This window comes from Lysobacter brunescens, assembly GCF_042677005.1.
GTDB lineage: Bacteria > Pseudomonadota > Gammaproteobacteria > Xanthomonadales > Xanthomonadaceae > Lysobacter_I > Lysobacter_I brunescens.
Genome location: NZ_JBHTIF010000001.1, coordinates 1,581,907 through 1,810,850, shown reverse-complemented (window position 1 = coordinate 1,810,850; position 228,944 = coordinate 1,581,907). Strand labels below are relative to the sequence as shown.

Genomic DNA, 228,944 nt, shown 5'->3' with positions numbered 1-228,944 from the left:
CCCGGCTGGATGCGGCGCTTCACCGCAAGGAACACCTTCACCATTTTGAGCACGCCCGGAGCGAGATCGTCGCCCTGGGTGATCTTGCCGCGCTTGTCGGCGAAGCGGCGCTCGAATTCCTTCTGGTGCGCGTCGATCTGCTTCTGGGCGCGTTCGATCGCATCGGCGTCGACGTCGTCCTTCATGCGGATGGTGAACCAGTCGGACTTCTTCAGGCCGTCGAGGATGGCGTCGGTGACGGTGTCGCCCTTCTTGAGGCCGGCGCCGCCGTTGACGACCTTGCCGACGATCTGCGCGCGCAGACGGGCATAGATCGCCGATTCCAGGATGCGGAACTGGTCGTCGAAGTCCTTCTTGACCCGACGGATTTCCTCTTCCTCGATCTGGCGGGCGCGCTTGTCCTTCTCGATGCCGTCGCGGGTGAAGACCTGCACGTCGATGACGGTGCCGTCCATGCCCGGCGGCACGCGCAGCGAGCTGTCCTTCACGTCCGAAGCCTTCTCGCCGAAAATCGCGCGCAGCAGCTTCTCTTCCGGGGTGAGCTGGCTTTCGCCCTTGGGCGTGACCTTGCCGACCAGGATGTCGCCGGCGCGCACTTCGGCGCCGATGTACACCACGCCGGACTCGTCCAGACGCGACAACGCCTGTTCGGAGACGTTCGGGATGTCGGCGGTGATTTCTTCCGGACCCAGCTTGGTGTCGCGCGCGACGCAGGCCAGTTCTTCGATGTGGATGGTGGTGTAGCGGTCTTCCTTCACCACGCGCTCGGACAGCAGGATCGAGTCTTCGAAGTTGTAGCCGTTCCACGGCATGAACGCGACCAGCATGTTCTGGCCCAGCGCCAGCTCGCCGATGTCGGTCGAGGGACCGTCCGCCAGCACGTCGCCGCGCTCGATGCGATCGCCCACGTTCACCAGCGGACGCTGGTTGATGCAGGTGTTCTGGTTCGAGCGGGTGTACTTGATCAGCGTGTAGATGTCGACGCCGGCATCGGTGGCATCGGTGATTTCGACTTCGTTGACCTTGACCACGATGCGGCCGGCGTCGATCTGCTCGACCACGCCGCCGCGACGGGCGTTCACGGTCACGCCCGAGTCGCGCGCCACGGCGCGCTCGATGCCGGTGCCGACCAGCGGCTTCTGCGAACGCAGCGTCGGCACGGCCTGGCGCTGCATGTTCGCGCCCATCAGCGCGCGGTTCGCGTCGTCATGCTCGAGGAACGGCACGAGCGCGGCCGCGACCGACACGGTCTGCATCGGCGACACGTCCATGAAGTGGATTTCGCTCGGCGGACGCAGCATCGACTCGCCCTGGAAGCGGCAGGCCACGAACTGGGCGGTGATCAGGCCCTTGTCGTCGCGCTGCGCGTTCGCCTGGGCGATGACGTACTCGTTCTCTTCGATCGCCGACAGGTATTCGATCTCATCGGTCACGCGGCCGTCGATCACCTTGCGGTACGGCGTTTCGAGGAAGCCGTAGCGGTTGGTGCGGGCGAACACCGCGAGCGAGTTGATCAGGCCGATGTTCGGGCCTTCAGGCGTTTCGATGGTGCAGACGCGACCGTAGTGGGTCGGATGCACGTCGCGCACTTCGAAGCCGGCGCGTTCGCGGGTCAGGCCGCCCGGACCCAGCGCCGAGACGCGACGCTTGTGCGTCACTTCCGACAGCGGGTTGTTCTGGTCCATGAACTGCGACAGCTGCGAGGAACCGAAGAATTCCTTGATCGCGGCGGCCACCGGCTTGGCGTTGATGAGTTCCTGCGGCGTCAGGCCTTCGGACTCGGCCATCGTCAGGCGTTCCTTCACGGCGCGCTCGACGCGGACCAGGCCGACGCGGAACACGTTCTCGGCCATTTCGCCGACCGAACGCACGCGACGGTTGCCCAGGTGGTCGATGTCGTCGACGCCGGTGCCTTCGTTGCGGATCTGGCACAGCACGCGGATGACGTCGAGGATGTCCGACATCTCCGGACCGCAGGCCTCGCGCAGGCGGACGGACTCTTCGTCCTTGCGATCGGCGAAGTACTTGTAGTCGTACAGCACGGGGCTGCCTTCGACTTCCTTGCGGCCGATGCGGCGGTTGAACTTCATCCGGCCCACGCCCGACAGGTCGTAGCGTTCGAAGGTGAAGAACAGGTTGTGGAACAGGTTCTGCGCGGCGTCCTTGGTCGGCGGCTCGCCCGGACGCATCATGCGATAGATCTCGACCAGCGCTTCGAGCTGGGTCTTGGTCGGATCGATGCGCAGCGTGTTCGAGATGTACGGACCGCGATCGAGGTCGTTCACCCACAGGGTGCCGACGCTTTCGATGCTGAACTTGCGGAACTTGGCGAGGTGGTCGTCGCCGATCTCGTCATTCGCGCTGGCGATCAGTTCGCCGGTGTTCGGATCGATCACGTCATGGGACAGGATGCGGCCCACGAGGTAGCTGTCCGGCACGGCCAGGGCGGAGATGCCCGACTGTTCCAGCTGGCGGATGTGGCGCGGGGTGATGCGCTTGCCGGCCTCGACGATGACGCGGTCGCCGTCGGCGAGGTTGAAGTCCAGCGTCTCGCCCTTGAGGCGCTCCGGCACCAGTTCGAGCTGCACGCCTTCCTGCAGGATGTGGAAGGTGTTGACCTCGAAGAACTGCTGCAGGATTTCCTCGTTCGAGTAACCGAGCGCGCGCAGCAGGATGGTGACCGGCAGCTTGCGGCGGCGGTCGATACGGGTGAACACCGCATCCTTGGGGTCGAATTCGAAGTCGAGCCAGGAGCCGCGGTAGGGAATGATGCGGGCGCTGTACAGCAGCTTGCCCGAGCTGTGCGTCTTGCCGCGATCGTGGTCGAAGAACACGCCCGGCGAACGGTGCAGCTGGGAGACGATGACGCGCTCGGTGCCGTTGACGATAAAGGTGCCGTTGTCGGTCATGAGCGGGATCTCGCCCATGTAGACCTCCTGCTCCTTTACGTACTTCACGGCCTTGCTCGACGATTCCTTGTCGTAGATCACCAGGCGCACGGTCACGCGCAAGGGCGCGCCGTAGCTCAGGCCACGGTTGCGGCACTCGCGCTCGTCGAACACAGGCTCGCCGAGCTTGTAGCCGACGTATTCCAGCGCGGCATAGCCGTTGTAGCTGGTGATCGGGAAGACGGATTTCAGAGCGGCGTGCAGGCCGCGATCGTCACGGCGGTTCGGCTCGGCGTCGGCCTGGAGGAATTCGCGGTACGAATCCACCTGGATCGCGAGCAGGAACGGCACTTCGAGAATCGAGCGGCGCTTGCCGAAGTTCTTGCGGATGCGCTTCTTCTCGGTGAACGAATAGTTCGTCGAATGAGCTGTGGTCATGGGAGATTAGGCCTCTCAGCTTGGATTGCGTTGTGTCCGGCGCGGCGCAGGTGCGCGGCGTCGCCAGTCGGGCAGGCGCGTGGCGCCCGGGCCCGGATGAATCGACAGTGGGAAGTCGCTGGTATTGCCGGCACCAGCACGCCCTCTCCCGCTACTTCCGACTGTCGACTTGCTTCGGTGGAACGTGTTTCGGTAGAACGTCTTGCGATGTCGCGTGTTGCGATGGAACGTGCTTCCGTAGAACCCGGGGCACGAAGAACGCACGCCCCGTCAGAACGACCGAAGGCCGGGGGCTTCCGCCCCCAGCCTTGGTGCTGTCGCCCCCGCTTCCGCGAGGACCCAGCGTCCTTCTTCAGGAAAGACGCTGGATCCCGGATCAGCACGCTGTCGCGCGCTGTCCGGGATGACGTCAAGAAGATTACTTGAGCTCGACGGACGCGCCGGCGGCTTCGAGTTCCTTCTTGAACTTCTCGGCGTCTTCCTTCGACACGGCTTCCTTCAGGACGCCGCCGGCCTCGGTGAGGTCCTTGGCTTCCTTCAGGCCGAGGCCGGTGATGGCGCGGACAGCCTTGATGACGTCGACCTTCTTCGCGCCGGCATCCTTCAGGATGACGTTGAATTCGGTCTGCTCTTCCTTCACTTCGGCAACGGCGGCCGGGCCGGCCATCATGACCGGAGCGGCGGCGGTGACGCCGAACTTCTCTTCGATGGCCTTGACCAGCTCCATCACTTCCATCAGGGTCTTGCCGGCAACGGCTTCGACGATCTGTTCGTTGGTAAGGGACATTGTGTGTTTACCTTCTGGATTCGATTGTGTGTGGACTACGCGGCATGCGCCCCGCAGTCATCGGTGACGTAGGACTCAGGCTTCGGCGGCGGCCTCGGCAGGGGCTTCGGCGGCGACGTCGCCACCCTGCTTGTCGGCCACGGCCTTGATCGCGCGGGCAAACATCGTGGCCGGCTCGGCCAGGACGCGGGCCAGCATGGCCAGTGCCTGATCGCGGGTCGGCAGCGAGGCCAGCACTTCGACGTGGCTGGCCGGGTAGGACTGGCCGCCGACGGCGACCACCTTCGGCTGCAGCTTGTCGTTGCCTTTCGCGAATTCCTTGATCAGTCGACCGGCGGCGCCGGGCTCCTCGAGCGAGAACGCATAGAGCAGCGGGCCGACGAGCTTGTCCTGGACAACCTCGTATTCGGTTCCCGCCACGGCGCGCGCGGCGAGCGTGTTCTTGACGACTTTCAAGTACACGCCGTTTTCGCGGGCCTTCTTGCGCATCGCGGTCATCTGGGAGACCGTGGTGCCTGCGTATTCGGCAGCGATCAAGGAGTGGGCCTTCGCGGCGATTTCCGCCACTTCGGCCACTACGTCTTGCTTCTGGGTGAGATTCAGAGCCATGTGCACTCCTCTTGTGAACTCCGCTCGCGGCTCCTGCCGCTAACGGTCCCGGACGGCATTCCTCCTGAACGCCGGGGACGCGGGATGCGTCCCGGTGGCGGCCCTTCACAGAGATTTCGAAATCGAAACATCCAGAGGGGGCGGCACCATCTGCGCAGGTCGACCCTTTCGAGTGCGATTAAGCGATCCCGCTTGCGACGGCACGATTCCATGCCTTGACGAGCGCTTCCCTGCCCGTGCGCGTCGCGCGCTGACCGCACCTGCGGTCTTTGACGGCGATCGCTCCGGAGCGGACTCCTCGGCGATGCCCTCAAAATTTCTTGCACGATGCCGGGCACAGGCCCGACGCCTTTGAACTGTCATCCCGGCGAAGGCCGGGACCCAGCTCTTGGTTTTGCTTCCTACCGTCAGCACAGGTGGCACTGCACTGGCGACTGGACCCCGGCCTACGCCGGGGTGACGCCATGGCAAAGGCGTTCGCGCGATGCGCGAACGCGCCATTGCGTCACTTGAGCTGCAGCGACGCCTGGTCGACGGTGACGCCCGGGCCCATCGTCGAGCTGATCGAGATCTTCTGCAGGTACGTGCCCTTGGCAGTCGCCGGCTTGGCCTTGATCAGGTCGAGCAGCAGCGCCTCGAGGTTGCCCTTCAGGTCGGCATCCTGGAAGTCGGCCTTGCCGATGGTGCAGTGGATGATGCCGCCCTTGTCGGTGCGGTAACGGACCTGGCCGCCCTTGGCGTTCTTCACGGCTTCGGCCGGGTTCGGCGACACGGTGCCGACCTTGGGGTTCGGCATCAGGCCGCGCGGACCGAGGACCTGGCCGAGCTTGCCGACGACGCGCATCGCGTCCGGCGTGGCGATGACCACGTCGTAGTTCAGGTCGCCGCCGAGCATCTTCTCGGCGAGATCGTCCATGCCGACGATGTCGGCACCGGCAGCCAGGGCTTCATCGGCCTTGGCACCCGCGGGCACGAACACCGCCACGCGGACGGTCTTGCCGGTGCCGGCGGGGAGCACGGTCGAACCGCGGACCTGCTGGTCGGACTTCTTGGCATCCACGCCGAGACGCACGGCCACGTCGACGGACTCGACGAACTTGGCCTTGGTCGCGGTCTTGATGATCTTGATCGCGTCGTCGAACGCATAGGCCTTGCCCGGCTCGACGGCATTGAGGATCGCTTTCTGTCGCTTGTTCATCGCCATGGGATCAGCCCTCCACCACGAGGCCCATCGAACGGGCGGAGCCCGCGATGGTGCGAACGGCCGCATCGAGATCGGCGGCCGTCAGGTCCGCTTCCTTCGCCTTGGCGATGTCTTCGAGCTGCTTGCGCGTGACCTTGCCCACCTTCTCGGTGTTCGGACGCTTCGAGCCCGACTGGATGCCGGCGGCCTTCTTCAGCAGCACCGAAGCCGGGGTCGACTTGGTGACGAAGGTGAAGGTACGGTCGGAATAGGCGGTGATGATGACCGGCGTCGGCAGACCCGGTTCCAGCTTGGAGGTCGCGGCGTTGAACGCTTTGCAGAACTCCATGATGTTCAGGCCGCGCTGACCGAGTGCGGGACCGACCGGCGGCGAGGGGTTGGCCTGACCGGCCTTCACCTGCAGCTTGATGTAACCAACTACTTTCTTAGCCATTGAGAGTCTCCTGGAGTCTTATCGCCTGCACGTCTCGCGACTGCGGGGCTCCTCCGTGGGTTGAACCTGGAAGACGCGGAAAGGAGAGGCCGCTTGCGCGACCTCTCCCGTCAGCGGTCTTCCCGCTTGGGTCAGGCCTTTTCGACCTGACCGAATTCCAGCTCCACCGGCGTCGCGCGGCCGAAGATCAGCACAGACACGCGCAGGCGGCTCTTTTCGTAATTCACTTCCTCGACCACGCCGTTGAAGTCGTTGAACGGACCATCGGTGACGCGCACCATCTGGCCCGGTTCGAACAGCACCTTCGGCTTGGGCTTCTCGACGCCTTCCTGCACGCGCTGCAGGATCGCATCGGCTTCTGAATCGCGGATCGGCAGCGGGCGGTCGGCGGTACCACCGATGAAGCCCATTACCTTCGGCGTCTCCTTCACGAGATGCCAGCTTTCGTTGTCCATGCGCGGGATGCCGGCTTCGTCATGAGTCGCGATCTGCACCAGGACATAGCCCGGGAAGAACTTGCGCTCGGAACGGCGCTTCTGGCCGGAGCGCATCTCGATCACTTCTTCGGTCGGCACGAGCACTTCGCCGAACCTGTCCTCCATGCCGGTGCGGGCGATGCGGTCGCGCAGCGCCTGGGCCACCGACTTCTCGAAGCCGGAGTAGGCGTGGACGACGTACCAGCGTTTCTGGACTTCGGAATTGCTCACTTGGATCTCCATCAAGTTCCGAGCAGGGCTTTCACGCCCCACTGGATTACCACGTCGAAGCCGGCCAGCATCAGGCTCATGAGGATCACGGCCACGATGACGACCCACGTGGTCTTGGTGGCTTCCTGGCGCGTCGGCCACACGACCTTGCGCAGCTCGAAGCGCGACTCGCCGAGGAATTCGCGGGTCTGCACGCCCTTCGCAGTGGTCATGAACACGGCACCACCTGCCACCAGGCCGGCGATCACCGACAGCACGCGGGCCACGGTCGGCCACTGGCCATTGAACCAGTAGAAAGCGAAAAGGCCGGCAGCCACGAGCAGCAGCGCCAGCGCGTACTTCACCAGGTCGCCTGCGGAACCGCCGGCATTGGGTTGTTCGACTCTGCTATTCAAGTCTGTGTGCCTGCTTCGCGGGTCGCCGCCGGCAAATCGGCCGGAACGGCCGGAGTGGTCGCGGCGCGATCCGCTCGAGAGTGGCACGCCAGGAGGGACTCGAACCCCCAACCTGCGGTTTTGGAGACCGCTGCTCTGCCAATTGAGCTACTGGCGTGTATTGGTTTGATTACTTGCCTGACCGCTGCCCTGAGACAGCGACGGCGAGCCGTCTCCGACTCGCCTGTCGCCTGACCTCAAGTTGTGACCATCCGCCGAAGGATGAAGTTCCGCCAGCGGAGGTCAATTCATCACTTGATGATCTTGGCAACGACGCCGGCGCCGACCGTACGGCCGCCTTCGCGGATCGCGAAACGCAGGCCTTCGTCCATCGCCACCGGGTTGATCAGCTGCACCGTCATCTTCACGTTGTCGCCCGGCATCACCATCTCCGTGCCTTCCGGCAGCTGGCAGGCGCCCGTGATGTCCGTCGTGCGGAAGTAGAACTGCGGACGGTAGCCCTTGAAGAACGGGGTGTGACGGCCGCCTTCGTCCTTCGACAGCACGTACACTTCGGCTTCGAAGTCCGTGTGCGGCGCGATCGAACCCGGCTTGCACAGCACCTGGCCGCGCTCCACGTCGTCACGCTTCGTGCCGCGCAGCAGCAGACCGGCGTTGTCGCCCGCCTGACCCTGGTCCAGCAGCTTGCGGAACATTTCAACGCCTGTGACCGTCGTCTTCTGCGTCGGGCGGATGCCGACGATTTCGATTTCGTCACCGACCTTGATGATGCCGCGCTCGATACGGCCGGTCACGACGGTGCCGCGACCCGAGATCGAGAACACGTCTTCCACCGGCATCAGGAAGGTCTTGTCGATGTCGCGCTGCGGCTCCGGAATCCAGGTGTCCAGCGCCTCAACCAGCTTGATGATCGCCGGCACACCGATCTCGCTCTGGTCGCCTTCCAGCGCCAGACGGGCCGAGCCGTGGATGATCGGGGTGTCGTCGCCCGGGAAGTCGTACTTGCTCAGCAGCTCGCGCACTTCCATCTCGACCAGTTCGAGCAGCTCGGCGTCGTCCACCATGTCAGCCTTGTTCAGGAACACGACGATGTACGGCACGCCGACCTGACGCGACAGCAGGATGTGCTCGCGGGTCTGCGGCATCGGGCCGTCAGCGGCCGAGCACACCAGGATCGCGCCGTCCATCTGGGCGGCACCGGTGATCATGTTCTTCACGTAGTCGGCGTGACCCGGGCAGTCCACGTGCGCGTAGTGGCGCGTCGGGCTTTCGTATTCCACGTGCGCCGTCGAAATCGTGATGCCGCGGGCCTTCTCTTCCGGCGCCGCGTCGATCGCGTCGTACGCCTTGAACTCGCCGCCGAAACGCTCCGCGCCGATCTTCGTCAGCGCCGCCGTCAGCGTCGTCTTGCCGTGGTCAACGTGACCGATCGTGCCCACGTTCACGTGCGGCTTGGTGCGCTCGAACTTACCCTTGGCCATGATTGCTTCTCTTTGAACTCAACTGGGTTGAAACGATGGGGTGGTGCTCACGAAAGGAATCGAACCTTCGACCTCCTCCTTACCAAGGAGGTGCTCTACCGACTGAGCTACGTGAGCAGCGATGTGGTCATCCGGATTTGGTCGATCCGGATCGAGTTCCGCAAGCGGAGGTTCCATGGCGCCGCATTGGAGCGGGAGACGGGAATCGAACCCGCACCATCAGCTTGGAAGGCTGAGGTTCTACCATTGAACTACTCCCGCATCTTGCGGAACGGACTTTCTTCAGCGCATCCCGGCGACGAACGCCTTGGAGATGGTGGAGGGAGGTGGATTCGAACCACCGAAGGCGTAAGCCAGCAGATTTACAGTCTGCCCCCGTTGGCCGCTTGGGTATCCCTCCGGCTGAACAACGTCCGGTAAAACGCAACACGGTGAAAACAGCCCGAAATTCTGACCGGGGATCGGACGGATGTCAACGGAAAAATGTCGCTGCCGCATCCATTCCGGGCCGGGCGTGCCGCCTGACCGGCGGCCCGCGATCACGGGGCCGCAAATGATACGTCAAAGCCGCGCGGGGGAACACCCGCCATCGCAGGCAACGCCCCGCGCCGCTGCGGGATCAGACGTTGAAGCGGAAGTGCAGCACGTCGCCTTCCTGGACCCGGTATTCCTTGCCTTCCAGGCGCAGGCGACCGGCATCGCGGGCGCCGGCTTCGCCGCGGTACTTGATGTAGTCGTCGTAGGCGATGGTTTCGGCGCGGATGAAGCCCTTCTCGAAATCGGTGTGGATCACCGCCGCCGCCTGCGGCGCCGTGGATCCGGCGCGGACCGTCCAGGCGCGGACTTCCTTCACGCCGGCGGTGAAGTAGGTCTGCAGGCCGAGCAGCTTGTAGGCCGCGCGGATGACCCGGTTCAGGCCCGGCTCGTCCAGGCCGAGGTCGGCCAGGAAGGTGTCGCGGTCGGCGTCGTCGAGCTGGCTCAGCTCTTCCTCGATGGCCGCCGAGACCGGCACCACCTCGGCGCCCTCGCCCGCCGCGCGGGCGCGGACGGCGTCGAGGTGCGGGTTGCTCTCGAAGCCGTCCTCCAGGACGTTGGCGACGTACATGACCGGCTTGAGGGTCAGCAGGAACAGGTCGCGCACCGCCAGCTTGTCGTCATCGGACAGGCCGAGCGAGCGGGCCGGCTTGCCGTCGTCGAGGCCGACACGGATGCGGCCGAGGATCTCGGCGCGGGCCTTGGCGTCCTTGTCGCCGGTCTTGGCCGAGCGCTCTGCGCGCTGCAGTGCCTTGTCGACGGACTCCAGGTCGGCCAGGGCCAGCTCGGTGTCGATCGTCTCGATGTCGGCGATCGGGTCGACCTTGTTGTTGACGTGGATGACGTCGGGATTCTCGAAGCAGCGGACGACGTGGGTGATCGCGTCGACCTCGCGGATGTGGGCGAGGAACTTGTTGCCGAGGCCCTCGCCGCTGGCCGCACCGGCGACCAGGCCGGCGATGTCGACGAACTCGACCGCGGTCGGGATGCACTTCTGCGGCTTCACGATCTCGGCCAGCGCGTTGAGGCGCGGGTCCGGCACGGGCACGACGCCGACGTTCGGCTCGATCGTGCAGAACGGGAAGTTGGCCGCGGCGATGCCCGCCTTGGTCAGCGCGTTGAACAGGGTCGACTTGCCGACGTTCGGCAGGCCGACGATGCCGCATTTGATGCCCATGGTATGTGTCCGGTCCGGAATGCAGACGTCGGCGGCCAGGCAGGTGCCGGGCCGCCGACGTCTGGACTCACTTGGGGGTATGCAGCTTCGTCATCGCATCCATGAAGTTACCCTGCACCGCCAGCGGCAGCGCGGACAGCGCATCGTCGATCGCGCGCAGGATCAGGGCTTCGTCGTCCTTGCCCGGGCGACCCAGCACCCACGGGGTGACCTTGTCCTTGTGGCCGGGATGGCCGATCGCGACGCGCAGCCGGTGGAACTTGCCGTGGCCGAGCAGCTTGATGGTGTCGCGCAGGCCGTTCTGGCCACCATGGCCGCCGTCGAACTTGAAGCGGGCGACGCCGGGCGGCAGGTCCAGCTCGTCGTGGGCGACCAGCATCTCCTCCGGCTCGATCTTCCAGTAGCGCAGCGCGGCGGTGATCGACTTGCCGCTGAGGTTCATGAACGTGGTCGGCTTGAGCAGCCAGACCGACTGACCGGCGATCTCGACCTTGGCGGTCTCGCCGAACAGCTTGCTCTCCAGGCCGAAACGCGCCCCGCACTGCTGCGCGAGGGCGTCCACAAACCAGAACCCGGCGTTGTGCCGGGTTCGGGCGTGTTCGGGGCCGGGGTTGCCGAGCCCGACGATGAGGCGCAGGCCTGCCATCGGAAGTCGCGAAGATCGCGGCGGCGGAACGCCCGGGGGCGCGCCGTCGCCGGGCGATTACTTCTGGTCCTTCTTGGTGACCTTGGACGCCGGCACTTCGGCTGCGGCCGGAGCGGCCGCTTCGGCCTCTTCCTTGCCGTGCTTGGCGATCACGACGGCGAGGTCGTGTTCCTTGCCCAGCTTCAGTTCCGGGATCGACACGCCGGCCGGCAGCTTGAGGTCGGACAGGTGGACGATCGCGCCGACGGCGAGGTCGGACAGGTCGATCTCGATGAACTCCGGCAGGTCCTTCGGCAGGCACTCGACCACGACTTCGTTCAGCTCGTGGGTGACGACGACTTCGGCCGACTTGCCGGCGGGCGACTTGTCTTCGTTGACGAAGTGCAGCGGCACGGCGGTGCGGAGAGCCTTGTTCTCATCGACGCGCTGGAAGTCGATGTGCATGAGGATCTGCTTGAACGGATGGCGCTGGAGGTCGCGCAGCAGGACCTTCTGGACCTTGCCGTCGACGTTCAGGTCGAGGATCGACGAGTAGAACCACTCGTGCTGGCTGGCCAGCCAGGTCTTCTCGTGTTCGAGCTGGATGCTCTGCGGGGCGGCTTCGCCACCGTAGATGACGGCGGGGATCAGGCCGGCATGACGCAGGCGGCGGCTCGCACCTTTCCCCTCATCCTTGCGGCTGGTCGCCGAGATGTTGTGTTCGGACATTGTCTTGCTCACTTTTGCTTGGAATGAGCCGCCTCGCGGCGGCGATGCGACTCCCCCGCGACCAGGGGAGCCGGGATTGCGGGGTCAGTCGACGTAGAGCGAGCTGACCGATTCGCCGAAGGCCACCCGCCGGATGGTTTCGGCGAGCAGTTCGGCGACGCTGAGCTGGCGGACGCGGCCGCAGGCGCGGGCGGCGTCCGACAGGGCGATGGTGTCGGTCACCACCAGCTCGTCGAGCTGCGACTTGTTCAGGTTGTCGATCGCCGGGCCGGACAGCACCGGGTGCGTGCAGTAGGCGATCACGCGCTGGGCGCCCTGCGCCTTCAGCGCGGCGGCGGCGGCGCAGAGGGTGCCGGCGGTGTCGACGATGTCGTCGACCAGCACGCAGGTCTTGCCGGACACGTCGCCGATGATGTTCATCACCGTGGCGACGTTGGCGCGCGGACGGCGCTTGTCGATGATCGCCAGTTCGGCGTCGTCGAGGCGCTTGGCGATGGCGCGGGCGCGGACCACGCCACCCACGTCAGGCGAGACCACGATGAGGTTGTCGGTGCCGTAGCTGCGCCAGATGTCGGCGAGCAGCAGCGGCGAGGAATAGACGTTGTCGACCGGGATGTCGAAGAAACCCTGGATCTGGTCGGCGTGCAGGTCGACCGTGAGGACGCTGTCGACGCCGGCGGCGGCGAACATCTTGGCGACGACCTTGGCGGTGATCGGCACGCGCGAGGAGCGCGGGCGACGATCCTGGCGGGCGTAGCCGAAGTACGGCACCACCGCGGTGACGCTGGCGACCGAGGCGCGCTTGAGCGCATCGGTGATGACCAGCAGCTCCATCAGGTTCTCGGCGCTCGGTGCATTCGTGGACTGGACCACGAACACTTCCTGGCGACGCACGTTCTCCTCGATCTCGACCTGCACTTCACCATCGGAGAAGTGGCTGACGAGGGCCTTGCCGGGACGCACGCCGAGCTGGCGGCAGATGGCATCGGCCAACGGGCGGTTGGCGTTGCCCGAGAAAATCAACAACTGGCGATCGTCCTGCATGGCGGTGTCCGCTCGCTCTGACCGTGGCGGGAATGGCACCGGGACCCGACATGCGGATCCCGGTGGAAATTGGCAGGGGCGGAAGGATTCGAACCTACGAATGCCGGGATCAAAACCCGGTGCCTTAACCACTTGGCGACGCCCCTGGAGACGGAAGCCGGGACCGGACCGAAGGTCGTGCCCTGCCGGGACGACGCGCGTTCCTATTCCCGATGTCCTGCCTTCGTTTCGAGCGCATCCAGCAGCGGCGAGCGCCGGGCTCCCGCGACGACCCGGGCATCGAAGCCCCGCGGCAGTCGCTGCAGCGCGGCCTCGGCGGGCCCGCGCTCGGCGAACTCGACGAAACAGACGCTGCCGGAACCGGTCAGCCGCGGCGTGCCGACGGCGCGGAGCACGTCGAAGACGGCATCCACGGCGGGCTCGCGGCGGCGGAGGACGGGCTCGAACGCATTGCCGAGCGCCTGCCCCTGCAGGAACGGATCCGAAACGAAGTCCGATATTGTCGCGGGCGCGGCATTCCTCGTCAAATCAGGCGCCTGGAACAGGGCGACCGTGGAGGCATGCACCCCGGGGGCCACGATCAGGTACCAGGCCGGTGGCAGGTCAACCGAGGTCAGACGTTCGCCCAGGCCTTCCGCCCAGGCATTGTGCCCACGAACGAAGACCGGGACATCCGCGCCGAGCTTCAGGCCCAGCGTGGCTAAAGCGTCCTCGCCCAGGCCACAGCCCCAGAGCAGGTCCAGCGCGCGCAGCACGGTCGCGGCATCACTGGAACCACCGCCCATGCCGCCGCCGGTCGGAATGCGCTTTTCGACGGAGATATCGACACCTTGCACGACGTTGGCAGCTGACTGCAGACGTCGGGCCGCTCGAACGACCAGATCGTCGTCCTCGTCGATGCCGGGGATGGTGATGCCGACGCGCCGGACCTGAGCGTCGTCGCGCAGCCGCAGGTAAACGGTATCGCCCCAGTCGAGGAGGCGGAACACCGTCTGCAGCTCGTGGTAGCCGTTCTGGCGACGCCCGGTGATCCGCAGGAACAGGTTGAGCTTGGCCGGTGCCGGCCAGGCGCTCCAACCATCGGCGGCGTCGAAGTCGTTCATGGGCTTGCGAAGATCCAGTCGTCGATGACCAGCCGCACCCGGGCGTCGCCGGATTCGGCATCGATGCGCACCGGCAGGTCCGGCGCGCCGGGCGGGCCGGGCCGCCATTCCAGGTAGCGCACGGTCCAGCCGGCCTGCTCGAAGCGCACCGGACGGCCCTCGGCGTCGTAATCGATGGCCGGCGCGGGGACGCCGGACGCGACCGCGCCACGCACCCAGGCGCCGAGCAGGTGCAGCGGCACGCGCCAGCCAGTGGCGGATTCGAGCAGGGCCTCGGCATCGCGGCCCTCGCGGGCGCCGCCGGACAGGCCGTCGATCCGCGCCGCGCCGGTGGCGAGGTCGCCGCTGAGGCGCCAGCTCTGCCGGGTGATCGGTGCGCTCAGTGCGACCTCGTAGGCGCCGCCGGTGCGCTGGTCCCATTCGATCCGGCCGCTGCCGCCCTTCCCGGCCCGGCTGATCCCGGCCTTGCCGGCAAAGCCCCAGGTCTCCGTCCGCGCGATCCAGGCGTCGCGCTCGCGCAGGCGGGCATCGAGCGCGTCGCCGGCCAGCGCGGGCACGGGTGCGCGCACGGGCGCGGCGGCGCCGCAGCCGGCCAGCAGGACGACCAACGCTGCGGCGGCGAACCAGGTCCGCGCCGTCATGCGCCCGCCTTGTCGGGGAGCGGCGGCAGCACGGCGCCGGTCTTGTCGAGGGCGCGCTTGAGCGATCGGCTCTCGGGGTCGATCCGGCGGGCTTCGACGAAATAGTTCACCGCCTCGTCCTTGCGGCCGAGGACCCACAGCACCTCGGCGACATGCGCGGCGATCTCGGCGTCCTTCTGCTTGGTGAAGGCGCGCAGCAGCTCGACCAGCGCCTCCTCGGTGCGGCCCAGGCGATACAGCACCCAGCCGTAGCTGTCGATGATCGCGGCGTTGTCGGGCTCGGCCGCATAGGCGCGAGCGATCAGCTCCAGCGCTTCCTGGTAGCGGTCGGTGCGGTCGGCGAGCGTGTAGCCCAGCGCGTTCAGGGCATTCACGTCGTCGGCATCGAGGGCGAGGATGCGGCGCAGGTCGGCCTCGGCGCGCGGGATGTCGTCGCGGCGCTCCCACATCAGGGCGCGGGCGTAGAGCAGCTGGGACTCGTCGGGAAACGCGGCGAGGCCGCGATCGAGGGTGGCCAGTTCGTCGTCGGGGCGGTTGTCGTTCTTGTACAGGTCGGCCTGGAGCAGATAGGCGTCGCGCCGGGTCTCGTCGCTGGCTGTGGCGTCGGCCTGGATGGCGCGGATGTGCGCATGGGCCTCGTCGACGCGGCCGAGCTTGTGCAGCACCGGCGCCGTGCGCAGGCGCGCCTGCCAGCGCTGCGGGCCGCCGGGCACGCTGGCATACCAGTCCAGCGCGTCGTCCTGGCGCTCGATGAATTCCGCGACCTGCCCCAGCAGCAGGCGTCGCGCGGGGTTCGGCGAAGCGGATTCGCGCTTGAGCTCCTCGTAGACCGCTGCGACGCCGGCCTTGTCGTCGGCCTGGGCGAGGTAGGACGCGCGCAGGATGTAGGTGTTGTCGTTCTGCGGCCCGCGCGCCAGCACCGCGGCGGCGGCGGCGTAGTCGCCCATGGCGCCGTATTCGCGGGCCAGGCCGTAGGCGACATCCGGCAGCAGGATGGCCGCAGCGCTCATGCGGTCGAGGATCTTGCGCGCCTGCGCCTCCTTGCCGGAGCGCCGCAGCTGGTTGGCGTGCAGCAGCGACACGCCCGGTTCGTTCGGGTAGTACTGCAGGACGCGGCCGATGATCTTCGCGGCGATGTCCTGGCGCTGCACCTGCTGGGCGAACTCGCCGAAGGCCAGCCAGGCCGGCAGTTCCTGCGGGATATCGTCGACGAGGGCGGCGAGCAGGCGACCGATCAGGGCGGGATCGCCGGACCCGGCGTCCATGGCCAGCAGCGCGTAACGCCAGCCGTCCTTCTCGGACTTCAGGCCTTCGCCGCGACCGAGCAGCAGGTTGCGCAGTTCGCGGCGCGCGGCGGTTTCGTCCTTGCGCTGCAGGGCCAGGGTGGCCTCGGCGTTGCGCATGCCGAGGCTGCGGCCCGCGCGCTGGCGCCATAGCGCCAGGGCCTGGTCGGCGAAGGCCTGGTTGCGCGCGAGCAGGGCGATGCGGGTGGCGCGCTCGGCCAGCACGGCATCGCCCTCGGCGGCGCGCGCGGCGTCGAGATACCAGCGCGCCGCGTCGTCGAGCTTGCCTGCCTGGAGCGCGTATTCGCCGGCGAGCGCGGCGGGCAGCGGCCCGGGACCCACCGATTCCGGCGCCGCCCCCGCCTTCGTCGTTCGCCCCTCGCCGGCGGCGCTGGCGTCGATCGACAGGAGCGACAGCGCGGCCCCCAGCGCGACGGCCGCGAAACGGCGAATTGTGAAAACGGCTTCGGGCATCGGCGGCATGGGCCGTAAACTATGCGGATCGCCAGCTTAACCGAACTCTCCAGAGCCGCCTCCGCCACTCGTCACGGCCGCATGCCAGCCCGGATGTCCCATCTCATCGCCCTCGGACTCAACCACCAGACCGCGCCGGTGTCACTGCGCGAACGGGTGGCGTTTTCCGAACAGACGCTGCCGGCGATCTTGGCCGCGCTGCGCGGACTGCCGGGCGTGGAGGAAGTGGCGCTGCTGTCGACCTGCAACCGCACCGAGATCTACGCCCTCACCGGCGGCGACGGCGACGCGCTCGTGGACTGGCTGGCCGCGCATCCGCAGGACGGCGCGGGCAGCGCGCGCACGCCGCTGGCCCTGCACGATTACCTCTACCGCCACGCCGACGGCGACGCGGTGCGCCACCTGTTCCGCGTGGCCACCGGACTGGATTCGCTGGTGCTGGGCGAACCGCAGATCCTCGGCCAGGTGAAGCAGGCCTGGGCCGCCGCGCGCGAGGCCGGCACGCTGGGCAACCGGCTCGACCGCCTCTTTCAGCACGCCTTCGTCACCGCCAAACGCGCGCGCACCGACACCCGCATCGGCGCCAACCCGGTGTCGGTGGCCTCGGCGGCGGTGCGCATGGCGGAGGAAACCTTCGCACGGCCGTCGGATAGCAGCATCCTGCTGATCGGCGCCGGCGAGACGATCGAGCTGACCGCGCTGCACCTGGTACAGGCGAAGGCGAAACGCCTGCTGTTCGCCAACCGCACCCTCGCCCATGCGCAGGAACTGGCCAGTCGCCACGGCGGCGTCGCCTTGCCGCTGACCGAGCTGGAGCGCCACCTGGCGGAAGCCGACATCGTGTTCTCCGCGACCGCCGCGCGCGATCCGATCCTGTACAAGCCGCAGGTCGCCGCCGCGCTGAAACAGCGCCGGCATCGCCCAATGCTGCTGCTCGACCTCGCCGTGCCGCGCGACATCGCGCCCGACGTGGCCGAGCTGGCCGATGTGTTCCTGTACACCGTGGACGATCTGGAGCGGGTGATCGAGGACAACCGGCGCAGCCGCCGCGAGGCCGCCGACGCCGCAGAAGCCATCGTCGACCTGCAGGTCGCACGCTTCGTGGAGACGCTGAACGCCAGCGCCCACCACGGCCCGCTCAAGCAGCTGCGCGCGCATGGCGAAGCCGCGCGCGACGAAACCCTGGCGAAAGCGCAGCAGATGCTCGCCGCCGGGCAGGATCCCGCTGCAGTGCTGCAGCAGCTGGCGCATACGCTGACCAACCGCCTGCTGCATGCGCCGACCACCGCGCTGCGCGAAGCCGCGATCAATGGCGACATCGACCTGATGCGCGCGGCGGAGCGGATGTTCCCGCACGGCACGCCCCCGCACACGAGGCTCTCCGAAGCGCTCGACCGACAACTCCATCCCGACCGCGACGATGACACCGACCCTGCGCCGCAAGCTTGAAGCGCTGGCCGAACGCCGCGAGGAAATCGAACGCCTGCTCGCCGATCCGTCGACGGTCGAGGACGCCGCGCGCTATCGCGGCCTGATGCGCGAGTTCTCGCAGCTCGAACCGATCGCCACCGGCCTCGCCGCCGAGCGCCAGGCGCGCGAGGATCTCGCTGCTGCCGAAGCGATGCGTGGCGATCCAGAGCTGGCGGAGCTGGCCGACGAGGAAATCGCCGCCGCGCAGGCGCGCCTGGTTGAACTCGATGCCGAGCTGATGGCGCAGCTGGTGCCGAAGGATGCGCGGGACGACGGCGGCCTGTACCTCGAAGTCCGCGCCGGCACCGGCGGCGACGAGGCCGCGATCTTCGCCGGCGACCTGTTCCGCATGTACAGCCGCTACGCTGAACGCCAGGGCTGGCGGATCGAAGTGGAATCGGCGAATCCCGGCGAACACGGCGGCTTCCGCGAAGTCATCGCCCGCGTCGACGGACATGGCGCGTACTCGAAGCTGAAGTTCGAGTCGGGCACGCACCGCGTGCAGCGCGTGCCCGAGACCGAATCGCAGGGCCGCATCCACACCTCCGCGGCGACCGTGGCGATCATCGCCGAGGACACCGGCGACATCGACGTCGAGATCAACCCGGCCGACCTGAAGGTCGACACCTTCCGCTCAAGCGGCGCCGGCGGCCAGCACGTCAACAAGACCGAATCGGCGATCCGCATCACCCACGTGCCCAGCGGCGTGGTCGTGGAATCGCAGACCGAGCGCAGCCAGCACGCCAATCGCGACAAGGCGATGAAGCGGCTGAAAGCGATGCTGGTCGAATCCGAGACCGCCAAGCGCGAGGCCGCGCAGGCGCAGGACCGCAAACTGCAGGTCGGCAGCGGCGACCGCAGCCAGCGCATCCGCACCTACAACTTCCCGCAGGGCCGCATCACCGACCACCGCGTCGAGGGCCTGACCCTCTACGACCTGCCGAACGTGCTCGAAGGCGATCTCGACGCGCTCATCGACCGCCTGGCGCGCGAGCACCAGGCCGACGAACTGGCGCGACTGACCCAGGGCGGCTGAAGCGCGCGCATCTTCCCAGCGGCGCGCCATGCCACTGCGACGCCGATCTCATTGCTTCCGGCGCGCGCAGGTGCCACGCATGCGGCCGATGAATGATTTTTTTGGATCGTAGTCGCACGTCCGATTGAAGCCATCGAAAAACGAGGCGGCATCGCAGGCTGCAGTCGGTCGCAGTTTCGCGTCGACCGGCAGCACATGATCGTGCTCGTCTATGGAAAAACGCGCGCAGCGAAGATGCGGGCGATCCATGACGCATTGCGTGACGCGAGGCGCTGCGCTCACCCTCGATTGACACTGTCGCGAACGCCACAGGATGCTGGTTGCGGGGCGTGGATCGCCCTCTCGCATGAGGCTCCTGGCCTTCGAAGGAACGAGACCAGCCGGCACCGCATCGGCACGACCGTTTCCCCCGAGGTGTTTCCGCAACGCTTGCTGCGGGCACGCCCGTGCGATGCACGACAGGCTGCATCAATTCAAACATCCCAAGGAGGAAGTCCAGATGTCCCGTCGCAATTCCCATACCCGTCTGCTTGGCCTCAGCGTCGCCGTGTGCGCCGCCCTGTTCGCTGGCACCTCGTTCGCCGGCGAGCGATTCAACGTGTCCGGCCTGGCATCGGGCGAGCCGGTCGATGGCGTGATCGTGCGCTATCGCGACGGCAGCGCCGTGAAGGGCAACCGCTCGCTGATGATGAACCGTCTCGGCGTCATGGCGAACCGCACGTTCGGCCGCGCCAAGGCGCTGCGCGTGCGCCACGAGCGCACGCTCGGCATCGGCGCCGAGCTGATCGGCCTCAGCCGCAAGCTGGACCGCGCAGAAGCCGAAACGCTGATCCGCCAGATCGCGACGGACCCGGATGTGGCCTTCGTGGAGGCGAACATCCGCCTGCAGCCCACGCTGACCCCGAACGATCCGAGCTTCGGCTCGCAGTACGGCTTCCTGAGCGGCGCCGGCGGCACCAACGCCAACCTGGCCTGGGACACCGGCTTCCGCGGCGCCGGCAAGATCGTCGCGGTGATCGACACCGGTCATCGTCCGCACGCCGACCTCGCGGCGAACATCATCAACGGCTACGACTTCATCACCAACACGAGCACCGCCAACGACGGCAACGGTCGCGACAGCGACGCGTCCGATCCGGGCGACTGGGTGACCGCCGGCTTCTGCGGCGTGGGCCAGCCGGCGCGCAATTCCAGCTGGCACGGCACCCATGTCTCCGGCACGGTCGCGGCCGTGACCAACAACGGCGTCGGCGTCGCCGGCATGGCGCACCAGGGCAAGGTCCTGTCGGTGCGCGCGCTTGGCCGCTGCGGCGGCACCCTGGCCGACATCGCCGACGCGATCACCTGGTCCTCGGGCGGCAGCGTGGCGGGCGTTCCGCTGGTCGGCGCGAACAAGGCCAGCGTGATCAACATGAGCCTGGGCGGTGGCGGCGGCTGTCCGTCGTCCTCGGCGATGCAGGTCGCGATCAACGGCGCGCTGAGCCGCGGCACCACCGTGGTGGTCGCCGCCGGCAACAGCAACGCCAATGTCTCGAACTTCACGCCGGCCGGCTGCACCGGCGCGGGCCTGATCGTGGTCGGCGCCACGGACTCGACCGCACGCAAGGCCAGCTTCTCGAACTACGGTGCGGGCGTGGACGTCTCCGCGCCGGGCGTGAGCATCCTCTCGACGCTCAACGCCAGCACCACCTCGCCGGGCGCGGACAGCTACGCCAACTACAGCGGCACCTCGATGTCGGCCCCGCACGTGGCCGGCCTGGTGGCGATGATGCACTCCAAGCCGAGCACCGACTGCGCACCGGCGACCTGCGAGTCGATCATCAAGGCGAACGTCAAGCCGTTCGGCGCAACGCCGTCGCCGGGGCCGCTGGGCACCGGCATCATCAACGCGCAAACCACGATCAACGCCACGCCGTAACCCGGCGATGCAGTCGCAATGATCGGACGACGCCCGGGGCCGTGCAGCCCCGGGCGTTCGTCTTTCGGAGATCATTCGTAGCGCAGCGCCTCGATCGGATCCAGACCCGCCGCCTTCGACGCCGGCATGATCCCGAACAGCACGCCGACCATGGCCGAGAAGCCGGCGGCGGCGATCACCACCCACAGCGGCACGTGCGCCGGCGGGAAGCCGGGCACCAGGGCCGAGATCAGCAGCGCGAGCCCGTAGCCCAGGGCGATGCCGATGATGCCGCCGAGCAGCGCGAGCAGGCCGGCCTCGGCGAGGAACTGCACGAGGATGTCGCGGCGCGTGGCACCGAGCGCCTTGAGGATGCCGATCTCGCGGGTCCGCTCGGTCACCGACACCAGCATGATGTTCATGATGCCGATGCCGCCGACCAGCAGCGAGATGCCGACCACGCCGGCGACCACCATGGTCGCGGTGCCGGTGATCTTCTCGAACTGTTTGAGCACCGAGTCCGCAGCCTCGACCTTGAAGTCGTCGTCCTTCTCGGCGACCAGCTTGCGCGAGGCGCGCACCGCGCGCTTCACGCGCTCGCGCACGGCCTCGACCTCGCCGAGGTTGGCGACGGTGAACGAGGCCATGATCATCGGCTCGTTGCTGTTGCCCATCATCGCTCGGCCGACATCGAAGGGAATGATGGCGTAGTTGTCGCGGCTGAAGCCGAACACCTCGCCCTCCTTCTCCATCACGCCGACGACCTTGAACCATTCCTTGCCGATCATGAAGTACTCGCCGACCGGGTTCTTCGGCATCTTCAGCTCGTCGCGCAGGTCGGTGCCGATGACCGCGACGCGGCGATGACCCTTGTCGTCGCTGTCGACGATGAAGCGCCCGAATTCGGGGTAGCGGTTGTTGACCAGCGCGTAGTCCGCGGTCGTCGCCTGCACCTGCGGGCTGCTGGTCCGGCCCTTGTAGCTGGCGCCGGTGGCCTGCACCACCATGAGCGGTGCGACGTCCTTCACCCCCGCAACGCGGTAGCGCAGCACGTCGATGTCGTCGAAGGTAATGGTGTTGATCTTGCCGGTGCGGAAGTTCTCGTTGTCGTTGACCGCACGCAGGGTCAGCGTGCTGCCCCCGAGGTCGGACAGCTGGCCCTTGATCGAATCGGAGAAGCCCTGCACCAGCGACACCACCGCGATCACCGAGCCGGTGCCGATCAGGATGCCCAGCGTGGTCAGGAAGCTGCGCATGCGGTGCGCCGCGAGGCTGGTCAGCGCGGCGCGGAAGGCTTCGAGATAGGCCTGCATCAGTGCGTTCCTCCGTCTGCGGCGCTGGCGGCACGCACCGGGACCTGGCGGCGGTCCTCGACGATGCGGCCGTCGCTGACGCGCAGCACGCGATGGCAGTGCGCGGCGATGTCGGGTTCGTGGGTCACCAGGATCACGGTCTGCCCCTGCGCGTGCAGCGCGTCGAACAGGGCCATGATCTCGGCGGACGTGCGGGTATCGAGGTTGCCGGTGGGTTCGTCGGCGAGCAGGATCGAGGGCGCGCCGACCAGCGCGCGCGCGATCGCGACGCGCTGGCGCTGGCCGCCGGACAGCTGGTTCGGGCGATGGCCCATGCGGTCGCCCAGGCCGACCTTGCCCAGGGCCTCGGCGGCGCGCGCGCGGCGCTCGTCCTGCGGCATGCCGCGATAGACCAGCGGCTGCATCACGTTCTGCAGCACGGTCATGCGCGGCAGCAGGTGGAAGCTCTGGAAGACGAAACCGATCTCGCGGTTGCGCACCTGCGCCAGCTCGGTGTCGTTCATGCCGGACACGTCGCGACCATTGAGCGTGTACGTGCCCTCGGTCGGCGTGTCGAGGCAGCCGAGCAGGTTCATCAGCGTCGACTTGCCCGAACCCGACGGCCCGGTCAGCGCCACGTACTCGTTGCGCGCGATGTCGAGGTCGACGCCGGCCAGGGCCTGCACGACCTCCTCGCCCATCGTGTAGCGCTTGACGATGTCGCGCAGGACGATCATCCGGCGTCCTTCGCGTCGTCGTCGTCGGCGCCGTCGCCGTCGCCCTTTCGGTCGCCCTCGTCCTTCGACTTCGCCGGGTCGCGACGCTTCACCAGGGCGCCCTCGCTGAGGCCGCGCAGCGCCTTCGCCGGGCCGACGATCACGGTGTCGCCCTGCGCGATACCCTTCGTCACCACTTCCCAGCGGTCGTCGGAGGCGCCGGTCTGCACCGTCACGCGCGTCGCCTTGCCGTCCTTCGCCAGCCAGATGTGGCGCACGGGCTTGCCGTCGTCGCCGGTCTCGGTCGAGATCGCTTCCACCGGCACCGCGAGACGGCGCTGGCCGTCGCCGAGGAAGATGTCGGCACGCACGCTCATGCCAGAACGCAGCGCCAGGCCCTTCGGCGGCACGATGCGCACGGTGACCTTGTAGGCACGGCCCTGGCCTTCGATGGTCGGCGCCAGCGCGATCTGCTCGACGCTGCCCTTGAGGGCGCTGTCCGGATAGGCGGCCGCGTACACCTCCACGCGCTGGCCCGCGCCGACCTTGGCGATGTCGGCTTCGTCGACCTTCAGCTCGGCGATGATCTCCGAGGTGTCGGCGATCTTCATCAGCTGCGCACCGGCGAAGGCCGACGTCGACGGCACTGCGGTTTCGCCGACCTTGATCGGCAGGGAGACGATGCGCCCGGAAATCGGCGAGCGGATCTCGGTGCGCGCGCGCTGTTCGCGGGCGTCGTTGACCACGGATTCGGCGCGGCGCAGCGATTCCTCGCTGGTGCGCAGGTCGGCTTCGGCGACTTCGAGCTGGTTGCGATCCTCGTCGAAGCGGTTGCGGTCGATCAGTTTCTGCTGCACCAGCACCTGGCTGCGCTCGAACTGCTTGCGGCGCAGCGCCACCTGCGCGCGCTGGCGCTCGATCGCGATGCGGGTCTGGCGCAGGCCGGCCTCCTCGCGCTCGATCGCGTTGTTGTACAGCTCGGGATCGAGCAGCAGCAGGGTCTGCCCGGCCTCGACGGTGTCGCCTTCCTTGACGAGGATGGTCTCGACCTTGCCGGTGACTTCCGAGGTGAGATTGACCTCGTTGCGGAAGGCCAGCGTGCCCGAGGCGAGGATCGAGGGCTGCACCAGCTGCGGTGCGGCGGTCGCGAGGTCGACGTCGGTCGCGGACGCGCCGCGATTCTTCTTGATGACGAACGGCACGACCAGCACGAGCACGATGCCGGCGGCAATGAGCCACTTGCGATTGGGTTTCATCGAAACGATCCGGAATCCAGGGAAAGGGCGTCGATCACTTCAACAGCGCGACGACGGCCAGCGCGCCGAAGTAGACCAGGTAGGGCAGCGCGGCCACGAACACCGCCTGCACCCAGCCGGTGCGGAACCATGTGCGCCAGCCCAGCGCAGCCAGGCCGATCGCCCAGAACATGAGCAGGCTGAAGCCCTTCGCGAACGTGCTCCACGCATGGTCCATCGGCAGTTCGACGAACAGCGGATCGATGTTGAACATCTGCAGCGATTCCAGCGGCGTCTGCGGCGTCATGGTGATCACGCCTACCAGCCCGACGATGCTGCCGAGCAGCATCGGCATGCCCGACCAGGCCGTGAGGCTGAGGCCATGGCGGAACGACAGCGCATGCCCGGCGATCTTGCCGGCGATCCAGTAGTACAGGGCGACGACAAGCGTGACCAGCACCGTGACCACCAGCAGGCCGGCCATGCCGAAATAACCCATGACCTGCGCGCTCGGCATGACCTTGCGCATCTGCTCGACTTCCTTCGCGGTGGCCTCCGGATTGGCGCTGGCCATGCGATCCACCAGCCAGGCGCCATCGACCTGGGCGAAATAGAGCCCGACCATGACCACGCCGATCACGATCGTCAGCAGCAGGGGGACGAGGAAGGTCGGTTTGTCCTTCAGCGCGGCGAAGACCTTGCCGGGCTGCAGGTAGATATCGATCAGATGGGACATGGGAAGCTCCTGGGACAGGGGGCGGATGCGCACGGCAGAACCGGTATTCGAGACCATGACGCGGCCGGGCGGCATTTGTGACACAGCCATGGTTCGCAGGCAGGGGCCGTAAGTCACGCCGGCCCGAGGTCCGGGATATCAGAATCGCCGCGCTGCCGTGAAGCGGCATGCCCCAAACGACACGCCCCCGGCCGAAGCCGGGGGCGTGTGGCGTTGCGGAAGCAGGGCTCAGTAGTAGATGCAGCCGTACTCGTCGCAGCGGGCGATGATCGACCAGCCGTATGGGGTGCATTCGTAGATGCGCTGGGTGTAGCCGGTGCGCGGGCTGTAGCTTTCGACCGTCGCGATTTCGCCCTGGTTGGCCTCGGTGCAGGGGCTGCTGGGACCACCCGGGATCGCCGCAGCGCTTCCGCTGAAGCCCATGGCGGCGGACAGGAGGGCGATCGCGAGACCGTGGATGAAGGTCTTGTGCATGGTATTTCCTTTTGACTGCAAGCTGCCGATCTCCGGCGGCTGCGAGCGCGAACGCCGCAGGCCGCCATCGCCCGGACCCGGCAGTGCATGTGCGGGCGACGCGTCCAGCGTAACGCGTGCGCGTCTCGCCGGCGGCGACGCTCAGCGCAATTGCGACAGGCGCGTCGCCAGCTTCTTCGCGGACACCCCGCCCTTCGCGCCCAGTTCCTGCGCGAACAGCGAGACCCGGAACTCCTCCAGGTCCCAGCGCAGGGCCTGCCAGCCCGGCTGGCGGTCGATGTCGCGATCGCGGGCATCCGCCAGCGCATCGGCGAATGGCTTGAGCTCGAGCATCCGCGCCTGGTCGCGCACGGGGTCGCGCAGCGCGCGCTCGGCGCGCAGCGCCATCGCCTTGAGCCAGCGCGGATACTCCGCCAGCGCATCGGCCGGGACATCGCGCAGGAAGCCTGGCGCGGCGAGCGAGGCGAGCTGCGCGTGCAGGTCGTCGAGGTTGGCGCGGGCCCAGCCCATCAGGTTGGATTCGAGCGCGGCGCGGACCTCGGCGACGCGGGCGAGGATGGTCTCCGCCTGCTTCAAGCGCGTCATCGCTTCGCCGAACAGCGTCTTGCCGATGGCGTCGCGACGCTGCGCGAAGTCCTCGGACGTGCGGATCTCCAGCAGGCCCTCGGCCGACAGCGCGGCGAACGCGCCTTCGACGAGGTCGGCGCGCAGGCGGTCGCTGTCCTTCAGGCCATCGTTGCGCGGATCGCGGCTCTCGATCGCGGCGTAGAGCAGCGAGGTCTTCGGCTGCACCGGCAGCTGCTTGCGCGCCTGCTTCATCTTCTCGCCCAGCGCGATCCGCAGCAGGCGGCGCACGCCCTCGGGATGATGCCGCTGCGCCTCGCTGCGATCGGCATGCACGGCGAGCGACACGCTGTCGCCGTCGTCGTGCAGCGCCGGATAGGCCGGCACGCCGCCGGCACCGGGCACCGAGACCGGGATCGACACGGCCGGGAAATCGGTCAGCCCGCGCTGCGCGAGACCTTCCGCCGCGCGCGCGGAGAACGCATCGGCAGCGCGCTTGCCGAAGCGCGCGCGCAGGTCGTCGAGGTCGCGCGACTCGGCGAGCACGTTGCGGCCGTCACTGCCCTTCGACGGTGCGTCGAGCAGGCGCAGGTTGGCGCGCAGGTGCGCGTCGATCGAAGCCGGATCGAAATCCGACGGCAGCAGCTCGACGCCGGTGAGTTTCTTCAGGAACCTCGCCAGCGCGCCCTCGAAGGCATCGGCGTCTCGCTGTGGGAACGCCTCGGCGAAGGCGCGCGCGAAATCCGGCGCCGGCACGAAGTTGCGGCGTAGCGCCTTCGGCAGCGACTTGATCAGCGCCGCCGCCTTGTCCTGCACGAAGCCCGGCGCCAGCCACGACAGCTGCGCGGGATCGAGCGCATTGAGCAGGTGCAGCGGCACCGCCACGGTCATGCCGTCATCCGGTGCGCCCGGCTCGAAGCGGTACTTCACCGCCAGGCGCACCTCGCCCAGCGACAGGTACGGCGGGAAGCGTTCGGCATCGCTCGGACCGCCGACCATCAGGTCGGCAAGCGACCACTCCAGCTTCGCCTTCTCGGCCGCCGGCAGCTTCGCGTACCACGCATCCAGCGCCTGCGCGTTGTGCACGTGCGGCGGCAGCCGGTCGAGATACCACTGCGCCTGCCACTCTTCGTCAACGACCAGGCCGGCGCGACGCTGCTTGGCTTCCTCTTCGGTCGCCTTCGCCAGCGTGGCGCGATTGCGCGCGACGAACGCGGCGCGGGTGTTGATCTCCCCGGTGACCAGCGCATCGCGGGCGAAGATCGCGCGCGACTCCTCCGGGAACAGCGCGCCGTAATGCACCGGTTTCTTCGGCGCCAGCACCAGCCCGAACAGGCTGATCTGCTCGCTGCCGACCACACGTCCCTGCGAGCGTGCCCAGTGCGGATCGTGGTGGCGGCGCGCAAGCAGATGCGGCAGCTCGTCGATCGCCCACTCCGGCTCGATCGCAGCATTGGTGATCGACCAGACCTTCTCGGTGTCGAGCAGGGTCGCCGACAGCACCCACGGCGGATTCTTCTTCGACAGCGGCGAGCCCGGGAAGATCGTGAACTTGCGCCCGCGCGGGCCGTCGTACAGGCCGCGATCGCCGCGATGACCGATCTGCGTCGGCAGGCCGGCGATCAGGGCGCGATGCAGCTTCGCGTAATCGACGGCGATGCCTTGCGCATGCTCGTCGCCTTTTGCAGGAACGCGCGAGTTCTCCCCTTTTGCCAAGGCCCGCTCTTCCTCCCCCTTTGCAAAAGGGGGATCGAGGGGGATTTGCTTTTCGATGGCTTGCGGGGAAGGCAAATCCCCCCTGCCCCCCTTTTTCAAAGGGGGGGACGACGTGGTGGCTGCGACCGCACGGGTCGTCTTCGGCGCGCGCGGATCGCGTGCCTCGCCCCAATCCAACTCATCGCACAGCAGCTTCAACTGCCGATGCAGCTCGCGCCATTCGCGCAGGCGGAGGAAGCCGAGGAAATGCTTGTCCGCCCATTTGCGCAGCTGCGACTGGGTCATCTCCGCGTGGGCGACGCGATATGCTTCCCAGAGCTTCAGGATGCCGACGAATTCCGACTTCGCATCGGCGAATTCAGCGTGCGCGGCATCGGCGGCGCCGCGCTGGTCGGCAGGGCGTTCGCGCGGATCCTGGATGCCGAGGAAACTCGCGATCGCCAGCATCTCGCGCAGGCAGCCCTGCTGCTGCGCGGCGATCAGCATGCGCGCCAGCTTCACGTCCACCGGCAGCCGCGCCATGGTCCGGCCGATGCGGGTGAGCTTCCGGTCCGCATCGATCGCCCCGAGCTCGGCCAGCTGCTGCCAGCCGTCGGCGATCGCGCGCGGGTCCGGCGGTTCGAGGAACGGGAAATCCTCGATCCTGCCCAATCCCAGCGACAGCATGCGCAGGATCACGCCGGCCAGCGCCGCGCGGCGGATTTCCGGATCGGTGTAGGGCTCGCGGGACAGGAAATCCGCTTCGGAATACAGGCGGAAGCAGGTGCCCGGTGCGATGCGGCCGCAGCGGCCCTTGCGCTGGTCGGCGCTGGCCTGCGACACCGGTTCGATATGCAGGCGGTCGAGCTTCTGCCGCGGGCTGTAGCGCTTCACGCGCGCCAGGCCGGGATCGACCACGTAATGGATGCGCGGCACGGTCAGCGAGGTTTCGGCGACGTTCGTGGCGAGCACGATGCGCCGCTGCGGCCCGGGGTTGAACACGCGGTCCTGGTCGCGCGCCGACAGCCGCGCGTACAGCGGCAGCACTTCGGTGTGCCGGTACTTGCGCTTCTCCAGCGCCTGATGCGCATCGCGGATCTCGCGCTCGCCGGGCAGGAAGATCAGCGTGTCGCCGGTATTGCCGAGACGCATGATCTCGTCGCAGGCGCCGACGATGCCGTCGACGATGGTCCGCCCACCGTCCTGCGCTGCCCCCTCCTCGTCTTCGCCGCCTTCGAGCGGGCGATAACGCACCTCGACCGGATGGCCGCGTCCTTCCACGCTGACCACCGGCGCATCGCCGAAATGCTTCGAGAAGCGCTCGGTGTCGATGGTCGCGGAAGTGACGATGACCTTGAGGTCACGGCGTTTCAACAGCAATTGCTTGAGATAGCCGAGCAGGAAATCGATGTTGAGGCTGCGTTCGTGCGCCTCGTCGACGATGATCGTGTCGTAGGCCGACAGCCAGCGATCGGACTGGATTTCCGCGAGGAGGATGCCGTCGGTCATGAACTTCACCGCCGTGCGTTCGCCGACGTTGTCGTTGAAGCGCACCTGGTAGCCGACCAGCCCGCCCATCGGCGTCTGCAGCTCCTCGGCGACGCGCCGCGCCACCGCGCGCGCGGCGATCCGGCGCGGCTGGGTGCAACCGATCATGCCGGCGGCGCCCCGGCCGGCGGCCAGGCACAGCTTCGGCAGCTGCGTGGTCTTGCCCGAACCGGTCTCGCCGGCGATCACCACGACCTGGTGGCGGCGGATCAGCTCGACCAGGCGATCGGCCTCGGCGGCGATCGGCAGGTTCGGATCGACCGCCACCGCCGTCGGCAGCGACGCCGCCCGCGCCTCGCGCGCCGCGACCGATACGGCCAGCGCTTCGGCGAACGCCGCCTGCAGCGCGGCATCGCCGGGCTTGCCGCTCCAGCGCGACCACAGGCCGATCAACCGGCCGCGATCGCGCGACAGGGCGCCGTCCACGGCCGCGCGGGCGCGGCGCAGGTCGGCCTGCCCTTCTGAATCAATAGGTTTCATCAATGAAAAACGTCTGAATGATTGGCTTCAATCGAAACGATTGCAGCGATAGTCTGGGTGAAGAGTCAGGCGGCGCGTCGTACGCTGCCATTTTGTCCCCAAGGAGCGTTCAGATGGCCAAACCCCCGAAGAAGCCCGGCGGCAAGACCGCCGCCACCACGACCGGCGACATGCCGCAGATCGACATCGGCCTGTCGGCGGGCGATCGCAGCAAGATCGCCGACGGCCTCTCGCACTTCCTCGCCGACAGCTACACCCTCTACCTGAAGACCCACAACTTCCACTGGAACATCACCGGCCCGATGTTCAACAGCCTGCACGTGATGTTCGAGGGCCAGTACACCGAGGAATGGACCGCGCTGGACGCCATCGCCGAGCGCATCCGCGCCCTCGGCTACCGGGCCCCGGGCTCCTACGCCGCGTTCGCCCGGCTCAGTTCGATCGAGGACGCCGAAGTGGCCGACGACAGCGACTGGCGCGAAATGGTACGCCAACTGGTCCTCGGCAACGAAGCGGTCTGCCGCACCGCGCGCAAGGTCCTGAAGACCGCCGACAACGCCGGCGACGACCCGACCGTGGACCTGATGACCCAACGCCTGAACATCCACGAGAAGAACGCCTGGATGCTGCGTTCGCTGCTCGCCTGAACGACGACGGCCCGCGTGGGCGGGCCGTTCTCATGCGGAAATCTCGCATCTAGCGCCCCGGCGTCCGGGGCATCCGCAGCCGCTCCGGCGCCGCCGGCGGGCTGAGCACGGCGGGCAGCACCGGTGCGGGGCGACCGCGCAGGTGCGCCTTGAAGAAATCGACGTAGCCGCGATACGCCTCGGCCATCGTGGCGAAGCGCGGGTCGCCCTCCGCCGTGCAGCGCCCACCGTGGCCGACGGCCAGCTGGTAGGCCGCACACAGCGCCAGCCCGTAGTCCGGGTAGTGCACGTAATCGACGCTGGCCAGCTCCTGCTGCGTGACCAGTCGCCCGATGAAGGCCTGGTCGTAGCGCAACTTCACCGGCGGGTCGTCCGACGTCACGCTCTGGATCGCGCTGCCGTACTGCGCGTATTTGGGATGCTGCGCCTGCCAACTCGCCTTGAACGCCGCGCGGTCAGCTTCGACCAGGAACAGGTCGGCGAATTCGCGACCGTCGTAGGTGGTCTGGGCGTTGTAGGCGAAGGCCGCGTTCGCCCGCGTGGATTGGCGCGCGACCGGGTCGGGGCTGGTCGGGATCGCCATATCGCCCTGCAGCACCGTCCACAGCGACAGCGTGCCGCGCGAACCGCCGACGACGAAGACGTTGCGCCGGTCGATGCCCAGCGCGACGGCGTTCGCACGGATGAATTGCAGGGCCCGCGCCAGATCGTGGTGCGGCACGCCGGGATTGGTCGGCGAATCCGCTTCGATGCGGTTGACCACCGGATGGCGGAACTCCACCGAGGCGAACGAAAAGCCCGCATCCAGGGCGGGCTTGAGCAGCACGGCCTCGGCGGCCGAACCCGGGGCGATGGCCTTGCTGCTGCCGTTGGGATGCGCCCACACGATCAGCGGCGCGGGCGCGTCGGCATTCGCGCCGGGGGCACGGTAGAAATCGAAGCGCTGCTGCAGCCAGATCCCGCCGAGCGTCGGCTCGCGCCAGGCGGCCGGGCCGTAGCAGATGTCCTGGTCCGGCGTGCCCGGCGTCACCGCCGTCGGGGTGCAGCCGCTCTGTGCCTGCGCCACGGTGCAAAGGGACCAGAGCAGGGCCACCCATGCGGATCGGCGCAGGCATTCGGAAATCATCGAGTCCATCGGCATGCCCTCCAGGGCGATGATGGCTGGCGCCATCCATGAACCTCCAACGCATCGGCCGCAACATCGTTGACCGCCCTGCCAACGAAAAACCCCGCCGAAGCGGGGTCTTTCAAGATACCGGCACCAGATCCCGTCTCCGGGATCAGGCTGGTCAGCGCTGGTCCGCGGGCTTGTAGTCGCGCGCCGGATGGCCGGTGTAGATCTGGCGCGGACGGCCGATCTTGGCTTCCGGATCGTTCTGCTGCTCCAGCCAGTGCGAAACCCAGCCGGCGGTGCGGGCGATGGCGAACATGACCGTGAACATCTCGGTCGGGATGCCCAGCGCCTTGTAGATGATGCCCGAGTAGAAGTCGACGTTCGGGTAGAGCTTGCGCTGCACGAAGTAGTCGTCCTTCAGCGCGGCTTCTTCCAGCTTCATCGCCACTTCGAGCAGCGGGTCGTTGACGCCCAGCTCGTTCAGCACCTTGTGGCACATCTCGCGGATGATCTTCGCGCGCGGGTCGAAGTTCTTGTAGACACGGTGGCCGAAGCCCATCAGGCGGAAGCCCGAGTTCTTGTCCTTCGCCTTGTCGACGGCCGACTGCACGTTGTTCGCAGTGCCGATCTCTTCCAGCATCTTGAGCACGGCTTCGTTGGCGCCGCCGTGCGCCGGGCCCCACAGCGCGGCCACGCCGGCGGCGACGCACGCGTACGGATTCGCACCGGTCGAACCGACGAGGCGGACGGTCGAGGTCGACGCGTTCTGCTCGTGATCGGCGTGCAGGATGAACAGCAGGTCCAGCGCCTTGGCGGCGACCGGATTCAGCTCCAGCGGCTCGCTGGGCACTTCCTTCATCATGTGCAGGAAGCGGGTGACGTATTCGAGGTTGTTCTTCGGATAGCGGCTCGGCCAGCCGATCGAGTAGCGGTGGCAGGCTGCGGCGATCGTCGGCACCTTCGCGATCAGGCGGATCGCAGCCATGCGGCGCTGCTCGGCGTCTTCGAGGTCCAGCGTGTTGTGGTAGAAGCTCGCCATCGAACCAAGCATGCCGACCAGCATCGCCATCGGATGCGCGTCGTGGCGGAAGCCGAACAGGAAGGTGCGGAAGGCCTCGTGCATCATCGTGTGATGCGTGACCTCATGCTCGAACTTGGCGAATTCCTGCGGGTTCGGCAGTTCGCCGTTCATCAGCAGGTAGGCGACTTCGAGGAAGCTCGACTTCTCGGCGAGCTGTTCGATCGGGTAGCCGCGATACATCAGCACGCCGGCATCGCCATCGATGTAGGTGATCGCCGAACGGCACGACGCCGTGGCCGTGAAGCCCGAGTCGTACGTGAACAGGCCCGTCTCCTTCGGGAGCTTCGCGATGTCGACGCACGGGCTGCCCAAGGTGGGCTGGTACACCGGCAGGACGGCGGACTTGTCGCCGGCGGTCACGGTGACCTGGGTCGGAATGGTGGAATCCTGTTGAGACACGGCACACTCCCGGAAAGCTTGAATGACGTTGAATGCGGAGCTCAGCACCGGCCGTGCCGCACTCGGGGGAAGACAGCCGCGACGCGGTCGCGACAACGACCGATTATCGCATACCGAAATTCGAGCGCCTGCTCTGGACTTTGGTCGAATCCGGCGGCATCACGGAGCGGTATCGCAGAACACTGCGTCGCAACGATGGAAGACACGGAAATGAAACACGCGGACACGACAACGGCCGCCATGGGCGGCCGTTGAGGTGAAGCGGTGCTGCGCGCGCCGCCCGGGGGCGGCGACGGCGATTACTTGCCGTAGCGCTTGCGGAACTTGTCGACGCGGCCGGCAGTGTCGACGACACGGTGCTGGCCGGTGTAGAACGGATGCGACGACGACGAGATTTCCACCTTGATCAGGGGGTATTCGTTGCCATCTTCCCACTTGACGGTTTCCTTGCTGCCAAGGGTCGAGCGGGTCAGGATCTTGAAGTCCGAGGTCACGTCCTGGAACACGACCTGGCGGTATTCGGGATGGATATCGGCCTTCATGGCGGCACCAGAGTTGAGCGGAAAGCCGGGCATTGTAGCCGAGGTCATGGCCCCGGCTCAAGCCGCCCGTCGGCTGACCCGCCAGACCCGGCCGCCAGGGCCGTCACTCGGCCCGCAATGCCTGCCGGATCAGGGCCTCGAAGGCGGCCTGGTCGTAGCTCATGAGCAGATCGGCGTTGTCTGCCCGGCCCGAGCGGCGGTTCCAGTCGACCACGGTCGCGCCACGGCTCTCAGTCCCGACCAGTTCGATCCGCAGCGGCCGCACGGCGCGCTCGCGAATGTGCTCGGGCGCGACCAGCATCGCCATCGCCAGGGCATCGGCGGCATGCCAGTGGTCGCCACGCAGGCTGGCGGACCATTCGCGGGTCCTGCGCGAGATCGCTTCGTAGAACCGCGCGCGGGGATGGTCGGCCTGCAGCCAGCGCTCGACATCGGCATGCAGGAAACCGTGGCGGATCACCGCTTCCCAGTCGGCGACCTCGACGATCTTCCCGGCCGCCGCGAAGGCCTCGAACACGATGTGTGCGGCCTCCGGGTCGAAGCCGATGTTGAACTCGGCCATCGGGGTGGTGTTGCCCTGCCCCGTGACCGCGCCGCCCATCACCACCATGCGGCCGACGCGTTCGGGCAGGGTCGGATCGAGCTTGAGCGCCACCGCCAGGTTGGTCAGCGGGCCGAGCATGCAGACGACGAGTTTGCCGGCGTGGACATGCGAGAGCCTGATCATCGCCTGCGCGGCGTGTTCGGCCTCGGCCTGTTTCGCGGCCGGCGGATAGGCGATGTCGCCGAAGCCGTCGCGGCCGTGCACGTAGGACGCGTCCGGCGCGGCGTGCAGCAGCGGCGCGTCGCAGCCGGCGAAGACCGGGATGTCGACCTCCGCCACTTCGCACAGCTTCAGCGCATTGGCGACGGTGTGCTTCAGGCCGACGTTGCCGGCGGCGATGGTGAGCGCGACGACCTCGTGATGCGGGGCATCGAAGGCCATCAGCAGGGCGAGCGCGTCGTCCACGCCCGGGTCGGTGTCGATCAGCAGGGGAAGTTTGTCGTTCATCAACCGATTATGCAGATGCTGCCGACCGATGCCAGACCCGCGCGTAGAATCGCGACATGCACGCGGAGTTCGCCATGAAGCCGACCGTCACCCCCTTCTTCCACACCGACAGCTGCACCTGGACCTACGTGGTCGCCGACCCGGCGACGCGGCAAGCCGCGATCGTCGACCCGGTGCTGGATTTCGACGCGAAATCCGGGCGCACGTCGACCACCTCGGCACAGCAGGTGCTGGACCATGTCCGCGCACACGGGCTGGAGGTGTGCTGGATCCTCGAAACCCATGCCCACGCGGATCACCTCAGCGCGGGGCACTGGCTGAAACCGCATCTGCCCGCAGCGACGCTCGCCATCGGCGAAGGCATCCGCCTGGTGCAGAAGACATTCCGGCCGATCTTCAACCTGGGCGAGCATTTCCCGGTCGACGGCTCGCAGTTCGACCATCTGTTCGCCGATGGAGAACGCTTCGCGGTCGGCGACATCGAGGCCGAGGTGGTCGCAGTGCCGGGTCACACCAACGACAGCATCGCGTACCGGATCGGCGATGCGCTGTTCGTCGGCGATTCGATCTTCATGCCCGATGGCGGCACCGCGCGCTGCGATTTCCCGGGCGGCGACGCGCGGACGCTGTACCGCTCGATCCAGCGGATGTTCGCGCTGCCGGGCGAGACGCGCGTGTTCGTCTGCCACGACTACGCGCCCGGCGGACGCGAATACGCCTGCGAGACGACGATTGCGGCACAGAAGGCCGGCAACATCCACGTGCGCGACGGCATCGACGAGGACGACTTCGTCGCGGTGCGCACCGCCCGCGATGCGACGCTGTCGATGCCGACCCTGCTGCTGCCCGCCGTCCAGGTGAACATCCGTGCAGGCGCCCTGCCCGAGCCCGAGGACAACGGCGCGCGCTACCTCAAGCTGCCGATCGACCGGCTGTAGCGGCTTGCCGTAGCCCGAAACCCATCCCCACCCAACCCTCCCCTTGAAGGGGAGGGCTTGAAAGCACGGCGCTTTGCTCCCTCCCCTTCAAGGGGAGGACAGGGGTGGGGATGGGTTTTGCTGATGGAAGCAGCAAGATTCATGACCCGCGACTCGAAGCTTGAAACCCACGCCGCAGTTCATTCCTTCGCCGCCTTCACCACGGCCGCTGCGAGCGCGCCAGCATCGCCAGGTTCGTAGTCGTCATCGACGTAAGCGACGCGACCGGCGCCGTCGATGACGAAGACCTTGCGCTGGTTGTAGCCGGCCTTCGCGTCGTAGCTGCCGTAGCGACGCGCGATGCCGTAGTCGGCATCGTTGACGTAGTGCAGGTCCTTCGTGCGGAGCGTGCGGCGCCAGGCATCGAGCAACTCGGGCGTGGAAGCGGTGATCGCGAGTTTCACCACGTCGCCGAGCAGCGCGTAGTCCGGCGCCAGCAGGTCCAGTTCGTCGAGCTGGATCGCGCAGCTCATCATGCGCCTGCGTTCGCGATCGCGAGCGGCGAGGGCGATTTCCTCGGCATCGCCCTCGATCAGCGGCAGCGTGCCGCTGAAGGCCGCCGGGTAGAACGAGAGCACGACGACCTTGCCGCGCAATGCGGAGAGGCGCGTGTCTTCGACCGGGGCATGGCTGCGGCCGGCCCGCGCGGCGGCCCAGGGCGAGATCTGCGGCATGTCGATCGCGAAATCGGGCGCGACGTCGCCAACCTCGGGCGGATCTTCGGCAGGCGCCGCAGCGAGTGTGTCGGCGACGCCGAGCACCGACTTCACGGCGGCCTCCAGCGGCTTCAGATGCTCGCCCTGCGCGCGGAAACCGTCGTCGCGCCAGCGCACGATGCCGTCCTTGTCGATCAGCAGCACGGTGGCGTCGGTGCGATCGGCCTTCGGCAACGACACGCCGGTCGCCTCGGCGATCCGCGCCAGCGCCTCGGGACTGCGTGCAGGTGCGCAGTGATCGCCCATCAGCATGGGGAATCCGTCGTCCTCGGCTGCGGCCGCGCCGGTCACGAAGATGGTGCGCGGGAATCCCTCGTGCGGAATCGACTGCGGCAGCGCGTGGCCGCGACGGAAATAGGCGCCGAAGGCGAGGCGCAGCATGCTGCCGTATTCGCTGTGCGCCGGCATCAGCGCGATCAGGCGTGGCGCGTCGCCCCAGTCTTCCGTCTGCGACGGGTCTTCGCAGAACAGCGATGCCGGCACGCGCTCGCCGACCGCGCCCGGTGCGGCAGAAGCGACGCCAGGGAGGATCGCGAGGAGGAGAAGGGAGGCCGGCAGGAGTACACGGGGGGCGCGAAACGGCTTCGATGCGGCGCGGATCATCACGTCGACTTCCGGACAGGGCCGCGCCGGCGGCGCGGCAGCCCGGTCACGATCCATGCCGCGCGCTGAATGTCGCGCGAATCCCTGCGGACCCGGCGTGTCCGGTCAGGGCGCGGCCTGCGCCGCAGGCGCGACGCCCAGCGTGTCGCGGACCTTCGCCTCGGTCGAAGTCATGCCCGCGCTGCGGCCGAAGTCCAGCGCCTGTTCGGCCGGCATGCCTTCGCTGGCCTTCAGCAGGGCGAGCAGGCCGCCGACGCGGTTGCCGCTGGCGCAGTGCACAAGCACCGGGCCGCGCGCGTCGCGGAGCAGCTCGCCGAGACGGCGGGCGTTCTCCGGGGTCACCGCAGCGGCGCCGTCGATCGGCAGTTCGAGGTAGCGCATCCCGGCGGCGGCGACTTCGGCGCGCGCGTCGCGGCCCTTCATTTCGCCGGTGGTGCGCAGGTTGATCACCGTGCCGACGCCGGCAGCGGCGAACGCGCGCCAGTCGGCTTCGGCAGGCTGGCCAGCGACGTAGAGCTGCGGTGCGGGCTGCTTGACGGCGGTGCCGGCGGGCGTGGTCGTCATCGCCGGCAGGACCTGCGTTGCATGGCCGGCGCAGGCGGCAAGGGCCATCGACAGCGCGGCGACCGGAAGCAGACGGATGGAACGACGGAAGACATGCGAGGACACGGGATTCATGGCATCAACCCTGCAGTTGCGTGCGCACCCAGCGCACGATGTCGGCCGCGCCCATGGCGCCGGAACGGCGCGCGAGCTCGCAGCCGCGATGGAACAGCACCAGCGTGGGAATGCTGCGGATGTCGAAGCGCGCGCCCAGCGCGGGCTCGGCTTCGGTGTCGACCTTGGCCAGACGCAGCGCGGGTTCGAGCTGGCCTGCGGCCTGCTCGAAATGCGGCGCCATCATCCGGCACGGCTGGCACCACGGCGCCCAGAAATCCACCAGCACCGGCAGGTCGCCGTCGACGACGTGGCGATCGAAATTCCCGCTGCCCAGCGCCAGCGGATGCCCGGCGAACAGCGGATGCTTGCAGCGCCCGCAGACCGGCGCATCGGCGAGGCGCGCGGCCGGCACGCGGTTGAGCGCATGGCATGCGGGGCAGGCGATCTTCAGCGCATCGTCATCCATTCCCGCTCTCCGCTTCGAGCACGCGCCCGCTCGCATCACGGATGGTGACATCGACCGCGATGCCTTCGCGCACGCTCTGGGTGACCACGCAGAACTGCTCGAACTGGGCGATGACGCGCGGCAGGTGCTCCAGCGCCTCGGCGGTGTCGGACAGCTGGATCGACACCTGCGCGCGCGGGATGCGCCAGCGACCTTCGGCATTGCGCATCTTCTCGCCGACGATCTCGGCGCGGATCGGACCGGGCGCGTTCTTGAACTTGCGCAGCGCGAACAGCAGGCTGGCGCTGAGGCAGTTGGCGATGCCGGCGAGCAGCAGCGCCGAGGGGTTCGGGTCACGACCTTCGCCCAGCGGCGGCGACTCGTCGGTGAACAGCGGATCGATGTCGGTGCCTTCGAAACTCACCTTGAACGCGTACGGCCCCTCCTGTTCGAGGACGATGCGGACGCCGGTCTGTTCCTTGTCTTGCTGCTCGGCCATGTCAGATCTCCTGTCCAGTGCGCGGGGAGGCGTCGCCGCGCAGGGTGACAACATACAACAGCGGGATGACGACGAGGGTCAGCACGGTGCTGACCAGGATGCCGAAGATCAGCGACACGGCGAGGCCGTTGAAGATCGGGTCGTCGAGGATGAAGAACGCGCCGAGCATCGCCGCCAGCCCGGTCAGGACGATCGGCTGGGCGCGCACGGCGCCGGCCTCGATCACCGCCTCGGCCGGGCTGCGGCCTTCGCCGATCGCCTGGTTGATGAAGTCCACCAGCAGGATGGAATTGCGGACGATGATGCCGGCCAGCGCGATCATGCCGATCATCGAGGTCGCGGTGAACTGCGCGCCGAGCAGCGCATGCCCCGGCATCACGCCGATCACGGTCATCGGGATCGGCGCCATGATCACCAGCGGCACGAGGTAGCTGCGGAACTGGGCGACGATCAACAGGTAGATCAGCACCAGGCCGGCGGCGTAGGCGATGCCCATGTCGCGGAAGGTCTCGTAGGTGATCTGCCACTCGCCGTCCCACTTGATCGATTCGACGGCGGTGTCGACGGGCTGGCGAATGAAGGTCTGCTGCAGCCGGCGCCCCGCGATGTCGTGGTCCGACACCTGGCCGACCAGATCGAACATGCCGTACAGCGGGCTGTCGAGCGCGCCGGCCTCGTCGCCCATCACGTAGACCACCGGCAGCAGGTCCTTGTGGTGGATCGCGCCGTCCCAGCCGGCGCGCTCGACGGTGACCACTTCCGACAGCGGCACCATCTGGCCCTGTCCGCCCTTCACGGTCAGTGCGAGCAGGCGCTGCAGGCTGCCCTGTTCGGCCACCGGCACGCGCAGGCGCACCGGGCGCGGATGCCGCGACACCCCGTCCTGCACGTAGGTCGCATCGTGACCGCTGACCGCAGCGGCCAGCGTGTTCGCGATGGTCGACTGGTCGACACCGAGCCGCGTCGCGCGTTCGCGATCGATCACCAGCACCTCTCGCGGGGCATCGGCTTCGACCGTGGTGTCGATGTCGACGATGCCCTCCGTGGTGCGGAAGCGGGCTTCCAGCGCCTGCGCGACCTTGCGTGCCTGGGCGTAGTCCGGGCCATAGACCTCGGCGACCAGCGGCGCCAGCACTGGCGGGCCCGGCGGCACTTCGACGACTTTCACCGACGCACCGTGACGGCGACCGATCGCGTCGAGCGCCGGACGGATCGCGCGGGCGATGTCGTGGCTCTTGCGGTCGCGGTGGTGCTTGTCGACCAGGTTGACCTGCAGGTCGCCGACGTTGGCGCCGCTGCGCAGGAAATACTGACGCACCAGACCGTTGAAGTTGATCGGCGCGGACGTGCCGGCGTAGGCCTGCACGCTCGCCACTTCCGGCAGTTCCAGCGTGCGCGCGGCCAGCTCGGCGAGCAGCGCGTTCGTGCTTTCCAGCGTGCGCCCCTCCGGCAAGTCGACCACGACCTGCAGCTCCGACTTGTTGTCGAAGGGCAGCATCTTCAGCACGACCAGCTGCACGGCGGCGAGGCTGGCCGAGAGCAGCACCAACGCGACCATGCCGCCGAACAGCCAGCGCCGGCGACGCGGCGCGCGGTCACCGACCAGGAACGGCGTCATCACCCGGCGGAACAGCCGGTGCAGGCGCGATTCGCCGGCATCGGCGGTGTGTGCATCGCCGTGCGCGACGACGTGCGGTTTCAGCAGCTTGAGCGACAGCCATGGCGTGACGATCAGCGCGATCGCCAGCGAAATCAGCATGCCGGCGGAGGCGTTGATCGGGATCGGCCGCATGTACGGGCCCATCAGCCCGCTGACGAAGGCCATCGGCAGCAGCGCCGCGATCACGGTGAATGTGGCGAGGATGGTCGGGCCGCCCACTTCGTCGACCGCAGGCGGAATGGCTTCGCGCAGGGTCTTGCCTCCGCGCGCCATGTGCCGATGGATGTTCTCGACGATGACGATCGCATCGTCGACGAGGATGCCGATCGAGAAGATCAGTGCGAACAGCGACACGCGGTTGAGGGTGAAACCCATCGCCCACGAGGCGAACAGGGTCAGCGCGAGGGTCAGCACCACCGCTGCGCCGACCACCAGCGCCTCGCGGCGGCCCAGCGCGAACAGGACCAGCAGCACTACCGACAGCGTGGCGAACATCAGCTTCTGGATGAGCTTCTGCGCCTTGTCGGTCGCGGTGGCGCCGTAGTCGCGCACGATCTCGACGTGCACGCCATCGGGGATGAGTTCGCCGCGCAGCGTCTCGACGCGCGACGCGATCGCGGCGGTGATATCGGAGGCATTGCTGCCCGGCTTCTTGGCGATGGCGAGGGTCAGCGCCGGGCTGGTGCCGGCCTTCGGGCCGGGCTGACCGGCGGGCACGGCGTGCCAGACGTAGCTCGACGGCACATCGATGCCGGCGCGCACGTCGGCGACATCGACCAGCGTCACCGGCTTGCCGTCGCGCAGGCCGAGCACCAGTTCGGCGACATCGTCGCGGTCGGCGAGGAAGCGGCCCGCCGTCACCGGCACGCTGCGATCGTCGCCGACGCGCTCGCCGAGGTGGCGGACCACGTTCGCGGCCTGCAGCGACTGCGCGACTTCGCCCACGCTCAGGCCGAACGCGGCCAGACGTGCGGGATCCAGCGTCACCGCGACCACGCGATCCGGCGCGCCGATGGTGTAGACATCGCGCGTGCCGGGCACGCGCTTGAATTCGGTTTCGAGCGTGCGCGCGACGGCGGCGAGATCCTCGATGCCGGTGGCCTCGTCGTCGGACCACAGGGTCAGTGCCATCACCGGCACGTCGTCGATGCCCTTGGGCTTGATCAGCGGCTGGCCGACGCCGACGCCTTGCGGCATCCAGTCGGCATTCGAATAGACCTGGTTGTACAGGCGCACGATCGCCGGCTGGCGCTCGACGCCGACGGTGTATTCCACGGTCAGCACGGCCATGCCGGGCCGGCTGATCGAATACACGTGCTTGACGCCCTCGATCTCCGACAGCTTCTGTTCCAGCGGATAACTCACCAGCTGCTCCACATCGCGCGCCGACGCGCCGGGGAACGGCACGAACACGTTCGCCATGGTCACGTCGATCTGCGGCTCTTCCTCGCGCGGCGTCACCAGCACAGCGACCAGGCCGAGGATCAGGCCCATCAGCGCGAGCACCGGCGTCAGCGGATTGTCCTGGAACGCGTGGGCCAACCGCCCGGAGAGGCCGAGCCGGGGCGTGGACTCAGTCATTCAGGCCTCCCTGCGCGACGCGTGCAGCGGCGAGCATGCGCAGCGCCTCGGCGGGATCGCGGGCGACCACCTCGCCGGGCGTCAGGCCGGCGAGCACATCGACGGCATCGCCATTGCGCGCGCCCAGGCGCACCTGCCGCAGCAGCACGCGGCCGTCCTTCACCACGTAGACGGCGGTGAGCTCGCCGCGCCGGGCCACGGCGGCATAGGGAATGCGCACGCCGCCATCGCGGCGATCGGCGCGCTCACCGCCGGCGATCGGGAACACCACCTTCGCGGTCGCGCCCGGCGCCGGCGCACCCGTTTCGATGCGCGGCAGCGCGACGCGCACCGGCACGCTGTGGCTGGCGGGATCGGCGGCGGGATAGACCACGACCTCGCGCGCCTCGACGCGGCGCCCGTCGTCGAACACGACCTGCGCCTGCGGCTTCGCGCGGATCGCATCGGCGGCCGACTGCGGCACGCGCACTTCGATGCGCAGATCGTCGGGCGCGTACACGGTCAGCAGCGGCTGGCCGGGCCCGACGGTCTCGCCCGGCTCGACGCGGCGCGCGGCGACGATGCCGGCATACGGCGCGCGTACGGTCGTGTAGTCCGCGTTCTGGCCGGCGGCCGACACCTGCGCACGCGCCGCGTCGCGCGCGGCGTTGGCGGCATCGCGCCCGGCGCGGGCCTGGTCGAGCTGCGCGCCGGACACGTACTTGTCGCGCGCCAGCGAAGCGAAACGCTGGTACTGGCGTTCGGCCTCGACCGCCGCCGCCTCGGCCGCACGCAACTGCGCGCGCGCGGCATCGACGCCGGCCTGCTGTTCGACCACGGTCAGGCGCAGCAGCACCTGGCCAGCGACGACGCGATCGTTCACGTCGACATCGACGGCGGTCACGCGACCGCCGGTCTGCGCAGAGAGCACCGCCTCGCGCACCGCTTCGACGGTGCCGTCCCAGGCGCGGCCCTCGGCATCGGCGCCGCCACGGGCGACGAAGGTCTCGATCGCGGGAGCGGCTGGCGGCTTGCCGACGACATCGTCGCCGCCGCAGCCGGCCAGCGCGGCGGCCAGCGCCACGGCGAGCGTCAGGCGCAGGCCGGTCGGGTTCATTTGAAGGCGCATCCGCTGGTCACTCCGAGCTTGCGGAACAGGATCGCCGCCGGGCAGAAGCCGGTGACGCTGGCCTGCAGCAGGTTGAGGCCGATGAAGGCGGTGAAGAGCCAGAACCACGGCGACACGAAGTGGGTCAGGGCGAGGCTCAGGAAGATCATCAGGCCGGCAAAGGCCATCACGGCACGGTCGAGGTTCATGGGGTGTCTCCGATGCGGGTGGGGGTCATTTCAGGCGTTCGATGCCCAGGGCCTTGAGCACGTGCTTTTCGTAGACCGGCTCGCTGGTGCCGTGGCGCATCTTGTAGAGGAAGTATTTTTCGAAGGCGATCTTCGCCAGGTGCACCCATTTGCCGGTCTTCGCCCACGTGACGTTGCGCGGCGGGATCTGCGGCAGCGCGACGAAGGCCGCGCCGGTGTCGCCCATGTCGGCGAGGCAGACCGCGTTCCAGGTGCCCTCGAACGTCGCGGGTTTTCCGGCGAGTTCGGCTTCGATGTTGCGCACGATGGTGGTGACCATCGACTCGATCATGAATCCGGTCTTCGGCGCGCCGGTGGGGATCGGCGTGGCCTCGACCGGCGGGATCGCGACGCACACGCCGGCGGCGAAGATGTTCGGGTATTTCACGCTGCGCTGGTGGCTGTCGACGAGGACGAAGCCGCGCGGATTGCACAGGCCCTCGACGGCGGCGACGGCATCGACGCCGCGAAACGCCGGCAGCATCATCGCGTAGGAGAACGGCAGCGCATGCTCCCTGCGCGGGCTGGCCTCGTCGTCGTGCTCGATCACGCGCATTTCGCCTGCGGCGATCGAGGCCACCTTCGCATTGGTGATCCACTTGATGTGGCGCTGGCGCAGTTCGGACTCCATCAACCCCTTGGAGTCGCCGACGCCGCCCAGGCCCATGTGGCCGATGTAGGGCTCGCTGGTGACGAAGGTCATCGGCACCTTGTCGCGCAGCTTGCGCTTGCGCAGGTCGGCGTCGAGGATCATCGCGAATTCGTAGGCCGGGCCGAAGCAGCTCGCACCGGCCATCGCACCGACCACGATCGGGCCGGGCGCCTGCAGGAAGGCCTCGTAGGCCTCCCACGCGCGACGCGCATGCGGCGTGGTGCAGACCGACTGCGTGAACCCGCCGTCCGGCCCGCTGCCCGGTACTTCGTCGAACGCGAGCTTCGGACCGGTGCAGACCAGCAGGTAGTCGTAATCGAGCCAGCTGCCTTCGCCGGTCTGGACCCGGTTGGCCCCGGCATCGATGCGCACCACGCCGTCGCTGCGGAAGTCGATGCCCTTCTTCGCGAGGCATTCGCCCGCCGGCAGGGTCACGGCTTCGGGCTGGCGCCAGCCGACGGCCACCCAGGGATTCGACGGCGTGAAGCTGAACCGATCGCCCTCGCCGACCACGGTCACCCGATGGGCCTTGCCGAGGACCTCGCGCAGCTCGTAAGCGGCGCTCATGCCGCCCAAACCCGCACCGATGATCACGATGGAACTGGCCATGCATCCTCCCCGGCAAGTTGATTGCCATCTAATTTAGAGATATCTTATTTAGAACTTGCTACACTGTCAACCATCCCACCGGAGACCCCACATGCCCTACACCGCTCAGGACCTCGTCGCCCAGGCCCGCGCCGCGATCGAGGAAATCGACGCCCCCCGCCTGCGGGCGCTGCAGGCCGCCGGCACGCCGGTCATCGACGTGCGCGAGCCGGGCGAATTCGCCGAAGGCCGCATTCCCGGCGCGGTGAACATCCCGCGCGGGGTGCTGGAGTTCCAGGTCGACGGCCATCCGGCCGTGAACGGCGCCCGCGACGCGCACCTGTCGCACCGCGAAACGCCAGTGATCGTCTATTGCCGCACCGGCGGGCGTTCGGCGCTGGCGGCGGAGGCGCTGAAGCGGCTTGGTTTCGCGCAGCCGCTGTCGCTGGCCGGCGGCTGGCTGCGCTGGCGGGAGGACGGTGGTGCCGAGGAGATCGCGTCGTGAACGCGCGTCCGCTGTCGATGGGCGAACGGATGCAGGCCCAGGCGGAAGCGGCGGCGGAGCTGCTGAAGGCGCTGTCGAACGCGCAGCGCCTGCGCGTGATGTGTCTGCTGATCGACGGCGAGAAGACCGTCGGCGAACTCAATGCCGAGATCGAGCTGAGCCAGTCCGCGCTGTCGCAGCATCTCGCCGTGCTGCGCGAAGGTGGCCTGGTGCAGACCCGGCGCGAGGCGCAGAACGTGTTCTATTCGGTCGCGGAGGGCCCGGTGCAGCGACTGATGCGCACGCTGCACGACATCTACTGCCCCACGGAAGACCAGGACGGGCTGTGCTGAATCTCCGACGCGGTCCGTTTCAGGCGCTGGCGTAGCGCACCGCGCCGCCGATCCAGCGCAGCGTCAGGCGCTCGGCGAGGTCCGGCGACGCGCGCAGCAGGGCCTCGCCGATGCGCTGCACGGTCGGCAGCAGGGCCGCGTCGCGGCCGAGGTCGGCGATGCGGAACGCGGCCAGTCCGGTCTGGCGCGTGCCGAGCAGTTCGCCCGGGCCGCGCAGCGCCAGGTCCTTCTCGGCGATCACGAAACCGTCGTTGGTCTCGCGCATGGTTTCCAGGCGCTGCCGCGCCATGCGCGACAGCGGCGACTGGTAGAGCAGCACGCAGCTCGACGCCGCGCTGCCGCGACCGACGCGGCCGCGCAGCTGGTGCAGCTGCGCGAGGCCGAGACGCTCGGCATTTTCGATGATCATCAGCGACGCGTTCGGCACGTCGACGCCGACCTCGATCACCGTCGTCGCGACCAGCAGTTGCACCTCGCCGGCCTTGAACGCGGCCATGGTCTTCTGCTTCTCGGCAGCCTTCAGCCGACCGTGCACCAGCGCGATGCGCAGCTCGGGCATCTGCTGGGTCAGCAGTTCGAAGGTGGTCTGCGCCGCCTGCGCGACCACTTCGTCGCTGTCGTCGATCAAGGTACACACCCAGTACGCCTGGCGGCCTTCGCGGCAGGCGGCGCGGATGCGCTCGATCAGTTCCGGCCGGCGCTCGGCGCTCAGCACCACGGTCTGCACCGGCGTGCGCCCGGGCGGCAGTTCGTCGATCGCCGACACGTCGAGATCGGCATAGGCCGCCATCGCCAGCGTGCGCGGGATGGGCGTGGCGGTCATCACCAGCTGGTGCGGCACGCTGTCGCCGCTGCTGCCCTTGTCCCGCAGCGCGAGGCGCTGGTGCACGCCGAAGCGGTGCTGTTCGTCGACGATGGCCAGGGCGAGATCGCGGAAGACCACGCCTTCCTGCATCAGCGCATGCGTACCGACGACCACCTGCGCCGCGCCGCCCGCGATGTCCGCGAGCACGGCGTCGCGCGCCTTGCCGGTGACCTTGCCGGCCAGCCAGACCACACGCACGCCCAGCGGTTCGAGCCAGCCGCGCAGGTTCGCCAGGTGCTGCTCGGCGAGCAGTTCGGTCGGCGCCATCAGCGCCGCCTGCTTGCCCTCCTCCACCGCGAGCAACGCAGCCATCGCCGCGACCACGGTCTTGCCGCTGCCCACGTCGCCCTGCACCAGGCGCAGCATCGGCACCGGCTTGGCGAGGTCGTCGCGGATCTCGGCCAGTACCCGCGCCTGCGCGCCGGTGAGCGCGAACGGCAGGCGCTCGCGCAGGGCGTCGAGCAGGCGCGCCTTGCGCAACTGCGGCGCACCGTGGGACTGCATCGCGATGCGCTGCCGACGCAGGCTGAGGTGATGCGCGAGCAGTTCCTCGATCGCCAGCCGGCGCTGCGCCGGATGCGTGCCGGCGAGCAGCGCCGGCACATCGCTGCCCTGCGGCGGGCGGTGCAAGATCATCAGCGCCTCGCGCAGCGAAGGCAGGCGCGCGCAGAGCGGTTCGCCGGCGAAGACGTCGGCCGGCAGCAGTTCCATCGACGCGCCATCGGGCAGGCGCTGCAGTGCCTGCCCGATGAGCTTGCGCAGCACCGCCGGGCCGACGCCGTCGATGGCGGGATAGATCGGATCGAGGGATTCGCTCAGGCCCGGTTCAACGCCGGTGCCGAGCACGCGATAGCTGGGGTGGACGATTTCCAGGCCGATCTGCCCGGCGCGCGGCGTACCGTAGGCGCGGATGCGCGTGCCGACCGCGAACTGCGCGACCTGGGTGCCCCGGAAATGGAAGAAGCGCAGGACCAGGGTGGCCTGCGAGTCGTCGCCGATGGCGACTTTCAGCATCGGCCGGCCGCGATAGCTGCGTTCGACCGCTTCGACCACGCCTTCGACCTGCGACGGCAGGCCGGGGCGCAGCAGGCGGATCGGCACCAGCTCGGTGCGATCCTCGTACTGGCGCGGCAGGTGGAACCACAGGTCCTGCAGGGTGAGCAACCCGCGCGCGGCGAGCTTTTCCGCGACCTTGTCGCCGACGCCGCTCAGGCAGGTGAGCGGCGTGGCGGCGACGCGGTCGTAGTCGCTGTCGTGGACGGACGATCCGGGGGTCATGCGACGTCGCGATGTCCCAGCATCGACGGGCCGACGATCAGCCGAGGACCAGGATCGCGTCGACCTCGAACTTCGCGCCGCGCGGCAGCGCCGAGACTTCGATGGTCGAGCGCGCCGGGTACGGCGCCTGGAAGACGTCCTGCATCACCGCGTTGACTGCGGAGAACTCGGACAGGTCGGTGAGGTACAGGCCGACGCGGACGACGTCGGCGAACGAGCCGCCGGCGGCCTCGCAGACTTCGCGCAGGTTCGCGAAGGCCTGGCGCGCCTGCGCCGTGATGTCGCCTTCGACGATCAGGCCGGAATTGGGATCCAGCGGGATCTGGCCGGACAGGAAGACCATGCCGCCGGCGCAGGTCGCCTGCGAGTAGGGGCCGATGGCGGCGGGAGCGTTCGGGGTGTTGATCGGTTCGCGGGGCATGGGGCGCTCGTTGTGAACGGATGGGGTCTGAAGGAGAGGATCGGCTGGACGGGCGCCGAAACCATGCGCCCGGGGATGGTACGGGGGAGCGTGACGGCATCGGATCGAAACGACCAGGCCGGCACGCGGGACGGCTTCGTAGTGTAGCGCCGGGGTCGGGACCGGTCATCGCGCGCATTTGAGAAAGAATTGAGCCGCGACTGGATGCGCGCGCGACCATGCGTGCGCACCCTGTGCATGCCGCTGCGTCCGCGCATCGGCACCGTCATGCTGAAACGTCATGAAGACCGGCCACCGAAGCCGCGACTCCATGATCGCCTTCGAAGTTTGCGTCCTCGCAGGCACCTAGCATGGCCCACGAGCGTGTCATGCACGCTCCAGGCGTCCGTCCGGCGATCGCAGCCGGCGCGCTAGACGTTCCGCGCCGGATCACGACGACGGGTTGTTCGAGGGGGCCCCGTCCGCGTATCGCATGCCACGCGCCCATGCTTGATCGAAGCATGCTTGATCGAAGCATGCTTCATCCGAGCATGCCTGATTGGGCATGCCTCACCGGGCCGGGCACGGACGACGCCGCACAGAAAACAACACATCAAAAACGATCAAGGAGAGAACACCATGCGGTACCGTAGTGAACTGCTGTCGGCGTTGCTTCTGTTGTCCGTTCCCGTTGTCGCTTCAACGCAAACCATCCCGTCGATCTCCCCCGGCAGCGCCGAGGATGCCTCGTCGGTCGTCGTCATCCGCTATCGCACCCAGGCCGAGCTGCAGCAGCTGGGCGACCGCTTCCAGCACGTGCACGTGGACCGCCGCGCCCGCACCGTGCGCGCCGACGCCACCGGCCGCGACATCGCCCAGCTGCGCGCGGCGGGCATGGCGGTCACCATCGACCGCGACGCGACCCTCGCCCTGCGCCGCTCCGAAAGCGCCATCGCGCGCAGCGGCTTCGGCACCCGCAGCATTTCCGGCTACAGCTGCTACCGCACGGTCGAAGAGACCTACACCACGCTCAACCAGCTCACCGCGAACAAGCCGGCGCTGGTCAGCGTGTCCAACATCGGCAGCAGCTGGTTGAAGACGCGCGGCACCGGCGGCTACGACCTCAAGGTGCTGCGCCTGACCAATTCCGCGACGAATGCCTCCCGGCCGAACAAGCCGGCGATGGTGCTCACCGGCGGCATGCATCCGCGCGAATACGCCCCGGTCGAACTGGTCACGCGCTTCGGCGAGTGGCTGGTCAACGGCTACGGCACCGATGCCGAAGCCACCTGGCTGATGGACAACTACGTCTTCTACATCGTGCTGCAGTCCAACCCGGACGGCCGCAAGAAGGCCGAAGCCGGCGCCTCCTGGCGCAAGAACGTCAACAACACCAACGGCAGCTGCAGCGCCAGCAGCTTCGGCGTCGACCTCAACCGCAACTTCCCGTTCCAGTGGAACAGCGGCTCCGGCGGCTCCAGCGGCAGCGCCTGCGCGGAAACCTACCGTGGCCCGTCGCGCCAGTCCGAACCGGAAACCCAGGCGCTGGTCCGCCTGATCGCCGGCACGCCCGGCGCCAGCGGCGCCTACAGCGGCGGCATCTTCCCCGACCTGCGCGCCGACGGCGCCACCACCGCCGCGCCGGACACCGCCACCGGCATGTACATCGACGTGCACGCCTACGGCCAGCTGGTGATGTGGCCCTGGGGCTACACCTCCTCGGCCGCGCCCAACGGCACCGCGCTGCGCACGCTCGGCCGCCGCGTCGCGTACCACAACAGCGCCAAGCCGCAGACGATCTCGGAGCTGTACACCGCCGACGGCAGCAGCGTCGACACCATCTACGGCCTGCTCGGCACGCCCAGCCTGGCCTTCGAACTGGGCAACGCCTTCTTCGAGGGTTGCTCCTCGTTCGAATCGAGCGTGCTGCCACGCAACCTCGCCGCGCTGAAGTACGCCGCACGCACCCTGTCGGCGCCGTATCGCTACCCGTCGGGTCCCGACAGCGTCAGCGTCACCACGTCCTCGGCAAGCGTGCCAGCCGGCACGGCGGTGACGATCACGGCCGTGCTCGACGACACCCGCTTCAACCAGACCAACGGCACCGAAGCCTCGCAGGCCATCGCATCTGCACGGATGTACGTCGACACCCCGCCATGGCAGTCCGGCGCGACCGCCATCGCGATGTCCGCGAGCGACGGCAGCTTCAACAGCTCGCGCGAAACCGTGACCGCCAGCCTCAACACGTCGGGTTTGAGCGCGGGCCGGCACATCGTCTACGTGCAGGGCGTCGACGCCTCGGGCCTGGCCGGTGCGCCGAACGCGGTGATCGTGAACGTCACCGGCGGTGGTGGCGGCAACGTCGCGCCGATCGCGGACTTCACCTCGACCGCGCCGACCGCCAGCCTCAGCGTGACCTTCACCGATCGTTCCAGCGACAGCGACGGCAGCATCGCATCGCGCAGTTGGGACTTCGGCGACGGCACGACCTCGACCCAGGCCAGTCCGACCAAGACCTACGCCAGTGCCGGCACTTACACGATCAAGCTGACGGTCACCGACAACGGCGGCCTGAGCCACACGAAGACCGAGACCATCGCCGTCGGCACCAGCACGCCGCCGCCGCAGACCTACAGCAACGGCACCGACTACGCGATCAACGACAACGCCACAGTCGAAAGCCCGGTGACCGTCGCCAATCGTCCGGGCAACGCACCGACCAATGCGTCCGTCGCGGTGAACATCCTGCACACGTTCCGTGGCGACCTGCGCATCGACCTGGTCGCGCCCGATGGCTCGGTCTACCTGCTGAAGAGCTACAGCAGCAGCGACAGCGCCGACAACGTCAACGCGACCTACACGGTGAACCTGTCCAGTGAAGCGCTGAACGGCACCTGGAAGCTGCGCGTGAACGACAACGCAGCGAACGACACCGGTCGGATCGACAGCTGGAGCGTGACGTTCTGATCCGTCATCGCGCGTCCTGAAGTCCGCTCCCCGGGCCCGCATGGGTCCGGGGAGTCCGCCGACTCAGATCCGGACGCTCACATCCGCTGCACGCCGACCACGACCGCAAGGCGGCGCACGCGGCGGATCACGTCGGCGAGATGGATGCGGTCGCTGACCGAGATGTCGAAGCGGATCACCGAGATGTTGCGGTCGCGGTCGAGGTATTCCACGCCTTCGATGTTGGAATCGGCCTGCGCGATGGCCGCCGCGACCTGGGCGAGCACGCCCATGCGGTTCTCGATCTCCACGCGCAGGGCGACGTGGAAATCGCCGCTGACCTCGCGGTCCCAGCCGATCGACACCCAGCGGTCCGGCGACTTGCGGTACTCGGCGACGTTCGTGCATTCGATGCGATGCACCACGATGCCGCGACCGGCGGTGTGGTAGCCCATCACCTCGTCGCCCGGAATCGGCATGCAGCAGTTGGCGAACGTGATCACGCCGCGCTCCGCGCCGGTGATCAGGATCTGCTCGCCCTGCGGCAGGCGCGACTGCGGTTCGTCGTCCGTGTCGCGCCCGGAGCCGCGATGCGCCAGCGCCTGCGCGACCTGCGCCGGCATGCGGTTGCCCAGCGCGATGTCGGCGAGCAGCGCTTCCAGGCGCGGATAGCGATGGTCGGCGATGAAGGATTCCAGACGCGCCGAAGGCAGGCGATCGAGCGAGGTGCCGAGGCTCTCCAGCGCACGATCGAGCATGCGATGGCCGAGCTGCACGGCGTCCTCGTGCTCCAGCTGCTTGAGCTGGTGGCGGATACCGGTGCGCGCCTTGCCGGTGACCACGAACTCCAGCCATTGCGGCTTCGGCGCGGCGGACTTCGCGGTGATGATCTCGACCGACTGGCCGCTGCTGAGCTTGGTGCGCAGCGGCACCAGCTTGCGATCGACGCGCGCCGCAACCGCGTGGTTGCCCACGTCGGTGTGCACGGCATAGGCGAAATCCAGCGTCGTCGCATTGCGCGGCAAGGCCATGATGTCGCCCTTCGGCGTGAACAGGTACACCTCGTCGGGGAACAGGTCGATCTTGACGTTTTCGAGGAACTCCAGCGACGAGCCGGTGGAGCGCTGCGATTCGATCAGGTTCGCGACCCACGACTGCGCGCGGTTCTGCGCGCCGCTGACCGCGCCGCCGTGCTTGTAAGACCAGTGCGCCGCGATGCCGCGCTCGGCGATCAGGTCCATTTCCTCGGTGCGGATCTGCACCTCGATCGGCGAACCGTAGGGGCCGAACAGCACCGTGTGCAGCGACTGGTAGCCGTTTGCCTTGGGGATCGCGATGAAATCGCGGAAGCGGCCATCCAGCGGCTTGAACGCCGAATGCACCACGCCCAGCGCGTGGTAGCACTCGGGCACGCTCGGCACGACCAGGCGGAAACCGAACACGTCCATCACCTGGGCGAAGGTCTTTCCCTCCGAGCGCATCTTCGTGTAGATGCTCCACGGCGACTTGATCCGGCCGATCAGGCGGAACTGGAAGCCTTCCTTGCCCAGCTTCTGCGCCAGCTGCGCCTCGATCTTCGCCAGCGCCTCGCGGCGCACCACCGGCTGTGTGCGGATGCGCCGCGCCAGCACCGCATGGCGCCACGGATGCAGGGCGCGGAAGCCGAGGTCCTGCAGCTCGGCCTTGATCAGGTTCATGCCCAGGCGCTGCGCGATCGGCGCGTAGATCTCCAGCGTCTCGCGCGCGATGCGCGTCCGCGCTTCGGTGCTCTGCGCGCCGAGCGTGCGCATGTTGTGCAGGCGATCGGCCAGCTTGATGAGGATCACGCGCAGGTCGCGCGCCATGGCCAGCATCATCTTGCGGAAGCTTTCCGCCGCCGCTTCCTGGCGATCGCGGAACTGCAGCTTGTCCAGCTTGGTGACGCCCTCGACCAGGTCGGCGACCGTGGCCCCGAAGGGCTCGGCGATGTCCTCGCGGGTGAGCGGCGTGTCCTCGATCGTGTCGTGCAGGATCGCCGCGACCAGGGTCTCGATATCGACGCCCTGCTCGGCCAGCACCGTCGCCGCCGCAACCGGATGGGTGATGTAGGGCTCGCCGGACTTGCGCATCTGCCCGGCATGCGCATCGGCGCCGACGCGCCACGCGCGCACCAGGGTGTCGCGCTGTTCGGCAGGCAGGTAATCGGCGGCGTCCAGCAGCGCGCGGACGTACTCCGGCAACTCCGCGGCGGGCGCGGGCGTGGGGCCGGAGACGATGGGTTCGAGCTGGCTCATGCCTTGAAGACTAAGGGGAAAACGCCGGATTGGGGAGACGCCCGCGGCGATTCATGAACAGCGGAAGCGCGAACGCGCGACGGCCGTCATTTCCCCGGTTCCGAAACGACGAAACCCCGCCGGAGCGGGGTTTCGGGAATGCATGCGACGCGGAGACGCGTGCAGCTTACAGATCGTCGCCCTTCGACAGGTCGTCGTCGGCGACGACTTCGGCGGCAGCCCATTCCAGGGCTTCGCGCTCCTTGCGCTCGCGCTCGGCCTTCTCGACGGCGTCGACGAAGCCATGGTCGATGCGGCGGGCGGCGATCTCGCGCAGGGCCAGGACGGTGGGCTTGTCGTTGGCTTCGCTGTTGTCCAGCTGCGGCTCGACGCCATTGGCGAGCTGGCGGGCGCGCTTGGCGGCCATCATCACGAGCTCGAAACGGTTATCGACGACTTGCAGGCAATCTTCAACGGTGATGCGGGCCATGGGGCTCCCGGCGGCCTGGGGCCGTCCGTCTGATGTGTGGGAACCGGCGATTGTAGCGATCGGACCGTCCCCGGCACAAGGTCGGGCCGACGCGCGGGCATGGGCCGCCGAGCCCATTCGCTTGACAAATGCTTTTCGAATCAGCGACTTGCCGACGAGAGGATGCGTCGGAAGGTCAGGTTGATCCGTGCGCCCACCGGCCGCGCGGTGCCGGCCAGAGCGTGCCGCCAGGCCGTCTGGGTGTCGCCAGCCATCACCAGCAGGCTGCCGTGCGGCAGGTCCAGGTGCCGGGACGCCCCGCCGGCCCGTGGCTTCAGGGAAAACCGCCGCGTCGCGCCCAGGCTGATCGAGGCGATGACCGGTCGCGGGCCCAGCTCGGGTTCGTCGTCACTGTGCCAGCCCATCCGGTCGCGGCCGTCGCGGTACAGGTTGGCCAGCACGCTATTGAACGCGACGCCCAGTTCGCTCGACAACCGCTGGCGCAGGGACTGCAGGCTCGCCGGCCATGGATGCGGCACGAAGCGGGTGCGCGAGTAGGTGTAGACCGCCTCGGGATCGCCGATCCAGCAGCTCAGGCGCGGGGAATCGACCTCGCGCCCGAACATGCGGATGCGGTGGCATTCCCACGGGATGTCCTGCTGCAGTCGATCGAACAGCGCATCGGCCTCGTCCGCAGGCAACCAGCCCGGCGCCAGGCGCAGGTCCGCACCCGGCAGTGCCAGGCCTTCGAGACGGCGATCCGCATGCATCGTTGTTGTCAACATCATGCGCATGCTGCCGATTTGCCCCGGCCGCCGCAAACCGCGAAAATCGACGGCTTGCGACAACACCCGTCCAGAACCGATCGCCCCAGCCGGAGCAGCCAGATGAGCGAACACGCGCAGACCGATGTCGAACGCGATGTCATGGAATACGACGTCGTCACCGTCGGCGCCGGCCCGGCCGGCCTGGCGTTCGCGATCCGGCTGAAGCAGCTGAACCCCGAGATCAGCGTCTGCGTGATCGAGAAGGCTTCGACCATCGGCGCGCAGATCCTGTCCGGCGCGGTGATCGAGACCGGCCCGCTCGACAAGCTCCTGCCGCAGTGGCGCGACAATCCGCCGCCGATCTGCGTGCCGGCGACCGAGGACGAATTCTGGCTGCTGACCAAGACCGGCGGCCGCAAGCTGCCGGTGCCGCCGGGCATGAACAACCACGGCAACGTGATCGTCAGCCTCGGTGCGATGTGCGCCTGGCTGGCGCCGCAGGCCGAGGCCCTGGGCGTGGAGATCTACCCGGGCTTCGCCGCCGCCGAGACGCTGCATGCCGAGGACGGCAGCGTGGTCGGCGTGCGCATCGGCGACATGGGCGTGGCCAAGGACGGGTCGCACAAGCCGGGCTTCACCGCCGGCATCGACATCCGCGCCAAGGTCACCGTGCTCGCCGAAGGCGCACGCGGCCACCTCACCAAGCGCCTCGTCCAGAAGTTCCAGCTCGACAAGGACAGCGACCCGCAGGGCTACTCGATCGGCATCAAGGAACTGTGGCAGGTGCCGGAAGACCGCGTCACGCCCGGCAAGATCGTGCACAGCTTCGGCTGGCCGGCCGACAGCCACACCTACGGCGGCAGCTTCCTGTACCACCTGGACAAGGGGCGGATCGCGCTGGGCTACGTCAGCGGCCTCGACTACCGGGATCCCGACTACAAGCCGTGGGAAGCCTTCCAGCAGTGGAAGAACCATCCGATGGTCAAGCCGCTGCTCGAAGGCGGCAGCATCGTCTCCGCCGGCGCCCGCGCGATCGTGACCGGCGGCTGGCAGTCGCTGCCCAAGGTGGAGATGCCCGGCGCGCTGCTGATCGGCGACACCGCCGGCCTGCTCAACGTGCCGAAGATCAAGGGCACGCACCAGGCGATCCGCAGCGGCATGCTCGCCGCCGAGCACCTGGTCGCCTCGCAGCTGTCGCCCGCCGGTTTCGACGCCAAGCTGCGCGCCTCCGACGCGATGGCCGAGCTGAAGAAGGTCCGCAACGTGAAACCCGGCTTCAAGCGCGGCCTGTGGTTCGGCATGCTCAACGCGGCCTGGGAAACCGTCACCGGCGGCGCATCGCCGTGGACCCTGAAGAACAAGGCCGACTGGTCGTCGCTGCAGAAACTCTCCGACGCGGAAAAGCCGAAGCGGGACTACGTCGACCGCACCCTGGCGCCGCGCGACCGCCTCGCCGGCGTGTATTTCGCCGCCACCGAGCACGACGAAGACCAGCCGGTGCACCTCAAGGTGCGCGACACCTCGGTCTGCGTGACCCGCTGCGCCGAGGAATACGGCAACCCCTGCACGAAGTTCTGCCCGGCCGGCGTCTACGAGATCGTCGACGATGAGGCAGGCAAGCGCCTGCAGATCAACGCCGCCAACTGCGTGCACTGCAAGACCTGCGACATCAAGGATCCCTACCAGATCATCGACTGGGTGACGCCGGAAGGCGGCTCGGGCCCGAACTACCAGAACCTCTGATCCAGCGGCAGCGGCCGCACCGCCCGCATCGCTCCACTGCGCCGGGACGCCCGGCGCCATGCCCCGCACCGGGCGCTTTCGCGTGCCTTGTTCTCGCGTCGCGACTGGGCTAATGTCCTGAAGACACAAGGACATGTGTTGCGATCGGGGCGCCCGCCTGCGGCGCCGGCAACCATCGGGGGGAGCCATGGCGGATCTGCAAGGTCTGTGCGACACGCTCCAGTCGCTCGCCGATAGTGGCGCGAGCGCGAAGGTGTCCTATTACTACGTCGGGGACGACGGCGTCGCCCTGCGCAACGGCGCGATCCTGGTCGATCACGGCGTGCGCGCCCACATCGATCATGGCGCATCCGATGCCGCCGCATCGATCGCCGCCATCGCCACGCTCAAGCTGGTCAAGGTGGCCTCGCTGCAGATGAGCGAAGTCCGCCCGGCGCCGCACATGGCCTCGGTCGATCTGGCGCAGCTGATCGCGGAATTCAACGCGCACATCCGTCGTGCAGCCGTGCCGGCGCCTGCACCCGCGCCTGTCCCCGCGCCCCGCCCAGCCGAACCCGCTCCCGGCTCGACCGCGCAGTTCGTGGCGATCCTCGCCGCGCCCAGCATCGAGCTGCGCAGTGAAGCGCTGAAGCTGCTGGAGCCGCTGTTCGGCGTCGGCGCCGCGCGCAAGGTCGACGACTTCGCACGCCTCCACCCGCCTGCGGAACGCCCGCAGGAATTCCTGCTGCAATGCCAGCAGCACGTCTCGGTCATGCTCGGTGCCAGCAAGGCCGAAGCTCTGTTCCGACCGCTCTACGACCGCCTGGAATCGGAACGCCTGCATCGTCGCAGCTGAAACGCCGTCCCGCCCGCCTTCACCGTCTGTCTCCCCCGCCCGCATCCCAACGTCCCGGAAGGAGAGTCCCGATGTCCGCGAATCGTCTGTTGGCCTCGCTCTGGCTGCTCGTCAGCGCAGGCCTGCTGGTCATGCCCGTCCTCGGCGTGGATCCGACCACGCGCCTCTACTACTCGAATGCAGGGCAGGTGCTCGTCACCCTGACCGCCTCGTTCTACTGCTTCGCGACGATGCGCGCCTTCCCGGCGCAAAGTCCGCTGGGCAAGGTCTGGGGCGCGATCGGCGCCGGCCTGCTCGCATGGGCCATCGCCGCGGGCATCTTCGCGGCCTATCCGATCCTCAATGCCGGCGAGGACACGCCCTATCCGTCGCTGGCCGACCCGTTCTACCTGCTCGCGCCGCCGCTGATGACCATCGGCCTGGTCCTGTTCAAGCGCTCGGCCGGCCTCGAATCGCCGGTCTGGGGCAAGGCGCTCGCCATCGCCGCGCTGGCGATATTCGGCTACATCGCCTGGCTGGCGAATGCCAAGGGCCTGTCCGATCCCGGACTCTTCATGATCCTGGTGTCCGTCGGCTACCTGCTGTTCGACCCCATCCTGATCGCTGTCACCCTGCTGACCGCCAGCGCATTCCGCGGCGGCGACGTGGCCACGTCCTGGTGGTACGTGGTCGGCGGCATCCTCCTGTACTTCATCGCCAACCAGCTCTACACCTACCTGGTCGGCATCGAGCAGTACACCACCGGCTCCCCGATCGATGCCGGCTGGCTGCTCGGTTTCGGACTCATCGCCTGCGGCGCGGTGAAGGCCCGCAAGCTGCTCGGCTGACCGGGGCGGCTGTCGCATCCGGACACCGGGCGCATCAGCGCCCGGTGTCCGCCCGGAGATCAGGAGCTCACGGGATCACGGGACGCCTTGCAGGTGTCGCGGCGTCCAGCGACTCGCCGCCCGTCTGGGCAGCGAGTCTCGAGAGGCTGTCCTGCGCAGGTGTCGCGACCGCCAGATCCCGCGCCATGAATGCGCGACGCCCTGCCGGGTCGCCCGGATCGCCTTCGCCGATGAAGACGTTCTGGCGGCCGCCCGCCATCGGAGCCCCTAGTTCCACATAGCCGATGCCGCGCAACCCCTGCTGCTTCGCCAGCACGGCCAGGCTCGCTGCCGTTTCTTCGACCGGCAGACCCGCGCCACCCGCATTCAGCCGGCGAACACCTGCCAGCGCGGCATCGTGCAGCGCCTGTTCGGTCGCCGGCAGCGGGGTCCGCGCCGGCACGGCCTCGATGGGCGACGGCAGTTCGCGCAGAGCCGGCGCCGGCGCCGGCATCGATTCGATCGGCTTCGACGGCCGCGAACCGCCGCCGAAGGTAAAGGTCCAGCCGACCTTCACGAAGGCGTCGCGGGCCTCGGGACGGTATCCGGCTTCCAGCGAGAACTGATGCCGCGGATTGTCGACCGTTCGGAACGTCGCGCCGAACTCCGACATGCGCAGCGGACCGCTGTTGTTGTCGAACCGCACCTGCCCGCCGAGCGCCATGTGCGGATTGCGGTAATCGACGCCTGCGCCGAACGACGTCTTCGGCCCGAAGGTCCCATCCAGCGCCAGCGCACCCGCACCGTTGGCGAATCCCAGGTTTCCGCCGAGATTGAGCGACGCGCCTTGTGGACCTGTGCCCAGCCCCGCCCGGAGCTTATCGCCATTCGCGAACTCCGCGCCGAGCCGGTATTCGGCGGTGCCCGCAGGCTGGTCGATGCGCAGGCCGAACTGGCCGCTCGCGCCGCGGCCGAATCCGAAAGCCGCATCCGCACCGATCACCGCGCCGTTGCGGCCCTTGTCGAGATCGAACGAGACGCGATCGCCATTGTCGAAGCGCAGCCTGGCATCCATCGACGCAGTGCCGGCGGGCTCATCTACACGAAACGCGCCCGTCCCTTCGCCCTTGCCCAACTTGAACGCCGTGTCGGCACCATAGATCGCCCCCAGCCGTGAACCGGTGTAGTCGGCATTGAGGCTGTAGCCCTCGGAAAACCTGAGCTTCGTGTTGAACATCGACGTGCCGGCGGGTTCATCGACACGAAACGCCGCCGAACCGCTACCGTCCTTGCCGAGCTTGAAGGCACCGTCCGCGCCATAGATCTGGCCTTCGCGCGTGCGCAGCCAATCCGCATTGAGCTGCGTGGCATCGTCGAACTTCAGTTTCGTATTGAACGTCGATGTGCCGGCAGGTTCATCGACGCGGAACGCCGCCGTGCCGTTGCCGTCCTTGCCGAGCCTGAAGGCACCGTCCGCGCCATAGACTTGGCCTTCGCGCGTGCGCAACCAATCGGCGTTGAGCTGCGTGGCATCGTCGAACTTCAGTTTTGTATTGAACGTCGAGGTTCCGGCAGGTTCATCGACGCGGAACGCCGCCGTGCCATTGCCGTCCTTGCCGAGCCTGAAGGCGCCATCCGCGCCATAGACCTGGCCCTCGCGCGTGCGCAACCAGTCGGCGTTGAGCTGCGTGGCATCGTCGAACTTCAGTTTCGTATTGAACGTCGATGTGCCGGCAGGTTCATCGACGCGGAACGCCGCCGTGCCGTTGCCGTCCTTGCCGAGCTTGAAGGCACCGTCCGCGCCGTAGATCTGGCCTTCGCGCGTGCGCAACCAATCGGCGTTGAGCTGCGTGGCATCGTCGAACTTCAGTTTCGTGTTGAAGATTGAGGTTCCAGCCGGTTCATCGACGCGAAACGCTGCCGTGCCATTCCCGTCACTGCCGAGCTTGAAGGCACCATCCGCGCCGTAGATCTGACCTTCTCTTGTACGCAACCAATCTGCATTGAGCACTGCGCTCTGGCCGAAACCGAAACGCCCGCTCAGTCCGTAGCGATCGATTGCCAAGCCGGAGTCTGTACTGAGATCGAGATGCGTGCCAAGCCGATTGCTCTCATCGAATCGATTGTCGAGATCGAGACGATACGAAGACGGCGAAAGACGCCAGGCATTCGCATCTAGCAAGCCTCCACGCCACCGCGTGGACACTCCGATCAAGGGATCGCCCGGCGGTGACGGTACTTCGCCGGTTGCCGGGGACTCTGTCTTGGGATCGGGCACGACACCACCTCCATGCGTAGCAGCACCTACCGTTCGCCAGCGTAGGGTTCATGGGGTGGCCGGTCAAGACGCCCCAGTCGCCGCTCGGCCGAGCGGCGAAAGAAAAACAAAGAAAAACCCCCAACTGCAGTGCAGTTGGGGGTTCTGTATAAAGACCCTGGCGATGACCTACTCTCGCATGCTGAGTGCACACTACCATCGGCGCATGCGCGTTTCACTTCCGAGTTCGGGATGGGATCGGGTGGTTCCACGCAGCTATTATCACCAGGGAGAGGGTGGAGGGTCGCCGTTGGTTCCGGATTGGAACTTCGGCGCTCACGCTCTCATTGGGTCTTGGGACGTAACGATTGTAAGGCGAAGGTCGACGTGTCGTCGAGGCCTAAGGCTACTTGAGGTTATATGGTCAAGCCACACGGATCATTAGTACAGGTTAGCTCAATGGATTGCTCCACTTACACACCCTGCCTATCAACCACCTAGTCTTGATGGTTCCTTCAGGGGACTTGTGTCCCGGGAGATCTCATCTTGAGGCGCGCTTCCCGCTTAGATGCTTTCAGCGGTTATCGCTTCCGAACATAGCTACCCGGCAGTGCCACTGGCGTGACAACCGGAACACCAGAGGTTCGTCCACTCCGGTCCTCTCGTACTAGGAGCAGCCCCTCTCAAATCTCCAACGCCCACGACAGATAGGGACCGAACTGTCTCACGACGTTCTGAACCCAGCTCGCGTACCACTTTAAATGGCGAACAGCCATACCCTTGGGACCGACTACAGCCCCAGGATGTGATGAGCCGACATCGAGGTGCCAAACACCGCCGTCGATATGAACTCTTGGGCGGTATCAGCCTGTTATCCCCGGAGTACCTTTTATCCGTTGAGCGATGGCCCTTCCATACAGAACCACCGGATCACTAAGACCTACTTTCGTACCTGCTTGATCCGTCGATCTTGCAGTCAAGCACGCTTATGCCTTTGCACACAGTGCGCGATGTCCGACCGCGCTGAGCGTACCTTCGTGCTCCTCCGTTACTCTTTAGGAGGAGACCGCCCCAGTCAAACTACCCACCATACATGGTCCCCGACCCGGATTACGGGCCCAGGTTAGAACGTCAAGCACATCAGGGTGGTATTTCAAGGATGGCTCCACCGAAGCTGGCGCCTCGGTTTCATAGCCTCCCACCTATCCTACACAGACGAACTCAACGTTCAATGTAAAGCTATAGTAAAGGTTCACGGGGTCTTTCCGTCTTGCCGCGGGAACGCTGCATCTTCACAGCGATTTCAATTTCACTGAGTCTTGGGTGGAGACAGCGCCGCTGTCGTTACGCCATTCGTGCAGGTCGGAACTTACCCGACAAGGAATTTCGCTACCTTAGGACCGTTATAGTTACGGCCGCCGTTTACTGGGGCTTCGATCAAGAGCTTCGCTTGCGCTGACCCCATCACTTAACCTTCCAGCACCGGGCAGGCGTCACACCCTATACGTCCACTTTCGTGTTTGCAGAGTGCTGTGTTTTTGATAAACAGTCGCAGCGGCCTGGTCACTGCGGCCCTCCTCAGCTATTCACCATGGAGGGCGTACCTTCTCCCGAAGTTACGGTACTATTTTGCCTAGTTCCTTCACCCAAGTTCTCTCAAGCGCCTGAGAATTCTCATCCTGCCCACCTGTGTCGGATTACGGTACGGTCTGCGTAAGCTGAAGCTTAGGAGCTTTTCCTGGAAGCGTGATATCAGCAGCTTAGCCCGATAGGGCTCGTCCTTGGTCTCAACGTTGCGCTCCCGGATTTGCCTAAGAGCACCGCCTCAACCCTCTCACCGGGACAACCAACGCCCGGCCTGCTTAACCTTCTCCGTCCCTCCATCGCACTTACGCGAGGTGCTGGAATATTAACCAGCTTCCCATCGACTACGCATTTCTGCCTCGCCTTAGGGGCCGACTCACCCTGCGCCGATTAACGTTGCGCAAGGAAACCTTGGGCTTTCGGCGTGCGGGCTTTTCACCCGCATTATCGTTACTCATGTCAGCATTCGCACTTCCGATACCTCCAGCGGACTTCTCAATCCACCTTCGACGGCTTACGGAACGCTCCTCTACCGCGCACACAAAGTGTGCACCCCAAGCTTCGGTTTATCGCTTAGCCCCGTTAAATCTTCCGCGCAGACCGACTCGACCAGTGAGCTATTACGCTTTCTTTAAAGGGTGGCTGCTTCTAAGCCAACCTCCTGGCTGTCTGTGCCTTTCCACATCGTTTCCCACTTAGCGATAATTTGGGACCTTAGCTGTGGGTCTGGGTTGTTTCCCTTTTCACGACGGACGTTAGCACCCGCCGTGTGTCTCCCGCGCAGTCTGTCTTGGTATTCGGAGTTTGCCATGGTTTGGTAAGTCGCAATGACCCCCTAGCCATAACAGTGCTCTACCCCCAAGAAGATTCACGCGAGGCGCTACCTAAATAGCTTTCGAGGAGAACCAGCTATCTCCGGGTTCGATTAGCTTTTCACTCCTAATCACACCTCATCCCCTACCTTTGCAACGGGAGTGGGTTCGGGCCTCCAGTTGATGTTACTCAACCTTCACCCTGGGCATGACTAGATCACCCGGTTTCGGGTCTACTGCCTGCGACTATGCGCCCTATTCAGACTCGGTTTCCCTTCGCCTCCCCTATACGGTTAAGCTTGCCACAAACAGTAAGTCGCTGACCCATTATACAAAAGGTACGCCGTCACCCTTGCGGGCTCCGACTGCTTGTACGCACACGGTTTCAGGGTCTATTTCACTCCCTTCACCAGGGTTCTTTTCGCCTTTCCCTCACGGTACTGGTTCACTATCGGTCGGTCAGTAGTATTTAGCCTTGGAGGATGGTCCCCCCATGTTCAGACAGGGTTTCACGTGCCCCGCCCTACTCAATTTCATCGACTGAGCCCTTTCACATACAGGGCTATCACCTTCTATGGCCGGCCTTTCCAGGCGCGTTTTGTTAAAGCTCAATCGACTTTTGGGCTAGTCCCCGTTCGCTCGTCGCTACTGAGGGAATCTCGGTTGATTTCTTTTCCTACGGTTACTTAGATATTTCAGTTCACCGCGTTCGCTTCCAGCAGCTATGTATTCACTGCAGGATACCCCGAAGGGTGGGTTTCCCCATTCAGACATCGCCGGATCAATGCTTGTTGCCAGCTCCCCGACGCTTTTCGCAGGCTGCCACGTCTTTCATCGCCTCTGACCGCCAAGGCATCCACCGTGTGCGCTTATTCGCTTGACCATATAACCTCAAGTCGCCTCGAGGTCATTCGTCGCGAATACAACGAACTACAACTTCAATAAAAGCATCTTGCGATGCTTCGCCTTAGCCTCTTTCGACACGTCTGGACATTCGTCTCAAACGCTCGTTACGTCCCAAGTTTTCAAAGATCACAACACCGGCTTCAGCGCCGGAGTCATTTCAAATCTTTAGTGTGCGCGACTTCATCCAAAGCGATGGTGGGTCTGGGAGGACTCGAACCACCGACCTCACCCTTATCAGGGGTGCGCTCTAACCACCTGAGCTACAGACCCGTTGTTGCGTCTAAGCCAGATGGTGGAGCCAGTCGGGATCGAACCGACGACCCCCTGCTTGCAAAGCAGGTGCTCTCCCAGCTGAGCTATGGCCCCGTTTGCCTGTATCACGGACTTGCCGTGAGGCGGGACGCTTTGGATGCAGGTCACTTGTGCGGACGTCTGACAAGCAATTTGCTGTCTTCTGTCTCTAAAGGAGGTGATCCAGCCGCACCTTCCGATACGGCTACCTTGTTACGACTTCACCCCAGTCATCGGCCACACCGTGGCAAGCGCCCCCCTTGCGGTTAAGCTACCTGCTTCTGGTGCAACAAACTCCCATGGTGTGACGGGCGGTGTGTACAAGGCCCGGGAACGTATTCACCGCAGCAATGCTGATCTGCGATTACTAGCGATTCCGACTTCATGGAGTCGAGTTGCAGACTCCAATCCGGACTGAGATGGGGTTTCTGGGATTGGCTCACTCTCGCGAGTTTGCAGCCCTCTGTCCCCACCATTGTAGTACGTGTGTAGCCCTGGCCGTAAGGGCCATGATGACTTGACGTCATCCCCACCTTCCTCCGGCTTGTCGCCGGCGGTCTCCCTAGAGTTCCCACCATTACGTGCTGGCAACTAGGGACAAGGGTTGCGCTCGTTGCGGGACTTAACCCAACATCTCACGACACGAGCTGACGACAGCCATGCAGCACCTGTGTCACGGTTCCCGAAGGCACCAATCCATCTCTGGAAAGTTCCGTGCATGTCAAGGCCAGGTAAGGTTCTTCGCGTTGCATCGAATTAAACCACATACTCCACCGCTTGTGCGGGCCCCCGTCAATTCCTTTGAGTTTCAGTCTTGCGACCGTACTCCCCAGGCGGCGAACTTAACGCGTTAGCTTCGATACTGAGTGCCTAGTTGCACCCAACATCCAGTTCGCATCGTTTAGGGCGTGGACTACCAGGGTATCTAATCCTGTTTGCTCCCCACGCTTTCGTGCCTCAGTGTCAGTGCTGGTCCAGATGGCCGCCTTCGCCACAGATGTTCCTCCCGATCTCTACGCATTTCACTGCTACACCGGGAATTCCGCCATCCTCTACCGCACTCTAGCCCGCCAGTATCCAATGCAATTCCCAGGTTGAGCCCAGGGCTTTCACATCAGACTTAACGAACCACCTACGCACGCTTTACGCCCAGTAATTCCGAGTAACGCTTGCACCCTTCGTATTACCGCGGCTGCTGGCACGAAGTTAGCCGGTGCTTATTCTTCCGGTACCGTCAGAACACCGAAGTATTAATCCAGTGCTTTTCTTTCCGGACAAAAGGGCTTTACAACCCGAAGGCCTTCTTCACCCACGCGGCATGGCTGGATCAGGCTTGCGCCCATTGTCCAATATTCCCCACTGCTGCCTCCCGTAGGAGTCTGGACCGTGTCTCAGTTCCAGTGTGGCTGATCATCCTCTCAGACCAGCTACCGATCGTCGCCTTGGTGGGCCATTACCCCGCCAACTAGCTAATCGGACATCGGCTCATCTAATCGCGCGAGGTCTTGCGATCCCCCGCTTTCACCCGTAGGTCGTATGCGGTATTAGCGTAAGTTTCCCTACGTTATCCCCCACGACTAGGCAGATTCCGATGTATTCCTCACCCGTCCGCCACTCGCCACCCACAGTATTGCTACTGCTGTGCTGCCGTTCGACTTGCATGTGTTAGGCCTGCCGCCAGCGTTCACTCTGAGCCAGGATCAAACTCTTCACTTAAAATTTTCGGACCGAAGTCCTATTACTTTGAGTGCAGTCGTCTCCCAAGCTCCAATTACTCGCTTGCATTTGCATGCTTTGAATCTTTGGTTCTTGCTCGAACGTCTGCAATATGGACAACCATCCACTCGCCAAACGCCCGCACAAGTCACCTGCGCACACTGTCAAAGATCGTCGGAATCGGCCTCAGCGCCTCATCCCTTCCCGCTTCTCAACCCGTCGCCGAAGCGTCCGAGTGAGCCGCACATTATAGAGTAGTTTTCGTTGCCGTCAACACCCTTTTTTCTTTTCCTTCCGGGCCGTCGTTGCCGCTGACTGCCCGGGAAGGTCGAACATTATGGCGGGCGTTCGTGGAAGTCGTCAACAACTTTCTTCCCGTTTCTTTCCGCCGCCCCGCCGTTGCCGAAGCACCGTTGCGAGGGGGGCGAATTGTGCATGGCAACAATGCGTTTGGGAAGGGGGTGTACGAAATCTTTTTTGCTTGACGGCGATGCATCACTGCGGAATCGTCGACAGCCTGACTCCGGAAAGGAAACACGATCATGCGCGTCATGTGTGCCATCGCCCTGTTTTGCAGCGTTTTCGCGAGCGGCTGCAGCAATGCGGACGAACCATGGGTGGAGTTGCAGGGGCAGCGGTTCGCAGTGGAAGTGGCCGACGACAACGAAGAACGCGCGCGCGGACTGATGTTCCGCGATGCCATGGATGACGATCGCGGCATGCTCTTCATCCACGACAACGAGATGAACCTCGCCTACTGGATGAAGAACACGAAGATCCCGCTCGACATCCTCTACTTCGACGCGAACCGGCGACTGGTCTCGCAGCAGCGCGACGTGCCGCCCTGCTCGCTGGGCAACGCCTGTCCGCCCTACCCCAGCACGGCGCCTGCGCGCTACGTACTGGAGTTGAACGCCGGGCAGGCGGCGAAGCTGGGGCTGAAGGACGGGACCGAGCTGACCTTTGGCCCGGGGATCCCGCCCGCGCCCTGAACCCGGTCACGGAAGCGCCGCCCGGGGCTTGCCGGGCGGCCTGGTCGCCCACAGTCTTGGGCCATGAACCGCATTGACGATGCACGCCTGCCCGCTTGGGCCTCCCTGGCCGAGACGGACGACGAACAGGTGCCCCTGCTGGGCTGCGCCCTGCTGATCGCGCGTGACGAGTATCCGGACCTGGACGTGGCGGCCTGCCTGGCGCAGGTGGAGGCCCATGCGGCCTCGCTTCGTCCGCTGGTGGAGGCGCTGGACGACGCGCCCCTCAAGATGCAGGCGATCAACCGGCGGCTGTTCGACGAACTGGGGTATGCCGGCAATCACGACGAGTACTACGACCCGCGCAACAGCTACCTCAACATGGTGCTGGACCGCAGGCTGGGCAATCCGATCTCGCTGGCGGTGATCCAGATGGAGGTGGCGCGTCGGCTCGGGTTGCATCTGGATGGGGTGTCGTTCCCGGGACACTTCCTGGTCCGCATGCCGGTGGACGATGGCCTGCTGGTGATGGACCCGTTCAACCGGGGCCGGCCGCTGGGGACGGAGGAGCTGCGCCTGCGGGCCAAGCCGCATTTCGGTGCGGATGTCCCGGACGAGGCGCTGTTCGACATCCTGAGCCCGGCGCCGAACCGGGCGATCCTGTCGCGGATCCTGCGCAATCTGCACGCTCTCTATGTCGGTGCGGGCGACTGGGCACGGGCGGTGCGGTGCATGGACCGGGTGCTGTGCCTGGATCCGGAGAACGCGGAGGCGCTGCGCGATCGCGGGCTGGGCTATGCGGAACTCGGCCATGTGGCCGGGGCGGTGCGGGATCTCGGCGCGCACCTGCAGCGCTGGCCGGAGTCGGGCGATGCGGACGTGGTGCGCAGCCGGCTGCTCGAACTGCTCGGCGATGGGCGCCTGGCGCAGAGGACGCACTGAGCCCGGATACGCAACGGGCGCCCTGGGGCGCCCGTTGGTCGCGTGGCTCGATCAGACCGTGGTCATCTCGAAGTCGCTCTTGGTGACGCCGCAGTCCGGACAGGTCCAGGTGTCCGGCACATCTTCCCAGCGGGTGCCCGGCGGGATGCCCTCGTCCGGCAGGCCCTTGGCCTCGTCATAGATGAATCCACAGACGACGCACATCCAGGTGCGGTTGGCGACGGTGGCGGCAGCTTCAGTCATTCGGAAAGTCCCTGGTTCGAAAGGCCGGCATTGTCCCATCCCCGGGACGGGGCCGGAAGCCGGCGGCAGACCGCTCAGTCGATCGGTTCGAAGTCTGCCTTGGTCGCGCCGCACTCCGGGCAGGACCAGGTGTCCGGCAGGGATTCGAAGGAGGTGCCGGGCGGTATGCCGGTGGCCGGATCGCCTTCGGCGGGGTCGTAGACGTGTTCGCAGACGAGGCAGCGGTACTTCCTGGCGCGATTGGCTGGGTCGTTCATCGGATAATGTCCCTTTATCTGAGCGAGGGTCGATTCTTGCACCCGCGCCCCCTGTCCGGAAGCACCCGCATGCCCGTCCGATCCACCGCCGCCCCGTCCTGGGGACGTGGCCTCTATCTGATCACACCCGACGATGCCGACACACCGCGCCTGCTGGCGCAGGTGGCGGCCGTGCTGCCGCAGGCCGCGCTGCTGCAGTACCGGAACAAGCTGGCCGCCCCCGGCTTGCAGCGTGTGCAGGCGGAAGCGCTGGCCGGGCTGTGCCGGGACCATGGCGTGCCGCTGGTGATCAACGACGATGCGGCGCTGGCGCAGGCCATAGGCGCAGCCGGCGTGCACCTGGGCGAACACGACGGCGACCTCGCTGCAGCCCGGGCCATGCTGGGTGACGAAGCCATCATCGGCGTGTCCTGCTACGACGACCCGGCGCGCGCGCGGGCCGGCGCCGAAGCCGGCGCCAGCTACATCGCGTTCGGCGCGTTCTTCCCCTCGGGCACCAAGCCGAACGCGCGCCGCGCCGCGCCCGGCCTGCTCCGCGACAGCGCCGGCCTGGGCCTGCCGCGGGTGGCGATCGGCGGCATCACGCCGGACAATGCGCGCGGACTGGTCGAGGCCGGTGCCGACCTGCTGGCGGTGATCGGTGGCGTGTTCGACGCGCCGGATCCCGTCGCGGCGGCCCGCGCGTTCCGCGCCTGCTTCGACCAGGACGGCTTCGAGCAGGCCCGTTTCGACCACGTCTGATTGCACCACCTGTCGCGGCTCGCGCCGCTCCCACAAGACAACACGAGATGTCGATGAAGACCGAGCGTTCGCACGAGCTGTTCACACGCGCACAGGACCTGATGCCCGGCGGCGTCAATTCACCGGTGCGCGCCTTCAAGTCGGTGGGCGGCGAGCCGTTCTTCGTCGAGCGCGCGGACGGCGCCTATCTCTACGACGCCGACGGCAATCGCTACATCGACTACGTGGGCTCGTGGGGCCCGATGATCGTCGGGCACAACCATCCGAAGGTGCTGGACGCGGTGATTTCGACCGCGCGCAACGGCCTGAGCTTCGGCACGCCGAACCCGTTGGAAGTGACGATGGCCGAGACCATCACGAAGCTCATCCCGAGCTGCGAGATGGTGCGCATGGTGAATTCGGGCACCGAGGCGACGTTGTCGGCGATCCGCCTGGCGCGCGGCGCGACCGGGCGCAGCCGGATCGTCAAGTTCGAGGGCTGCTACCACGGCCACGGCGATTCCTTCCTGGTGAAGGCCGGCAGCGGCATGCTCACCCTCGGCGTGCCGACCTCGCCGGGCGTGCCGGCGGGCCTGAGCGAACTCACCGCAACCCTGAGCTACAACGATTTCGAGGGCGCGACGCAGCTGTTCGACGAGATCGGCGGCGAAGTCGCGGCGGTGATCATCGAGCCGGTGGTCGGCAACGCGAACTGCATCCCGCCGCGCCCCGGCTACCTGCAGCACCTGCGCGACCTCTGCACACGGCACGGCGCGCTGCTGATCTTCGACGAAGTGATGACCGGCTTCCGCGTGGCCCTCGGCGGCGCGCAGGCGGTGTACGGCATCACCCCGGACCTGAGCACCTTCGGCAAGATCATCGGCGGCGGCATGCCGGTGGGCGCCTACGGCGGGCGCGCCGACCTGATGCGCCAGATCGCCCCGTCCGGGCCGATCTACCAGGCCGGCACGCTCAGCGGCAATCCGGTGGCGATGGCGGCGGGCCTGGCGATGCTGGAGCTGATCCAGGCGCCGGGTTTCTACGAGACCCTCGACGCGCGCACCGCGACGCTGTGCGCCGGGCTGGAGGACGCCGCCCGCGAGGCGGGCGTGCCGTTCAGCACGAATCGCGTCGGCAGCATGTTCGGCCTGTTCTTCAACGCGGAGAAGGTCGAGACCTACGCTCAGGCCACGGCCGGCGACACCGCCGCGTTCAACCGTTTCTTCCACGCCATGCGCGAACGCGGCGTCTACCTGGCGCCGTCGGCGTTCGAGGCCGGCTTCCTGTCGATGGCGCACGACGACGCGGTGATCGCGGCGACGATCGACGCGGCGCGGGCCTCGTTCGCGGCGTTGTAAACACCATGGGCATCGACCTCGTGCTGTTCGACCTCGACGACGTGCTCGTCGACTACAGCCACGAGGTCCGCTGCCGGACGCTGGGCGAACGCATCGGCCGCGATGCCGATGCGGTGCGTGCGGCCTTGTTCGAATCGGGGCTGGAACGGCAGGCCGATCTCGGCCGGATCGATCCCGAAGGCGTGGCCCGCGTCCTGTCCGAGACCCTCGCGACGCCGGTCACGCTGGGCGATTGCGTGGCCGCGCGGGCAGCGGCGATGACGCCGCGCCTCGCCCTGGGCGACCTCATCGCTGCGCTGGCCGCGCGCTGCCGGCTGGCGGTGCTGACCAACAACGGGCTGATGGTCCGCGACCATTTCGCGACCCTGTGCCCGCCGTTCGCCGCGCACTTCGCCGGCGCGGTCCACTGTTCGGCGATGTACGGCATGACCAAGCCCGATCCCGCCGTGTTCGCCCATTGCGCCGAGGCGCTGGGTGTCGCACCGTCGCGGGTGCTGTTCATCGACGACAAGGCCGCGAATGCCGGCGGCGCGATCCGCGCGGGCATGTCGGGCCATCATTACCAGGGCATCGCCGGGCTGCGTTCGGCGCTGGCCGCACACCACCTGCTGGAGAACCCGTCCCATGGCGTCTGAGCTTCGCCCCGAAACCGTGTCCGTCCACGTCGGCAACGAAGCCGATCCCGCCACTGGCGCGGTCGCGCCCCCCATCCACCTCGCGACCACCTTCCGCCACGGCCCGGCCGGCGAACGCGTGGCCGGCTACGAGTACCAGCGCGAGGGCAACCCGACCAACGACCGCCTGCGCGAGGCGCTGGCGGCGCTGGAAGGCGGCGCGACCGCCAGCACCTTCGCCTCGGGCATGGCGGCGATCAGCGGCCTGCTGGAATGCCTGCCGAACGGCGCGCGCGTGCTGATCCCGGACGACTGCTACACCGGCCTGCGCATGGTCTGCGCCGAATTCCTGCCCGAGCGCGGCATCGAAGCGGTGATGATCGACATGGCCGACCTCGACGCGGTCCGCGCGGCCTGCGCGAAGGGCGTGGACCTGCTGTGGATCGAGACGCCGTCCAACCCGAAGATGAAGGTCTGCGACATCGCCGCGCTGGCGGAGATCGGCCATGCCCACGAGGCCATCGTCGTCGCCGACAACACCTTCGCCACGCCGCTGCTGCAGCGCCCGCTGGCCCTGGGCGCCGACGTGGTGATGCATTCGACCACCAAGTATTTCGGCGGCCACAGCGACGTGCTCGGCGGCGCGCTGGTGTTCGCGAAGGACGACGCGCTGGCGCAGAAGGTCGCGCACCGGCTGCACGTCACCGGCGCGACGCTGGCGCCGTTCAGCGCCTGGCTGATCCTGCGTGGCTGCCGCTCGCTCGGCGCGCGCATGGCCATGCACTGCGCGAACGCGCGCGCGGTGGCCGACTTCCTCGCCGCGCACCCGGCGATCGAGCGCGTGAACTATCCCGGTCTGGCCTCGCACGCCGGCCACGGCGTCGCGGCGAAGCAGATGCGCGACTTCGGCGGCATGCTCAGCATCGAATTGCGCGGCGGTCGCGAGGCAGCGCTGGCGATGGCCGGCAAACTGCGCGTGTTCACCAACGCCACCTCGCTCGGCGGCTGCGAGTCGCTGGTCGAACACCGCGCCTCGGTCGAAGGCCCGAACCCGCGCTCGCCGCAGAACCTGCTGCGGATGTCGGTGGGCCTGGAGCATGTCGACGACCTGATCGCGGATCTGCGGCAGGCGCTGGACGGCGTGGGCTGACGCCGTCCCTGCGGCCCGGCAGGCCATGCCGGGCCGGACCGGACCGGTCAGGGCGCGAGCACCCAGTCGGCGCCCACCGAATAGAACTCGATCGCGCCGAGGTTTCGGATCTGCGGCGCGGTGACGCCGTTGATCACGGTCGAATCGAAATTCACCTTGACCGAGATGCTGAGGCCGAGGTTGATCGGCAGTGGCTCGCTCGGCGTGAACATGGTCAGGCCTTCGACGAACCGCGGATGGGTGTGGTCGGGCGGCGGCTGCATGAGGCCGCTGACGGCCTTGATCAGCGGCGGCGGCTGGGCGATGAAATGGTAGGCGCGGTAGTCGGCGTCGTAGATGAAGACATCGCGCAGCACGCAGAAGCGCTGGCGCGCGAAGACGAAGATCTTCGACAGCATCAGGCGCCGGTCGTCGACGATGACCGGCGTGGTCAGCGGGAAGTGGAAGAAATTGTGCGAGCCGTCGACGCCGCCGAACAGGCCGGAACCGGCCATGCGCCGCTGCGAGAAGGGCGCGAACTCGGGCTGGGCACCGTTGCCGTGCAGCCAGGTCGCCATCTTGATCGGCATGTGTCGTCCTTTGATCCCCTGCGCGGCGAAGCGCCGCATCGGTCTGCAACGCGGGAACGGCGGAGCCGAGGCCAGCTGTGCCGGCCTTCGGCCAATCGCGATCAACGCATGTTGCAGGCCTGCAGCGTCGTCGACGCGCTGCGATCAGTGCGGGACGATGAACGGGTCGGGGCTGTCGGGCCGGCAACTCTGGCCGCTCGGCGAAAACGCGGCGTCATGGGTGCAGGGCCACAGCGCGCGCGGGATGGTCTGGCGCAGGTCGAAACGCTGGCCGTTCCAGACCAGGAAGCCCAGGTGCGCGGTATGCACCTGCTCGCCCGCATAGCCGCCGGGGAAGGCGCGGGGGTGGCTGCGCGGCAGACCGTGGCCGTCGCCGTATTCCAGGTACAGCCGCAGCACCGGCACTTCGGCGAAGCGGCTGCGATCGACCCATGCGCCCGATGCGACCTGGCCGTGGTCGTGCACGCCTTCGCGCTCGGCGACGGGCAGCCGCGCGACCGGGTCCTCGGGAAGCACGCTGCGGGTGACGTTGCGGGGCTTGCCGCTGCGGGCAAGGCGCCAGGCGGTGTAGCCGAAGCGCTGCGGACCGCTTTTCAGGATGGCGGTGCCGGCGTCGGCATCATCCCGACAGAAATTCCCGGGCACGCGATCGGCACGGGCGAGCAACGGCTGCAGGGCAGCGCAGCGGTCGACCTGGTGGTCGGCCTGGAGCAGATAGACGGTGTCGGCGGGCTTCGCGCCGGCGAGGCTGCGGATCGTCGCGCCGAAATACACGCCATCGGCCTCGTGGCGCAGGCGGAAATACTGGTCGACGCCGCCGTCGGCGCGGGGGATCTCGACGCGCTCGGCGCGCTGCAGCATGCCCTGGCGTGCGGCCAGCGGCAGGCCGGTGTCGGCAGTGGACAGGCCCAGCAGCAGGCGCTCGATCTCGGCCGGAGCGGGGTCCAGCGGGGCCCAGTCTTCGGTCTGCGCCACGGCGATGGCCGGGAGGGCGGCGAAGGTGAAGGACACGGCCACTGCGAGCGCGCGTCGCCATCCATTGGGCTGCGATACCGTCATCGTGATCGGGGATCGAGGGGGAATGGCCGGATGATGCCACAGCCCTCTCCCGGACCGCGCTGAGGGCTTGCCGCCAGCCGCGCCGGGAGAGGCCCGGGGTCGATCAACCCGCCTTGAACGCCCGCAGCGCGCGCGCCAGCCGCGCGAGGCCTTCGGCGAGCTCGTCGTCGGCGAGGTTCAGCGCGGGGACGAAACGCAGCACGTCGGGGCCCGCCTGCAGCATCAGCAGGCCTTCGGCGGCGGCGCGGTCGAGGATCTCGCCGGCGCGACCGGCGTACTGCGGCGCGAGCACGGCACCGAGCATCAGGCCGCGACCGCGCACTTCGGCGAACAGCCCGAGTTCGGCATCGATCGCGGCGAGGCCGTCGCGCAGGGCCTGCGACTGCTTCGCGACGTTCGCGACGATCTCCGGCGACTGCAGCCGGCGCAGCACGACGCGGGCGACGGCGGCGGCAAGCGGATTGCCGCCGAAGGTGGTGCCGTGCGCGCCGAACTGCATGGCCTCGGCGGCCTTCGGCCCGGCGAGCATCGCGCCGATCGGCATGCCGCCGCCCAGGGCCTTGGCGAGGGTGACGATGTCCGGCACCACGCCGTCGCCCCAGTGCGCGAACAGCGGGCCGGTGCGGCCCATGCCGCACTGGATCTCGTCGAGGATCAGCAGCGCGTCGTGTCGGTCGCAGAGCGCGCGGACGCCGGCCAGATAGCCGTCGCGCGCCGGCATCACGCCACCTTCGCCCTGCACGGGCTCGAGCATGACGGCGCAGACGTCGCCGGACGCCATCGCGGCGTCGAGCTGGTCGAGGTCGTTGAAGTCGACGTAACGAAAACCGCCGGGCAGCGGCTCGTAGCCTTCCTGGTACTTCGGTTGCGCGGTCGCGGTGACGGCAGCGAGTGTGCGGCCGTGGAAGCTGCCGCGACAGGTGACGATGGTGCGGCGATCCGGCGCGCGGCCCTGCGCGCTGGCCCACTTGCGCGCGAGCTTGATCGCGGCCTCGTTGGCCTCTGCGCCGGAGTTGCACAGGAAGACGCGCTCGGCGAAGCGCGAGGCGGCGACCAGTTCCTCCGCGAGGCGCACCGGCGGTTCGCTGTAGAACACGTTGCTGGTGTGCCAGAGCCGGCCGGCCTGCTCGGTGAGCGCGGCGACCAGTTCGGGATCGGCGTGGCCGAGGCCGCACACCGCGATGCCGCCGGCCAGGTCGATGTACTCGCGGCCGTCGATGTCCCACACGCGGCTGCCCTTGCCGTGGTCGAGGATCAGCTGACGCGGCCTGTAGACCGGCAGGTAGTACTGCTGGCCGAGGGCGACCAATGCTTCGGTGGGCTGCGTCATCTTGTTGATCACCACTGTCCGGTGTTGGGCATCGACGCCCAGGGTTCCTGCGGCGGCAGGTGGCCTTCCTGCAGGAGTTCGATCGAGATCAGGTCCGGGGAACGGACGAAGGCCATGTGGCCGTCGCGCGGCGGGCGGTTGATCGTGTAGCCCATCGCCTGCAGGCGCGCGCAGGTGGCGTAGATGTCGGCGACGCGGAAGGCCAGGTGGCCGAAGTTGCGGGCGCTGCCGTAGTCCTCGATCTCGCCGTTTTCCGGCGGCCAGTTGTACGTCAGCTCGATCTCGGCGTTCGGGGTCTCGTCGGCGGCGAGGAAGATCAGGGTGAAGCGCCCGGCCGGGTTCTCCATCCGGCGCGTTTCCTTCAGGCCAAGGCCCTCGCAGTAGAAGCGCAGCGACGCGTCGATGTCGCGGATGCGGACCATGGTGTGGAGGTATTTCACGGGCGGTCTCCGGGCGTGGGGGGCGACAGTGTAAGGGCGCGCGGGCGGGCCGGCGGGGAACGCTGTTTTCCGCGAAGTGCGCCCCAGCAGATGCTTTCTGGCTGTCGCGACCACAACAGGCGCATCCGGCTTGTGGGAGCGACGCAAGTCGCGACGGACGGACGACGGGTGGCCCGGGTCGCGACTCGCGTCGCTCCCACAGGGGGATTCAATCCAGAAACAGATCCGGCAGCAGCCCGCGCGAGGGGTCGACGGCGTAGCCGGACAGGTCGGTGACGCCGGCCTCGGCGAGCACCTCGTCGTCGATCAGGAATCGGCCGTGGAAGCCGGCCGCCGGGCGCACCAGCACGGCGTGGGCGGCGTCGGCCATGATCTCCGGCCGGCGGCACTGCGCGACATCGACCCCGGGGATCATGTTGATCGCGTCGGTGGCGATCACCGTGCGCGGCCACAGCGCGTTCACCGCCACGCCCTGCGGGCCGAACTCGGCGGCGAGGCCGAGGGTGACGAAGCTCATGCCCATCTTCGCCAGCGTGTAGCCGGTGTGCGGCCCCCACCACTTCGGATCGAGGTTCGGCGGCGGCGCCAGGGTGAGGATGTGCGGGTTCGGCGCCTGCAGCAGGTGCGGCAGGCAGGCCTGGGCACAGAGGAAGCTGCCGCGCGCGTTGACCTGCTGCATCAGGTCGAAGCGCTTCATCGGGGTGTCGAGCGCGCCGCGCAGCCAGATCGCGCTGGCGTTGTTGACGAGGATGTCGATGCCGCCGAACGCATCCACGGTGGCGGCGACGGCGGCGCGGACTTCGTCTTCCTCGCGGATGTCGCACTTGAGCGCCAGCGCCTTGCCGCCGGCCGCTTCCACCGCCTGCGCGGCGGAATGGATGGTGCCGGGGAGCTTGGGGTTGGGGACCGAGGACTTGGCGGCGATCGCGACGTTGGCGCCGTCGCGCGCGGCGCGGACGGCGATGGCCAGGCCGATGCCGCGCGAGGCGCCGGTGATGAAGAGGGTCTTGCCTGCGAGCGTGGTCATGGGGTGGGGAATCGCCTGCGGGGAGGTCGGACGATCATAACGGCGACCGCCCCGCACGCTCCTCAGCCCGGCGGCGTCATCTGCTGCTCGATCGTCACCACGATGAATTCCGCCGGGCGCACCAGGGCCAGCAGGAGGGTGACGCGCATGACGCCATCGAGGAGGTCCTGCGCCGTCATCGTGCTGCCCAGGCCGATCGAGACCTGGAAGCCGTCCGAGGCCTTGGCCCCCTGCAGGCCGCCCTGCTGCCAGACGCCGGTCAGGAAGTCGGCGATCATGCCCTGCACAGTGCGCCAGGTATTGGCATCGTTCGGCGCGAAGACGAAGGGCTGGAGCGCCTGCTTCACCGATTGCTCGATGTAGGTCACGGTGCGACGCACCGGCACGTAGCGCCAGTCGTTGCTGTTGCCGTCCAGCGTCCGCGCGCCCCAGACCAGGAGGCCCAGCCCGTTGAAGACGCGGATGGCGTTGACCGACTTGCCGGAGACGGCATCGACGTTGAGCTCGGCCTGCTGGGTATCGCTCAGCCGGAGCGTCACGTCGGTCGCGCCGACGATGCCGACGTTCGCCGGGGCGCTCCAGACGCCTCGGCTGCTGTCGGTCACTGCATAGACCCCCGCCATGGCACCGCTGGGCGGCAGCGTGCAGGCGAGCGCCTGGATGGCGGCGATGATCGCGGTGTAGGTCGGGCTGGCGGCGAGCAGTGCGGCGTGCAGCTGGGCGCGGGTCATCGCCCCGGTCGCGGGCGGGTGCTGGATGGCGTCGAGGATGGCGCGCGCCGCAGGGTCGGGACTTGCCGGCGAATCCAGCAGCGGCGCGAGCCGTGCGATGTCGCCGCCGAAGAGGTTGGTGTAATCCAGCTCGCCGGGCTGGACCACCGTGGTCTCGATGAAGGGGTAGTAGGCCGCGCCGTACTTCAGATCGGCGCTGCCGACGCTGTTGCGGAAGGTGGCGATGTCCTGCGTGTAGACCGCCGGGTCGGGCTGGTCGCCATTGATCACGTCGAACAGGCAGAGCGCCGTCTGCACCTCGTTCGCCTGCTGCAGCATTGCCTGCATCAGCGTGGCGTTGTCCGCCTCCGACAGCAGCGTGGCGTCCGGGCAGACGTACAGCGTCGGCTCGACCTCGGCCTTGAGCAACGCCAGACCGCGGAGCAGGTCCGCGAGCTTGACGTTGGGATTCACCCGGGGCGTAGTCGGCGTGGCGATCGGCTGGCCGCTGGCCGGGCCGTACGTGCCGACGGAGACGATCCAGGCCGTGCTGCCGCCGTTGAGGAAGAACAACCGGAGGCTGTTGTAGAGGAAATAGAGCGTGGCCGGATCCGGCAGGACCGCGTGGAACGCGCCGCCGATCCAGAGCGATGTGCCGAGCCTGGGCTGGGTGGCCTGCGGCACCAGGTCGTACTGCGGCGAGTACTGCTTCGCGGGATCGGCCGGCGGGGGCGGATCAGGCAGGCCGTAGATCGCCTGGAACTCGGCCAGCGAGCTGATCCGCATCGGCCGGTCGAGATACGACACGCCTTGGTATTCGGCCTGCGGCGTGTAGCCGATGAAGGCCGGCACGGCTGTCGCGACCGGCACGATCGCGTTCGGCAGGGAGCACACTTCGTTGATGTAGACGCCGGGCGTCTGGATGCTGGTCACGATCGGTGCCGTCCTGGATTCGGGCTGGGATGTCCGGACCATCGTAGGCTGCCGGATGCGGCCTGCGGTCGCTCCTTGGCATCAGTCCCGGCGCAGCGAGCAGGAGGGGGCGGGGCTCAGGGCTTCGGCCCGCGCCCTTCGTTGTCTTCCCAGTGGAGGATGCGACGGGTGATGAAGCGGTAGGCGCGCTTGCCGGTGGCGAACCACAGTTCGCGGAGCCACGACTTGCGCTTGAGCAGGCGGCGCTCGATCGGGGTGATCGCCCCGGGGCAGTAGGTCCGCTTGTGCTTGAGCAGGTGGCGCAGGTCCTCGCGGGCGAGCAGGCGCATCCAGCGCGAGCGTGGCCGACCGCGCACGGCGAGCTGGAAATCGATGATCGCCGGGGTGCCGTCGGCCAGCACCAGCCAGTTGGCTTCCTTGGCCAGGTCGTTGTGCGCCAAACCGCGCCGATGCAGGGCCTGCAGGCGGCGACGGGCGAGCCGGAAGTAGGCGAGATCGCCGCGCGGCGGGCGCTGGTACATCGCGGCGCCGTCGAGGAAGCTGCGGTCGAGCCGACGGCCGTCCCAGCGCAGCAGCTGCGGCACCGCGTCGACGCCGACCAACGCCTGCAGCCCCCGCGCCTCGCGTCGCGCCAGCCACCACGCCGGCAGGCGCAGCCACAGCGGCACGTGGACCAGGTCGCGGCGGACGAACAGGCCGTCGCCGCCGCGCATCAGCGCGATGCGGCCGAAGCTGTCGGATTTGAGCGCCTGCACTTCGACGGCGTCGGGAGGGTTGGCCTGCATGCCGGCATTGTAGGCGGCCGCATGCAGCGACCACCACGACTGGCGATAGGACCGGCCACAGGACCGGCACGGTCACGTCCGTGTCGGCGACGCCTGCCATAATCGGCGGATGACGAGCGAGTGGCTGAACGACATCACGACCTGGATCGGGGCGCACCCGGTGGCGGCGGGGGGGCTGATCTTCCTCGTGGCCTTCTGCGATGCGCTCGCGGTGGTCGGCATCGTGGTGCCGGCGCTGCCGCTGCTGTTCGCGGTCGGCACGCTGATCGGCCTGGGCCACATCGATGGCCCCTACGCCGTGCTCTGCGCCGCCGCCGGCGCCTTCGCCGGCGATGGCCTGAGCTACTGGCTGGGCTGGCGCTGGGGCCCGGCGATGCGCCAGCACTGGCTGTTCCGCCGCTACCCGCAGTTCATCGATCGCGGCGAACGCCTGTTCCGCAAGCACGGCAGCAAGGGCATCGTGATCGCCCGCTTCGTCGGCGCCGTGCGCCCGTTCGTGCCGGCGGTCGCGGGCATGCTCCACGTGCCCCTGAAACGCTATCTCCCTGCCAGCGCGGTGGCCTGCCTGCTCTGGGCCGCATCATTCCTCGCCCCGGGCTGGGTCTTCGGCGCCTCCTACGACGCCATCGCGGCCGTGGCCGATCGCCTCGCCCTGGTGCTGCTGGCCCTGGTGCTGGTGCTGGCGCTGGTCTGGGCGGTGGTGCTCTACACCTACCGCTGGTTCGCCGGCCACGCCGACCGCCTGCTGGCGCGGGCGCTGAAATGGACCCACGCCCACCCGCGCCTGGGCCGCTACGCCGAACCGCTGATCCAGGCGAACCGGCCCGAATCCGCCGCGCTGGCGATGCTGGCGATGTGCCTCACCGCGATCGGCTGGGGCTGGTTCGCGCTGCTGGCCGTGCTGGTGGCGCACGGCGGCCCGCTTGGCCTGGACCTGCAGGTCAACGCGCTGATGGCCACGCTGCGCAACCCGCTGGCCGACCGCTTCCTCGCCGCGCTGGCCTCGATCGGCGACCTGCAGGTGCTGCTGCCGGCGATGGTCGCGCCGCTGGCCTGGCTGCTCTGGCGCCGTCGCTTCGCCGCCGCGCTGCACTGGATCGCGGCGCTGGCCTTCGGCTTCGTGTTCACCGCCTTCCTCGGCATGACCGTGGACATGCCCCGCCCGCCCAACGCGACCAGCGGCTTCGGCTTCCCGTCGATCCCGGTCACGATGATCACGATCGTCTTCGGTTTCTTCGCCGTGCTGATCGCCCGCGAACTGCCCGGCCGCGCGCGCGTGTGGCCCTACCTGGTCGCCGGCGTGGCGGTCGCGCTGCTCGGCTTCGCGCGGCTGTACTTCGGCGCGCACTGGCTGAGCGACATCGTCGGCGGCGCGCTGTTCGGGGTGCTGTGGCTGCTGGTGCTGGGCATCGCCTACCGCCGCCACATCGGCCGCTCGTTCTGGATGCGGCCGCTGGCGACCCTGTTCTACACCGGGTTCCTCGTCGCGGCCCTGTGGCACGCGCCGCGCGCGATCGACGGCGTGCTGGCCCAGTTCGCACCGCCGGCACCGACCACGCGACTGTCGCTCGACGGCTGGTGGAACGGCGGCTGGGCACGCCTGCCGGCGCATCGCGACGAGCAGATCGACCACCGCCGCGACACCGTGGGCTGGCCGCTGGACCTGCAGATCGCGGGCCCGCTGGCGCCGCTGCGCACGCGACTGGAAGCCCGGGGCTGGCAGGTGCAGCCGCAGGCGACCTGGGTGGCCACGCTCGGCCTGCTCGATGCCCACCGTCCGCTGGCGCGCCAGCCGGTGCTGCCGGCCACGCTCGACAGCGAAGCCGAGGCGCTGCTGCTGCGCCGCCCAGGACCCACGCCCGACACGGTGCACGTACTGCGCATCTGGCGCGCACCGGCGCTGCTGGAGGATGGCCAGCCGCTGTGGCTGTGCAACACCCAGACGATGCGCTTCAGCCGGCCGCTGACCACCTTCGGCCTGTGGATGCCGGTCGACGGCGACGAAGGCGCACACCGCCTGGTGCGCGATGCGCTGCAGGGCTTCGAACAGCAGGAGTCCCCGCATCCGCGCAGCAACACCCTGGTGCTGCGGGTACGCATGCCACCGCGCGGCTGAATCCATTGCTTGTGGGAGCGACGCAAGTCGCGATGGCCGCCTGGACGCTGAACGCGTTTCAAGCAGCGAAAGCCTCTCGCGACTTGCGTCGCTCCCACAGGAAACACGCTGGCTCAGGGCATCATCGCAAGCAGTCGGTCCAGCCGTGCATGCGGGTCCTCGTCCTGCAGCAGCATCTGCCGCTGCGGATGGCTCAGCGGCAGCAGCTCGGCCAGTCGCCAGCCCACCCAGGCGGCCTCGTCGAAGCGCGACGGCGGCACCTGGTCGTACTCGCCGCCGACCTTCTCCGCCACCTTCTCCACGACCTGCTGCAGCACGCTGCCGAGCAGGGCGTGTTCGGGACGAAGTTCGTCGTCGGGATCGGCGTCGAACCAGTGCACATCGGCTTCGATCAGGCCATTCGGCCGCACCTCGGTGTGCAGCACGCGGAAGCGCCGGCCGCCGCGCACGCGCAGGGTGAGCAGGCCGGCCTCGGTGCTGCCGAAATCCTCGATCCGTGCCTCGGTGCCGACGCTGGCCGGGGTCGCCGGCAGCCCGGCTTCCTGCCCGGCGAGGATCAGGCAGACGCCGAATCCGCTGCCGTTGCGTCCGCACTCGCGGACCATGTCGAGGTAGCGGGTCTCGAACACCCTCAGCACCAGAGTCCCGCCCGGCACCAGCACCGTGTGCAGCGGGAAGAGCGGCAGCAGCGCGCTCATCCGTGCAGCGCCGCCAGGAAGCGACGCGGCGCGCCGTCGAAGCCGCCGTTCGACATGAACACGACGTGGTCGCCTTCGCGCACGGTCTCGACCAGCGCCGCGATCAGCGCGTCGGCATCGGGCACGGTGCATGCGTCGCCGCGTACGGCGGCGATGACCTTGCCGGCATCCCAGGCCAGCTCGGGGCGGTGCAGGAACACCACCGCGTCGGCGATGTCCAGCGACGGCGCCAGCGCCTCGGCATGCGCGCCGAGGCGCATCGAATTGCTGCGCGGCTCCATCGCGACCACGATGCGCGCATCGCCGACCTTCGCGCGCAGACCATCGAGCGTGGTGCGGATCGCGGTCGGGTGGTGAGCGAAATCATCGTAAATGGTCACGCCGCGCGCGCTGCCGATCACTTCGAGCCGGCGCTTCACGCTGCGGAATTCCGCCAGCGCCGGGATGACCGTCGCCGGCTCCACACCGACCGCATTGCACGCGGCCAGCGCGGCCAGGCCATTGAGCACGTTGTGCAGACCGAGCATCGGCCAGCGCACTTCGCCGACGCGCACGCCGGCGCGATACACCGCGAACGCCGAGCCGTCGGCTTCGATCAGGCGCGCGCCCCAGTGGAAGGCATCGTCGGCCATGCCGTCGCGAAGCAGGCCGAAGCGTTCAACCGGCGTCCAGCAGCCCATCGCCAGCACTTCGTCGAGGCGCGCATCCTCGCCGTTGACGATCAGCCGGCCGCGACCGGGCACGGTGCGCACGAGGTGGTGGAACTGGCGCTGGATCGCGGCCACGTCGGGGAAGATGTCGGCGTGGTCGTATTCGAGGTTGTTGAGGATCGCCACCAGCGGCCGGTAGTGGACGAACTTGCTGCGCTTGTCGAAGAACGCGGTGTCGTACTCGTCGGCCTCGACCACGAACTCGCGGCCGCTGCCCACGCGCGCCGAGACGCCGAAGTCCTCGGCCACGCCGCCGATCAGGAAGCCCGGATCGCGCCCGGCGCGGTCCAGCAGGAAGCTGAGGATCGTGGTCGTCGTGGTCTTGCCGTGGGTGCCGGCCACCGCCAGGGTGTCGCGACCGGGCAGGACGTGTTCGGCCAGCCACTGCGCGCCCGAGGTGTACTTCATGCCCTGGTCGAGGACGTGTTCCACCGCCGGGTTGCCGCGCGACAGCGCATTGCCGACCACGACCTCGTCGCAGTCGCCGGAGATGTGCCCGGGCTGGTAGCCCTGCGCCAGCGCGATGCCCAGCTGCTCCAGCTGGGTGGACATCGGCGGATACACCGACTGGTCGCTGCCTTCGACGACGTGCCCGTGTTCGCGCGCCAGCGCGGCCACGCCGCCCATGAACGTGCCGCAAATGCCGAGGATGTGGAGTTTCAAGGTGACGCCGCCCCGTCTTTCCGGAAAGGCCGCATCGTACTGCATGCGGCGCGATGCGCGTTCCGCTCCACCGCATGGGATCGCGCGCATCACGGCATGGCCCCGAGGACGATTGCGGGGCGAAACGGGGACGTTTGTCTGCGGGACAGCACGATGGGCCGCATCCGCACCGATAGATTGACGCTCCGCCGTCGGGAAGACGGTGGATCCGGGCGCGATCAGCGCCCAACGACCTTCAGAAAGGACCTTCGCATGAGACTTCGCATCCCCCTGCCCGGACTCCGCCTGCGCTTCGCGGCGCTGCTGCTGCTCGCCCTCTGCGCCATCAGTGCCCCTGCCTCGGCTGCCAATTGCTGGCGGATCACCGGATGGCTGAACAGCGCGAACCAGCCGTCCACCGGCAACGTCGGCGACCGCGCCAACCTCGTTTCGACCAACTGCGTCGCCCCTGCACCATCGGGCTGGGGCTGGTTGCAGCCCACGTTGAGCTACTCGGGCCAGCCGCCGGCCGACCTGTATGTGCGGATCTCGCTCAGCGACCCGCGCGTGATCGGCGGCGGCAGCGGCTACTTCTCCGGCCTGCTGCTGTACGACGGCATCGTTTCGGGCAAACCCGTGCTCAAGATCGACCTACTGCTCTGCGGCGGCTGCAGCAACAAGATGTACTTCGTGCACCAGGTCGGACCGTGCACGCGCCAGGTCACGTGGTGGAACGGCACGGTCATGGCCGGCTACGACACCGCCAACTGCTACGTGGGCCCGCCGCCGGCCGGTTCGACGCCGCTGATCGTCAACAACAGCTACTACGTCGCCGCGCAGAACAGCACGATCTGCCAGATCGGCGGCTGGGACACCGCCAACTGCTACTACGGCCCCGCACCCGCCGGCGCGACCATTCGCAACAATGGCTTCTACGCGCCCGCCGGCCCGGGCAACACCTGCGCACAAGGCACGTTCAACGGCGTCGACTGCCACATCGCCACGGTGCCGCCGGGCAGCGCGGCCTTCCTCTACGCCGGCAATTACTACGCCACCACCCGCCGCTGCGCCGTCGGCCGCTTCGACGGCACACGGTGCTACCTCGGCACCCCGCCCTCCTTCCCCACCCCCACCGTCGCCTTCATCTGGGCAGGGAGTTTCTACTACGGGGAGTGAGTGCAGGGCACAGCGTCATCGACCCGGGCCGCTTCGGCGGCCGGGTCGGTTCACTTCCAGACACGGCCGCGCCCTCGCTCAGGCACGCAGCTCGACGATCAACGCATCGACGGGTGCCACGGCCTTCCGGAACGCCGAGATCCAGGCCTCGACATCGGCATCCACCCAGGGATGCTCCTTGCGGAAATCCTGCCACTGGACGTCCCCGACCTGTTCCAGGACCCAATCGCTCGAGTTGCGCACCCACTTGTCGAACGAATCCGGGGTATACCACGCGTTGTGCAAGGCCTTCAGGACCTGCGCCGCCATCTCCGGCGACAGGCTTACGCAGCGCGACAGGAGCACGGCGTCGTACAGATCCTTTCCCTGCGGGTAGCGATCGGTCATGAGCCACAGCACCTTCCAGGCCAGCGATTGCTCCGGCCCCGCCGCCTGCAACGGGATCGCGTCACCCGACGGCGCGGGCAAGGCCAGCGGGACCGGCGGCGCCCACAGCGTTTCCCTGAACACGAAATCGCACTGCAGCTTGCCCGGCGGCAGGCCCGGCACCGTCCACGAGAACGTCAGGCGCTTGCCCTGGGCGCGTTCGTAGGTCCAGATCTCGTCGACGGCCACATGGCCGACATCGATCGTTGCCTCGCCCGCAGCCACGCCATGCGCGGCGATCGCCGCGATGAATTCGTCGAGCAGCGACTCCGCCTCGGCACTGTCCGACGCCCAGGTATCGGGCAGCACCACCCAGTCGAGATCGCCCGGGCGACGCGCGGCATCTCCCACCCAGGCCGGCATCGTCGCGCTGCCGCGCAGCACCAGGTGCGCAGCCCAGGGCGATGCCGCGATGGCACGAAGGATGGAAGCCATCACCTCTGCACGGGCAGCGGACCAGCGCTGGCGCGCCAGGGGATCGGCAATCGGGGCGTCGCCCTGCCTGAATCCATGCACGTAACCGCGCAGGGCAGGATCGAAGATCTTCTCGCCTCCCGAGGAAGGGAGTGCGAACGCATTCGGCAATCCGGAGTTCTGTCGTGCGGCGGCCTGCGCAGGCGCGGGCGGCGGCGCGGGAGGGACCGGCCGCGATGGCTCAGCCGTGGGCGCAGTGCCGAGCCCCCGACCGAAGGGGAATGCAGCGGCTGAGTGACAGGCGTCGGCGCCGTGGCCGGTCGCGACCCGAACAAGGATTTCCACCAGCTCATGCAGTTTCTCCAGGCAACCACCCCGCATCCAGGGCACGATTGCTGTCGTGTACGACGAATTCGATTTCGGTGTCGAGCACCGCCCGCACCATCGGCGCAAGCGCGTCCTGCAACGCCCGCGACCAGGCCATGATCCCCGGCAGGCCGCCCTCGATGCTGCGCAGGGTCACGAACCGCTCCTGGCAGCCATCCGCCCGCGTGCTACGGGCGTTGCGCGAGACGTGCGCCCCGTGCGCGATCGCGATGTCGGTGACCTGCATCAAGGCAGCGTCGTCTGCGAGCAGCAGTTTGAGATGACTCTCGAAATACGTGCCCGGCGGGCAGGCGTCCCCCGCCTGCGGCACACCCGCATTCGAGGGTGCCGCTTCCACCTTGGCGCGCACCACCCGGATGCCCTGATCGGCGAGGGCACGCTCGACCAACGCGATCTGCGCCAGACAGTCCGCGAGCGCGCCATCGCGCCGCCAGCTCAGCATCGGCTGCACCATCACCGCGCCGCGCGGCAATTCGATGTGGAGCACCTGCATGCCCTGGGCGTCCGCGAACCGCGCAAGCGCATCCGCGCCGGCAGCGGCCTGCGCGGCCTCCACGGTCAAATGGATTTCGAAGCGATCGTCGAAGCGCATGCGACAGGCGGGTTTCAGTAGAGGGCGTCGGGCGGGAACGACCAGCCGGTGAACGACAGGAACATCAGGCCGATCGCGCGTTCGCGGCCCTGCGCAGGGGTCCAAGCATCGTGGATGCGGCTGCGCGCGCCATCGCGCGCCTCGATGATCCACATTGAGCCGTCGAGGCCCATGTCCGTCTGCGCCACGGGTGATCCCCAGACATCGACGCGCGCCAGCAGTGCTTCGAGCTGCAGGGCCTCGTATGACGTCAGGGTGCGCTCAACACGGCGGAGCACGTCGCCGGGGTCATAGCCACCTGCGCCATCGAGTTCCACCGCAGTGACGCGCCAGTCGTCGCCATCGCGCTCGACACGCACGGCGACAGGATGGTGGAAAGTGCGCATCCACAGGAAACGGTACACCGGGGTGTCCGTCGCGCAGGCCAGTGACGGCTCGCCCATGGTCTGGAGGGTACCTGCGTAACCGCGCCATCGGGCGTAGTCCGGCCCGCCGTGATCGCGTGAGAAGTGTTCGACATGGGTGAAACCGAGCCCGCAGGCAGGATGCGGCTTCGCTCGCGGCAGCATCATCGCGATCCCGAGGGTCAGGCTGGCCGCGGCCAGCACCGACACCAGGATCGCGATGGCCTGCGCGGAAACCCTCGGCTCAGCCGACTTCGGTCCCCACCGCGATGGCTTCCACGATGCGGGTGAAGACCTCGTCCATCGAACCTTCGCCATGGACCACCTTCAGCATGCCGCGCTGGCGGTAATAGTCGACCACCGGGGCGGTGACGTCGTTGTAGACGTTGAGTCGGTTGCGGACCGATTCCGGGCTGTCGTCGACGCGGCCCTGCTCCTTGGCGCGGCCGGCGATGCGCTCGACCAGCAGGTCGGTGTCGACGTCGAGCTGGACGGCGTGGTCCATCGGCTGGCCGATGCGGGCGAGCAGGTCGCCCAGGGCGGCGGCCTGGGCGAGGTTGCGCGGATAGCCGTCGAGGATGAAGCCGTCGGCGACGTCGGGACGCGAGAGGCGGTCTTCGAGCATGCCCAGCAGGATGTCGTCGGACACCAGGTCGCCACGGTCCATCACGGCTTTCGCCTGCAGGCCGAGGGCGCTGCCGGCGGCGACTTCGGCGCGCAGCAGGTCGCCGGTCGAGATGTGCGGGACCTGGAGGTGTTCCTTCAGCCGTGCCGCCTGTGTGCCCTTGCCCGATCCCGGGGCTCCGAGGAGAACCAATCGCATCGCATGCTCCAAAAGGAAGAGAAAATCTCGGCCGTGGGGCTACACTCGACGTTCCACGGCGCAACCCTGCCAGCTTAACCGCAATGGCGGCCCGCCCCCAACCCGTCTACGACCAATCTCCGACCCCTCCCCCATGGCATCCGGAACCCTGCTCTACGCCCAGTCCGGCGGCGTCACCGCCGTCATCAACGCCACCGCCTCGGCGGTGATCTCCGAAGCCCGCGCCCGCAAGGTCAAGGTGCTGGCCGCCCGCAACGGCATCCTCGGCGCCCTGCGCGAGGAACTCATTGATACCTCGAAGGAATCCATCGCCAGCATCCGCGCCCTGGCGCACACGCCGGGCGGCGCCTTCGGCTCCTGCCGGGTCAAGCTCAAGTCGCTGGAGCAGGACCGCGCGAAGTACGAGCGGCTGCTGGAGGTCTTCCAGGCCCACAACGTCCGCTACTTCCTCTACAACGGCGGCAACGACTCGGCCGACACCGCCCTGAAGGTCTCGAAGCTGGCCGCCGAGTTCAAGGTGCCGCTGACCTGCATCGGCGTGCCCAAGACCATCGACAACGACCTGGCCGTGACCGACTGCTGCCCGGGCTTCGGCTCGGCGGCCAAGTACACGGCCGTGTCGGTCCGCGAAGCCGCGCTGGACGTCGCCGCCATGGCCGAGACCTCGACGAAGGTGTTCGTCTACGAGGCCATGGGCCGCCATGCCGGCTGGCTGGCCGCCGCCGCCGGCCTGGCCGGCGAGGGTCCGGACGCCGCACCGCACCTGATCCTGTTCCCCGAGCGCGCCTACGACGAGGCCGACTTCCTCGCCAGCGTGAAGAAGGTGGTGGAGCGGGTCGGCTACTGCGTCGTGGTCGCCTCCGAGGGCATCCGTACCGCCGATGGCACCTTCGTCGCCGATGCCGGCGGCGGCAAGGACGCCTTCGGCCACACCCAGCTCGGCGGCGTCGCCTCGTACCTGGCCGGCAAGGTCAAGGACGAACTGGGCTTCAAGGTCCACTGGACCCTGCCCGACTACCTGCAGCGCTCCGCCCGGCACATCGCCTCGAAGACCGACCTCGACCACGCCATGGCCGCCGGCAAGGCCGCCGTCCAGTTCGCCCTGCGCGGCATGAATTCGACGATGCCGGTGATCCGCCGCACCGCGAACGCCCCGTACAAGTGGCGGATCGAGGCCGCGCCGCTGGACAAGGTCGCCAACCACGAAAAGACCATGCCGGCGAACTTCATCCGCAAGGACGGCTACGGCATCACCGCCGCCGCGCGCGCCTACCTGGAGCCGCTGATCCGAGGCGAAGCCCCGCCGCCGTACGGCCGCGACGGCCTGCCGAAGTACGTGACGCTGAAGAACGTCGCCGTGAAGAAGAAGCTGCCGGCCTGGGAGGGCTGAGCATCGCGGGATCGCCCTGCGGCGGAACGGTGGCCGGGTCGACGGAAGGCAAGTGAATCCGGCCCCGTTTCTGGCGATAATCGCGGCATCCACAGGGGGACAACATGCGATTCACCTTCCGCGAGGCGCACCGGCTGTGCCTCATGCTGCTCATGTGCGCGCCGCTGCATGCTGCGCTCGCCCAATCTCCGGCGGTCGCCGCGCCCATGCCGACCGAGTCCGGATCGCAGCCGACGACGACGCCAGACCCAGCCAGTCCTGCGGCAGCGACCGAGGCCGCCGTCTGCTGCATCCTGCCCGACGGCACCCTCGTCGAGCTGGCGATCGGCGAACCGCTGACCTCGAAGACCGCGCAGCGCGGCCAGCGCTTCAAACTGCTGCTGGCCGAACCGCTGCGCCTCGGCGACACCGTCGTGGTGCCCGCAGGCACCGAGGGCGTGGGCGAAGTGATCCACGCCGATCATGCGCGCGCCGCCGGCAAGCCCGGGGAACTCCTGCTCGCCGCGCGCTTCCTGCAGGGGCCCGCCGGCGAGATCAAGTTGCGCGGGATGAAGCTGGGCGGCAGCGGCAAGGATCGCGGCAACGCGGCCATGGGCGTCGCGATGGGTCTGGGCCCCCTGGGCTTCCTCGTGCGCGGCGGCCAGATCGAAATTCCCGAAGGCACGCGCGCCCATGCAAAGCTGGCCGGCCCGCTGCAGATGACCGCGTCGCCCCTCACCACCGTTTCGGATCCCGTGGACGCTCCAGCAGCGCCCGCCAGCGGCACGGACATGCCTCCCTCACCCATCACACCCGTCGATTGACCCACCGCAACATCCAGGAGCCATCCGCAATGCGTCATTTCCACAAGACCCTCCTCGCCCTCGCCTTCCTCGGCACCGCCGTTTCGGCCAACGCCCAGGACAGCACCGCGCCGCAGGCCGCGCCTGCCGCCGAACAGGCCGCAATGCTGCCCGCAGGCATCGCCCAGCCGCCGGCCGGCAAGGGCCAGATCGTCTTCTTCCGCGAGAACAAGCTGAAGGGCGCGATCATCAGCTACATCGTCCGCGAGGGCGAAACCGAACTAGGCAAGCTGCGCAACGGCACCTACTTCGTCCACGTCACCGATCCGGGCCAGCACACCTATGTGGTGCACTCCGAAGCAAAGGACGTGTTCAACATCGAAGTCGAAGCGGGCGAAACCCACTACGTCCTCGGCGGCATCAGCATGGGCTTCATGGCCGGCCGTCCGAACCTGTCGCCGTCGAACGAGGAAGCCTTCGTCAAGGCGCTGAGCAAGCTCAAGCCGGCACCGGCCCTCGACGCCAAGTGATCCGACGCACGTCGATCGCATGAAGAAAAAGCCGCGATCTTCGCGGCTTTTTCTTTTGCGGCCTTCAGGCAGTGGCGACGGATCACTGTCGCGGCGCGATCCACACGTAGGCGCGGTGGAACGCCGCCGCGCCCAGCGCGCCCAGCAGGCCGACGAGAACGCCTGCGACCGGATAGGGAACGATGCCGGACAGCATGCCTGCACCCATGCCGAAGAGCGCCAGGGTGTCGACCAGGCTGCCCGAGATGCCAAGCTGCATGGCAGAGAGGCTGACCAGGGCCGGGCCGCCGGCGATCACGAATCCGCCCAGTGTCATCGGCCAGAACCGGAAGCGGCCGAATGCGAGCAGCAGGGCGGCATAGGGCACACCCAGCGCGAGCACCACGGGCAGGATGAACATCAGGCTGAGCAGGGCGTACAGGGGAACCAGCCAGAGATCCAGGGCCGCTTCCCCGGGGATGTCCGGTGAACCGATCGCCATGAGCACGCCCACGCCGAACGCGGCGACGAGGCAGGCGACGCAGGTCCCGAGCAGGAAGGCCAGCAGGCTGCGCAGGGGGCTAGGGTTCGGAATCGCGGGTGCTGTCGCGTGGTTCGAAACGGTCGTGTCGTTCATCGGGCCTCCACCCTGTCGAAGGCACCCGCTCCGGGTGCCGCGTGCGTCGCGGTCGCGACCTGTCCTGTGCCCATCACGCAACGTGCTACGTCGCGTCACCAATGCCCATGGCGACGATTCCAGCGATACAGCCGACGCGCGAAGGCGTCATAGGCGCGCTGCGCGAGCGAGCGCACGCCGGGCAACGCAAGCAGGCGCGCGAGCCAGCGCAGGCCGCGCGTGCGCGACCACAGCGCGCCGAACGCATCCGTCCCGACCTGCACGCGCCCGTCGGCGTCCCGCACATGCAACTTCTCGCGCACGGCCTCGATGTCGATGCCCAGTGCACGCACCGCCTCCGGATTCGCATGCACGTCGATCCATTCGATCTCGCACGCCCCCATCGCGCCCTGCTGCGCGGCCACGCCGCTGCGGCACACCGGGCAGGCGCTGTTGTAGTAGACGGTGGCCTTGCCGGTGTCGCTCATGCCTGCGCGCCGGACAAGGAAGACTGCAGGACAGCGTTCGACGCCACCCGCGCATGCAACACCGCCATGCGCAGCATGGTCGGGGCGATGTAGTGACGATGGGTACGTTCGATCAGCACCATGTAGGCACGACCGAACAGGTTGCGGGTGCGCACGCGAGTGGCGAGTGAGATGCGTAGACGGCCATCGGCCAGGCGCTCGACGCCGACGCTGGAGCGGAACCGCAGATGCTTGTCGTCGGCGCCGAGCAGCACTTCGGCGTGCGCATCGGCGTCGACGCGTTGGTCCAGCACCGGGAAGCGGCCGGAGAAGGCCTGCGGACACTGGCCGAGCAGCGACGAGACCGGGCAGCCCAGCGGCGAGGTGCGCAGGCCGAGCGGTTTCACCAGCACGTTGCGCATCTGCATCATGCGGCCGACGGCAACGGGACGGTTTTCGAGGAAGCCTTCGAGCACGCGGGCGAGCACGCCGCTGACCGTGCGCTCGGCGAAATCGGCCGGGTCGATGTCGACGGCGACGATGTCCTCGTGCTCGCGGCGCGGATCGAAGGCCTCGAACTGCCGGGCGAGCAGCGAATCCGCCGGCACCGCAGGCAGGGCATGCACCCGCGCACCCCGGGTGTCGGCGAAGAAGCCGACCGGCGCGCGCAGGCCGCCGAACCATGCGCGCAGGCGACCCAGCGCATCGCGGGTGCGGGCGCAGAGGCGGGCCTGCAGCGAACCGACCGGCTCGTCGAGCGATAGCACCATCGTCGGCACCTCGCGCCGCAGGTCCTCGCCGCGTTCGAGCAGATCGAGGACGGACGGCGGCAACAGCTCGGTCAGCGACGGAATGTCGGCTTCGTTCGCCATCACCCGTTCGCGGACCTCGTCCGCAAGCTCGCCGCCCAGCTCGTTGGTATGGCAGGACAGCGCGAACAGCGCGGGATGGCCGGACGCCGCATCGCCCGGCAGGAACTGGTGCCAGGTGCCGCCGCCGAAGCGCACGGTGAACAGGCAGTCCGGCGGGATCTCGACGTGGCGCAGGGCGTCGAGAAAGGCCCGGGGGTCGTCGTCGATCTGCGCCTGCGACGCGGTCGAGAACCGCAGCCGCGCGCCGCTGCTGCCGGACACGGCGGTGAACACCCGGTGCCCCGCGTGACGATGGAAGGGATGGCCGCTGGCGCCGACGATGAAGGTGTAGAGCGAAGTCGCATCGCCCTGGGCGAAATCGGCGCCGCCGATCCGCGCCGAGGGCTCGTCGAGGGCGTCGACGAAGGCCGTGTGCCCGCGCTGCAGCGCTGCGGTGCGGCCGACGAGATGGGTGCCGGCGCCGATGCCGAGCTGCGCGATCAGCACCACCTCGACCGGCAGGCCGCCGGATCGCGAGGGAATGCGCACCGAGGGAAACGTCTGCAGGGTCCTGGTGGCGAACGGCATGGCGACCTCACTCGGTGGCGTCGGACTTCGGTGCGGGGGACGCAGGCGCTGGTTCCGGATCGGAACTCGCGTCGGGCGATCCGGCGCGCTTCTCGGCGGCACGCTTGCGGCTTTCGCGCTTGAGCGGCCCGCCCTGCGGGCACAGCTCGGTGACCCAGGCGAAGACCGTGTTCGCCAGCGTGTCGGGCACCAGCCGGAAATAGACGAACTGGCCGCGCTTCTCGCGCTCGATCAGGCCGGCGTCCTCGAGGATGCGCAGATGACCGGACAGGGCCGGCTTGCTGAAGTCGAAACGGCTGGCGATCTCGCCGGCGGTGAGCTCGCCACCGTTGAGGTAGGCCAGGATCCGCCGCCTCGGGGCGGACGCCAGGGCTTCGAACACGCGATCCATGGGGCTCCGATGAACTAATTAAGTAATTTCCTAATTAACTCCCGGATATCCGGCCGAGGTCAAGCCCGGCGGAACGCGGGCCGACGAGCGGCACGCCAGCGATGCGCGCGGACCACTCGCTGTCGAGCGGGTGCGCGGTTGCGGTGCGGTGCCCGGAACCGAAGGTTCGTTTTTGTGACTGGCCTCAAGTTATTCCGTCTCCCGTTACAATTGCAGGGACTTTTTCGGGGGACCGAATGCATACGATCCATCGCGTCTGGGCGTTGTGCCTGTCGCTCATCCTTGCTGCCTGCGCCACCACCCAGGGACCTTCGGTCGGCGCACCTCCCACGGATGGGATCCAGGCCACTGCCGTCGATGCGTACCGGATCGGCGTGGACGACCAGGTGCAGGTCTCGGTCTGGCGCAACCCGGAGCTGGGCATCACCGTGCCCGTGCGTCCGGACGGGATGATCTCCGTGCCCCTGGTCGGCGACGTGCTCGCCGGCGGGCGCACGCCGCCCGAAGTGGCGAAGGACATCCAGGAAAAACTCTCGGCCTACGTGCGCGACCCGCAGGTCGCGGTCATCCTGACCCAGTTGCGCAGCCACGAATACCTGTCGCGCGTCCGCGTGACCGGCGCGGTGCGCCAGCCGGTGTCGATCCCCTATCGCCCGGGCATGACCGTGCTCGACGCCATCCTCGCCGCCGGCGGCCCGACCGAATTCGCGGCCAGCGACCGCTCCGAGCTGCATCGCCGGGCCGGCGGCACGTCGGCCACGTACGAGATCAAGCTCGACCGCATCCTCAATCGCGGCGATCTGGCGACCAACCATCCGGTCGCGCCGGGCGACGTCATCACGGTGCCGGAGCGCACGTTCTGATGAATGTCCCGTCGCTCCCCGCGCGGCGCACAGCGACCGCGCGCGCCGGCGCGCAGGCGTCGCAGCTAGGGCTGAACCCGAACGACCTGGTCATGGCGATGCTGCGCGAAGGCCGCCGCTACCAGCTCGTGCTTGCCTCGATCTTCGCCGGGATCGCCCTGGTGGCGCTGGTCGCCGGCCTGTTCCTGCTTCCGCGCAAGTACACCGCCAGCACCTCGGTGCTGGCCCAGGAAAGCGACATCATCCAGCCGCTGCTGGAGAACCGCGCGCATGCCACGCGCGCGATCGATCGCGCCGGGCTCGCGCGCACGGTGGTGTTCGGGCGGAAGGTGATGGGCCAGGTGCTGGTCGCCGGCGGCTGGATGGAGGACAAGCCCTCCGCCACGATGCAGGACCGCCTGATCGAGCAGATCCGCGAGCGCACGCAGATCACCAACGCCCGCGAGAACCTGGTGCAGATCACCTACCACGACAGCGAGCCGGAGCGCGCCTTCAAGGTCGCCGAGGCGATGGCGACGCTGCTGATCGAGGAAAGCCTGGCCAGCAAGGAACGCGAGAGCCGCGAGGCCTACGAGTTCATCGACGCGCAGGTCCGCGACTACCATCGCAAGCTCACCGAGGCCGAGGCCAACCTGCAGGCCTACCGCTCTGCCAATACCGATGCGCAGCCGAGCAGCGCCACCGATTCGACCGCGCGCATCGGCACCCTGCGCACCCAGGTCGAGCAGACGCGGATGAGCCTGATGGAGCTGCGTTCGCGCGAGCAGGCGCTGGAGGCGCAACTGTCCGGCGAATCGGCGGTCACCGCGGTGCAGACCCGCGAGACCCTGTACCGCACGCAGCTGCTGGAACTGCAGGGCCAGCTCGACACCCTGCTGCTGAGCTATACCGACAAGCATCCCGATGTGGTCCGCGTGCGCCACCAGATGGCCGACATCCAGACCGCGATGCGCGAGGAGGAACAGCGCCGGACCCGTCCGGGCGCCGCCACCGCGGATGCCGGCGAAGTGCGGATGAATCCGATGTACCAGGAGCTGCGCAGCCAGCTCGCGCAGACCCGGCGCGAGATCGCGGCGATCCAGTCGCGGATGTCCGCGTCCGAAGGCCTGCTCGACAACGAATTCGGCCGCAGCCGGCGCATCGCGGCGTCCGAGAGCGAACTGGCCGAACTCACCCGCGATTACGAAGTGAACCGCGACATCTACCAGGACATGCTGCGCCGACGCGAGAACGCGCGCGTGTCGATGGAGCTGGACCGCGAGCGTCGCGGCCTGACCATGCGCATCCAGGATCCGGCGCAGATGCCGCTGCGCCCCAGCGGCCTGCGTTTCATGCATTTCGCGCTGGGCGGCCTGCTCGCGGCGATGATGGTGCCGCTGGGCCTGCTGTTCCTGCTGGTGCGGTTCGATCCGCGCGTGCGCTCGCCGCGCCAGCTCGAAAGCCGCGGCACCTACGCCCTGCTCTCGGTGGTGCCGGCCTACCGCACACCGCGCGACCGTCGCCGCGAGGTCGGCCGCATGATGCTCAGCGGATCGATCGTCGCCTCCGTGTTCCTGGCCTATGGACTGGTCTACGTCTTGAAGCAGGTGGCCGCATGAGCGCGAACGACGACATCGACACGCGCGACGGTTCCGGCGGACGCACGCTGCCGGCGACGCAGGGCGACGGCACCGGCAAGGCGCTGAGCACGCGCCAGCTGGAGGATCGCCGCCTGATCCATCGCCAGGAATCGGTGCGCAAGCATGCGGATGCCTTCCGCGAGCTGCGCACGCGCCTGCTCGCGCTGGCCGGCGATACCGGCAACTTCGTCACCCTCGTGTCGCCGGTGCGTCCCGGCTGCGGCGGCAGCTTCGTCGCGCGCAACCTCGCTGCGGCCTTCGCCTTCGACGAGACCAAGCAGGCCCTGCTGGTCGACTGCGACGCCACGCATCCGGCGCAGGGCGAAGCGCTGCAGGTCGAAGCCGACGGACGCGGCCTGATCGACTATCTCGAAAACGAATCGATCGCATTGGGCGACGTGGTCCACGCAACCGGCGTGCCGCGCCTGCAGCTCATTCCCGCCGGACGCATCCGCGAAACCCCGGGCGAAAGCTTCAGCTCGCTGCGCATGCGCGCGATGATCGATTCGCTGCGCGCGCACCAGGGCAACCGCCACCTGATCCTCGACGCGCCGCCGGCACTGGGTTCCCCGGATGCGCGCATCCTGTCCGACCTGGCCGACATGGTGGTGCTGGTCGTCGGCTACGGCCAGGTCAGCGGCGAGGACATCGACAAGGCCGTCGCCAGCTTCCCGCCGGAGAAGTTCGCCGGCGTGGTGTTCAACCAGCGGCCCTGATGGCACGCGCGCGGACCAGGGCCTCGCTGCCGGTCGCGACGCTGGCGATGTCGATCGCCGTCGTGTTCGGCGCCGCGACGCCGCGCGACGCGCACGCGCTGCGCGTCAATTACACGCTGGACTTCAACGCCGAGCACAACGACAACCTGCTGCTGACGCCGACCGACCCGCTGTCGACCACGATCCTGCGACCGGGCCTGGGCGTGGAGGTGCTCCACGACACCTCCGTGCTGCAGATGCACCTCAGCGGTCGCGCAGAGTACCGCCACTACGACCAGCGCGGATTGCAGGACGGCGCCGACGGCACGTTTTCCGGGCGGGTGAACTGGGTGGCGATTCCCGAGCGCCTGAGCTTCAGCGTGGTGGACCAGCTGACCCTGCAGCCTGTCGACACGCTCGCCGCAGACGCGCCGGGCAACCGCCAGCAGGTCAACGTGCTGTCGGCCGGACCGACCCTGCAGTTCGAGTGGGGCGACGACTGGCGCGGCAGCGCGGAGCTGCGCTGGATCCGCAGCGAGGCCGAGATCACCGACGCCTTCAATTCACGGCGCACCGACCTCGCGCTGCGCGCGACGCGACGGCTGTCGCCGGGCAGCCGCTTCTCGTTCAACCTGCAGCAGCAGCGGGTGGATTTCGACAGCGAAGCGGTCGCGCGCGACTACGACCGCACCCAGTTGTTCATGCGCTGGACGCGCACGCTCAACCGCGTCGACCTGGCCGTGGACCTGGGCTACTCGCGGCTGGACTATCGTCGCTCGCTGCCCGGCTTCGCCGACGGCCGCGCCGACCCGATGTTCCGCGCCTCGGCGGCCTGGCGGCCGAACGATGCGCACCGCTTCGATCTCTCGTACAGCAGCCTGTTTTCGGACGTCGCCTCGGACGCGCTGGCCGGCGGCGAAGTCATCGAAGCGCCGCCGGCCGGCGTGCAGACCGGCGACACCGTGGTCAACGCCTCGCCCTTCCTCGAACGCAGGCTGGAAGGCGAATACACCTGGACTTCGACGCGCTGGACCTTCAGCGCCTCGCCGTTCCTGGATCGCCTGCGCTACCAGGACACCGACCAGTTCGACCAGGACGGCTACGGCCTCGGTCTGGAAGCGAGCTGGCGCGCACGGCGCAACCTGCGGATCGGCTTCGCCGGTGCGCTGGACCACAACCGCTACGTCAACCTCGATCGCGACGACGAGACCCGCCGCTATTCGCTCAACGCGCGCTACCAGTGGGTCCGCCACTGGAGCGGCGTGTTCACCCTCGCGCGCTACGAGCGCCGCAGTTCGGCGCCGGGCCAGCGCGCCGACCAGAACGTGGTGTCGCTGGCGCTGACCTACCAGAACCGGTGATCGCCATGTCCCGCAGCCGCTCACGCGCCCACATCGCGCGCAGCCTGTTCGCCGTCCCCCTCGTGCTGGCCATCGCCGGCTGCGGCGGTGATGGCACCGCGAACGCGGCGGACGGGCGCGCCGCTGCACTGGCCGCCGCGACGCAGGCAGTGGCCGCGAAACGCCCGGCACTGAAGCCGCTGCAGCCGGGCATCCCGCTGGATCTGTCCTACGTCGACACGCGTTCGCCGCAGTTCGACCGCTTCCGGCGCTGGGTCGATGCCGCCGTCGCGGGCGAACCGGGTTATGCCTTCTCCGCCTACGACGCTGCGCTGCTGTACCGGCTGGAGCCGAAGCCGAAATACTGCGAACTCGCGGTGCGCATGGTCGAGCAGGAGGTCGCCGACGGCGAATCCGCGATCGCCGCCGGCAACGCGCCGGAGGTGGCCGGCGATTCCTACCTGGAAGTCGGTCCGCGCATCGCCGCGCTGTCGATGACCCTCGATACCTGCAAGGCGAGCATCGACGACGCGCAGCGCAAGCGCTGGTCGGCCTTCGCCGAGCAGGCGGTGTGGAACGTGTGGCACCACGTCCGCGCGAACTGGAACGGCCGCCCCCGCCCGTGGACGGGCTGGTCGGTCGACAACCCGGGCAACAATTACTACTACAGCTTCGTCGAGGCGACCCTGTACTGGGCGCTGGCCAGCGGCAACGCGGAATGGATGCGTTTCCTCAACGAAGAAAAGATCCCGCCGCTGATCGCATATTTCGCGCAGTTGCCCGGCGGCGGCAGCCTGGAAGGCACCGGCTACGGCGCGGCGCACATGCGCCTGTTCGCCTTGTACCGCCTGTGGCGCGACGCCACCGGCGAGGACATCGCCAGTGCCAGTCCGCACGCCGCCGACAGCATCGACTACTGGGTGCACGCGACCGTGCCGACCCTGGACCGTTTCGCGCCGATCGGCGACCAGTCGCGCAGCTCGATCCCGGAACTCTACGACTACCACCGCACCGTGGTGCTGCAGGCCCGCGCCCTGACCAGGGATCCGCAGCGCCAGGCGATGGCGTCGTGGTGGCTGCACCACATCGCCATCGACAGGATGCGCAACGGCTTCAACACGCCGCACGACCTGCTGCCGGCCGGCGACGCCAAGGCACCCGCGCCGACCGCGCTGTTCCATCACGCCACCGGCACCGGCCACCTGTTCGCGCGCACCGGCTGGGACCGCGACGCGCTGTGGCTGGCCGTCGTCGCCGGCCCGTACAACGAGAGCCACGCAGCGCAGGAACAGGGCGGCTTCACCCTCTTCCACCGCGACTGGCTGACCGTGACCGAGAACATCTGGAGCCACAGCGGCATCCAGCAGGGCACCGAAACCCGCAACGTGCTGCGCTTCGAGGCGCCGACGCCGATCGCGCGCCAGTGCCACGCGCCGCAGAACGACCGCGTGGTGCACCAGTGCGTGCCCACGGTGTCGACGATGACCGTGACGCCCGGCACCGACGGCGCGCTGCGCGTGGACGCCGACCTGACCGGTGCCTACGCCAAGGACAGTCCGGTGAAACAGTGGACCCGACGCCTGGATTTCTCCGTGGCGGGCCTGCGCGTCGAGGACCGCTTCCGCACCACGCCCGGCACGCGCGCGATCTTCCAGCTCCAGCTGCCGACCGAGCCCCGGATCGAGGGCCGGGAGGCGGTGGCCGGCGGGCTGCGGATCAAGGTGCTGTCGCCGGCCGATGCGCAGCTGTCGGCCTTCGACTGGCGCAGAGTGGACCGTGACGAATTTCGCAGTGGCTGGCGACTGGATATCGCCGGAAGCGGCGAAACCTACGTCGTGGAGCTGCAATCGATCGGCCGCTGATCCAGATCGGTCGCTTTTGCGAGACAAACTTCACACTTCACTTCAAGAAAGCGAAATTTAGGTCGGCCTCATCACAAAACGCGGGCAAGGCGGCACGCATACTTCCGTTCAGGTTGACGCGTCATTCGTGACGTTTCGACCGATGTCCCGGCCCCCGCCGGCACATCGAACGGTGCGCCGCCCGCCACCCGGACCGGGTTTCGGACGACGCGAATGCAGTCTCGCCATGGACGCGATCGCAGAGCCCCCGACATGCCCCCCATCCCCCGCCCCGAAACTGCTTTCCCGACGCCCAGTCCCCGCGGCCGCGCCCGCCTGCCCCGCAGCCTGACCCTCCCGCTGGTGGCGCTCGGCGCGGTCGCCGTCGCCGGCATCGCCCTGGCCGGTCCGGCCGACCTGCTGCGCGACCTGCGCCAGCGCTTCGCCGAACGCGCGCACACGACATCGAAGCCCCTCACCGCATCGAGCGCCGCATCGGGCGCCGCGACCGCCACGGATCCGCGCTTCTCACCGCGCCCGCGCCCGAAGCCGCGCCCGGCCATCGGCAACAACTCGCCGCAGCTCAGCGAAATCCCGATGAACCTCACCTTCATCGACACCTCGCGCACGGCGTACACCCGTTTCCGCAACTGGGTCGACAGCGCCGTGAACGGCAGCCCCGGCTATGCGTACGAAGCCCGCGACTCCGCGCTGATGTTCCGCATCACCCGCGACGTGAAGTACTGCAACCACGCCGTGAGCCTGGTCGAGCAGCAGGTCGCGCAGGCCGAGACCGCCATCGCCGCCGGGCAGCGCCCCGCCGTCGCCGCCGACTCCTACCTCGAAGTCGGGCCGATGATCGCCGACCTCGCGATGACCTACGACACCTGCGCCGCGCGCGTGACCAGCAGCCAGCGCCAGCGCTGGTCGGCCTACGCGCAGCAGGCGATCTGGAACGTGTGGAACCACGAGAACGCGCGCTGGGGCAGCACGTCGCACCCATGGAGCGGCTGGTCGGTCGACAACCCGGGCAACAACTATTACTTCAGCTTCGTCGAAGCGACCATGATGTGGGCGCTGGCTTCGCGCAATCCGACGTGGATGACGCTGCTCAAGACCGACAAGCTGCCGAAGCTGGAGGCCTACTACCGCAACATGCCCACCGGCGGCAGCCTGGAAGGCACCGGCTACGGCACCGCGCAGATGCGCCTGTTCGAGCTGTACCGCATCTGGCGCGACGCCACCGGCATCGACCTGGCCAACGCCAACCCGCATGCCACCAACACCATCCAGTGGTGGGTGCACGGCACGGTGCCGACGCGCACGCACTTCGCGCCGATCGGCGACCAGTCGCGCAACTCCGTGCCCGAGCTTTACGACTACCACCGCCGGCTGATGCTGGAGGCCCGCAACCTCACCAACGACGCCTCGGCGCAGCGCATCGCGAGCTGGTGGCTCAACAACATCTCCGTCCAGCAGATGGGCCAGGGCGCGAATTTCCGCTACGACCTGCTGCCGCCGGGCAGCAACGGCACCGCGCCGACCGCCCTGCACTACCACGGCAGCGCGACCGGCCATCTGTTCGCGCGCAGCGGCTGGGACACCAGCGCGATGTGGATGTCCTACGTCGCCGGCCCCTACAACGAAAGCCATGCGCACCAGGACCAGGGCGCGTTCACGCTGTACGCACGCGACTGGCTGGCCGTGACCGAGAACATCTGGAGCCGCAGCGGCATCCAGCAGGGCACCGAAGTGCACAACACGATGCGCTTCGAACGCAGCAACACCAGCACCGCGCAGTGCACCGCGCCGGCGAACGACCGCATCGTCCACCAGTGCGAGTCGCCGCAGTCGGTCGCGACGATGACCGTCACGCCCGGCGCCAACGGTGCGATCACGGTCGACTCGGACCTCACGCCGGTCTATCGCGGCAACCCGGCGCTGACCCGCTGGACCCGCAACCTGCAGTTCGCCAACCGCAGGCTCACCGTCCGCGACAACTTCACCCTGGGATCGGGCACCACCGCCTTCTTCCAGGTGCAGGTGCCGGTGCAGCCCACGGTCAGCGGCAGCACGGTCACCGCCGGCAACCTGCGCGTGCGCGTGCTGGAACCGGCCAACGCCACGATCACCCTGCGCAACTGGAACACCGTCAACGCCAGCGAATTCACCAAGGGCTGGCGCATCGACATCGGCGGCGGCACCACCACCTACCTGGTGGAGCTGAGCGAAGTGACGCCCTGACCCCGAGCCGCTCCCTGCCTGTCTCCGCGAAACGCCCGGCCCGTCCGGGCGTTTCGCATGAGGGCGATGCGTTTTCCTGACGGAATCCGGAACGCGGACGACCGCAGGCACGCGCGCCGGCCCGGATCGGCTTCGATGGCGCGACGAGGTGGCTAGTATCGGGTTCCCGCAACGCATCCGGCCGCGAGCGCCGCCCGTATCGAACGCGATGTCACAGGACCTGATCGTTCAACGGCCGGAAGGCCTGTACTGCCCCGCGGGCGATTTCCACATCGACCCGTGGCGGCCGGTCGCGCGCGCGGTGATCACCCACGGCCACGGCGACCATGCGCGCGTCGGCATGGGCGAGTACCACGTCGCGCGCGCCGGCCTGCCGATCCTGCAGTGGCGGCTGGGCGAACAGGACTATCGCGCATACGACTACGGCGAGACCTTCCGGCTCGGCGACGCGCGCGTCTCGCTGCATCCGGCCGGCCACGTGCTCGGCTCGGCGCAGGTACGCATCGAGGTCGACGGCGAGGTCTGGGTGGCGTCGGGCGACTACAAGCGCCAGCCCGACCCCACCTGCGCGCCGTTCGAGGTCGTGCCCTGCGACACCTTCGTCACCGAAGCCACGTTCGGCCTGCCGATCTACCGCTGGCCGGACACCGCCGAGGTGGCGCGCGACATCGTCGCCTGGCGCGACGAATGCGCGGCCGAAGGTGTCGCCGCCGTCCTGTTCTGCTACGCGCTGGGCAAGGCGCAGCGGCTGCTCGCGGAGCTGCGCGCGTTCACCGAGGAACCCGCCTGGCTGCACGGCGCGCTGGTGCCGGGCGTCGAGGTGTATCGCAACGCCGGCATCGCGATGCTGGAAACGCAACCGGTGGTGGAGGCCGCGCGCGGCTCGGATTTCGCAGGACGGCTGGTGCTGGCGCCGCCTTCCGCAGCGGGCAGCCCGTGGATGCGCCGCTTCCGCCGCGCACAGACCGGTTTCGCCTCGGGCTGGATGCTGATCCGCGGCAACCGCCGACGGCGCAACGTCGATCGCGGCTTCGTCGTTTCCGACCACGCCGACTGGCCCGCGCTGCTGCGCACGGTGCGCGAGACCGGCGCACGCCGGGTCATCGCCACGCACGGCAACACCGAGGCGCTGGTACGCACGCTCGCCGACGCGGGCGTGGACGCCGGCAACTTCCGCACCGACTACGGCGGCGACGACTGATGCAGCGCTTCGCCGAACTCTACCGCCGGCTCGACCGCAGCACCGCGACGCTGGACAAGCGCGCCGCGCTGCTCGACTACTTCCGCACAGCGCCGCTGCGCGACGCCGCCTGGTCGCTGTGGCTGCTCAGCGGCGGCAAGATCGGTGGCGCCGGTGCCCGGATCGCGGGCAGCGCCGAACTGCGCGCCTGGATCGCGGAGGAAAGCGCAACGCCGGCGTGGCTGGTCGATGCCTCGTACGAACAGGTCGGCGATCTCGCCGAGACGCTGGCGCTGCTGCTCGACGACCCGCCTGCCGACGCGCTCGACGTGGCGCCGCTGCACGCCTGGATCGAACGCCTGCTGGCCGTGGCCGGCCGCGACGAAACGCTGCGCCGCGAGGCAGTGGTGCACGGCTGGCGCCACCTCGACCGCGAGGGCCGGCTGGTGTTCAACAAGCTGCTGACCGGTGCGCTGCGCATCGGCGTGTCGCAGCGCATGGTGCAACAGGCGCTCGCGGAACTGTCGGGCGTGGACATCGCCCTGATCGCGCAGCGCATGCTCGGCCGCTGGACGCCCTCGGAGACCTTCCTGCGCAACCTGCTGTCGACGCAGGCGCTGCCAGGCGACCGCGCACAGCCCTATCCCTTCTTCCTCGCCTCGCCGCTGGAAGTCGAGGCCGATTCGCTCGGCACCATCGACGACTGGCTGCTGGAATGGAAATGGGACGGCATCCGCCTGCAGCTGATCCGGCGCGGCGACGACCTCGCGCTGTGGTCGCGCGGCGAGGAACGCCTGGACGGCCGCTTTCCCGAGATCGAACGCGCAGCGGCGGCGCTGGCGCGCGATGCGGTACTCGATGGCGAACTGCTAGTCTGGCATCCGGACGCGCCCATGCCCGCGCCGTTCGCCTCGCTGCAGACGCGCATCCAGCGACTGAAACCCGGCGCGAAATCGCTTTCGGAACATCCCGCGCGGATGCTCGCCTACGACCTGCTCGAACTCGACGGCCAGGATCTCCGCGCGCGACCGCTGCACGAACGTCGCATGCTGCTGGAGACGCTGTGGGCCGACAGCCCGGACGCACAGGCGCGCATCGCGCTGTCGCCGTCGGTCGATGCATGCGCCTGGGACGTGGCCGCATCGCTGCGCGAGGAGGCGCGCACGCGCGGCGTCGAGGGCCTGATGCTCAAACGGCGCGCGTCCGTCTACCAGGTCGGGCGCAAGCGCGGCGACTGGTGGAAGTGGAAGATCGACCCGCTCACCGTCGACGCAGTGCTGCTCTACGCACAGGCCGGACACGGCCGTCGGAGCACGCTGTACACCGACTACACCTTCGGCGTGTGGGACGGCGAATCGCTGGTGCCGGTGGCCAAGGCCTATTCGGGCCTGGACGACCGCGAAATCCTCGAACTCGACCGCTGGATCCGCGCCAACACGCTCGAACGCTTCGGCCCGGTACGCTCGGTGCGCGCGCACCATGTGTTCGAGCTCGGTTTCGAAGGCGTGAACGTGTCGACGCGACACAAGTCCGGCGTCGCGGTGCGCTTCCCGCGCATCCTGCGCTGGCGCAGGGACAAGACGCCCGTCGATGCCGATCGCATCGACGCGCTGCGGACGCTCGCACGATGAGCGCGCGCACCGCTTCCGGCACGCGCCCGACATCGCGCAAGACCCGCACCGCCACGAAGATCGAACCGCTCAGGCCGGCTGCAGCCATGCGCACGCTGCGCGACTGGTTCGCGGCGCGCGGCTGGTCGCCGCTGCCGTTCCAGCGCGAGGTCTGGACGCGCTATCTCGCCGGCGAAAGCGGACTGATCCACACGCCGACCGGCAGCGGCAAGACCCTCGCCGCGTTCGGCGGCCCCCTGCTCGACGCGCTGCGCGGTGGCGCCGCGCCCAGCGCACGCACACCGGGGCCGACGCTGCTGTGGGTGACGCCGCTGCGCGCGCTGGCCAACGACACCGTGCGCGCGCTGCGCGAGCCCGTCGACGCGCTGGGCCTGCCGTGGACAGTCGGCATGCGCACCGGCGACGCCAGCGCCCGCGAGAAGCGTCTTGCACGTGCCGGCAAGCTCGACGTGCTGGTGATCACCCCGGAATCGCTCGCGCTGCTGCTGTCCTACGACGACACCGCGGCACAGCTGCAGGGCCTGCGCGGCGTGATCGTCGACGAGTGGCACGAACTGGTCGGCAGCAAGCGCGGCACGCTGCTGCAGCTGTGCCTGGCGCGGCTGCGCACGCGGTCGCCGACGCTGCGCACCTGGGGTCTGTCGGCGACGCTGGGCAACCTCGACGAAGCCCGCGACGCGCTGCTGCCGCACGCGCCCGGCGCGGCGATCGTCAGCGGCCCCGCACCGCGCCGGGTATCGATCGAGACCCTGCTGCCCGGCGAACGCGAACGCTTTCCCTGGGCCGGGCATCTCGGTCTGTCGCAGCTGCCGCGCGTGGTCGCCCTGCTCGCGGAGGCACGGACCTCGCTGTTGTTCGCGAACACGCGCGCACAGGCCGAGCTGTGGCATCGCGCGCTGGAATCGGTGTGGCCGCACGCGCCGGAGACCCTGGCGCTGCACCACGGCTCGCTCGATCCGAAGCTGCGCCGCGCCGTGGAGGACGGCCTGCGCGAGGGCCGCATCTGCTGCGCCGTCGCCACATCGAGCCTCGACCTCGGCGTCGACTTTCCCGCCGTCGACCAGGTGTTGCAGGTCGGCAGCCCCAAGGGCATGTCGCGGCTGCTGCAGCGCGCGGGTCGGGCACGGCATCGTCCGGGCGAAGCCGGGACCATCGCCTGCGTGCCGACGCACGCGCTGGAACTGGCCGAATATGCTGCGGCACGCGTCGCCCTCACCCATGGCCGGATCGAAGCGCGCCCGCCGCCGCGCCTCGCGCTGGACGTGCTCGCGCAGCACTGCGTGACGCTGGCGCTGGGCGGCGGCTTCGATGCCGACGCGCTGTACGCCGAAGTCACCGGCACGCATGCCTATGCCGCGCTGACCCGCGCGCAGTGGGATGCGGTGCTCGCCTTCATCGTCGAAGGCGGCAGCGCGCTGTCGCACTATCCCGAATACCGCCGCGTGGTCCGCGACGAGGACGGTCTCTACCGCGTGCACGAACGGCGCATCGCGTTCCGCCATCGCCTGTCGATCGGCACCATCGCCAGCGATGCGGGCATGTCGGTGAAATTCCTCAAGGGCGGCAGCCTCGGCTCGGTGGAGGAAAGCTTCATCGGCCGGCTGCGCCCGGGCGATCGCTTCCAGTTCGCCGGCCGCACGCTCGAACTGTCACGGGTGCGCGACATGACCGCCTACGTGCGCCTCGCCAAGCCCGGCGACGGCGCGGTGCCGCGCTGGCAGGGCGGGCGCATGCCGCTGTCGACCGAACTCGGCCGCGAGGTCGAAGCCGTGCTGTCCGGCGCGAGCGCGCAGGGCACGCCGGAGCTGCGCGCGCTGGCGCCGATCCTCGGGCTGCAGTCGCGGCTGTCGTCGCTGCCGCGCGCCGGCCACCTGCTCGCGGAATGGTTCGAGGCCCGCGACGGCCAGCACCTGTGCGTGTTCCCGTTCGCCGGCCGCGCCGTGCACGAAGGCCTGGCGGCACTGATGGCACGACGCTGGGGCCGGCTCGCACCAAACACCTTCGGCTTCGCCGCGAACGACTACGGGCTGATCCTCTCGATGCAGGCGAAGACCGACATCGATGCGGAACGCCTGCGCACGCTGCTCGATCCCGCCCAACTGGTCGATGACCTGCGCGAAGGCGCGAACCTCGCCGAACTGTCGCGACGCCAGTTCCGCGAGATCGCGCGCATCGCCGGGCTGCTGCCGCCGTCGCTGCCCGGCGGCGCGCCGCGTTCGATGCGCCAGCTGCAGGCCTCCGCTGGCCTGCTGTTCGACGTGCTGTCGCGCCACGATCCCGACCACGTACTGCTGGCGCAGGCCGAGGCCGAGGTGCTCGCGAACACGCTCGACCTGCCGGCGCTGGACGCCTGCCTGCGCGACTGCGCGACGCGCGACATCGACCTGCATCGGCCCGCGTCGTTCACGCCGCTGTCCTTCCCGCTGTGGGCCGAAGCCCAGCGCGGCCAGCTCAGCACCGAGGACTGGAAGACCCGCGTGCAGCGCGCGGCGGCACGCCTGGAGCAGCGGCATGGCTGAATGCATTGCCGTCGACATCGCCGGCGAGCGCATGCATCTGCTCGCCGATCGCGCACTGTTCTGGCCCGCACGCGGGCGCCTGCTGATCGCCGACCTGCACCTGGGCAAGGGCGACGTGTTCCGCGCCGCAGGCATCGCCCTGCCCAGCGGCGGAACCGCGCACGATCTCGCGCGACTCGACCGCCTGATCGACGCTACCGCCGCGCGCGAACTGTGGATCCTCGGCGACCTGCTGCACGGCGCCACGCATCATGCGCGCTGGCGCGAAGGCTGGGATCGCTGGCGCAGCGCGCACGCCGGCCTGCGCATCGCCGCGCTGCGCGGCAACCATGACAGGCATCGCGACGACGCGGCGCTGGACATCGACGCGCTCGGCGAATCCGTCGCCGAGGATGGCCTGCTGCTGCGACACGAACCGCTGCCCGATCCCGCGCATCACGTCATCGCCGGGCACCTGCATCCCGCGCTGCGCCTGCCCGGCATCCACCGCGCGCTACCCGGCTTCTGGCTGCGCCCCGGCCTCACCGTGCTGCCCGCGTTCTCGGCGTTCACTGGCGGGCAGATCGTCGAACGCGATCGCGACGATCGCTTCGCGGTCTGCGCGGGTGGTCATGTCGAGCTGGTTTCGTTCGGCGTGGATTGAAAGCAGCCGGCGACCTTCAACCAACCTGCATTCAATCGAGCTGCTTTCAACCAGGAATCGAGCGGCGCTCCGCCTCGGCGAACGCCGCAAGCTGGGGAAAGAACGTGTCGAAACCATGCAGGAAAGGATCCGGATCGCACTCGATCTTCGCGAGACACGCCAGCAATGCATCACCATTGCGCGACAGTCGCGTGGCGACACGCCCCACCGCCGTGCGCATGGCGTCTGGATCGCCATAGCGTCCCAGCCAGTCCTGCGCAGTCATCGCATCACCCGCGACCTGTGCGCGTTCGGGCAGCGCGTGCCGCCACCTGGCGAAGCCGACATAGACGCGCGCGCAAAATCCGGGGAGAGATTCGTCGTTGTACCGTGGCCACGCGCGCGCCAGCAGATGGTCGAAATACAGGTCGAGGACGATCCCGGCGAAACGGCGATGCCCGGGATCGAAGCGCTGCTTCAGCAAGCGGATGACTTCATGCGCATCCGTGAACGCGTCGACGCGCCAGTGCAGGCGGATCTCGCGGGCAATGACCGGATCGAACCGATCGACGGTATCGGCCTTCACGAAATCGCCGAGGATCGCACCGACCATCGCGTCATCGTCGTGCCGCGCGAGATAGGCATGCGCCAGGTAATTCATGTCGTCGACCCGGCAAGGCCGGCGGCCAGCGCCCGGTAGCGCGCCTCGTCGACACCGAGCGCACGCAACCAGTTGCCGAAATACAGGGCCAGCACCTCGGCGCGCGGATGCGTCGAGGCATGATGGATCTCGAAGTCCTTGCGATTCTGCACCTTGTCCGCGATCAGCATGTCGTTGACGTCCTTCGAAGGACTGAGCCTGATGCAATCCATGTCGGACACGCAATGCTCCGACAGGTACGCATTGGCGACGGCACGATACTCCATGGCAAGAAGGAGCGCACGGACATCCGGTGCGCATGCGAGCAGAGGACTGTCCGGCGCCAGCGATGCCAGCAGCGCCTCGTCCTGCTGCAGCATCGGATGCAGGCAGAAGGCCTGCCTGGCCTGCAGCGAGGCACCGATGCGGCCCAGGACAGCCAAACCCTCATCGATGTGCGCGATCAGCGGCACGTCCGATCGCGCAGCACGGCGATCGCCATACCAGTCGCGGATCGCGCGATAGTGCCGATCTTCGTGCATCACGCTTCAGCGCCGCTTCGCCACCGCGATCGCGGCATAGTGCGCGAAGTACCACGCCGAGCGCAGCGGATCGAGCTTCTCGACATCGCGGTAGATGGTCCACTGCCAGCGCGCGGCCTTGCGCTTGTCGGCGGAGAGCGAACCGGTGCGGACGAGGTAGTCGGCGAGCGGCTCGGTCGTCGGCACGCGACGAGCGATGCCGGCGCGCTTGACCATCGCCAGCCAGAACACGTAGTCCTCGTGGCCGATCTTCTCGAAACGGCCGTCGCCGATGCTGCGGTCGTACAGTCCGGTGAGGTTGCCGATGCGATTGCTCCTGAGCATCGCGGCGTGGTCGGCTTCGGCCGGCGGCACGACGAGCGAGAGCGTGTCGCCGGTCTCGTCGAAGCGGCGATACGCGGTGTAGCTGATCGCGCTGCCGGTGGCGGCCATGTGCGCGAGCTGGATCGCCAGTTTGTCCGGGTGCCAGCGGTCGTCGCTGTCCAGGAAGGCGATGTGCGTGCCGGTGGCGGCCTCGATGCCGGCGTTGCGCGCAGCGGCGACGCCGCCGTTCTTGGCCTGTCGGATCGGCACCACGCAGGGCTCGCGCGCGGCGGCGTCGCGGATGAGCTCCCAGGTGGCGTCGCTGGAGCAATCGTCGATGACGATCAGTTCGATGTCGGCGTGGGTCTGGGCGAACACAGACTCCATCGAGGCCTGCAGCGTGGCGGCGGCGTTGTATGCCGGCATCACCACGCTGACCCGCGCACGCGCAGGCGTGCCGTTCCCGTCCACGCTCATGCGCTGCGCGCCTTGCGCCCGCCGGCCCACGAAGCGCGCGGCGGCGGCAGCAGGTAATCGCGATACTGGCCGGGATCGCCCTGCTCGCCGGCTTCGGCGGCCTTGATAATGTTGTAGCACTCGCGCGCGGTGACGTAGTGCAGCACGTATCGCTTGCCGTCGTTGTAGGTGCGTTCGAGGTAGTCGTGCATCGCGTCCACCGGCGCGCCGAGCAGGGTGTCGATGTCGTGCTCCTGGGTGCCGTGGGTATGGACCTTCACGAACACCCATTCCGGCCGGCCTTCGACGTGGACGCCGGTCTTCACCCACAGGTCGACGCGCGCCTCGGTCGGCGGGCAGTTCCTGCGGATGTCCGAATTCTCGATGCGCGGCATCACGCCCATGCGGCGTTCGCGCCAGTTCAGCGCCAGCGGGCCCTGCACGATCATCAGGTCACCGCGCGTGCCGCCGCCGACCTTCACCGGGGCGCCATGGTTGTGCGACTTCGGCGCGCAGGGGTCGTCGGTGGCGTAGTAGATGCTGTTGATCGTCGCGGTCTGGGTGTCGCTCGGCGCCGAGGGCATGGTGAAGTCGGCGTAGCAGCCCAGTTCGCGCAGCAGGATCAGCTCGTTGTTCAGGCCGCACCAGCGGCCGTCGCCGCGCGAGTTGTCCAGACACCAGTTGCCGTGGATGAAACCGAACTTCAGCTCACCGGTTTCCGGGTCGCGCGGCAGCGCGCCGTGCTGCTCGTGCAGCACCTTGCAGAAGCGCGAGATCGACACCCGGAAGTTCTGCTCGGTGTCGTTGTCGTGGTGCAGGTGCACCTCGATCTCGCCGAAGCCGTCGCTGCACAGCGCCGACAGCTTGTCGAGGTGCTCCTCGGCGTATTCCTCTTCGGGATAGAAGAAGCTGTGCTGCGGCGGCCGGCCATCGGCATCGCGATGCCTGCCGGCCATGGCGCGGTACTCGCTGCACCAGCGATCGACGCGGCGGCGCTGGGTCTCCAGGTCGCCGCCCTTCCACATCGGCTCGAAGTGGTCGACGAAGCAGAACATGACATGGACCGGGCGATCTTCGACCACCGGCGGACGGCGGCGCAGGTAATGCCCCAGCCACAGGTGCATGTTGCGCTTGCGCATGTCGCGCAGCACCAGCGCGCACGCGACGGCGCCCAGCAACACGGCCAGTATCAGCAGGACGGTCGCGATCTGGACCTCCGGCATCTCGTTCATGCATTCCCCCCTGCCTGCGGCATCGTTGCTCCCCCCGTGTCGCGCATCGTCACCGGCCTCATGCGGAGGCCAGCGGTTCGAACGCGAAGCCGTCCGCCTGCCACAGCGGCAACAGCGTTTCCAGCATCCGCAGCGACAGCCCGCCGTCGTCGTGCATCAGCACGATGTCGCCCGGACGCGGCGGATGCCGACGCGCGACCTCGACCAGCGTCTCCGCCGGACGCTGGCTGTAGTCCAGGCTGTCGTACGACCAGAACGCGATGCGACGGCCGCGACGGATGCAGTCCAGCACCATCGGCACCGGCATCACCCCGCGCGGCGGGCGGAAATCGTGCCTTGCCTGCCCGTCGAAGCGTGCAAGCAGGCGTTCGGTGTGCTCGATCTCGCGGCGTTGCTCGGCCAGCGGCAGCCGGTCGAAATGCGGATGGCTCCACGAGTGATTGCCCAGCGCATGCCCTTCGGACACGATCCGCCGCACCAGCTCGGCATGGCGCTCGACCTGCTGGCCGATCAGGTAGAAGGTCGCGCGCACGCGATGCCTCGCCAGCAGGTCCAGCAGGACCGGCGTGTGTTCCGGGTGCGGGCCATCGTCGAAGGTCAGGTACAGCACGCGTCGACGCCGGCTGCCGCGGGTCAGGACCCAGCGGGTCGGCAACCATTGCAGCACCTGCAGTTTCTTGGGGCGAGGATTCATGGAGAGCTTTGCTTCAAGGGAACGCGGATCGCGGTGCCGGCCGGCCCGCGACAACGAAAACTGATACCGAACTTCAACCGGAGGCTCCCCGATAGAGCGCCTCGTAACGGGCCGCCATGGCCTGCACCGAAGCCTCGCGCAATGCCCAGTCGCGCCCGACCGTGCCCAGGCGCTGGGCGCGCGCGGGATCGCGCAGCAGGCCGAGCAGCGCGGTGGCGAGGGCCGTCGCGTCGGCGGCGGGGACGATCAGGCCATTGCGGTCGTCGGCGACGATCTCGCGGTTGCCGCCGACATCGGTGGCGACGATCGGCAGGCCGCTGGCGCAGGCTTCGAGCAGGGCCATCGAATAGCCTTCGCTGCGCGAGGACAGCGCGAACACGTCGAAGCCCTGCAGCAACTGGCGCACGTCGCCGCGATCGCCGAGGAAGTGGACCGCTTCGCCGGCCCCGCTGGCGCCAGCCAAGGCCTGGAGTTCGGCGCGCAGCGCGCCGTCGCCGACCAGCACCAGCGCGGTGTCGGCGGCCTCGGCGTGCACCCGGGCGAAGGCCTGCAGCAGGGTCGCCTGGTCCTTGACCGGATTGAGCCGGCCGACCGTGCCGATGATGCGCGTGCCCGGCGCCAGACCGAGCACGTTGCGCAGCGCGGCGCGGCGCTCCGCGTTGGCGGCGGCGAAGGTCTCGACGCGGATGCCGTTGGGCACCGCGAGCAGCCGCGCGCGCGGGCGCACGCCCTGGTCCGCGAAACGCGCGCGAGCAGCCTCGCAGACCGCAGCGACGACATCGGTGCGCCACATCGACCGGCGATACAGCCATTCGCCGCGACTGCGCGGCTGCGCGGCGCCCATTCCGTGGCGGGTGTTGAGCAGGCGCGACACAGGTGTACCGAAGCTCGCCGCGACGCTGTGGTAATGCGCATTGGCGTTGTGCGTATGCACCACCGTGCCGGGCGCGGCGCCGAGCCATGCGCGCAGGCGCCGCACCGCGCCGAGGTCCAGCCCGGCGGTCTTGTGGCAGGCGAAGACCTCGACACCCTGGCTGCGCAGTTCGTCCGCCAGCGCGCCGGGCGCGAACAGGCAGGCGACGCGCGGGCGATGCCCCGCCGCCCGCTGCGCGAGCGCCAGGTCGATCACCATCCGTTCCAGTCCGCCGCGTTCGAGGTTCTCGACCACGTGCGCGATGTCCAGCGATGCGGCGGTCGTGCTCATGCCGGCAGCTCGCAGACGACAACGCGGCGCTTGCCGCTGGGCGTGAGCGCGATGTGATCGACGGTCTCGAACGCGATCGCGACATCCTCGCCGGCCACCTTGCGCAGGCCGTCGCGGACCATCGCCTGCACCGAAGCCGCATCGAAGCCGTCGTCGGGCACCAGGCGCACCTGCAGCGCCTCCGTTTCGCGCTGCACGACCTGGTATTGCTTCACGCCCTTGACCGGCAGGAACACGTACACGATGTATTCGCCGGGAATCAGCCGGCCGTCGCGCAGGCGCAGTGCGTCGAGCTTGCGGCCGTCGACCTTGGCCAGTTTCGGCAGGCCGCGTCCGCAGGCGCAGGTCCGCGCGCCGGGCGTGCCCAGATCGCCGTTGACGTAGCGCATCAGCGGCATGCCGACGTTGTGCAGGTCGGTGATGATGAGGTCGCTGGGCTCGTGCGCATCCAGCCCGGCGGCGAACTCCACGAGCAGGTGATCTGTGTTGAGGTGCAGGCCGTCGCCGTGTTCGCACTCGGCAGCGATCAGCATGAATTCGCGGCAGCCGTAGGTGTCGTAGGCCGGCGCGCCGAACACGCGCTGCAGCAGTTCGCGCTGGTGCGGATGCAGTGCCTCGGCGGCGCCGAGGATGCGCTTCGGACGATGGATGCGCCGGCCCGTGCGTTCGATCCACTGCGCCAGTTCGACGATCGGACCGACGTAGGACACGATGGTCTCCGGCTGGAACCGGTCGATGGCGTCGGCATACTCGGCCATGCGCCGCTCGTCCATGTCGAAGGCATTGAGCATGCGCCGGTTGAACGCGGCGTGGTACAGGCGATCCTTGAACAGCGCATAGCCCGCCGGCGCAGCCACCGGTGCGCCCCACAGGTACACGGTCTTCTGCCCGAGGTGCGCGCCCGACCAGGCATAGCCGCGGAACATCACCGCGATGCGCCGCTCGTAGCTTTCGCGCGTGTAGCCGAAGCGCAGGGGCTCGCCGGTCGAGCCACCGGTGGTCTTGTAGTACAGGTCGCCGCGATGCGCGGGCGACACCATGTCCTCGGCCTTCGCACGGATGATCGGCTTGGTCAGCACCGGCAGCCGCGCGTAATCGGCGCGGTCGCGGATGTCCCCGGGGCCGGCCATGCCCGCCTCACCCCACCAGCGGCGATAGAACGGCACGTGCTCCCAGCAGTGCGCGACCAGGGCCTGCAGGCGCTGCCATTGCAGCGCATCGAGTTCGTCCGGCGAGCGCCACTGGTCGTGCTCGTAGTCACGCAGGTATCTGAGGGTGTCGCGGCGACGCAGCCCTGACTCGTAGGCCGGATACAGCACGCGGCGGAACAACGGCTCGTAGAGGCTCATGTCGCCGGCGCCTCCGTGCGCGCGTGCGCCCAGGCCAGCAGGCGCGCGCCGATGCGCGGACGGCCGCGCAGCAGGCGCGCATGCAGCTGCTGCATGTGCGCGATGTCGTTGCGCGTCCAGCAGTTCAGCGCCAGCGACCACGGCAGATAGGTCAGCGCGAGCAGGCCACCGACCGCGATTTCGGCCAACGGCGGCAGATGATGGTGAACCGCCAGCAGCGGCGTCGCCGACAGCGCAGCGGCGAGCAGCGTGCGCAGCAGGCGGCCCCAGTCCGGCGAGATCCCGCATTCGCGGATCGCCAGCGTGGTGTAGGACGCGACGTTGAGCGCCGCGACCACGCCGAAGGCGATCAGCGCGCCGCGCAGCCCGTCGATGTGGATCAGCCAGGCGTCGAGCACCAGCTTGAGTACGCCGCAGGCGATGATCAGCAGCAGCACCGCGCGCTGGCGATCCGCGCTGATCAGCAGGCTCGACGCGCCCTGCGCGGTCGCGATCGCGGCGCAGCCGGCCAGGCACACCGCGAACGCGGTCGCACCGGCTTCGTAGGCATTGCCGTAGAGCAGGTGGATCAGCGGATCGGACAGCACCATGCCGAACGCCACCAGCGGCGCGGACAGCAGCATGAGATAGGCGGTCGAGGCCGCGAAGCGATGCCCGGCGACCTCGCGTCCCTGGCTCAGCGCGTTCGCCATCATCGGCAGCAGCAGCGCGCCGAACACCCCGGGCACCAAGGCCGAGGCGCCGCTGGCCAGCTGGTAGCCGACCTTGAACTGGCCCGCCGCGTGGGGATCGGCGTAGGCGGTGAGGAACAGCACCTCGACCTCGCTGGACACGATGAAGCCGATCGTCACGATCGCCGTGCTGTAGAGCATCTGTCGGCGCACGCGCGGCGCCAGGTCCGGCGGCAGCGACGGCACGTCCTCGCCCGGCGGCAGCAGCGGCTTCACCTGGCTGCGCGACATCGCGTAGAAGACGACGCTGGAGACGAGGAACACGCCCAGCAGCCATTCGACGGGCAGATCGGTGGACATCACCGCGAACACCATCGCCAGGTTCAGCGGCGTGGATACCAGCGCGACCATCGCGTTGATGCGGAAGTTTTCCAGGCCCTTGGCGATGCCGATGTTGAACATGTAGCCGGCGCGCAGCGAGATGGCCACGGCGAGGAACACGAACAGCAGGCCATGGTGGAACCCGGGCGCGACGCGGTGCCCGGCGATCCACAGCGCCAGCGCGCCGACCGCCAGCGAAATTCCCACGTACACGCGCTGCGCGCGGCGCAGGTAGGCCACCAGCGGTCGCACCAGGTGGCTGCGATCGGCGCCGCGCAGCTCGGCGACGAACTTGATCGCGGCGCTGGCCGTGCCGGAGTTCGACGCGGCCACGCCCATGCCGACCAGCCAGATCACCGCGCTGTACGCGCCGAAGCCGTCCGGGCCGAGGTGCCGGGCGATCAGGATCGAGGTCAGCATGCCGAGCGCGAACTCGGTGTACATCGCCACCGAGGAGAACAGCGTGTTGCGGAGGGTGCGCGCGCGCAGGGTCATTGGATCACCAGGAGGACCTTGACCACCACCATCAGCCCGATCGTGGCGATGACGCCGATGATGGGCAGCAGCAGCAAGTCCTTGGACAGCGTGAAGTGGGGCAGCGAAGGGTCGTCGCGGCGCATGTCGACGTAGTGCGCGACCACCACGGCCGCGAGAAGATACAGGATCACCACGTAGCTGCGGCTCAGGAAGAAGGCGCAAGTGAAGAAGCCGGCCAGCGACAGCAGCAGCGCCATCGCGATGCCGCGTCCCTCGGCGATGCTCGCGTCGCGGGCATCCTCGGCGCCCAGCAGGGCATCGACGTCCTCGCCCGCGACGGCCGCGGCGTCGAGTTCGGCCTGCAGCGCGTCCTCGTCGCGCGCCAGCGGCTGGCCCATGCCGCGCGAGGCGGCCCACATCATCCGGAACGCGTAGAGAATGAAGGCCAGCCACAGCGTGTAACCGATGATGCCGGTCTCGGCCATCACCAGCACGAAGGAGTTGTGCGCGGTGAGATGGTGGTAGTCGGAATACATGTCCGGGCCGACGCCGAAGATCGGGTGGCCGATGAACATCTGCACGCCCTCGTACCAGGAGTCCACGCGCCCCTGCGCCGAGGCCTCCTCCACGTCGATCTCGTTGAAACGCGAGGGCAGCGCCAGCAGTACGCCCACCGCCATCGTGCCGAGCACGCCGGCGACGAACACGCCGCGCGTCTGCCACACGTACAGCCCCATCACCACCAGCAGGCCGAGCAGCGATCCGCGCGAATCGGTGAGGTAGATGCCGTAGACCAGCACGCCGGTAACGATCCACCAGAACAGCCGGCGCAGGCCCATCAGGCCGCCGCGACTGCTCAGGTACGCCGCCATCGGCACGCAGGCCACGAACAGCATGCCCAGGTCGTTGGGGTCGTTGAAGATGCCGACGTATTGGATGCGCGTGCCCTGCGAGAGACCAATCCCGGTCCAGCCGGTGCCTAGCTGCACCTGCTCGATGCCGTGGATCGAGATGATCGCCGCGCACAGCGAGAACATCGCCATGATCTTCAGGATGCGCTCGCGGCTGTCCAGGCCGTTGGCGAACACCACGAACGCCAGCAGCACCGGCGCGAACTTGTTGAGCTGCACGATGGCGCCGCCGAAGTAGCCGTTGAAGACGTGCGAGACCATCAGCACGAGGAAGAACATCAGCAGCACCGCGTACTGCGGCGCGTCGAAGTTCTTGCGCGGCGAGAGCATCCAGAACCCGGCAGCGACCAGCAGCGCGATCGGCTGCAGCGGCAGCGCGAAGCTGTCGACCAGCTCCGGATAGTCCTGCGGCCGGATCAGCACCAGCAGCAGGTAGGCGAGCATGGCGATGAACATGCGCTAGCGCCCCGTTTCGCGCGAGCGATGGCAGAACAGCTCGGGCAGCGAGAGCATGCCCTCGAACCAGTCGGCATCGACATGGCGCTCGACCGGCAGGCGACGCATCTGGAAGCGCGAGGCCGGCTGCAGTCGCTCGCAACCGGCGAGGTAGCTGCAGGCGATGCGATAGCCCGCATCGCGGGCCGCGGCCATCACCGCGTCGTTGTAGGCATCGCGTCCGCCGACCGGATACGACATGGCGGTGACCGGCGCACCCAGCGCCGACTCGATCGCCTGTTTGGAGCCGGCGACTTCATCGCGCATCGCCTGCGGCGACAGCTTCGCCAGCATGCGATGGTCCACACCGTGGGATCCGATCTCCATGCCGGCCGCATGCATCTCGCGCAATTGCTCCCAGCGCATCGGCCGGCAATCGGGATGGCCTGCGGCATCGGGCAGCGCCCACTCGCGCTGCAGGCGATCGACCAGCGCCTGCTGGCCATCGGCATCCAGGGTCTTGATGCGATCGAGCACATGCCCGGCGAGCGCGCGACGTTCGGTCAGCGCGTCCGTACCGGCAGGCAGCGGGCAGTCGATGCCCAGCTCCGGCGCGTGCAGGTGCGGCTGCGTGGTGGTGCAGAGCATGTGCACCAGCCAGTCGTAGGCATAGGGACGACCGGAGTCGATGTGCCCGCTGGACACGAAGAACATCGCTGACAGACCGGCCTCGCGCAGCAGCGGAAAGGCGATGCGGTAGTTGTCGTCGTAGCCGTCATCGAAGGTGATGAGCACGGCGCGCGAAGGCACGGGACGCCCGCGATCCAGGCAGTCGGCCAATTCGTCGAAACGCATCGGCGCAAAACGACGGCGGACGATGGCCAGCTGGCGGCGGAACGCCTCGCTCGACGCGCTGACCAGGTCCAGGTCGAAGCTGAAACCCGCGGGCTCGGCAGATGGCAGCACGCGGTGATAGGCGAGGATGCGCACATCGCGATGCAGCGCCGCGCGCACGCGCCCGACCACCGGCATGATGCCGACGCGGCACAGCAGACGGGCCAGTTTCGGTCGGCGGCCGGCGGAAGGTGGTGCCGCAGCCGGCCATGTCGCGGATCGCGAAGTCATCACGTGTCGAGTCAAAGCCCCCTGATCCCGCAGTCAACGTATTTTCCGCCCGCCGCAGGACGACATGGCGGCATCGTCCGCCCGATGCGGGGCGACGCGCGTGGACATCGCATCCCATGCTTGCAATCGGGCATCGAACGCGCTCCACTGCGCGCCTCCTATACCCACCGGGGGCGACGCGGGCATGGCCGAAGACACCGATTTCGCAGCGCTGTACCGCGAGCTCGGGGTCGATGCGACCTGTTCCCTGGCCGACCTGCGCGGTGCATGGCGGCGCCGTGTGGCGAAGCTGCATCCGGACCAGGGCGGGGACGCAGAGGATACCGGACGCCTGCAGGCCCTGAACCGCCAGTTCGAAGCGGCCCTGGACTTCCACGCCCGCTTCGGCCGCCTTCCGGGCGCCCCGCCGCCCGGCCTGCTGTCGCGACCGGGCGCATCCAGCGCAAGCTTCGCCGGCGAGGCCACGGCCGGTTTCGGCAGGATCTCGCGTTGTTTCGTCGTGGCCGGGCTGCTGGGGATCTGCGTGCTCGGCTGGCGCATCCTCCAGACCGACGACGACAGCGGCGAACGCGCCGCGCGCGAAGTCCATGCCGCCGACGCCCATGGCGGCAGCGGCGCGGAACATCCCGCGCAGGCTGCGATCGACGTGTTGTCCGTTTCGGCGGGCATGGATAAACCGCGCGTGCGCGCCATCCTGGGCGAACCGCTGGAGATGCACGACCTGCGCTGGAGCTACGGCCCCTCGTGGGTCGAATTCCGCTGCGATCGCGTGGTCGGCTGGTACAGCGCGCCGCAGCGACCGTTGAACGTGGCCGAAGGACGCGAGTCCTGGGCCGATGCCACTCCGGCCGATGCGGCCTGCGACTGAGAGCTGTCGATGAACCTTCCGCCTGCGAACACCGATCACCGCCGGGGAGCCCGGCGGTGCTGAGCCGAGCGGCCACCCTGCTGCGCAAGGCGCGGCGCCGACTGTGGATGAAATACGCGCTGCGCGGCGTCGGCGGCAGCGACAATTTCGAGCGACTGGATCTCGCCTACACGGTCGAGGATCCGTGGAACATGGCCTCCGACCTGGAGCGCGCACGTTTCGAGGCCACCAACCGGGTGATCGAGCGCGCCTTCGGCCGCGTCGGCTCGGTGCTGGAACTCGGCTGCGGCGAAGGTCACCAGACCGAATGGCTCGCGAAGATCAGCGACGAACAGTACGGCATCGACGTCAGCGCGCAGGCGGTCGAACGCGCGCGCAAGCGACTGTCGGCCGCGAAGTTCGAGGCGACCGACGTCTTCGGCCAGCCCTGGGGCGATGCGCGTCACCGCTTCGACCTGGTCACCGCCTGCGAGGTGCTGTACTACCTGAGCGAGCCGGAGAAGACCATCGCGCGGATGCGCCACCTCGGCCGCAATGGCCTGGTCACCTTCTTCGCGCCGGCCTGCGGCCGCGTCGGTCCGCATCTCGAATCGATCCCCGGCCTGCAACGCGACTGGATCTTCCACGGCAACACCGCATGGCTGGTCGCCTGGTGGCGCGATGACGCCTGAGCAAATCCCCCCTGCCCCCCTTTTGCAAAGGGGGGAACCGCACAGGGCATGCTGCATCCCCTCCACGGCCGCTTCGCACTCGCCCCCTTTGCAAAAGGGGGCCAGCGTCCGCGCAGCGGGCGATGGGGGGATTTGCTTGTCCCACCCGCAGGCGGCGCGATGAACGATCCGAACATGACCCGCGATGCCGCATCACTGCGCGACCACGGCATCGTCTACTTCGGCAATGACTGGTATGCGGAGAACCGCACCAGCAGCCACCATGTCGCCACGCGACTCGCGCGCCGCATGCCGGTGCTGTACGTGGATTCGCCGGGCATGCGCGCGCCGAACGCCTCCGGGCGCGACCTCAAGCGCGCGGTACGCAAGCTGCTCGCTGCGTTCAAGCGGCCGACGCGCGTCTCCGATGGCCTGTGGCACTGCACCGTGCCGCAGCTGCCGTTCCGCCGGCTGCCCGGCGTCGATGCCTTCAACCGCCTGTTCGGGCGCTGGGCCGTGCGCCGCGCGCTGCGCCTCGCCGGCATCCACAGGCACATCTCCTGGTTCGTCGTGCCGCATCCGGGCGTGCACGCCGGCAAGCTCGGCGAAGACCTCGTCGTGTACTACTGCATCGACGACTACGCTGCACATCCGGGCGTGGACGCCACGCTGATCGCCGAACGCGACGAAACCCTGAGCCGCCGCGCCGACCTGCTGTGCGTGGCGCCGCCGGCGTTGCTCGATGCCAAGCGCGCGCTCAATCCGCACACCGTCTTTTCGCCGCACGGCGTGGACGTGGACCTGTTCGCGCAGGCGCAGGACCCGGCGACCGAAACACCCGCCCTCGCCCGCGATCTGCCACGCCCGGTCGTCGGCTACATCGGCTCGATCCACGACTGGATCGACGTGCCGCTGATCGAATCTCTCGCCCGTGCACGGCCGCAGTGGAGCTTCCTGCTCGTCGGCCATGCGCACGTGAACGTCGATGGCCTGCGCGCGCTGGCCAACGTGGTGCTCGCGGGCCCGCAGCCGTACGCCTCGCTGCCGCAATGGTCCAAGGCCTTCGACGCCGCGATCATTCCGTATCGCCTCAACCGCCAGGTCGCGAACGCCAATCCGCTGAAGCTCCGCGAATACCTCGCCGCCGGCAAGGCCGTGGTCAGCGTGCGCAATCCCGAGATCGAGAAGTTCGCGCACGTCGTCCGCCTGGTCGATGGCCACGACGCCTTCCTCGCCGCGCTCGATGATGCCGTGACCGACAGCGCCCCCGAGGCCGTGCACGCACGCATGGCTGCGGTCGTCGACCAGACCTGGGACGCGCGCGTCGAGGCCGTGCTGGCCGAGGTCGCGTCGCGCCTTTCTCCGCATTCACACAGTCGCAGTCCTTCATGACCTCCCACGCTCCCCGCAAGCTCCGCGTCGCCGTCGTCGGCGCGGGTTACGTCGCCACGCACCACCTCGCCGCACTGTCGCGCCTCGATTTCGTCGAAGTCGTCGGCATCTGCGACAGCAATCGCAGCGCGGCCGAGGCGCTCGCCGCGCGCTTCAAGATCGGCAAGGTGGTCGCCACGCTCGCCGAACTGGCCGATGCGCAGCCCAACGTCGTCTACGTGCTGACGCCGCCGGCCTCGCACGCGACGCTGGCAATCCAGGCGATGGACATGGGCTGCCACGTGCTGGTCGAAAAGCCGATGGCCGACAGCGCCGCCGATTGCGAGGCGATGCTGGCGAAGGCGAAGGCCACCGGCCTGACCCTCGGCGTGAACCATTCCGACCTGTTCGACCCGGTGCTGATGCAGGCGCTGGACACAGCGAAGTCCGGCGCGATCGGCGATGTGCTGTCGGTCGACATCATCCGCAATTCCGAATATCCGCCCTACGCCGGCGGCCCGCTGCCCGGCCAGGTGAAACAGGGCTCGTATCCGTTCCGCGATCTCGGCGTGCACGGTTTCTACACCATCGAAGCCTTCCTCGGCCCGATCGCCCAGGCCGACGTGCAGTACCAGTCGCGCGGCGCCGATCCCAACCTCGGCTTCGACGAATGGCAGGCGCGCGCGCAGACCGCGAGCGGCGTCGGCCGCCTGCTGCTGTCGTGGAACGCGCGACCGATGGAGAACCGGCTGTTCGTGCGCGGCACCAAGGGCTCGATCGAGGTCGACCGCTTCACCCAGACCTGCCGCGTCCATCGCGTGCTGCCCGGACCGAAGTTCATCGGCATCCTGCTCAATGCGTTCTTCAGCGCGGTGAAGGACAGCGTGCGCATCCCGCTCAACGTGCTGCGCTTCGCCACCGGCCGGCTGAAGCCATCGCCCGGCATCCGCATGGGCGCCGAGGCGTTCGCGCGCGCCGTGCATCGCGGCGAGGCGCCGCCGTTCACCGCCGAGGACGGCCTGCGCATCGCGCGCCTGCTCGATCCGCTGTGCGCCGAGCCCGATCGCCAGCGCCTGCAGCAGCTCGACGCGCGACACACCACGCTGCCGCCGGCCGATGCGCTGGTCACCGGCGCCGCCGGCTTCCTCGGCAAGGCCGTGGTCGCCGCGCTGCGCGCGCAGGGCAGGACCGTGCGCGTGCTGGTGCGCCGGCCGGTCGCCGCGTATCGCGACGACGAGGGCGTGCAGACGGTGATCGGCGATCTCGGCGACCCGCGCATCGTCGACCACGCGGTCGCCGGTGCGGGCGTGGTCTACCACGTCGGCGCGGCGATGCGCGGCGGCCCGCGCGATTTCGAAGCCGGCACGCTCTGGGGCACGCGCAACGTGATCGAGGCCTGCCGCAGGCATGCGGCACCGCGACTGGTCTACGTCAGCTCGATGAGCGTGTTCGACCACGCCGGACGTCGCAGCGGCGAAGTGCTGACCGAGGACTACCGCTTCGAGCCGCATCCGCAGCTGCGCGGCGCGTACACGCAGACCAAGCTCACCGCCGAGCAGATGGTCGCCGACGCGATCGTGAAGGATCACCTGCCGGCGGTGATCCTGCGCCCCGGGCAGATCTTCGGCCCCGGCGCGGAGCAGATCACGCCGAACGGCACGATCGCGCTGGCCGGACGCTGGATCGCGATCGGCAGCGGCGCGCAGGCGCTGCCGCTGGTCTATCGCGACGACATCGTCGATGCCCTGCTGCTCGCCGGCACGTCGCCGCAGGCGCTGGGCCGCATCTTCAACCTGGTCGACACCGACTCCGTCGATCGCACCACCTATCTGCGCCGCTGCAAGGCGAAGCTCGGCGCCTCGCTGAAGCTGATGTGGATGCCGGAATGGGTGTTCATGTGCCTGGCCATCGGCGTCGAACTGCTGGGCAAGGCGCTCAAACGCGACGTGCCGCTGACCCGTTACCGCGTGCGTTCGCTGCGTCCGCTGACGAACTTCGATACCACGGCCGCACGCGAGGTTCTCGGCTGGACGCCGCGGGTCGGCGTGAAGCGGGGGCTGGATATCACGTTCGGTAGCGAGCGCTAGGTCAGGTTCAACGCGCCAGCGGCGTGATCGGCCGCTCTTCGCGCAGCACGAGCAGGCCATTGAGGACCTTCGACCAGTCGGCGGCATGCACGCTGCGGTAGTTGATCGGCCGTGACGAGGCGATGCCCATCCGGGCCAGGCGTTTCGCATCGAGATAGCGCAGTTCGCCCGGCTTCTCCAGCGCGCGGGTTTCCAGCGCCAGCGGCGGCGTCTCGGGCAGGCGCAGCGGCGGATGCGCGCCGCCCTGGCCGAAGGCGCCGGACAGCGCAGTGAACCCGATCACCGCCGCGCGCTTGCCGAAGCGCGCATGCAGGTCGGCGCCCATCGGGTGCATCGCCGGCGCGATGTTGTGCAGCGCCTTCGCGCCATGCACGGTCGCGCACCACACCAGCAGCTTCGTGCCCGGCGGCCAGCGTTCGCGATGCCACATCAGCAGATCGAACATCGCGCGTTCGCGCACGTCGCCATCGCCGGTCATCGCCATGTCGAGATAGCGTCCATAGGCCTCGGCCATGCGCGCGAGCGCGGTGTCCGTACCGGTCGCCTGCGTGGCCGCGCGGACTGCATCGATGCAGGCACGCAGCCGTGCCTGCGCCGCGTCGTCGAACGGATGCTCGTCGTCGTAGGCATGGCGGTTGTGGCGCTGGATCTCCGCGTCGCATGCCGCCTGCCGGGACGCATCGAGCACGGCAGCAAGCTCGGACGCCAGGCGACTGCCGGTGTAGCGCCCGGGCCGCGCCACCGGCTGGATGTCCATGCCGCCGATGCGCAGGCGACCATCGCGCGCCGCCTGCAGCAGGAACGGCGGCAGCGGCTGCGCTTCCCGTGCGCGGAACCACAGCTGGCCGGCGGCATCCACCACGTCGTCCTCGGTGGCGGTGCCTTGCGCCAGCCGGCGCTCGAGATCGAGCGCGGCGTAGACCGACGATTCGAACACGATGCCGCCGAAGCCGCAGCGCTCGACCAGACGCTTCGCCAGTTCGACCTTGATCTCCAGCGTGCGCCCGCCGCCATGGTTGGCGTCCTCGCCAAGCACCACGATCTCGCGGCGACACACATCACGCACGAGACGGTCGAGTTCGGCGGACGCACGGCGGTCGAACGACGCCGCCTGCGCCATGGCCCGCACCGGCGCCACGCACAGCCACAGGACCATGCACAGGCCGAGCCAGGACCGCACGATGCGCATGCGGTTCACGTCCGGCGCGACGCGCGCAGCGCGGCCAGCGGGAAGCGCGCCCAGATCGTCGCCAGCACGAGCAGGCGCAGCGGCCAGCCGCGACGCGGCGCCTCGAACCGGAGGAAATAACGCGCGAGGCCACGATGCTTGTGCCATTCGACGAACCACGGCCGTGAACGGCTGGAGACGCCGCGCACGTGCACGATCGTCACATCGTTGGCGACAGCGAGAAATGCACCGGACTCGCGCGCGCGACGGCACAGATCCAGGTCTTCGGCGTGCAGGCGATAGCCTTCGTCGAAACCGCCGATCCGTTCGAACAACGCGCGCGGCATGAACATCACCGCGCCGGAAATGGCGGGCACGACCTGCAGCGTGGCAAGAGGATCGACCGCGATGTCGAGGCGCCGTGCGGCCGGGCTGCGCAGCATCGCCGCGAAGTCCGGGTCGCGACGACGCGCGGCGCCGTCGCGCACGCCCTGTTCGTCGACGAGGTCGGCACCGAGCAAGGGCTCGCGCGCGCATTCGCGCGCATGCGCACGCAGCCGCGCCAGCGCGTCCGGCGCGACGAGGCAATCGGGATTCACGAAGGCCAGCCACGGCGCGGCGCTGTCGCGCGCACCCTGGTTGCAGGCGACTGCGAAGCCGGGATTGTCGGGATTGGCGATGAAGCGCAGCCGCGCGTCCTGCACGGCCATGCGCTGCACGATCTCGAGCGAGCCGTCGTCCGAACCGTTGTCGACGACGCGGATCTCGGCCACACCCTCGGCGGCGCGCAGGCGCTGCAGGCAGTCGGCGATGGTTTCGGCGCTGCGGTAGGTGACGACGACGACGGCGATGTCGGGGTCGGGGGCGGCGCTCATGGGCTGCATCCAGCGTCGTGCGTGCGAGGCGGGACGTCAAAAGCAAATCCCCCCTGCCCCCCTTTTGCAAAGGGGGGAAAGCAGCTGCGTCGGTGATGCGCGCTGATGCGGATGCTGCTGCAGACATCGCGTGTGCCGGCAAGCGTCGAGCCGCAGCACTGCTCTTGCCCCCTTTGCAAAAGGGGGCCGACGGCCGCGCAGCGGGCGGCGGGGGGATTTGCGCTGCTCGCCCCGCTCACGACGCCTCCTCCGGCGACGATGCATCGCCCGCGAACAGATCCGGCTGGTCGTGCAGCCCCGCAGCGGCATAAGCGTCGGACAGGCGCTGGCGCAGCGCGTGCAGTGGATCGTCCATCAGGAACTGCGCCAGCCGCGCGTGCCAGGTCGGCCAGCGCACGCCGAGGGTTTCGACATCGTCGCCCAGCGGCACGCCCTCGCCGCTGCGCGCGACGAACGCGGTCTCGCACAGCACGTTGCGCCAGCCCAGTCCGGCCATGCGCAGCGACAGGTCGATCAACGCGGCGTACCACGAGGCATAGGTGTCCGCATCGAGACCGCCGGCTTTCGCGCGCGCACTGCCGCGCAGGAACACGGCATGGTTCACCGCACCGGGCAGTTCCGGATGATGCGGCGGCAGGCTGGCGGCGGCGCGGGCGAGGCGCACGGGCTCGTCGGGCACGGGCAGCACTTCGCCGATGCGCGGCCAGGACGCGGTTTCGCCGGCGTTGCACCAGGGCGTCGCGGTGGCGATGGCCGGATCGCGCGCGGCGCAGGCGATCAGCTGGGACGCCCAGCCCGGGAGCGGCACGGCGTCGCTGGCGAGCACCAGCACGTCGGCATCGCCGCAGGCGCGGAGCATGTCGGCGAGATGCGCCGCTTCGCCGATCGGGCGCGAGCGGCGTGTGTAGCCGGCCTGCAGCGCGGTGCGCGCCAGCCAGCGATCAATGATGGCGCGGCCGCGCGGGCCGGCCTGGCCGTCGTCGGCCAGCCAGACCCGCGTCTGCGGCGGCGTACCCTGCTCCAGCGCGGCGAGGCAGGCGTCGAGGGCGTCGTCATCGACGCCCACCGGCACCAGCACGACCGGCACGGCGCTCATCCGCGCGGATGACGCCGTCTCAGCCGCCACTCGCGGCGCGGCGCGGCTTCTTCGACGACTTGATCGGCTCCATCGCGCGGAAGCCGCGCGTGTAGTCGTCGGTGAAGTCGCGCAGTTCCTGCTGGTCGCGGATGATCGTCGGCGTGATCAGCACGACCACTTCGGTGCGGTCCTTGCTGGTGGTCTGGCGACCGAACAGGCCGCCCACCCACGGAATGCGGCTCAGGCCCGGGATGCCGGTCGAACCCTTGCTGCTGCCGTCCTGGACCAGGCCGGCGAGCATCACGGTGTCGCCGGTCGGCACGATGGCCTCGGTCTTCAGGCGACGGGTGTCGATGCGCACGTTGCCGTTGGCGTCGGCGGCCGAACCCGGCGAGCTGACTTCCTGGACGATGTCGAGGAACACGGTACCGTCCTTGGTCACGCGCGGACGCACCTTCAGGATCACGCCGGTGTCGAGGTACTGCACCTGGCTGATGCTGTTGTTGTTGCCGATGATCGGGTTGACCGACACCGAGGTCACCGGGATGCGGCTGCCGACGTTCAGCGTCGCCTCGGCGTTGTTGCGCGCCAGCAGCGAGCCGGTCTGCAGCAGGCGCACGTCGGTGACCTTGTCCAGCGCGGTGATGATCGCGGCGGCGTCGTTCTTGAGCAGGGTCCAGGCGAGGCCGCCGCCGGTGCCCTTGCCGCCGAGGCTGGCGCCGAGCGTGCTCCACTTGCGCGGGATCGAACCCAGCGGGTCGGTGACGTCGGGCAGGCCGTTCTCCTGCGCCGCGTTCTCGATGAACCAGTTCACGCCGTAGGCCAGCTCGCCGGTGAGCTTGACCTCGACCACCTGCGATTCGATGTGGACCTGCAGCGGGAGCATGTCGAGCTTCTCGATCACGTCCATGATCGAGCGCCAGGCCGAAGGCGTGGAGCGCACGAGCAGGGTGTTGTTCTCCTCGATCGCCGACACCGCGACCTTGTCGCCGCCGACCTCGATCACCACGCTGCCGCTGCCGCCCTGGTTGCCGCCGCCGAGCGACAGCGAACCGCTGCCGAGGCCGCCACCGGAACCGCCGGGGCCGCCGCCACCATCCATGCCGCCGTCCTTGCTGGCACCGGCACCGCCGGCGCTGATCGTGGTGGACTGGCCGCCCGGGATCAGCGAGATGCCGCCGCCCCCGTCATTGCCGCCGCTGCCGCCACCACTGCCGCCGAAGACTTCGCCCAGGCGCGCGGCGAGATCCTTCGCGGTGATGTACTTCAGTTCGTAGGAATACAGGCGCAGGCCTTCGCCGGCGCCGTCGATGCGTTCGATCCACTGCTGGATGTCGTCGAGGTACTCGGGCTGCGCGGTGATCGCCAGCACCGCGTTGGCGCTCTCGATCGGCATGAAGCGGAACATGCCCGCCACCGGCGACTTGCTGCCTTCGCCGAAGACCTTTTCCAGGTCCTGCACGACCTTGCTGGCGCGGCTGGATTCCAGCGGGAACACGCCGACCGACATGCTGGCCATCCAGTCGACGTCGAACACCTCGATGGTGCGCAGGTAGCTTTCCAGTTCGGCGCGCGAACCGGCGAGCGTCATCAGGTTGCGGCCGGGGTCGACGGTGACGATCGCGCCGGGACGCGCGTAGGGCTTGAGCAGCTTCTCCATCTCGCTGGCGGAGATGTAGCGCAGCGGCACCACGCGCGATTCGAAGCCGCGGGCGCTCGCCGGCGGATTGCTGCGCGGCGCGACCACGCCGGTCGCCAGCGCCTGGTCGGCGGGGACGATGCTGTAGCGGCCGTCGCTGTAGATCATCCGCGCGTTGTTCCAGCCGAGGATCATCTCCAGCACCGACAGCGCCTGCGCCGGGCTGATCTTCTTCGGCGTGACGTAGGTGACCGTGCCCTGCACGTTCGGCGCGATGGTGTAGTTCTGGCCGAGCATGTCGCCAAGGATCGCCTTGACCACCGCGTGCAGCGATTCACCTTCGAAATTGAAGGTGGCCTCGCCGGACGTGGCGTCGAGGTCGGGCAGCGGCGAGCCGGCGGCATCGCGGTTGATGACCTGGCCGTTGCCGCGATGGATCACTGCCTTGGCGCGCGCGTCCTCCTCGGACTCGGGCGTCGCGGCGGGCGCCGGAGCCGGGGCATCGGCGGCGGTGCTGGGCGCGCTCTGCCGGGCGTTGCGCTTGATCACCGGCGTCGGCGACGCGGCGTGGGCCGCAAAGATCGCGCAGAGCGCGGCGGCGAAAGTGGTGCGGGCTGCGGCTTGGAGATTCATTCTGTGAACTCTCGGGGCAAACATCAGGGTGTCTGTCCAGGCGGCGCGGCGTTCTGCGCTTCCTGTGCGGCTTGCTGCCTCAACTGGGCGCGGCGTTCCTCGATCCGCTTGCGGATCGCTTCGAGCTGCACTTCGGTGGAGACGTTGCCGCTCGGAGGCGGCGGCGGCGGAGGCGGCGGAACGACCGTCGCGCCGGAGGCGTCGACGACCGGCTGCGGCTGCGTCGGGTCGGGCACGATGGCCGGCTGCGGACCGGCCACCGGCGCGGGATTGACGCCGCCGACGCCGTTGAACACGCGCAGGTCCAGGCGACGGTCGCCCTCGGGGCCGCGGAACACCGCGGCGCGGGGTTCCAGGCTGGCGAGCGTCCATTGCGGCGCGGTTTCCACCGCTTCGCCGAGCTTCACGCGCACCGGCTGCGCGCCTTCGGCGGCCGGCTTGAGGATCGCCAGCTGCACGCCACCGCCGATGAGCACGCTGGTCAGGGTGTAGTCGAAGGTGTTGGCCTGCCCTTCCTCGCCGCCGGCATCGATGGTGAACGGCTGGTGGCGACGGTTCTCGGAGAAGAGCGGACGGTTCTTGATCTCGGCGTACTGCTCCATCACGCCGGGCCGGCCCGAGGCCGGCAGCTTGGTGTCCGGCAGGCGCTGGCCGGCGGTGTCGGCTTCGGCGTCGCCGAGGCGGGCGCCCATGCCGGACAGGGCCAGCACCCAGACCACGATCGCCCAGCCGGCGGCGCCGGCCAGCACCCAGGTGCGCGGGCTCAGGCTGTCAGCGCGCATCGGCGTTGCCTCCCGGTGCCGGCGCGACGTAGCCGTAGAGGTCGAAGTTCACGTCCAGGCCACCGTTGGCCGTGGACTGGTCGGGCGAGAAGTAGAAACGGTTGGCGACCACGTTGAGGTTGTCCACGAACAGGCGCGGCGTGCCGCTTTCCAGCGAGTGCAGCACCATCGCCAGCTCCGGCGTGCCGCAGCGGAGGCGTACCTGGACCACCGCGCGCGGGAAGCGCTCCTTGCGCGGCTCGGTCAGCGGCGAACGGTTCTGGATCGCGCAACTGCGGTTCTTCGGACTGGCCTCGAGCACCGCCGTTTCCAGCCGCGCGACGAGCGCGGAGGTGGCGGATTCGACCGTACCGTCCATGAAGCCCGGCATGCGCGCCGACTGTTCGCGCACGCTGGTCAGGCGCTTGCGCACCTCGCCGGCCTGGGCGAGCGTGGCGCGGGCGCGGGCATCGCGGTCCTTGAGAGTGTCGATGCGTTCCTGCAGGTCCAGCATCGGCACGGTCCACCACGGATGGACCAGGGCGAAGTAGGCCAGGCCCAGCACGGCGCCGAGCAGGCCCAGGGCCAGCCAGCGCTCGCGCGGCGACGGTGTCTTGGTGACGGTGGTCATGGCGCCCCCTCCGGACGGGCCTTCTGCCCTCTCGGGGGCTTGTTGGCGGTGCGGGGCTGGATCACGACCAGGTCGGCGGTGATGGTGAAGCGGTCCTTGCCCTTGGCCTGGTCGGGTACCAGCGCACCGGTCAGCTGCGGCGCCTTCCACAGCTTCGAGGGACGCAGGCGTTCGACCAGGCTGGCGGCCTCGGAGCTGAGGCCGATGATCATGACCTTCTCGCCTTCGACCGAGACCTTCTCCAGGAAGGTGCCGTCGGGCAGCAGGCGGCTGAGTTCGTCCATCACTTCGACGGTGGTCGGCCGGCCATTGCGGGTTTCCTGCAGGAAGCGCAGGCCCTCGACGGTATCGACCAGCAGCCGCTTCTCGTCGGCGACCTTCTGCGCCTGCTTGGCGCGGCGCTTGGTCTCGGTCTCGAAAGCCTCGGCGGCGGCCTCGCGGTTGGCGCGGATCTGCCACAGGCCTGCGCCGGCGGCGACCAGCAGCACCGAGACCAGGCCGATGTTCCAGGCCGCGCGCGGATCGCGGCGGCGGCGGCGCTGCGCGACCGGCAGCAGGTTCACGCCCAGCGGACGGCCCTCGGCGTCGGCCATGTCCACGCCGGAGAGCGTCGCGCCCAGCGCAGGACCCAGTGCGGTGACGGCGGCCTCCAGGCTGGCCCTGGGGACGACCACCAACTCGGCATCGATCTGGCCATCGCCGCGGCGGCCGATCACGCGCGCGTCGTAGAACACGTCATTGGCGGCGAACGGCGTCTGGCGGTCGATCTCGAAACCCAGCACCTCGCGCAGGCGCTCGGCGGCGGCGGCGGGCAGTTGCAGGCGGCGACGCAGGCCGCTGCGCGCCGGCAGCAGCAGCCAGCGCGGCAGGTTGGCGATCCGCGGGGTGAGCAGGCGGGCCATCGGCTCCTGTTCGCCGGCGACGGCGTCCCAGGGCAGCTCGGCGAGATCGCGCAGCGCGGGCTCGCCGGGCTGCACGGGCAGGGTCATGGCGAGGACGAGATCGTCGGCCTGGCGGCGCAGCAGCAGGCGCTGCTGGCCCAGGCCGAACACGGCGCGCACGCGCTGCGGCAGCCAGCTGGCCAGCGCGTCGAGCCACCAGCCCAGGAAACCGCGCAGGCCCGGCCACGCCCGGGCCAGACCGGATTGCCTCCGGTTCGAGCCCGTCCCGGGGGACGTCGTGTTGTCGGTGGTCACGGCGCTCAGATGCAGTCCCTCGATCAAATCCCGGTTGGAAACGCGATCAGCATGCGGTCTGCATGGCGATCACTTCGAAGACGCGCCGCCAGGGCGGCGCGGGTCGGTGTTGGGCGAACCGGGCGTCGGAGCAGCGGTGCGCGCGAGGGCCCCCTCCTCCCAACGCAGCGGGGTGTAGGCAGACCCCGGCAACCCGCTGCTCCCGGCGCGCACGACGGCGCGCAGGATCGACACGCGCCCGTCCCGGAGGCGCGCCCGGCTGTCGATACTATACGTGCCCGTGCCGGCACCGACGAGCGGCTGGGTCTCGCCGGGCAGGCGCGGACGCCGCCGTTCGGTCAGCGCACGCTCCGGGTCGATGCCCATCGCCTTGAGGACCTCCGCGCTCGCGTACTGCTCGTTCGGACGCCCCTGCCCGCTGTAGACCGTCAGATGCGGCTCAAGTTTCCCGTACAGCTCGGCGGGCATGCCCAGCACCAGCTGCAGCTCGGCGACGGTCTCGAACGGCGCGTCCTTCGCACCGTACGGCAGATCCTCGCTTTCGTAGTCGGCGTCCTCGGCTCCGCCCTCGGGCTGGGTCAGCAGGTCGGAATCGCGCCAGTCCATCACCGCGGCGGCCAACTTGCGCGCCTGGGTCCGCTCGGCGCCGACGGCCTGGATCAGGTTGGCGATGAGGTCCATGTCCGCGCCGTTGAGATCGACCTTGCCAGACTCGTCGATGATGGTGACGGTCACCTCGGCGCCGGCGAATTCCCAGGGGTATTCGCGACCGTCCGGCAGCCATTGCCGGGTCGGCTCCATCTCGACCACGCGGGTCATCGCGTACTCCAGTCCCGCGCGCGCGGCCTGGTCGGCGAGCACACCCTGGCTCAGCACGCGCCCCTGCAGGTATTCGATGCGCGCGGTCAGCGCGAAGGCGCCGATCACCGCAGTCAGCATCGCGATCAGCCACAGCACCATCAGCAGCGCGGCGCCGCGCGGGCGGCGACGGAAAGACGGACGCAGGCCCGGACGCGGATTCGGAGCGCGACTCATATCGGCACCTGCGAGACGCTGAAGCTGGCGCCCTGCGGTAGCGAGACCACCATCGGCGGCCAGGCGTCGCCGCGATCGTCGACGATGCTGACCCGTACCTGCAGCGGCATGCGGTCGACCTGCTCCCAGCGCGTCTGCCAGTCGCCCATGCGGTTCTGGGCGTCGAGCGCGCGGTATTCGAACTTCACCGATTTCAGCCCGCCGACCAGACGCTCCGGCGGGCCGGCGTCGCGCTCGCCGAAGACTTCGTTGACCAGCACCACCGAAAACTCGACCTGCAGGCGCAGGCCGCCGTTTTCGTCGTCGACCACGGTGATGTCGTGCAGGTGCGGGCCGCCGCGGCCGAGGTAGGCCGGCAGATCGGCGACGAAGCGCATCTGGTCTTCCTCGCCGACGAAGCGCAGCGGCTGGCCGGTGGATTCGTTGACGTCGAAGGCGATCGGCAGCGCCGAGCCGATCCGCTTGCGCAGGAAGTTCTGCACCGAGCGCATGCGTTCGTTGCGCGCCGAACGGTCCTCGCCGCGCGTGGCCGCCGCCGACGAGGCGCGCAGCGTCGCGAACGCCAGCGACAGCGCGGCGGCCAGCAGCATGGTTGCCACCAGCACTTCCATCAGGGTGAATCCGCGCGACTGCCTGCGGGCGGGGGAACGAGCCCGACTCATGGCACCACCCCGGCGGCATTGGGGTCGGTGGGCGCGACCAGACGCAGGCTCTCCAGACTCAGGCGCTCGCGCGGACCGCCTTCGCCCCAGGCGACGGTGACCTGCACGTGCATCAGCTTCGGGCCGACCAGCGTCTGCGGCTGCGCCGGCTGGCGCGCGGCCTGCGGATCGCGCCAGGGCGAGACCACGACTTCCCACTGGTAGCGGCCTCCGTCGAGGCGACCGTCGCGCCGGCCTGCGGCCAGGGCCTGGCCGACGCCGATCTGCGCCAGCAGGCTCTGCGCGTGCAGCGCGGCGCGGCCGTACTGGTCGGAAGCGCGCACCTGGCGGCTGGCGTTGGTCAGCGTGCCCAGCAGCAGGGTCATGGCGAAGGCGAGCAGCGCGAAGGCCACCACGACTTCGATGAGGGTGTAGCCGCGCTGGCGGCGCGCGGCGGCGAATGGACGCCTCATTGCCCGGTCGCCTCGCCGCGATGCAGGCTGACTTCGCCGGTGAGCCAGGCCACGTCGACGTTCAGCGCCGCACGCGCGTGGCTGAGCTGGATGCGGCCGCCGGTGGAGGCGCCATCCTCGAAGAACAGGATCACGCCCTCGCCTTCGCGTTCCTGCACCTGGCGCACGCCGGTGAAACTGACGCGCAGCGGCTTGCGGATCTCGCCGGTGCGGCCCTTGGCGCCGCTCCAGCTGCCGTTTTCCGGCACGATGCGGAAGGTCTGCACGGTGCCGGTGGAGATCGCCGTCGAGCGCGCGCGGCGCAGCTCGGAGGCGATCGTCTTGGCTTCCGAACGCAGGCGCAGACCATCCATGCCGCCGTTCATCGACATCATCAGGATCACCGTCAGCCCCGCGACGAGGCTGACGACGACCAGGATCTCGATCAGGGTGAAGCCCGCCGATGCCCTGTGTCGGGCCGGGGCGTCACGCCGGGAACGATGGACGGTGAGCATGGCGGGCGCCCGGGCCGCGACGCCGAAGCGCCGCCGGCCTGCTTACTGCTCGTACTTGATGTCGGCGTCGACGCTGCTGCCGCCCGGCTGGCCGTCCTTGCCAAGGCTGACCAGGTCGAACGGACCGTCCTCGCCGGGCACGGTGTACTGCAGCGGCTTGTTGAACGGGTCCTTGAGCAGCTTTGTGTTCACGTACGGGCCGAGCCAGCCATTGATCTGCGGATCCGTGGTCAGGTCCTCCAGCGAGCGCGGGTATTCGCCGACGTCGGAGTTGTACTGCTCGATGGCCGCGCCGACCTGGGTCACCTGGGTACCGGCGAGCTTGTGGTTCGCCTTGTCCTTGTTGCCGAAGATCTGGCTGCCGACCACCGCGAGCACGCCGCCGATGAGCACGATGACGATGATGATCTCGATCAGGGTCATGCCCCCCTGGGTGCGGCGCGACGAAGGGCGGCGGGCGTTGCGGCGGGCGGGTCGGCGGGAAGGGCGCATGGCGATAAGTCCGTTCGGTAAGTGAGGAAAAGCCGGCGGGCCGGCGGGGTAAGCACGCTCTAAATGGAACCGCTGAGCTGGTACATCGGCAGCAGCACGGCCATGATCACGAAGCCGATCACCACCGCCAGCACCACCGTGATCACCGGCACCAGCGCGGCGAGCATGCGGTCCAGCGCCTGCCCGGTTTCGGCCTCGAAGGTGTCGGCGGTCTTGAGCAGCATCGTGTCGAGCGCACCGGACTCCTCGCCGACCTGGATCATCTGCAGCGCCAGGCGCGGGAATTTCTTGCCCTTGCCCAGCGCGGTCGACAGCCCGACGCCGTTCTTGACCTCGCCCGCTGCAGCTTCGACATCGGCGATCAACGCCTGGTTCCCGAGGATGCGCCCGCCGATGCCCATCGCGGTGAGCAGCGGCACGCCGTTGCGCAGCAGGGTGCCGACGGTGCGCGCCAGGCGCGCGGTCTCCATCTTCGCGACGATCGGGCCCGCCACGCGCTGGCGCAGCAACCATTCGTCGAATTTCGCACGGAACGCCGGCTCGCGGCGCTTGCGGTCGAACCACCAGGCCGCGCCGCCGGGCACGACGACGAACAGCCACCACCAGTCGCGCACGAACAGGCCCAGCCAGAGCACGAACTGCGAGAACAGCGGCAGCTCGGCATCGAGGTTCTCGTACATCTCGGAGAACTGCGGGACCACGTAGCCGAGCAGGAACAGCAGCGAGAAGCCGACCATCGTCAGCAGGATCGCCGGGTAGATCAGGGCGTTGATGACGCGACCGCGCAGGGCGCGGCTGCGTTCGAGGTAGTCAGCCAGGCGCTGCAGGGTGTCCTGCAGGCTACCGCCGGTCTCGCCGGCGCGGATCATGTTCACGTACAGGCGCGAGAACGCGCCGTGCTGGCGCTCCAGCGCGACCGACAGCGAGGTGCCGCCGCGTACGGCGTCGCGCACATCGAGGATGGTGCGGCGCGCGGCCTCGTCCTCGGGCAGCTCCAGCAGGATGGACAGCGCCCGGTCCAGCGGCTGGCCGGCGCCGAGCAGGGTCGCGAGCTGCTGGGTGAACTGCACCAGGCGCGCGCCGGCGAAGGGTTTGGGCTTGAACAGCGCGCGCCAGGCCGACTCGCCCGCCGCGCCGGCGAGCACCGCTTCGACCGGCAGATGGCCCTGTTCCTGCAGGCGCAGGGCCACGTCGGCGTCGCTGGCGGCCTCCATCTGGCCATCCAGGACTTCGCCGCGACTGTTCAGGGCTTTGTAGCGGTAGAGGGGCATGGGCGGCGGTGGAAGGGCGATGCGTCGGAAGGAAGATGGGCAGTGAGCGGAAGCGGATGCCGGACGTGGCGCCATCGGGCGGCCTGCGGCACGGGGCTCCGGAGCATATCGGCCAGCGCCCCCCATTGGGAACCGCATGGCCCGCAAAGGTTCCCCGGGGCGGCAGCCGTCACGGTTCCGGCCATACGCGGGAACCGGCGCGTCCGCTCAGGGCGTCGGCTTGACCAGGTTGTCGTTGATCAGCCGGATCAGGGCCTCGACCTTGGGCCGCTGCGGCGGATAGGCGGAGGTCGACATCAGGTGGCGCTCGTAGTCCTCGTGGCGGCAGGACAGGGCGTTGATGCAGACCATGGCCATCAGCCGCGAGCCGCGCACGCAGTCGAACCCGGCCCGGCAGGCGGCCAGCGCCCAGGCCTGCTCTGCCTGCGCGCCCTGCAGGGCGGGGGCCTGGGTGGCGTCGGGCCAAGGCGTGCGCGGGTCGACCTTCGGCAGCAACAGCGACATCTCGAACATCGCGTCGGGATGGCCGTTGGCGCGGACGCGGTCGAGGAAGTGCTTCAGGTGGGTCTGGCTGAGCATCGGCACGCTGCGGCTGAAGAAGCGCATCTCGGCCACCTGGTCGCCGCCCTTGGCGCTGCGATGCAGCCAGTAGTCGCCGATCTTCATGTCGCGCTGCAGGTCGGCCGCGGCCTGCATGCACAGGCGGTTGCGATCGTTGTAGATGCCGGCGATGGCCTGCTTCGACGCCGGTTCGCTCTTTGCGAACTCGCGCAGCATCTCCAGGCTGGCGCGCAGCGGCCCGGCATAGGCCAGGCAGTCTTCGTAGACCTCCGAAAGCCGGCGCTGGGCCAGGGCATCGCCATCGACGGCGAGCTGGCGGATCTCGATGTAGCTGGCCTCTCGCCAGAGGTGGCGGAACCGCGCCATGTGCGCGCGGATGCCTTCGGCACGCTTCGCCGGATCGGCGATGACCTCCACCGGCGCCGACGCCTTCCCGACCTGCAGCGGGGCCTCGCCGGCACTGTCGGCGGGCTTGCGCAGGAACAGCCCCCACACGGCGATACCGACGACGGCGACCAGCGCGGCACCGGCGGCGGCGATCACGACTCCCTTCCTCATTCCCTGCCCCTCAAGCGTTCAAACCCTGTTCGATCTTCCATGCCCGGCCGGCCGGCAACAAGCCCGCCCTTCTCCGGGCAGACGTTCAAGCCTGCGCGGGCGCGAGGCACATCTCGACATGCGGAATGCCGTCTTCGAGGTAGGGCTCGCCCTCGGCCTCGAAACCCAGCGCATTGTAGAAGCCGAGCAGATGCGCCTGCGCGCTGATCCGGATGGCCTGCCCGGGGAAGCGCGCGTGCGTGCCGGCGATGGCTTCGCGCATCAGCGCTTCGCCGAGACGGCGCCCGCGAAACGCCGCGACCGTCATCACCCGGCCGATCGACGGCGCGTCGTACTTCATGCCCGGATCGACCACGCGCGCGCAGGCGGCCAGCGCGCCGTCGAGATGCGCGGTCAGATGCCACGACACCGGGTCGAGGTCGTCGGCCTCCTGATAGGCGCAGGCCTGTTCGACGACGAAGACGCGCTCGCGCGCCGACAGCAGCGCATGCACGTCGGGCCCGGACAGATCCTCCAGCCGGGCCCAGCGGAACACGGGCGCCGCACCGGCTGCAGCCGCCTCAGGCATCCTCGGTGACCCGCAGCACTTCCTCGATCGTGGTCAGGCCGGTCAGCGCCTTGGCGATGCCGTCCTCGTACATGGTGCGCATGCCCGCTTCCTTCGCCAGTTGCTCCAGTTCGCCCATGCCGGCATGACGCATGACCGCACGGCGGATCTCGTCGTTCATGACCAGGAATTCCATGATCGTGGTCCGGCCGATGTAGCCGCTGGGCGCGATCGCGGAACCGCGCGGGCGATACAGGTGGATCGTGCCTTCGGGCTGGTAGCGACGGAGGTTGAACTTCTCGATCTCCTCCGGCGACGCCTCGTAACGCTCGGCGTGGATGGGCTCCAGGCGGCGCACCAGGCGCTGGGCGAGGATGCCGTTGATCGTGGAGGTCAGCAGGTAATCCTCGACGCCCATGTCGAGCAATCGGGTGATGCCGCCGGCGGCATTGTTGGTGTGCAGCGTCGACAGCACCAGGTGGCCGGTGAGCGCGGACTGGATCGCGATCTTGCAGGTCTCCAGGTCGCGCATTTCGCCGATCATGATGATGTCGGGGTCCTGGCGGACGATGCTGCGCAGCGCATGCGCGAAATCCAGGCCGATCTGCGGCTTGGCCTGGATCTGGTTGATGCCCTCGATCTGGTATTCGACCGGATCCTCGACGGTGATGATCTTCACGTCGGGGGTATTGATGCGACTCAGCGCCGTGTACAGCGTGGTGGTCTTGCCCGAGCCGGTGGGGCCGGTGACCAGCAGGATGCCGTGCGGCTGTTCCAGCACATGCTCGAACTGCGGCAGGAAATCGTCGGTGAAGCCCAGCTTCTTGAAGTCGAAGACCACGGTCTCGCGGTCGAGCAGACGCATCACCACCGATTCGCCGTGCGCGGTGGGCACGGTGCTCACGCGCAGGTCCAGCTCCTTGCCCTGCACGCGGATCATGATGCGGCCGTCCTGCGGCAGGCGGCGCTCGGCGATGTTGAGCTTGGCCATGATCTTCACGCGCGAGATGACCGCGGCAGTGAGGTTGGCCGGCGGGCTCTCGCCCTCCTCCAGCACGCCGTCGATGCGGTAGCGCACCTTCAGGCGGTTCTCGAACGGTTCGATGTGGATGTCCGAGGCGCGCAGCTCGACCGCGCGCTGGATGATCAGGTTCACCAGGCGGATGACCGGCGCTTCCGACGCGAGGTCGCGCAGGTGCTCGACATCGTCGACATCGCCGGCCTCGCCTTCGGCGGTCTCGACGATCGCGCCCATCGCGCTGCGGCCCTGGCCGTGCCAGCGTTCGACCAGGTCGCCGATCTCCGAGCGCAAGCCGACCAGCGGGCGCAGCTCGCGCTGGGTCGCCAGGCGCACGGCATCGAGGGTGTACGGGTCCTGCGGGTCGGCCATGAGCACGTCGACGCGCTCGCCGGCGTCGGCCACCGGCACCACGGCGAACTGCTTCATGAAACGCAGGCTGAGTTCCAGGCCTTCCGGCGGCAGGTCGGGCAGTTCCTTCACCGCGATCAGCGGCAGGCCCAGCACGTCGGCGCAGGCTTCGGCGTGATCGCGCTCGGACACCAGGCCCAGGCGGGCGATCAGGGCCAGCAGCTCGCCGCCGGTCTCTTCCTGCAGGCGCTGCGCGCGGACCAGGTCGGCCTCCTTCAGCCGTCCCTTCTCCAGCAGGGCCGCGACGATGCGCTCGCCATCGCTGACCGGGACGGGCAGCGCTTCAGCCGCCTGAGCTTCCATGGCCTGCTCTTCGATCGACGGTTCCCGGGTTGTCTCGACCACTGCGTTCACGGATCAGGCCCCTGGCGCCGCGTCCGCGGCCGGTTGGTAAGGAGGGAGGGTTACTTTACAAGGAAAAGGACCGGGGCCTTCCCGCGCGGGAGGCGTCCGGTCCTTCACGGACCACGGAAACGGCGGGGAGTTCGGCGCGCGCTCAGCGCACCTCGGCCACTTCCACGCCATCCAGGCCGGCGGCCAGGGTGCGGGCGTCGCCGCCCTGGGCCAGCTTGATCTTCAGGCGCACCTCGTTCTGCGAGTCGGCGTAGCGCAGCGCGTCCTCGTAGCTGATCTCGCCGGCCTGGTACAGCTCGAACAGGGCCTGGTCGAAGGTCTTCATGCCGAGGTTGGTCGACTCCTTCATCACTTCCTTCAGCTTGTGGATCTCGCCGTCGCGGATGTAGTCCTGCACCAGCGGCGTGCCGAGCAGGATCTCCATCGCGACCTTGCGGCCCTTGCCGTCGGGCGTCGGGATCAGCTGCTGCGCGACCACGCCCTTGAGGTTCAGCGACAGGTCCATCAGCAGCTGGCTGCGGCGGTCTTCCGGGAAGAAGTTGATGATGCGGTCCATCGCCTGGTTGGCGTTGTTCGCATGCAGGGTGCAGAGCACGAGATGGCCGGTTTCGGCGAAGGCGATCGCGTAGTCCATGCCCTCGCGGGTACGCACCTCGCCGATCATGATCACGTCCGGCGCCTGGCGCAGGGTGTTCTTCAGCGCGGCCTCCCAGCTGTCGGTGTCGATGCCGACCTCGCGCTGGGTGATGATGCAGCCCTCGTGCTTGTGCACGAATTCGATCGGGTCCTCGATGGTGATGATGTGGCCCGAGGAATTCTGGTTGCGGTAGCCGATCATCGCCGCCAGCGACGTCGACTTGCCGGTGCCGGTGGCGCCGACGAAGAGGATGATGCCGCGCTTGGTCATCGCCAGGGTCTTGATGATCGGCGGCAGCGCCAGTTCCTCGACCGTGGGGATCTTCGACTCGATGCGGCGCAGCACCATGCCGACCTGGTTGCGCTGGTAGAAGCAGCTGACGCGGAAGCGGCCGACGCCCGAGACGCCGATCGCGAAGTTGCACTCGTGGGTCTTTTCGAACTCCTCGCGCTGCGCCGGCGTCATCACGTTCAGCACCAGGTCGCGGCTCTGCTGCGGGGTCAGCGCGTTCTGGGTGATCGGCGACAGCTTGCCGTGCACCTTCATCGCCGGCGGCATGCCCGCAGTGATGAACAGGTCGGACGCCTTCTGGTGCGCCATCAGCTTGAGGAAGGAGGTGAAATCGATGGTGCTCATGGGGTGCTCCGGAACGGGATGGCGGTGCGCGACGACGGGGCGTTATTCGAACAACCGCTTGTCCTTGGCGTAGCCCTTGGCCTGCTGGCGGGTGATGAGGCTGCGCTTGACCAGGTCCTGCAGGTGCTGGTCGAGGGTCATCATGCCGAAGTTCTGGCCGGTCTGGATCGAGGAATACATCTGCGCGACCTTGTCCTCGCGGATCAGGTTGCGGATGGCCGGGGTGCCGACCATGATCTCCCACGCGGCGGTACGGCCGCCGCCGACCTTCTTCAGCAGCGCCTGCGAAATCACCGCGCGCAGGGATTCGGACAGCATCGAACGCACCATCGGCTTCTCGCCGGCGGGGAACACGTCGATGATGCGGTCCACGGTCTTCGCCGCCGAGCTGGTGTGCAGGGTGCCGAACACGAGATGGCCGGTTTCCGCAGCGGTCAGCGCCAGGCGGATGGTCTCGATGTCGCGCATTTCGCCGACGAGGATGTAGTCGGGATCTTCACGGAGGGCCGAGCGCAGCGCCTCGTTGAAGCCGTGGGTGTCGCGATGCACTTCGCGCTGGTTGATCAGGCACTTCTGCGAGGTGTGCACGAATTCGATCGGATCCTCGACGGTGAGGATGTGCGCGTATTCGGTCTTGTTGATGTGGTCGATCATCGCCGCCAGCGTGGTCGACTTGCCCGAACCGGTCGGACCGGTGACAAGGATCAGGCCCTGCGGCTGGTCGATCAGTTCGCGGAAGATCGGCGGCGTGGCCAGGTCTTCGAGGGTCAGCACTTCCGAGGGAATGGTACGGAACACCGCACCCGCGCCGCGGTTCTGGTTGAAGGCGTTGACGCGGAAGCGCGCCAGGCCGGGGATCTCGAACGAGAAGTCGACTTCGAGGAATTCCTCGTAGTCGCGACGCTGCTTGTCCGACATGATGTCGTAGACCAGCGCATGGACCTGCTTGTGGTCGAGCGCGGGGATGTTGATCCGGCGGACGTCGCCGTCGACACGGATCATCGGCGGCAGGCCCGCGGACAGGTGCAGGTCCGAGGCCTTGTTCTTGACCGAGAAGGCCAGCAGTTCGGCGATATCCATGACAAGTTCCCCGATGTTCGAATTCGTTGGTGGCGTCGCGTGACACCGACCGCCTGAGTATAGCCCCGGACCCGCGACTGTCACCCGGGCGGTTCGTGCGTTGGAATGGACTTACACTTCCGGTTCGCGACATCGGTCGCAACCGGGGCGCGGCTGTCCTCGTACACCTCTCCACGAACGCCTCCCCACCGACACCCGTCCTCGCCCGCCCCGACGCCATGCCCGACGCCGACACGCACTCCCACCCCGCGCTCGACGCCCTGCTCTCCGGCATGACGGCCGCCGCGGCAGGCAGCGGCCGCCCGCCCGCCCGCCTGCTGGCGGTCAGCAAGACCCAGCCGGCGGAGGCCATCGCCGCGGTCGCCGCCGCGCTGCGCGCGCGCCCGGCGGCCGGCCCGCTGGCCTTCGGCGAGAACTACGTGCAGGAGGCGCTGGCCAAGCAGCCGGCGCTGGGCGGCCTGGGCATCGAATGGCACCTGATCGGCCACCTGCAGTCGAACAAGGCGAAGGAGGCCGCGTCGGCCTTCGACTGGGTGCAGACCGTAGACCGGCCGAAGCTCGTGGAGGCGCTGGCGAAGCACCGCGCCCCCGGCCAGCGCCCGCTGAACGTGCTGATCCAGGTGAACATCGACGACGAAGCCAGCAAGCACGGCTGCCAGCCCGACGACATCGACGCACTGGCCGAGGCCATCGCCGCGTACCCGCAGCTGGCCCTGCGCGGACTGATGGCGATCCCCGCACCGCACCCCGACATGGACCGACGCCGCAGCGCCTTCCGTCGCATGCGCGCCCTGTTCGACGCCCTCGCCGCCCGCCACCCGGGCATCGACACGCTGTCGATGGGCATGAGCGAGGACTACGCGCTCGCCATCGCCGAAGGCGCGACCCTGGTCCGCGTCGGCAGCGCGCTGTTCGGGCCGCGCGCACCGAAACCCGCATCCCCGACATCCCCGACATCCCCGGAGCGCCCATGAGTTCCCAGTCCAGTGTCGCCTTCATCGGCGGCGGCAACATGGCCCGCAGCCTGATCGGCGGCCTGATCTCGCGCGGCACCGCACCGGGCGACATCCACGTCTCCGAGCCGGTGGACGTGCTCCGCGACGCCCTCGCCGCCGACTTCGGCGTGCAGGTCGGCGCCGACAACGCGACCGCCGCCGCAGCCGCCGGGCTGTGGGTGCTCGCGGTGAAGCCGCAGGTCATGCGCGCGGTCTGCGAGGCGCTTGCGCCGCTCGCCCAGACGAACCGGCCGTTGGTGGTCTCGATCGCCGCCGGCATCACCGCCGCGCAGCTGCAGCGCTGGCTGGGCGGCGGTGTCGCCGTGGTCCGCACCATGCCCAACACGCCGGCCCTGCTAGGCGCGGGCGTGACCGGGCTGTTCGCCAGCGACGAAGTCGATGCCGCCGGCCGCGAGCGCGCCGCCGTGCTGCTGTCGTCCGCCGGCAGGACCGTCTGGATCGACGACGAAGCGAAGATGGACGCGGTCACTGCCACCTCCGGCAGCGGCCCGGCCTACATCTTCCTGCTCGCCGAGGCCATGGAGGACGCCGCCATCGCCGAGGGCCTGCCGGCCGATGCCGCGCGCGCGCTCGTGCTGCAGACCATCCTGGGCGCCGCGCGCATGCTCACCGAATCCGGCGAACCGCCGGCCGAGCTGCGCCGCCGCGTGACCTCGCCCGGCGGCACCACCCAGGCTGCGGTCGAGACCTTCGAGGCCGGCGGTTTCCGCGCGCTGGTCGCGCAGGCGATCGCCAACGCCACCGAGCGCGGCCGGCAGTTGTCCGCCGCGAACGACTGAGTCCGCATCCCCACATCCCCCAGGAGCCGTCATGCGCACGATGCCTCGCCTCGCCATCATTGCCCTCGCCTGCACGGGGCTCGCCAGCACGCTCACGCTCGCCGGTTGCGGCGGCGACGCACCGAAGCCGGCTCGGATCATCGAAACGCCCCAGGAAGCGGTGAGTCGCAGCGGGGACGTGACCGTGCGCGCGAACGTGGTCCGCACCGACCTGCTCAACGAGGCGATGGCGCGCGGCTACGGCATCGCGCGCGATGAAGGCACCGCGCTGCTGCTGGTGTCGGTGCGTCGCGGACCGGACGGCCAGGACGTCGCCGTTCCGGCGAAGATCGAGGCGAGCGTCACCGACCTGCAGGGGCGCCGGAGCACGGTCGCCCTGCGCGAGCTGCGCACGGACGTGCCGGGCGCGACGCCGCCACAGACGCTGATCGACTACATCGGCACCACCGAGATCCACGCGCCGGACACGCTGCGCTTCGACCTGCGCGTCGAACGCGAGGACGGCGCGCGCTCGACGATGCAGTTCACGCGCGAATTCGTGGCCGACTGAGCCCGATCGACACGACGCGCCTCTACCCGGTGCGATGCCGATCATCGCAACCATCCCCGCTGCATGCGGACCGCTGCATGCGGATCGATACGTCTGCGCATGGATCCGCAGCGACATGACGCATGCATCGACGCCCGTCGCAACGTGGGGTCATGATGATTTTTCATGAGACGACGCCGCTTTCGTCAAAACCGTCTCAGTTCGTATCCCACACGCCCACGTATTGATTCCACGAAACTGCGATATCGCGCCACGCGATCCTGAACTGCGAAAAACGCACCGATTTTGCGTTGCAGCATTGACTATGCTCGGCACGCCCCGCCACCGGCCATCGACGCGATTCGCGCGCAGACGCGAACGTGTGCGCCGTCCCTCCGTGTGGTCCGCCGCGTCGGCATGCGCGTCGGACAGCAGGCGCGGCATGCAATGCGTCATGCCAATGCAGCATGAGCAAGACCGCAAGGCGTCCAGATGCTGCCACTCGACCGCGCGGAACGGTGGCCGTCATTGCATCGCACACAACTATTCAAATCACACGTGGAGTCTTCAAGATGGAAGCGAAATTCCTGGGGCTGGCCTCTCTGGTCGTCGCCGGTGCGCTGCTTGCGCCCGGCACGGCAGATGCCCAACAGAACCGCAATGATCCGCTGCGAGCGCCCGACGCGCGCGGCGACAAGACCAAGGGCGAGGCGTGGCAGATCGAACAGCGCAGGCGCTGGTGGATCGAGTCGCGCGGCCTGAAGCAGAACAGGAATGCGGCGAAGCAGCGCCGCGCCGCGCTGACCGTGCTGCGCAACCAGCTGATCCGCCAGAAGCGCACCGGGCGCAGCGTCAGTGGCCGCGCGCAGACCGCGCCATGGCGCGAGCTCGGCCCGTCGTCGATGAAGATGGGCAACTGGGTGATGGGCCGCGTCGCCGGCCGCATCAATGCCGTGACCCCGCATCCGACCAACGACAGCATCGTCTTCATCGGCGCGGCCAACGGCGGCGTGTGGAAGACCACCGACGCCGGCGCCAGCTGGACGCCGACCTTCGTCAACGTCGGCTCGCAGTCGATCAGCGCGATCCACGTCGAAGCGGGCAATCCGCAGAACGTGTGGGCAGGCACCGGCGACCGTTTCGACGGCGACTGCTCGGGCTACCTCAGCGACGGCGTGTTCCTCAGCACCGACGGCGGCATCAACTGGTCGGCGCGCAATTCCGGCATGAACCTGTCGACCATCACTTCGCTGGTCACCCAGGCCAACAACGCCAACGTGGTGCTGGCCGCCGGCTTCGGCGACCGCTGCAACCAGGGCGGCGATGCCAACGGCGGCATCTACCGCTCCACCGACAAGGGCGCGACCTGGAGCCAGGTGATGGATCGCAAGGTCGAAGACCTGGTCGCACTCCCGGGCACCAGCACCCTCCTCGCCAGCGCCCCGGGCAGCGGCGTGTATCGCTCCACCGACGGCGGCGCCACCTGGACCCTGCTCGGCGCGGCCAATACCGCCAGCCGCATGCGCCTGGCCGTGGCACCGAGCAACACCGCAGTGATCTACGCGCTGACCAACACCAATCTCTATCGCTCGGACAACGCCGGCAGCACCTGGACCTCGGTCAGCACCACCGCCTGTGACGGCCAGTGCACCTACAACCTGTCGCTCGGCGTGCATCCGACCAATCCGCAGACGATCATCGTCGGCGCGATCCGTCCGCGCCGTTCGACGAACGGTGGCAGTTCGTTCACCACGCTGACCAACACCTGGGGCAGCTCGCAGCAGGTGCACCAGGACACCCATGTCGTCCGCTACTCGCTCAATGACCCGAACCGCATCTGGGTCGGCGGCGACGGCGGCATCTGGCGCAGCAACGACGGCGCCAGCAGCTGGGTGAACATGAACGCGAACCTCAACATCACCCAGTACTACGACATCGTGGTGCACCCGACGGACCCGAACATCGTCTTCGGCGGCGCGCAGGACAACTCCTCGTCCAAGCGCACCAACTCGAACGTGTGGGACCTCACCTTCGTCAATGGCGACGGCTTCATGAACGCCATCGACGAGACCAACGCCGCGATCGTGTTCCAGAACGGTTACCCGAGCGGCAGCACGCCGTCGATCTACCGCTCCACGCAGTCCGGCGCACCGGGCACCTTCGCCGCGGCCGGCAGCAACGGCCTCACCGGCGGCGGCTTCCCGTGGGTCACCCCGACCGACGTGGCCGGCGGCTACCACTTCGTCGGCGGCTACTACGTCTCGCGCGCGCTCACCAGCGCCAGCACGATGAGCTGGACGACGATCAGCCCGCGCGTCGGCGGCACGGTGAGCGTCATCACCGCGAAGAAGATCGGCAGCAACGTGCACGTCTACGCGGGCACGGACGCCGGCAAGGTGTATTACAGCGCGAACGCCGCCAGCACCAATGTCGCCGATGTCTCCGGCAACCTGCCGGCAGCGCGCGTCTCCGACGTCGCGATCGACCCGGCCAACGGCAGCCGCGCCTTCGTCACCATCGCGGCGTTCAGCGGCTCCAAGCTGTACCGCACGACCACCGGCGGCAGCACCTGGACCGCGCTGGGCACCGGCCTGCCGAACATCCCGGCGAACACGGTGGCGATCGATCCGCTGAACACCCAGCGCATCTTCGTCGGCACCGACATCGGCGTGTACGAAAGCGTGGACGGTGGCGCCAACTTCGCGCCGTTCTCCGACGGCATGCCGGCCGGCCTGGTGATCAGCGACCTGGAAGTGGACAACTCGCCGCACATCCTCACCGCCGGCACCTACGGCCGCGGCGCATGGCAGACCACGCTGGGCACCACCACCGGCAACCAGCCGCCGACCGCGAACTTCACCAGCAGCACCAGCGCCCTGACGGCCACCTTCACCGACACCTCGACCGACAGCGACGGCAGCATCGCCGCGCGCAGCTGGAACTTCGGCGACAGCACGACCTCGACCCTCGCCAACCCGAGCAAGACCTACGCGGCGGCGGGCACCTACACGGTCGCGCTGACGGTGACCGACAACGCCGGCGCCAGCAACACGGCCAGCAAGTCGGTGACGGTGTCGAGCAGCACGGCGTATTCGCTGTCGGGCACCGTGACCACCAGCGCGGGCGCCGCCATCAGCGGCGTGACCGTGAGCAACGGCAGCACGTCGGTCAGCACCAACGCCAACGGCCAGTTCACCTTCGCCAACCTGGCCAACGGCACCTACACGCTGACCCCGTCGCTGAGCGGCTACACCTTCTCGCCGGCCAGCCGCAGCGCGACGGTGAACGGCGCCAACGTCACCGGGCAGAACTTCACCGGTACGGCGTCCACGGGCAACTGGCTGTCGCAGAGCGGCAGCCTGGCCAGCGGCGGTTCCGCCACCGTGCCCAGTGCGCAGGGCTACAAGCAGGGCGGCAACGGCACCTACCAGGCCCGCCTGACCGGCCCGAGCAATGCCGACTTCGACCTGTACATGTACCGCTGGAACGGTTCGGCCTGGACCCAGGTGGCCAAGAGCGAAGGCGCCACTTCGACCGAGTCGATCAACTACAACGGCACGGCCGGCTACTACTACCTGGAAGTGCGTTCGTACTCCGGCAGCGGCACCTACAACGCGCAGTACCTGTTCCCGCAGCCCTGATCGCGGTGGCGGATCGCCATCCGTGACATGCCCGCAGCCGCCTCAGGCGGCTGCGGGTCTCATCGAAGCCCCGGCCTTGCCGGGGCTTCTTTTTGCCCCGCGTCGTTGCCCGCTTCTTCCGTCGCGAATTCGACCTCACGAGCACGACTTCGAGTCCCCGCGATCACGGCTCCGCCTCCCACCGACGCGGCCCATCGCCCTGCTCACCCAGCGCATCGTCCGGGTTGTTCAGGCGGCAGCGACGCAGCGAGAGACAGCCACAGCCGATGCAATCGGTCAGCTGGTCGCGCAGGTGCTGCAGGTCGCGGATCTTCGCATCCAGCTCGCTGCGCCATGCTGCCGACATCCGCGCCCATTCCGCACGCGTCGGCGTGCGTTCGTCGGGCAGCGCCGCGAAGGCACGGCCGATCGCATCCAGAGACACCCCCACGCGCTGGGCGACGCGGATCACCGCAAGCCGGCGCAGCACGTCCTGCGCGTAGCGCCGCTGGTTGCCAGCGGTGCGGATGCTCCGGATCAGCCCGCGCCGTTCGTAGAAATGCAGCGCGGACACCGCCAGTCCGCTGCGCCTGGCGACATCGCCGATGCCCAATGTGCGCATGCCTTGACCTCAACCATGGTTGAGGTTGCATCCTGCCCAGCCGTCGGCATCCACGCAAGCCGGCCCGCCTTTCCCCACGAAGCAGACCGATGTCCGATCACGACGCAACGACCTTCGACGAGTCCATCACGGCGCACGAGGCCGCACCCGCATCGATCCTCGCGCCGCAATACCGCGCCACCACGGTCGGCCTGGTGTCTCTCGTCGCACTGGTCGCCTTCGAGTCCATGGCGGTGGCCGCCGCTATGCCCACCGTCGCGCGCGCCCTGGACGGCCTGCCGCTGTACGCGCTCGCTTTCGGCATCACCCTGGCCACGAGCGTGGTCGGCATGGTGGTGGGCGGCCAGTGGAGCGATCGCCACGGGCCCGCCACATCGCTGTGGCCCGGACTGGCCTGCTTCGTGATCGGTCTGCTGGTCGCCGGCCTCGCGAACGACATGCGCATGCTCCTCGCCGGCCGCCTGCTGCAGGGCTTGGGCGCGGGCGCGATCTCGGTGTCGCTTTTCGTGCTGGCCGGGCGCTGCTACCCACAGTCGCTGCGTCCACGCCTGTTCGCCGCGTTTTCCGCCGCATGGGTCGTGCCCTCGCTGCTGGGACCGGCACTGAGCGGCTGGATGGCCGACACCATCGGCTGGCGCTGGGTCTTCCTCGCCGTGCCGCTGGCGGCCTTGCCCGCCGCATGGATGCTGCGGCCCGCCCTGCGCGGCCATGCCGATACGGCAGCGCAGGTTCCGCGTCGCGGGCGCGCGGCGTGGGCCTGCGGCGCGGCGCTCGGCCTGTGCCTGCTCTACCTCGGCGGCCAGACGCGTGGCGGCGCGGCGCTGGCGATGCTGGTGCCCGGCGCCGCGCTCGCGTTCGCCTGCACCTGGCGGCTGCTGCCGCGCGGCACCTTGCTCGCCGCGCACGGACTGCCCAGCGTCGTGGCCCTGCGCGGCCTGGTCTGCGCCGCGTTCTTCGGCACCGAAGCCTTCCTGCCGCTGCTGCTGTCGCGCGAGCGCGGCCTGTCGCCGGTCTGGGCCGGCGTCGCGCTCAGCGTCGGCGCGCTCGGCTGGTCGCTCGGTTCGCAGTACCAGGGCCACGCCCGAAATGGCTGGAGCCGCCATCGCTTCCTGCGCGTCGGTACGGGCGCGGTGTTCTCCGGCCTCGTACTGACCTGCGCCGCGACGTGGCCGAGCGTGCCGGTATGGCTGGCGATCCTCGGCTGGACCCTCGCCGGCCTCGGCATGGGCCTGATCTCGGCCAGCCTGTCGATGCTGGCGCTGTCGATGTCCGCGCCCGGCGAGGAAGGCGCGAACGGGTCCGCGCTGCAGCTGTGCGAAGCGACGGTCGTGGCAGGATCGATGGCGGTCGGCGGCTCGCTGTTCGCCGCGCTGCTGGCGACCTCGGCGCAGGCCGCCTATCTCGCCAACTTCGCCATCGCCCTGCTGATGGCCCTGCTCGCCATGGCGATCGTGGGCCGGACCGGCGCGCGCGGACTCGTGGTCAACTGAAGCGCGACGCCGGTGGCCGCGCTCAGCCGCGCGACCACGCCCGGATGACGCGCGCGATCTCGCGCACGCCCTCGGTCAGCGCCGCCGGGCCGGGCTGCAGGATGATCGGCGACTTGATCTCGTGCAGCGCACCGTCGCGCACCGCCGGGATCGCATCCCAGCCCGGCCGCGCCGCGACCTTCTCCGGCCTGAACTTCTTGCCGCACCACGAGCCCAGGATGATGTCGGGCGCGCGCCGGATGACTTCATCGGGATCTTCGAGGATGCGCGCCTTCGCCAGCGATTCCGCCGCGCGCTCGGGAAAGACGTCGTCGCCGCCGGCGATGCGCACCAGCTCCGCGACCCAGCGGATGCCGCTGATCAGCGGATCGTCCCATTCCTCGAAATACACCTTCGGCCGGCGCGGCAGCGTCGCCGCCTCCACCGCGATGGCATCGAGCCCGCGCGCGAGCTCGTCCGCGTACGCATTCGCCTTGTCCGCCGCGCCGACCAGCGCACCGAGGCGACGCACGTAGGCGAGGATGCCCTCGACGCTGCGATGGTTGCTGATCCACACCTCGACGCCCTGCTTGATCAGCGCCGACGCGATCTCCGCCTGGATGTCGGAGAACCCCACCACGAAGTCCGGCGCCAGGCGCAGGATCTCGTCGATCTTCGCCGACGTGAACGCGCTGACCTTCGGCTTCTCCCTGCGCGCGATCGCCGGCCGCACGGTGAACCCGCTGATCCCGACGATGCGGTGCTGCTCGCCGAGCGCGTACAGCACCTCGGTCGGTTCTTCGGTCAGGCAGACGATGCGTTGCGGGCCCATGGCGGTTCGTGGCGTGGCTGGACCGACAGTCTACGATGACCGCTGTCGCACGCGGACCACGCCTTGCGCCCTTGCCGTGCACAGCATCGAAAAAATCATCGTCATCCTCGCGCAAGCGAGGACCCATGCATCAGCTGCATGCTTGCTTGGGTCCTCGCTTGCGCGAGGATGACGCCTTGTGTCGCGTCGCGCGGCTCACTCGACGCGGCACTCACCCATGAGAAGCGACTTCAGAGCGCGGGATTCACACTCACGGATACAGCATCCGCTTCGTCCACGCACCATCCGCACCACGCTCGTAGAGATACCGCTCGTGCAGGCGGAACTGGGCGCCGTACCAGAATTCGATGGCGCGGGGCTTGACGCGGAAACCGCCCCAGCGCGGCGGGCGCGGGACGTCGCCGCCTTCGAAGCGCGCCTTCGCGTCGGCGAAGCGCTGCTCGAAGGTCTCGCGGTTCTCCAGCGTGTCCGACTGGTGCGAGGCCCAGGCGCCGAGCTGGCTGTCGCGGGGGCGCATCGCGAAATAGGCGTCGGCTTCGGCATCGTCGACGATCTCGACCTCGCCTTCGACGCGCACCTGCACGCCGTCCTCGCCGAGCGCCTTCCAGAAGAACAGCAGCGCGCACTGCGGATTGGCCTGCAGTTCGCGGCCCTTGCGGCCATCGAGGTGGGTGTAGAACACGAAGCCGCGTTCGTCGTGGGCCTTGAGCAGGGCCATCCGCGCGGACGGCAAGCCGCCCGGCGTGGCGGTGGCCACGGTCATCGCGGTGTGTTCGGGGATGCCCGCAGCCTTGGCCTGGGCGAAGAGGTCGGAAAACGTGGCGAGCGCTTCTGCGTAGAGCGTCATGGTGGGGGATCCATCGGCTGCCGTGATCGGCGATGGGCTATTGTCGCCCGATGCCGAGGCCACCGCACCCGACACGGATCAAATCGACCGCAGCTCGCGTCGTCACGGCGGGATTCGACGATGCCGTGGCACAGGCCGTGCTCGACGATGCGCTGGCGCATGGCGCGCGGGTCTGCGCCATCGCCGGGCTGCAGGGCTCGGGCAAGTCGACGCTGGCCGCGCAGGTCGTCGCCCTTGCGGAAAGCCGCCGCCTGCGCGCGGCGACGCTGTCGATCGACGATGTCTACCTGGGTCGCCGCGAACGCCTGCGTCTCGCCCGCGAGGTGCATCCGCTGCTCGCCACGCGCGGGCCGCCGGGCACGCACGACATCGCCCTGGCCTGCGCGGTGCGCGCGGGCCGCGCGACCCGGCTGCCGCGTTTCGACAAGCTCACCGACCGGCGCCTGCCGCCGTCGCGCTGGAGGACGGTCGGGCCGCTGGACCTGCTGGTGTTCGAGGGCTGGTGCCTGAAGGTCCCGGCCCAGCCCGCCGATGCCCTGCGCCGGCCGGTGAACGCGCTGGAACGAGACGAGGATCCCGACGGCGTGTGGCGTCGTCATTGCCATCGGGCATTGGCCCATGACTACCCGGCCCTGTGGGCACGCCTGGACCGACTCGCCTGGCTGCATCCGCCGGCCTTCGACTGCGTGCCGGGCTGGCGCTGGCAGCAGGAATGCGCCGCCCGCGCGGCCCGGCCCGGCCGCGCCGGCATGTCTCGCGCACAGGTCGAACGTTTCGTGCGCCTGTTCGAGCGGGTGAGCCGACAGGCGATGCGCACCCTGCCCGACATCGCCGAACTGACGCTGCACCTGGACCGCGACCGCCGGGTCCGGCGCATCGTCCGCGCCGGCCGTGCAACATCCAACTGCTAAAATCCGCCGATGCAACCCGCACACCACCTCGTCCTGGTCGGTCCGATGGGCGCCGGCAAGAGCTCGCTCGGCCGCCGGCTGGCGCAAGCCTATGCGCTGCCGTTCGTCGATCTCGACCGCGAGATCGAGGCGCGCGCGGGCCGCGACATCCCGGCACTCTTCGCCGACGAAGGCGAGGCCGGGTTCCGCGCCCGGGAGCGCGCCGCACTGGTCGACGTGCTGGCCGGGCCGGCCTGCGTGCTGGCCAGCGGCGGCGGCGCGGTGCTCGCCGACGACAACCGCGCGGCGATGCGCCGCCACGGCTTCGTGGTGTACCTGAAGATCGATGTCCCCGAGCAGCTGCGCCGCCTCGCCGACGACACCAGCCGGCCGCTGATCGCCGGCGACGACCGCGAAGCGGTGCTGGAGCGCCTCGCCGCTTTCCGCGCGCCGCTGTACGCCGAGACCGCCGACCTGGTGTTCGAGCCCGCCGGGCTGGACAAGGACACCGCCGCCGCCCGCCTCATCGAACGCCTCCATGCCGCGTGGCGCCCCGCCGTCGCGCCCGCCACACCGGAATCGCAATGACCCCCACCGCAGCGCGCGTCGTCCATGTCGGCGGCCAACACCCCTACCACATCAGCATCGGCGACGGCCTGCTCGACGACGGCATCGCCCTCGCCGCGCGCGTGCGCGGACGCCACGCCCTGCTCGTCAGCGATGCCCACGTCGCGCCGCTGTACGCGCGCCGCGTCGAAGTCGCGCTGCACAACGCGCGTCCCGATCTGCGCATCGAGCGCGCGGTCATCCCGGCCGGCGAACAGGCCAAGACCCTGGCGCATTTCGGCGACGTGCTCGGCGCCCTGGCCCAGCTCGGCGCGACCCGCGACGCCTGCGTGCTCGCGCTCGGCGGCGGCGTGGTCGGCGACCTCGCCGGCTTCGCGGCGGCATGCTGGATGCGCGGCATCGACTGCATCCAGCTGCCGACCACCCTGCTGGCGATGGTCGATTCCTCGGTGGGCGGCAAGACCGCCGTGGACCTGCCGGAAGGCAAGAACCTGGTCGGCGCCTTCCACCCGCCGCGCGCGGTGTTCGCCGACACCACGGCCTTGGCGACGCTGCCCGACCGCGAGCTGCGTGCCGGGCTGGCCGAAGTCATCAAGTACGGCGGAATCTGCGACGCCCCGTTCCTCGACTGGCTGGAAGCCCATGCCGCCGCCCTGCTCACCCGCGACCCCGCCGCCCTGACCGAGGCCATCGCCCGCAGCTGCCAGCACAAGGCAGACATCGTCGAGCGCGATCCGTTCGAGCACGGCGATCGCGCCCTGCTCAACCTCGGCCACACCTTCGGCCACGCCATCGAGGCCGAACAGGGCTACAGCGGCGTCGGCAACGCGGCCCTGAACCACGGCGAGGCCGTGGCCGTGGGCATGGTGCTGGCGGCACGGCTGTCGGCTCATCTCGGCATGGCCGCCGCAGCCGACACCGCGCGGATCCAGGCCCTGCTTGAGGGCTTCGGCTTGCCCACGCGCATCCCCGCCGGGCTGGATCCGGACCTGCTGCTGGCGCGCATGCGCCTGGACAAGAAGGCGAATGCCCACGGCCTGCGCTTCGTGCTGTGGGAAGCCCCGGGCGCGGCCCGGGTGGTGTCCGACGTGCCGGAGGACGCCGTCCTGGAGACCCTGCGCGAAGGCTGAGCCCCGTCTTTCCGGGGCCGAGGCCTTACAATCCGAGCCATGCGCCTCCTCCTGCAGCAACGTCCCGACGGCCCAGAAGCCCCGCGCTTCGTCCAGCTGCAGCTGGAGGCCGACCTGTTCGGCGGCTGGTGCCTGGTCCGCGAAACCGGCCAGACCGGCAAGCGCAGCACCCTCAAGCGCGAGCAGTTCACCGATCACGCCAGCGCGCTCGCCGCGTTCGAGCGCGCCCGCGACCAGAGCCTCAAGAAGGGCTTCCAGCTGGTGTTCGCGCAAGGCGTCGACGCGCCGAACTGACCGCGACCGCGCACTTCCCACATTTTTCCGAGATCTTCCGTGACCCAGGCCTCCCCGCTCCGCAACGACCGCCTCCTGCGCGCCCTCCGCCGCGAATCCACCGACCGCACGCCGGTGTGGCTGATGCGCCAGGCCGGTCGCTACCTGCCGGAGTACCGTGCCACGCGCAAGCAGGCCGGCAGCTTCCTTGCGATGGCGAAGAACCCGGACCTCGCCTGCGAAGTCACCCTGCAGCCGCTGCGCCGCTTCCCGCTGGACGCCGCGATCCTGTTCAGCGACATCCTCACCGTGCCCGACGCGATGGGCCTGGGCCTGTATTTCGCGGAGGGCGAAGGCCCGAAGTTCGAGCGCCCGGTGCGCACCGCCGAGGACGTCGCGAAGCTTGCCGTGCCCGACATGGAGACCGAGCTGCGCTACGTCATGGACGCGGTGCGGGTGATCCGCCGCGAGCTCGACGGCAGCGTGCCGCTGATCGGCTTCTCCGGCAGCCCGTGGACGCTCGCCTGCTACATGGTCGAAGGCGGCGGCAGCGACAACTTCTCGAAGATCAAGGCGATGGCCTTGAACGCGCCCGAACTGCTGCACCGCATCCTGTCGGTGAACACCGACGCGGTGATCGCCTACCTCGCCGCGCAGCGTGCCGCCGGCGCACAGGCACTGCAGGTGTTCGACACCTGGGGCGGCGTGCTGAGCCCCGCGATGTACCGCGAATTCTCGCTGCCCTACCTCGTGCGCATCGCCAAGGAGCTGGAGCGCGGCGAAGGCGCCGAGCGCACGCCGCTGATCCTCTTCGGCAAGGGCAATGCCGCGTATCTCGAAGACCTCGCCGCCTCGGGCACCGAAGGCGTCGGCGTCGACTGGCTGATCGAGCTTGGAGAAGCGGCGCGCCGCACCGGCGGCAAGGTCGCACTGCAGGGCAACCTCGACCCCTGCACGCTCTACGGCAGCCCCGACGCGATCCGCCACGAAGTCCGCCGCGCCCTCGACAGCTACGCCGCCGGCAACAACGGCTCCCGCGACGGCCACATCTTCAACCTCGGCCACGGCATGTCCCCGGACATGAACCCGGATCATGTCGCGGTGCTGGTGGAGGCGGTGCATTCGGTGAGTGCGAGGTAACGCCGCGACGCGACATGCTCACGGCGAGCGCAATGAAACAAAATGATTCAAATGCAACAAACAATGATTGACAGCCTTGCAAGGCCTGCCTTAGTGTTCCTCCGGCAGGCCTAGCCTTGCTTGGATTCAGGCTAGGCATAATTGCTGTCGGACATCAGCGCATAACCTAAGGCGTTGATTTTATTGACCTCGGGAAAAGCACTCCGCTAGTCGTCAAAGGCTTGACTGTCATTCCAGTCCCGGCTACGTTCCGGGCCGTTGCTCATGAAGAGCGGCCATGGACGCTGTATCCAATGGAGGGATCATGAAGCGTTGCTTGCTCGCCTTGCTCGCCCTACCCTGTTTTGATGCTGCGGCGGCGGTCATCCGCTGCGACAACTGCAATGAACCGACCTACCAGGCGCAAGCGCAGAGCCGCGGCGCTGGTTCGGCCGGAATCGATACGCATTATGTGTACGACCTGCCGCAAGGCAGAGTCCGCAAATACGAGATCATGCGCAGTTGCGAAGAGGGGAGGGTCTGTTACAACGAGACAACCTTGCTTCCGATCGAGCCTGAAATTGAACTGCAGGTGCTTGAGCTGGCTTCCTATTGGCACAGCACGGGCGGCACGATGAAGGGCTACGTTACCTTGACGACCAACGGCGACACGCAGAATCTTTCTGCGTATGACGTTGCCGGCCCAGGAGCCGCACGCACCCAACTGACCAACTGGCTCAACAGCGCCACACAAATCGCCTCCCTGCAAAACACACTTCCCGCTTTGGTTGGCACAGTCCATCAGATAGCAGTTACCGTCGCCAGCCTGTGGAATGACAGCATGGGGAAGACGCGCATCACGATCGTTTTCTCCGACGGCTCGAAGATTCAAGTTGAATGGGAAGCAATAAACAACACCATAACTTTTGTCGACGGAACTGCGGAAGACAAATTCGGGAACAAAATTCCGATGACATGGGACCAACTGAATGGTGCCCAGTTCGACTACACCGCCGAAGGACCCAATGGCACCGCTGGCAACCGCATGCGCAACCACATCTACACAATGACTGGCGTCCCAGTAACCTATGGCAGATGGCGTTGCTGGGCAGAGTCATCCCGTGTTGTCTGCAAACCCTACTGAGTCGCCCTCCCGCACCATAATGCGCGGCAGCGACACCATCATCCGCCGCCATCAAAATAGCGATGGCATTGCTCCCTCTTCTCCAAGGCGATTGCAATGGGCGATCTTTTTGTCATCACCTGGCTTCTGCTTTTCATCCTTTTCCCGATCTGCCTTGTTCTTTTCAACAAAGACTACTCCGGCAAGGCCAAGCTCGTGGGCGTCCTCGCAAGCCTGTTCTTTTCGTGGATCGGATTCATCGTCTTCTTTCTGCTGATGCTTGCAAAAAAACGCGCTACATGAATTGACGCTGCTACGGCATCGGGCAAGTCGCCCGCGCATCATTGGGATCGGCGGCGCAATCAGGCGGACACCCTATGCAAGCAACGGCACATGCCCCGCCAATGCCTCGGCGAGCATCTCGCCGGTCAGCGGCTTGCGCAGGAAGGCATCGAAACCGGCGGCCATTGCCTGCGGCTCTGCGTTGACGTCGGCGCGGGCGGTGAGCGCGATCATCGGGCGGGCGAAGCCCTGCGTGCGCAGGTGACGCGCGAGGGCGAGGCCGTCCATGCCGGGCAGGTCGAGGTCGATCAGCGCGATGTCGACGTCTTCGGTCGCCAACGCAGTGAGCGCAGCCAGCGCGTGACCGGCATGCACGACACGATGTCCCTGCGCCTGCAGCAGGCCGCCCAGTGCATCGGCGACGATGGCGTCGTCCTCGACCAGCAGCACCGCGCAGGGCAGGCATGACGCCTCGCCACGTGCGTCCCCGGTTTCGGCAGGCAGCGCGGCGGGCGCGAGCGGCAGGCGCACGATGAAGCAGGCGCCTTCTCCGGGCGCGCTGCGCAGTTCGATGCCGCCCTCCATCGCGACGGCGAGTTCCTGGCAGATCGCGAGCCCGAGCCCGCTGCCGCCGTAGCGGCTGGCGGTGCGCGCACCTTCCGCCTGCTCGAAACGCCGGAACAGGCGTCGCTGCTGTTCCGCATCGAGGCCCGGGCCAGTGTCGATCACTTCGATACGCACGCCGCGCGGCGACAGCGTCGCCAGGCGCAGCAGGACTTCGCCGCGCTCGGTGAACTTGATCGCGTTGCCGAGCAGGTTCAGCACGATCTGGCGGATGCGCGTGGCATCGCCATGCCAGCCGCGCGCCACGTCGGCCTCGCGCTCGATCACGAAACGCAGCCCCTTGCGTTCGGCCAGCGGACGCATCAGCGCGACGGCGTCATCGATCACGACATGCAGGTCGAAATCGCCCTGCGCCAGTTCCAGGCGGCCGGCTTCGGCGCGCGCGAGATCGAGCGCATCGTTGACCAGGCGCAGCAGGTGTTCGCCGGCACGGTGGATCGCACCGACGTGGCTGCGCTGGCGTTCGTCGAGCGAGGTGCCCAGCAGCAGTTCGCTCATGCCGAGGACGCCGGTCATCGGTGTGCGCACTTCGTGGCCGAGGTTGGCGAGGAAGCGACTCTTCGCCAGCGAAGCGTCCTCGGCCAGCGCCTGCTTCTGTCTCGCCAGCTGGTAGGCATGCCGGCGTCGTGTGCGGCGACGATCGAGACGCACGCCCCAGGCGACCACGCCGGCCACTGCGAGCGCGTACAGCACGAAGGCCCAGCCGCGCTGCCACCACGGCGCCAGCACCTCGACCTCGATGCGGCGCGCGGGCGACCACGCGCCGTCGGCGTTCGCACCCTGCACTTCGAGCCGATACGTGCCTGGCGGCAGACTGGAGAACACGCGTTCTCCGCGCACGTCCTGCAGCACCCAGTCGGGGTCGAAACCCTGCAGGCGGAAACGGTAGCGATGCAGCGCCGGATCGGCAAACGACATCACCCGCGCGACGATGCGCAGGTCGCGATCGCCCGGCGCCATCGTCACGCGTCGCACATCGCCGGGTCCAGGTGCGCGCGGCACCGCGAACGCGACCACGTCCTCGTCGCGACGCAGCTCGACCGCATCGATCGCCAGCGCCGGGATCTTCGGTGCGGGCAAGGGCTGCGCGGGGTCGAACCACACAAGGCCTTCCTTCGCCATCGCCAGCGCGCGGCCATGCGCGTCGCGCAGCATCCCCGCCTGCGAGAAATCCAGTCCGGGCAGGCCGTCGCGCATGACGTGCAGGCGCGCGCGTCGCTGCCGCATGTCGTACTGCAGCAGGCCGCGCGTGCTCGCCAGCCAGACCTGGTCGCCGGCCACCAGCAGGCTGCCGACATCCAAGCCGGGCAGGCCCTCGTCCTGGCCGAACACCGCCTGGCGCTGCAGCCGGCCATCGCGCCAGAGGTGACGCTCCAGCGCACCGAAGCGCGCGATCCACCAGGTGTCCGGCGCGACGAAGGCGACGGCCTGGATCGGTTCGCCATCGTCGCCCGCCGTCACGGCGACGGGCTCGAATCGCCCTGCATGCCAGCGATGCAGCGCATGCCCGTCATGGAACCACGGCTGGCCGTCCGGGCCCGCCAGGATGCCGGCGTGGCCCTGCACTTCGCTGCCGAAGACCTGGTCCGGAGACAGCTCGCGCACGACGCGCGCATCGCGATCGAGCACGCGCAGGCCGCCAGCCTGCAGGGACACCCACAGCGCGCCATCGTCGGCGCAGAACAGGTCCTGCGGCGACGCGGCCGATTCGGCGCGGGCGCGATGCTCGCGCAATGCCGCGCCCGTGCGCGGGTCGACCTGCACGACGCGATCGATGCCCGCCGTGTCGAAGCCCGAGACCCACAGCCGGCCGTCGGCACAGGTGGTCACCGCATCGAACCATTGCAGTCCGAGCGCATCGGCATCGATCGACCGCTGCGGCACGTCGCCGCCTGCACGCAATGCATGCAGGACGCGCGCACCGGCAAGCCACACGAGGTCGCCCTGGCCTGCTGCGACCTGGGCAGGATCGATCCGCGACATCGTGTCGCCGGCGATGGCCTCGATCGTGCCGAATCGCCCGTGGGTCGCCGGCAGGTACGAGAGCCCCTGCACGTACGAGGCGAACCACCAGCCGCCCTCGTGGTCGCGCGCATGGTCGAAGACGCCGCTCGACAGGCCGTCCTCGTGCAGCGGCGGCCGCACCTGCACGGCCGGGTGCGCGGCCGACCGCGCCGAGAACAGGCCGAGCGCGGTGCCGATCCAGTAACCGCCGTCGCCGCGCGGCGAAATCACCGCATTGGTCGCGCGCGAGGGGAGGCGCCACGGCGCTGCGGTGACCTCGTCCCGTGGCGACACGCGGAATGCGCCGAGATCGGTACCGACCCAGGCGCTGCCGTCGCCGTCGGGCTTGATGTGGAAGACCATGGCCCGGGCGAGCCTCGCTGGATCCAGTTCGCGCAGGCGCCCGTGGCGCAGCCGATACAGGCCGGACGATGTGCCGATCAGCACATCGTCCGCGCCACGGGCCAGCATCACCACGGGATCGCCGCGCATCGCGTCGCTCGCGCCGAGCGCGATTCGCTGGATCGCACCGTCGCGCCCGATCCTGCACAGCACCGGCCTCTGGCCCGCGAGCCACATCGCGCCATCCGGCGCCGCCGCGAGCGTGACGATATCGTCATCGCAGGCGGCGGACTCGCCTGCGAAGCGGATCTGCGCGATGTCGCGACGCTGCACGTCGAGCATGCTCAAGGCCCCGCTCGAAGCGACCCAGACGCGGTCGTCGCGATCGATCGCCAGCGTCTTCAGGTCGTTGTCGGGCAAGCCGCCCTGCACGCCGCGCGCGCGTCGCAGCAGCGTCAGTGCCGTGCCGTCGTAGCGCATCAGCCCGTCGCCGGTCGCGGCCCAGAGCACCCCGGCCCGGTCCACGCCCAGGGCATTGATCTCGGCGGGCAGGCCATCGGCGGGGCCGAAACGCACGAAACGCTGGGTGATGCCGCCGTCCCGCGCCCAGGCGCAGGACGTTGCCATCGAGGCCGCAGCGACAGCCAGACCGATCGCCCGCGCGATCCGGATCGAGATGGCCTGAGCAGCGCCCAACTGCCTGCTTCGCGTGTGCATGCGACGTTCCCGTGTCGATGAAAGTCCCTGCGGGCGCCCTCTCCCGGCGCCCATCCCCCCGCGCAATGAACCGTTGCAGCCGCCAGGGGCGGCATATCCTGCGGCATCGGCCTAGAATCGGACAGACCTCCTGCCGGGATCGCCGATGTCGCCCACCCTGCACCGCCTCCGTCGCATCGCCGCCCTGTCGCTGCTGCTGCCCCTGTCGGCGCTGGCCGCCGAGGCGGACACCTACCGGCTCGATCCGGTGCACACGCGCGTGATGTTCGCGATCAGCCATGCCGGGTTCTCCAACGCCATCGGCACCGTCTCGGGCAGCACCGGGACCCTGGTCTTCGATCCGGAGGACTGGACCACCGCCTCGCTCAAGGCTTCGGTGCCGATCGCCCGCGTGGACCTCGGCGACGCGAAGTGGAACGAGGCCACGCTGGCCGGCAACCTGCTCGATGCGAAGGACCACCCGACCGCCGAATTCGTCTCGACCCGGGTCGAACCGCTCGCCGCCGATCGCGCCCGGGTCCACGGCACCCTGACCCTGCGCGGCGTCTCGCAGCCGGTCGCCCTCGACGTGAAGCTCAACGCGCTCAAACGCCATCCGCTGCCGCCGTTCCGGCGCACGGTCGGGTTCTCGGCGACGGCCACCCTGAGCCGCAAGGCCTTCGGCATCGACGCCTGGGCCAGCGTGATCGGAGACAGCGTCGAGCTGCGCATCGAGGCGGAAGCCGTGCGCCAGGGTGGCAAGGCCGACGACGCGGACGACCGCGCAACCGACGACGCAACCGACGCCTCAACCGGCCGCGCAACCGATCCTGCGCCGCCCGCCTCTTCCTGACATCCCCCCGGACCCACCTACGGACCCTCGACCATGAGCCTGAAAAACCCTGCCGACCGCTGGGGCGGCGTCAGCCAGCTGCTGCACTGGACCACCGTCGTCCTGATCGTCGTCATCGCCTACATCGGCCTGACCATGGGCGACCTGCCCAACGGCCCGGAGAAGATCAAGACCTATGCCCTGCACAAGTCGATCGGCCTGACCATCCTCGGTCTGGTCGTGCTGCGCGTGCTGTGGCGCCTCATCGCCGGCGCGCCGCATCCGGTGCCGGGCTCGCCGCGCTGGCAGGAACGCATCGCCACGCTGACGCATCTCGGGATCTACGTGCTGCTGTTCGCGATCCCGATCAGCGGCTGGGTGGTGAATTCCTCCGCAGGCTACCCGCTGCAGTGGTTCGGCCTGTTCAACCTGCCGGACATCGTCGGCGAGAGCCACGACCTGCATGAAGCCGCCGAGGAAGCGCACGAGCTGATGTTCTGGCTGCTCGCGCTGATGGTCGCCGCGCACGCCGGCGCCGCGTTCTACCACCACCTGTTCCAGCAGGACGCCACGCTGGCGCGCATGCTGCCGCGCGGCTGGCTGAAGGTGCACGCGACCACCGCAGGCGCAACCGAAGCCGCACCGCCGGCCTCTTCCCCGCAATCCCCCAACGAGTGAACGCATCATGTTGCGCAAGACGCTTCTGCTGACCCTGGCCCTGGCCGCCGCACCGGCCTTCGCCGCCAACTACGCCCAGACCACCGGCTCCAGCCTCGGCTTTTCCGGAAAGTACCAGGGCGAAGCCTTCAACGGCTCCTTTCCGGGCTTCGCCACCACCTTCTCGTTCGATCCGGCGCAGCTGGCCACCGCGAAGCTGGACGTGACCATCCCGCTGGCCACCGCGACCACGCGCAACGCCGACTACGACGGCGAACTGCACGGCGCGTCGTTCTTCAACAGCAAGAAGTTTCCTCAGGCGCGCTACACCGCGACGAAGTTCCGCAGCCTGGGCGGCAACAAGTACGCCGCCGACGGCACGCTGAGCCTGCGCGGCGTGAACAAGCCGGTGACGTTGACCTTCACCTGGACGCCGGGCGCGAAGCCGGTGCTGGCGGGCTCGGCGACGGTGAAGCGCCTGGATTTCGGCGTCGGCGGCGGCGACTGGGCCGATACCAGCGTCATCCCGAACGAGATCAAGGTGACGACGAAGGTGGTGTTCGTCGCGAAGTGATCCACAGGCTCTTGTAGAGCGGAGCTTGCTCCGCTCTGGCTTTCCCTGAAGAAGCGAGCGGAGCAAGCTCCGCTCTACAAGAACCAAGGCAGCGGATCTTCGATCCGCTCTACGAACCCGATGATCCGCCGGCCAGCCAGCCACGCAGGCGGTCCGCGTCGAACGGCCAGTCCAGCTCGATGCCGCGCCGCGTGTCGCGCAGCACCGGCACGCGATGGCCGTATCCGGCTTCGAGCGACGTATCGTCATCGATGAACACGCTCTCGAACGCAGGCGCACGGGCCTCGGCCAGGACCGCCAGCGCGAGATCGCACAGGTGGCAGTCGTCTCGCTGATAGAGCACCAGGGCGGGGTCGGTGGCCATGTGGGTTGCAAGCCTGTTCGGAATCGGGCATCGGCATCATACCGGTATCGAATCGGGCGCCCGGGGGACATGGGGCGGCCGGCGGATGCACCATGACCGTCCATGCCGCCATCCGGATCACACACAGGGGACATCGATGAAGGACACCGCACGCAAGCAGCGCCTGGTCACGAGCTACTGGACCAAGGACCTCGGCGCCTGGGCGGCCGCGCTCGGACTGGACACGCGCGGCGCACGCGATGCCGGGCTGCAGACCACCCGGGTCAAGCTGAAGCATCACCCGCGCCGGAATCCGGACTATCCCTATCGCGTCAGCCTCACCGCCAAGGTCACCGATCGCGCCAGGGCCATCGCCTTCATGAAGACGCAGGTGCCCATCGCGCAGAAGGTCGGCGTGCAGATGGCGTCGATCCGCAACCGCTGGTACGACTGACCGCGACACGCCGCCGTCGGCGACGCGCCCGGAACATACGGGCGCGCATGGCTTGTCCATGCCAAAAACGCATGAGACAGCCATCGACATGACGACCTAGAATATCGTCTACGTTTCGCCGGCACGCGGCCGACGTCCGGTCGCGGGTTCGGGACGCGGGACGGCGCGCGCGCCGCCCCATGCAGATCGACGCATTGCCCGGCTGCCCGCATCGGCCCGGCGGTCGTCCCGACGGAAGAGCATCCCGTGGCTGTCAGCACCTTCGACCTGTTCAAGATCGGTATCGGCCCCAGTTCCTCGCACACGGTGGGGCCGATGCGCGCCGCCGCGCGCTTCGTGGAACGCTGGCTGCAGGAAAACGGCGACCTCGCCCGCACCGGCCGCGTCCGCGCCGAGGTGTTCGGCTCGCTGGCCCTCACCGGGCGCGGCCACGGCACCGACAAGGCCGTGCTGATGGGCCTGGAAGGCCACTGGCCGAACCTGATCGACCCCGACGTCATCCCCGAAGCGCTGGCGCGCATTCGCACCACCAAGCGCATCCGCCTCGGCGGCGCGCACGAGATCGGCTTCGACGAGAAGCACGACCTCATCATGAACAAGCGCCAGAAGCTGCCCTATCACACCAACGGCATGCGCTTCACCGCCTTCGACACCGCAGGCGCCGAGATCGCGACGCGCGAGTACTACTCGGTCGGCGGCGGCTTCGTGGTGAACCAGGACGAAGCGGCCGAAGACCGCATCGTCGCCGACACCACCGAGCTGCCCTACCCGTTCCACAGCGGCGCCGAGCTGCTGCAGCAGTGCGAGACCCACGGCCTGAGCATCGCCGGCCTGATGTTCGCCAACGAACACGCCTGGCGCGAAGGCACCGCGATCCGCCAGGGCCTGCGCGAGATCTGGGACGCGATGCAGAGCTGCGTGCAGCGCGGCATCCGCGAAAGCGGCACCCTGCCCGGTGGCCTGCACGTGGCGCGCCGCGCACCGAGCCTGCACGCGGAACTCTCGACCAAGCCCGAGGCCGCGATGCGCGATCCGCTCACGGTGCTGGACTGGGTGAACCTCTACGCGCTCGCAGTGAACGAAGAGAACGCCGCCGGCGGACGCGTGGTCACCGCGCCGACCAACGGCGCCGCCGGGATCATTCCCTCGGTGCTGCACTACTACGACCGCTTCTGCCCCGGCGCGAACGAACAGGGCGTGTTCGACTTCCTGCTGACCGCCTCGGCGATCGGCATCCTCTACAAGGAGAACGCCTCGATCAGCGGCGCCGAAGTCGGCTGCCAGGGCGAAGTCGGCGTGGCCTGCTCGATGGCCGCCGCCGGCCTCACCGCCGCGCTCGGCGGCACGCCCGGGCAGGTCGAGAACGCCGCCGAGATCGGCATGGAGCACAACCTCGGCCTGACCTGCGACCCGATCGGCGGCCTCGTGCAGATCCCGTGCATCGAACGCAACGCGATGGGCGCGGTGAAGGCGATCAACGCCAGCCGCATGGCCCTGCGCGGCGACGGCAAGCACAAGGTCAGCCTCGACAAGGTCATCAAGACCATGCGCGACACCGGCCGCGACATGCAGGACAAGTACAAGGAAACCTCGCGCGGCGGCCTCGCGGTGAACGTGATCGAGTGCTGATGCACGCGATGTTCCGCTTCACGCAGGAGGGCCTTCAGGCCCGAGCTTTTTTTGCGTTGTGTGAAGAGCGGAAAAGCTCGGGCCTGAAGGCCCTCCTACAAAGCGGCCCTGCTACAAAGCTAATGGGTCCCCGCTACACTCGACGCGCCTCTTGGTCAGGAGTGTTCGATGTCCGACAACACCACCCTCCGCGTCGCCCTCGCCCAGATCGCGCCGGTGTGGCTCGATCGCGAGGCCACGACGCGGAAGATCGTCGCGGCGATCGACGACGCGGCATCGCAGGGCGCGAAGCTGGTGGTGTTCGGCGAGGCGCTGCTGCCGGGCTATCCGTTCTGGATCGAGCACACCGACGGCGCGCGCTTCGAGGACGACCTGCAGAAGTCGCTGTATGCGCACTACTGCGCACAGGCGGTGTCGGTGCCGCGCGGTGATCTCGATCCGATCCGCGAGGCCGCGCGACGCCAAGGCCTGTGGGTGGCGCTGGGCACGATCGAGCGCGCCGACGATCGCGGCGGGCACAGTCTGTACTGCAGCCTGATGCTGATCGACGACGCGGGCGCGCTGCGCAACGTGCACCGCAAGCTGATGCCGACCTACGAGGAACGGCTGGTCTGGTCGCCGGGCGACGGCGCCGGGCTGCGCACGTTCCCGATCGGACCGTTCACGATCGGCGCGCTCAACTGCTGGGAAAACTGGATGCCCCTGCCGCGCGCCGCGCTGTCCGCGCAGGGCGAGGACCTGCACCTGATGGTGTGGCCGGGCAGCCGGCGCAACACCGAGGACATCACCCGTTTCGTCGCGCGCGAAGGCCGCAGCTACGTGGTCAGCGTCGGCGCACCGATGCGCCGCGAGGACATCCCGGACAGCCATCCGCATGCCGACCTGCTGCGCGAACGCCTGCCGGCGGTCTGCGCCGACGGCGGCAGCGCGGTCGCCGGGCCCGATGGCCAGTGGCTGTTGCCGCCGCAGGAAGGCGAAGGCGTGTTCTGCGTCGACCTGGACCACGCCCGGGTCTACCGCGAGCGGCAGAACTTCGACCCGGTGGGGCATTACGCCCGCCCCGACGTCCTGCGCCTGTACCTGGACCGGACCCGCCAGGGCGTCTTGCGCATCGACGACTGATTCTGCGAGAGTCGGGGCTGGAACAGGCCCACCCTCGCCTGCGCGTGTCGCGCACTGCCGCGATCCGCATCTGGCGCCGGGATGGCAGCACGTCGGGACACGACACGACGAGGGGGGTGACAGGGTGCTGCGGCTCCTGTGGCTGTCGATGCTGTACCTGCTCGGGGCCTGGTTCGCCGGGGTGCTCATCCTTGCGCCCGATGAAGTGACTCTGTTCTGGCCGGCCTCCGGCGTGGCCTACGCCGCGGTACTGCGCTACGGCCCGCGCTGGTCTCTGTTCGTCGTGATCCCCATCCTGGTCAACCACGCGCTGTTCGCGCCGGTGCCCCTCCCCTTCCTGCCCTATTCGGTCGGCAGCAACATCGTCGCCGCGCTCGCGGGCTATCTGGTCAGCCACGCGGTGAGCGGCAACCCGACGCGGTTGAGCGTGCGCAGCGGCTTCGGCCTGACCTGCGGCGCGGTGGCCATGTCCGGGACCTCGGGGCTGATCGGCTCGCTCGGCCTGCTCGCCACGGGCATGACCGAGGCCAGCGATTTCGGGCACGCCTTCGCGCGCTGGACCATGGGCGACCTGCTCGGGATCATCTGCGTCGCACCGACGATGCTCTACCTCACCCACACCGGCCCGAGCGAAACCGCGCCCCGCCTCGATGGCCAGGACGCGCGCCGGGAAAAAGCACTCTGGCTGGCCTGCGCGATCGCGTCCGCCGGCATCTTCTACATCGCGGGCACCTACAGCGGCCTCTATTCGCTGGGCCTGGTCTCGCTGCCGCTGGCGCTGCTGCTGTGGAGCGCGGTGCGCTTCGAGGTACTGTGGACTCTCGTCGGCACGGGCATCGCGGTGCTGGTCATCACCTCGATCACCGCGCTGGGCATCGGCGCGTTCCGCTCGCCGCAGGATCCCTTCGATGTCGCCCTGCTGCTCGCCTTCATGTGCCTGTTCGCGAACGTGCCGCTGATGCTCGCCGCGTCGATCGCCGAACAGCGCGCGGCGACACGGCGCGCCCTGCTGCGCGCGGTGACCGACTCCGCCACCGGCCTGCCCAACCGCAGCGCCTTCGAGGAAGCGCTGCAGCGCCTCGCCGCACGCTCGGGCATCGAAGCGGGCCTGCTGTATCTCGACCTGGACCATCTCAGCCTGATCAACGACACCGTGGGCAGCGCCGCCGGCGATGCGCTGATCCAGGGCGCGGGCTCGCTGCTGCGCGCGACTGTGGACCGCAACGACGAGGTGTTCCGCATCGGCGGCGACGAGTTCGCGCTGCTGCTGCGCGGCTCGCACGCCCACGTGCTCGGCAGCGCCGAGCGCGTGCTGGGCGCGATCGAGGATTACCGCGTCGGCTGGCAGGGGCAGGCGCTGAACGCGACCGCCAGCATCGGCCTGGTGACCTTCGTCGGCGGCCACGGCGACCACACCCACCTGCTGTCGCAGGCCGACACCGCCTGCTTCACCGCGAAGGAACTCGGCGGCAACCGCATCTGCATCGCCAACCAGGAACCGGGCGAGCTGCAGGAGCGTACTGCGGCGATGCGCTGGGCGGTGCGCATCCGCGAGGCGCTGGATCGCGGGCTGTTCGAACTGGACTGCCAGTCGATCCAGCCGCTCGACGGCGACGACGGCCAGGGCCGCCATTTCGAACTGCTGCTGCGCATGCGCGACCCGGTGACCGGGCAGCGTCTGGCGCCGGGCGATTTCATTCCCGCCGCCGAACGCTTCCAGCTCGGCGTGCAGCTGGACCGCCACGTGATCGAACTGGCGCTCGGCTGGCTGGAAGCGCGACCGGCCGCCGCCGCCGAAGTGCACCTGTGCGCGATCAACCTCACCGCCGCGTCGATGGTCGACGAAGGCTTCCAGCGCTACGTGGTCGACCGCGTGCAGCGCAGCAGTGTGCCGGCGCGCAACCTCTGCTTCGAGATCACCGAGACCAGCGCGGTGCGCGACCTGGCGCGGGCGCAGGCGCTGATCACGCAGCTGCGCGCGCTGGGCTGCGCGTTCGCGCTCGACGACTTCGGCACCGGGTTCTGCTCGTTCAACTACCTGCGCACGCTGGACGTGGACTACTTCAAGATCGACGGCAGCTTCGTGCGCAACCTGCAGGATTCGCCGCTGTCCACCGCCGTGGTGCGCTCGATCACCGACATCGCCCATGTGCTGCGCAAGAAGACCATCGCCGAGCAGGTCGAAGACCAGGACACGATCGTCATGCTGCGCGCGCTCGGCGTCGACATGGCCCAGGGCTACGGCCTGCACCGGCCGGAACCGCTGGAACAGTATTTCGCACGGGATTACGTCACGCGCGCGCGATGAGCCTGCGGCAACCTCGCGGCGTCGCGACCCTGTCATCTGCGTGCGACATGCTTGCGGGTCGTCCTCCGCAACGGGTTTCCGCATGATCCGCACCTTTCTCGCGACGGCGCTCGCCCTCGCGCTGTCCCCGACCCTGCCGGCACTGGCCGCAGAGCCCACGCCGTCCTCGCCCGGCAGCGCCATCTTCCTGCACCCGGACGGCATGGGCGCGAACACCTGGGCAGCGGTGCGCCTGTTCAACGCCGGCCCCGACGGTCGCCTGGCCTGGGACCGCCTGCCGCGCCTGGCCATCTACGTCGGCCCCATGACAGACAGCGTCAATGCTTCGTCGAACGGCGGCGCAACCACCCATGCCTATGGCGTTCGCGCCACGCTGGACAGCTACGGCTGGGTGAAGAAGGGCCGGGTGCCGGTCGCTGCGTCCGGCAAGCGCATGAGCCTGATGCGCGAAGCCCAGGCCGCCGGCCGCAAGGTCGCGATCTTCAACTCCGCTCCGATGACCGAGCCCGGTACCGGCGCGTTCCTGGCGACGATCGAGGATCGCGATGACGAGGCGGGAATCGCCGCGCAGATTCTCGCCGCACGTCCCGACATCGCGCTCGGTGGCGGCGAGATGTTCTTCCTGCCGGCAGGCGTGCAGGGCCGACACGGTGTCGGCGTGCGCAAGGACCGCCGCAACCTGGTCGAGGAAGCGCGTCGCGCCGGTTATGCCGTCGTGTTCACCCGCGAGGAGCTGCTGGCGCTGCCGCGCGACGGTCGCCGCGTACTCGGGCTGTTCGCGCACGAGGCGACGTTCAACGAAGCCAACGAAGCGACGCTGGCCGCGCAGGGGCTGGCGCCGTTCCAGCCGCAGGCGCCGCGCTTCGACGAGATGCTCGGCTTCATCCTCGACCGCTTCCGCGACGCGCCCGAGGGCTATCTGGTCGTCGGCAACGAGGAGGCGACCGACAACCTGTCGGGCGAGAACAACACGCCCGGCGTGGTCGAAGCGGCGTCGGGTGCGGATCGCGCGATCGCGCTCGCGCTGGCGGAGGCCGGCAGGAATCCCGCGCTGACCGTAGTCGTGGCCTCGGATTCGGACAACGGTGCGATGAATCCCACCAGCGACGACCTCGACGACCCGAAGGACCTGCCGCGACCGCTGCCGACGAAGACGGCCGTGGGTTCGCCGCTCGACAGCGACGGCGGCCAGCCCTATCTCAGCGCACCGGACGCGCGCGGCGTGCGCCAGCCGTTCTACGTGACCTGGGCCTCGGACTCGGACAGCGCCGGCGGCACCGTGGCGCGCGGCATCGGCCCCGGCGCGGCGAAGATCGAAGGCACCATCGACTCCACCGCGATCTATCGCGCGCTCTACCTCGGCCTGTTCGGCCGCGACCTGCCCTGAGCACGTCGGCACCGCACCGTGCGAAGTCGCGGTGCGGTGCGAGGCAAAGAGCGCAACAGGGAGAGCGATGAAGAAAAGGGAGCGGCCGAGGCCGCTCCCTTTTTCGTTTCCCCTTTTTCGTTCACAGACTGCCGCGGCAATCAGAATTCGTAGCGCACCACCATCTGGTAGACGCGGCCGCCGGTCTCGCGCTCGATCTCGAACTCGTCATGCGACCTGTCCATCTGGTCCTGCACGGTGACGAATTTGTCGAATACTTCATCCTTCGAGGCGTTCAGCAGGTTCGATCCGGTCAGGCGCACCGTCCAGTGTTCGCCGAAGCGCTTCTCGACGAAGGCTTCGAGGTCCGCGCCGTACGAGGTGCGCACCTCTTCGCCGATGATGCGCCCGTACGCGCTGCCCTGGCGGCGATACGTGACGCCGAACGACATCTGCGGCGTCGGCAGCGACTGGACGAAGCCGACATTGAGCACGTTGCCGGACTGGCTGTTGAAGCGACGCGTGCCGAACAGGTCGCGGATCTCGCTGTCCAGCCAGGAGTAGTTGAGGAACACGCCGGTGTGCTCCATGCCGAACACGGTCAGCGGGGTCGACAGATCGAGTTCCACGCCCCAGACCTGGCCATCGCCGGCATTGCGCGGCTGCAGCACGAAGGTCCCCGGGCCTTCGTCGCCCTCGACACCGGTGTTGGCGATCTCGATCAGATCGCGCACGTCGCGATAGAACGCGTTCACGCCGATCACGCCGCGCTTGCCGAGACGACGCTCCCAGCCCAGGTCCAGGCCCCAGGCGGTTTCCGGACGCAGGTCGGGATTGCCCAGCAGGTCGTTGTCGCCGAGTTCGGCGAGCAGCAGGGCCGGAGTGATCTGGTCGAAGCCGGGGCGACGCATCGTGCGCGCGAGCGACAGGTTGATGCGCTGGTCGCCGTCGAGGTTCCAGCGCAGGTGCGCCGACGGCAGCAACTCGCCATGGCGCTGCTCGCTGCGACGCAGCGGCGCGGCGACGGTGCGGTCGTCGATGTCGGTCTGGGTGCGCTGGTAGCGCAGGCCGGCTTCCCACTCGAACGCACCCGCGTCGCCGTCGAGACGCACGTACGGCTCGATCCGGGTCTCGTCGATGGTGTTGAGCCCGCCCGGCAGCGGCAGGTAGGGACCGAAGGTGCCCGGGATCGTCGGACGGGGCGTCGGCGCATTCGGAATGGTGATGCGGTTGCGGTCGGTGGTGATCGAAGTCTCGCGCGACTTGCGCGTGTAGGTCGCACCGAAACGCAGCTGCGCTTCGCCGACCGGACGCGTGTGGCGCAGGTCCAGCGACAATTCGCGATCGTCGATCTCGGTGTAGGTGCGGTCGCCGGTATAGCGATCGTCCTCCGGGAAGGGATTCGCGTCACGGCGGTATTCGTACTCGTCCTCCAGCTCGAACTGGCGATCGTCGAAGCCCGACCACGCCAGGCGTACGCGCGTGTCGCCACCGGCCATGGCCCAGTCGTATTCGAGGCTGGCCGACCAGTTGTCGGTGCGGATGTCGAGGTCGTTGTCGTTGACGACCGACAGGTTCGCGTCGTTCTCGATGCCGGCGATGTACTCGAGCGAATCCTCGTCCTGCAGGCGGTCGGTCGACACGTAGAACAGGTCGATGCCCAGGCGGCCCGGGCCGAGTTCGACATCGTAGGCCGCATTGAAGGCATGGTCTTCGCCGCTGCGCACATCGGTCTGCACTTCGCTGTTGTCCAGCGCTTCGCCTGGCGCGGCGTAGCGGCGACTGTACTTGTCCTTCGGATTGCGCCTGCCCTGCGTGTTCACGCCGACCAGCAGGTCGCCGCCGAGCGCCTGCCCGCCCCAGACCGCGCCGAGCAGCGGCTCGGTCTGGCCATCGGCGTAGTGCAGCGCGCCGAAGCGCAGGTAGCCACCGTCGAGCGACCGGCCTTCGCGCAGCACGATGTTGAGCGAACCGGCGATGGCGTCGCCGCTGCGGTCGGCCGACGCGGAGCGCACGATCTCGATGCGCTCGACCAGTTCCGCCGGAATGCGGTCGACGAAGAACGAACGGTCGAAGCCGCCGCCCGGCACGCGCTCGCCGTTGATCAGGATCTGGGTGTAGCCCGGATCGAGACCGCGCAGGCGCACGCCGTCGTACTCCAGCACGTCGGACAGGAAGGCGACGCTCGGCACGCGCTTGAGCATGTCGCCGACGGTCAGCGGCTCGAACTGCTGGAAGTATTCGAGGTCGTAGGCCAGCGTGGCCGGCGCGTCGCTGCGATCGCGATAGACCGCTTCGCCGCGAACGACGATGGTGTCGAGGGCATCGGCCGCACCGTCGGGCGTGGCGGGCGTGGCGGGGACGGAGGTGGCGGACTGCGCGGCGGCCAGGGAAACGGCGGGCGCGAGGACGAGCCCGGCGAGGGCGCGGGCAAGACGAGTCTTTCTCATGGGTGCGTGCGGAGGTCGTGCGGGCAAGCCGCCAGTCTTCGCACCCTGCGTGAAACCGCTGTGACGGCGACATTGCAGCCAGAAGGCGCTGGCTGCACGCAGCTTGGCCCGCCATCAGCCCCGCGCCACGATCTCCAGCGCGTCGTCGAGCAGACCGGCGGCGGTGACGCCTGCGCCCGCGCCGGGACCCTGGATCACCAGCGGCTGGCGGTCGTAGCGATCGCTCCAGATCGCGACGCGGTTGTCGGTGCCCGCACCGCCCGCCAGCGGGTGGTCCGCCGGCAACGACTGCAGGCCGACGCGTGCGCGACCGTCTTCCAGGCGCGCGATGAAGCGCAGTTTCTCGCCACGCTTGTAGGCGTCGGCGAAGCGCTCGCGCATCGGCGCGTCGAGTTCGGGCAGCGCGGCATCGACGTCCGCCGCCGACAGCGCGGCCAGGGCCTGCGGCACCAGCGAATCGACCTCCACCGCTGCGCTGTCCAGGGCCACGCCGGCGGCGCGCGCGAGGATCAGGATCTTGCGGCGCACGTCCTCGCCGGACAGGTCGTCGCGCGGATCGGGCTCGGTGTAGCCGGCATCGCGCGCCTGGCGCACGAAGCCCGAGAACGGGCGCAGGCCGTCGTAATGATTGAACAGCCATGCGAGCGAACCGGAGAGCACGCCGGCGATGGCATGGATGCGGTCGCCGCCGGCCTGCAGGGCGCGGATCGAACGCAGCAGCGGCAGGCCCGCGCCGACGGTGGCGCTGTCGCCGTAGCGCGTGCCGCCCAGCGCGCAGGCTTCGCGGATCTCGTGCCAGCGCGCCAGCGACGTGCCCTGCCCGAGCTTGCAGGCGGTGACGACGTGGATGCCGTCGGCCAGCCAGGCCGCGTGGCGTTCGGTCACCGCTTCGCTGGCGGTGGCATCGATGACGATGCGCGTGCCCTGCGTGCCGAGCGCAACGGCCACGGCATCAAGCGACGGCGGCGCGTGCGATGCCACTCCCGACACCGCACGCGCTGCCGCCTCGGCCGTGGACGCCGGCCTGAACCCGAACCTCGAATTGGCCACGTAATGCAACGACAGGCGCTCGCCCAGCCGCGTGCCGTCCCAGCCCGCGAGCCGCGCCAGCACCGCGCTGCCGACGGTGCCGGTGCCGAGCAGCGCGATCCGCGCCGGCACGTCGGCCACGCGCGACTGCGGGCGCGCGGCGACACCGATGTGCGCGATGACGACCTCTCCGCTCACAGCACGACCTGTTTCGTACAGGGTTTTCGCGCATCGGCCACGGCCTGCGCACGCGCGAGGCCGGCGGCGATGTCGGCGACCAGATCATCCGCATGCTCGATGCCCACCGACAGGCGCACCAGGCCGTCGCCGATGCCGGCGGCGGCACGCGCTTCTGGGGTCATCGCCGCATGAGTCATCGTCGCCGGATGCGCGACCAGGCTCTCGACACCACCCAGCGATTCGGCCAGCGTGAAGTACTGCAGACCGTCGACGAAGGCACGCACGGCCTCCTCGCCGCCGTCCAGTTCCAGCGAGAGCATCGCGCCGAAGCCCTTCTGCTGGCGCGCGGCCAGCGCATGGCCCGGATGCGAGGCCAGGCCCGGATAGTGCAGCTTGCGCACCGCCGGATGGTCCTGCAGCAGCGCGATGAGCGCATGGGTGTTTTCCTGATGCACGCGCAAGCGCGCGTCGAGCGTGCGCAGGCCGCGCAGCGTCAGGAAGCTGTCGAACGGCGAACCGGTCAGGCCCAGCGCGTTCGCCCACCACACCAGTTGCTGGTGCTGCTCCGCATCCTTGGCGACGACCGCACCGCCGACCACGTCGCTGTGGCCGTTGATGTACTTGGTGGTCGAATGGATGACGTAATCGGCGCCGAATTCGATCGGGCGCTGCAGCGCCGGGGACAGGAAGGTGTTGTCGACGACCACGCGCGCACCGGCCGCGTGCGCGGCCTCGATCACGAAGCGCAGGTCGGTGATGCGCAGCAGCGGGTTCGACGGGGTTTCGATCCACACCACCGCCGGCTTCAGCGCCAGCGCATCGGCCAGCGCGCGCGGATCGGTCAGGTCGACCGTCGACAGCTCGAACGCACCCTTGTTCGCCAGCGCGTTGAACAGGCGCCAGCTGCCGCCGTACGCGTCGTGCGGCACGACCAGGCGCTCGCCCTGCTTGAGCAGCGCGTGCAGCAGCAGGGTGATCGCGGACATGCCGGTGGAGGTGACCACGCCACCTGCGCCGCCTTCCAGTTCCGCCAGCGCTTCGCCGAGCAGGTCGCGCGTGGGATTGCCGCTGCGCGTGTAGTCGTACTTCCGCTTCTCGCCGAAGCCGGCGAAGCTGAAGTTCGACGAGAGCACGATCGGCGGCGTCACCGCACCGTAGGCCGTGTCGCTGTCGATGCCGGCGCGCACCGCGCGGGTCGCCGATTGCGGCTCGCCGCCGTTGAAAGGTCCATTCAGGGTCGCGCTCATGCCACGTCTCCACACACGTCTTCGAGGGATTTGCCGAGGATGTCCGCGATCTCGCGCGGCTCGGTCAGGAAAGCGTCGTGCCCGTACTTCGAGCGCAACACACGGATTTCGCCGCGCGGCAGGCCTTCGGCCAGCGCGAAGAGGTCGTCCAGCGGCACCAGGCGATCCTCGACGATCGCGACCACGGTGGTCGGCACGCGCACTTCGCGCGGATCCACGCGATGCAGGTCGATCGATTCGGACAGGCGCAGGAAGGCCGTGGGCGAGGTGCGCGCGACCCAGGTCGCGGCGCAGTGTTCGAGGTAATCCTGGGCGGCCACGCGCGCGCGGCCGTGGACCAGCTGCGGCGCGGCGTCGAAGCGCTCGGCGAATTCGTTCGGCGTGCGGTAGCTCAGCATCGCGAGCTGGCGGGCGAGCGCGAGGCCCTGGCCCTCGTCACACTGCAGCTGGCCCAGCGCCACGGCCTGGCGCTGCAGCGCGCGCCACGCGCTGGCGTAGGGATGCGCGCGGTGCGCACCGCTGATCGCGACGAGGCGGCGCACGCGCTGCGGATGGCGCGCGGCGAACTGCAGGCCGACCATCGCGCCGTAGGAACTGCCGATGAAGGCGGCAGCCTTCGCCACGCCCAGCGCGTCGAGCACCGCCGCGATGGCGTCGGCCTGGTCGGCGCTGTCGATGGCCACGTCGAGGCTGCCGTCGGCACCGAGCCAGTCGATCGACAGCAGGCGGAAGCGGCGCGCATCCAGGCCGCTGCCGCTCTGGTTCTGCCACCAGCCGTTCTCGGGGAAGTCGTGGCTGGCGATGGCGTGGCGATGCGCGGAAATGCCGCCGGCCACGATCAGCAGCGGCGCGTCGACCGGGCCGACCACTTCCCAGGCGATGTCCACGTCGCGCTCGCCGGCATGGCGCATCGACAGCGTCGCGCGCAGCTGGCCACGAATGGCGCGCGGGGCGGACGGCACGTCGGCGACATGGGGCACGTACCGACAGGCGTCGGCGACGGGCTCGGCGAGGGCGGGGGTGGCGGCGAAGGACATGGCGCGGTCTCCGTGGATGGGGCCATCAGAGGCCGCGGGGAGACCGGAGAGTCGTTGTCGACGACGGTCCCGACGGGACCGTCACGCACAACCATCTTCACGGCGGACACAGGGTCCCCGCAGGAATTGGCACCTTCATAGTCCCGTCCGCGTCGCGGTCGGTACCAACAGGTTGCCCCGGCTTCAAAGGGCCTGTCCCTCAGCCGGTCTTGATGGATGCGCACAGGATAGCGCTGCGCCGCAGCATGTCAATCGCTTCATCCGCATAGAACGATATTTCATAAGCCGCTGTCCATCCGCGCCCCTGTTCGTCGATACTCGTGGACATGCCTACGACCCACCGCAGCTTCATCGCGGCCGGCCTGCTCCTCTGCGCGACAGGATTCGCCGCAGCCGGCCCCGCCACAGCACCGCGCACCGCCACCGCGCCCCATTCCGCACCGATCGTCGTGACCGAGGCGTATGTCTCGCCCGAATCGCCCGGCGACGAACTGGACTCCCTCGCGACCTGGCGCCATCCCGACGGACGGACCTGGCTGATCGCCACCGCCAAGTCCAGCCACCAGCTCGTCGTCTTCGACGCCGATACCGGCGAGCGCCTCCGCGCGGTCGGCGACAAGGGCAGCCTGCCCGGCCAGTTCAAGCGCCCCAACGGCATCGCCGTGCTCGGCGACCGCCTGTTCGTGGTCGAACGCGACAACCGCCGCATCCAGGTGCTGTCGCTGCCGGACTTCGCCCCGGTCGCCAGCTTCGGCGGAGACGAACTGCGCGCGCCCTACGGCCTGTGGCTCAATCCCGATGCCGACGGCGGCGGCGCCGATCTCTACGTCACCGACAGCTTCATGTACGGCGAGCGCTTCGACAAACTGCCGCCGATGGCGGAGCTGGACCAGCGCGTGCGCCGCTACCGACTGACGTTCGACGCGAACAGCAGCGTGCGCGCCGAAGCCCGCGGCCACTTCGGCGACACCGGAGAGCGCGACGCGCTGCGCATCGTCGAGTCCATCGCCGGCGATCCGGCGCACAACCGCCTGCTGATCGCAGACGAATACCACCCGAAATCGACGCTGCGCGAATACACGCTCGCGGGCAAGGCGACCGGCCGGCAGCTGCCCGAGGACACCTTCTCGTTCGAGGCCGAAGGCGTCGCGCTGTGGAGCTGCCGTCGCGGCAAGGGCTACTGGGTGTCCGTCGACCAGTTGGCGCCGCTGACGGTCTTCCATGTCTTCGACCGCAAGACGCTGAGGCGGGTGGGCAGCATCACCGGCCGCACGGTCGCGACCACCGACGGCATCGCGCTGCGCAGCGAAGGCAACACCCGGTTCCCCAGCGGCGCTTTGTACGCCGTGCATGCCGACAAGTCGGTCGCAGCGTTCGACCTGCGCGACGTGATCGCCGCGCTCAAGCTCGACCGCAACTGCCGCTGATCCCCGCATGCGTGCCGCCAGCGCCATCCTGACGGGACTGCTGGGGGCGCTCGTTTCCTTCGCCTGCGTCGCCGCGCAGGCGGACGACGATGACGCGCGCGTCTTCCTGCGCCTGAGCGACACCGGCGACGGCGTGGAAGCCCGCGCCGACAACCGCCTGGCCGGGCCGGTCGAAGTGCTGCTGTCGGCCCCCGAGGGCCGACGCGCGCCGGCGGCGGTGCCTGCCCTGCCCGCACGCGCCGTGCTGCCCGCCTACGACCGCCGCGTGATCACCCGCCTGCAAACCATGCCCGCCACGGCACTGCAGCTGCGCATGGTGCCGGGCTCGCCCAACGCGAAGCCGCGCGATGTCGAATACGGCTATCCGCTCGGCACGCGCGAACTGCACATCACGCAAAGCTGGGGCGGCCAGCACAGCCATCGCGATGCCGAGAACCGGCACGCCGTGGATTTCGCGGTCGACGAAGGCACGCCCGTGCTCGCCGCACGCGCCGGCACCGTGATGGACATCGAAAGCGGCTTCGACGCGACCGGCCGCAGCGCCACCGATGCCGGCCGCGCAAACTACGTCCGCATCCTCCACGACGACGGCACGATGGCGCTGTACGCACATCTCAGGCAGGACGGTGTGCGCGTGCGGATCGGCCAGCCCGTGCGCCGTGGCGACGCCATCGGCCTGTCCGGCAACACCGGCTTCAGCGCCGGCCCGCACCTGCACTTCGTGGTGCAGGTCAATCGCGGCCTGTCACTCGAATCGATCCCGTTCCGCATGTTCGGCCCGCAGGGGATTTTGCGGTTCAGCGAGGCGGTGACGACACCCGCACAAACGTCCGGCGACGCCGCGCAATAGGGGCTGATTCATCGCACCGGCTTTTCATGCCGGCGATGCAGACGGCGGGCGCATCCTGTCGCCTGAATTAACCCGAGCCGTGAAGCGGCTTCGGCCTGAGTGGATTGTCAGCCCCCGACATAGCGAGACCGCAACAGTGGAAGGCCGGTTTCTTGCGAGAAGGCGAGACTGACGTGGCCGGACGACATACCCCCGTGGCTGTAGCGCGCTACGAACACAGAGGATGCCGATGAGTCCAGCGAGGAACCGACCAAGCGCGAGAACGTCTCCTCGATCAACGCACTGAACTGCGCCTCCGTTGGCGGGAGAGGAACATCGGAGAGCACCGATGCCATCTCCTCCCACAGATACGGATCGCCCCGGAATCCCCATTGGGCCGGTTCTGGCTTGAAAAGATCAGAGATGCGCTGGACTACTGCCATAGGGGCCTATCTCATCCACACCGGCTTCAGCTTCGCGATCCGCTTGAACGCCGGGCAATCCGCGCGGTGCGCGCCGGGCAGGTAGCCGAGACTCATCAGGAACTCGCCGACGATCTCGCCGCCGGTGAAGCGGAAGGTCTTGCCGAACAGCTTCACCCAGGCGGCCTTGTCGCGCGGCGCACCGTCGAGCAGGACGTGGGCGTCGAGCCAATCGGCGAAGCCGCCGTGGGAGTCGCGGAAGGTTTGGATCACCTGAGCGTTGTGGATCGCCGCGTTCACCTTCAGCCGGTTGCGGATGATCCCGGCGTCGGCCAGCAGGCGCAGCCGATCCTCTTCGCCATAGGCGGCCACCGTGTCGACATCGAACCCGTCGTAGGCGAGGCGGAAGCCCTCGCGCTTCTTCAGGATGGTCTCCCAGCTCAGCCCGGCCTGGTTGATCTCCAGGATCAGGCGCTCGAACAGGGCGGCCTCGTCGCGGGTCGGCACCCCGTACTCGTGGTCGTGGTAGGGCCCGTGGACGGGGTGGCCGGGGGCGAAGTCGCAGTAGGTGCTCATCCGGACAGGATACTGCCGCCTGCTGACAGCCCGTGTCCGTAGAGCGGAGCTTGCTCCGCTCCGACCCTTCAGGAGCCTGGGGAGCGGAGCAAGCTCCGCTCTACGGGTGCCCGGAGGGTGGTCGCCCCCACCCCAACCCTCCCCCCGCACGCGGGGGAGGGAGCAGGCAACCGCTATAATCCCGCCCTTCCCTTCGCTCCCCGGGCGCCCCACAGCGCCGATCCCGCCATGTCCGAAGTCCTGACCGAAGTCGCCCGCGAGGCCGCCCGCCGCCGCACGTTCGCGATCATTTCCCATCCCGACGCCGGCAAGACCACGCTGACCGAGAAGCTGCTGCTATTCGGCGGCGCGATCCAGATGGCCGGCTCGGTCAAGGGCCGCAAGGCCGCCCGGCATGCCACCTCGGACTGGATGGCGCTGGAAAAGGAGCGCGGCATCTCGGTCACCTCCTCGGTGATGCAGTTCCCGTACGAAGGCCGGATCGTCAACCTGCTCGACACCCCCGGCCACGCCGACTTCGGCGAAGACACCTACCGCGTGCTCACCGCCGTGGACTCGGCGCTGATGGTCATCGACGTCGCGAAGGGCGTCGAGGAGCGCACGATCAAGCTGATGGAGGTGTGCCGCCTGCGCGATACGCCGATCATGACCTTCATCAACAAGCTCGACCGCGAAGGCAAGGATCCGATCGACCTGCTCGACGAGATCGAGTCCGTGCTCGGCATCCAGTGCGCGCCGGTGACCTGGCCGATCGGCATGGGCCAGCGGCTCAAGGGCGTGGTCCACCTGGTCAGCGGCGAAGTGCATCTGTACGAACCCGGCCGCAACTTCACCCGCCAGGATTCGACGATCTTCGCCTCGCTGGACGCACCCGGCGTGGAGGAGCGCATCGGCGCGGAGATGCTGGCCGAGCTGCGCGACCAGCTGGAGCTGGTGCAGGGCGCCAGCCATCCCTTCGACCGCGAGGCCTACCTCGCCGGCAAGCAGGCGCCGGTGTTCTTCGGCTCCGGCGTCAACAATTTCGGCGTGCAACCGCTGCTCGATTTCTTCGTCGAACACGCGCCCGCGCCGCGCCCGCGCGCGACCACCGGCCGCGATGTCGCTGCCGACGAAGCGAAGCTCACCGGCTTCGTGTTCAAGATCCAGGCCAACATGGACCCGATGCACCGCGACCGCGTCGCGTTCATGCGCATCTGTTCGGGCAAGTTCGAGGCCGGCATGAAGGCCTTCCATCCGCGCACCGGCAAGGAGATCAAGCTCGCCAATGCGCTGACCTTCATGGCCAGCGATCGAGAGATCGCGGAAAGCGCGTTTCCCGGCGACGTGATCGGCATCCACAACCACGGCACCATCTCGATCGGCGACAGCTTCACCGAAGGCGAGAACCTGTCGTTCACCGGCATCCCGAACTTCGCGCCCGAACTCTTCCGCCGCGCGCGCCTGCGCGATCCGCTCAAGCTCAAGCAGCTGCAGAAGGGCCTGGCGCAGCTCTCCGAGGAAGGCGCGACCCAGTTCTTCCGTCCGCTGATGAGCAACGACCTGATCCTCGGCGCGGTCGGCGTGCTGCAGTTCGACGTGGTGGCCTACCGGCTGAAGGACGAATATGGCGTCGACGCCTCGTTCGAGCAGGTCCAGGTCGCCACCGCGCGCTGGATCCGCTGCGACGACGCGAAGAAGCTGGAGGAATTCCGCGACAAGAACGCGATGAACCTCGCGCTCGACGCCGCCGGCCAACTGGTCTACCTCGCCCCGACCCGGGTCAATCTGCAGCTCGCCCAGGAGCGCGCCCCGGCGGTGACCTTCCTGGCCACCCGCGAGCACGCGCACGCGGTGAGCATCGACTGACCCGCCCTGCCCCGCCACGGCTTCACGCCCGCACGCAGCTTCGGCTACCTTAGTGGCGCTCCGTTCCCGGGGCACACTGGGGAGACGCACATGTATTGGCTTGCATCGCTCGTCACGCTGGCCGGGGTCATCTGGATCACCGTCAATGCCTTCAGGAAGGATGGCCCTCTGCACGGCATCTTCTGCTTCATCTGCGGCATCTACACCCTCTACTACGGCATCAAGAACTTCGCCGAGAACAAGATTCCACTGATCATGGTCATCGTCGGCGTGATCGCCAGCATCCTCCTGCGTCCCGACATGTCGGCGCTGCAGGCTGCGGCAGGCGGCTGACCTTCGCGGGAAGACGTCGAGGCATCGGAACATCCGGCGAACCCGGATGTTTCCTTGCCCCGGCAGCGACCGCAACGCAGGAAACACGCAGCAACGCCTTCCCCCGGACCACACGACCAGGATCGATGCTCGACACACTCCGCAAGTGGTGGCACTACCTGCACGGCAAGCGCAGCGAAGTCGCGCACATGGACTACAAGGACGCCTACATGGGCAAGGTCGTCCTCGACATCCACCGCAAGCGTCGCGACAAGCGCGTGACCCGCGTGCCGCTGGCGAAGCTCGAACCGATCCACCGCATCGACCGCGAGAACGCGCTCGCCGCCACACGGCAGCGCGCCGACGCCCTGCGCGCGCACCGCGACGCGCTGATCGCGACGAAGGTACTCGACGGCGACGCGCTGCAGGCGATCATCCCCTCGGTGTCGCAGATCAAGGTGGTGCGCGACGGCGAGCGCTGGCTCGCTTTCGAGGGCAACGGACGGCTGTACGCGATGCGCGAGGTGTTCGTGCCGGAAGACGGCATGCAGGTCGAGGTCGAGGAATACCTGTTCGACGACGACCGCAGCATCCGTCGCCGGCTCAACCGCGTGCGCCGGCTCAACCGGCTGTGACCCGCGCCATGTCCACGCACGATGCAGCGTTTGGAGTCTTTGCACTCGCCAGACCGGAGAAGGTAACCGGATGAGCCTCACCGACGACGACGACCACGTCCTCACCCTGCGCGAGGAAATCGCCAGCGCGCTCACCCACGGGCTCGGCGCCGCCGCAGCCCTCGCCGGCGGCGCTGTCCTGATCACCCTCGCCGCGCTGTTCGGCGATGCCTGGCAGCTCAGCGCGGCGATCGTGTTCGGCATCACCCTCCTGCTGCTCTACGTCGCGTCGACGCTGTACCACGCGATCCAGCACCCGGTGATGAAAGGCCGCCTCAAGGTCTTCGACCACTGCGCGATCTACCTGCTGATCGCCGGCACCTACACGCCCTTCACCCTCATCGGCCTGCGCGGCCCGCTCGGCTGGACGCTGTTCGGCACGATCTGGGCGCTGGCGGTGTTCGGCGTGATCTTCAAGCTGCACTACACCGGCCGCTTCAAGCTGATCTCCACCGGCGTCTACATCGCGATGGGCTGGCTGATCATCCTCGCCGCGAAACCGGTGATGCGCGCGCTGGACCCGTGGACCTTCGGCTGGCTGCTCGGCGGCGGCGTCGCCTATACCCTCGGCACGGTCTTCTACCACCGGCCGAAGATGCCGTTCTCGCATGCGGTCTGGCACATGTTCGTCATCGCCGGCAGCGTCTGCCACTACATCGCGGTGATGGCGCAGGTGCTGTCGGGGCGCTGACGCGCCCATCGGCTCAGCCGGTGCGCTTGGCCTCGCCCAGCTCCGGCCGTTCGGCGATCCAGCGACTCCAGTACGACATCGCCAGGGCCAAGCCCTCTGAGCGGCGCAGCTGTGTGCGGGTGATCGGCATGGCATCGACCCATTGCGCCGTCGCCACGGCCTCGAATTCGTCGGCCGCCGGTTCGCAGAAGCCCATGTACCAGTCGGAGAAGGCGCGCTCCTCGATCGGCGCGTCCATCAGGATCCGGATCGAGTGATGCATCGGCGATCGCAGGATTCGGTCGTGCACGCGCGCCACGGCATCCTCCGGGCCCTCGAAATACTGGAAGAACCGCCCGGCGTGATGGAACAGCACGCCGCTCACGCCGACCTCGCGATTGAAGTCGCGCGCACGGATCAGCATCGCGTGCAGTTCATCGGTGGACATCGGGAAACCGGTGCTGAGATAGACGATGCCGTGCAACTGCGTCATGCGGCGTCTGCCGGGAGACGCGACGGAAGGACATTCATGGCAGGACCTGTCGCGGCTCGATCGGGTTGCGCAGCGTAACCGGATCGCGCAGCACGCGCATTCAGCACGCTTAATGCGGCTGCACGATGTTTGTGGGCCAGCGGTTCAGCTGGCGGGAAACCACGAAGTGTCGATGCGGAAGTGGCGATCCTCGAAATCGACCTCCCGCTTCATCCCGGGCTCGTCGAGCAATTCGATGTTCCGGCCGCGACGGCGGATCGCGCCGGACGCTTCCAGCTGCGACAGCGCGCGGCTGACGTAGACGTTGCTCAGGCCCACCGCGTCGCCGATCACCGCCTGGGTCAGCGGCAACTCGAAGCGCGCACCGAGATCGCGCCGGGTCACGCGCAGTCGCGAGACGACTTCGAGCAGGAAATGCGCCACCCGCTCGCGCGCGCCCATGCGCCCGATCACGCGGATGCGATCGGCCAGCACCGCGTGCTCGACCATGCCGATGCTGAAGAGCAGCGCAGCCAGGCGCGGCGCGCGCTCGAACACCTGGTCCAGCGCCTGCTTGGGGAACGGGCACAGCACGCCCCCGGTGGCGCTGGTCAGCGCCGCGCCGGTCCGCGCGAACGGAATCTCCGGCAGGCCGACGATGTCGCCGGGATAGTGGAGGTGCAGCACCTGGCGACGGCCATCCGGCAGCAGCACGTGGTCGTAGAACCAGCCCGCCCGCACCACGTACATGTGCTCCACCGTGCTGCCCGCCTCGCGCACCTGCGCGCCCGCCGACACCGGCTCCTCCGCCTCCTCCAGCCGCGCCAGCAACGCCTTGTCCGGCTCGGACAGGCGCAGGTGGTAACCGATCTTCTCGACAAGGCAACTGCTGCTCATGGCATCCCCTTTTCGCGCGACAGCATAAAGCGGGCGATGGAGGGCGAATAGTCGGTGTGCGGAGGCGGCGGAGGCGTAGGCCGGAACCGCCGAAGGAGATTCCGCCTGACTGACGATGGTCGGCGGCATTCACGTGTCCACGGAGCGCGGCGGCATCCGCTTCGCGGGTACCTCCCTACGACCTACTGACACTGAGGAAATCAGCTCTCAACGAATGTCACGCCTGAGCATTTGGCCAGACACGCTGCAAACCAAATTGAAGGAGATGTTCATCCGTATGGTCATAGTGAGCACCGCCTTCCCAAACATATGTAGCTGTCACCAAAACACTATCGTTTGAAACGATTTCGATGTCTCGCACGCCGGCGATCTGACTCAAGGCATTTAGAGCCTCAGCTGCAAATTCATCAGAATCGAAAAAAGCTGCTGTATTCAACGAATCAGCGGCTACTCTTTCCATAACGATCGTATGTTTGACCATAGCCCCATCACCCCGCGATATACCGCTGCAGCGAATCCAGCTCCACCCGCTGGTCCTCGATCACCGCCTTCACCAGGTCGCCGATCGACACCACGCCGACCACGTCGTCGCCGTCGAGCACGGGCAGGTGGCGAATGCGATGCTCGGTCATCACCTGCATGCAGCGGTCGGAGGTGTCGGCGGGCGTGGCGGTGAAGACGCGCGCGGTCATGATGTCGCGCACCGGCGTGTCGGCGGACGACCGTCCCTGCAGCACGACCTTCCGTGCGTAATCGCGCTCGGAGAGGATGCCGACCAGTCGCGGCCCATCCATCACCAGCACCGCGCCAATGTGCGCATCGGCCATCAGGCGGATGGCGTCGAGGACGGGGGCTTCAGGCCGGATCGCGTGGATCGCCGGGCTCTTGGCGTCCAGCAGCTGACGGACGGTACGCATGCGGGCGTTCTCCTCCAGGGGCGATGCCTCCAGAGGATACTCCCGCCGCAGGCCGCCAGCGATCCACCAGGTAAAGCGGGCGCTGCTTGGATTCCTCGTACAGCCGGCCGAGGTACTCGCCGATCATGCCCAGCGCCATCAGCTGCACGCCGCCCAGCAGCAGGATCACGGTCATCATCGTCGGCCAGCCCGCCACCGGGTCGCCCCAGAGCATCGCCTTGACCACGACCCACAGCGCGTAGACGAACGCCAGCAGCGCGGTCAGCACGCCGACGTAGGTCGCCACCCGCAGCGGCGCGGTCGAAAAGCTGGTCACGCCCTCCAGCGCGAAGTTCCACAGCTTCCACGCGTTGAACTTGCTGCGCCCGGCCACGCGGGCCTCGCGCCGGTACGGCACCGAGACCTGGTGGAAGCCGACCCAGCCGAACAGGCCCTTCATGAAGCGATGGCGCTCGCGCAGCAGGCGCAGGGCCTCCAGCGAACGCGGCGACAGCAGGCGGAAATCGCCGGTGTCGGTGGGAATGGGGGTTTTCGACAGCCGCTGCATCAGCCGGTAGAAACCGTGTGCGGTCGCGCGCTTGAACCAGGTCTCGCCCTCGCGCTCGATGCGCGTGCCGTGGACGTCGTCGTAGCCTTCGCGCCACTTCGCCACGAACTGCGGGATCAGCTCCGGCGGATCCTGGCCGTCGGCGTCCAGGATCACCGCAGCGCCGTCGTGCACCTGGTCGAGGCCGGCGGTCAGCGCCGCCTCCTTGCCGAAGTTGCGGCTCAGCCGCAGCAGCGACACCCGCGGGTCGGCGGCCGCCAGGTCGTCCAGCACCGCCCAGGTGCGGTCGCGGCTGCCGTCGTCGACATACAGCACGCCGCCGTCCACGCCCTCGCTCGCCAGCGCGTCCAGCACCGCCACGATCCGGGGATGCAGGGCTGGCAGGGCCTCCGCCTCGTTGTAGGCGGCGACGACGACGGTCAGACGTTCGCAGGATGGGGGAAGAGACATATATATGGAGTCTACGCGGGCCCGGCCCCTGCTCAAGGCGCTCAATCGAACGCCACGTAGCCCGGCCCGCCCAGCGCGCGCATCTGGCGCTGGATAGCCCGGGTCCGGCGCTGGACGTACGGGCCGGGTTTGGCGGCGTTGTACTTGCGCGGATTGGGCAGCACCGCCGCCAGCCGCGCGGCCTCGGCCGGACCCAGCCGCGACGCATCCTTGCCGAAGAACCGGCGCGACGCCGCCTGCGCGCCATAGACACCGTCGCCGTACTCGATCACGTTGACGTACACCTCCATGATCCGCGACTTCGGCCACAGTGCCTCGATCAGCACCGTGTACCAGGCCTCCAGCCCCTTGCGCACCCAGCTGCGGCCGCGCCACAGGAACAGGTTCTTCGCCAGCTGCTGGCTGATCGTGCTGCCGCCGCGCACCTTCCGACCCTTCGCATTGTTCGTGCGCGCCTTTTCGATCGCGGCGAAATCGAAGCCGTTGTGGGTCGGGAAATGCTGGTCCTCTGCCGCGACCAGCGCCAGCGGCAACTGCTTCGAGATCTGCTCGGCATCGCGCCAGTCGTAATACAGGACGAATTCGTCCTCGCCGCCGAAGAACGCCTCGACCTGGCGCTCGGCCATCATCATCGAGAACGGCGGGTCCACGAAGCGCAGCACCAGCACCTGCAGCACCGTGAACGCCACGAACCACACCGGCAGCCAGAGCAGGCGACGCCACCAGCGGCGACGTTTCGGCGGCGCCGCTGCGACGGCCTGCGCCGCCGCCTTTGAATCTGCCTCGTTCAGCCCCATGTTGTGCGGTCTCCCCCGAACCTCGACTCCACCGCACGCGCGGCTCCGGCATTATCCGTGAAGCCGCCGCCCGCATTCACCCCCGGACACGCCATGACCCACGACGCCCCCAACGACCACCTGACCCGATTCCTGCTCGAACAGGCCGGCGTGCGCGGCGTGCACGTGCGGCTCGACGACACCTGGCAGCAGATCCGCAGCCGCGCCGAGTACCCGGCCGCCGTCGCCGATCTGCTCGGCCAGGCCATCGCCGCCTCCGCCCTGTTCACCGGTCACGTCAAGGTCGATGGCCGGCTGTCGATCCAGCTGCGCGGCGACGGCGCCCTGCGCACCCTCTTCGCCGAATGCACCGCCGCCGGCACCCTGCGTGGCATTGCGCGCGTGGAAGAGGGCCGCAACGCCGACGTGCACAGCCTCCAAGCCCTCGGCGACGACGCGCTGCTGGCGATCACCATCGAAAACCCCGGCGCGCGCGGCCAGGACCCGACCCGCTACCAGGGGCTCGTCGGACTCGACGCCGACACCCTGTCCGAAGCGTTCGAAGGCTATTTCCGCCAGTCCGAGCAGCTACCGACCCGGCTCCTGCTCGCCGCCGACGCAGAGCGCGTGGCCGGGCTGATGCTGCAGACCCTGCCCGGCGACGGCGGCGACGAACAGGGCTGGGAACACGCCAGCGCCCTGTTCGAGACCCTCGGCGCGCAGGAGCTGCTCGACACCCCGGCGGACCTGCTGCTGCACCGGCTGTTCCACGAAGACGGCGCGCAGGTGCTCGGCGTCAAGCCGCTGCGCTTCGGCTGCTCCTGCTCGCGCGAACGGGTCTCGGGGATGCTCGAATCCCTCGGCGAGTCCGAAGCCCGGTCGGCGGCCGAAGCCAACGACGGCGCGATCGACGTCCACTGCGAATTCTGCGGACAGGCGTATCGTTTCAACCAGGACGACATCGACGGCCTGTTCTCGCCCCCCGCGACCCATGGCGCACCCGACCGCCTCCAGTGACGCCTGTCACGCCCTTTTCGCCAGATCGCGACAGGCGCACGATTGTTAAAGAACCATAAATCTGATAGCCTGATCGCCTGAATCACGAACGTTCCGGGGAACTCGACCGGCCCTCACCGGTCCGATCCGCCAGCATGCACCTGACCCTCCGCCGACTGCCGCTGCTCCTGACCCTCGCCTTCGGCGTGGTTGCGGGCGCGCATGCCCAGTCGCGCACGGGCAGCGATCGCGTCGAGCTCCCGGTGTGGAACAAGTCAAGCGGCGCCATCGAAGCGGTCGTGGTCCTCGAACCGACCGATCTGGCCAAGTCCCGCACACTGGCCCGCTTCGGCGTCCGCCATCTCGACACCACCTTCGGCCTCAGCGCCGGCGACTCCCTCGGCCTGCTCTGCGACCGCAAGCAGGGCCTGAGTTCGGCCCTGACCAACCTCGCCGACAACTGCGTCCTCGCCTCGATCCCCGCCACCCAGCGCCGCACCGGCGCGGCGGCGATCTTCCAGCGCAACGGCACGCAGGTCGGCATCGGCGGGGGCAGCACCCGGACGACCATGCCCGCCTGGCTGGCCCCGGGCAGCGGCGGCAACGGCCGGATCGACGTCAACGACATCACCATCTTCAGCCAGAAGGCCCTGCCCCGCGAAGGCTACATCTCCATCGCCGGCACGGTCGCCAAGGCCCGCCTCCAGGCGCCGTCAGAGATCCCGGGTTTCAGCAACCGCTGGACAGCCCGCCAGCTCAACCTGGGCGGCGGCGTCGGCAACTTCGGCGTCAACGTCATCGGGGAAGTGGTCGACACCCCCGGCCAGCACCGCTGGAGCAGCATGGGCCTCGGCCTGAGCTGGCGGACCCCCTGGAGCGGCCAGCTCACCGTGGGTGCCGACAACCTGGTGACCCGCGGCAAGAACCCGTTCGCCCCGGCCACCGAGCAGGGCGAGGACGAGGGCGCCGTGCCCTACGTCCGCTACGAACAGGACCTCTAAGCCCGCTCCGAAAGGGCTTGACAGGGGTCCGGGCGAGTCCGACAGACGCGCATTAACAACACTTTAATTTTTCTCCGAGTGGGGCTACTATCGGCCCCGGCCTTGTCCGCGCGCGCGTCCATCCGGCGGCACGGGATCAGGTTCCCATGGGAAACCCAAGACTCACTTGGAGAGAGAAGAAATGACCTTTAAGACCAACAAGCTCCGCAACGCGATCACCCTCGCGATCGCGGGCACCTCCGCCCTCGTCGGCTCCGGCGTCGCGTTCGCCCAGGACAGCGACAAGGGCAGCGAAGAGCTCGACACCATCACCGTCACCGGTTCGCGCATCGTCCGTCGCGCCGAAACCGAAACCCAGCAGCCGATCTTCGAACTCACCCGCGAAGACATCCAGGCCCAGGGCCTGACCTCGGTTGGCGACGTGATCCAGAACATCACGGCCAACGGCTCGGCGCTGAACACCACCAACAACAACGGTGGCAACGGCGAAACCCGCGTCAGCCTGCGTACCCTCGGCTCGAACCGCACCCTCGTGCTGGTCAACGGCCGTCGCTGGGTGGCCGGCACCGGTCTCGGCGGCGCCGTCGACCTGAACACCATCCCGACCGCCGCAGTCGAGCGCATCGAAGTCCTGAAGGACGGCGCCTCGGTCATCTACGGGTCGGACGCCATCGCGGGCGTGGTCAACGTCATCCTGCGCACCGACTACCAGGGCGCCGAATTCAACGCCTACATGGGCGAATTCACCGAAGGCGACGGCACCCGTCAGTCCTACGACCTGACCATCGGCACCTCCGACGATCGCTTCAGCGTGATGTTCGGCATGGGCTACGTGAAGGAAGATCCGGTGATGGCGGGCGACCGCTACATCTCCTCGGAGCCGATCATCGGCACCGGCACCGCGCTGGGCAGCTCCACCACCCCGGGCGGCCGCTTCGCCGTATGTAACGGCACCTTCACGGCCGGCACCTGTTCGGGCACGCAGACCCGTCCGGACGGCAGCGGTGGCCAGTTCACCTACAACCCGGGCACCACCGGCAATGGCTGGCGCAACTTCATCCTGCCGCCGAGCTCGCCGAACGACATCTACAACTTCGCGCCGGACAACTACCTGGTCACGCCGCAGGAGCGCAAGTCGATGTTCGGCCGCGCCACGCTGAACCTGACCGACAACACCCGCGTCTTCATCACCGGTACGTACAACAACCGTCGTTCGGAGCAGCTGCTCGCCGCCATGCCGATCGTGCTCGGCACCGGCCCCGGCGCCGGCGCGATCGCGCGCACGATCTCGATCAGCGCCAACAACATCTACAACCCCTTCGGCCGCGACGTCAGCCACGTCCAGCGCCGTGCCGTGGAAACCGGTGGCCGTTCGTTCAACCAGAACGTCGACACCTTCGGTTTCAATGGCGGCATCGAAGGTTCGTTCGAACTGGGTGACCGTTACTTCACCTGGGACGCCGGCATGGTGTACGGCCGCAACGACCAGAACGACACGACCAATGGTCTGTTCAACCTGCTCGCCCTGCGTCAGGCCCTCGGCCCGTCGATGCTGGTCGGCGGCATCCCGACCTGCGTCACGACCCCCGGCAACGCCGCGACCGCGATCGCCGGCTGCGTCCCGCTGAACCTGCTCGGTGGCCCGGGCTCGATCACCCCGGAAATGCTGGCCTTCTCGAGCTTCGTCGCGCACGACGAGTTCGGCTACAAGATGAAGCAGTACTACGCCAACGTCTCGGGTGAAATCGTCGAACTGCCGGGCGGCATGCTGTCGTTCGCGTTCGGTGTCGAACACCGCACCGAGTCCGGCTTCGACCAGCCCGATGCCCTGATCGCCTCGGGCAACACCACCGGCAACGCCCGCACGCCGACCAAGGGTGGCTACAAGCTCGACGAAGCCTACCTCGAGTTCGCGATTCCGATCCTGCGCGACGTCGTCGGCGCCCAGGAACTGGAACTGAGCATCGCCGGCCGTTACTCGGACTACAGCAACTTCGGTGACACCACCAACGGCAAGTTCGGCGTCAAGTGGCGTCCGATCAAGGACCTGATGTTCCGCGCCAACTGGTCCGAAGGCTTCCGCGCGCCGTCCATCTCCGAGCTGTTCTCGGGCGTGGCCGACTCGTTCCCGACCCTCGCCGATCCCTGCTCGACCACCTTCGGCGGTCGCTACAACCTCCTCACCCCGGCCCAGCAGGCCGTGTGCCATGCGCAGGGCGTGCCGGTGGGTGGCTACGACCAGGGCAACGGTCAGATCCGCGTCTCGGTCGGCGGCAACCCGAACCTCGGCCCGGAAAGCTCGGAAACCGAGACGATCGGCCTGGTGTGGAGCCCCTCGTTCCTCGAAGGCTTCAACGTCTCGCTCGACTGGTGGAAGATCAGCCTGACCGACAGCGTCCTGACCCGCGGCGCTCAGACCATCCTGAACTCCTGCGTCATCGACGGTGACCCGACGCTCTGCAACCTCGCCGGCCTGCAGCGCGCGCCGAGCGGCCAGATCATCAACCTGCTCCAGGTTCCGCAGAACGATCCGGACGTCGAAAGCTTCGTCGAAGGCTGGGACATGACGGTCACGTACAACCTGCCGGAGAACGTGCTGGGCAACTTCAGCTTCGTGCTGGATACGACCTACGTCTCGGAGAACGAGAGCAACGGCGGCCCGGGCAACTACTTCGACCGCAACAACAACTGGCGCGTGCGTTCGAACCTGATGGCCCGCTGGACGAAGGGCGATTGGGGTGCGACCTGGTTCACCCGCTACTTCTCGCGTCAGGAAGAAGACTGCCCGTTCTACTACAACGACTACGGTTTCGGCGAGCTCTGCAACGACGCCATCACCGATTCGGCCGGCATCAACCTGCCGGGTTCGCAGAACAAGATCGGCGGCACCACGTACCACGACGTCAGCGTCTTCTGGAAGGCGCCGTGGAACGGCAAGATCACCGTTGGCGTGAACAACCTGTTCGCCAAGGATCCGCCGATCTCCTTCACCACCTTCGCGAACAGCTTCGATCCGTCCTACGAGATCCCGGGCCGCTTCGTGTACATGCAGTACAACCAGAAGTTCTGATCGGATTCATTCCGATCGGATTTTCCGGTTCGCTTCACAAGGACGGCCCCGCAAGGGGCCGTCTTTTTTTGCGCGCTGATTTCGTGGCTACAATCGTCGAACCCAATCCGACATGAACGTCCCATGAGCGTGCCGCCACCATTCTCCAGCCAGGTCGCCTCGATGTTCGCGGTGCCGGTGTTCCAGGCCCGGCATCCGGATGCTGCGGCGCTCAATGCCGACCTCAAGGCCCTGTTCCTGCTCCGCGAGCACGACAAGACGATCTACGGCAACCCGAACCCATCGCTGAAACAGCAGGATGGGGTGTTCGAGAGCGACTTCACGCTGTTTTCATGGCAGGAGGCCTGCGTGCAGGCGCTGCGCGCGTTCTGCTGGACAGAACTGGGCAAGGCGGTGCAGGAGTTGAACGGCTACGGACCGGAGGAGATGCGGCGGCTGCAGATCTTCTCGCACACCTGGTTCCACGTGACCCGCCAGGGCGGCTTCGTGATCAACCACATCCATCCGATGGCGTCCTGGTCGGGGGTGTACTGCGTCGATCCGGGCGAAACACCAGCGGACAAGCCCGAGTCGGGCGTCCTGCGTTTCCACAACCCGCATTACTACAGCAACATGTTCCTGGATGCCGGCAATGCGCGGCTGCGCGCGCCCTACCACCACGGCAGCTGGAGTTTCCGCCTGCAGCCCGGCCAGTTGGTGCTGTTCCCGTCCTGGGTGCCGCACGAGGTGCTGCCGTTCCACGGCAGCGACGAACGCATCACCGTGGCCTTCAACTGCTGGTTCGGGATGAAGTGAGGCGCAGGCGGATGCTCAACCGGCCAAGCGCTCGCGGAGCGTCGCCAGTTGCGCTTCGTAATGCCACCACACGCCACCACGGTCGCGCAGCACGCCCTGACGGGCAGTGCCCGCGCTGGCGGTCGACACGCGGCCGCCGGGCCGCGCCACGTCGCTGAGGCCTTCGATCCGGCGCAGGCCGCAGTGCTCGAGCACGCGCAGCACCGTTGTCTCCGGCTCGGCCACCAGGTCGTCGTAACGGACGTCGAGCACGCGATCGGGCAGCACCTCGGACCAGTGCGCCATCATCGCGCGGTAGGCGCGGAAGAAGCCGGCCAGCTCTTCCTGCACGTACGAATACGTGGCCACGCCGGCGAACAGCGTGCGCAGGTTGGAGAAGCAGGTGTCCATCGGATCGCGGACCAGATGGATGAAGCGCGCCTGCGGCATGGCGCGCGCGATCATGCCGACGTTCCAGAAGTTCATCGGCAGTTTTTCGGTGAAGAACGGCTTGCCGCGCGACAGCCAGGGCGCGTGCCGGGCGTAATCGCGCGCGATGCCGTCGAAATCGGCACTGGCCAGCGATTTCACCGCCATGGCGTCGAGGCCATTGGGCAGGCTGCGGTCGATCGCCAGCTCCACCTGCGCATCGAAGGCGCGGGTTTCGCCGGCATCGCCCACGTCCGGATGGCCGGCGAGCATGCGCTCGAGCAGGGTGGTGCCGGAACGGTGCATGCCGACGATGAAGATCGGCACGTGCGACTGCTCGATCGCGCTGCCGGCGCGCACGAATGCGGGCGTACAGACGGCGCGCTGGGCGGCGATCAGCTCCGCGACCGGTGCCGGATCGTAGGGCACCTGGCGGCGCTTGGCGGCGCAACCGCGAGCGAGCGCCTCCCAGGCCCCTGCGTAGTCGCCGAGATCGTGCAGTTCCTTGTGGAGGCCGTAGGCGACATAGGCTTCGCCTTCGCTGCCGGGCGGGGCTTCGCCGAGCTGGCGGCGCAGGCGTTCGACATGGTTGCGCTCGGGCGTCTGCCTGCGCACGCTCGCGAGCATCCAGGAGGCCTGGAAGAAGCGCGGGTTCGCGGCGAGCGTCGCTTCGTAGCAGGCTTCGGCAGCATCGCTGTCGCCGTCGAAGAAATGCAGGTTGCCGCGCACGTAGCGCAGCGGCGGCGAGTTCGGATGCTTCGCAAGCGCGGCATCGGCGAGTCGCTGCGCAGCGTCGTTGGCGTTGATCGAGCTGAGCAGGACCACGCTCTTGGCCAGCACGTCGGGCGGCGAGCCATCGAGCAGTTTCGGATCCTGCAGGGTGCGCTCCAGCGCTTCGAATTCGTGGAAATAGCGCAGGCGCTGGCCCAGCGAAAAGACGAGCGCCGGGTGTTCGAGCGGTCTGCCGATGGCGGTGCGGACCACGGCGTGCGATTCACGATGCGCACCACGCCGGGTGAGCACGGTGGACAGGCCGATCACCGATGGCGGGTAGCCCGGGCTGGCCTCCAGCGAGCGGCGATACAGGGCCTCGGCGGCACCGAGGTTCTTCGCGTCGTAGGCGCGTTCGGCCTGCTTCCACAGGTCGTATGCTGCAGCGGTCAAGCGTTCACCTCGTTCAGCGGCACGGTCGCCGCGCTCAGTCGGCGCCGAGCGCCAGGGCCTGCGGCCGGATCATCGGCAGTATTTCACATTCGAACCAGGCACGAGCCTCGGCCAGTTCCCGGGCGAACATCCGCGTGAGCTGCGCGGCCTCGTCCTCGCGCTGGCGCGCGCTGTAGTTCGCCGTGGTCTGCTTGGCGTTGACGCCGGCGACGACTGCGGCACGGGCGCGCAGTGCCGCGACATCCACGGGCAGGCCCCACCAGTCGAGGCATTCGCGGGCGGTGCCGGCCAGGTCGGCGAGCACCTGCGATGCGTCGATGAAACGCAGGCGACCTGACGCGCCCTCGTCGATGTCGACCAGCAGTTCGCGCTGCGCCGCCCATTGCAGCGCCACGGCGGCGAGCAGCGAGGGCGGTTCGATCGCGCGTCCGGCCAGACGATGGCGCAGGCTGCCTGCAGCGACGGCACGCTCGACGAGTGCCGGCACCTTGGCGTGGGTTTCGGGCGTCTTCTTGATGTTCGAGACCAGGAAGTCGTCGAGCGAGGACAGCAGCGCGACCGCGCGACTGCCCGGGGTGGCGGCGAGGAGGTCGGCGGCGATGTTCAGCGCCGCGTGCGTCGGTTTGACCACCACCGCGCCCTCATCGCACCAGGGGCGGAACAGCAGGCGCGTGGTCGGCGCCATCCACTGCGCGACGGCCATGCCGCGATCCCTCGCGTCGGAGAGCCGGCGCAGGACCAGCGGCTCGCGGTAGACCATGCAGGCCGGGGCCGCCTGCAGCGCGCGGGCGAGCAGGGTCGAACAGCAGAACGACGTGTGGAACAACCAGGCCGCGTGAGACGGTATCGGCAATGCAGGCAAGGCCGGCAGCGGCAGCGGAACGGCTGCAGCGAAATCCACGCCGAGCCGGTTGTCCATGAACGCCGGGCCGGTGACGTGCGCCTCGTCGATGCGCAGCATCGCGAAGCGCGGCGTGACCGGATCCAGGTCGACCGGGAACCAGCGCGGGTCGGCGACATCGACGACCGCCTGCGTGGCGGTCGTCATGGATGCGTCTCGACGCGCGTCGTCACGCATCCAGCTGCGCGGCGATGCGCTGCTGTTCGTCGATCAGCGCCTGCGGGATGCGCGGGCCGTACTCTTCGAGATAGTGGCCGATGCTGGCGAACTCGGCGCGCCAGCCGTCGCGGTCGAAGCCGAACAGCTTGTCGCGCGCTTCCTCGCCGAGGCTGACGCCGTCGAGGTTGATGTCCTCCGCGCGCGGCAGTGCGCCGATCGGCGTGTCGACCGCGCCGGCGGTGCCCTTCACGCGCTCGATCATCCACTCCAGCACGCGCAGGTTGTCGCCGAAGCCCGGCCACAGGAACTTGCCGTCGTCGCCCTTGCGGAACCAGTTGACGTGGAAGATCTTGGGCAGCTTCGCGCCAGCCTGGTCGAACGACAGCCAGTGGTTGAAGTAGTCGGCGAAGTTGTAGCCGCAGAACGGCTTCATCGCCATCGGGTCGCGACGCATCACGCCGACCGCGCCGGTAGCGGCGGCGGTGGTTTCCGAGCCCATCGCAGCGCCGACCAGCACGCCGTGGGTCCAGTCGCGGGCTTCGAACACCAGCGGCACCAGCGAGGCGCGGCGACCGCCGAACACAATGGCGCTGATCGGCACGCCCTGGGGATCCTCGGCCATCGGCGAGTACGAGGGGCACTGCTTCGCACTGACGGTGAAGCGGGAGTTCGGATGCGCGGCCGGACGCTTGGCGGCGTCGTAGGGCTCGCCGCGCCAGTCGGTGACCGGCGTACCGCTCTGCAGGCCTTCCCACCAGGGCTGGTTGTCGGCGGTGACGCCGACGTTGGTGAAGATGGTGTTCTTCTGGATGGTCTTGAGCGCGTTCGGGTTCGAATTGATGCTCGTGCCCGGCGCGACGCCGAAGAAGCCGGCTTCCGGGTTGATCGCGTACAGGCGGCCGTCGGCGCCCGGGCGCATCCAGCAAATGTCGTCGCCGACGGTGGTGACCTTCCAGCCGTCCTTGAGGTAACCCTCCGGCGGAATGAGCATGGCCAGGTTGGTCTTGCCGCAGGCCGAGGGGAACGCCGCAGCGATGTAATGCGTTTCGCCCTGCGGGTTCTCCACGCCGAGGATCAGCATATGCTCGGCGAGCCAGCCTTCGCTGCGCGCCTGGTAGGAGGCGATGCGCAGCGCGTGGCACTTCTTGCCGAGCAGCGCATTGCCGCCGTAGCCCGAGCCGTAGGACTTGATCGTCAGCTCTTCGGGGAAGTGCATGATGAAGCGGCGGTTCGGGTCGAGTTCGCCAATCGAATGCAGGCCCTTCACGAAGCTTCCGCCGGCCTCGCCTTCGCGCTCGATGCGCGCCAGCGCGGCGGCGCCCATGCGCGTCATGATCCGCATGTTGGCGACCACGTACGGCGAGTCGGTGATTTCCACGCCGCAGCGGGACAGCGGCGAATCGATCGGGCCCATGCAGTACGGGATCACGTACAGCGTGCGGCCGCGCATGCAGCCTTCGAACAGCGCGTCGATCTGCGCGTGGCCCTCTTCGGGCGCCATCCAGTGGTTGTTCGGGCCGGCGTCGTCGGCGTGGCTGGTGCAGACGAAGGTGAGGTGCTCGACGCGCGCGACGTCATCGGGGTGCGAGCGGTGCAGCCAGCTGTTCGGATGGGTCTCTTCGTTGAGGCGGATCAGCGTGCCGTCGGCTTCCATCTTCGCGACAAGCGCGGCGTTCTCGGCATCGCTGCCGTCGCACCAGTGGATCGCATCGGGCTGGGTGAGGCGTGCGACCTCGGCGACCCAGGCGTTGAGGCCGGCATGGCGGCTGGCTCCCTGTTTGTGGGGATCGGACGCAGTGCTGGCAGCGGCGATGGCATTCATTCGGAGAGGACTCTCAAGGAGGGGAAATCGGTGCGGTCGGCGTCGCGGCCGGCGGAATGAGGGTGTCCATGACGTGTTCGACGTAGGACTCGAACTCGTCGTGCGCCAGGCGCGGGTGGTGCAGCTGCAGGCTCAGCTGCAGGAAACCCACGTAGGCCGCGTAGGCGAGGCGCGCGCGATGCTGCGCGTCGACGCGGGCCAGGCCCGTCTGGCGGAAGGAAGCGGAGAGATAGTCGAGGCGGCGCTGCGACACGCGCTCGATCACGGGGCCCACCGCAGGATGATCCAGCGCCTTGAGCAGTTCGCTGTAGATCTTGTGCGACTTCACTTCGTGCGCGACCACCTGGAACAGCGCGCGCAGGCGCTGGCGCGGATCGGCGACGACTTCGAGCTGGCCGAAGACCGTTTCCTGTTCGACGGCTTCCCAGCGTTCGAGCGCTGCGGAGAGCAGCGCATCGCGCGATGGAAAGTGCCAGTAGAAACTGCCTTTCGTCACGCCGAGCCGGCGTGCGAGCGGTTCCACCGCGACAGCGGCGACGCCCTGCTCTGCGATGAGGTCGAGCGCGGCCTGGGCCCAATCTTCGGCACTGAGGCGCGCGTTGCGTTCGGTCTTGGCGGTGGCTTCGTTCATGACCATATTGTAACCATACGGATCGGTTCGGAAAAGTATCGTTTCGTTATGAGGTGTCCGGTCACAGTCCATCGGACAGAGCGTTTCGAGCCATTGACATTCCAGAATCGCGATATCCATACTTCGGCGTATGGATTGAATGTCGTCCGGACGGGTGCGTGCCCGTCCAGAATGGGCCCGCAAGGGTCCGGCCGGCATCCCGATCCGATCCCGTCATCCCACGCCGAGCCCGCCTTCCCGGAGCGTTCCAATGAGTACCGTCCTCGGACTGATCGCACCACCGCTCATCCTTCTCCTCGCCGGCGCCTTCGTCGCCTACCACCGCCTGCGCCTCGCGGCCTGGGTCGCGCTGTCGGGCACGCTGCTGGTCGCCGCCTGGTTCCTCGGCGCGCACCGGACCACCACCCTCGTCTGCGCCGGCCTGATGCTGCTGGTCGCGCTGCCGCTGCTGATTCCGTTCCTGCGCAAGCCGCTGATCACTTCGCCGCTGCTGGGCTTCTACACGAAGCTGCTGCCGCCGCTGTCGGACACCGAGCGCACCGCGCTGGAGTCGGGCACGGTCGGCTTCGAGGGCGAGCTGTTCTCGGGCAAGCCGGACTGGGACAAGCTGCTGTCGCTGCCCAAGCCGGAGCTGACCGCCGAGGAGCAGGCCTTCCTCGACGGCCCCTGCGCCGAGCTGTGCCGCCGGACCAACGACTGGGACATCACCCACGTCCGCGCCGACCTGCCGCCGGAGCTGTGGGACTACATCAAGCAGAACAAGTTTTTCGGCCTGAACATCCCGAAGGAATACGGCGGCCTGGGTTTCTCGGCGCTGATGAACCACAAGGTCATCCAGAAGCTGGCTGCGGTCTCCAGCGTGGTCAGCTCCACGGTGGGTGTCCCCAACTCGCTGGGCCCGGCCGAACTGCTGATGCACTACGGCACCGAGGAGCAGAAGCGCTACTACCTGCCGCGCCTCGCCGACGGCCGCGAAGTGCCCTGCTTCGCCCTGACCGGTCCGTTCGCCGGCTCCGACGCCACCTCGATCCCGGACTACGGCATCGTCTGCGAAGGCGAGTGGAACGGCGCCAAGGTGCTTGGCATCCGCCTCACGCTCAACAAGCGATACATCACGCTGGCGCCGGTGGCGACGCTGATCGGCGTCGCGTTCCGCATGTACGACCCCGACGGCCTGCTCGGCGACACGAAGGACATCGGCATTTCGCTGGCGCTGGTGCCGCGCGATACCGCCGGCCTGGAGATCGGTCGTCGTCATTTCCCGCTGAATTCGCCGTTCCAGAACGGTCCGATCAAGGGCCGCGACGTGTTCGTGCCGCTGAGCCAGCTGATCGGTGGCGAAGACTGCGCCGGCCAGGGCTGGCGCATGCTGATGGAGTGCCTGTCGATCGGTCGCTCGATCACCCTGCCCTCCACCGCCAGCGGCGGCTCGAAGATGGGCGCGGTGGTCACCGGTGCCTACGCGCGCATCCGCAAGCAGTTCGGCCTCTCCGTCGGTCGCTTCGAGGGCGTGGAAGAGGCGCTGGCGCGCATCGCCGGCCGCGCCTATGCCTGCAGCGCGCTGTCGGAAGCCACTGCTGCGGCCGTGGCGCGCGGCGAGAACCCGGCCGTGCCCTCGACCATCGCCAAGTACCACTGCACCGAGATGGGCCGTGAAGTCGCGCGCGACGTCATGGACGTCCACGGCGGCAAGGGGATCATCCTGGGCCCGCGCAACTACGCCGGCCGCAACTGGCAGTCGGTGCCGATCGCGATCACGGTCGAAGGCGCCAACATCATGACCCGCAGCCTGATGATCTTCGGCCAGGGCGCGATCCTCTGCCATCCGTGGGTGATGAAGGAAATGAAGGCGGCGCAGCTGGAAGACCCGCGCGCGCGCCTGGACCAGTTCGACGACGCGCTGTTCGGCCACATCAGCTACGCGATCTCCAATGCCGTGCGCGCCTGGTGGTTCGGCCTGACCGGCACGCGCATCGGCTCGACGCCGGGTGGCGAGTACACGCGCCGCTGCTACCGCAAGCTCAACCGCTATTCGGCGGCGCTGGCGGTGATGGCCGACACCTCGATGCTGCTGCTCGGCGGCAAGCTGAAGTTCAAGGAATCGCTGTCCGGCCGCCTCGGCGACGTGCTCAGCCAGCTGTACATCATCAGCGCGATGCTGAAGCGCTACGAAGACCAGGGCCGTCCGGTCGCGGACCACCCGCTGCTGGCCTGGGCCTTCCACGATGCCGTGCACAAGATCGAGCTGGCGCTGTCCGGCGCGCTGCGCAACTTCCCGATCCGTCCGGTCGGCTGGCTGCTGTGGGCGGTGATCTTCCCGTGGGGCCGCCGCGCGCAGGCGCCGAGCGACCGCCTGGGCCACCGCGCCGCGAGCCTGCTGATGACGCCGTGCGAAGCGCGCGACCGCCTGGCCGACGGCCTGTTCCTCGACCCGTGCGAGAACAACCCGGCGGGCCGCGTGAACAGCTACCTGTCGAAGGTGATCCTGGCCGAGCCGGTGGAGCGCAAGTTCCTCAAGGCGCTGAAGAACAGCGACATCCAGGCGCTGGACTTCGAGGCCCAGCTCGACGAGGGCGTGCGCGAAGGCTGGATCACCGCCGAGGAGCGCAGGCAGCTGGAAGAACTGCGCGAGATGACGCTCGACACGATCATGGTCGACGACTTCGAATCGTGGGAACTGCGTTCGGCCGGCTATGTCGAGGATGCGCCTCCGGCGACCGGCGGCGCGCGTCTCGCCGCGGCCTGAGCCATCGGAGACACGCGACAACGACGCGACAACGAACGGCGGGCTGTCCCGCCGTTCGCTTTTCAGGGACCCGGAATACGCGATACGGAGCACGCCCATGGCCAACAAGACCCTCGCCCTCTACGAACGCGTCCGCCGCTGGCCTGCCGGGCACTGGTTGTTCACCCGCGCGATCTGCTTCAAGGCGCCCTACTTCGGCAGCATCTCGCCGCGCATCGAAACCCTGGAACCGGGTCGCTGCGTCGCATCGATCAAGCGCCATCGTGCGATCACCAACCACATCGGCAGCGTGCATGCGATCGCGATGTGCAATCTCGCCGAGCTGACGGGCGGCATGGTCACCGAGGTCAGCCTGCCCGATTCGATGCGCTGGATTCCCAAGGGCATGACCGTGCAGTACCTCAAGAAGGCGATGGGCACGATCCGCGCCGTCGCCACGCCGTCGATCCCGGTCGTGCATGCCGACCAGGGCTACGAACTGCCGGTGGACGTGGTGCTGACCGACGCTGCCGGCGACGCGGTGTTCAAGGCGACCATCTCGATGTGGCTGTCGCCCAAGCCCTCATCGCCGAAGCCCTCGCGCTGAAGCCTTCGCGCTGAACGGGCAGCGGACGCTCCGGACGCCAGCGCATGGTGGCGAAGCGCGTCATGCGCTGCTGCGCATTCCCATCGCGCTGATAACCAGAAGTCATGGCGCCCTGCGACAGCGCGCCATGATTCGTCGACATTCTCGGCTAGCATCTGGCCGGCGCCCGCGTTCCGGGGTCGTGGGCGCCATGGTTGCGAAGACCGCCTGCGGCGCCTTCCGCCAGTCTCCGCTACCGAAGGCGTCCACCGATGCGCAGTGCCAGCGATGCGTCCACCGCTCCTGTTCCCTCCACCGGCCGATACCTGGTCGGCGACATCGCGATCGACACGCGGCAGCGCAAGGTGCTGCGCCCGGATGGCGACGTCGAGCTGACCCAGCGCGTCTTCGACCTGCTGGTCGCCCTCGTCTCCGAACCCGACACGCTGCACACGCGCGAAGCCCTGCTCGAGCGCGTCTGGGGCACCACCTGCATCGAGGACTCGAACCTCACCCAGAGCATCTCGGTCATCCGCAGGGCGCTGGGCGAGGATCGCAAGGGCTGGATCCGCACCGTGTCCAAGCGGGGCTACAGCTTCGAGCCGCCGGGCGAGGTGATCCACCTGCCGCCGGAACGATCGGTGCCCACGCACTCGCCCAATCCTCCGCTCGCGCATGTGACGGTCGACGCGCCCATCGACCGCCACGCCCTCCCGGTGGCGATGCCGGCGCCACATGCGGCCTCGGCATCGATCCGGGCCCTGCGCTGGGCCGCCGCCCTGCTGCTCGGGCTGTCGCTGCTGGTCTCCGGCTCGCGCGCGCAGCCTGACGCCACGACCGCGCTGGCGGTGCGGCCGCGCGCCGCGATCGGGATCGTGCTGGTCGACGCGACCTCCGGTGCAGCCGACGCGCCCAGCCGCCAGGCCGCCTCGATGCTGAAGGCCTGGCTGCGCTGGAAGCTGGAACTGCTGCCCGAAGCGGTGCTGATCCGCGAAGACGAACTGCTGGCCGCGCACGCGCTGGACACGTGGTTCGTCGAGATCCGCGCCGAACCGCGCACGGCGCATCGCCATTCGACCCTGCAGGTGTCCCTGCGTCGACTCCAGCGTGACGGCCGCGACGGCCGTGATGCCGCCCCGGCCATCGTCGGGACACTCCGGGGCCGTGATCCGGTGACGACCGTCGATGCCCTGTCGCGGCAGGCAATGGCCGGCCTGTTTCCCAGGCGCCGCAGCGAGCGCTGGCCGGCGCTGGCGCTGGATGCGGCCACCGCCCTGCATTTCGCGCAGGGCACCGAGGCCCTCGATCGACGCGCCTACGCCACCGCGCGCGTGATGCTGGGCAAGGTGGTCGAATCCGCACCCGGCTTCGGTCCGGCACGGCTGGCGCTCGCCCGCACCCTGGCCGATGACGGACGCGTGCGCCAGGGCGCCGAACAGGCGGCGCTGGCGCAGGGTCTGCTCGCCCCGCTGCCTCCGGGCGCGGCGTACGTGGTCGCGGCCGAGATCGCAGCGCTGACGCCGACACGCAGCGTGGCATCGATCGATGCCTACGCGCGGCTGTCGACGGCCAATCCCGATCGCGGCGGATTCGCGCTCGCGCAGGCGCAAGCCCTGATGCGCGCCAACCGTCCCGAGGACGCACTGCGGCTGCTCGGTGCAGCCCAGTGGGAGCGACAGCCCCTGGCCCTGCGCATCCGCCAGCGCACCGCGCGCGCCGAGGCCGCGCTTGCGTTGGGATACCACGACCTGGCAAGGGAGAGCGCGGCCGAAGCCATCGGACTGGTCGGCCTGCATGTCGACGGCCACGCCCGCGAACTGGGACAGGCCCAGCTGGTGTTCGCACGCACACGACACCAGCAGTATCGCCAGGGCACCGAACCCGCGCTCTACCATCGTGCGATCCGCACCTTCGAGGCCGATGGCAATCGCCTGGGCGCACTGACCGCCGCCTATTTCGAAGCTGCGGCGGAGAACGACGTCGCCGAGGCCGAACGCAGGCTCGCAGCGCTGCTGGAGGTGGCCGGCCAGCACGGCGACCACGCCTCCCAGGTGCGCGCGCTGCGTTCCATGGCGTTCGTGCATGCCGAAAGCGGCGACCATGCCGCCGCACGCCGCACGCGCCATCGCGCGCTGGACATCGCGGCGATGGCGGGCGACATCGCGACCCAGCAGCTGCTGCAGCTGGACATGGTCGACGACGATCTGGAAGCCGGCGACCTGGACGCGGCCGGACGGCGGCTGGCGGCGCTGCGGCAGAATCGCCTGTCGATGAAGTACCGCCTGCGCGTGGCGCGCAAGGAAAGCGCGCTGCTGCGCCTGCGCGGCCGCTACCGCGATGCGCTCGACCATCTGGACGCGCGGCTGAGCGGCGAGGCGCGCAATGCGGCATGGCAGGCCGCGCCGATCGAAGCGGCGCGCATCGCCTGCATGCGCACCCAAACCCTGTCGGCGATGGGCGATCTGGCGATGGCGCGATCGCAGCTGCGGGGTTGCCACGACCCGGGATCGAGCTCCATCCCGGTGGTCGCGCACCTGGGCGAGGCGGAGATCGCCCTGCACGATGGCAACCTGCTGGCGGCGCGCAGGCTGCTGGACGATGCCGATCGACGGCTCTCCCAGCGCCGCATGGACGGCGGCAAGATCGAGCTGGGGACCGCCCTGGCCATGCTGCGCCTGCGCACCGGCGAACATGCGCGCGCCGAAGCCCTGTACCGGATCCTGCTGCCCGCCGCACGGCAGCAGGGCCAAGCCCTGCCGCTGGCGGAGATCGAGATCGGGCTGGCCGAGCTGGCGGCGGTGCGTCGCGACTGGACGCTCGCGCAGCGCTACGCCGCACAGGCGCGGCAGCGACTGCCGCAGGGCATCTGGCCGCTGGACAGCCGGCTGCAGCTGATCGACATCGCGCGGCGGCGTGCATACGGCGATGTCGAAGGCACGCGTGCGCAGGCCGCAACGCTGGCGCAACGTGCCGAAGCGCGGGGCGATGCGGTCGTGCGTGCGCAGGCGATGGCCCTGATGCCGTCGACGACGCGTCCGGACATCGCAGCCGGGCAGATCGCCCGGACCACGACGACCCACGCCATCGACTGGCTGATCGCCGCAGATGCGCGCATGGAGGTCTCGCTGGTCGCCGTGCAGACGCGCGATCCGCGCTGACGACGCACGTCGGAAATCCCGGCGCCCACCGTGAAGGTGGCAGGCGCCGGGAACCGCTTTCAGGCGGCAGGTGTTGCGTGGATATCCGCGATCCGCATCAAGGCGTGCGGGTCGCCTTCATGGTCACGCCCGAGTAGCTGCTGTAGGCGCGCACGGCGATGTAGTACGTGGTGCCGGCGACCGGGTTGTTGACCGTGCAGGTTTCGGTGTTGCCGTTGAGGTACGGACGGCAGTTGTAGCTGCTGGTGGTCGGTGCCGAACCGGCGCGGACGTAGAGATCGGCATCGCCGGTGCCGCCGGAAATGTCGACGACCAGCTTGGTGGTACCGGCCGGGATGCTGACCGTGTAGGTCGACGACCAGTTGCCGGACGACACCGACGGCAGGGCGACGTTGTGCACGACCGTGCCACCGCTGCTGGTCGCCGTACCGGTGAAGGTCTGGCCGGTGACGTTGGCGCCGTTGACGGTGACGCTGCGGCTGACCGGGCTGAAGGTATAGCCGCTCAGCGAAGGGGTCAGCGTGTAGGTGCCGTTGGCCAGGCCAGGCAGCGTGTAGGCACCGGTGCTGGAGGTCGTGGCCGAGGCCGAACCGTTGCTCACGGTGACGCCGGCGATGCCGGTGCCCGCGCTGTTGGTGACGGTGCCCGAGATCGAGTAGGTCGTGCCGGTGCTCGCCCGGTTGCAGGTGCCGGTGACGCGATCGGTGAAGGTGCTGCCGGCGACCGGGACGAAGTCGGCCACGTAATCCGTGGCGCTGAGGGTCAGCTTGAGCACGCCCCAGGTGTTGGCGTTGCGCACTTCGGCGATGGTGGTGTTGGTGGAACCGAAGGGATAGAAGTCGCGACCGCCGGTACCGACGAGGATCTGGCGGAACCCGTCCGCAGCGACCGCGCCGCTGGCGTTGATCTTCTTGCTGCGCTGGTAGTTGTGGTCGTGGCCGACCAGGATCAGGTCCGCCTTGGCTGCATACAGTTCGGTGTATGCGGACTGCACGCCGCTGTAGCCGGTGTAGTTGCCGGTGCTCCAGCGCGGATGGTGGAAGTAGGCGGCCGTGCACGGCTTGGTGTTGGCGGCCAGGTCCTGCTTCAGCCACGCCAGCTGCGTGCTCGAAATGGTGCCGCCGGACATGGTGTTGAGCGCGACGAAGTGCCAGTCGCCCACGTCCCAGCTGTAGTAGCCCTTGCTGCGATCGCCGGCCAAACCGGTCTGCACGCCCGAGCCGTTGAAGTAGTCGAAGTAGCCGGCGGCGTTGGCCGTGCCGTATTCGTGGTTGCCCGGCGTCGGCTTGGTCTTGCTCTTGAAGCGGCCCCAGTTGGGATCGTAGCGCGTGTTGAACTCGCTCAGTGTGCCGTTGCTGTAGGCATTGTCGCCTGCGGTGAAGACCGCGACCGGATTGATGTTGACGATCAGGTCGGACGTGGCCTTGCAGTCGCCCGGCGTCGAATCGCAGAGATCGCCTGCACCGGCCACCACCACCGTCGACAGCGCGAGCGCACGGGTGCCGGCGGTGTAGCCGCCGAGTTCGTAGCCGCTGTCGCCGCTGGCGAAGTACGGCTGGATATCGACGCACGAACCGCGCAGCGCGCGGCTGCTGAAGCTGCGGTCGTTCCAGTGTCCGCCCTGGAAGACGTAGCGGTCGCCGCCGGAACTCTTCAGCACCAGGCTGTCGTAGGCGTGCAGCTTGAGCGAGCGGAAGTCGAGGCGGATCCACTTGGCGCCGGCTTCGCAGACGCGGCTGGACGTGCCCGCATCGAGGACGGACCGCGATGAAGTCACCGGCAGGGTGCGGGTGATGGCCCCGGGCTCGTTGAGCTGCGGGGTGCGTTGTCGGGCGTGCGCCGGTGCGGTCGTCGACAGGAGGGCCGCCAGCGCGGCGCCCGTCAGCGAGACCGCCGCCGGATGGATGAGATGTCGCATTGATCTACTCCCTTGAAATGGTCGTTGGTGCATGCAGACGGGCATGGCCGCATCGCCGGAACCGGCGCCGCGCTCATGCGCTGCATGCGTCTGGTCGTGCCCCCTCGGCGCGCCCCCTCGCGTCCGATGCGATGCCGACGCGGCCCCCGTGGCGCGCGTTCGCGTGACGGCATCCTTCGTCTTCTTCCTCTGGCCGGCGGCATGCTTCCACCGCAATGCGGTCGAAAGCGTGACAGCTGGCGCGGACTTATCTTTTTTTAGGCACTTTGACGTTTTTTCACACGGAAGCCGCCTGCTCCGCTGCGCCGCGACCTGCGCGACGCTGGTGCAGCATCAGGTTCATAACTTATTGTTCTAAGGGCGATCCGGGGACTTGGCTAGGATTTGTCCACCCCCCGCAGCCGATCGGACAGGCGTTCCTTTCACGTCCTCCTCCCAACGGGTCTTGCCACGCACGTGAATTCGAACCAGCCCTCTCCTGCGCCCGGACCGCGTCCTGCGGGGTACGCCATCGGCGACCTGCTGGTCGAGCCGCACCTGCGCCGCGTGCGCAGGCCCGAAGGCGACATCGAGCTGACCCAGCGCGTCTTCGACCTGCTCCAGGCCTTCATCGACGCGCCGTTCGTGCTGCATTCGCGCGAGGCCCTGTTCCAGCGCGTCTGGGGCACGCTGCACATCGAGGACACCAACCTCACGCAGAACATCTCGATCCTGCGCAAGGCACTGGGCGACGAACGCAAGCACTGGATCCGCACCGTCTCCCGCACCGGCTACTGCTTCGAGCCGCCGCACGAGATCGAGATCGTCCAGGACGCGCGCGATCTGGCTGCCCGACCGCTCGGCCAGGCGGCCGCCACAGCCGCGCAGGACGCAGGCCCGGACGAGGCGCCCAGCGCCCCCTCCACGGAAACGCCCGCGCCGACCGCCGCTCCGCCCTATCGCGCATCGCCGCTGCGGATCGCAGCCGCCGTGCTCATCGCGATGGCGAGCCTGCTGGTGCCGAGCGCGAGCCCGAAGACACTGGCCGTCGACGCCACGCTGGCGACAACAGGCCTGAGCATCGGCATCGTCCTCACCCAGACCGACCTGGCGCGCAACGACACCGAGCGCGAAGCCACGCGGCTGCTCAGGGAATGGGTCCGCTGGAAGCTGTCGCGGCTGCCTGCCGTCATCCTGATCGAGGAGCAGCACCTCATTTCCGGCCGGCCCATTCCGGGCTACTACCTCGACATGAACGTCGTGGTCTCTCCCGACGCGCCCACGCAACACGTGTTCGAGTTCGCGTTCCGGCCGATCTACGACGTGGCGCCGGCAGGAGGCGGGAGCCCGGACGAGGGTCCGGCAGCGGATTACGCCCATCGCCTCGTGCTGGAAGGGAATGCCGCACGGCTGCCTGCGATGGTCGACCGTGCCTCGAACGACATCCTGCGCAGGATCCTTCCGCAGCGCCGGAACGATCACTGGCCGGCGCTGGCGATGGACACCGAAGCGGCGCATCGCTTCGCCGCCGCCGCCGCCGCAACGCGCCGGCAGGCACCCGAGGCGCTGCGCCTGCTGGAGGCTGCGGTACGGAGCGCACCGGAATTCGGGCCGGCGCGGCTGCTGCTGGCGTCCGAGCTTGCCGAACGCCGGCACTACCGGCAGGCCAGCGAACAGGCCCAGCTGGCCCTGACCCATACGGCGCCCATGCCGGTCGATGCGGCCATGCTGGTCACTGCGGAAGCCGATGCGCTCATCCCTTCGCGCAGCGCAGAAGCGCTGAAGCTCTACCGGCAATTCCATCTGGCCAATCCCTCGCGCATGGAATTCCTCTTCCGCCAGGCGCTCATCCACCAGTGGAACCTCCGGCCCGAAGATGCCTACGAGCTGCTGTCGCTCGACGAATGGGAGCGCGAGACCGGCCCCCTGCAGATCAGGCGGCTGGTCGCCCGTGCCGACGCAGCCTTCCTGCTCGGCTACCTGCACCAGAGCGACAACAGCGCCACCGAGGCAATCAGCCGCATCGAGGGCGGCCAGGGCGGCTCCCTGGCCGACCTGGCCATGGCGAAATACCTCAGCGCCCGGGTGGCGGCACAGCTCTATGCACAGGACGACCCCGGCACGCCGTTCACGGAGGTCGCCAGCCTCTTCGATCGCGCCGCGCACGACTATCAGGCGAGCATCGCCAGGTACTACGAGGCGGTATTCCGCGACGACCTGCGCCTGATCGAACAGCGCCTGGCGCAATCGGTCGAGTTGGCCCAGTCGTACGGCGATCCGCTCAACGAAGTCTGGCCACAGCGCATGATCGGCCCCCACTATCTGTGGTCGGGGCACCGCGAAAAATCCCGCGCGGCACTGGAGACCGGGGTCAGCGCCGCAAGTCGGGCCGGCGCCCTGCCGTTGCGCGACCTGCTCGAAATGGACCTGGTGATCATGGCGATCGAGGACCTGGACATGCAGGAATCCATCCAGCGCACCGAACGCCTGCGCAACAACCATCTGTGGACGAAATACCGCTACCGAAGCGCGAACTTCGCCAGTCAAGTGCTTGCATTGCGCGGTCGCTACAGGGAAGCCCTGTCCGTCCTCGACGCCAGCCTTGGCGATGAGTCCCGTGCCCAGCGCTGGGACATGCCGAAGTCGGAACTGAGCCTCACGGCATGCACGCGGATGTCGGCGCTGCTGTTTACGGGCGCCGGCGCAGCAGCGATCGCGCAATCGCAAAGCTGCGGCGACGATGTGCTCGTTGCGTTCACGTCAGCGCAGATCGCGCTGCTTGGCCGGGACACCGAAGCGGCGCGACGGCATCTCCAGGAAGCGAGGAAGGAGATCGATTCACCTCCCGAGGACGGCACCGATATCGTCGAACTGGCCGGGCTGGCCAGCCTGCTGATACGGCTGGGCGATGTGGATGCCGCACGCCGCGCGCTCGAGGAGACCCGCACCGGAGATGTCGGCGTGATCGATACCCGCACGCAAGTCGAAGTCGACCTGGCCTGGGCGGAACTCTCCGCAGCGAACGGCGACTGGGCGACGGCGCAACGGCAGGCAGACGCCCTGCGCGCACGCATTCCCGCCGAAGCCCTGCACTACCTCAATCGCCTCGCGCTCCTGGACATCGCGCGCCTGCAGGCGCAGGGCGAACGCGAAGAGGCCCGCAAGCGCGCATCCGAGCTGGACGAGACTGCGCGCCGCAACGGCGACGCGGTCACCCGCGCCGAACTGCAGCGCATCAGCGGAGGCATCTTCGGAACGACGCTCGGCCTCAACAAGTGAGCCTGCATTGCCACAAGCATCATTGACACGAGTCACACTCCCCGGGAGAGACGGACAGTAATCTGCCGTCCCTGCGCGCGGCGTCCTTTCCGCGCGCATGTCGTCGAGATGCCGCTGCCGCGAACCCGCGCGATCGGCATGGCCGCAGGCGCCCGCACGAGGCATCGCAGCCGCATCGTCCGACCCGCTTCGCCTCGCAACGCTTCGTTGTCCTTTGCCGCCAGCCGACTCCCGCCCATCAACGGTTCACTCCGGGAGCCCGCATGTTGCCTGTCTTTCTCGTGGCCGCGATCGCGGCATTGCTGTTGCTTGTCCTGCGTTTCAAGCTGCCCGCCTTTCTGGCGCTGATGCTCGTCGCGATCGGCTTCGGCCTCGCATCCGGCATGCCCGGCGAAGCCGTGGTCGGAGCGATCCAGTCGGGCATGGGCGGCACGCTCGGATTCGTCGCCGTGGTCGTCGGGCTGGGGGCGATGTTCGCCGGCCTGCTCGAACATGCCGGCGGCATCCGCGCGATCGCCGACCGCCTGCTCGCGGTGTTCGGCGAGCGCCGCACCGGCCTGGCGCTGGGCGTCGGCGGCTTCGTCGTCGCGATCCCGGTGTTCTTCGATGTCGCCTTCATCCTGCTCGTGCCGCTGATCCACCGCCTGTCCTCGCGCAGCGGCATCAGTCGGCTCCACTATGCGATCCCGCTGCTGGCGGGCCTGTGCGTGACGCATGCCTTCATGCCGCCGCATCCGGGCCCGGTCGCCGTCGGCGAACTGCTCAAGGCCGATCCCGGCTGGGTCATCGTGATGGCCTTCGCCTGCGGACTGCCCGCGATGCTGGTGGCGGGGCCGCTGTTCGCGCGCCGCTTCCGACACCTGCCTGCCGAAGCGACACAGGATGCCCCGGCATCGTCGGGCAGCGACGATGAGCGACCGGCCATGGAATCCGCAGCGACGACGCCCGCCATCGGCTTCGGCGCGGCGCTCGGCGCAGTGCTGCTGCCGGTCGTGCTGATCCTCGGCAACACCATCGGCGGTGCGCTGCTGCCGCCGGGTGCGGTGCGCGATGCGCTGTCCTTCATCGGCCATCCCTTCGTCGCCCTGCTGATCGCCTGCCTCCATGCGCACCTGGTGTTCGGCGTGGCGCGACGCATCCCGCTCGACCGCCTGCGCGAGATCATGACGCGCGCGCTGGAGCCGGCCGGCACCGTGGTCCTGGTCACCGGCGCCGGCGGCGTGTTCAAGCAGATCCTGGTCGATTCCGGCGTCGGCGCGCAGCTCGGTGCGTCCCTCGCGGCGCATTCGCTGCCGATCATGCCGCTGGCGTTCCTGTTCGCGGCCATCATCCGCGTCGCGCAGGGCTCGGCGACAGTGGCGATGATCACCGGCGCGAGCCTGGTCGCGCCCGTGCTCGCGCTGGTGCCGCTGTCGGCGCCGCAGCTCGCGCTGGTGGTCATCGCGATCGCCTCCGGCGCCACGATCGCATCACACGTGAACGACTCCGGATTCTGGCTCGTCAGCCGCTACCTGCAGATCAACGAGGCCGACACGCTGCGTTCGTGGACGGTCGCCTCGACGCTCGCGGGCACCACCGGTTTCATCGTTGCCTGGGTGCTGTTCCCGATGTCCGGCTGATCGACCATGCCTCTGCGCCGCGCGCGGCCGGCCGCGCACCGGCGTCATGTCGACGTCATGCGCACTCGACCACGTCGTTGCACGTCGACAATGCCGTGAGGATCGCGTCCACAACCGCATCGATCGGCTGGTCGATGCCGATCGACAGGGCTTCCGACGGTCCCGGTGGCTGCAGCGCGCGGAACTGGCTGTCGAGCAGGTCGGCGCGGAAGAAGTGTCCCGTGCGCGCGGTCAACCGCTGACGGATCAGCGCCGGATCGCCGCACAGGTGGACGAAACGGCAGCGCGCATCGATGACGTCCATGCGCAGACGTTCGCGGATCTCGCCCGACAGTGCGGAACAGGCCAGCACGGCCAGCCAGGGACGATCCTTCGAGAGATCGCGGTCGCGACGATGGATGCGGTTGACCTCATCGACGATGTTCGCGATCCAGGGACAGCGATCTTCCGGTCGCAGCGGATGGCCTGCGCGCATGCGTTCGATGTTCGCATCCGGATGGAAGCGGTCGCCCTCAAGGAACGGGCAGCCCAGCCGCTGCGCGAGCAGGGCACCGACGCTGGACTTGCCGCTGCCGGCCACGCCCATCACCACGACGAGCGATCGGGCGAGCGACGGGCGATGCCGCGATGCCCTCCCGGGTTCGATTGCAGACATCATGAAGCCCCTCCTGGTGGCAGGTTCCTGCACACGACACGCGCAGGGCATCGCGTCCGGACCCTGTCCGCAAAGAAAGGCCCCGGGTCTCCCCGGGGCCAAGGCACGCACGTCGGACTCCCCGGCCCATGCGCGAAAACGAAACCTGTGGCCTTGCGGACCGCAGCCATGACGCGGATCGGAACACCCTCGCCCAGCGTGAAAAAAAGAGCCCCGGGGGACATCCGGGGCAAACCATCACGATGCCTTGACCGACAGGGGGTGCGATCAAGTAATGCGATGAGCCATGTCGCTCGAACGCATCGCGCTTCGGAGGCACACGTTCACCCGACGCGCGATGCCATCGACACGGCTCCATCGTCGCGAGGAAACCGTTGGAAAAAATGCGCCCGTCATGCAGACCGGGCGCAACCGGCCGCCGCCCCCCCCGGGACGACGGGGCCAGACCGTTGAACCTGTGCGCACGGGCCGGGCATGGTCGATGTCGACGACATCGCGATGCCTGCGGATCCGCACGGCGTCCGACAGATCTCCATCGGCGGCATCGCGTCGGCCACGATGCCGCCTTCGAACTCAGAAGGCCTGCGCAGCGCGGACCGCCGCATCGGCATTGGCGATGCCTGTCCCGATCGGCCGATCGGGCGTGCTCGGGAATGCCGTGACGTTCGCCTTCAGCAACTGCTCGACCTGCGCCGGCGAGAGCGCCGCACCAGCCAGGCGCACCGACTGCATCAGCGCGACGATGCCGGCGACATGCGGCGTGGCCATCGAAGTGCCGTCCCACGCGCCGTAGCCTTCCGCGCCCGGCGCATATCGCCCGGTGTTCACGGTGGACATCACGTCCATGCCCGGCGCTGCGATGTCCACGGCAGGCCCGTAATTCGAGGACCACCAGTTCGGTCGGATCGCGCGCAGACCCTGCGGACTCGATGCGCCGACGGCGATCACGTTCTGGCAACTGGACGGCTGGTACCTGGAGGCGTCGCCACTGTCGTTGCCGGCGGCGACGACGACGGTCGCACCACGGGACACCGCGGCATTGATCGCGGTCTGGTAAGTGGTGCTGCAGCTTCCGCTGCCGCCGAGGCTGAGATTCAGCACCTTCGCGGGCGTCGCGTTCGCAGGCGCACCGGCGACGCTGCCACCGGACGCCCAGACGATGCCGTCGGCGATGTCGGAGGTCCAGCCGCCGCATCTGCCCAGTACGCGCACGTGCTGCACGCGCGCGCCGCGCGCCACGCCAGCCACGCCTGCACCGTTGTTCGTCGAGGCGGCGATGGTGCCTGCCACATGAGTGCCGTGCCAGCTGCTGTCGCCCCGGCATTTGCCGGACGACGCCCCATCGCCCGGATCCGAGGGATCGGCGTCGCGGCCATTGCCGTCGCCTGCCGTCTTCAGATCGGCGATGAAATCGTAGCCCGGCACCGTCTGGCCCTGCATGTCGCTGTGAACCGTGGAACCGGTATCCAGCACCGCGACGACGACGCCTGCACCACTGGCGCGATCCCAGGCCAGCGGCGCATTGATGCCGTAGCGGCCCGTGATCGGTGCCTTGTAATGCCATTGCGCGCTGGCGTACTGCGGATCGTTGGGTTCCAGCGCCGGATGCATCCGCGCATCGACCTCGACGTACTCCACGCGCGGATCGGTCGCGAAGCGGCGCATCAGCGTGTCCGCCGCCGCGCGGTCGAGCGCATGACTGGACACGATCACGTCGGCACCCAGCGCCATGCGCCGGACATGCTGCAACCGGATCGCACGCATCCCGCCGCGTGCGGACGGATCGCGCACCTGCACGGCGGAGGCCGCGCGGTGGAGCGAACGTTCGCGCGCCGCTGCGTCGCGGTGCTCCTGGCTGTCGCTGCGATATTTCACGATGAAACGCTGCGGCTCTTCCGCCGGTGCCCGCTCGATGCGACCGGGGTCGCGGGCGACGACCTGGCCAGGCATGCCCGACAGTGCGCAGAGCACGGCCAGTCCCAGCGGGGCGAGGCGAAGGAAGGTGTCGCGATGCTTGGTCATGTCGATGTTCCCGTGGATGCATGGTGTGTCGCGATGCGTGCGTACGCGGAGAACCGCAGATGCGTCCGTACTTCACGTTTGCCTGTCGGCATCCGGAGGCGCAGGGCCTCCGGTGCCGTTGTTTCCACACGGACGTCCGATGTTCCGGACGCCGTGCCTGTTACGGTTGCATTGCAGGCCGCGTTGCCGGAGGCGCAGCGCCGACCACGCCACCGTGCGCGCCTTACGGCGTGCGGGTCGCCTTCATGTTCACGCCCGAGTAGCTGCTGTAGGCGCGGACGCCGATGTAGTACGTGGTGCCGGCGACCGGGTTGTTGATCGTGCAGGTCTCGGTGTTGCTGCTGAGGTACGGACGGCAGTTGTAGCTGGTCGTGGTCGGCGCAGCGCCGGCGCGGACGTACAGGTCGGCATCGCCGGTACCGCCGGAGATGTTGACGACCAGGCTGGTGGTGCCGGCCGGGATGGCGACGGTGTACATCGACGACCAGTTGCCGGTCGAGACCGACGGCAGGTTGACGTTGTGCACGACCGTGCCGGTGCCACCGCCGCCGCCACTGCCGATGTTGCTGTTGATCCAGTTCACCGCATTCACGGTTTCGGCATAGACGCCGTACTTGTTCGGACGGGCGCAGCCGATGCCCCAGCTGACCACGCCGATGCTGTAGATCGAGCCGTTGTACGGCGCGATCAGCGGGCCGCCGCTGTCGCCCTGGCAGGAGTCCTTGCCGCCTTCCGGCAGACCGGCGCAGATCATCGAAGCCGGATCGATCGCGCCGTTGTAGGCGACGGCCGAATTGCAGGTGGCATCGGACACGACCGGGATGGTGACTTCGCGCAGGCTGCTGCTGCCGCTGCCGCCCTCGGAGGTCGCTCCCCAGCCCAGCGTGGTCACCGGATCGCCCGCCTTGGCCACGGCCTGCATCACGGTGGCGTCGGGCAGCTTGGCGCGGATCAGGTTGGTCGGGAACGTGCCATTGATGCGGATCAGCGCGTAGTCGTTCGCCGAGGTGCTGCTGTTGTAGCTCGGATGCTGGATGTACTGCGCGACAGAGTAGGCCGTCTGGCTGCTGGTGTTGTTGGAACCGGCGTAGACCGTGGTCTGGCGGCCGCAATGCGCGGCGGTCAGGACCCAGCTGTCGGCGATGATCGTGCCGCCGCAGCCCGAGGTGCGGACGGTGAACGACCGGTCGCCGATGGCGAGCGTGCCGCCGACGATGCGACCGTTGACCTGCTTGCCGAAGGCCTTGCTGGTCGTCCAGGCGCCCGCTCCGGCGCGGGTCTGCGGACCTGCGGCGATGGCCATCGACGAGGCACCGGCCAGGGCCAGGGCGAGTACGGCAACTGCGATGTTCTTCTGCTTCATTTCCCTTGAAACTCCATGTAAGTGTGTGTGTTCGGAATCGATCGGCGCGAGGCCCGCATCCCTCTGCGTGGCAACTGTTTCCTGGCCCGGCCGTCGTGCAACCTCACTTGCGAAAGCTCCATTCATCCGCCGCCGGCCTGTCGGCCGATCAGCGAAGGCCGCTGCCGTGCGTTGTCCGCTCGACAGCGTCTCTCGGCACCCGACTGCGATGCCTCGATCAGGCGGCCTTCCCTGGCCGCCCTTCCAGCACGAACGGCATCCTGCGGATGTCGTCCGGAATCCAGCTCGACGCATTCGACGCGCCATGCAGCGCCTGGAGCGTCACCAGGCACTTTCGATCAGGGCGTGCGGGTCGCCTTCATGTTCACGCCCGAGAAACTGCGGTAGGCATGCACGCGGATGTAGTAGGTGCTGCCCGCAACCGGGTTGTTGATCGTGCAGGTTTCCGTGTTGCCGTCCTTGTACGGACGGCAATCCCAGCCCGACAGGCTCGGCGTCGCGCCGCGACGCACGTACAGGTCGGCATCGCCGGTGCCGCCGGAGATCGCGACGACCAGCTTGGTGGTACCGGCGGGAATCGCGACCGCATAGGTCGAGGACCAGTAGCTGGTCGATACCGACGGCAGGTTCACGTTGTGCACGACGGTACTGCCGGTCGGCGGCGGGGTGGTGCTGCCACCGATCTTGCTGTTGATCCAGCTCACCATGGCAACGGTTTCGGAGTACACGCCGTAGTAATTGGCCAGTGCGCAACCCTTGCCGTAGCTGACAACGCCGATGCTGTAGATCGAGCCGTTGTATGTCGCGACCAGCGGGCCACCGCTGTCGCCCTGGCAGGAGTCCTTGCCACCAGCGGCAAGACCGGCGCAGATCTGGACGCTCGGAGCGAGCGTGAGACCGCTGGCTGCCGACGAGCCGTTGTAGGAGGCTGCGCAGGTGGTGTCGGACACGACCGGGATGGTGACTTCACGCAGATCGGTGGGATTGACGACCCCGGTCGTCGAGATATTGCCCCAGCCCAGCGTCGTCACCAGGTCGCCCGGCTTGGCCACGGCCTGCATGACGGTGGCGTCGGGCAGCTTGGCGCGGATGTGGTTGGCCGGGAACGAGCCGTTGATGCGGACCAGCGCATAGTCGTTGAAGTAGTCGCCGTTGCCCGTGGCATTGCTTTCGTCGTAGTTCGGGTGCGCGATGTACTCGGCCACCGTATAGCGCGTCTGGCTGCCAAGATCATTGGAACCTGCACCCACCCACGTCGGCTTGCCGCAATGCGCAGCGGTGAGCACCCACTGGTCGTTGAGGATGGTGCCGCCACAGCCCGGGCTGGTGCGGACGATGAACGAACGGTCGCCAGTGGAGACGATGCCGCCGATGATGCGGCCATTGGGCTGCTTGCCGAAGGCCGGGCTGGTTTTCCAGGTCCCGGTCTTGGCCTGCGGTCCGGCGGCCATGGCCAACGAGGAAGCGGCGGCCAGCGCCAGGGTCAGTACGCTGGCGACGATCTGGATCTGTTTCATGTGTTTCGTTTCCTGATTCGGTTGTGTGTGAGCGAACACCCGGCGATCCATCGCGCCCTCCACGACATCTGATGCATGGCCGGATTTGTGGTGATGCCTGGGAACACCGCACGCATCCGCTCCTCCGGCGGATCGCGCGCCTCTGTTGTCACGCGCCTCTCCCGATCGGCGCGCTCTCCGAAGCCTCTTGATGCAGGCATCGGCGAGTACGGCATTCCGTGGCCGCTCATCGAATCCGGGCGCCGGACGGCGCCCGACACAATCAGAACCGGATGCTCCAGTTGTTCAGCGTGCCGACGTCGCCCGTGTAGGCATCGGTCACCCGCAACCTCCAGTTGCCGTTCAGTGCTTCGCTGGACAGGTTCGCCGTGTACGTCGCGACCACGTTGGCCGCGCCATCGCTGGCGCTCTGGGCCTTGAGCAGATACGTCGTGCCATCCGGCGCCAGCAGCTCGATGCGCAGGTCGCCGCGATACGTGTGCGTGATGTTCACGCTGATCTGCGCGTTGCCCGGCGCATTGCCGGTTCGGCCGGAGACGGCGATCGTGCTGGTGACGCTGCCCAGGTCGGCGATCGGCGCCGGACTGCTGTTGGAATACGTCTGCACCGTGCCGCCGCTGGCGCCGTTGATCTGCTCGAGAATCCAGCTGCGGACATGCAGGGTGTCGGCGTAGATGCCATAGGTGTTGGGCCGCGCACAGCCCGGGCCCCAGCTCGTCACGCCGATGCTCCAGGTGCGGTTGTTGTATGCGGCGACCATCGGACCGCCGCTGTCGCCGGTGCAGCTGTCCTTGCCCGCCGAGCCCGCGCAGATCATGCTCGCATCGTCGAAACTGCTGGCACCCGTACCGAGACTCTGGCGGCAGGTCGCGTCGCTGACGATGGGAATGGTGATCTCGCGCAGATCGTCGCTCAGGCTTCCGCCTTCCGACGTGAGCCCCCATCCGGAGACGATCACGTTGTTCCCGGGCTGGCCGACGGCCTGCACCACGTCCGCGGTCGGAATGGCGACACGCTCCAGCGTGCTTGCGAACGTACCGCTGATGCGCAGCAGCGCATAGTCGTACACGATCCCGCCATCCGCGGATGGGTGCCTGACGATCTTGTCGACGGTGTAATAGGTGCCGCCGGTTCCCGACGTGCGGGTGAAGCCTGCGCGCACGCGATTCGTTTCTGTCTGCGGATTGTTGACGCAGTGCGCGGCGGTGAGCACCCAGTTGTCCGCGATGATCGTGCCACCGCAGGCGAGCGCCGTGCTGTCGCGATAGAGGCGCACCTGGTAGGTGCGCGTGCCTGCCCCAGTCAGGGTGCCTCCGACGATCCGTCCCTGCTGCAGGGTCTGCGCGGCATTCGGCCGTGAGAGTCCCGCGCGCGCGCGCATCTCGGCCGCCGCAGCCTGCGCAACGACAGCACCGCAGCACAGCAGTGCCATGGCGATTCCCAATGTCCTCGTCTGCATCATCTCGTGATTCCTTCAATCATTCGTCGGGGAGCCGGACGCGGCACGCGCTCCGGCAAGGTCGGTGTCAGGCTGTTCGATGCCATGCGATCGCTTCGCAGCGGTGGCCGGTGCGGACCGGCCACCGCCATGCATCAGAAGCGGATGCTCCAGCTGTTCAAGTTGCCGGTGTCCGGCGTCCACATATCCCGCACGCGGAGGCGCCAGTTGCCGTTCAGCGCCTCGGTGGAGAGATTCACGGTGTAGGTCGCGATCACGTTGTCCGCGCTGTCGCTGCCGCTTTCCGTCTTCAACCTGTAGACCGAACCGTCCGGCGCGAGCAGTTCGAGGCGCAGATCACCCCGCCAGGTATGACTTATGTTCACGCTGACCTGGGCATTGCTCGGTGCATTGCCGTTACGGCCGGCCACGGCGATGGTGCTGGTGATCGTGCCGCCGTCGATGATCGCCGTACGATTGTTGTTGGCGTAGGTCTGGACTCCGCCAGCCGCCGCATCGAAGGCGATCGCAGCACGCACGGCGTCATCTGCATTGACGATGCCGCGACCGATCGGCTGGTCGGGCACCCGCGGGAACGCGGTCGTGTTGTCCTTCAGCACCTGCTCGACTTGCGCAGGCGTCAGCAGGCTGCCTGCAGGACGGGCCGACTGCATCAGTGCGACCACGCCGGCGACGTGCGGCGTCGCCATCGACGTACCGTCCCACGCCTCGTAGCCCTCGACCCCCGGTGCCTGTTGGCCCGTGTTGACGGTCGACATGACGTCCATGCCCGGTGCGGCGATGTCCACGGCCGCACCGTAGTTCGACGACCACCAGTCCGGACGAATCACGCGCACGCCATCGCGACTGGATGCGCCCACCACCACCACGTTGGCACAGCTCGATGGCGAGAAGTTCGCGGCATTGCCGCCATCGTTGCCCGCGGCGACCACGATCGTCGCGCCTCGGCCCACCGCGCTGTTGATGGCATTCTGGTACGTGGCACCGCAGGCACCAGCGCCGCCCAGGCTGAGGTTCAGCACCTTCGCCGGCGTCGCATTGGCCGGCACACCGGCCACGGCGCCGCCGGAGGCCCAGATGATGCCGTCGGCGATGTCCGAATCCCAGCCGCCGCAGCGCCCGAGCACGCGCACGTGCTGCACCCGCGCACCGTAGGCAACGCCCGCCACGCCGGCGTTGTTGTTGGTCGCGGCCGCGATCGTGCCGGCGACATGGGTGCCATGCCACGAACTGCTGTCGCCGGCTTCGCACCAGTCGCCCGGATCCGCGGGGTTGTTGTCCCGCCCGTTGCCATCGTTCGCAGTCTCGACATCATCGATGAAGTCGTAGCCCGCGACCGTGCGACCTGCCATGTCGGCATGCGCCGTCGAGCCGGTATCGAGCACCGCGACGACGATGCCCGCACCCGTGGCGCGATCCCAGGCGGTGGGCAGGTTGATGCCGTAGCGGCCGGCGATCGGTGCCTGGTAATGCCACTGGTCCACGGCATAGCGCGGGTCGTTGGGCACCATCGCCGGATGCACGCGGCGATCGACCTCGACGTACTCGACGTTCGGATCGGCGGCGAGACGGCGCATCAGCGACGCGGCGTTTGCGCGATCGAGCTTGTGGCTGGCGACGACGACGTCCGAACCGAGGGCCATGCGGCGCAGGTGACGCAGGCCGACGGCGCGCATGCCGCCGCGCGCCGAAGCGTCGCGGACCTGCACGGCCGAGGCTGCGCGATTGAGCGAGCGTTCGAGCGTGGCGGCATTGCGGCGCTCGCTGCTGCCGTCGCGATACTTGACGATGAAGCGCTGGTGGGTCTGCGCGGAAGACAGGCCTCCGAGATGGACCTGGCCGGCGAACGCCTGGCCGGCGAAGCTGCCTGCGATGCACAGCGTGGCGATGGCCAGCGGATGCAGCGACATGAAGCGATTGCGTGCGTGAGACATGGTAGTGACCTTTGAATTTGGGTAAGAAGGGGCCGTCCCGCGTCGCATGCGACTGCGACGCGGTGGCGGGTCCGAGCTGATGTATCCCTACCGCCCTGGGTCCGGGCGATCCACGAGCCTGCGGCTCAGAAGGTGATGCTCCAGTTGTCCAGACGGCCTGCATCCGGCGTCCACAGATCTGCAACCCGCAGCGTCCATGTGCCGTTGAGCGCCTCGGCCGACAGATTCACCTGATACGTCTGGTAGATGTTGTCCGCGCTGTCGCTCGAGTTCTCGGCTTTCAGCGGATAGGAGGTGCCATCGGGAGCGACGAGGGTGACTCGCACATCGCCGCGCCACGCATGCGTGATGTTCACGCGTACCTGTGCAGTGCTCGGCGCATTGCCCGTTCGTCCGGACACCGCGATCCGGCTCTCGATGCCCGTCGCGCTGCCATCCGGGATCGCAACGGCAGTGTTGTTCGAGTAGGTCTGCACGCCCGCGCTGCCGGTGGTGAAGCTGCCGGTCAGGCTCGCACCGGAGAACGCCGAGTAGCCCCTGACCAGTACGTGATAGGTTCCGGCCTGCGCGGTCGCGATGGTGATCGTCTCCGCGTTGGTGCTGCTTTCGGACTTCAACGGATCGCTGGTGGTCGGCGCGCTGCCGAACCGGACGTACAGGTCGGCATCACCGCTGCCGCCACTGGTGACGAAGCGAAGATTGGTCGCACCTGCGGGCACCTGCAGGGTGTAGCGCAGCTCGGTCCCCTGCGCACCCGACAGACCGGTCACCGGCACACCGTTGCTCAGCACGCCGGCAGCGACGGCAGTTCCCGTGAAATTCCGTCCGCTGACGTTGGCGCCATTGATGGCAACGCTCTGGCTGATCGGCGAGAACGTGTAGCCGCTCAGCGACGGGGTCAGCGTGTAGGGGCCATTGCTCAGGCCGGTGAAGCTGTACTGGCCGCTGGCATTGGTCGTCACCGTCGCGCTGCCGTTGCTGATGCGCACGTTCGGGATCGCAGCGCCGGTGCTGGTGGTGACCGCGCCCGAGATCGCGTAGGTGGTGCCGGTGTTCGCCTTGTTGCAGGTGCCGCTGAAGTTCTCGGGGCGCGAAGTCGAACCGAGATCGCCGTTGCCCGCGTGGGTCGCGCGGACGAACTCGCCCGTGTAGCCGGTGGAACTCAGGGTCAGCTTGAGCACGCCGTAGGTGCTGGCGCTCACGGCGCGATCGGTGGTGCTGCCGGGACGCAGGGCCAGCAGGGGATTGGTGCGATTGGCTGTCGGCACCGGGTAGAAATCGCGGCCGCCGGTGCCGACCAGCACCTGCACGAAACCCTTGGGGTCGGCCTCCAGGTTCGGGTTCATCTTGATGTAGCGCTGGTAGTTGTGGTCGTGGCCGACCAGCACCAGATCCGCTTGATGTTCATACAGGGCGTCGTACAGCGCCTTCACTTCCGGATAGGAGTACTTCTGTCCGGCGTCCGGCGTGTAGTTGCCCAGGCTGATCAGCGGGTGATGGAAGTAGGCGGCCGTGCAGGGCTTCGGGTTCGCCGCCAGGGTCTGCTTCAGCCATGTGACCTGCTCGCTCGTCGAGCTGATCGTGGCGCCATCCATCGTGTTGAGCGCCACGAAACGCCAGTCGCCGACATCCCAGCTGTAGTAGCCCTTGTTGCGATCGCCCGCCACGCCAGCCTGCTGGCCGACACCGTTGAAGTAGTCGAAGTAGCCCGTGCCCCAGTTGCCGGTGCTGTAGTAGTCGTGGTTGCCGGGCGTAGGCCTGGTCTTGTCCTTGAAGCGTCCCCAGTTGGGCGCGTAGCGGGTGTTGTACTCGCTCAGCGTGCCGTCGTTGTAGGCGTTGTCGCCGGCGGTGAAGACCATCTCCGGATTGATGTTCACGATCAGGTCGGACGTGGCCTTGCAGTCCGCTGGCGTCGAATCGCACAGGTCGCCCGCACCCGCGACCACGACCGAGGTCTCCGACAGCGCGCGCATGCCGGAGGTGACGCTCGACAGGCGGTACGCGCTGTCGCGGTCGGCGAAGTAGGGCTGGATGTCCACGCAGGACCCGCGCAGGGCGCGGGTCGTGAAGCTGCGGTTGTTCCACTGGGCGCCCTGGAAGATCTGGCGGTCGCCTCCTGAGCTGCGCAAGACCAGGCTGTCGTAGCCGCGCAGCTTCAGCGACCGGAAGTCGAGGCGCAGCCACTTGGCGCCGGATTCGCACACCCGGCTGGAGGCGCCGGCGGTCAGGATCGACCGGGCCGGGTCTTCGACGAGGGCGCGGGTGCGGGTGCCGCGCTCGTGGATCTGGCCGACGCGTTCGGCGGCGCCGGCCTGCAGCAGCGGCAGGACGGCAAGGATGGACGCCGCGAGCAAACCCGTGCGCGACCACTTCGATGTATTCCCGATCATGTCATTCCCCAAACGATTGGTTGCCTGGCTCAAGGGAACCGCCCCACCCGGTCCGCCATTCAAGGCAGGCGCGGCCGGTGCGGCCTACTCCTCCCGGAACCCGGTCGCGATGCACTCCCCATGCGTCGCCCGGCCCGGAGGCGGCAGCCGACGAGATCGGCAGGTGCGGATTCCCTGGCGCTTCATTCCCGCATCCCTGCGATGGTCCCGCCGGTCACTGCCCGGCCTGGGACGCACATTGCCGCTGCCTCGCCGCAACAAAATGAGAACAGGGACACCTTTTTATGTCTTCTCACAATCTCCAAAGAGGCCTTTGACAATCGCGGTCCGGTGGAACGCCATCGGGAAGTGATCGATGTCTTCTTTCTGCCGGACTCGTCCGATGTCCTTCCTGCACGAAATGGCAGGTTCGGGCGCTCCATTCGTGACGTGTTCCCTCTTTTTATGTTTTTTGACCCGTACCTCAGCAGCGACGTACACCTTTTCGCTTGCGCGCACGTGCGTCATGGCCTGGACTTGATGCCCGGCCACACTCCACATCCGCTGCCCACGCCCGCCGGACACCCACAGCGCACGACACCCGCACGATGACGCCCCCGAATCCCCGCCGCCGCTCACTCATGCTCGCCATCGCCGCCGCCTGTGCCGGGGGCGCGGGACTGGGCCTGTGGTGGCGACGCGATGCGGACCCTGCGGATACGCCGCCCGCTTCCGCACACGGACACGACACGGGCACTGCGGTGACGCCGAGCGAGCTGCGCAGGCCCGGCAAGACCGGGCTGCTCGCCGATCTGCGTCCGTCCGGGCCGATCAGGCTGCAGGCAGCGGCGGTGCAGACCGACGTCTTCGCGGGCGCGGCGACCACGCTCTGGGCCTACCAGGGCTGCGAGGGCGGCAAGTCCTGCCTCAACCCGACCCTGCACGTGTCCCGGGGCGACACCCTGGACGTGACCCTGCACAACACCCTGGCGGAGGAGACCACCGTCCATTGGCACGGCCTCATGGTCGACGAAGCCAACGACGGCAGCGGCCTGCACCCGGTGCCTGCCGACGGCGAACGCCAGTACCGCTTCGAGGTGCGCAATCGCGCCGGGCTGTACTGGTACCATGCCCATCCGCACAACCGCACCGGTCGCCAGCTGCAGATGGGTCTGGCCGGCCTGCTGCTGGTCGACGACGACGAGGAGCGCGCGCTGCGCGCAAAGCTCGGCCTGGCGTGGGGCGAGCGCGATCTGCCGCTGATGCTCGCCGACAAGCAGGTCGACGGACGCAACGCGATCGTCTATCGCGACGAAGCCGACGACTGGATCGGCAACCGCGTGCTCGCCAACTGGTCGCCGGAACCGGCGATGACCGTGACGCCGGGCCTGTACCGATTCCGCATGATCAATGTGGCGAATGCCCGCGTGCTGCGCCCGGCCTTCCTGCACGAGGGCGCGCCGTTGCCGGTGCGGCTGATCGGGACCGACGGCGGTCTGCTGGACCAGCCACGCATCGTCGACGACCTGTTCCTCGCGCCCGCGCAGCGCGCCGACGTGCTGGTCGATTTCGGCGCCGTCCCCGCAGGCGCGCGCGTGGTGCTGCGCAGCCTGGATTACGTCGCGATGGAGAACGAGGACGAATCCGGGCCCCTGGCCCCGGACATCATGGCCGACCATCCCGGCGCGGTGGCGATGGGCGATGCCCTGGACCTGATGGTGTTCGATGTCGAGGGCATCGCCGCACCGCCCATCCACGTGCCGGATGCGCTGTCGTCGTTGCCGCCGCCGCCCGACACCGCCGGCTGGAAGGCACGCGAAATCCGCCTGAGCATGGGCGCCGACGGCGAATGGCTGATCAACGGCCTGAATTTCCGCAGCCACGGCCACCATCCCGCCTTCGAAGTGAAGCGCGGCAGCCGCGAGGTCTGGGACATCCGCAACAACATGACCAGCATGCCGCACCCGATCCACATCCACGGCGTGCAGTTCCGCGTGGTCTCGCGCAGCATCAGCCCGCCCGACATCCGCGCGCGCCAGGTCGCCGACAGCGGCCTGGGCCCGCAGGATCTCGGCTTCAACGACACCGTCCTGGTCTGGCCCGGCGAAATCGTCCGCGTCGCCATCGACTTCTCGCAACCCTTCTCCGGCACGCAGCGCTACATGCTGCACTGTCACAACCTCGAACACGAAGACATGGGCATGATGCTCACCTTCGCGGTCGTGGACTGACGACGCCGGTCCCTGCCGCCAAGGAATCGCCATGTACGCGCCACGCCACGCCACGCTGCCCCTCACCCTGCTCGCCCTCCTCTTCGCCGCCGGCTGCGCGCGCGATGAAGGCGGCGAGGGAACGAACGCGACCGCCGCGCCATCGCTCGACACCGATCGCGCACGCATCAGCTACATGGTCGGCCTGGACATGGCCAAGACCCTTGCGCCGGTGAAGGACGAGGTGGACCTGGAAATCGCGATCGCCGCGATCCGTGCCGTACATGCAGGCACGAAGCCTGCGCTGGACGACGCGCAGGCGAACGCGGTGCGCGAACAGTTCAGCGAGATCCTGCGCAAGAAACAGGAACTGGCGATGCGCGAACTGGCGAGGAAGAACCTCGCCGAGGCCGACGCCTTCCTGAAGAAGAACCAGCAGGCCGAAGGCGTGAAGGCCACCGCCAGCGGCCTGCAGTACCGGATCCTGCGCGACGGCAAAGGCGCGAAGCCCGGCGCCACCGACACGGTGCGCGTGCACTACACCAGCTCCACCCTCGCCGGCACGCAGATCGAAAGCACCTATGCCTCGCACCATGCCGCCAGCATCGCGCTCAACCGCGTCTTCCCGGGCTGGGCCGAAGCGGTGCAGCTGATGCCGATCGGCGGCAAGTACACGTTCTGGATCCCGCCGGCGCTGGCCCATGGCGAACGCGGCGCGGGCGAGAAGATCGAACCGAATACGCTGCTGGTGTTCGAGGTGGAACTGCTGGAGATCGCGGGCAAGACCGGCGCCGCACCGGACCCGGCCGCACCGACGATCGCCGCGCCGCACGCGCACGGCGCGGGCGGCTGAACCCCGGCGTCGATCTCAGCCGGGCTGGGTGCGCACAGCCAGGTCGGGATCGACGCCGCGCTCCACCCGCTTCGCCAGGCGCCAGCCGAGCAGGCCGGAAGCGCCGGCGGCGACGATGTTCAATGCGGCGAAGCCCAGCGACGCCACGCCGAACGCACGCAGGCCGTTCATGGCGAGGGCCACGCCCATGTCGCCGAACCGCCACACGGCAGTGTCGACCGCGTTCTTGCCCTTGTAGCGCAGGCTGCGCGGCACCTGCGCGAACAGGCTCTCGCGCGCCGGCCCCAGGGCGCCGTAGGCCAGGCCCCGGCTGACCACGAGCGCCACCGCCACCCACGGCAGCGGGCCGACGACCAGAGCATGCGGATCGGCGGCCACGATCACCAGCAGCATCACCAGCATGGTCACGCCGGCATGCAGCGCGATGGCCGGCGCCGCGCCGAAACGGACCAGCAGCGGGCGTGCGAGGAAGACCTGCACCGTGATCGCGAGGAGATTGGTGGCGAGGTCGAGCGTGGCCGCGAACTGGGTGCGCGATACCGCATCGGTGAACGTCGCCTTCGAATAGTCGACGACGAGCGCGTAGTTCACCGTGCCGATGCAGTCGCCCAGCAGCATCAGCACCGCCATCGTGCGCATCACCGGATTCATGAAGATCTGCCGCAGACCGTCGAACATGCCGCCGCCGACCGCCGCTGCGTTGCCGGGCTCGTGCCGGCGCAGGCCGTGCACCGCCGCCCAGCGCCCGAGCACCATCGCGCAGAGGATCGCGACGCCGAGCAGCCCCGCCGAAACCATCAGCAGCGGCGCCACGCCGATCACGTCGACCAGCGACAACGCCATCGCCGGGCCGACCAGCGAGCCGATCGAACCGCCGACCGCGATCGCCGGGAACAGGCGCCGCGCCTGCGCATCGTTCCAGATGTCGGCCATGAAGCTCCAGAACACCGACACGACGAACAGGTTGAACACGCTGATCCACACGAAGAACACGATGCCCAGCGCGCGCGGCGACAGCAGGCCCTCGTGGGTGAAGAGCGGGATGAAGGCCAACAGGCAGCCGATGAAGAACAGATAGACCACCGGCACCACGACCCGGCGCGGATAGCGGCCGACCAGCCAGGCGAAGACCGGGGTGAGCGCCAGCGTGGCCACGAACACCGCACCGTAGAACCATGGCAGCTGCGTGGAACCGACCGCCGCCGACAGCTGGTCGCGCACGGGCCGGATCACGTAATAGGCGGAGAGCACGCAGAAGAAGTAGAGGAACGACCAGGCCACGGCCGTCCATTCGCCGGCATGGACGCGAGGCCCGCGATCGGTGGAGTCGCTCATCGCGCGGTCCGGGAGGTTCTCGTGCACAGCGCGCACGGTAGCCGATCGGACCGGACGCCGCCACCGGCGTAGCGTCCGCAACGCCATCACGGCCCGAGTGTTTGCTCTAGGCGGCGGGCATAGTGTCGGGCAGCCGTCTTCTCCGGGTGTGCGCGTGTTCGACTACATCATCATTGGCGCCGGTTCGGCGGGCTGCGTGCTCGCCAACCGCCTGAGCGAAAACCCCGCGGTCAAGGTCCTCCTGCTCGAAGCCGGCCCCCGCGACTGGCACCCCTTCATCCACATGCCCGCCGGTCTGTCCAAGCTGGTCAACCGCAAGGGCGTGAACTGGGACTACACCACCGCCGCCGAGCCGCACCTGCAGCATCGCAGCCTGTGGTGGCCGCGCGGCAAGGTGCTCGGCGGCTCCAGCTCGATCAACGCCATGTGCTACATCCGTGGCGTGCCCGCAGACTACGACGACTGGGCCGCGCAGGGCGCCACCGGCTGGCACTGGGACAACGTCCTGCCCTATTTCCGCAAGTCCGAGGGCAACAGCCGCGGCGCCGATGCCCTGCACGGCGGCGACGGCCCGCTGTCGGTCTCGGACCTGCGCTACACCAATCCCCTGTCGCAGGTGTTCATCGACGCCGCGATGCAGGCCGGCGTGCCGCACAACACCGACTTCAACGGCCCCGCGCAGGAAGGCGTCGGCTTCTACCAGGTCACCCAGCGCGACGGCGCCCGCTGCTCCTCGGCCGTCGCCTACCTGCACCCCGCGCGCGAACGCCCCAACCTCACCGTCCACACCGGCGCCCAGGTCAGCCGCATCACCTTCGACCGCCGGCGCGCCAGCGGCGTCACCTACGCCATGGGTGGCCAGAGCTTCCACCAGCCGGCCGCGCGCGAAGTGCTGCTGTGCGGCGGTGCGATCAACTCGCCGCAGCTGCTGATGCTGTCGGGCATCGGCCCAGCCGACGCCCTGCGGCGCCTCGGCATCGCGGTGGTGCAGGACGCCCCCAGCGTCGGCGCCAACCTGCAGGATCACCTCGACATCTGCACCCTTTACAAGGCGACCCAGCGGATCACCTACGACCGGATCAGCGACATCAAGGTGGGCTTCGACTACTACCTGCGCGGCCGGCGCGGCCCGGGCAGCAGCAACATCGCCGAAGCCGGCGGCTTCGCGCGCTCGGCGCTGGCACCGGACGCCCGGCCCGACATCCAGTTCCATTTCGTCCCGGCGATGCTGGACGACCACGGGCGCAACCGCCTGCCCGGCGATGGCTTCACCCTGCATGCCTGCTTCCTGCGTCCACGCAGCCGGGGTCGGCTCTCCCTGGCCAGCGACCGCGCCGGCGACAAGCCACGCATCGAGGCCAACTACCTCGGCGACGAGGAGGGCTTCGACCTGAGGATGATGGTGGAATGCGCGAAGGTCTCGCGGGAGATCCTCAACCAGCCCGCCCTTGAGCCCTATCGCGGCGCCCCGCTGTTCCCGGCACGCAACGACCTCGGCGATGCCGAACTCATCGAGTTCATCCGCGCCAAGGCCGAAAGCGTCTACCACCCGATCGGCACCTGCCGCATGGGCAACGACCCCGGCGCCGTGGTCGATCCGGCCCTCCGCGTCAACGGCGTCGAAGGCCTGCGCGTTGTCGATGCATCGGTCATGCCCACCCTGATCGGCGGCAACACCAACGCCCCCACGATCATGATCGCGGAACGCGCCGCGGATCTGGTGCGGGCAGCGGGCGGCATCCGCGCGGGCAGCGAAGCATGACCAGATCGGCAGTCCGTTCCGGGTTCTGCCGGTAGTCCGGGCTAGAATCGGGCCGCCGATTCATACGAAACGGCTGGAGTGTGACCCCGTTCCAACTTCGGGTGCGCACTTCCTCCCACGCCGGCACGCCGGATCGCATCAGGAGGATGCGGCGCGGCTTTGCTTGGGCGTATGCTACCCCCCCACGCCCCGTCGCCGGGGCCTGTCGTCGAGACCTACCTGTATGCGCAAGCTTGCCCTCACCCTCACCGCGGCGCTGGTCGTCGGCGGTTGCACGTCCGAAACGGACAGCGTCCAGGACGCCGTCCGGGTCGCCGCGAAGTCGTCCGCCCTGCCGCCGTCCTCGCTGTCGGCCGAGGCCAGGCGCATCACCTCCTTCGCGTCCATGCCCGATCGCGGCACGCTGCTCGCCTTCGAGCGCCTGCAGCAGCCGGTCCGGCGCAAGGCGCACACCTACCATGCCGTGCAATTGAGCGAAGCGCATGCCCTCAAGGCGGCGCACCCGGGCGGCGTGATCGAACTGCCGACGCCCTCAGGCGAGACCCTGCGCATCGCCTACCAGCGCCATGAAGAAAGCCTCGACGGCAACTGGACCTGGATCGGCCGCACGCTCGACGGCATGGATGCGATCATCACCTTCGGCGAAAAGGCCGTGTTCGGCCGCATCGCCCAGCCGAATACCGAAGCCCTGCGCCTGACCATGTCCGGCGGCCGCGCCTGGCTGGTCGAAACCGATCCCGGCAAGCTGCTCGACGGCAACCTGCTGGGCGACGAAGACGCCACCGGCATGCTGGTCCCGCCCAAGACGGTGCAGGCCACCCTGGCCGGCAAGCGCGCCAAGTCCGTGACCACCGCCGGCGGCGAGAAAGCGAGCGCCGCCGAAACGGTCGACGTGGTCCTCGGCTACACCAACGGCTTCGTCACCCGCTACGGCAACGTTTCTGCAGCCACCACGCGCCTGACCTACCTGACTGCGCTGACGAACCAGGCCTACCAGAACAGCCAGGTGACCGGCCGCGTGCGCCTCGTGCACACGCTGCAGGTCAACTACACCGATACCAACAGCAACGAGACCGCACTGCAGGCCCTGACCGGCCAGACCTGCAACCCGACCTGCTCGCCGTCGGCGGTTCCGGCCGAACTCGTCCCGCTGCGCACCGCCCGTGACCAGTACGGCGGCGACCTCGTTTCGCTGGTGCGTCCGTTCCAGGCCCCGCAGCATCAGGGCTGCGGCATCGCATGGCTGCTGGGCGGCGGCGGCTTCACCATCGACAACACCGATGCCCCGTTCGGCTACTCCGTGGTCAGCGACGGCAACGACGACGACGAGACCGACGGCCGCAACTACTTCTGCCGCGACGAAACCCTCGCCCACGAGCTCGGCCACAACATGGGCCAGCAGCACAACACCGAGGACAGCGGCGGCGACAGCGGCACCCACCCGTATTCCTACGGCTATCGCGAAGCCAGCAGCACCGGCTTCTACACGATCATGGCCTACCGCCTGTCGAACAGCAGCCAGTTCGCGATCCCGCACTTCGGCAACCCGAGCGTGAACTATTCGGGGCGTCCGACCGGCACCGCCAACGCCGACAACGCGCGCAGCCTCAACCTCTCGATTCCGCTGGTGGCGCAGTTCCGGGCAGTCGTGGTGCCGCTTGGCGGCAAGGTCCGGAACGACTTCAACGGTGACGGGCGATCGGAGATCTACTGGCGCGAGAACAGCACGGGCGAGAGCTACATCTGGACCATGAATGGAACTGCAGTCACTGCAACCGCCAGCGTGCATCGGGAAGCCGATCTCGGTTGGCGCGTGGTGGGTACCGGCGATTTCAACGCCGACGGCAGGACGGATGTGTTCTGGCGTCACAGCACCACCGGTGCGACCTACATCCACCTCATGAACGGCACGGTCAAGCTGCCCGGCTCCGGAGGCTCACAGACGGTTCCCGACCAGACCTGGCAGATCGTCATGTTCGGTGACTTCGACGGCAACGGGAATTCCGACGTCTACTGGCGCAACACAACCACTGGCCAGTGCCTGGTGTGGTACATGCAGGGATTGCTGCCGTCGCGCACGGCCGTCGTGTACACGGCGCCCGCAGAGTGGAAGACCATCGGCGCCGGCGACTTCAATGCAGACGGCATATCCGACGTGCTGTGGCACAACAGCACGACCGGCGAGGTCTACGTGCACCGGATGTCGAGCA

190 protein-coding genes, 7 tRNA genes, 3 rRNA genes, 2 pseudogenes and 1 riboswitch (2 of these 203 only partly in view) are annotated in these 228,944 nt (G+C 68.4%); of the genes and pseudogenes, 75 read left to right on the top strand and 127 right to left on the bottom strand.

Going from position 1 to position 228,944, the window contains the following annotated elements:
• The 20 genes from rpoB to ACFQ0E_RS07765 all read right to left on the bottom strand — a co-directional run.
• Window positions 1-3,326 carry the 5' portion of a DNA-directed RNA polymerase subunit beta gene (gene rpoB, locus ACFQ0E_RS07860; protein ID WP_386823120.1) on the bottom strand. Its footprint begins 844 nt before the window's first position, so 3,326 of the gene's 4,170 nt are visible here — the first part of the coding sequence; it begins with the start codon at window positions 3,324-3,326; the stop codon falls past the left edge of the window.
• A gap of 418 nt (window positions 3,327-3,744) precedes the next feature.
• Window positions 3,745-4,113: a 50S ribosomal protein L7/L12 gene (gene rplL, locus ACFQ0E_RS07855; RefSeq protein WP_386823119.1), complete on the bottom strand. Its 369-nt coding sequence runs from the start codon at window positions 4,111-4,113 to the stop codon at window positions 3,745-3,747.
• 75 nt (window positions 4,114-4,188) lie between these two features.
• The gene (rplJ, locus tag ACFQ0E_RS07850) at window positions 4,189-4,722 is read right to left on the bottom strand and encodes a 50S ribosomal protein L10 (RefSeq protein ID WP_386823118.1); all 534 of its coding nucleotides are present in this window, start codon (window positions 4,720-4,722) and stop codon (window positions 4,189-4,191) included.
• Between the two features lie 505 nt (window positions 4,723-5,227).
• Window positions 5,228-5,926 (bottom strand): 50S ribosomal protein L1, encoded by a 699-nt coding sequence (gene rplA, locus ACFQ0E_RS07845; RefSeq protein WP_137851350.1) that lies wholly within the window; start codon window positions 5,924-5,926, stop codon window positions 5,228-5,230.
• Window positions 5,927-5,930: 4 nt separating this feature from the next.
• Window positions 5,931-6,359, bottom strand: a complete 429-nt coding sequence (gene rplK, locus ACFQ0E_RS07840) for a 50S ribosomal protein L11 (protein WP_137851349.1) — start codon at window positions 6,357-6,359, stop codon at window positions 5,931-5,933.
• 131 nt (window positions 6,360-6,490) lie between these two features.
• The gene (gene nusG / locus ACFQ0E_RS07835) at window positions 6,491-7,066 is read right to left on the bottom strand and encodes a transcription termination/antitermination protein NusG (RefSeq protein WP_386823117.1); all 576 of its coding nucleotides are present in this window, start codon (window positions 7,064-7,066) and stop codon (window positions 6,491-6,493) included.
• Between the two features lie 11 nt (window positions 7,067-7,077).
• On the bottom strand, window positions 7,078-7,461 hold the full coding sequence (gene secE, locus ACFQ0E_RS07830; RefSeq protein WP_137851347.1) for a preprotein translocase subunit SecE: 384 nt from the start codon (window positions 7,459-7,461) through the stop codon (window positions 7,078-7,080).
• Between the two features lie 81 nt (window positions 7,462-7,542).
• Window positions 7,543-7,618, bottom strand: a tRNA-Trp gene (locus tag ACFQ0E_RS07825).
• Window positions 7,619-7,751: 133 nt separating this feature from the next.
• On the bottom strand, window positions 7,752-8,942 hold the full coding sequence (tuf, locus tag ACFQ0E_RS07820; RefSeq protein ID WP_386823116.1) for an elongation factor Tu: 1,191 nt from the start codon (window positions 8,940-8,942) through the stop codon (window positions 7,752-7,754).
• 41 nt (window positions 8,943-8,983) lie between these two features.
• A tRNA-Thr gene (locus tag ACFQ0E_RS07815) sits at window positions 8,984-9,059 on the bottom strand.
• Between the two features lie 70 nt (window positions 9,060-9,129).
• Window positions 9,130-9,203: transfer RNA gene (locus ACFQ0E_RS07810), tRNA-Gly, on the bottom strand.
• A gap of 53 nt (window positions 9,204-9,256) precedes the next feature.
• Window positions 9,257-9,342, bottom strand: a tRNA-Tyr gene (locus ACFQ0E_RS07805).
• Between the two features lie 219 nt (window positions 9,343-9,561).
• Entirely contained in the window at window positions 9,562-10,653 is a 1,092-nt protein-coding gene (gene ychF / locus ACFQ0E_RS07800) for a redox-regulated ATPase YchF (RefSeq protein ID WP_386823115.1), read from the bottom strand.
• A gap of 67 nt (window positions 10,654-10,720) precedes the next feature.
• Window positions 10,721-11,299, bottom strand: a complete 579-nt coding sequence (gene pth, locus ACFQ0E_RS07795) for an aminoacyl-tRNA hydrolase (RefSeq protein ID WP_386823114.1) — start codon at window positions 11,297-11,299, stop codon at window positions 10,721-10,723.
• Window positions 11,300-11,356: 57 nt separating this feature from the next.
• Window positions 11,357-12,007: a 50S ribosomal protein L25/general stress protein Ctc gene (locus tag ACFQ0E_RS07790; protein ID WP_386823113.1), complete on the bottom strand. Its 651-nt coding sequence runs from the start codon at window positions 12,005-12,007 to the stop codon at window positions 11,357-11,359.
• A gap of 84 nt (window positions 12,008-12,091) precedes the next feature.
• Window positions 12,092-13,051: a ribose-phosphate diphosphokinase gene (locus ACFQ0E_RS07785; protein ID WP_386823112.1), complete on the bottom strand. Its 960-nt coding sequence runs from the start codon at window positions 13,049-13,051 to the stop codon at window positions 12,092-12,094.
• Between the two features lie 70 nt (window positions 13,052-13,121).
• Window positions 13,122-13,197: transfer RNA gene (locus ACFQ0E_RS07780), tRNA-Gln, on the bottom strand.
• Window positions 13,198-13,254: 57 nt separating this feature from the next.
• Window positions 13,255-14,154 carry a 4-(cytidine 5'-diphospho)-2-C-methyl-D-erythritol kinase gene (ispE, locus tag ACFQ0E_RS07775; RefSeq protein WP_386823111.1) on the bottom strand — a complete coding sequence of 300 codons (900 nt, stop codon included), beginning with the start codon at window positions 14,152-14,154 and terminating at the stop codon, window positions 13,255-13,257.
• Window positions 14,151-14,795: a lipoprotein insertase outer membrane protein LolB gene (lolB, locus tag ACFQ0E_RS07770; RefSeq protein ID WP_386823110.1), complete on the bottom strand. Its 645-nt coding sequence runs from the start codon at window positions 14,793-14,795 to the stop codon at window positions 14,151-14,153. Before lolB ends, ispE begins: the two co-directional genes overlap by 4 nt.
• A complete protein-coding gene (locus ACFQ0E_RS07765; RefSeq protein WP_386823109.1) occupies window positions 14,792-16,561 on the bottom strand; it encodes a hypothetical protein in 1,770 nt (589 codons plus the stop codon). Before ACFQ0E_RS07765 ends, lolB begins: the two co-directional genes overlap by 4 nt.
• Before the next feature lie 84 nt (window positions 16,562-16,645).
• On the opposite strand from ACFQ0E_RS07765, the gene hemA reads away from it, so the two are divergent.
• Both hemA and prfA read left to right on the top strand, forming a co-directional pair.
• Complete coding sequence (gene hemA / locus ACFQ0E_RS07760; protein ID WP_386823108.1) at window positions 16,646-18,001, top strand: glutamyl-tRNA reductase; 1,356 nt, start codon at window positions 16,646-16,648, stop codon at window positions 17,999-18,001.
• Entirely contained in the window at window positions 17,973-19,058 is a 1,086-nt protein-coding gene (gene prfA / locus ACFQ0E_RS07755) for a peptide chain release factor 1 (protein ID WP_386823107.1), read from the top strand. Before hemA ends, prfA begins: the two co-directional genes overlap by 29 nt.
• Before the next feature lie 48 nt (window positions 19,059-19,106).
• Here prfA and ACFQ0E_RS07750 read toward each other — a convergent pair whose 3' ends face one another.
• Window positions 19,107-19,307: a hypothetical protein gene (locus ACFQ0E_RS07750; protein WP_386823106.1), complete on the bottom strand. Its 201-nt coding sequence runs from the start codon at window positions 19,305-19,307 to the stop codon at window positions 19,107-19,109.
• A 250-nt stretch (window positions 19,308-19,557) separates the two neighbouring features.
• Here ACFQ0E_RS07750 and ACFQ0E_RS07745 point away from each other — a divergent pair, with 250 nt between their 5' ends.
• Entirely contained in the window at window positions 19,558-20,976 is a 1,419-nt protein-coding gene (locus ACFQ0E_RS07745) for a S8 family peptidase (RefSeq protein ID WP_386823105.1), read from the top strand.
• Window positions 20,977-21,047: 71 nt separating this feature from the next.
• Here ACFQ0E_RS07745 and ACFQ0E_RS07740 read toward each other — a convergent pair whose 3' ends face one another.
• From ACFQ0E_RS07740 to hrpA, 6 genes are all read right to left on the bottom strand, one after another.
• A complete protein-coding gene (locus ACFQ0E_RS07740; RefSeq protein WP_386823104.1) occupies window positions 21,048-22,268 on the bottom strand; it encodes an ABC transporter permease in 1,221 nt (406 codons plus the stop codon).
• Window positions 22,268-22,984, bottom strand: a complete 717-nt coding sequence (locus tag ACFQ0E_RS07735; protein ID WP_386823103.1) for an ABC transporter ATP-binding protein — start codon at window positions 22,982-22,984, stop codon at window positions 22,268-22,270. The genes ACFQ0E_RS07740 and ACFQ0E_RS07735 overlap by 1 nt, the downstream gene beginning before the upstream one ends.
• Complete coding sequence (locus ACFQ0E_RS07730) at window positions 22,981-24,219, bottom strand: efflux RND transporter periplasmic adaptor subunit (protein WP_386823102.1); 1,239 nt, start codon at window positions 24,217-24,219, stop codon at window positions 22,981-22,983. Before ACFQ0E_RS07730 ends, ACFQ0E_RS07735 begins: the two co-directional genes overlap by 4 nt.
• A 34-nt stretch (window positions 24,220-24,253) precedes the next feature.
• Complete coding sequence (locus tag ACFQ0E_RS07725; RefSeq protein ID WP_386823101.1) at window positions 24,254-24,934, bottom strand: YIP1 family protein; 681 nt, start codon at window positions 24,932-24,934, stop codon at window positions 24,254-24,256.
• Window positions 24,935-25,162: 228 nt separating this feature from the next.
• Window positions 25,163-25,408 (bottom strand): hypothetical protein, encoded by a 246-nt coding sequence (locus ACFQ0E_RS07720; RefSeq protein ID WP_386823100.1) that lies wholly within the window; start codon window positions 25,406-25,408, stop codon window positions 25,163-25,165.
• A 141-nt stretch (window positions 25,409-25,549) separates the two neighbouring features.
• On the bottom strand, window positions 25,550-29,695 hold the full coding sequence (hrpA, locus tag ACFQ0E_RS07715; RefSeq protein WP_386823099.1) for an ATP-dependent RNA helicase HrpA: 4,146 nt from the start codon (window positions 29,693-29,695) through the stop codon (window positions 25,550-25,552).
• A 113-nt stretch (window positions 29,696-29,808) separates the two neighbouring features.
• On the opposite strand from hrpA, the gene ACFQ0E_RS07710 reads away from it, so the two are divergent.
• Entirely contained in the window at window positions 29,809-30,342 is a 534-nt protein-coding gene (locus ACFQ0E_RS07710) for a Dps family protein (protein WP_386823098.1), read from the top strand.
• A 49-nt stretch (window positions 30,343-30,391) separates the two neighbouring features.
• On the opposite strand, the gene ACFQ0E_RS07705 is transcribed toward ACFQ0E_RS07710, so the two are convergent.
• From ACFQ0E_RS07705 to ACFQ0E_RS07690, 4 genes are all read right to left on the bottom strand, one after another.
• Window positions 30,392-31,513 (bottom strand): hypothetical protein, encoded by a 1,122-nt coding sequence (locus ACFQ0E_RS07705; RefSeq protein ID WP_386823097.1) that lies wholly within the window; start codon window positions 31,511-31,513, stop codon window positions 30,392-30,394.
• Window positions 31,514-31,631: 118 nt separating this feature from the next.
• A complete protein-coding gene (locus tag ACFQ0E_RS07700; protein WP_386824082.1) occupies window positions 31,632-32,915 on the bottom strand; it encodes a citrate synthase in 1,284 nt (427 codons plus the stop codon).
• Between the two features lie 320 nt (window positions 32,916-33,235).
• Window positions 33,236-33,478 carry a type B 50S ribosomal protein L31 gene (locus ACFQ0E_RS07695; RefSeq protein ID WP_386824080.1) on the bottom strand — a complete coding sequence of 81 codons (243 nt, stop codon included), beginning with the start codon at window positions 33,476-33,478 and terminating at the stop codon, window positions 33,236-33,238.
• Window positions 33,479-33,581: 103 nt separating this feature from the next.
• Complete coding sequence (locus ACFQ0E_RS07690; protein WP_386823096.1) at window positions 33,582-34,529, bottom strand: nucleoside hydrolase; 948 nt, start codon at window positions 34,527-34,529, stop codon at window positions 33,582-33,584.
• A 74-nt stretch (window positions 34,530-34,603) separates the two neighbouring features.
• Between ACFQ0E_RS07690 and ACFQ0E_RS07685 the strand changes: the two genes are divergently transcribed.
• Window positions 34,604-35,467, top strand: a complete 864-nt coding sequence (locus ACFQ0E_RS07685) for an MBL fold metallo-hydrolase (protein ID WP_386823095.1) — start codon at window positions 34,604-34,606, stop codon at window positions 35,465-35,467.
• A gap of 179 nt (window positions 35,468-35,646) precedes the next feature.
• Here ACFQ0E_RS07685 and ACFQ0E_RS07680 read toward each other — a convergent pair whose 3' ends face one another.
• From ACFQ0E_RS07680 to ACFQ0E_RS07645, 8 genes are all read right to left on the bottom strand, one after another.
• Window positions 35,647-36,825 carry a redoxin family protein gene (locus ACFQ0E_RS07680; RefSeq protein ID WP_386823094.1) on the bottom strand — a complete coding sequence of 393 codons (1,179 nt, stop codon included), beginning with the start codon at window positions 36,823-36,825 and terminating at the stop codon, window positions 35,647-35,649.
• Window positions 36,826-36,930: 105 nt separating this feature from the next.
• Entirely contained in the window at window positions 36,931-37,503 is a 573-nt protein-coding gene (locus ACFQ0E_RS07675) for a beta-lactamase hydrolase domain-containing protein (protein WP_386823093.1), read from the bottom strand.
• Between the two features lie 4 nt (window positions 37,504-37,507).
• Complete coding sequence (gene trxC / locus ACFQ0E_RS07670) at window positions 37,508-37,951, bottom strand: thioredoxin TrxC (RefSeq protein WP_386823092.1); 444 nt, start codon at window positions 37,949-37,951, stop codon at window positions 37,508-37,510.
• Window positions 37,944-38,429: an OsmC family protein gene (locus tag ACFQ0E_RS07665; RefSeq protein WP_386823091.1), complete on the bottom strand. Its 486-nt coding sequence runs from the start codon at window positions 38,427-38,429 to the stop codon at window positions 37,944-37,946. Before ACFQ0E_RS07665 ends, trxC begins: the two co-directional genes overlap by 8 nt.
• A 1-nt stretch (window position 38,430) precedes the next feature.
• Window positions 38,431-41,670, bottom strand: a complete 3,240-nt coding sequence (locus ACFQ0E_RS07660; protein WP_386823090.1) for an efflux RND transporter permease subunit — start codon at window positions 41,668-41,670, stop codon at window positions 38,431-38,433.
• Window positions 41,663-42,766, bottom strand: a complete 1,104-nt coding sequence (locus ACFQ0E_RS07655) for an efflux RND transporter periplasmic adaptor subunit (protein WP_386823089.1) — start codon at window positions 42,764-42,766, stop codon at window positions 41,663-41,665. The genes ACFQ0E_RS07660 and ACFQ0E_RS07655 overlap by 8 nt, the downstream gene beginning before the upstream one ends.
• Complete coding sequence (locus tag ACFQ0E_RS07650; RefSeq protein WP_137851317.1) at window positions 42,763-42,966, bottom strand: YgaP family membrane protein; 204 nt, start codon at window positions 42,964-42,966, stop codon at window positions 42,763-42,765. The genes ACFQ0E_RS07655 and ACFQ0E_RS07650 overlap by 4 nt, the downstream gene beginning before the upstream one ends.
• 25 nt (window positions 42,967-42,991) lie before the next feature.
• Window positions 42,992-44,266, bottom strand: coding sequence for an NAD(P)/FAD-dependent oxidoreductase (locus tag ACFQ0E_RS07645; protein ID WP_386823088.1), 1,275 nt, complete (start codon window positions 44,264-44,266; stop codon window positions 42,992-42,994).
• Between the two features lie 91 nt (window positions 44,267-44,357).
• On the opposite strand from ACFQ0E_RS07645, the gene ACFQ0E_RS07640 reads away from it, so the two are divergent.
• Together ACFQ0E_RS07640 and ACFQ0E_RS07635 are read left to right on the top strand one after the other, a co-directional pair.
• Window positions 44,358-44,750: a rhodanese-like domain-containing protein gene (locus tag ACFQ0E_RS07640; protein ID WP_386823087.1), complete on the top strand. Its 393-nt coding sequence runs from the start codon at window positions 44,358-44,360 to the stop codon at window positions 44,748-44,750.
• Window positions 44,751-44,779: 29 nt separating this feature from the next.
• Window positions 44,780-45,082 (top strand): ArsR/SmtB family transcription factor, encoded by a 303-nt coding sequence (locus tag ACFQ0E_RS07635; protein WP_386824079.1) that lies wholly within the window; start codon window positions 44,780-44,782, stop codon window positions 45,080-45,082.
• Window positions 45,083-45,101: 19 nt separating this feature from the next.
• Here the strand turns inward: ACFQ0E_RS07635 and recG are convergent, their stop codons facing one another.
• Both recG and ACFQ0E_RS07625 read right to left on the bottom strand, forming a co-directional pair.
• Complete coding sequence (gene recG, locus ACFQ0E_RS07630) at window positions 45,102-47,225, bottom strand: ATP-dependent DNA helicase RecG (protein WP_386823086.1); 2,124 nt, start codon at window positions 47,223-47,225, stop codon at window positions 45,102-45,104.
• A gap of 37 nt (window positions 47,226-47,262) precedes the next feature.
• Entirely contained in the window at window positions 47,263-47,646 is a 384-nt protein-coding gene (locus tag ACFQ0E_RS07625; protein ID WP_386823085.1) for a RidA family protein, read from the bottom strand.
• A gap of 618 nt (window positions 47,647-48,264) precedes the next feature.
• Here ACFQ0E_RS07625 and ACFQ0E_RS07620 point away from each other — a divergent pair.
• Window positions 48,265-50,592 carry a M14 family zinc carboxypeptidase gene (locus ACFQ0E_RS07620; protein WP_386823084.1) on the top strand — a complete coding sequence of 776 codons (2,328 nt, stop codon included), beginning with the start codon at window positions 48,265-48,267 and terminating at the stop codon, window positions 50,590-50,592.
• 77 nt (window positions 50,593-50,669) lie between these two features.
• Here the strand turns inward: ACFQ0E_RS07620 and ACFQ0E_RS07615 are convergent, their stop codons facing one another.
• From ACFQ0E_RS07615 to ACFQ0E_RS07605, 3 genes are all read right to left on the bottom strand, one after another.
• Window positions 50,670-52,844, bottom strand: a complete 2,175-nt coding sequence (locus tag ACFQ0E_RS07615; RefSeq protein WP_386823083.1) for a RelA/SpoT family protein — start codon at window positions 52,842-52,844, stop codon at window positions 50,670-50,672.
• A 166-nt stretch (window positions 52,845-53,010) separates the two neighbouring features.
• Window positions 53,011-53,313, bottom strand: coding sequence for a DNA-directed RNA polymerase subunit omega (gene rpoZ, locus ACFQ0E_RS07610; protein ID WP_137851310.1), 303 nt, complete (start codon window positions 53,311-53,313; stop codon window positions 53,011-53,013).
• Between the two features lie 140 nt (window positions 53,314-53,453).
• Complete coding sequence (locus tag ACFQ0E_RS07605; protein WP_386824077.1) at window positions 53,454-54,077, bottom strand: alpha-ketoglutarate-dependent dioxygenase AlkB family protein; 624 nt, start codon at window positions 54,075-54,077, stop codon at window positions 53,454-53,456.
• Between the two features lie 102 nt (window positions 54,078-54,179).
• On the opposite strand from ACFQ0E_RS07605, the gene ACFQ0E_RS07600 reads away from it, so the two are divergent.
• From ACFQ0E_RS07600 to ACFQ0E_RS07590, 3 genes are all read left to right on the top strand, one after another.
• The gene (locus ACFQ0E_RS07600) at window positions 54,180-55,802 is read left to right on the top strand and encodes an electron transfer flavoprotein-ubiquinone oxidoreductase (protein WP_386823082.1); all 1,623 of its coding nucleotides are present in this window, start codon (window positions 54,180-54,182) and stop codon (window positions 55,800-55,802) included.
• A gap of 187 nt (window positions 55,803-55,989) precedes the next feature.
• Window positions 55,990-56,637, top strand: a complete 648-nt coding sequence (locus tag ACFQ0E_RS07595) for a hypothetical protein (RefSeq protein ID WP_386823081.1) — start codon at window positions 55,990-55,992, stop codon at window positions 56,635-56,637.
• A 71-nt stretch (window positions 56,638-56,708) separates the two neighbouring features.
• Entirely contained in the window at window positions 56,709-57,464 is a 756-nt protein-coding gene (locus ACFQ0E_RS07590) for a hypothetical protein (RefSeq protein ID WP_386823080.1), read from the top strand.
• 67 nt (window positions 57,465-57,531) lie between these two features.
• On the opposite strand, the gene ACFQ0E_RS07585 is transcribed toward ACFQ0E_RS07590, so the two are convergent.
• The 6 genes from ACFQ0E_RS07585 to ACFQ0E_RS07560 all read right to left on the bottom strand — a co-directional run bounded on the left by ACFQ0E_RS07585 (window position 57,532) and on the right by ACFQ0E_RS07560 (window position 65,009).
• Complete coding sequence (locus ACFQ0E_RS07585) at window positions 57,532-59,721, bottom strand: XVIPCD domain-containing protein (RefSeq protein ID WP_386823079.1); 2,190 nt, start codon at window positions 59,719-59,721, stop codon at window positions 57,532-57,534.
• 155 nt (window positions 59,722-59,876) lie between these two features.
• Window positions 59,877-59,990 (bottom strand): 5S ribosomal RNA (gene rrf, locus ACFQ0E_RS07580).
• Between the two features lie 130 nt (window positions 59,991-60,120).
• Window positions 60,121-62,979, bottom strand: a 23S ribosomal RNA gene (locus tag ACFQ0E_RS07575).
• A gap of 216 nt (window positions 62,980-63,195) precedes the next feature.
• Window positions 63,196-63,272, bottom strand: a tRNA-Ile gene (locus ACFQ0E_RS07570).
• Between the two features lie 20 nt (window positions 63,273-63,292).
• Window positions 63,293-63,368, bottom strand: a tRNA-Ala gene (locus tag ACFQ0E_RS07565).
• Window positions 63,369-63,464: 96 nt separating this feature from the next.
• Window positions 63,465-65,009 (bottom strand): 16S ribosomal RNA (locus ACFQ0E_RS07560).
• Together the 16S, 23S and 5S rRNA genes with 2 tRNA genes alongside form the textbook arrangement of a ribosomal RNA operon.
• 551 nt (window positions 65,010-65,560) lie before the next feature.
• Here ACFQ0E_RS07560 and ACFQ0E_RS07555 point away from each other — a divergent pair.
• Both ACFQ0E_RS07555 and ACFQ0E_RS07550 read left to right on the top strand, forming a co-directional pair.
• Window positions 65,561-66,001 (top strand): DUF192 domain-containing protein, encoded by a 441-nt coding sequence (locus ACFQ0E_RS07555; protein ID WP_386824075.1) that lies wholly within the window; start codon window positions 65,561-65,563, stop codon window positions 65,999-66,001.
• Window positions 66,002-66,064: 63 nt separating this feature from the next.
• Window positions 66,065-66,922, top strand: a complete 858-nt coding sequence (locus tag ACFQ0E_RS07550; protein WP_386823078.1) for a SirB1 family protein — start codon at window positions 66,065-66,067, stop codon at window positions 66,920-66,922.
• A 51-nt stretch (window positions 66,923-66,973) separates the two neighbouring features.
• Here the strand turns inward: ACFQ0E_RS07550 and ACFQ0E_RS07545 are convergent, their stop codons facing one another.
• Window positions 66,974-67,165, bottom strand: a complete 192-nt coding sequence (locus ACFQ0E_RS07545) for a rubredoxin (RefSeq protein ID WP_137853568.1) — start codon at window positions 67,163-67,165, stop codon at window positions 66,974-66,976.
• Between the two features lie 74 nt (window positions 67,166-67,239).
• Window positions 67,240-67,422: a rubredoxin gene (gene rd / locus ACFQ0E_RS07540; protein ID WP_386823077.1), complete on the bottom strand. Its 183-nt coding sequence runs from the start codon at window positions 67,420-67,422 to the stop codon at window positions 67,240-67,242.
• Between the two features lie 69 nt (window positions 67,423-67,491).
• Here rd and thiE point away from each other — a divergent pair, with 69 nt between their 5' ends.
• The 4 genes from thiE to ACFQ0E_RS07520 are packed head-to-tail and all read left to right on the top strand — an operon-like array spanning window position 67,492 to window position 71,264.
• On the top strand, window positions 67,492-68,163 hold the full coding sequence (thiE, locus tag ACFQ0E_RS07535) for a thiamine phosphate synthase (RefSeq protein ID WP_386823076.1): 672 nt from the start codon (window positions 67,492-67,494) through the stop codon (window positions 68,161-68,163).
• A gap of 53 nt (window positions 68,164-68,216) precedes the next feature.
• On the top strand, window positions 68,217-69,500 hold the full coding sequence (gene hemL, locus ACFQ0E_RS07530; RefSeq protein WP_386824073.1) for a glutamate-1-semialdehyde 2,1-aminomutase: 1,284 nt from the start codon (window positions 68,217-68,219) through the stop codon (window positions 69,498-69,500).
• 5 nt (window positions 69,501-69,505) lie between these two features.
• Window positions 69,506-70,135: an HAD family hydrolase gene (locus ACFQ0E_RS07525; protein WP_386823075.1), complete on the top strand. Its 630-nt coding sequence runs from the start codon at window positions 69,506-69,508 to the stop codon at window positions 70,133-70,135.
• Window positions 70,125-71,264 (top strand): trans-sulfuration enzyme family protein, encoded by a 1,140-nt coding sequence (locus tag ACFQ0E_RS07520; RefSeq protein WP_386823074.1) that lies wholly within the window; start codon window positions 70,125-70,127, stop codon window positions 71,262-71,264. The genes ACFQ0E_RS07525 and ACFQ0E_RS07520 overlap by 11 nt, the downstream gene beginning before the upstream one ends.
• 47 nt (window positions 71,265-71,311) lie before the next feature.
• On the opposite strand, the gene ACFQ0E_RS07515 is transcribed toward ACFQ0E_RS07520, so the two are convergent.
• From ACFQ0E_RS07515 to ACFQ0E_RS07485, 7 genes are all read right to left on the bottom strand, one after another.
• Entirely contained in the window at window positions 71,312-71,833 is a 522-nt protein-coding gene (locus ACFQ0E_RS07515) for a hypothetical protein (protein WP_386823073.1), read from the bottom strand.
• 144 nt (window positions 71,834-71,977) lie between these two features.
• Window positions 71,978-72,892 carry a hypothetical protein gene (locus ACFQ0E_RS07510; RefSeq protein ID WP_386823072.1) on the bottom strand — a complete coding sequence of 305 codons (915 nt, stop codon included), beginning with the start codon at window positions 72,890-72,892 and terminating at the stop codon, window positions 71,978-71,980.
• A 103-nt stretch (window positions 72,893-72,995) separates the two neighbouring features.
• Window positions 72,996-74,222 (bottom strand): acetylornithine transaminase, encoded by a 1,227-nt coding sequence (locus ACFQ0E_RS07505; protein ID WP_386823071.1) that lies wholly within the window; start codon window positions 74,220-74,222, stop codon window positions 72,996-72,998.
• A gap of 8 nt (window positions 74,223-74,230) precedes the next feature.
• On the bottom strand, window positions 74,231-74,662 hold the full coding sequence (locus ACFQ0E_RS07500; RefSeq protein WP_386823070.1) for a VOC family protein: 432 nt from the start codon (window positions 74,660-74,662) through the stop codon (window positions 74,231-74,233).
• Between the two features lie 208 nt (window positions 74,663-74,870).
• Window positions 74,871-75,689 carry an SDR family oxidoreductase gene (locus tag ACFQ0E_RS07495; RefSeq protein ID WP_386823069.1) on the bottom strand — a complete coding sequence of 273 codons (819 nt, stop codon included), beginning with the start codon at window positions 75,687-75,689 and terminating at the stop codon, window positions 74,871-74,873.
• A gap of 62 nt (window positions 75,690-75,751) precedes the next feature.
• Window positions 75,752-77,332, bottom strand: a complete 1,581-nt coding sequence (locus tag ACFQ0E_RS07490) for a phage tail sheath family protein (protein WP_386823068.1) — start codon at window positions 77,330-77,332, stop codon at window positions 75,752-75,754.
• Window positions 77,333-77,448: 116 nt separating this feature from the next.
• Window positions 77,449-78,117 (bottom strand): serine/threonine protein kinase, encoded by a 669-nt coding sequence (locus ACFQ0E_RS07485; RefSeq protein ID WP_386823067.1) that lies wholly within the window; start codon window positions 78,115-78,117, stop codon window positions 77,449-77,451.
• Between the two features lie 109 nt (window positions 78,118-78,226).
• Here ACFQ0E_RS07485 and ACFQ0E_RS07480 point away from each other — a divergent pair, with 109 nt between their 5' ends.
• Window positions 78,227-80,233, top strand: coding sequence for a bifunctional DedA family/phosphatase PAP2 family protein (locus tag ACFQ0E_RS07480; protein ID WP_386823066.1), 2,007 nt, complete (start codon window positions 78,227-78,229; stop codon window positions 80,231-80,233).
• A 113-nt stretch (window positions 80,234-80,346) separates the two neighbouring features.
• Here the strand turns inward: ACFQ0E_RS07480 and ACFQ0E_RS07475 are convergent, their stop codons facing one another.
• On the bottom strand, window positions 80,347-80,931 hold the full coding sequence (locus ACFQ0E_RS07475; protein ID WP_386823065.1) for an LON peptidase substrate-binding domain-containing protein: 585 nt from the start codon (window positions 80,929-80,931) through the stop codon (window positions 80,347-80,349).
• On the bottom strand, window positions 80,928-82,349 hold the full coding sequence (gene mpl, locus ACFQ0E_RS07470) for a UDP-N-acetylmuramate:L-alanyl-gamma-D-glutamyl-meso-diaminopimelate ligase (RefSeq protein ID WP_386823064.1): 1,422 nt from the start codon (window positions 82,347-82,349) through the stop codon (window positions 80,928-80,930). Before mpl ends, ACFQ0E_RS07475 begins: the two co-directional genes overlap by 4 nt.
• Window positions 82,350-82,556: 207 nt before the next feature.
• Between mpl and ACFQ0E_RS07465 the strand changes: the two genes are divergently transcribed.
• On the top strand, window positions 82,557-83,459 hold the full coding sequence (locus tag ACFQ0E_RS07465) for a hypothetical protein (protein ID WP_386823063.1): 903 nt from the start codon (window positions 82,557-82,559) through the stop codon (window positions 83,457-83,459).
• A gap of 78 nt (window positions 83,460-83,537) precedes the next feature.
• On the opposite strand, the gene ACFQ0E_RS07460 is transcribed toward ACFQ0E_RS07465, so the two are convergent.
• From ACFQ0E_RS07460 to ACFQ0E_RS07445, 4 genes are read right to left on the bottom strand one after another with little or no spacing between them, the layout of a single operon-like run.
• Complete coding sequence (locus tag ACFQ0E_RS07460) at window positions 83,538-84,752, bottom strand: nucleotidyl transferase AbiEii/AbiGii toxin family protein (protein ID WP_386823062.1); 1,215 nt, start codon at window positions 84,750-84,752, stop codon at window positions 83,538-83,540.
• Window positions 84,649-85,278 (bottom strand): hypothetical protein, encoded by a 630-nt coding sequence (locus tag ACFQ0E_RS07455; RefSeq protein ID WP_386823061.1) that lies wholly within the window; start codon window positions 85,276-85,278, stop codon window positions 84,649-84,651. Before ACFQ0E_RS07455 ends, ACFQ0E_RS07460 begins: the two co-directional genes overlap by 104 nt.
• 14 nt (window positions 85,279-85,292) lie before the next feature.
• A complete protein-coding gene (locus ACFQ0E_RS07450) occupies window positions 85,293-85,892 on the bottom strand; it encodes a hypothetical protein (protein WP_386823060.1) in 600 nt (199 codons plus the stop codon).
• A gap of 34 nt (window positions 85,893-85,926) precedes the next feature.
• Entirely contained in the window at window positions 85,927-86,505 is a 579-nt protein-coding gene (locus tag ACFQ0E_RS07445) for an adenylate kinase (RefSeq protein ID WP_386823059.1), read from the bottom strand.
• Between the two features lie 133 nt (window positions 86,506-86,638).
• Here ACFQ0E_RS07445 and ACFQ0E_RS07440 point away from each other — a divergent pair, with 133 nt between their 5' ends.
• The 3 genes from ACFQ0E_RS07440 to ACFQ0E_RS07430 all read left to right on the top strand — a co-directional run bounded on the left by ACFQ0E_RS07440 (window position 86,639) and on the right by ACFQ0E_RS07430 (window position 89,207).
• Window positions 86,639-87,895, top strand: coding sequence for a 6-phosphofructokinase (locus ACFQ0E_RS07440; RefSeq protein WP_386823058.1), 1,257 nt, complete (start codon window positions 86,639-86,641; stop codon window positions 87,893-87,895).
• A 104-nt stretch (window positions 87,896-87,999) separates the two neighbouring features.
• Window positions 88,000-88,698 (top strand): hypothetical protein, encoded by a 699-nt coding sequence (locus ACFQ0E_RS07435; RefSeq protein ID WP_386823057.1) that lies wholly within the window; start codon window positions 88,000-88,002, stop codon window positions 88,696-88,698.
• A gap of 29 nt (window positions 88,699-88,727) precedes the next feature.
• Window positions 88,728-89,207, top strand: a complete 480-nt coding sequence (locus ACFQ0E_RS07430; RefSeq protein WP_386823056.1) for a DUF2846 domain-containing protein — start codon at window positions 88,728-88,730, stop codon at window positions 89,205-89,207.
• A gap of 82 nt (window positions 89,208-89,289) precedes the next feature.
• Here the strand turns inward: ACFQ0E_RS07430 and ACFQ0E_RS07425 are convergent, their stop codons facing one another.
• From ACFQ0E_RS07425 to ACFQ0E_RS07410, 4 genes and pseudogenes are all read right to left on the bottom strand, one after another.
• The gene (locus tag ACFQ0E_RS07425) at window positions 89,290-89,823 is read right to left on the bottom strand and encodes a hypothetical protein (RefSeq protein ID WP_386823055.1); all 534 of its coding nucleotides are present in this window, start codon (window positions 89,821-89,823) and stop codon (window positions 89,290-89,292) included.
• 95 nt (window positions 89,824-89,918) lie between these two features.
• Window positions 89,919-90,290, bottom strand: coding sequence for a thiol-disulfide oxidoreductase DCC family protein (locus tag ACFQ0E_RS07420; protein WP_386823054.1), 372 nt, complete (start codon window positions 90,288-90,290; stop codon window positions 89,919-89,921).
• Window positions 90,287-91,708, bottom strand: a complete 1,422-nt coding sequence (locus ACFQ0E_RS07415; RefSeq protein WP_386823053.1) for a DUF2867 domain-containing protein — start codon at window positions 91,706-91,708, stop codon at window positions 90,287-90,289. Before ACFQ0E_RS07415 ends, ACFQ0E_RS07420 begins: the two co-directional genes overlap by 4 nt.
• An 85-nt stretch (window positions 91,709-91,793) precedes the next feature.
• Window positions 91,794-92,099, bottom strand: a pseudogene (locus ACFQ0E_RS07410) (metalloregulator ArsR/SmtB family transcription factor); the annotation flags it as partial.
• A gap of 236 nt (window positions 92,100-92,335) precedes the next feature.
• Between ACFQ0E_RS07410 and ACFQ0E_RS07405 the strand changes: the two are divergent.
• The 10 genes from ACFQ0E_RS07405 (at window position 92,336) to pdeM (ending at window position 106,674) form a co-directional block, all read left to right on the top strand.
• Complete coding sequence (locus ACFQ0E_RS07405) at window positions 92,336-92,962, top strand: XrtA/PEP-CTERM system exopolysaccharide export protein (protein WP_386823052.1); 627 nt, start codon at window positions 92,336-92,338, stop codon at window positions 92,960-92,962.
• Complete coding sequence (locus ACFQ0E_RS07400) at window positions 92,962-94,560, top strand: XrtA system polysaccharide chain length determinant (protein ID WP_386823051.1); 1,599 nt, start codon at window positions 92,962-92,964, stop codon at window positions 94,558-94,560. The genes ACFQ0E_RS07405 and ACFQ0E_RS07400 overlap by 1 nt, the downstream gene beginning before the upstream one ends.
• Entirely contained in the window at window positions 94,557-95,297 is a 741-nt protein-coding gene (locus tag ACFQ0E_RS07395) for a polysaccharide biosynthesis protein (protein WP_386823050.1), read from the top strand. The genes ACFQ0E_RS07400 and ACFQ0E_RS07395 overlap by 4 nt, the downstream gene beginning before the upstream one ends.
• On the top strand, window positions 95,297-96,637 hold the full coding sequence (locus ACFQ0E_RS07390; RefSeq protein WP_386823049.1) for a hypothetical protein: 1,341 nt from the start codon (window positions 95,297-95,299) through the stop codon (window positions 96,635-96,637). The genes ACFQ0E_RS07395 and ACFQ0E_RS07390 overlap by 1 nt, the downstream gene beginning before the upstream one ends.
• 5 nt (window positions 96,638-96,642) lie before the next feature.
• The gene (locus ACFQ0E_RS07385) at window positions 96,643-98,478 is read left to right on the top strand and encodes a hypothetical protein (protein WP_386823048.1); all 1,836 of its coding nucleotides are present in this window, start codon (window positions 96,643-96,645) and stop codon (window positions 98,476-98,478) included.
• 252 nt (window positions 98,479-98,730) lie between these two features.
• The gene (locus ACFQ0E_RS07380) at window positions 98,731-100,701 is read left to right on the top strand and encodes a hypothetical protein (protein ID WP_386823047.1); all 1,971 of its coding nucleotides are present in this window, start codon (window positions 98,731-98,733) and stop codon (window positions 100,699-100,701) included.
• A 208-nt stretch (window positions 100,702-100,909) separates the two neighbouring features.
• Window positions 100,910-101,902 carry a ligase-associated DNA damage response exonuclease gene (locus ACFQ0E_RS07375; RefSeq protein WP_386823046.1) on the top strand — a complete coding sequence of 331 codons (993 nt, stop codon included), beginning with the start codon at window positions 100,910-100,912 and terminating at the stop codon, window positions 101,900-101,902.
• On the top strand, window positions 101,902-103,512 hold the full coding sequence (locus ACFQ0E_RS07370; protein ID WP_386823045.1) for an ATP-dependent DNA ligase: 1,611 nt from the start codon (window positions 101,902-101,904) through the stop codon (window positions 103,510-103,512). The genes ACFQ0E_RS07375 and ACFQ0E_RS07370 overlap by 1 nt, the downstream gene beginning before the upstream one ends.
• 86 nt (window positions 103,513-103,598) lie before the next feature.
• Window positions 103,599-106,031, top strand: coding sequence for a ligase-associated DNA damage response DEXH box helicase (locus tag ACFQ0E_RS07365; RefSeq protein WP_386824072.1), 2,433 nt, complete (start codon window positions 103,599-103,601; stop codon window positions 106,029-106,031).
• Window positions 106,024-106,674 (top strand): ligase-associated DNA damage response endonuclease PdeM, encoded by a 651-nt coding sequence (pdeM, locus tag ACFQ0E_RS07360; RefSeq protein WP_386823044.1) that lies wholly within the window; start codon window positions 106,024-106,026, stop codon window positions 106,672-106,674. The genes ACFQ0E_RS07365 and pdeM overlap by 8 nt, the downstream gene beginning before the upstream one ends.
• A 46-nt stretch (window positions 106,675-106,720) precedes the next feature.
• On the opposite strand, the gene ACFQ0E_RS07355 is transcribed toward pdeM, so the two are convergent.
• From ACFQ0E_RS07355 to ACFQ0E_RS07305, 10 genes are all read right to left on the bottom strand, one after another.
• Window positions 106,721-107,266: an acyl carrier protein phosphodiesterase gene (locus ACFQ0E_RS07355; RefSeq protein ID WP_449284342.1), complete on the bottom strand. Its 546-nt coding sequence runs from the start codon at window positions 107,264-107,266 to the stop codon at window positions 106,721-106,723.
• Between the two features lie 44 nt (window positions 107,267-107,310).
• Entirely contained in the window at window positions 107,311-107,835 is a 525-nt protein-coding gene (locus ACFQ0E_RS07345) for a hypothetical protein (RefSeq protein WP_386823041.1), read from the bottom strand.
• A 6-nt stretch (window positions 107,836-107,841) separates the two neighbouring features.
• Complete coding sequence (locus tag ACFQ0E_RS07340) at window positions 107,842-108,615, bottom strand: glycosyltransferase family 2 protein (protein ID WP_386823040.1); 774 nt, start codon at window positions 108,613-108,615, stop codon at window positions 107,842-107,844.
• Window positions 108,612-109,826 carry a hypothetical protein gene (locus tag ACFQ0E_RS07335; RefSeq protein WP_386823039.1) on the bottom strand — a complete coding sequence of 405 codons (1,215 nt, stop codon included), beginning with the start codon at window positions 109,824-109,826 and terminating at the stop codon, window positions 108,612-108,614. The genes ACFQ0E_RS07340 and ACFQ0E_RS07335 overlap by 4 nt, the downstream gene beginning before the upstream one ends.
• 58 nt (window positions 109,827-109,884) lie before the next feature.
• Window positions 109,885-110,520: a polysaccharide deacetylase family protein gene (locus tag ACFQ0E_RS07330; RefSeq protein ID WP_386823038.1), complete on the bottom strand. Its 636-nt coding sequence runs from the start codon at window positions 110,518-110,520 to the stop codon at window positions 109,885-109,887.
• Window positions 110,521-110,593: 73 nt separating this feature from the next.
• On the bottom strand, window positions 110,594-111,724 hold the full coding sequence (locus ACFQ0E_RS07325) for a glycosyltransferase (RefSeq protein WP_386823037.1): 1,131 nt from the start codon (window positions 111,722-111,724) through the stop codon (window positions 110,594-110,596).
• A complete protein-coding gene (locus ACFQ0E_RS07320) occupies window positions 111,721-113,073 on the bottom strand; it encodes a phenylacetate--CoA ligase family protein (RefSeq protein ID WP_386823036.1) in 1,353 nt (450 codons plus the stop codon). The genes ACFQ0E_RS07325 and ACFQ0E_RS07320 overlap by 4 nt, the downstream gene beginning before the upstream one ends.
• Window positions 113,070-114,620 carry an oligosaccharide flippase family protein gene (locus tag ACFQ0E_RS07315; RefSeq protein ID WP_386823035.1) on the bottom strand — a complete coding sequence of 517 codons (1,551 nt, stop codon included), beginning with the start codon at window positions 114,618-114,620 and terminating at the stop codon, window positions 113,070-113,072. The genes ACFQ0E_RS07320 and ACFQ0E_RS07315 overlap by 4 nt, the downstream gene beginning before the upstream one ends.
• Window positions 114,617-115,969 carry an O-antigen ligase family protein gene (locus ACFQ0E_RS07310; protein WP_386823034.1) on the bottom strand — a complete coding sequence of 451 codons (1,353 nt, stop codon included), beginning with the start codon at window positions 115,967-115,969 and terminating at the stop codon, window positions 114,617-114,619. The genes ACFQ0E_RS07315 and ACFQ0E_RS07310 overlap by 4 nt, the downstream gene beginning before the upstream one ends.
• 3 nt (window positions 115,970-115,972) lie before the next feature.
• A complete protein-coding gene (locus ACFQ0E_RS07305) occupies window positions 115,973-117,073 on the bottom strand; it encodes a polysaccharide deacetylase family protein (RefSeq protein ID WP_386823033.1) in 1,101 nt (366 codons plus the stop codon).
• 184 nt (window positions 117,074-117,257) lie between these two features.
• Here ACFQ0E_RS07305 and ACFQ0E_RS07300 point away from each other — a divergent pair, with 184 nt between their 5' ends.
• The 4 genes from ACFQ0E_RS07300 (at window position 117,258) to ACFQ0E_RS07285 (ending at window position 122,049) form a co-directional block, all read left to right on the top strand.
• Window positions 117,258-117,941, top strand: coding sequence for a J domain-containing protein (locus ACFQ0E_RS07300; RefSeq protein ID WP_386823032.1), 684 nt, complete (start codon window positions 117,258-117,260; stop codon window positions 117,939-117,941).
• Window positions 117,942-117,997: 56 nt separating this feature from the next.
• Window positions 117,998-118,612: a class I SAM-dependent methyltransferase gene (locus tag ACFQ0E_RS07295; protein WP_386823031.1), complete on the top strand. Its 615-nt coding sequence runs from the start codon at window positions 117,998-118,000 to the stop codon at window positions 118,610-118,612.
• Between the two features lie 159 nt (window positions 118,613-118,771).
• On the top strand, window positions 118,772-119,983 hold the full coding sequence (locus tag ACFQ0E_RS07290) for a glycosyltransferase (protein WP_386823030.1): 1,212 nt from the start codon (window positions 118,772-118,774) through the stop codon (window positions 119,981-119,983).
• Window positions 119,980-122,049 carry an NAD-dependent epimerase/dehydratase family protein gene (locus ACFQ0E_RS07285; RefSeq protein WP_386823029.1) on the top strand — a complete coding sequence of 690 codons (2,070 nt, stop codon included), beginning with the start codon at window positions 119,980-119,982 and terminating at the stop codon, window positions 122,047-122,049. The genes ACFQ0E_RS07290 and ACFQ0E_RS07285 overlap by 4 nt, the downstream gene beginning before the upstream one ends.
• Before the next feature lie 7 nt (window positions 122,050-122,056).
• Here ACFQ0E_RS07285 and ACFQ0E_RS07280 read toward each other — a convergent pair whose 3' ends face one another.
• From ACFQ0E_RS07280 to ACFQ0E_RS07195, 18 genes and pseudogenes are all read right to left on the bottom strand, one after another.
• Window positions 122,057-123,238 (bottom strand): erythromycin esterase family protein, encoded by a 1,182-nt coding sequence (locus ACFQ0E_RS07280; RefSeq protein WP_386823028.1) that lies wholly within the window; start codon window positions 123,236-123,238, stop codon window positions 122,057-122,059.
• A 5-nt stretch (window positions 123,239-123,243) separates the two neighbouring features.
• Window positions 123,244-124,092: a glycosyltransferase family 2 protein gene (locus ACFQ0E_RS07275; RefSeq protein ID WP_386823027.1), complete on the bottom strand. Its 849-nt coding sequence runs from the start codon at window positions 124,090-124,092 to the stop codon at window positions 123,244-123,246.
• Between the two features lie 235 nt (window positions 124,093-124,327).
• Window positions 124,328-125,188 carry a glycosyltransferase family 2 protein gene (locus ACFQ0E_RS07270; protein ID WP_386823026.1) on the bottom strand — a complete coding sequence of 287 codons (861 nt, stop codon included), beginning with the start codon at window positions 125,186-125,188 and terminating at the stop codon, window positions 124,328-124,330.
• A gap of 19 nt (window positions 125,189-125,207) precedes the next feature.
• A complete protein-coding gene (gene gspD / locus ACFQ0E_RS07265) occupies window positions 125,208-127,442 on the bottom strand; it encodes a type II secretion system secretin GspD (protein ID WP_386823025.1) in 2,235 nt (744 codons plus the stop codon).
• Between the two features lie 23 nt (window positions 127,443-127,465).
• The gene (locus ACFQ0E_RS07260; protein WP_386823024.1) at window positions 127,466-128,224 is read right to left on the bottom strand and encodes a hypothetical protein; all 759 of its coding nucleotides are present in this window, start codon (window positions 128,222-128,224) and stop codon (window positions 127,466-127,468) included.
• A complete protein-coding gene (gspM, locus tag ACFQ0E_RS07255; protein ID WP_386823023.1) occupies window positions 128,214-128,834 on the bottom strand; it encodes a type II secretion system protein GspM in 621 nt (206 codons plus the stop codon). The genes ACFQ0E_RS07260 and gspM overlap by 11 nt, the downstream gene beginning before the upstream one ends.
• Window positions 128,831-130,030: a PilN domain-containing protein gene (locus ACFQ0E_RS07250; RefSeq protein ID WP_386823022.1), complete on the bottom strand. Its 1,200-nt coding sequence runs from the start codon at window positions 130,028-130,030 to the stop codon at window positions 128,831-128,833. Before ACFQ0E_RS07250 ends, gspM begins: the two co-directional genes overlap by 4 nt.
• Window positions 130,031-130,177: 147 nt before the next feature.
• A pseudogene (locus ACFQ0E_RS07245) lies at window positions 130,178-131,065 on the bottom strand (general secretion pathway protein GspK); the annotation flags it as partial.
• The gene (locus tag ACFQ0E_RS07240) at window positions 131,062-131,727 is read right to left on the bottom strand and encodes a prepilin-type N-terminal cleavage/methylation domain-containing protein (protein WP_386823021.1); all 666 of its coding nucleotides are present in this window, start codon (window positions 131,725-131,727) and stop codon (window positions 131,062-131,064) included. The pseudogene ACFQ0E_RS07245 and the gene ACFQ0E_RS07240, both read right to left, overlap by 4 nt.
• On the bottom strand, window positions 131,724-132,179 hold the full coding sequence (gene xpsI / locus ACFQ0E_RS07235) for a type II secretion system protein XpsI (RefSeq protein WP_386823020.1): 456 nt from the start codon (window positions 132,177-132,179) through the stop codon (window positions 131,724-131,726). Before xpsI ends, ACFQ0E_RS07240 begins: the two co-directional genes overlap by 4 nt.
• Window positions 132,176-132,673 (bottom strand): type II secretion system protein XpsH, encoded by a 498-nt coding sequence (xpsH, locus tag ACFQ0E_RS07230; RefSeq protein ID WP_386823019.1) that lies wholly within the window; start codon window positions 132,671-132,673, stop codon window positions 132,176-132,178. The genes xpsI and xpsH overlap by 4 nt, the downstream gene beginning before the upstream one ends.
• A 42-nt stretch (window positions 132,674-132,715) precedes the next feature.
• Window positions 132,716-133,165: a type II secretion system major pseudopilin GspG gene (gene gspG, locus ACFQ0E_RS07225; protein WP_386823018.1), complete on the bottom strand. Its 450-nt coding sequence runs from the start codon at window positions 133,163-133,165 to the stop codon at window positions 132,716-132,718.
• Window positions 133,166-133,224: 59 nt separating this feature from the next.
• Window positions 133,225-134,436, bottom strand: coding sequence for a type II secretion system protein XpsF (gene xpsF / locus ACFQ0E_RS07220; protein WP_386823017.1), 1,212 nt, complete (start codon window positions 134,434-134,436; stop codon window positions 133,225-133,227).
• A gap of 207 nt (window positions 134,437-134,643) precedes the next feature.
• Window positions 134,644-135,555, bottom strand: a complete 912-nt coding sequence (locus ACFQ0E_RS07215) for a hypothetical protein (RefSeq protein WP_386823016.1) — start codon at window positions 135,553-135,555, stop codon at window positions 134,644-134,646.
• A gap of 85 nt (window positions 135,556-135,640) precedes the next feature.
• The gene (locus ACFQ0E_RS07210; protein ID WP_386823015.1) at window positions 135,641-136,090 is read right to left on the bottom strand and encodes a GNAT family N-acetyltransferase; all 450 of its coding nucleotides are present in this window, start codon (window positions 136,088-136,090) and stop codon (window positions 135,641-135,643) included.
• Window positions 136,091-136,115: 25 nt separating this feature from the next.
• On the bottom strand, window positions 136,116-137,834 hold the full coding sequence (gspE, locus tag ACFQ0E_RS07205) for a type II secretion system ATPase GspE (RefSeq protein WP_386824070.1): 1,719 nt from the start codon (window positions 137,832-137,834) through the stop codon (window positions 136,116-136,118).
• A 193-nt stretch (window positions 137,835-138,027) separates the two neighbouring features.
• Window positions 138,028-139,158 carry a PilT/PilU family type 4a pilus ATPase gene (locus ACFQ0E_RS07200; RefSeq protein WP_137853281.1) on the bottom strand — a complete coding sequence of 377 codons (1,131 nt, stop codon included), beginning with the start codon at window positions 139,156-139,158 and terminating at the stop codon, window positions 138,028-138,030.
• 42 nt (window positions 139,159-139,200) lie between these two features.
• Entirely contained in the window at window positions 139,201-140,238 is a 1,038-nt protein-coding gene (locus ACFQ0E_RS07195; protein ID WP_386823014.1) for a type IV pilus twitching motility protein PilT, read from the bottom strand.
• A gap of 218 nt (window positions 140,239-140,456) precedes the next feature.
• Here ACFQ0E_RS07195 and ACFQ0E_RS07190 point away from each other — a divergent pair, with 218 nt between their 5' ends.
• From ACFQ0E_RS07190 to ACFQ0E_RS07175, 4 genes are all read left to right on the top strand, one after another.
• Window positions 140,457-141,212, top strand: coding sequence for a YggS family pyridoxal phosphate-dependent enzyme (locus ACFQ0E_RS07190; RefSeq protein ID WP_386823013.1), 756 nt, complete (start codon window positions 140,457-140,459; stop codon window positions 141,210-141,212).
• Window positions 141,209-142,033 carry a pyrroline-5-carboxylate reductase gene (proC, locus tag ACFQ0E_RS07185; protein WP_386823012.1) on the top strand — a complete coding sequence of 275 codons (825 nt, stop codon included), beginning with the start codon at window positions 141,209-141,211 and terminating at the stop codon, window positions 142,031-142,033. Before ACFQ0E_RS07190 ends, proC begins: the two co-directional genes overlap by 4 nt.
• A 31-nt stretch (window positions 142,034-142,064) precedes the next feature.
• Window positions 142,065-142,583 carry a DUF4426 domain-containing protein gene (locus tag ACFQ0E_RS07180; RefSeq protein ID WP_386823011.1) on the top strand — a complete coding sequence of 173 codons (519 nt, stop codon included), beginning with the start codon at window positions 142,065-142,067 and terminating at the stop codon, window positions 142,581-142,583.
• A 551-nt stretch (window positions 142,584-143,134) separates the two neighbouring features.
• The gene (locus ACFQ0E_RS07175) at window positions 143,135-146,203 is read left to right on the top strand and encodes a PKD domain-containing protein (protein ID WP_386823010.1); all 3,069 of its coding nucleotides are present in this window, start codon (window positions 143,135-143,137) and stop codon (window positions 146,201-146,203) included.
• Window positions 146,204-146,366: 163 nt separating this feature from the next.
• Here ACFQ0E_RS07175 and soxR read toward each other — a convergent pair whose 3' ends face one another.
• Window positions 146,367-146,804 carry a redox-sensitive transcriptional activator SoxR gene (soxR, locus tag ACFQ0E_RS07170; RefSeq protein ID WP_386823009.1) on the bottom strand — a complete coding sequence of 146 codons (438 nt, stop codon included), beginning with the start codon at window positions 146,802-146,804 and terminating at the stop codon, window positions 146,367-146,369.
• 89 nt (window positions 146,805-146,893) lie between these two features.
• Between soxR and ACFQ0E_RS07165 the strand changes: the two genes are divergently transcribed.
• On the top strand, window positions 146,894-148,294 hold the full coding sequence (locus ACFQ0E_RS07165; RefSeq protein WP_386823008.1) for an MFS transporter: 1,401 nt from the start codon (window positions 146,894-146,896) through the stop codon (window positions 148,292-148,294).
• Between the two features lie 22 nt (window positions 148,295-148,316).
• On the opposite strand, the gene ACFQ0E_RS07160 is transcribed toward ACFQ0E_RS07165, so the two are convergent.
• Window positions 148,317-149,105 carry a cobalamin-binding protein gene (locus ACFQ0E_RS07160; protein ID WP_386823007.1) on the bottom strand — a complete coding sequence of 263 codons (789 nt, stop codon included), beginning with the start codon at window positions 149,103-149,105 and terminating at the stop codon, window positions 148,317-148,319.
• A 250-nt stretch (window positions 149,106-149,355) separates the two neighbouring features.
• Window positions 149,356-149,952 carry a pyridoxamine 5'-phosphate oxidase gene (gene pdxH / locus ACFQ0E_RS07155; RefSeq protein WP_386823006.1) on the bottom strand — a complete coding sequence of 199 codons (597 nt, stop codon included), beginning with the start codon at window positions 149,950-149,952 and terminating at the stop codon, window positions 149,356-149,358.
• Between the two features lie 50 nt (window positions 149,953-150,002).
• Between pdxH and ACFQ0E_RS07150 the strand changes: the two genes are divergently transcribed.
• The 7 genes from ACFQ0E_RS07150 (at window position 150,003) to ACFQ0E_RS07120 (ending at window position 155,357) form a co-directional block, all read left to right on the top strand.
• On the top strand, window positions 150,003-150,863 hold the full coding sequence (locus ACFQ0E_RS07150) for a kinase (protein ID WP_386823005.1): 861 nt from the start codon (window positions 150,003-150,005) through the stop codon (window positions 150,861-150,863).
• Between the two features lie 9 nt (window positions 150,864-150,872).
• Entirely contained in the window at window positions 150,873-151,430 is a 558-nt protein-coding gene (locus ACFQ0E_RS07145; protein WP_386823004.1) for a shikimate kinase, read from the top strand.
• On the top strand, window positions 151,427-152,539 hold the full coding sequence (aroB, locus tag ACFQ0E_RS07140) for a 3-dehydroquinate synthase (RefSeq protein WP_386823003.1): 1,113 nt from the start codon (window positions 151,427-151,429) through the stop codon (window positions 152,537-152,539). Before ACFQ0E_RS07145 ends, aroB begins: the two co-directional genes overlap by 4 nt.
• A gap of 39 nt (window positions 152,540-152,578) precedes the next feature.
• Window positions 152,579-152,833, top strand: coding sequence for a WGR domain-containing protein (locus ACFQ0E_RS07135; RefSeq protein ID WP_386823002.1), 255 nt, complete (start codon window positions 152,579-152,581; stop codon window positions 152,831-152,833).
• A gap of 39 nt (window positions 152,834-152,872) precedes the next feature.
• A complete protein-coding gene (hemE, locus tag ACFQ0E_RS07130) occupies window positions 152,873-153,952 on the top strand; it encodes a uroporphyrinogen decarboxylase (RefSeq protein WP_386823001.1) in 1,080 nt (359 codons plus the stop codon).
• 277 nt (window positions 153,953-154,229) lie between these two features.
• Entirely contained in the window at window positions 154,230-155,075 is an 846-nt protein-coding gene (locus ACFQ0E_RS07125; RefSeq protein ID WP_386823000.1) for a hypothetical protein, read from the top strand.
• Between the two features lie 96 nt (window positions 155,076-155,171).
• Window positions 155,172-155,357 carry a hypothetical protein gene (locus ACFQ0E_RS07120; protein ID WP_386822999.1) on the top strand — a complete coding sequence of 62 codons (186 nt, stop codon included), beginning with the start codon at window positions 155,172-155,174 and terminating at the stop codon, window positions 155,355-155,357.
• A 72-nt stretch (window positions 155,358-155,429) separates the two neighbouring features.
• Here ACFQ0E_RS07120 and ACFQ0E_RS07115 read toward each other — a convergent pair whose 3' ends face one another.
• Window positions 155,430-159,023: a sensor histidine kinase gene (locus ACFQ0E_RS07115; RefSeq protein ID WP_386822998.1), complete on the bottom strand. Its 3,594-nt coding sequence runs from the start codon at window positions 159,021-159,023 to the stop codon at window positions 155,430-155,432.
• A 145-nt stretch (window positions 159,024-159,168) separates the two neighbouring features.
• Here ACFQ0E_RS07115 and ACFQ0E_RS07110 point away from each other — a divergent pair, with 145 nt between their 5' ends.
• Genes ACFQ0E_RS07110 through ACFQ0E_RS07100 form a run of 3 tightly spaced genes read left to right on the top strand, consistent with a single transcriptional unit; the run spans window position 159,169 to window position 161,065 of the window.
• Entirely contained in the window at window positions 159,169-159,855 is a 687-nt protein-coding gene (locus tag ACFQ0E_RS07110) for a YceI family protein (protein WP_386822997.1), read from the top strand.
• A 33-nt stretch (window positions 159,856-159,888) separates the two neighbouring features.
• Complete coding sequence (locus tag ACFQ0E_RS07105) at window positions 159,889-160,512, top strand: cytochrome b (protein ID WP_386822996.1); 624 nt, start codon at window positions 159,889-159,891, stop codon at window positions 160,510-160,512.
• A 7-nt stretch (window positions 160,513-160,519) separates the two neighbouring features.
• Window positions 160,520-161,065 carry a YceI family protein gene (locus ACFQ0E_RS07100; protein WP_386822995.1) on the top strand — a complete coding sequence of 182 codons (546 nt, stop codon included), beginning with the start codon at window positions 160,520-160,522 and terminating at the stop codon, window positions 161,063-161,065.
• A gap of 109 nt (window positions 161,066-161,174) precedes the next feature.
• Here the strand turns inward: ACFQ0E_RS07100 and ACFQ0E_RS07095 are convergent, their stop codons facing one another.
• The gene (locus tag ACFQ0E_RS07095) at window positions 161,175-161,429 is read right to left on the bottom strand and encodes a glutaredoxin family protein (RefSeq protein WP_386822994.1); all 255 of its coding nucleotides are present in this window, start codon (window positions 161,427-161,429) and stop codon (window positions 161,175-161,177) included.
• 136 nt (window positions 161,430-161,565) lie between these two features.
• On the opposite strand from ACFQ0E_RS07095, the gene ACFQ0E_RS07090 reads away from it, so the two are divergent.
• The 5 genes from ACFQ0E_RS07090 (at window position 161,566) to ACFQ0E_RS07070 (ending at window position 168,308) form a co-directional block, all read left to right on the top strand.
• Window positions 161,566-161,862, top strand: coding sequence for a hypothetical protein (locus tag ACFQ0E_RS07090; RefSeq protein WP_386822993.1), 297 nt, complete (start codon window positions 161,566-161,568; stop codon window positions 161,860-161,862).
• Between the two features lie 246 nt (window positions 161,863-162,108).
• Window positions 162,109-163,491, top strand: a complete 1,383-nt coding sequence (locus ACFQ0E_RS07085) for an L-serine ammonia-lyase (protein ID WP_386822992.1) — start codon at window positions 162,109-162,111, stop codon at window positions 163,489-163,491.
• Window positions 163,492-163,659: 168 nt separating this feature from the next.
• Complete coding sequence (locus ACFQ0E_RS07080; RefSeq protein WP_386822991.1) at window positions 163,660-164,613, top strand: carbon-nitrogen hydrolase family protein; 954 nt, start codon at window positions 163,660-163,662, stop codon at window positions 164,611-164,613.
• A 124-nt stretch (window positions 164,614-164,737) separates the two neighbouring features.
• A complete protein-coding gene (locus tag ACFQ0E_RS07075; protein ID WP_386822990.1) occupies window positions 164,738-166,921 on the top strand; it encodes a putative bifunctional diguanylate cyclase/phosphodiesterase in 2,184 nt (727 codons plus the stop codon).
• A gap of 82 nt (window positions 166,922-167,003) precedes the next feature.
• Complete coding sequence (locus tag ACFQ0E_RS07070) at window positions 167,004-168,308, top strand: alkaline phosphatase (protein WP_386822989.1); 1,305 nt, start codon at window positions 167,004-167,006, stop codon at window positions 168,306-168,308.
• Window positions 168,309-168,448: 140 nt separating this feature from the next.
• Here ACFQ0E_RS07070 and ACFQ0E_RS07065 read toward each other — a convergent pair whose 3' ends face one another.
• From ACFQ0E_RS07065 to ACFQ0E_RS07045, 5 genes are all read right to left on the bottom strand, one after another.
• Window positions 168,449-170,737: a TonB-dependent receptor plug domain-containing protein gene (locus ACFQ0E_RS07065; RefSeq protein WP_386822988.1), complete on the bottom strand. Its 2,289-nt coding sequence runs from the start codon at window positions 170,735-170,737 to the stop codon at window positions 168,449-168,451.
• Window positions 170,738-170,851: 114 nt separating this feature from the next.
• Window positions 170,852-171,964, bottom strand: a complete 1,113-nt coding sequence (locus ACFQ0E_RS07060; RefSeq protein ID WP_386822987.1) for a homoserine dehydrogenase — start codon at window positions 171,962-171,964, stop codon at window positions 170,852-170,854.
• Window positions 171,961-173,193, bottom strand: a complete 1,233-nt coding sequence (locus tag ACFQ0E_RS07055) for an O-succinylhomoserine (thiol)-lyase (RefSeq protein WP_386822986.1) — start codon at window positions 173,191-173,193, stop codon at window positions 171,961-171,963. The genes ACFQ0E_RS07060 and ACFQ0E_RS07055 overlap by 4 nt, the downstream gene beginning before the upstream one ends.
• Window positions 173,190-174,230, bottom strand: a complete 1,041-nt coding sequence (gene metX, locus ACFQ0E_RS07050) for a homoserine O-succinyltransferase MetX (RefSeq protein ID WP_386822985.1) — start codon at window positions 174,228-174,230, stop codon at window positions 173,190-173,192. Before metX ends, ACFQ0E_RS07055 begins: the two co-directional genes overlap by 4 nt.
• A gap of 88 nt (window positions 174,231-174,318) precedes the next feature.
• Window positions 174,319-174,449: riboswitch (SAM riboswitch) on the bottom strand.
• The gene (locus ACFQ0E_RS07045; protein ID WP_386822984.1) at window positions 174,430-174,558 is read right to left on the bottom strand and encodes a hypothetical protein; all 129 of its coding nucleotides are present in this window, start codon (window positions 174,556-174,558) and stop codon (window positions 174,430-174,432) included. It overlaps the preceding riboswitch by 20 nt.
• On the opposite strand from ACFQ0E_RS07045, the gene ACFQ0E_RS07040 reads away from it, so the two are divergent.
• Both ACFQ0E_RS07040 and ACFQ0E_RS07035 read left to right on the top strand, forming a co-directional pair.
• A complete protein-coding gene (locus tag ACFQ0E_RS07040; protein ID WP_386822983.1) occupies window positions 174,557-175,657 on the top strand; it encodes a phytase in 1,101 nt (366 codons plus the stop codon). The two genes, ACFQ0E_RS07045 and ACFQ0E_RS07040, sit on opposite strands and share 2 nt — an antisense overlap.
• 7 nt (window positions 175,658-175,664) lie before the next feature.
• Window positions 175,665-176,507, top strand: a complete 843-nt coding sequence (locus ACFQ0E_RS07035; protein ID WP_386822982.1) for a M23 family metallopeptidase — start codon at window positions 175,665-175,667, stop codon at window positions 176,505-176,507.
• A gap of 428 nt (window positions 176,508-176,935) precedes the next feature.
• Here the strand turns inward: ACFQ0E_RS07035 and ACFQ0E_RS07030 are convergent, their stop codons facing one another.
• A complete protein-coding gene (locus ACFQ0E_RS07030; RefSeq protein WP_386822981.1) occupies window positions 176,936-177,484 on the bottom strand; it encodes a DNA-3-methyladenine glycosylase I in 549 nt (182 codons plus the stop codon).
• Window positions 177,485-177,724: 240 nt separating this feature from the next.
• Between ACFQ0E_RS07030 and ACFQ0E_RS07025 the strand changes: the two genes are divergently transcribed.
• From ACFQ0E_RS07025 to trhA, 4 genes are all read left to right on the top strand, one after another.
• A complete protein-coding gene (locus ACFQ0E_RS07025) occupies window positions 177,725-179,329 on the top strand; it encodes a peptide chain release factor 3 (protein WP_386824068.1) in 1,605 nt (534 codons plus the stop codon).
• A gap of 90 nt (window positions 179,330-179,419) precedes the next feature.
• Window positions 179,420-179,662 carry a hypothetical protein gene (locus tag ACFQ0E_RS07020; protein WP_386822980.1) on the top strand — a complete coding sequence of 81 codons (243 nt, stop codon included), beginning with the start codon at window positions 179,420-179,422 and terminating at the stop codon, window positions 179,660-179,662.
• Window positions 179,663-179,787: 125 nt separating this feature from the next.
• Complete coding sequence (locus ACFQ0E_RS07015) at window positions 179,788-180,276, top strand: hypothetical protein (protein ID WP_386822978.1); 489 nt, start codon at window positions 179,788-179,790, stop codon at window positions 180,274-180,276.
• A 70-nt stretch (window positions 180,277-180,346) separates the two neighbouring features.
• Window positions 180,347-181,006, top strand: coding sequence for a PAQR family membrane homeostasis protein TrhA (gene trhA, locus ACFQ0E_RS07010; RefSeq protein WP_386822977.1), 660 nt, complete (start codon window positions 180,347-180,349; stop codon window positions 181,004-181,006).
• 13 nt (window positions 181,007-181,019) lie between these two features.
• On the opposite strand, the gene ACFQ0E_RS07005 is transcribed toward trhA, so the two are convergent.
• From ACFQ0E_RS07005 to mtgA, 6 genes are all read right to left on the bottom strand, one after another.
• On the bottom strand, window positions 181,020-181,478 hold the full coding sequence (locus tag ACFQ0E_RS07005; protein ID WP_386822975.1) for a BLUF domain-containing protein: 459 nt from the start codon (window positions 181,476-181,478) through the stop codon (window positions 181,020-181,022).
• 144 nt (window positions 181,479-181,622) lie between these two features.
• Window positions 181,623-182,354: a Crp/Fnr family transcriptional regulator gene (locus tag ACFQ0E_RS07000; protein ID WP_386822974.1), complete on the bottom strand. Its 732-nt coding sequence runs from the start codon at window positions 182,352-182,354 to the stop codon at window positions 181,623-181,625.
• A gap of 217 nt (window positions 182,355-182,571) precedes the next feature.
• The gene (locus ACFQ0E_RS06995) at window positions 182,572-182,835 is read right to left on the bottom strand and encodes a hypothetical protein (protein WP_386822973.1); all 264 of its coding nucleotides are present in this window, start codon (window positions 182,833-182,835) and stop codon (window positions 182,572-182,574) included.
• 7 nt (window positions 182,836-182,842) lie between these two features.
• Window positions 182,843-183,271 carry a CBS domain-containing protein gene (locus tag ACFQ0E_RS06990; protein WP_386822971.1) on the bottom strand — a complete coding sequence of 143 codons (429 nt, stop codon included), beginning with the start codon at window positions 183,269-183,271 and terminating at the stop codon, window positions 182,843-182,845.
• Window positions 183,210-184,268: a glycosyltransferase family 2 protein gene (locus tag ACFQ0E_RS06985; RefSeq protein WP_386822969.1), complete on the bottom strand. Its 1,059-nt coding sequence runs from the start codon at window positions 184,266-184,268 to the stop codon at window positions 183,210-183,212. Before ACFQ0E_RS06985 ends, ACFQ0E_RS06990 begins: the two co-directional genes overlap by 62 nt.
• A 41-nt stretch (window positions 184,269-184,309) precedes the next feature.
• Complete coding sequence (gene mtgA, locus ACFQ0E_RS06980; protein WP_386822967.1) at window positions 184,310-185,065, bottom strand: monofunctional biosynthetic peptidoglycan transglycosylase; 756 nt, start codon at window positions 185,063-185,065, stop codon at window positions 184,310-184,312.
• A 93-nt stretch (window positions 185,066-185,158) separates the two neighbouring features.
• Between mtgA and hslO the strand changes: the two genes are divergently transcribed.
• The 4 genes from hslO to ACFQ0E_RS06960 all read left to right on the top strand — a co-directional run bounded on the left by hslO (window position 185,159) and on the right by ACFQ0E_RS06960 (window position 190,906).
• Window positions 185,159-186,061, top strand: coding sequence for an Hsp33 family molecular chaperone HslO (gene hslO, locus ACFQ0E_RS06975; RefSeq protein ID WP_386822966.1), 903 nt, complete (start codon window positions 185,159-185,161; stop codon window positions 186,059-186,061).
• A gap of 134 nt (window positions 186,062-186,195) precedes the next feature.
• Window positions 186,196-187,041, top strand: coding sequence for an XOO1806 family protein (locus ACFQ0E_RS06970; RefSeq protein WP_386822964.1), 846 nt, complete (start codon window positions 186,196-186,198; stop codon window positions 187,039-187,041).
• A 181-nt stretch (window positions 187,042-187,222) separates the two neighbouring features.
• Window positions 187,223-190,111 (top strand): TonB-dependent receptor plug domain-containing protein, encoded by a 2,889-nt coding sequence (locus ACFQ0E_RS06965; RefSeq protein ID WP_386822963.1) that lies wholly within the window; start codon window positions 187,223-187,225, stop codon window positions 190,109-190,111.
• Window positions 190,112-190,234: 123 nt separating this feature from the next.
• Window positions 190,235-190,906, top strand: a complete 672-nt coding sequence (locus ACFQ0E_RS06960) for a TIGR02466 family protein (RefSeq protein WP_386822961.1) — start codon at window positions 190,235-190,237, stop codon at window positions 190,904-190,906.
• A gap of 15 nt (window positions 190,907-190,921) precedes the next feature.
• Here ACFQ0E_RS06960 and ACFQ0E_RS06955 read toward each other — a convergent pair whose 3' ends face one another.
• From ACFQ0E_RS06955 to ACFQ0E_RS06940, 4 genes are read right to left on the bottom strand one after another with little or no spacing between them, the layout of a single operon-like run.
• Window positions 190,922-192,478, bottom strand: a complete 1,557-nt coding sequence (locus ACFQ0E_RS06955) for a tetratricopeptide repeat-containing sulfotransferase family protein (protein ID WP_386822960.1) — start codon at window positions 192,476-192,478, stop codon at window positions 190,922-190,924.
• A gap of 34 nt (window positions 192,479-192,512) precedes the next feature.
• Window positions 192,513-193,526 (bottom strand): hypothetical protein, encoded by a 1,014-nt coding sequence (locus ACFQ0E_RS06950; RefSeq protein WP_386822959.1) that lies wholly within the window; start codon window positions 193,524-193,526, stop codon window positions 192,513-192,515.
• 22 nt (window positions 193,527-193,548) lie between these two features.
• Window positions 193,549-195,360, bottom strand: a complete 1,812-nt coding sequence (locus tag ACFQ0E_RS06945; protein ID WP_386822957.1) for a phosphoenolpyruvate carboxykinase (GTP) — start codon at window positions 195,358-195,360, stop codon at window positions 193,549-193,551.
• A gap of 13 nt (window positions 195,361-195,373) precedes the next feature.
• Window positions 195,374-195,991 carry a TetR/AcrR family transcriptional regulator gene (locus ACFQ0E_RS06940; protein WP_386822955.1) on the bottom strand — a complete coding sequence of 206 codons (618 nt, stop codon included), beginning with the start codon at window positions 195,989-195,991 and terminating at the stop codon, window positions 195,374-195,376.
• 250 nt (window positions 195,992-196,241) lie between these two features.
• On the opposite strand from ACFQ0E_RS06940, the gene ACFQ0E_RS06935 reads away from it, so the two are divergent.
• From ACFQ0E_RS06935 to ACFQ0E_RS06925, 3 genes are all read left to right on the top strand, one after another.
• Entirely contained in the window at window positions 196,242-198,737 is a 2,496-nt protein-coding gene (locus ACFQ0E_RS06935) for an acyl-CoA dehydrogenase (protein ID WP_386822953.1), read from the top strand.
• A 97-nt stretch (window positions 198,738-198,834) separates the two neighbouring features.
• Complete coding sequence (locus tag ACFQ0E_RS06930; RefSeq protein ID WP_386822951.1) at window positions 198,835-199,323, top strand: hotdog fold domain-containing protein; 489 nt, start codon at window positions 198,835-198,837, stop codon at window positions 199,321-199,323.
• Window positions 199,324-199,574: 251 nt separating this feature from the next.
• Window positions 199,575-202,460, top strand: coding sequence for a winged helix-turn-helix domain-containing protein (locus tag ACFQ0E_RS06925; RefSeq protein ID WP_386822949.1), 2,886 nt, complete (start codon window positions 199,575-199,577; stop codon window positions 202,458-202,460).
• A gap of 97 nt (window positions 202,461-202,557) precedes the next feature.
• Here ACFQ0E_RS06925 and ACFQ0E_RS06920 read toward each other — a convergent pair whose 3' ends face one another.
• Entirely contained in the window at window positions 202,558-204,378 is a 1,821-nt protein-coding gene (locus ACFQ0E_RS06920; protein WP_386822948.1) for a pre-peptidase C-terminal domain-containing protein, read from the bottom strand.
• Between the two features lie 456 nt (window positions 204,379-204,834).
• Here ACFQ0E_RS06920 and ACFQ0E_RS06915 point away from each other — a divergent pair, with 456 nt between their 5' ends.
• Window positions 204,835-207,636 carry a winged helix-turn-helix domain-containing protein gene (locus ACFQ0E_RS06915; RefSeq protein ID WP_386822946.1) on the top strand — a complete coding sequence of 934 codons (2,802 nt, stop codon included), beginning with the start codon at window positions 204,835-204,837 and terminating at the stop codon, window positions 207,634-207,636.
• A gap of 263 nt (window positions 207,637-207,899) precedes the next feature.
• On the top strand, window positions 207,900-209,255 hold the full coding sequence (locus tag ACFQ0E_RS06910; RefSeq protein WP_386822945.1) for a GntT/GntP/DsdX family permease: 1,356 nt from the start codon (window positions 207,900-207,902) through the stop codon (window positions 209,253-209,255).
• Between the two features lie 55 nt (window positions 209,256-209,310).
• Here the strand turns inward: ACFQ0E_RS06910 and ACFQ0E_RS06905 are convergent, their stop codons facing one another.
• The 7 genes from ACFQ0E_RS06905 to ACFQ0E_RS06875 all read right to left on the bottom strand — a co-directional run bounded on the left by ACFQ0E_RS06905 (window position 209,311) and on the right by ACFQ0E_RS06875 (window position 220,595).
• Window positions 209,311-209,913 carry a gluconokinase gene (locus tag ACFQ0E_RS06905; RefSeq protein ID WP_386822943.1) on the bottom strand — a complete coding sequence of 201 codons (603 nt, stop codon included), beginning with the start codon at window positions 209,911-209,913 and terminating at the stop codon, window positions 209,311-209,313.
• Window positions 209,914-210,483: 570 nt separating this feature from the next.
• Window positions 210,484-211,932 (bottom strand): S8 family peptidase, encoded by a 1,449-nt coding sequence (locus ACFQ0E_RS06900; RefSeq protein ID WP_386822942.1) that lies wholly within the window; start codon window positions 211,930-211,932, stop codon window positions 210,484-210,486.
• A gap of 223 nt (window positions 211,933-212,155) precedes the next feature.
• On the bottom strand, window positions 212,156-213,295 hold the full coding sequence (locus ACFQ0E_RS06895; protein WP_386822941.1) for a trypsin-like serine protease: 1,140 nt from the start codon (window positions 213,293-213,295) through the stop codon (window positions 212,156-212,158).
• A 338-nt stretch (window positions 213,296-213,633) separates the two neighbouring features.
• On the bottom strand, window positions 213,634-214,812 hold the full coding sequence (locus tag ACFQ0E_RS06890; protein WP_386822940.1) for a trypsin-like serine protease: 1,179 nt from the start codon (window positions 214,810-214,812) through the stop codon (window positions 213,634-213,636).
• Between the two features lie 262 nt (window positions 214,813-215,074).
• Window positions 215,075-216,244 (bottom strand): trypsin-like serine protease, encoded by a 1,170-nt coding sequence (locus tag ACFQ0E_RS06885; protein ID WP_386822939.1) that lies wholly within the window; start codon window positions 216,242-216,244, stop codon window positions 215,075-215,077.
• 161 nt (window positions 216,245-216,405) lie between these two features.
• The gene (locus tag ACFQ0E_RS06880) at window positions 216,406-218,205 is read right to left on the bottom strand and encodes a S8 family peptidase (protein ID WP_386822938.1); all 1,800 of its coding nucleotides are present in this window, start codon (window positions 218,203-218,205) and stop codon (window positions 216,406-216,408) included.
• A gap of 125 nt (window positions 218,206-218,330) precedes the next feature.
• Complete coding sequence (locus tag ACFQ0E_RS06875; protein ID WP_386822937.1) at window positions 218,331-220,595, bottom strand: proprotein convertase P-domain-containing protein; 2,265 nt, start codon at window positions 220,593-220,595, stop codon at window positions 218,331-218,333.
• A gap of 620 nt (window positions 220,596-221,215) precedes the next feature.
• Between ACFQ0E_RS06875 and ACFQ0E_RS06870 the strand changes: the two genes are divergently transcribed.
• Window positions 221,216-222,805 (top strand): multicopper oxidase family protein, encoded by a 1,590-nt coding sequence (locus ACFQ0E_RS06870; protein ID WP_386822936.1) that lies wholly within the window; start codon window positions 221,216-221,218, stop codon window positions 222,803-222,805.
• Window positions 222,806-222,836: 31 nt separating this feature from the next.
• Window positions 222,837-223,637 carry an FKBP-type peptidyl-prolyl cis-trans isomerase N-terminal domain-containing protein gene (locus tag ACFQ0E_RS06865; RefSeq protein ID WP_386822935.1) on the top strand — a complete coding sequence of 267 codons (801 nt, stop codon included), beginning with the start codon at window positions 222,837-222,839 and terminating at the stop codon, window positions 223,635-223,637.
• Between the two features lie 15 nt (window positions 223,638-223,652).
• Here the strand turns inward: ACFQ0E_RS06865 and ACFQ0E_RS06860 are convergent, their stop codons facing one another.
• Window positions 223,653-224,972, bottom strand: coding sequence for an NTP/NDP exchange transporter (locus tag ACFQ0E_RS06860; RefSeq protein WP_386822934.1), 1,320 nt, complete (start codon window positions 224,970-224,972; stop codon window positions 223,653-223,655).
• 154 nt (window positions 224,973-225,126) lie between these two features.
• On the opposite strand from ACFQ0E_RS06860, the gene ACFQ0E_RS06855 reads away from it, so the two are divergent.
• Together ACFQ0E_RS06855 and ACFQ0E_RS06850 are read left to right on the top strand one after the other, a co-directional pair.
• A complete protein-coding gene (locus tag ACFQ0E_RS06855; RefSeq protein WP_386822933.1) occupies window positions 225,127-226,734 on the top strand; it encodes a GMC family oxidoreductase in 1,608 nt (535 codons plus the stop codon).
• Between the two features lie 223 nt (window positions 226,735-226,957).
• Window positions 226,958-228,944, top strand: partial view of an FG-GAP-like repeat-containing protein gene (locus ACFQ0E_RS06850; RefSeq protein ID WP_386822932.1) — the 5' portion only. 389 nt of this gene lie beyond the right edge of the window; 1,987 of the gene's 2,376 nt are visible here — the first part of the coding sequence; the start codon lies at window positions 226,958-226,960; the stop codon falls past the right edge of the window.

Bases quoted from the DNA above. Each gene is read 5' to 3' on its own strand.
- ACFQ0E_RS07745 (WP_386823105.1), top strand. From the start codon at position 19,558: ATGTCCCGTCGCAATTCCCATACCCGTCTGCTTGGCCTCAGCGTCGCC.
- ACFQ0E_RS07260 (WP_386823024.1), bottom strand. From the start codon at position 128,224: ATGCGCGCTGACAGCCTGAGCCCGCGCACCTGGGTGCTGGCCGGCGCC.
- ACFQ0E_RS07355 (WP_449284342.1), bottom strand. From the start codon at position 107,266: ATGGTCGGTGCGATCCTCGGCGATTTCGTGAAGGCCGATACCGTCGAT.
- recG (WP_386823086.1), bottom strand. From the start codon at position 47,225: ATGACCCCCGGATCGTCCGTCCACGACAGCGACTACGACCGCGTCGCC.
- hemL (WP_386824073.1), top strand. From the start codon at position 68,217: ATGAAGACCGAGCGTTCGCACGAGCTGTTCACACGCGCACAGGACCTG.
- ACFQ0E_RS06890 (WP_386822940.1), bottom strand. From the start codon at position 214,812: ATGAAACAGATCCAGATCGTCGCCAGCGTACTGACCCTGGCGCTGGCC.
- ACFQ0E_RS06910 (WP_386822945.1), top strand. From the start codon at position 207,900: ATGTTGCCTGTCTTTCTCGTGGCCGCGATCGCGGCATTGCTGTTGCTT.
- ACFQ0E_RS06905 (WP_386822943.1), bottom strand. From the start codon at position 209,913: ATGATGTCTGCAATCGAACCCGGGAGGGCATCGCGGCATCGCCCGTCG.
- ACFQ0E_RS07415 (WP_386823053.1), bottom strand. From the start codon at position 91,708: ATGCCGTTCGCCACCAGGACCCTGCAGACGTTTCCCTCGGTGCGCATT.
- ACFQ0E_RS07055 (WP_386822986.1), bottom strand. From the start codon at position 173,193: ATGAGCGCGACCCTGAATGGACCTTTCAACGGCGGCGAGCCGCAATCG.
- ACFQ0E_RS07430 (WP_386823056.1), top strand. From the start codon at position 88,728: ATGCGTCATTTCCACAAGACCCTCCTCGCCCTCGCCTTCCTCGGCACC.
- ACFQ0E_RS07750 (WP_386823106.1), bottom strand. From the start codon at position 19,307: ATGGATCGCCCGCATCTTCGCTGCGCGCGTTTTTCCATAGACGAGCAC.
- ACFQ0E_RS07510 (WP_386823072.1), bottom strand. From the start codon at position 72,892: ATGACGGTATCGCAGCCCAATGGATGGCGACGCGCGCTCGCAGTGGCC.
- ACFQ0E_RS06970 (WP_386822964.1), top strand. From the start codon at position 186,196: ATGCACCTGACCCTCCGCCGACTGCCGCTGCTCCTGACCCTCGCCTTC.
- ACFQ0E_RS07115 (WP_386822998.1), bottom strand. From the start codon at position 159,023: ATGCACACGCGAAGCAGGCAGTTGGGCGCTGCTCAGGCCATCTCGATC.
- ACFQ0E_RS07685 (WP_386823095.1), top strand. From the start codon at position 34,604: ATGAAGCCGACCGTCACCCCCTTCTTCCACACCGACAGCTGCACCTGG.
- ACFQ0E_RS06935 (WP_386822953.1), top strand. From the start codon at position 196,242: ATGAGTACCGTCCTCGGACTGATCGCACCACCGCTCATCCTTCTCCTC.
- xpsI (WP_386823020.1), bottom strand. From the start codon at position 132,179: ATGAGGCGTCCATTCGCCGCCGCGCGCCGCCAGCGCGGCTACACCCTC.
- ACFQ0E_RS07110 (WP_386822997.1), top strand. From the start codon at position 159,169: ATGTCGCCCACCCTGCACCGCCTCCGTCGCATCGCCGCCCTGTCGCTG.
- ACFQ0E_RS07785 (WP_386823112.1), bottom strand. From the start codon at position 13,051: ATGCAGGACGATCGCCAGTTGTTGATTTTCTCGGGCAACGCCAACCGC.
- ACFQ0E_RS07330 (WP_386823038.1), bottom strand. From the start codon at position 110,520: ATGAATCCTCGCCCCAAGAAACTGCAGGTGCTGCAATGGTTGCCGACC.
- rd (WP_386823077.1), bottom strand. From the start codon at position 67,422: ATGAACGACCCAGCCAATCGCGCCAGGAAGTACCGCTGCCTCGTCTGC.
- mpl (WP_386823064.1), bottom strand. From the start codon at position 82,349: ATGCAGTACGATGCGGCCTTTCCGGAAAGACGGGGCGGCGTCACCTTG.
- ACFQ0E_RS06945 (WP_386822957.1), bottom strand. From the start codon at position 195,360: ATGAATGCCATCGCCGCTGCCAGCACTGCGTCCGATCCCCACAAACAG.
- ACFQ0E_RS07090 (WP_386822993.1), top strand. From the start codon at position 161,566: ATGAAGGACACCGCACGCAAGCAGCGCCTGGTCACGAGCTACTGGACC.
- mtgA (WP_386822967.1), bottom strand. From the start codon at position 185,065: ATGGGGCTGAACGAGGCAGATTCAAAGGCGGCGGCGCAGGCCGTCGCA.
- trxC (WP_386823092.1), bottom strand. From the start codon at position 37,951: ATGGATGACGATGCGCTGAAGATCGCCTGCCCCGCATGCCATGCGCTC.
- ACFQ0E_RS07015 (WP_386822978.1), top strand. From the start codon at position 179,788: ATGCTCGACACACTCCGCAAGTGGTGGCACTACCTGCACGGCAAGCGC.
- ACFQ0E_RS07390 (WP_386823049.1), top strand. From the start codon at position 95,297: ATGGCACGCGCGCGGACCAGGGCCTCGCTGCCGGTCGCGACGCTGGCG.
- ACFQ0E_RS06900 (WP_386822942.1), bottom strand. From the start codon at position 211,932: ATGACCAAGCATCGCGACACCTTCCTTCGCCTCGCCCCGCTGGGACTG.
- ACFQ0E_RS07730 (WP_386823102.1), bottom strand. From the start codon at position 24,219: ATGAAACCCAATCGCAAGTGGCTCATTGCCGCCGGCATCGTGCTCGTG.
- ACFQ0E_RS07125 (WP_386823000.1), top strand. From the start codon at position 154,230: ATGGACGCTGTATCCAATGGAGGGATCATGAAGCGTTGCTTGCTCGCC.
- ACFQ0E_RS07370 (WP_386823045.1), top strand. From the start codon at position 101,902: ATGCAGCGCTTCGCCGAACTCTACCGCCGGCTCGACCGCAGCACCGCG.
- gspE (WP_386824070.1), bottom strand. From the start codon at position 137,834: ATGGAAGCTCAGGCGGCTGAAGCGCTGCCCGTCCCGGTCAGCGATGGC.
- ACFQ0E_RS07655 (WP_386823089.1), bottom strand. From the start codon at position 42,766: ATGAACCCGACCGGCCTGCGCCTGACGCTCGCCGTGGCGCTGGCCGCC.
- ACFQ0E_RS07480 (WP_386823066.1), top strand. From the start codon at position 78,227: ATGACGAGCGAGTGGCTGAACGACATCACGACCTGGATCGGGGCGCAC.
- ACFQ0E_RS07280 (WP_386823028.1), bottom strand. From the start codon at position 123,238: ATGCGCATCGTGCGGTCCTGGCTCGGCCTGTGCATGGTCCTGTGGCTG.
- ACFQ0E_RS07145 (WP_386823004.1), top strand. From the start codon at position 150,873: ATGCAACCCGCACACCACCTCGTCCTGGTCGGTCCGATGGGCGCCGGC.
- ACFQ0E_RS07495 (WP_386823069.1), bottom strand. From the start codon at position 75,689: ATGACCACGCTCGCAGGCAAGACCCTCTTCATCACCGGCGCCTCGCGC.
- ychF (WP_386823115.1), bottom strand. From the start codon at position 10,653: ATGGGCATCAAATGCGGCATCGTCGGCCTGCCGAACGTCGGCAAGTCG.
- ACFQ0E_RS07445 (WP_386823059.1), bottom strand. From the start codon at position 86,505: ATGCGATTGGTTCTCCTCGGAGCCCCGGGATCGGGCAAGGGCACACAG.
- ACFQ0E_RS07240 (WP_386823021.1), bottom strand. From the start codon at position 131,727: ATGAGTCGGGCTCGTTCCCCCGCCCGCAGGCAGTCGCGCGGATTCACC.
- ACFQ0E_RS06950 (WP_386822959.1), bottom strand. From the start codon at position 193,526: ATGACGACCGCCACGCAGGCGGTCGTCGATGTCGCCGACCCGCGCTGG.
- ACFQ0E_RS07595 (WP_386823081.1), top strand. From the start codon at position 55,990: ATGGCGGATCTGCAAGGTCTGTGCGACACGCTCCAGTCGCTCGCCGAT.
- gspG (WP_386823018.1), bottom strand. From the start codon at position 133,165: ATGCGCCCTTCCCGCCGACCCGCCCGCCGCAACGCCCGCCGCCCTTCG.
- ACFQ0E_RS07180 (WP_386823011.1), top strand. From the start codon at position 142,065: ATGCGCACGATGCCTCGCCTCGCCATCATTGCCCTCGCCTGCACGGGG.
- proC (WP_386823012.1), top strand. From the start codon at position 141,209: ATGAGTTCCCAGTCCAGTGTCGCCTTCATCGGCGGCGGCAACATGGCC.
- rpoZ (WP_137851310.1), bottom strand. From the start codon at position 53,313: ATGGCCCGCATCACCGTTGAAGATTGCCTGCAAGTCGTCGATAACCGT.
- gspM (WP_386823023.1), bottom strand. From the start codon at position 128,834: ATGACCACCGTCACCAAGACACCGTCGCCGCGCGAGCGCTGGCTGGCC.
- ACFQ0E_RS07400 (WP_386823051.1), top strand. From the start codon at position 92,962: ATGAATGTCCCGTCGCTCCCCGCGCGGCGCACAGCGACCGCGCGCGCC.
- ACFQ0E_RS07190 (WP_386823013.1), top strand. From the start codon at position 140,457: ATGCCCGACGCCGACACGCACTCCCACCCCGCGCTCGACGCCCTGCTC.
- ACFQ0E_RS06895 (WP_386822941.1), bottom strand. From the start codon at position 213,295: ATGAAGCAGAAGAACATCGCAGTTGCCGTACTCGCCCTGGCCCTGGCC.
- tuf (WP_386823116.1), bottom strand. From the start codon at position 8,942: ATGGCCAAGGGTAAGTTCGAGCGCACCAAGCCGCACGTGAACGTGGGC.
- ACFQ0E_RS07215 (WP_386823016.1), bottom strand. From the start codon at position 135,555: ATGAGGAAGGGAGTCGTGATCGCCGCCGCCGGTGCCGCGCTGGTCGCC.
- xpsH (WP_386823019.1), bottom strand. From the start codon at position 132,673: ATGCTCACCGTCCATCGTTCCCGGCGTGACGCCCCGGCCCGACACAGG.
- trhA (WP_386822977.1), top strand. From the start codon at position 180,347: ATGAGCCTCACCGACGACGACGACCACGTCCTCACCCTGCGCGAGGAA.
- ACFQ0E_RS07740 (WP_386823104.1), bottom strand. From the start codon at position 22,268: ATGCAGGCCTATCTCGAAGCCTTCCGCGCCGCGCTGACCAGCCTCGCG.
- ACFQ0E_RS07710 (WP_386823098.1), top strand. From the start codon at position 29,809: ATGGCCAAACCCCCGAAGAAGCCCGGCGGCAAGACCGCCGCCACCACG.
- ACFQ0E_RS07425 (WP_386823055.1), bottom strand. From the start codon at position 89,823: ATGAACGACACGACCGTTTCGAACCACGCGACAGCACCCGCGATTCCG.
- ACFQ0E_RS07705 (WP_386823097.1), bottom strand. From the start codon at position 31,513: ATGGCGCCAGCCATCATCGCCCTGGAGGGCATGCCGATGGACTCGATG.
- ACFQ0E_RS07525 (WP_386823075.1), top strand. From the start codon at position 69,506: ATGGGCATCGACCTCGTGCTGTTCGACCTCGACGACGTGCTCGTCGAC.
- ACFQ0E_RS07000 (WP_386822974.1), bottom strand. From the start codon at position 182,354: ATGAGCAGCAGTTGCCTTGTCGAGAAGATCGGTTACCACCTGCGCCTG.
- ACFQ0E_RS07320 (WP_386823036.1), bottom strand. From the start codon at position 113,073: ATGAGCCTCTACGAGCCGTTGTTCCGCCGCGTGCTGTATCCGGCCTAC.
- ACFQ0E_RS07420 (WP_386823054.1), bottom strand. From the start codon at position 90,290: ATGAGCGACACCGGCAAGGCCACCGTCTACTACAACAGCGCCTGCCCG.
- ACFQ0E_RS07030 (WP_386822981.1), bottom strand. From the start codon at position 177,484: ATGAGCACCTACTGCGACTTCGCCCCCGGCCACCCCGTCCACGGGCCC.
- ACFQ0E_RS07765 (WP_386823109.1), bottom strand. From the start codon at position 16,561: ATGCCGCCGATGCCCGAAGCCGTTTTCACAATTCGCCGTTTCGCGGCC.
- ACFQ0E_RS07395 (WP_386823050.1), top strand. From the start codon at position 94,557: ATGAGCGCGAACGACGACATCGACACGCGCGACGGTTCCGGCGGACGC.
- hemA (WP_386823108.1), top strand. From the start codon at position 16,646: ATGTCCCATCTCATCGCCCTCGGACTCAACCACCAGACCGCGCCGGTG.
- ACFQ0E_RS07175 (WP_386823010.1), top strand. From the start codon at position 143,135: ATGGAAGCGAAATTCCTGGGGCTGGCCTCTCTGGTCGTCGCCGGTGCG.
- ACFQ0E_RS07505 (WP_386823071.1), bottom strand. From the start codon at position 74,222: ATGACGCAGCCCACCGAAGCATTGGTCGCCCTCGGCCAGCAGTACTAC.
- ACFQ0E_RS07065 (WP_386822988.1), bottom strand. From the start codon at position 170,737: ATGAGAAAGACTCGTCTTGCCCGCGCCCTCGCCGGGCTCGTCCTCGCG.
- ACFQ0E_RS07100 (WP_386822995.1), top strand. From the start codon at position 160,520: ATGTTGCGCAAGACGCTTCTGCTGACCCTGGCCCTGGCCGCCGCACCG.
- ACFQ0E_RS07675 (WP_386823093.1), bottom strand. From the start codon at position 37,503: ATGAATCCCGTGTCCTCGCATGTCTTCCGTCGTTCCATCCGTCTGCTT.
- ACFQ0E_RS07040 (WP_386822983.1), top strand. From the start codon at position 174,557: ATGCCTACGACCCACCGCAGCTTCATCGCGGCCGGCCTGCTCCTCTGC.
- ACFQ0E_RS07160 (WP_386823007.1), bottom strand. From the start codon at position 149,105: ATGGGCCCGCAACGCATCGTCTGCCTGACCGAAGAACCGACCGAGGTG.
- ACFQ0E_RS06940 (WP_386822955.1), bottom strand. From the start codon at position 195,991: ATGAACGAAGCCACCGCCAAGACCGAACGCAACGCGCGCCTCAGTGCC.
- ACFQ0E_RS07725 (WP_386823101.1), bottom strand. From the start codon at position 24,934: ATGTCCCATCTGATCGATATCTACCTGCAGCCCGGCAAGGTCTTCGCC.
- rplL (WP_386823119.1), bottom strand. From the start codon at position 4,113: ATGTCCCTTACCAACGAACAGATCGTCGAAGCCGTTGCCGGCAAGACC.
- ACFQ0E_RS07150 (WP_386823005.1), top strand. From the start codon at position 150,003: ATGCCGAGGCCACCGCACCCGACACGGATCAAATCGACCGCAGCTCGC.
- ACFQ0E_RS07440 (WP_386823058.1), top strand. From the start codon at position 86,639: ATGGCATCCGGAACCCTGCTCTACGCCCAGTCCGGCGGCGTCACCGCC.
- prfA (WP_386823107.1), top strand. From the start codon at position 17,973: ATGACACCGACCCTGCGCCGCAAGCTTGAAGCGCTGGCCGAACGCCGC.
- ACFQ0E_RS06925 (WP_386822949.1), top strand. From the start codon at position 199,575: ATGCGCAGTGCCAGCGATGCGTCCACCGCTCCTGTTCCCTCCACCGGC.
- ACFQ0E_RS07545 (WP_137853568.1), bottom strand. From the start codon at position 67,165: ATGACTGAAGCTGCCGCCACCGTCGCCAACCGCACCTGGATGTGCGTC.
- rplJ (WP_386823118.1), bottom strand. From the start codon at position 4,722: ATGGCTCTGAATCTCACCCAGAAGCAAGACGTAGTGGCCGAAGTGGCG.
- ACFQ0E_RS07405 (WP_386823052.1), top strand. From the start codon at position 92,336: ATGCATACGATCCATCGCGTCTGGGCGTTGTGCCTGTCGCTCATCCTT.
- ACFQ0E_RS06870 (WP_386822936.1), top strand. From the start codon at position 221,216: ATGCTCGCCATCGCCGCCGCCTGTGCCGGGGGCGCGGGACTGGGCCTG.
- ACFQ0E_RS07600 (WP_386823082.1), top strand. From the start codon at position 54,180: ATGAGCGAACACGCGCAGACCGATGTCGAACGCGATGTCATGGAATAC.
- rplA (WP_137851350.1), bottom strand. From the start codon at position 5,926: ATGGCGATGAACAAGCGACAGAAAGCGATCCTCAATGCCGTCGAGCCG.
- pdeM (WP_386823044.1), top strand. From the start codon at position 106,024: ATGGCTGAATGCATTGCCGTCGACATCGCCGGCGAGCGCATGCATCTG.
- ACFQ0E_RS06880 (WP_386822938.1), bottom strand. From the start codon at position 218,205: ATGTCTCACGCACGCAATCGCTTCATGTCGCTGCATCCGCTGGCCATC.
- ACFQ0E_RS07520 (WP_386823074.1), top strand. From the start codon at position 70,125: ATGGCGTCTGAGCTTCGCCCCGAAACCGTGTCCGTCCACGTCGGCAAC.
- ACFQ0E_RS07135 (WP_386823002.1), top strand. From the start codon at position 152,579: ATGCGCCTCCTCCTGCAGCAACGTCCCGACGGCCCAGAAGCCCCGCGC.
- gspD (WP_386823025.1), bottom strand. From the start codon at position 127,442: ATGAATCTCCAAGCCGCAGCCCGCACCACTTTCGCCGCCGCGCTCTGC.
- metX (WP_386822985.1), bottom strand. From the start codon at position 174,230: ATGTCCTTCGCCGCCACCCCCGCCCTCGCCGAGCCCGTCGCCGACGCC.
- ACFQ0E_RS07690 (WP_386823096.1), bottom strand. From the start codon at position 34,529: ATGAACGACAAACTTCCCCTGCTGATCGACACCGACCCGGGCGTGGAC.
- ACFQ0E_RS06985 (WP_386822969.1), bottom strand. From the start codon at position 184,268: ATGTCTCTTCCCCCATCCTGCGAACGTCTGACCGTCGTCGTCGCCGCC.
- ACFQ0E_RS07345 (WP_386823041.1), bottom strand. From the start codon at position 107,835: ATGCACGAAGATCGGCACTATCGCGCGATCCGCGACTGGTATGGCGAT.
- ACFQ0E_RS07465 (WP_386823063.1), top strand. From the start codon at position 82,557: ATGAGACTTCGCATCCCCCTGCCCGGACTCCGCCTGCGCTTCGCGGCG.
- ACFQ0E_RS06995 (WP_386822973.1), bottom strand. From the start codon at position 182,835: ATGGTCAAACATACGATCGTTATGGAAAGAGTAGCCGCTGATTCGTTG.
- ACFQ0E_RS07485 (WP_386823067.1), bottom strand. From the start codon at position 78,117: ATGCAGGCCAACCCTCCCGACGCCGTCGAAGTGCAGGCGCTCAAATCC.
- ACFQ0E_RS07590 (WP_386823080.1), top strand. From the start codon at position 56,709: ATGTCCGCGAATCGTCTGTTGGCCTCGCTCTGGCTGCTCGTCAGCGCA.
- ACFQ0E_RS07645 (WP_386823088.1), bottom strand. From the start codon at position 44,266: ATGGCCAGTTCCATCGTGATCATCGGTGCGGGTTTGGGCGGCATGAGC.
- ACFQ0E_RS07200 (WP_137853281.1), bottom strand. From the start codon at position 139,158: ATGAGCACCATCGATTTCACCTCCTTCCTCAAGCTGATGGCGCACCAG.
- ACFQ0E_RS07310 (WP_386823034.1), bottom strand. From the start codon at position 115,969: ATGTTCATCGCCATGCTCGCCTACCTGCTGCTGGTGCTGATCCGGCCG.
- ACFQ0E_RS07340 (WP_386823040.1), bottom strand. From the start codon at position 108,615: ATGAGCGTGGACGGGAACGGCACGCCTGCGCGTGCGCGGGTCAGCGTG.
- ACFQ0E_RS06930 (WP_386822951.1), top strand. From the start codon at position 198,835: ATGGCCAACAAGACCCTCGCCCTCTACGAACGCGTCCGCCGCTGGCCT.
- ACFQ0E_RS07620 (WP_386823084.1), top strand. From the start codon at position 48,265: ATGCGGTACCGTAGTGAACTGCTGTCGGCGTTGCTTCTGTTGTCCGTT.
- ACFQ0E_RS07555 (WP_386824075.1), top strand. From the start codon at position 65,561: ATGTGTGCCATCGCCCTGTTTTGCAGCGTTTTCGCGAGCGGCTGCAGC.
- hrpA (WP_386823099.1), bottom strand. From the start codon at position 29,695: ATGAAACCTATTGATTCAGAAGGGCAGGCCGACCTGCGCCGCGCCCGC.
- thiE (WP_386823076.1), top strand. From the start codon at position 67,492: ATGCCCGTCCGATCCACCGCCGCCCCGTCCTGGGGACGTGGCCTCTAT.
- ACFQ0E_RS07680 (WP_386823094.1), bottom strand. From the start codon at position 36,825: ATGATCCGCGCCGCATCGAAGCCGTTTCGCGCCCCCCGTGTACTCCTG.
- ACFQ0E_RS07720 (WP_386823100.1), bottom strand. From the start codon at position 25,408: ATGCACAAGACCTTCATCCACGGTCTCGCGATCGCCCTCCTGTCCGCC.
- ACFQ0E_RS07080 (WP_386822991.1), top strand. From the start codon at position 163,660: ATGTCCGACAACACCACCCTCCGCGTCGCCCTCGCCCAGATCGCGCCG.
- pdxH (WP_386823006.1), bottom strand. From the start codon at position 149,952: ATGACGCTCTACGCAGAAGCGCTCGCCACGTTTTCCGACCTCTTCGCC.
- ACFQ0E_RS06860 (WP_386822934.1), bottom strand. From the start codon at position 224,972: ATGAGCGACTCCACCGATCGCGGGCCTCGCGTCCATGCCGGCGAATGG.
- ACFQ0E_RS07105 (WP_386822996.1), top strand. From the start codon at position 159,889: ATGAGCCTGAAAAACCCTGCCGACCGCTGGGGCGGCGTCAGCCAGCTG.
- ACFQ0E_RS07035 (WP_386822982.1), top strand. From the start codon at position 175,665: ATGCGTGCCGCCAGCGCCATCCTGACGGGACTGCTGGGGGCGCTCGTT.
- ACFQ0E_RS07325 (WP_386823037.1), bottom strand. From the start codon at position 111,724: ATGAGCACGACCGCCGCATCGCTGGACATCGCGCACGTGGTCGAGAAC.
- ispE (WP_386823111.1), bottom strand. From the start codon at position 14,154: ATGAACGACTTCGACGCCGCCGATGGTTGGAGCGCCTGGCCGGCACCG.
- ACFQ0E_RS07640 (WP_386823087.1), top strand. From the start codon at position 44,358: ATGCCCTACACCGCTCAGGACCTCGTCGCCCAGGCCCGCGCCGCGATC.
- aroB (WP_386823003.1), top strand. From the start codon at position 151,427: ATGACCCCCACCGCAGCGCGCGTCGTCCATGTCGGCGGCCAACACCCC.
- ACFQ0E_RS07625 (WP_386823085.1), bottom strand. From the start codon at position 47,646: ATGCCCCGCGAACCGATCAACACCCCGAACGCTCCCGCCGCCATCGGC.
- xpsF (WP_386823017.1), bottom strand. From the start codon at position 134,436: ATGCCCCTCTACCGCTACAAAGCCCTGAACAGTCGCGGCGAAGTCCTG.
- pth (WP_386823114.1), bottom strand. From the start codon at position 11,299: ATGGCAGGCCTGCGCCTCATCGTCGGGCTCGGCAACCCCGGCCCCGAA.
- ACFQ0E_RS06875 (WP_386822937.1), bottom strand. From the start codon at position 220,595: ATGATCGGGAATACATCGAAGTGGTCGCGCACGGGTTTGCTCGCGGCG.
- ACFQ0E_RS07020 (WP_386822980.1), top strand. From the start codon at position 179,420: ATGTATTGGCTTGCATCGCTCGTCACGCTGGCCGGGGTCATCTGGATC.
- ACFQ0E_RS07380 (WP_386823047.1), top strand. From the start codon at position 98,731: ATGCCCCCCATCCCCCGCCCCGAAACTGCTTTCCCGACGCCCAGTCCC.
- ACFQ0E_RS07435 (WP_386823057.1), top strand. From the start codon at position 88,000: ATGCGATTCACCTTCCGCGAGGCGCACCGGCTGTGCCTCATGCTGCTC.
- ACFQ0E_RS07120 (WP_386822999.1), top strand. From the start codon at position 155,172: ATGGGCGATCTTTTTGTCATCACCTGGCTTCTGCTTTTCATCCTTTTC.
- ACFQ0E_RS06865 (WP_386822935.1), top strand. From the start codon at position 222,837: ATGTACGCGCCACGCCACGCCACGCTGCCCCTCACCCTGCTCGCCCTC.
- ACFQ0E_RS07045 (WP_386822984.1), bottom strand. From the start codon at position 174,558: ATGTCCACGAGTATCGACGAACAGGGGCGCGGATGGACAGCGGCTTAT.
- ACFQ0E_RS07070 (WP_386822989.1), top strand. From the start codon at position 167,004: ATGATCCGCACCTTTCTCGCGACGGCGCTCGCCCTCGCGCTGTCCCCG.
- soxR (WP_386823009.1), bottom strand. From the start codon at position 146,804: ATGCGCACATTGGGCATCGGCGATGTCGCCAGGCGCAGCGGACTGGCG.
- ACFQ0E_RS07195 (WP_386823014.1), bottom strand. From the start codon at position 140,238: ATGGATATCGCCGAACTGCTGGCCTTCTCGGTCAAGAACAAGGCCTCG.
- ACFQ0E_RS07695 (WP_386824080.1), bottom strand. From the start codon at position 33,478: ATGAAGGCCGATATCCATCCCGAATACCGCCAGGTCGTGTTCCAGGAC.
- ACFQ0E_RS06965 (WP_386822963.1), top strand. From the start codon at position 187,223: ATGACCTTTAAGACCAACAAGCTCCGCAACGCGATCACCCTCGCGATC.
- ACFQ0E_RS07665 (WP_386823091.1), bottom strand. From the start codon at position 38,429: ATGGCCGAGCAGCAAGACAAGGAACAGACCGGCGTCCGCATCGTCCTC.
- ACFQ0E_RS07660 (WP_386823090.1), bottom strand. From the start codon at position 41,670: ATGACTGAGTCCACGCCCCGGCTCGGCCTCTCCGGGCGGTTGGCCCAC.
- ACFQ0E_RS07165 (WP_386823008.1), top strand. From the start codon at position 146,894: ATGTCCGATCACGACGCAACGACCTTCGACGAGTCCATCACGGCGCAC.
- ACFQ0E_RS07650 (WP_137851317.1), bottom strand. From the start codon at position 42,966: ATGAACCTCGACCGTGCCGTGATGGCCTTTGCCGGCCTGATGATCTTC.
- ACFQ0E_RS06990 (WP_386822971.1), bottom strand. From the start codon at position 183,271: ATGCGTACCGTCCGTCAGCTGCTGGACGCCAAGAGCCCGGCGATCCAC.
- ACFQ0E_RS07605 (WP_386824077.1), bottom strand. From the start codon at position 54,077: ATGTTGACAACAACGATGCATGCGGATCGCCGTCTCGAAGGCCTGGCA.
- lolB (WP_386823110.1), bottom strand. From the start codon at position 14,795: ATGACGGCGCGGACCTGGTTCGCCGCCGCAGCGTTGGTCGTCCTGCTG.
- ACFQ0E_RS07315 (WP_386823035.1), bottom strand. From the start codon at position 114,620: ATGACCCTGCGCGCGCGCACCCTCCGCAACACGCTGTTCTCCTCGGTG.
- ACFQ0E_RS07615 (WP_386823083.1), bottom strand. From the start codon at position 52,844: ATGAGCCAGCTCGAACCCATCGTCTCCGGCCCCACGCCCGCGCCCGCC.
- ACFQ0E_RS06960 (WP_386822961.1), top strand. From the start codon at position 190,235: ATGAGCGTGCCGCCACCATTCTCCAGCCAGGTCGCCTCGATGTTCGCG.
- ACFQ0E_RS07305 (WP_386823033.1), bottom strand. From the start codon at position 117,073: ATGACTTCGCGATCCGCGACATGGCCGGCTGCGGCACCACCTTCCGCC.
- ACFQ0E_RS07550 (WP_386823078.1), top strand. From the start codon at position 66,065: ATGAACCGCATTGACGATGCACGCCTGCCCGCTTGGGCCTCCCTGGCC.
- rplK (WP_137851349.1), bottom strand. From the start codon at position 6,359: ATGGCTAAGAAAGTAGTTGGTTACATCAAGCTGCAGGTGAAGGCCGGT.
- ACFQ0E_RS07790 (WP_386823113.1), bottom strand. From the start codon at position 12,007: ATGTCCGAACACAACATCTCGGCGACCAGCCGCAAGGATGAGGGGAAA.
- ACFQ0E_RS07095 (WP_386822994.1), bottom strand. From the start codon at position 161,429: ATGGCCACCGACCCCGCCCTGGTGCTCTATCAGCGAGACGACTGCCAC.
- ACFQ0E_RS06920 (WP_386822948.1), bottom strand. From the start codon at position 204,378: ATGCGACATCTCATCCATCCGGCGGCGGTCTCGCTGACGGGCGCCGCG.
- hslO (WP_386822966.1), top strand. From the start codon at position 185,159: ATGACCCACGACGCCCCCAACGACCACCTGACCCGATTCCTGCTCGAA.
- ACFQ0E_RS07375 (WP_386823046.1), top strand. From the start codon at position 100,910: ATGTCACAGGACCTGATCGTTCAACGGCCGGAAGGCCTGTACTGCCCC.
- ACFQ0E_RS07275 (WP_386823027.1), bottom strand. From the start codon at position 124,092: ATGAGCGCCGCCCCCGACCCCGACATCGCCGTCGTCGTCGTCACCTAC.
- ACFQ0E_RS07335 (WP_386823039.1), bottom strand. From the start codon at position 109,826: ATGAACGAGATGCCGGAGGTCCAGATCGCGACCGTCCTGCTGATACTG.
- ACFQ0E_RS07285 (WP_386823029.1), top strand. From the start codon at position 119,980: ATGACCTCCCACGCTCCCCGCAAGCTCCGCGTCGCCGTCGTCGGCGCG.
- ACFQ0E_RS06885 (WP_386822939.1), bottom strand. From the start codon at position 216,244: ATGGCACTGCTGTGCTGCGGTGCTGTCGTTGCGCAGGCTGCGGCGGCC.
- ACFQ0E_RS07365 (WP_386824072.1), top strand. From the start codon at position 103,599: ATGCGCACGCTGCGCGACTGGTTCGCGGCGCGCGGCTGGTCGCCGCTG.
- ACFQ0E_RS07455 (WP_386823061.1), bottom strand. From the start codon at position 85,278: ATGCGCTTCGACGATCGCTTCGAAATCCATTTGACCGTGGAGGCCGCG.
- ACFQ0E_RS07270 (WP_386823026.1), bottom strand. From the start codon at position 125,188: ATGAGCGCCGTGCCGGTCGTGCTGGTGCCGGTGGGCGTCGATGACGAC.
- ACFQ0E_RS07515 (WP_386823073.1), bottom strand. From the start codon at position 71,833: ATGCCGATCAAGATGGCGACCTGGCTGCACGGCAACGGTGCCCAGCCC.
- ACFQ0E_RS07300 (WP_386823032.1), top strand. From the start codon at position 117,258: ATGGCCGAAGACACCGATTTCGCAGCGCTGTACCGCGAGCTCGGGGTC.
- ACFQ0E_RS07290 (WP_386823030.1), top strand. From the start codon at position 118,772: ATGAACGATCCGAACATGACCCGCGATGCCGCATCACTGCGCGACCAC.
- ACFQ0E_RS07635 (WP_386824079.1), top strand. From the start codon at position 44,780: ATGCAGGCCCAGGCGGAAGCGGCGGCGGAGCTGCTGAAGGCGCTGTCG.
- ACFQ0E_RS07005 (WP_386822975.1), bottom strand. From the start codon at position 181,478: ATGACGCAGTTGCACGGCATCGTCTATCTCAGCACCGGTTTCCCGATG.
- ACFQ0E_RS07475 (WP_386823065.1), bottom strand. From the start codon at position 80,931: ATGAGCGCGCTGCTGCCGCTCTTCCCGCTGCACACGGTGCTGGTGCCG.
- ACFQ0E_RS07735 (WP_386823103.1), bottom strand. From the start codon at position 22,984: ATGATCGTCCTGCGCGACATCGTCAAGCGCTACACGATGGGCGAGGAG.
- ACFQ0E_RS07385 (WP_386823048.1), top strand. From the start codon at position 96,643: ATGTCCCGCAGCCGCTCACGCGCCCACATCGCGCGCAGCCTGTTCGCC.